We start from the raw sequence: 230,686 nt of genomic DNA, 5'->3' as shown, positions 1-230,686 counted from the left end.
CGCGTTCTGCGATTACATCGAGAGCGAAGCTGGCGGCACGCTGCATCGCGATGCAGCGAAGCCGGTCGAGGTCCGCGCGTTCGGCCGGACGCTGCGCGCGGCGGCTTATCCGATCGGCGTCTATCCCGACGAGATCGCCGCGCTCGCGAAGGACGGCGAACGCGGGCGCGATGTCGAGATCGTCAAGTCGACGCTGCATCATCGCAAGCTCGTGATGAGCGTGGACCGGCTGGATTACTCGAAGGGTCTCGTCGAGCGTTTTCGCGCATTCGAACGGCTGATCGAGCAGGATCCGCAGCAGCGCAACAACGTGTCGTTTCTGCAGATCGCGCCGCCGACGCGCTCCGATGTCGACGCCTATCGCGACATCCGGCTGCAGCTCGAGGCGGAATCGGGCCGCATCAACGGCCGATACGCCGAACTCGACTGGACGCCGATCCGCTATATCCACCGCCAGTACGAGCGGCCCGTGCTCGCGGCGCTTTTTCGCGAAGCGCACGTCGGCCTCGTCACGCCGTTGCGCGACGGCATGAACCTCGTCGCGAAAGAATATGTGTCGGCGCAGGATCCGGACGATCCCGGCGTGCTCGTGCTGTCGCAATTCGCGGGCGCGGCGCGCGAGCTGACGGCGGCGCTCATCGTCAATCCGCTCGATATCGACGGGATGGCCGAGGCGCTCGCCACCGCGCTCAAGATGCCTTTGAACGAGCGCAAAGCGCGCTACGAAGAGATGATGACGCAATTGCGCGACAACAACGTCTCGGTGTGGCGCGACAATTTCCTGCGCGATCTGAAGACGTAAAAAAGGCCGCGTTCCTTGCGGGACACGCGGCCCTTTCGATCGATGACGCTTACGCCGGCTGCTTGTGCGGCGTCGCGACGATCGACGGCACCTTGCCGTGCTGCTTCGCGAGCAACTCGCGATACAGCCCCGGACGATCGCGCAACTCTTGCGGCGAGCCGTCGTCGATGACCTTGCCCGCGCTCATCACGATGATGCGGTCGAAGTTCTGCAGCGTCGACAGCCGGTGCGCGATCGCAATTACCGTGCGGCCGACCATCAGCCGGTCGAGCGCCTGCTGAATCGCTTCTTCCGATGCCGAATCGAGCGCCGACGTCGCTTCGTCGAGCAGGAGGATCGGCGCGTTCTTCAGGATCGCGCGGGCGATCGCGATACGTTGGCGCTGACCGCCCGACAACTTCACGCCGCGGTCGCCGACGATCGTATCGAAACCTTCCGGCATCGCTTCGATGAAGTCCGTGCAGCGCGCCTCGCGCGCGGCGGCGAGCACTTCCTCGCGGCTCGCGTCCGGACGCCCGTACGCGATGTTCTCGAACACGGTGCGGTGAAACAGCGAAATATCCTGCGGCACGAGCGCGATCGCGTGACGCAGGCTGTCCTGCGTAATCGCGCCGATGTCCTGACCGTCGATCTTGATGCTGCCCTTCTGCGTCTCGTAGAAGCGCTGCAGCAGCGCGAGCACGGTCGACTTGCCCGCGCCCGATTTGCCGATCAGCCCGACACGCTGGCCCGGCTCGATATGCAGATGGAAGTTGTCGAGAATCGGGCGGCGGCGCGGATACGCGAACGTGACGCCCTCGAAATCGACGCGGCCGCCTTGCGGCACGAGTTCGGTCGCGTCCGAACGGTCCGGCATGCCGTGCGGTTCGAGCAGCGTCTGCACGGCTTCGGCGAGACGCGCGACGTGCTGCGTCACATCGACGAGCGCCACGGCGAGATCGCGTGTGCCGTGCAGGATCGTAAAGCCGAGCGAGCTGACGAGCACGATATCGCCTGACGTCGCCTGACCCTTGGACCACAACCACAACGCCCAGCCGAGCAGACCGGCCGAGAGAATCGCCGTCACGACCGCGTGAAACAGGCGCAGCTTTTCGAGGTACAGCAGACTTTGCTGACGCGCGACCATTTCGGCCTTCACCGTCGAGCCGAAGCGCTTCTGCTCGCGAAAGGTCATGCCGAACGCGCGCACGAGCGACATGTTGCCGATCACGTCGACGAGTTCGCCGTCGACCGACGCCGCCTTCGACGCGAAGCTGTGGTGCCGCGCCGAACCGCGCTTCGCCAGCCGATAAAGGATCAGCGCGAGAACCACCGATGCGGTCATCAATCCCGCCGCCATCAGCGGATTCACGGACACGATCATCACGATCGCGCCCAGCACGGCGATGCACGGCGGCAGGACATTCCATGCCATCACGTTTTCAGACGTGTAGATCGCGTTGGACGTCGCCGTGATCCGGCTTGCGAGCATGCCTGGCTGTTTCTCGGAGAAGTAGGTCGGCGAGTGGCCGGACAGATACGAGAACAGATCCTTGCGCAAATCGCCTGTAACGATCACGAAGACGTGCGCGCCGACCCAGCCGCCGACCCGCCAGAGCAGGTTGTCGGCGGCAATCAGCCCGACGAGGATCATGAAAGCGCCCCAGAGCGGGCCGGGATGTCCGCGGCCTTGTCCGAGCACATCGATCAGATGCTTGATCGCGTATTGCGAGGCGAGGGCGCAGCCCACGGCGGCAAACACGCTGAACAGCACGATGGCATGAGCGACGGGATGCCGGCGGATGTAGCGCATCAGGAACGCGAGCGGCCGGTGCGCGTAGCTCGAGAGCTTCGCGTTGTGCGCGTTACGCTGGGAGACGGTGAGTTGGTCCAATGGTCTTTTTTGGTCGTAGAGCGGTTGAGCGTGTGTTGCGCGTTCGGGCGATGCCATGCACGGCGTGCGGCAACCGGCATGCGAAGCGTCGCCCGGTCCGGCGCGACTGACGTCAAGCGAGGCGACGCTGCGCCGTCTCCATTACCGGATTGTAGCCAGTATCACGGAGCGGCAACGCGTCTTCGGGCTTATGACGTTCGGCGCATGCGGCCACCGGACGTCGCCCACGGCACATCGGACTGTCGCCAAAGCCTGCGGGCTGACGGCATGGGCGCGCATTGTAAGCACATTGCACGACTTTTTGCGATGAAACGCTCGCCGGGCGAAACGGGAGCCATTTGCGGCAGCAAATACTAAAGCATGCGCCGCGCCAGACATCCTGCGTGAGGCGGTAAACCGGCGATAGAGGGTGATCCGCAACTTGAAGGGCGCGCTGCCGCCCGAGCGTCGTGAAAGCCCGTACTCCAATGTAGAACAACCTTAATAAACAGGGGTTTGCAAAATGTATCCCCCTTGTAACAAGGTAAATAAGTTGAAATGACTGCCCGCGTCAGTCTGTAAAAAGCTCCATAATTCGATCCGGGTTTGCCCTTAGGTCATCGACAGGTTTTTGCAAGTTCCGGTCAACCGGCAACGTGCGCGTGCGTTAATTGCTGGCGCGCGGCCGTTTTTGAGATATGGAACCGCAATTGCTTGATCTGAACGCCTGCGCGACGAACCGGTGAACGGCGACCCCGCTTTTTCACTCGAGCATCAGCCTTTGCGCCGCGGCCGCCGCGCCGCGGAAAGCTTCGCCCGAGCCGAGCGATTCGCTCTCCAACGTCAACACGACAGTAGTACTTGCCTGATCTTTCATTAGGAGTTTCACGACATGCGAATCGCTCAAATCGCGCCCCTCCACGAGGCTGTTCCGCCGAAGCTGTACGGCGGCACGGAACGCGTGGTGTCTTATCTGACCGAGGCACTCGTGGATGCTGGACACGACGTCACGCTCTTCGCGAGCGGTGATTCGCAGACGTCCGCGAAGCTCGAAGCGTTCTGGCCGCAGGCGCTGCGCCTCGACCCGACCATCCGCGACACGATGGCGCCGCACATGCTGCTGCTCGAAGAAGTCCGCCGCCGCGCCGACGAATTCGACGTGCTGCATTTCCACATCGACTATTACCCGTTCTCGCTGTTCGCGCGCCAGCCGGTGCCGTTTCTGACGACGATGCACGGCCGTCTCGACCTGCCCGAACTGCAGCCGATTTTCAACACGTTCAACGACGTGCCGGTGATCTCTATCTCGGACAACCAGCGCCAGCCGCTGCCGCAGGCGCATTGGCAGTCGACGGTCTATCACGGTCTGCCGGAAAACCTGCTGAAGCCGATTCCGAACGTGCAACCGGGTTACCTCGCGTTCCTCGGTCGCATTTCGCCGGAAAAGCGCGTCGATCGCGCGATCCGCATCGCGCAGGCGGCGGGCATGAAGATCAAGATCGCGGCGAAGCTCGACAAGGCCGACCGCGCATACTACGAAGAAGAGATCAAGCCGCTCTTCGCGCTGCCGCACGTCGAGTACATCGGTGAAATCAGCGAAGCCGAAAAGACCGAGTTCCTCGGCAACGCGCACGCGCTCCTGTTTCCGATCGACTGGCCGGAGCCCTTCGGTCTCGTGATGATCGAAGCGATGGCCTGCGGCACGCCGGTGATCGCGTTCAATCGCGGCTCGGTGCCGGAAGTGATCGAGAACGGTGTGTCGGGTTTTGTCGTCGAAGACGAACTCAGCGCGATCGCCGCCGTGAAGCGTCTGGATCAACTGCCGCGCGAGAAGGTTCGTGCCGCGTTCGAGCAGCGTTTCTCGTCGAAGGTGATGGCCGCGAACTACGTCAACGTGTACGAAGAGCTGCTGCGCCAGAAGCGCCGCACGGTTCTGCGCGAAGTCAACGCGAGCTGAGCAAGTCTTGCCGCCCGCGGGCGGCATCGCTGCAAAACAACGCCCCGCGCGCCTAAAGGCGCGCGGGGCGTTGTCGTAATAGCACACACGGACATGCCATTCGCGGCCCAGACCGCGCTACGGTCGTGAAACCTCTGACGACATCCGTAATCTCCCTATAATGACCGGGCTTCGCATTGCGCGAGGCGGCATGCATCGTACGTGGACAGGAGTGTTCTTTTGGCGAGACCCAAGCAACTCAGCGCGAGCCCCGCACCGGGCGCCGGCACCGTGTTCGCGCTGCGCGCGATCGGACTGGTGCTCGCCGCGCGTTGGGCGTTCTCGATGTCGCAAATGGGGTATCTGTCCTCGCTGCGCGCGATGACGTCATCGCCGTGGGCGTGCGTGAACCTCGTCCTGATCTTTCTGTTGATCGTGCTGCCGGGCGCGAAGGCGCGCACGGAGCGTCCGCTGCATCCGCTGCCGCAATGGCTGCGGCAGGCGCTGCGCTTCATCGCGCTCCTGGCGTTCGGTTTCGCGATGTTTTCCGTCGGCGCGTTCGTGTGGAACTCCGGCTGGCGCCGCTTCACGCAGGCGCTTGCCGAGACCAACGGCTGGCTCGTCGTCGGGCCGGCGTTGTATGCGTTCGTCATGTGGATTTGCCGGCCGCGCGCTCTGTGGCGCACGAACATCGCGGCGCGGCGCTTCGCGATCGGGCGATACGCCATTTCCCTCGATCCCGTCACGCGCACCGCGGTCGTCTGGGCGGAAAGCCGCAAGCTCGGCCAGTACGATGCGCGCGAACTCTCGGTCAGATGGCCGGAACCGGATATCGCGCCCTCGACGACGATGCTCACGCCCGCTCCCGAACCCGCCGGTCCGTCGATCCGCGCAAGCGCCGAAGCGCGGCGTGGCATCTTCGCACGCCGCCCGAAAGTCGAACTCTTGTGGGACTCGCCGGCCGCGGCCGGGCACAATCGCACTACCGTGTTCCGCGCGCCGCTCGCGAGCGACGGTGATCGCAACGCGGCACGCGCGCTCGATACGACGCTGCGTCAGGTCTGATCGGCCGCTTCCGGCCGCTCGCGTGATGGAGGAAAGGATGCTGATCCGCTGGTTGCTGGCCGCGCTTCATCTTCTTGCTTTCGGTTTCGCGCTCGGCTCGGTGCTCGCGCGCGCCCGCGCGCTGCGCCGTCTGGATCCGGTCGAGTCGGTCCAGGCGAACGAACTGCGTCTGCGTGACGTGTTCCGCTCGGATTCCGTGTGGGGCGTCACCGCGATCGTGTTGATCGTGACGGGCGCGATGCGCGCATTCGGCGGCTTTGAAAAGGGCGGTGCGTACTATCTTCACGCGCCGCTTTTTCATCTGAAGATGACGGCGCTGGTCGTCATCCTTTTGCTGGAAGTGTCGCCAATGCTCGCGCTCATCCGATGGCGCATCGCGCTCGCGCAAGGCGGGCCGATCGACCTCACGCGCGCGCGTCGCTTCGCATGGCTGAGCGATCTCGAAGCCGGACTCGTGATGGTGATGGTGATCGCCGCGAGCGGAATGGCGCGGGGCGTGTGGGCGTCCTGAACTTCGCAGTGCTGCCCGATGCGGCGGAAATGAAAAAGGCCCAAGTCGTGAGACTTGGGCCTTTTGATCTTCGGTGCTTGTCTTTACCAACACCAGAATTCTGGTGGGTAGTACTGGGATCGAACCAGTGACCCCTGCCGTGTGAAGGCAGTGCTCTACCGCTGAGCTAACCACCCGAAGAGAGACGAGATTATGTCAGGCGTTTTTGATTCCGTCTAGTGCTTCGTTAAGTGATTTCGAAAAATTATGCGGGAACGGCATCGCCTTCGGCCGGCGCCGGTTCGGTGCGCCAGACGCTCGTGCCTTTCATCGCGCGATCGAGATCGCTCAGCACGGCTTCGTGCGCCGCGAGTTCGTCGGCACTCGCCACGAGCACCGGCAGTTCGAGATCGTCGAGTGCGATGCGCGATGTCGAAATCGAGCCGGAAGCCGACTGCTCGCCGAGCATGTCGATGACGAGGCTTTCTTGCCCGCGCGTCATCGCAAGATAGACCTCCGCGAGCAGTTCCGAATCGAGCAGCGCGCCGTGCAGCGTGCGGTGCGCGTTGCTGATGCCGAAGCGGTCGCAGAGCGCGTCGAGCGAATTGCGCTTGCCGGGAAACATCTGCTTGGCTTGCGCGAGCGAGTCGATCACGCCCGCGCACGTCTCGGCGACTTTCGGCAGCCCGAGCTGCGCGAACTCCATGTCGAGAAAGCCGACGTCGAAGGGCGCGTTATGGATGATCAACTCCGCGTCCGCGATGAAGTCGCGCAGTTGCGCGGCGATCTCGGCGAATTTCGGTTTGTCGCTCAGGAATTCGGTGGTGAGGCCGTGCACCGCCAGCGCGCCAGGATCGCTGTCGCGCTCCGGGTTCACATACAGGTGCAGATTGTTGCCGGTCAGGCGCCGGTTCACCAGTTCGACACAGCCGATTTCGATGATCCGGTCGCCCGTCCTCGCGTTCAGGCCGGTGGTTTCCGTGTCCAGTATCAGTTGGCGCATAAGTTGACGTGCGTGTGTTCAGTTGTCCGCGAGCGATGCGACGCCGCGATTGGCGAGCGCATCGGCCCGTTCGTTTTCGGGATGTCCGGCGTGGCCCTTGACCCAGCGCCATTCGATCTCATGCTGCGCGACGAGGTCGTCGAGGCGCTTCCAGAGATCGGCGTTCTTGACGGGCGTCTTCGCGGCCGTCATCCAGTTCTTTTTCTTCCAGCCGTGAATCCATTCGCTGATGCCTTTCTGCACATATTGCGAATCGGTGTGAATGATCGCGTGGCACGGGCGTTTCAATGCTTCGAGCGCGGAGATCACGGCCATCAGTTCCATGCGATTGTTGGTGGTCGCGGCCTCTCCGCCGAAGAGCTCCTTTTCAAGCGAGCCGAAGCGCAGCAGGGCGCCCCAGCCGCCGGGGCCCGGATTGCCTTTGCAGGCGCCGTCCGTGTAGATGTCGATTATCTTGTTCGATGCGGATTCTTGAGTCATCAATGCTCGTTGCGAGTCTCGTTGCGCGTGTGGGGAGCGGCGACGGGCGCGAGGCCGGGCGCGAGCGCGGGTTTCTTCAGCTTGCGCGGACCAATGATGCGCATGCCGCGCACGCGCTTCACCGCCGTAATCATGTACGCCGCGCCGAAGATGGGCCACCAGCGGTCGCCGGCGGCTTCCATGAACTGATAGCGTTGCAGCCATTTGTCGGCGACGAGCGGCGGACGATAGCAGCCGAAGCGCCCGCGTTCAAGGTCGAATCCGAGCAGCTTGATCCAGTCCTTGATGCGTGTGAAGGCGATCATCTCGTGCGCCGACGGCACGAACGGCCGTCCCGCCACCTTGCCGAGCGATTGCCGGGCGCCCCACAGGCTCAGCGAATTAAAGCCGAGGATGATCAGTTGCCCTTCGGGCACCAGCACGCGCTCGGCTTCACGCAATAGCCGATGCGGGTCCGGCGAAAATTCGAGCGTGTGCGGCAGCACGAGCAGATCGACGCTCTGCGCTTCGAACGGCAGATCGAGCAGGTCGCACCATACGGTGCTGCGGCCGTCGGGCGCGCTGGCGGCAGGCAGCGCGCTCACGCCGGGCGTGGCCGCGCGCGGCGGCGTGTAGGGCGCGCTCGATGCGCTTTCGGCGTCGAGCACGAGCGCGCGCCCGGTCATGCGATTTTCGCGCAGCGCGTCGAGTTGCGGCATGCCGAGCTGCAGCGCGTGATAGCCGAAGATGTCGGACACGACGTGATCGAGCTGCGCCTGCTCCCATTCGAGCACGTAGCGGCCGGGCGCCGAGCTCGTCCAGGTGGGCCAGTCTATAATCGATCGGTCAGACATGTTCGGATTGCCGCATAGATGATCGCCATGAATTCGCTTGCCAAGAAATCGCCTGCTGAAGCTGCACTCGATGTTCTCGAATACGTGCCGGTTCCAGCATTCGAGGACAACTACATCTGGCTCGTGTCGGACTCGCGCGATGCGGTCGTGGTCGACCCCGGCGATGCCGCGCCCGTCGAGGCCTATCTCGCCAAACGCGGTTGGCGGCTGACCGCTATTTTACTCACGCACCATCATCAGGACCATGTCGGCGGCGTGAAAGCACTCGTCGATAGCCGAACGGCAGAGGGCGGTATCCCCGTCTACGGCCCGGCTGGCGAGCGTATCGAGCATTTGACGCAGCGTGTCAGCGGTGGCGATACGGTGCGCATCGCGCAGCCGGCGCTCGAGCTTTCGGTGATCGACGTGCCAGGCCATACAGCCGGCCACATCGCCTATTTTCAGGCGGGCGACGGTAACGGCACGCCGCATCTCTTTTGCGGCGATACGCTTTTCGCGAGCGGCTGCGGCCGCTTGTTCGAAGGCACGCCGCAGCAAATGCTGGCGTCACTCGACGCGCTCGCCGCGCTTCCCGAGAACACGCTCGTGCACTGCGCGCACGAGTACACGCTGTCGAACATCAAGTTCGCGCGCGCATGCGAGCCGGACAACGCCGCGCTGCTGCGCTGGAGCGACGACGCGCAGGCGCTTCGGGCCGCGGGCAAGCCGACTTTACCGACGACCATCGGCCACGAAAAAGCGGTAAATCCGTTCCTGCGCGCCGATGTCCCCACGATCCAGGCGACGCTTTCCTCGCAGTTCGGCACGCCCGTTTCCGACCGTCTGGAGGCGTTTCGAATGATGCGCGGCTGGAAGGATAAGTTCCGCTGACCCGAACTATTCCGCGCCAACTTCAACCGAAACGTTGGAATCGCTGTTAGATGCTGGATTTTGAAGGGGTTTTACGCGCATTCTTATTGACGTCTTAAGTGCTGTTCCGTACTATCGGCTGCAAATTTCCAAGCATATCTTTTGGAAGCAGACGTTCCATGCGACTAACCCTTAGCGCGCTGTCCGTCCTGATGCTCGCCGCGTGCGCGAGCCAGGGACCCACGGCGTCAGATCCTATTTCGGCAACAGCCAACTCCAACGCTTCGCAGCAACAGATCGCCGACACGATTCGCCGTACCGCAGCAGCCAAGGAAACCATCGACGTCGACAAGACGCCCGTCACTTCGCTCGCGGGTTCTTCCGACCTCTGGAACCGTATCCGCAGCGGCTTCCAGATTCCCGATCTGCAAAGCGACCTCGTCGACATGCAGGTCAACTGGTACGCGCAGCGCCCGGATTACGTGGAGCGCATGACCACGCGCTCGCAGAAGTACCTGTATCACATCGTCGAAGAGCTGGAGCAGCGGCATATGCCGACGGAGCTCGCGCTCCTGCCATTCATCGAATCGGCCTACAGCCCGCAGGCGCTGTCGGTCGCGAAGGCAGCCGGCATGTGGCAGTTCATGCCGGGCACCGGGCGCGACTACAACCTCAAGCAGAACATGTGGCAGGACGAGCGCCGCGACGTGCTCGCGTCGACGTCGGCCGCGCTGGATTACCTCTCGCGTCTGCACGACATGTTCGGCGACTGGCACCTCGCGCTCGCCGCATACAACTGGGGTGAAGGCAACGTGCAGCGCGCGATCGCGCGCAACGAGGCGGCGGGCTTGCCGACCGACTACGAAAGCCTGCGCATGCCCAACGAGACGCGCAACTACGTGCCGAAGCTGCAGGCCGTGAAGAACATCGTGGGCAACCCGCAGATGTACGGCCTCACGCTGCCGGACATTCCGAATCACCCGTATTTCGTGACGGTCACGACCGCGCGCGATATCGACGTGACGATGGCCGCGAAGCTCGCCGGCATGAGCGTCGAGGAATTCCGTTCGTTGAATCCGTCGTTCGCGAAGCCGGTCATTCTGGGCGCGACCAACCCGCAGATTCTGCTGCCGTTCGATAACGCCGCTTCGTTCCAGCGCAATCTGTCGTCGTATTCGGGCGCGTTGTCCTCCTGGACCACGTACACCGTGACCGAGCGCTCGCGACCGGCTGCGATCGCCGAGAAAATCGGCGTCGACGCGGACACGCTCATGTCCGTCAACCGCATTCCGGCGGGCATGCGTCTGAAGCCCGGCTCGACGATCGTCGTGCCGCGCACGGATGACGACGACGAAGACATCAGCGCCGATGTCGCCGCAAACGCCATGCTCGCGATCGAGCGCGACGTGCCGGACACGCGCAGACTCGTGATCCGCGTGCGCCGCAAGCAGTCGATCAGCACGCTCGCCGACCGCTACGACGTGTCGCCGGCGCAGATCCGCGTCTGGAACCGCACGCGCGGCGAGCTCGTGATGCCGGGACAGGTCGTCGTGCTGCACGTGCCGTATGGCCGTCCGGTGCCGGCCGACCCGGGTCCGGCGCGCGTGGAAACCGTAGCCGCGTCGAGCCGTTCGTCGGGTGGCGTGTCGAAGATCGGCACGCGCATCGCGGAACCGAAGTCCGCGCGCGGCGGCAAGGCGCACGCGGGTTCGCCGGGGAAAGTGACGAAAGTGTCAGCTCCGGCGGCGTCGCACGCGGCAAAACCCGCCGCTGCGAAGACTGCGAAACCGGCGGCTGCGACGAAGACCAGCAAGAAGAAATAACGCCGCCGTGCTATCGGCAAGGCGCTAAACCACGCCGTCACCAAGGTGACGGCGTTTCCTTTTCTGGCGACACCGCTACACTGTCGATCCAAAGAATCGATGAAGCGCTTGTTTCACATGTCGTCCACCGTCCGTCTCCGCGTTTTCTTACTGTTCGCCGCCGGCTACTTCGTCTCGTACGTGTTCCGCGGCGTCAATCTCGGCTTCGCGCCGCTTATCACGCGCGACCTCGGCTTGTCCGGCGCCGATCTCGGATTGCTCACAGCCCTGTACTTCATCGGCTTTGCCGCCGCCCAGATTCCCGTCGGCGTGTTGCTCGATCACTTCGGGCCGGCGCGCGTGACAGCCGGGCTGCTCGTGTTCGCGGCGGCGGGCATCGGCGTGTTCGGCGTATCGAACGGACTGGCGGGGCTGATGGCGGGGCGCTTGCTGATCGGCGCCGGCGTGTCGGTATGTCTGGCGGCGGCGTTCAAGGCTTCGGCGCAGTTTTTCCCGATATCGCGCCTGCCGCTCGTCAACGGATTCACGATGGCTGTCGGCGGGTTGGGCGGCGTCGTCGTCGGCTCGCCGCTTTCGGCGTTGCTGCAGTTCGCGACGTGGCGTCAGGTGTGTTTCGGGCTCGGCGCGTTCACGCTCGTCGTCGCGGCGGCGATCGCGCTCTTCGCCCCGCGCAAGGCGGATGCGCATCATCAGGCGGACATCGTCACGCAGTTCAAAGGCACGTGGCACATCATGCGCAGCCCCGCGTTCTGGAAAATCGCGTCGTTTCCGGTCGTGACGCAAGGCGTGTTCTTCGCGATGCAGTCGCTATGGATCCGCCCCTTTCTCACCGATGTCATGAATCTCACGCCCGCACATTCGTCCGCGCTCGTCTCGGTGCTCGGCTTCGCGATGATGTTCGGTTCCGTCAGCTTCGGCGCGGCGGCGCGCGGCCTGGAGCGGCGCGGCGTATCGGTGTACGCGTTCTGCGGCGCGGGCATGGTGCTTTTCGTCGTCACGCAACTGTCGATGGTGCTGCGCGTGCCGTTGCCGCCCGCGACGCTGATCGCCGCGTACGGCGTCTTCGGCGGCACGGGCATTCTGAGTTACGCGGTCGCGGCGCGTTATTTCCCGTCGCATATGGCGGGGCGCGTGAACACGACGCTGACGCTCGTCATCTTCCTGCTGATCTTCGGCTTTCAGGTCGGCGTCGGCGCGGTGCTGTCGATATGGCCGGTGCAGGCGGGGCGCTATCCGGCGTCCGCCCACGTCGTCGTCTGGGCGACGCTGATCGCGCTACAAGTCGTAAGCGCGATCTGGTACATGTTGCCGGGCCGCGCGCTGCATGAACGCGAGGCCGAGGCGGAGCGCGCGGCGTCGTGAACGGGGTGTCGGAGGGGTGTCGAGAGGCAAGCGGACCACTCCCAAATTTGGCAGACGTGTCAACTTGACGCTATAATTCGAAGGTTTGAGCATATCAACCCGCACCCTAGCGCCTACCTCCCATTCACCGTCGTTCGCTACGCACGAACTGCGCGCCGCACGCCGCCGATCGCCTGCTTGAAATCTCCGTTGCCACGCGCGAGCGTGCCGGTTCGAGCCGCGATGCGCGCCCCGCGAGCCGCCGCTTTCATTGCGAAGGAAACCCTCGTTCGCTGAACGACGGGAGCCAAGCCTGAATTTCGGGCAGACAGGTCGGTAACAGGGTGTTCCCCAAGGAGCTTCCCGTGTTGCCGTCATTTTCCCCCGCACTACTCGCACTTGCCGACGGCACGGTCTTTCGTGGTCAATCGATCGGCGCGCCCGGTTCGACGATCGGCGAAGTGGTCTTCAACACCGCCATCACCGGTTATCAGGAAATCCTGACCGATCCGAGTTACGCCCGCCAGATCGTCACGCTGACCTATCCGCACATTGGCAACTACGGTGTGAACGCCGAAGACGTCGAAGCCACCAAAGTCCATGCCGCCGGCCTCATCATCCGCGATCTGCCGGTGCTCGCATCCAACTTCCGTTCCGAGCAGACGCTCTCCGATTATCTGAAGGCACAAGGCGTCGTCGCGATTTCGGGCATCGACACGCGCAAGCTCACGCGGATTCTGCGCGAAAAAGGCGCGCAAAACGGCTGCATTCTTGCCGGCAGCGACGACGAAGCGAAGGCGCTCGGCCTCGCGCGATCGTTCCCCGGCCTCGCGGGCATGGACCTGGCAAAAGTCGTGTCGACGGAAAATCGCTACGAATGGACGCAGACCGAATGGCGTCTGGGCAGCGGCTACGGCAAGCAGGAAGCGCCGAAGTTTCGCGTCGTCGCGTTCGACTACGGCGTTAAGTACAACATCCTGCGCATGCTGGCCGAGCGCGGTTGCCACGTCACGGTGCTGCCCGCGCAAGCGACCGCCGCCGACGCGCTCGCGCTCAATCCGGACGGCGTCTTCCTGTCGAACGGCCCCGGCGATCCGGAACCGTGCGATTACGCCATCGCCGCGACGCGCGAATTCATCGAGCGCGGCATTCCGACGTTCGGCATCTGTCTCGGCCATCAGATCATGGGCCTCGCCGTCGGCGCAAAGACGATGAAGATGAAGACCGGCCATCATGGCGCGAATCATCCGGTGAAGGACATGGAAGACGGTCGCGTGGTCATCACGTCGCAGAATCACGGCTTCGCGGTCGATGCCTCGACGCTGCCCGCCAACGCGAAGGTCACGCACGTTTCGCTCTTCGACGGCACGCTGCAAGGCTTCGCGCTTACCGACAAGCCCGCGTTCTGCTTCCAGGGCCATCCGGAAGCGTCGCCCGGCCCGCACGACATCGCCTATCTGTTCGACCGCTTCATCAAGCTGATGGAAGCGCAGAAGGTCGCAGCGTAAGAACGAACAGAACCGAACACCACAGAGCACAGTTATGCCGAAGCGCACAGACATCAAGAGCATCCTCATCATCGGCGCGGGCCCGATCATCATCGGCCAGGCGTGCGAGTTCGATTATTCGGGCGCGCAAGCATGCAAGGCGCTGCGTGAAGAGGGCTACAAGGTCATCCTCGTCAACAGCAATCCGGCGACGATCATGACCGACCCGAACACGGCCGACGTCACGTACATCGAACCGATCTCGTGGGAAGTGGTCGAGCGCATCATCGCGAAGGAGCGACCGGACGCGATCCTGCCGACCATGGGCGGACAGACCGCGCTCAACTGCGCGCTCGATCTGTTCCATCACGGCGTGCTGGAGAAGTACAAGGTCGAGCTGATCGGCGCATCGCCGGAAGCGATCGACAAGGCGGAAGACCGCCAGAAATTCAAGGACGCGATGACGAAGATCGGCCTCGGTTCGGCCAAGTCGGGCATCGCGCATTCGATGGAAGAAGCGCTTGCCGTGCAGGCGCAGATCGCCGAAGCGACAGGCAGCGGCGGTTATCCGACCGTGATCCGTCCGTCGTTCACGCTGGGCGGCTCGGGCGGCGGCATCGCGTACAACAAGGAAGAGTTCGAAGAGATCTGCCGTCGCGGTCTCGATCTTTCTCCGACGCGCGAACTGCTGATCGAAGAATCGCTGCTCGGCTGGAAAGAGTACGAGATGGAAGTCGTCCGCGACCGCGCGGACAATTGCATCATCGTGTGCTCGATCGAGAACCTCGACCCGATGGGCGTGCATACCGGCGACTCGATCACCGTCGCGCCCGCGCAGACGCTGACCGACAAAGAGTATCAAGTGCTGCGTAACGCGTCGCTCGCCGTGCTGCGCGAGATCGGCGTGGACACGGGCGGCTCGAACGTGCAGTTCGCGATCAACCCGAAAGACGGCCGCATGGTCGTCATCGAGATGAATCCGCGTGTGTCGCGCTCATCCGCTTTGGCGTCGAAGGCGACCGGCTTCCCGATCGCCAAGGTTGCCGCGAAGCTCGCATGCGGCTACACGCTCGACGAACTCAAGAACGAGATCACGGGCGGCCAGACGCCCGCATCGTTCGAACCGACGATCGATTACGTCGTGACGAAAGTGCCGCGCTTCGCGTTCGAGAAATTCCGCGAAGCCGATTCGCGCCTGACCACGCAGATGAAGTCCGTCGGCGAAGTCATGGCGATGGGCCGCACGTTCCAGGAATCGTTCCAGAAGGCGCTGCGCGGGCTGGAAGTCGGCGTCGACGGTCTCGATGAAAAAACCACGAGCCGCGACGAAGTCATCCGCGAGATCGGCGAGCCGGGCCCGGACCGCATCTGGTTCCTCGGCGACGCGTTCCGTCTCGGCCTGACGATGGAAGAGATCTTCGAAGAGACGTCGATCGATCCGTGGTTCCTTGCGCAAATCGAGCAGATCATCCTGAAGGAAAAGGCGCTCGAAGGCCGCACGCTCGATAGCCTCACGCGCGACGAACTGCTGTATCTGAAAAAGAGCGGTTTTTCGGACCGCCGTCTTGCGAAGCTGACGGGTTCGAAGCAGGACGACGTGCGCAAGAAGCGTCACGCATTGAAGGTGCGCCCGGTGTACAAGCGCGTCGATACTTGCGCGGCCGAATTCGCGACGAAGACCGCCTACATGTACTCGACGTACGAAGAAGAGTGCGAAGCGCATCCCACGGACAAGAAGAAGATCATGGTGCTGGGCGGCGGGCCGAACCGGATCGGGCAGGGCATCGAGTTCGACTATTGCTGCGTGCATGCCGCGCTCGCGATGCGCGAGGACGGCTATGAAACCATCATGGTCAACTGCAACCCGGAAACCGTATCGACCGACTACGACACGTCCGACCGTCTGTACTTCGAATCGCTGACGCTCGAAGACGTGCTCGAAATCGTCGATCTGGAAAAGCCGGTCGGCGTGATCGTGCAGTACGGCGGTCAGACGCCGCTCAAGCTCGCGCTCGACCTCGAAGCGAATGGCGTGCCGATCATCGGCACGTCGCCGGACATGATCGATGCCGCCGAAGACCGCGAGCGTTTCCAGAAACTGCTCAAGGATCTCGATCTGCGCCAGCCGCCGAACCGCACGGCACGCGCGGAAGACGAAGCGTTGAAGCTCGCCGAAGAGATTGGGTATCCGCTGGTCGTGCGTCCGTCGTACGTGCTCGGTGGCCGCGCGATGGAAATCGTCCACGAGCCGCGCGATCTCGAGCGCTACATGCGCGAGGCCGTGAAGGTGTCGAACGATTCGCCGGTGCTCCTCGACCGCTTCCTGAACGACGCGATCGAATGCGACGTCGACTGCATCTCGGATGGCGACGACGTGTTCATCGGCGGCGTGATGGAGCACATCGAACAGGCGGGCGTGCATTCGGGCGATTCGGCGTGCTCGCTGCCGCCGTATTCATTGTCGAAGGAAACGGTCGACGAACTGAAGCGGCAAACCGCCGCGATGGCGAAGGCGTTGAACGTCATCGGCCTGATGAACGTGCAGTTCGCAATCCAGCAAGTGCCGCAGGACGATGGCTCGAAGAAGGACATCATCTACGTGCTGGAAGTGAATCCGCGCGCATCGCGCACAGTGCCGTATGTGTCGAAGGCGACCGGTCTGCCGCTCGCTAAGATCGCCGCGCGCGCGATGGTCGGTCAGAAGCTGAAGGCGCAGGGCGTCACGAAGGAAGTCATTCCGCCGTATTTCAGCGTGAAGGAAGCGGTGTTCCCGTTCGTCAAGTTCCCGGCGGTCGATCCGGTGCTCGGGCCGGAAATGCGCTCGACCGGCGAAGTGATGGGCGTGGGCCGCACGTTCGGCGAAGCGCTCTTCAAGTCGCAACTGGCGGCGGGTTCGCGTCTGCCGGAATCGGGTACGGTTCTCCTGACCGTGATGGACGCCGACAAGCCGAAGGCCGTCGAGGTCGCGCAGATGCTGCACGAACTCGGCTATCCGATCGTCGCGACCAAGGGGACGGCTGCGGCCATTTCGGCGGCGGGCGTGCCGGTGAAGGTCGTCAACAAGGTGAAGGACGGCCGGCCGCATATCGTCGACATGATCAAGAACGGCGAGATCGCGCTCGTCTTCACGACCGTCGACGAAACGCGCGCCGCGATCGCCGATTCGCGCTCGATCCGCATGAGCGCGCAGGCCAACAAGGTCACGTACTACACGACGATGTCGGGTGCGCGCGCGGCCGTCGAAGGACTGCGCTATCTGCGGGATTTGGAAGTCTATGATTTACAAGGCTTGCATGCTCGCCTAAACTAAGGCTTCGATTACCGGTCTAAGTATCACGAGCCGCGGTTAAGCGGCGTCTCCTGCTTGATGGGAGATGCGCTTAACCGCGGTAATTTTTTTGGACGTTTTTGTTTGTGAGTGGTCTATGAGCACGATTCCTTTGACGAAGCGCGGCGCGGAGTTGCTGCGCGACGAATTGCAACGCCTGAAGGCCGTGGAGCGTCCGGCGGTCATCAACGCGATCGCGGAGGCACGCGCGCAGGGCGACTTGTCGGAGAACGCGGAATACGATGCCGCGAAGGAAAAGCAGGGATTCATCGAGGGCCGCATCGCGGAAATCGAGTCGAAGCTGGCCGCCGCGCAAGTGATCGACCCGACGCAGGTCGAGGCCGAAGGGCGCGTGGTGTTCGGCGCGACCGTCGAGCTGGAAGACCTGGAGTCGGGCGACATGGTGACCTACCAGATCGTCGGCGATGACGAAGCCGACATCGATCACGGTCTCATCTCGGTGAGTTCGCCGATCGCGCGCGCGCTGATCGCGAAATCGGAAGGCGATGTGGCATCGGTGCAAGCGCCAAGCGGCGCGCGCGAATACGAAATCATCTCGGTTCGATACGTCTGATGGAGCACCGGCTCTTTCGCACCGTCAGCATGGTCTGGGTCGGCAGTCTGCTGACCCTCGGCCTCGTCGCCGCGCCCGTGCTCTTTTCGATGCTCGACCCCGCGTCCGCGGGCTCGGTCGCGGCACAACTCTTCCAGATCGAAGCGATCATCGGCGTGATCAGCGCGCTCGTCTTGATCCTGATCGCCAATCGCTTCGTGAAAAGCGGCATCGTCGATTACAAGCGCGTGCGGCCGATCGTCGCGATGATGCTGGTATGCGTGCTGATCGGCTACTTTGCGCTGCAGCCGTTCATGAACTCGCTGCGCGTGGCCGCACAGGAAGCGGGCACCGATCTGGCGAGTTCGCCTTATGCGAGAGAGTTCGGAATCCTGCACGGCATATCGAGCGCGATTTACGTGATCGAATGCCTGCTCGGTCTTGCGCTGGTGTGGCGTCTGCCGGGCGCGGCGCCGACGAAGATCGTGCCGAAAGGTAAATCCGCCAAGGTGGCGGCCAAGCGGGCGCGGAGCTGACAGCGCGGAAGTCATGGACGGCGCGTGCGTTTCATGCGAAATGCACGCGCCGTTTGTTTATTTCACGGTCTGATGCTGGCGTTTCGCACTGGACTGACGCTTCTTCGCGCGCTTCACGTTGCCACCGGCGGTAACCCGTTCATTGCCCAGCACCTTCAGCGTCTGCTTCTTCGGCTTCTTGAATGCGGGCGCGTCGCGCGTGATTTTCACCGCCTTGACGACGCGCGGCGCGCGGCCTTTTGCCGGACGTTCCTCGGCGGCTTCGGCGGCGCTCGGCGGCATCGTGCTGCGGGTACGCGTGGCGCGGCTCTTCGGGGCGGCGCCTTCGGGTCTCCAGATCACGAGCAGCTTGCCGATATGCTGAATGGGGGCGGCGTTCAGGCGATCGCAGATTTCATCGTAGATTTCGACGCGCGCTTCACGTTCGTCACCGAACACGCGGACCTTGATGAGCTGGTGCGCTTCGAGGTGCACGTTGATTTCTTTCAGCACGGCATCGGTCAGACCCTCCGCGCCGACGAGCACGACGGGCTTGAGCGCATGGGCCTGGGAGCGCAGATCGGCGCGTTCGGCGGGGGAGAGTTTAAGAGCTGGCATGAGAAATTTGGTACTCGACTAAAATGTGGGCGGCGTCAGCACGCGTGGCAAGGCGGTTCGAACACGCGCAAGCGCTTGGCTGCGCGGCGAAGACTGCGGCGCATCGATCGCGCCAGCGCCCGCCAGAAACAGAAGAGGCCGGATGCCCGGGTTTCGGAGCGCCAAGAAGCGCCGAGGACCGGTCCGGCCGACAAGACGCGTATTATCCGCTAAAAGCCTCGCGCAATGCAGCAAAATCCGCACCGGGCGCGCTGTCGGCGCGCCACATGAGCTCAGTTTGAATGGCAAAGAACCGTTTTAATCATTCGTGGTTGCATGACCACATCAACGATCCCTACGTGAAGATGGCGCAGCGCGAGGGCTATCGTGCGCGCGCCGCTTACAAGCTCAAGGAGATCGACGAGCAGGACAAGCTCATCAGGCCGGGGCAGGTCATCGTCGATCTCGGTTCGACGCCCGGCAGCTGGAGCCAGTACGCGCGCAACAAGCTCGCGCAGGGCGCGAAGCGCGACGCCGAACGTCAGGGCGGCATCGACGGCACGATCATCGCGCTCGACATCCTGCCGATGGAACCGATCGCGGACGTCACGTTCATTCAGGGCGACTTCCGCGAGGACGAAGTGCTCGCGCAACTCGACGATATCGTCGGCGAGCGTCAGGTGGACCTTGTTATTTCCGACATGGCCCCCAACCTCTCTGGCGTAGCGAGTGCGGATGCCGCGCGCATCGAGCATCTCTGCGATCTGGCGCTGGAGTTTGCACAAAACCACCTGAAACCGGAGGGTGCGCTGCTAGTCAAATGTTTCCACGGCAGCGGGTATAGCCAGATCGTCGAGAAGTTCAAACACCAGTTCAAGGTGGTTGCGCCGCGCAAGCCCAAGGCTTCTCGCGACAAATCGTCGGAGACTTTTATTCTCGGCCGACAGTTAAAGCGCCCGGCCTGAACGGCGCGCTCGAGCGATTCGGCAAAAATCTGCGGGTTTTTCGCGGATTATGCCGAAAAAGGCCTCTCTGCCGCTATTTGTGCGGTAGATAAACCTTATGGCAGGGGTTAGCGGTCTGGATTAGAATGCTTTGGTGGCGTCGCAAGGTTTATGTAGGCGCCCGTCTATGAGTGAGGAGTGGTGCTTTGAACAACAATATGTTCTCTAAAGCGGCAGTGTGGCTCGTGATCGCACTGGTGCTGTTTACGGTGTTCAAGCAGTTCGATAAGCCCCGCGTCCAGGAAGGTGTGTCCTATTCGCAGTTCATGGACGACGCGAAGAACGGCAAGGTCAAGAATGTCACCGTTCAAGGGCGCAATCTGACGGTCACTCCGGCAGACGGCCAGAAGTACCAGATCGTGTCGCCCGGCGACATCTGGATGGTCGGCGATTTGATGAAATACGGCGTTCAGGTCAGCGGCAAGGCTGACGATGAACCGAATGCGCTCGTGTCGGCGCTGTATTACCTCGGGCCGACGATTCTGATCATCGGCTTCTGGTTCTACATGATGCGGCAGATGCAGGGCGGCGGCAAAGGCGGGGCGTTTTCGTTCGGCAAGTCGCGAGCGCGGCTGATCGACGAGAACAACAACGCAATCAATTTCACCGACGTCGCGGGCTGCGACGAAGCCAAGGAAGAAGTGTCGGAACTGGTGGACTTCCTGCGCGATCCGCAAAAATTCCAGAAGCTCGGTGGCCGCATTCCGCGCGGCGTGTTGCTGGTCGGCCCTCCGGGCACCGGTAAGACGCTGCTGGCGCGCGCCATCGCCGGTGAAGCGAAAGTGCCGTTTTTCAGCATCTCGGGTTCGGACTTCGTGGAAATGTTCGTAGGTGTTGGTGCGGCCCGCGTGCGCGACATGTTCGAGCAGGCGAAGAAGCATGCGCCGTGCATCGTGTTTATTGACGAAATCGACGCGGTCGGTCGTCATCGTGGCGCCGGCATGGGCGGCGGCAACGACGAGCGCGAGCAGACGCTCAATCAGATGCTCGTCGAGATGGACGGCTTCGAAGCGAACTCGGGCGTCATCGTGATCGCGGCGACGAACCGTTCGGACGTGCTCGACAAGGCGCTGCTCCGTCCGGGCCGTTTCGACCGCCAGGTGTATGTCGGTCTGCCGGATATTCGCGGTCGCGAGCACATCATGAAGGTGCACTTGCGCAAAGTGCCGATCGCGAACGACGTGGACGCATCGGTCATCGCGCGCGGCACGCCGGGATTCTCGGGCGCCGATCTCGCGAACCTCGTGAACGAAGCGGCACTGTTCGCGGCGCGTCGCGGCAAGCGCATCGTCGAAATGCAGGACTTCGAAGACGCAAAGGACAAGATTTTCATGGGTCCGGAGCGCAAGTCGGCGGTGATGCGGGAAGAAGAGCGTCGCAACACGGCGTACCACGAGTCGGGTCACGCAGTAGTCGCGAAGCTGCTGCCGCATGCCGATCCGGTGCACAAGGTCACCATCATGCCGCGCGGCTGGGCATTGGGCGTCACGTGGCAATTGCCGGAGCATGATCGCGTGAACCTGTATCGGGACAAGATGCTGGAAGAAATCGCGATCCTGTTTGGCGGCCGTGCAGCGGAAGAAGTGTTCCTGAACTCGATGTCGACCGGTGCTTCGAACGACTTCGAGCGCGCAACCAAGATGGCGCGAGACATGGTCACCCGTTACGGCATGTCGGACGTGCTCGGCACGATGGTCTACGTCGATACCGAAGACAACGGCATGTTCGGCAAGATGGGCGCGAAGTCGGTGTCGGAAGCGACGCAGCAGAAGGTCGATGCGGAAATCCGCCGTATCCTCGACGAGCAATACGCCCTCGCGCGCAAGCTGCTGGAAGACAACCGCGACAAGGTCGAAGCCATGACCAAGGCGCTGCTCGAATGGGAAACCATCGACGCGGACCAGATTGGCGACATCATGTCGGATCGTCCGCCGCGTCCGCCGAAGAACCTGCCGCCGCCGTCCGGCGATACGCCTTCGGGTGGCAGCAGCGGCACCGAGGTCAAGCCGGGCAACGCGCCGGCAACCGCCTGAGTGTCTTGAGCTGAATCATGGGCCGGTGTGCACAGCACGCCGGCCCATTTTCACTTTTGGGCCCCGTATTAATGAGACGCTGGGCGCGGCGGCGCACCCGGCTCTGAATCTTCTTTCGTTCGACTCGCTTGACCACTCCCACCTCATCCTTTCTCCCGGCAGCGCCGCTCCAGTGCGGACGTTTCACGCTGTCCTTCGAACGCCCGCTCGTCATGGGCATCCTCAACGTGACGCCGGACTCGTTCTCCGATGGCGGCCGCTTCATCGCGCGCGACGCCGCGCTGGCCCGCGCCGAGCAGATGCTTGCCGACGGCGCCGACATCATCGACATCGGCGGCGAATCGACGCGTCCTGGCGCGCCGCCGGTTCCGCTCGACGAAGAACTGGAACGCGTCGTGCCGATCGTCGATGCGCTGCGCGGCATGCACGTGCCGCTTTCCGTCGATACCTACAAGCCGGACGTGATGCGCGCCGCGCTCGAGGCGGGCGCGGACATGATCAACGACATCTGGGGCTTGCGCCGGGAAGGCGCGCTCGACGCCGTCAAAGGCGGCAATTGTGGACTCTGCGTGATGCACATGCTCGGCGAGCCGCGCACGATGCAACTCCACGATCCCGTGTACGAGAATGTGGTCGCCGACGTTCGCGCTTTTTTCGCGGAGCGCGTCGCGACGCTTACGCGCGCAGGCATCGCGGCCGAGCGCATCAGTCTCGATCCAGGCTACGGCTTCGGCAAGACGGTCGAGCATAATTATTCGTTGCTCGCGCATCTGAAGGCGACGTCGCCGGAAGGCACGAATTTTCCGTTGCTCGCTGGCATGTCGCGCAAGTCGATGCTCGGCGCCGTCACCGGGCGCGGCGCGGGCGAACGGCTGGCCGCGAGCATCGCCGCCGCGGTGTGCGCGGCCGAGCGCGGCGCGGCGATCATCCGCGTGCACGATGTCGCGGAGACCGTCGATGCGCTGAAAGTCTGGCAGGCCACAAAAGATGCGGCCCGGAATGGGCATTATTGACACTGGGCCTCATTCATCGGAATTTAGGCGCGGGCGCACGCCGATAGAACTCATCAACTAAAAATCGCCGACCGAAAAGGGCGCCGTACGGTCGCGAGGAGGGTCAAGCAACAATGTCACGTCAATATTTTGGAACAGACGGCATCCGCGGCCGCGTAGGCGTCGCGCCGATCACGCCGGACTTCGTACTCAAGCTCGGCTACGCAGCCGGCAAGGTGCTCGCGGGCGCCGATCGCGCGCAGCAGAAAAAGGGCAATCGCCCGACCGTGCTGATCGGCAAGGACACGCGCGTTTCGGGCTACATGCTCGAAGCGGCGCTGGAGTCCGGCTTCTCGGCGGCGGGCGTCGACGTGATGCTGGCCGGCCCGATGCCGACGCCGGGCGTCGCGTATCTGACGCGCGCGCTGCGGTTGTCGGCGGGTGTCGTGATCAGCGCGTCGCACAATCCGTACGATGACAACGGCATCAAGTTCTTCTCCGCCGACGGCAACAAGCTGCCCGACGATGTCGAACTCGAAATCGAGCGTCAGTTGGAGCTGCCGATGGAGTGCGCGCCGTCCGAGCGTCTCGGCAAGGCGCGCCGTCTCGACGACGCGGGCGGCCGCTACATCGAGTTCTGCAAGAGCACATTCCCGGCGAGCTTCGACTTGCGCGGTCTCAAGCTCGTCGTCGATTGCGCGCACGGCGCCGCGTACGACGTCGCGCCGCACGTTTTCCACGAACTGGGCGCGGAAGTCGTATCGATCGGCGTGTCGCCGAATGGCTTCAACATCAACGATGGCGTCGGCGCGACCGCACCGGACGCGCTCGTGCGCGCCGTGCTGGAGCACAAGGCCGACATCGGCATCGCGCTCGACGGCGATGCCGATCGCCTGCAGGTCGTCGATTCGACCGGCCGCCTCTACAACGGCGACGAACTGCTGTACGTGCTCGTCAAGGACCGCATCGCGACCGATGGCAAGGTGGAAGGGGCGGTCGGCACGCTGATGACGAACATGGCCGTCGAAGTGGCGCTGAAGGAAGCGGGCGTGAAGTTCGTGCGCGCGGCCGTCGGCGACCGTTACGTGCTCGAAAAGCTGCGAGAGAACGGCTGGCAGCTCGGCGCGGAAGGCTCCGGGCACATTCTGTCGTTGGATCGACATTCGACGGGCGACGGCATCGTTTCGGCGCTTCTCGTGCTCGCGGCGATCCAGCGCAGCGGCAAATCGCTTGCCGATCTGCTGCGCGGCGTGAGCCTTTTCCCGCAGAAGCTGATCAACGTCCGCATGAGCGCGGGCGCGGACTGGAAGGGCAGCGACGCAATTCGCCGCGCCGTCGAGCAAGCCGAGCGTTCCCTCGAATCGCACGGCCGGGTCTTGATTCGCGCGTCGGGAACCGAACCGGTCCTGCGCGTGATGGTGGAAGCGTCCGCACATCAGGACGCGGTTCGCTACGCGGAAACGATTGCGCAGGTCGTAAAAGAGGCGACTTCATAAGCGTTTATCGCGATTTCTTGCATTTTGCTAAAGAGCGGGCATCGGCCCGCTTTTTTATTTGCACGGAACGCTTGACAAACCGGGCGCGCTCAAACTTTCAGCACGTAAGCGCAATGACACGCTGCGTTCACGATAAGTCATATTACTGTCACAGACTCCTCCTATATTTCGCGGTGTCGTCTCACACGCTCACACACGACACACGCTCAATATCCTGGAGATCAAGAATGAAATTGATGCAAACCGCGCTGGCCGGCCTGATGGGTGCAGTGTTCGCCATCTCCGCACAAGCAGCCGACATCACCGGCGCGGGTTCCACCTTCGCAGCGCCGATCTACACCAAGTGGGCGGACGCATACCAGAAAACCGGCGGCGGCAAGGTGAACTACCAAGGCATCGGCTCGTCGGGCGGCATCAAGCAGATCATCGCGAAGACGGTGGATTTCGCGGGCTCGGACGCACCGCTGAAAGATGACGAACTCGCGAAAGACGGCCTTTTCCAGTTCCCGACGGTCGTCGGCGGCGTGGTGCCGGTGATCAACGTGCCGGGCGTGAAGGCCGGCGAAGTGACGCTGTCGGGCCAGGTGCTCGGCGATATCTACCTCGGCAAGATCAAAAAGTGGAACGACCCGGCGATCGCCGCGCTGAACCCGAAGGTCAAGCTGCCGGATACGGACATCGCGGTCGTGCGCCGCGCCGACGGCTCGGGCACGAGCTTCATCTGGACGAACTATCTGTCGAAGGTGAACCCCGAGTGGAAGTCGAAGGTTGGCGAAGGTTCGACCGTCAACTGGCCGACGGGCACGGGCGGCAAGGGCAACGACGGCGTCGCGGCATTCGTGCAGCGTCTGCCGGGCGCGATCGGCTACGTCGAGTGGGCGTACGCGAAGCAGAACAAGATGACTTACGTCGGCATGAAAAACTCGGCTGGCACGGTCGTCGAGCCGAAGACCGACACGTTCAAGGCAGCGGCCGCGGGCGCTGACTGGTCGAAGTCGTTCTATCAGATCCTGACGAACGAGCCGGGCCAGAACGCATGGCCGATCGTCGGCGCGACCTTCGTGCTGCTGCACGCGACGCAAGAGAAGCCGCAACAGGGTACGGAAACGCTCAAGTTCTTCGACTGGGCGTTCAAGAACGGCAACCAGGCTGCGAACGAACTCGACTACATCTCGCTGCCGGATTCGGTCGTCGCCGAAATCAAGACGCAATGGAAGGCGAAGGTCAAGGACGCATCGGGTAAGCCGGTCGCCGAGTAAGGGAAGCAGGCAGTCGTTTGAAACTGTCCTAAGCTTTTGATTCGCGGGACAGCAATGCAGCAAGGAAGCCGCGCGGTGAGCCAGAGTTCGCCGCGCGGTCTGACACGTAGCGAAACCAAGGCTCCCATGTCGGACATCAACCTAGCGTCGGCACCGCCGGCCGCGCATACGCAGCGCGCGCCGAGCCGTATCGGCGACATCATTTTCGGCGGCGTGACACGGCTTGCGGCCGTCATCACGCTGCTTCTGCTCGGCGGCATCATCGTTTCGCTGCTCATCGCGTCGATGCCGACGATCCAGAAATTCGGCCTGTCGTTTCTCTGGCGCGCGGAATGGGATCCGCCCAGCGAAAGCTTCGGCGCGCTCGTGCCGATCTACGGCACCATCGCGACGTCGGTCATCGCGCTCATCATCGCCGTGCCGGTGAGCTTCGGCATCGCGCTTTTTCTGACTGAACTCTCGCCCGCGTGGCTGCGCCGCCCGCTCGGCGTCGCGATCGAACTCCTCGCGGCGATTCCGTCGATCGTCTACGGCATGTGGGGCCTGCTCGTGTTTGCGCCAATCTTCGCGCAGTACTTCGAAAAGCCGCTCGGCAAGCTGCTAGGCGGCGTGCCCGGCATCGGCATCTTCTTTCAGGGACCGCCCATCGGCATCGGCATCCTGTGCGCGGGCGTCATTCTCGCGATCATGATCATTCCGTACATCGCGTCCGTGATGCGCGACGTGTTCGAAGTGACGCCCGTGCTGCTGAAGGAATCGGCATACGGCATCGGCTGCACGACGTGGGAAGTGATGTGGAAGATCGTGCTGCCGTACACGCGCGCCGGCGTGATCGGCGGCGTCATGCTCGGCCTTGGCCGCGCGCTCGGCGAGACGATGGCGGTCACGTTCGTCATCGGCAATACGAATCTGCTCGACAACGTGTCGCTCTTTTCGCCGGGCAACAGCATCACCTCGGCGCTCGCGAACGAATTCGCGGAAGCGAGCCCGGGTCTGCATACGTCGGCATTGATGGAGCTCGGCCTGATTCTCTTCGTCATCACGTTCTTCGTCCTCGCGCTCTCGAAGCTGATGCTGCTGCGCATGGAACGCGGGGAGGGCCGTAAATAATGAGCCGTCCCGCTACGTTCAATCAGGATCCGGGCCGCGTCGAAGCGACGCGTCAGAAGCTGCAGCGCCGCCGCCGCGGCACCAACGCGGTCGCGCTGACGCTCTCGCTCGCCGCGATGGCCTTCGGTCTCATCTGGCTCGTGTGGATTCTCTTCACGACGCTGAAGCTCGGCATCGGCGGTTTGTCGGTCGAGCTCTTCACGCAATCGACGCCGCCGCCGAACACCGATGGCGGTGGGCTCGCCAACGCGATCGTCGGTTCGCTGATGCTCGTCGTGCTCGCGACGTTCGTCGGCACGCCGCTCGGCATTCTCGCGGGCGTGTATCTCGCGGAATACGGCCAGAAGCGCTGGCTCGCGAGCGTCACGCGCTTCATCAACGACATTCTGCTGTCGGCGCCTTCGATCGTCGTCGGTCTTTTCGTCTATGCGATCGTCGTCGCGAAGATGGGCCGCTTCTCGGGCTGGGCCGGCGTGATCGCGCTGGCGCTGCTGCAGATTCCGATCGTCATCCGCACGACGGAAAACATGCTGAAGCTCGTGCCCAACGCATTGCGCGAAGCCGCGTTCGCACTCGGCACGCCGAAGTGGAAGATGGTGATGTCGATCACGCTGAAGGCATCGGTCGGCGGCATCGTGACGGGCGTGCTGCTCGCCGTCGCGCGTATCGCCGGCGAAACCGCGCCGCTGCTTTTCACGGCGCTGTCGAATCAATTCTTCTCGTGGGACATGAATCAGCCGGTGGCGAATCTGCCGGTCACGATCTACAAGTTCGCGATGAGTCCGTTCCCGCAGTGGCAATCGCTCGCGTGGGCCGGTGTGTTCCTGATTACGCTCGGCGTGCTGGGTCTGAATATCCTGGCGCGCGCGATCTTCTCGAAGAAATAAGGGTGGAGTGATTCCATGAACATGGTCGAAAGCGGTGTCAACCACCATGAAAAGCAGATCGGGCGCGGCCCGGTGCCGGGCAGCGTGCGCCCGACGCACGGCTCGCAGCCTGCCGATTCCATCAAGCCGAAGATCGAGGTGAACAACCTCAACTTCTTCTACAACAAGTATCACGCGCTGAAGAACATCAACCTGCGCATTCCCGAGAAGAAGGTGACGGCGTTCATCGGTCCGTCGGGTTGCGGCAAGTCCACGCTGCTGCGCACGTTCAACAAGATGTATGCGCTCTATCCCGAGCAGCGTGCCGAAGGCGAGATCCTGATGGACGGCACGAACCTGCTCGACACGACGAAGGACATCTCGCTCTTGCGCGCGCGCGTGGGCATGGTGTTCCAGAAGCCGACGCCGTTTCCGATGTCGATCTACGACAACATCGCGTTCGGCGTGAAGATGTTCGAGCAACTGTCGCGCTCGGAGATGGACGACCGCGTCGAGTGGGCGCTGACGAAAGCCGCGCTCTGGACCGAAGTGAAGGACAAGCTGCAGCAGAGCGGCTACGGTCTGTCGGGCGGTCAGCAGCAGCGTCTGTGCATCGCGCGCGGCATCGCGATCCGTCCGGAAGTGCTGTTGCTCGACGAGCCGTGCTCGGCGCTCGATCCGATTTCGACGGGCCGTATCGAAGAGTTGATCGCCGAGCTCAAAAGCGATTACACGGTTGTCATCGTCACGCACAACATGCAGCAGGCGGCGCGTTGTTCGGACTACACTGCCTATATGTATCTCGGTGAATTGATCGAGTTCGGCGACACCGAAAAGATCTTCATCAAGCCGGCCCGCAAGGAAACGGAAGACTACATCACGGGCCGCTTCGGCTGATGGTCAGCCAGGTGAAAACACAAGGCTTAAGGAGCACATATGTCCGATAAACATCTCTCGAGCCAGTTCGACGCCGACCTCAACGCGGTGTCGTCGAAAGTGCTGGAAATGGGCGGTCTCGTCGAGTCGCAGATCATCGCGGCGATGCAGGCGCTGAACGAATTCGACATCGGCATCGCGGATCAGGTGATCGCCGCCGAAGCGCGTCTGAACACGATGGAAGTCGTGATCGACGAGGAGTGCAGCAACATCATCGCGCGCCGTCAGCCGGCCGCGCGCGACTTGCGTCTGCTCATGGCGATCTCGAAGACGATCACGAATCTCGAGCGTGCCGGCGACGAAGCCGAGAAGATCGCCAAGCGTGTCAAGCGCATCAACGAAGACGGCGCGGGCCGCACGGTGAACATCGCGGAGATCAAGCTCTCGGGCGAGATGGCGGTGTCGATCCTGCGCCGCGCGCTCGATGCGTTCGCGCGTCTCGACACGGTTGCAGCCGCGCAGATCGTGCGCGACGACAAGGCCATCGACGATGAATTCCGCGCCTTCGTGCGCAAGCTCGTGACGTACATGATGGAAGACCCGCGCACGATTTCGGCGGGCCTCGACTATCTGTTCATCGCGAAGGCGGTGGAGCGCATCGGCGATCACGCGAAGAACATCGCCGAATTCATCATCTATATCGTGAAGGGCACCGACGTGCGGCATATTTCGCGCGATCAGCTCGAGCGCGAGGCGTTGAGTTAAACCCGCGCAATCGTTTCATTTCAAGCAAAAGGTCAAGAGGTGCCGATGCCCAGCAGTATCCTCGTCGTCGAAGACGAACCCGCGATCTCCGAACTGATTTCGGTGAATCTTCAGCATGCGGGACATTGCCCGATTCGCGCATATAACGCGGAGCAGGCGCAAAACCTGATCAGCGACGTGCTGCCCGATCTCGTGCTGCTCGACTGGATGTTGCCGGGCAAGTCCGGCATCTCGTTCGCGCGCGACTTGCGCAACAACGAGCGCACGAAGCACATTCCGATCATCATGCTGACGGCGCGCGGCGACGAGCAGGACAAGGTGCTCGGCCTCGAGATCGGCGCGGACGATTACGTCACGAAGCCGTTCTCGCCGAAGGAACTGATGGCGCGCATCAAGGCGGTGCTGCGCCGCCGCGCGCCGCAGTTGACCGAAGACGTGGTCGCGATCAACGGGCTGCGTCTCGATCCGGCGACGCATCGCGTGGCGGCGAGTCATTCGGGCAACGACATCAAGCTCGATCTCGGCCCGACCGAATTCCGGCTGCTGCATTTCTTCATGACGCATCCGGAGCGCGTGCACAGCCGCACGCAGTTGCTGGATCAGGTGTGGGGCGATCACGTGTTCGTCGAGGAGCGCACGGTCGACGTGCACATCAAGCGTCTGCGCGCCGCGCTCAAGCCGGCGGGCTGCGATGCTATGATCGAAACGGTGCGCGGCAGCGGTTACCGGCTTGCGAAGAGTGCGTGATTTCGTTTAGCGACGCCGTTTCACCTTGCCGCATCAACGTCACTCAGACTCACCGACAACATGAACATCATCTGGACGCGTGCGATCGTGTCCCTCGCGCTGCTCGCCGCGCTCTGCGCCGCAATCGGCGCATTTGCAGGCGTGCGCGTGGCGCTCGCCTTTGCGGTGGTCATGCTCGTCGTGCAAGGCTTCTTCGTCACCTATCACATGCAGCGCCTGTGGCGGCTGCTCGAAGCGCCGGTCTACGGCGAGGTGCCGAGCGCGCTCGGCATCTGGGGCGAAATCTACTATCGACTGCACAAGCTCGCGAAGCGCTGGCATGCGCAAGTGCGTCAAGTGGAGCAGCAACATGCGCGCTTCATTCAGGCGATCCAGGCATCGCCCAACGGCGTCGCGATGCTCGACGATCACGATCAGATCGAGTGGTGCAATGCCATCGCCGAGAAGCATTTCGGCCTCGATTCGAAGCGCGATCTGCGCCAGCACATCACGCATCTCGTGCGTCATCCGGACTTCGTTCGTTATCTCAATGCGCACCACTACGAAGAGATGCTCGTGATGCGCGGCATGGGCGTGAATCGCAAGTACACGGTGTCGGTGCAGGTCTTTCCGTATGGCGACAATCGCAAGCTGCTGCTCACGCAGGACATCACCGAACTCGAGCGCACGGATTCGATGCGCCGCGATTTCGTCGCCAATGTTTCGCACGAGTTGAAGACGCCGCTGACGGTGTTATCGGGCTTTCTGGAAACGATGCGCGAGTTGCCGCTCGATGAAGCCGATCGAATGCGATATCTCGACATGATGGAACAGCAGGCGTCGCGCATGCAGAACATCGTGCGCGATCTGCTGGTGCTTGCGAATCTCGAAGGCGACATGCGCCCGCCTGGCGATGAACTGCTCGACATGCGCGCGGTGATGCGTCATCTCGAAGACGATGCGAACAATCTTTCGAACGGGCGGCATCGCATTACGTTCCATAGCGACGATGCGCTAACGGTCGCGGGCGTGGAGACGGAAGTGATGAGCGCGCTCGGCAATCTCGTGACGAACGCGGTGCGTTACACGCCGGATGGCGGGACGATCGAGGTGACGTGGCAACGCATGAAGGATCGGGCGGTTTTCACTGTGCGGGATAGCGGGTTGGGGATTCCTGCGGAGCATATTCCGCGGTTGACGGAGCGGTTTTATCGCGTGGATCGGAGCCGGTCGCGGGATACGGGCGGGACGGGGCTCGGACTTGCCATCGTCAAGCATGTGTTGCAGCGGCATAACGCCGAGCTCGATGTCAAAAGCGAAGTCGGGAAGGGGAGTATGTTTATCGTGAGGTTTCCCGCGTCGAGGACGGCTTTGCGGAAGTCATTGGCGGCTTGATTTTTTTTCGCCGGATCCCGTTTTGCTATCGGTTTATTAGCACTGCCCCTGTGCGGGGCGGCAGTCACTTTCTTTGCTGCTGCAAAGAAAGTAACCAAAGAAAGCAGCTTTTTAGGCCCGCGGTCACACGCACGTTGGGTAGTTCTCTCGTCCACGGTGGCACTCGCCTAAAGAGTGCCCTCATCACAATCACCCGGCTTGGCTCGCGCACGGTCTGACACATCGCGCCGCGTGAGTAAGTGGTTCAGCACCAGGCAGTTCCGACCCGCTACGCGGCCGATGGGTTCATCGGGTCCGTAACCGAAGGCGCATCTGGATAGGTTTCATCGCGGTTTAATTCGCATATCGAACTAGCTCGTTCACGCTACGTGATCGATGGGTTAATCGCGAGCGCTGGCGCATTCGCACGCATACCATCGGTGTCCCTTGCATACCCGACGGCAGCGCGTAGCGCTGTGCCGAAGCTCTCTTGTGCTGAACCCGCGTGCGGAAAGGACTGGCTAGTCAGACCGTGCGCGAGCCAAGCCCGGTTGGGCCTATGAGAGCGACACTTAGGCGAGTGCCACTTGGGACGAGAGAACTACCCAACGTGCGTATGACCGCGGGCTTGAAAAGCTGCTTTCTTTGGTTACTTTCTTTGCAGCAGCAAAGAAAGTGACTGCCGCCCCGCACAGGGGCAACGCTGATAGACCACATACAACACGGGATCCGGCAAAAACAAAACCCAGCGGAGCAAGAATCAGGAACAAAACTTAGCCAGCAAACCAAGTTGAGCGTTACGAATAGCCTTCCCGGGCCGGCGTTTCCGATAATGCCCATCACTCTGCATGACCCAGGCCGACTGGTTATCCCCCAATGACGCTGACAAACCTTCAGCGATAACCCGCCGCTTCAACCGCCGATCGCGAATCGGAAACGCCACCTCCACCCGCCGGAAGAAATTCCGGTCCATCCAGTCAGCGCTCGAAAGAAACACATCTTCCTTGCCGTTAGCATAGAAATAGAAGATGCGATGATGTTCGAGAAACCGCCCGACGATCGAGCGCACGGTGATGTTCTCCGAAAGATCCTCGACGCCAGGCTTCAACGAACACACTCCCCGCACGATCAGATCGATCTTCACGCCCGCATGCGAAGCCTCGTAAAGCGCGGCAATAACGGTAGGTTCCAGCAAAGCATTCATCTTCGCGACGATGCGCGCACGGCGCCCCGCACGCGCATGTTCTGCCTCGGCGCGAATCGCATCGATCAGCTTCGCATGCAGCGTAAAAGGCGATTGCCACAACTGATGCAGCGGAATCTCCCCGCCGATACCCGTCAGTTGCTGAAAGACATGATGCACGTCCTCGCACATTTCCTGATCGGATGTCATCAACCCGAAGTCGGTATAAAGACGCGCCGTGCGCGGATGATAGTTGCCCGTGCCCAGATGCGCATAACGCTTCAACACGAGCTTGCCGCCTTGCGACACGCGCCGCACGATCAGCATCATCTTCGCATGGCACTTGTGGCCGACGACGCCATACACTACATGCGCGCCCACCGCTTCGAGCTGCGACGCCCAGTTGATGTTCGTCTCTTCGTCGAAACGCGCAAGCAGTTCCACGACGACCGTCACTTCCTTGCCGTTGCGCGCGGCCTGCATGAGGGCATCCATCAACGGGGAATCGGTGCCGGTGCGATAGATCGTCTGCTTGATCGCAACGACCTGCGGATCTTTCGCCGCCTGCAAAAGCAGCTCCAGCACCGGCTGAAAGCTCTCGTACGGATGATGCAGCAGGATGTCGCCCTGGTCGATCGCATCGAACAGGTTCGACGTGTTCGCGATGGCCTTCGGCACCGACGGAATATGCGGCACGAACTTGAGATCGGGCCGATCGACCATCTCGGGCAACTGCATGAGACGCACGAGATTCACCGGCCCGTTCACGCGATACAGATCGCGCTCGCTCAACTGACCTTCATCGAGCAGACGGCGCACGAGATGCGGCGGCGTCTCCGCCGACACTTCCAGACGCACCGCATTGCCCAGATGCCGCGCGGGCAATTCGCCCTGAAGCGCGACGCGCAAATTGGTGATCTCGTCTTCATCGACGAACAATTCGCTATTGCGCGTGATGCGAAACTGATTGCAACTGCGCACGACGAGATGCGGAAACAGATCGTTCACGAAGTGCTGCATGAACGAGCTCAGCAACACGAAGCCATGCGGATAACCCGACAGCGCTTCGGGCATGCGCACGAGGCGCGGCAGTGCGCGCGGCGCTTGAACGATGCCCATCATCGCCTGACGGCCGAAGGCGTCGGTGCCTTCCAGCTCGACGACGAAATTCAGGCTCTTGTTCAGCACGCGCGGAAACGGATGCGCGGGATCGAGGCCGATCGGCGTGAGGACCGGCAATAGCTCGCTGTGAAAGTATTCGCGTGCCCACGCGGTCTGCTGCTCCGTCCAGCTTTCGACGCCATGAAAGTAGATGCCTTCCATCTCGAGCGCGGGCAGCACGATGTCGTGCAGCATCGAGTATTGCTGGCGCACGAGGCGCTGCGCGCGTTCCGAAACGAGATCGTAGACGTGTTGCAGCGACATGCCGTCCGGCGAGAGCGAGCCGGGGTTGTCGCGCATCTGCTCTTGCAGGCCCGCCATACGCACTTCGAAAAACTCGTCGAGATTGCTGCTGGTGATGCAGATGAAACGCAGGCGTTCCAATAAGGGCACCGTCGTATCGGCGGCTTGCGCGAGGACGCGCTCGTTGAAACCTAATATGCCCAGTTCGCGGTTGAATAACGGATAGCGTATGGACATCGGAGGGAGGGAAGGTGTCTCGATCAGATGGGCAAGGGAACTCTCGGATGCTCTCACAGTATGATGTATTTTTTATGACAGAACGAATGTCACAAATTCTACTCACAATGCGGATAGCGTTGCGAGCGCGAAAGCGCGGTTTTCAACGGGATAGCAAGGCCTTGGCCCGAACGCGGCATAGAATAGAATTCGTGCGCTGCAACAGCGCCGCTGTGACAGTGCCTTTCACCACTTCACGATTTCTGGATATCCGATGGTCACACATCCCCATCTACTTGCCGCCGTCGACCTCGGATCGAACAGTTTCCGGTTGATCGTCGGACGGGTCGAGGAAACGCCCGCCGGCAGCCAGATCTACCAGGTCGATGCGCTGCGCGAGCCCGTGCGTCTCGGCGGCGGCCTCTCCAAGGACAAGATGCTCGACCGCGCGTCGCAGGTGCGCGGCTGGGACGCGCTGAAGCGCTTCGGCGAGCGGCTCCGCGATTTCCATCCCGATCAGGTGCGCGCCGTCGCCACCAACACGCTGCGCGTCGCGAAAAACGCGCACGACTTTCTCTCCGAGGCAGAGGCCGCGCTCGGGTTTCCGATCGAAGTCATCGCCGGGCGCGAGGAAGCGCGCCTCATCTACGCGGGCGCCGCGCATTCGGTGCCGGCGAGCGCGGGCAAGCGGCTCGTGGTCGATATCGGCGGCGGCTCGACGGAGTTCATCATCGGATCGCATTACACGCCGATCCACATGGAAAGCCTCTATATCGGCTGCGTGAGCCATAGCCGCCAGTTTTTCCCGGCCGGCAATGTCGACGAATACACGATGCGTCAGGCCGAACTCGCCGCCAAGCGCGAAATTCAGATCATCTCGAGCGAATACAAGGGAACCGGCTGGGATCAGGCGATCGGCTCGTCGGGCACGGCGCGCGCGCTTGCGGAACTTATCGAGGCGAACGGTTTCAACGACGAAGGCATCACGCACGGCATTTCGCGCGGCGGGCTGGAAAAGTTGAAGCGCGCGCTCATCAAGGCAGAGAACGTGAACCGGCTGAAGCTCATCGCGCTGAAGCCCGATCGCGTGCCGGTGCTGGCGGGCGGGCTGTCGATCATGCTCGGCGTATTCGAGGAACTCGGCATCGAATACGCCGATACGACCGATGCCGCGCTGCGGCTGGGCGTGCTCTACGACCTGCTTGGGCGCTCGCAGCATCAGGACATGCGCACGGTGACGGTCGAAGGCTTCAAGCGCCGTTATGGCGTCGATGCCGCGCAGGCGGAGCGCATCGGCGAACTGGCAATCAGCTTCTACGATCAGCTCGGCGAACCCGACGAAGATCTGCGCGAAGAGAATCGCATGTTCCTCGCGTGGGCGGCGTCGCTGCACGAGATCGGCCTGTCGATCGCGCATAGCGCCTATCACAAGCATTCGGCGTATATCGCGAGCAACGCCGACATGCCGGGCTTCTCGCGCACCGATCAGGCGCGTCTCGCCGCGCTCGTGCTCGGGCATGCGGGCAAGCTCGGCAAGCTCGCTCAGGCGCGCGACATCGAATGGACGCTGCTTTTCTGTCTGCGTCTCGCGGCGCTGCTGTCGCGCCGGCGCGCGGACGTTGGACTGCCGGGCATCGAGGTCAAAAGGGCGGGCGCGGGTTTCGAAGTGCATCTGCCGAACGAATGGGTCGCCAATAATCCGCTCACGGATTACAGCCTCGTTCAGGAAGCGATGGAATGGGAAAAGATCGGCCGGCCGTACCGCGTGGTGTACACCGGCGACTAACGACTAACGACTAACGACTAACGACTAACGACTAACGACTAACGACTAACGACTAACGACTAACGACTAACGACTAACGACTAACGACTAACGACTAACGACAAGGCCCCGTCGGACGATCGGGGCCTTGTGCGTTTCCAGGGACTTCAGCGTCCCGGCATGTCGCCGATGAAATGCCGCGCGTAACGCGCGTTGATGTCGGAGAGGCGGAAGAGGGTGAGGAAGTCGGCGGTGTTGAAATCGGGATCCCATGCGGGCGCGCCGCAGATCTTCGCGCCGAGGCGAAGATAACCCTTCACGAGCGGCGGCGGGCTCACGTTCGCGCCCGTGCCCAGTTCCTCGACGGGCAGCGGCGTGTGCGGGAACGCGCGATATTCGGGCGCGGTGAGCGCATCGGCGGCAAGCGACGTGTAGAGGTTCGCTGCGTAATGCCCGCCGTCGATCATGCCGACGCTCGCGCAGCCGAGCATCGTTTCGTAGCCGTTCTGCATCATGTACGCGGCGAGGCCGCCCCACAGCGACATGATGACCGCGCCGTTGCGATAGTCCGGATGCACGCACGAGCGGCCCACTTCGACGAGCTTGGGCCGCAAATGCGTGAGGCGCGACACGTCGAACTCGCTTTCGGCATAGAGACGTCCGATGCGCGCGGCCTGATGCGGCGGCAGCACGCGATACGTGCCGACGACCTGCAGCGTATCGAGATCGCGTACGAGCAGGTGATCGCAATAGGCGTCGAAGGCATCGACGTCGAGGCCCGCGGGGCCCGACAGACGCGCGCCCATTTCTTCGGAGAACACCCGGTAGCGCAGACGTTGCGCGTCGCGCAGGGCGTCGTCGTCACGCGCCCACACGACTTGCAGGCGCTCGCGGCCTGTATTCGTTTCCGACGTGCGCGGAAGGCGGCGGCGCGAATCGAGCGAGAGCGATGACGCTCCGAGTTGCAGGAAAGGCGTCGGCGAATCTTGCATTGGCGTTCCTCGACAGGACGTTGCTGGGCTTCAAGTCCTCGCCAATGTAGTAATGCAGGGTGACGCTCGCATGGCATCGCAATGACGTTTCGATGAAACGACATCCGGATGAACGCGAGCTTACGACGCCTGGAGCAGGTCCGGATTGATGACCGCGCGCAGCACGCTTTGCCCGTCGCCGGCGCGCGTACGCGACTGGAGCCACCAGATGCCCGACTTCTTGATCGACCATTCCGCTTCGTGGCCGGTCATGAGAAGCGCGGCGACCCGGCCGAGCGTCGGCTGATGCCCGATTACAACGACTGTCTGCGCGATGCCGTCCGGCCAGCCGGCTGCATCGAGCACGGCTTGCGCGCCGTTGCCGGGCGCGAGCGCGTCGATCACGCGATAGCGGTCGCCGAAGGCTTCGGCCGTCTGGATCGTGCGCGTCGCGGGACTGGCGAGCAGTACGGCATCATCGTCGATGCGCGATTTCAGCCACTTCGCGATGCCTTGCGCCTGCTTGCGTCCGCGCGGCGTGAGTTGCCGCGCGAGATCGCTCGACGCCTGATCTTCCGCTTCGGCGTGTCGCCAGAGAATGAGGTCCATCGATCGTCTCCGTAGTTAGTTCGCCTTTGGGTGACCCAGAAAGATGCGTGCCTGCATACGGCATTGCGAACGCGCGCGAGGCACGTTACAATCTGCGGCTCGTCGGAGCGTAGCGCAGCCTGGTAGCGCATCTGATTTGGGATCAGAGGGTCGAAGGTTCGAATCCTTTCGCTCCGACCACCATACACGAAGGGGTTACAAGTCTTGGCTTGTAGCCCCTTTGTCATTTCTACGCTCGTCAGGGAGTCACATGCCGCGTATCGTTTCCGCCTCCGTTTGCGCCGTCTTCTTCGCGCTCGGGCTCGCCGCCTGCGCCGAGCCCGCTCATCATCGGCACGAACCGCAGGACCCGCCCGACTATAAAGGCGTGCCGACGGACATGACGCCGCCATCCATGATCACCGATCCGTCCAAACCGCAGTAACGCGAGTCTCGGGCGCGGCATCCGACAAATCGGAAAATGCTACCTGGCGCACGGATTAAGAGGATTCACCGGGGCGGAGAGATTGCCGGGCAGCTATCATCGGCTGAACTTGTATCCGAATGTATCTGCTATGGATCTGCTCTGGATTTTTGCCGCCGTCGCACCGCTCGCCGTGGCAGCGCTCATTGCGTTCGCCGCGCATATCGATCCGGTGTCGGGCCATTGGCGCAGGCGCGCGCTGACGAACCGCAACGATGCCGCCGACGCCTGACCGCGCGCGTCGTCACTGCTTGCAGCGAATCACCATCGAACGGTTCTTGATGTTCGCGCCGAAAATGCCGCCGACCGTGCCGCCAGCGGTCGCGCCGTTGTCGGCATCTTTCGAGATCACGTCGTAGCCATACGCGCCGCACATCTCGCCCGCCTGCTTGTAGCAGGCCGCCCAACTCGTGCTCGCATCACCGCCGCTGCAGTTGATCGCGAAGCCCGTGTCGCCCGATGGCAGATAGGTCATCGTCGGACCGCTCGCGCAGCCGGAAAGGGCGGCGCTCAGTGCAAACGCCGCGCCGAGCGCGGCGGTGTTCATCCTCATCGTCAATCTCATCGATCTTCCTCGTAACGTCCGCCGGATATTCAGCGCGGCGGCAGATAGCGCGCCGGGTCCGTCGAGCGGCCCATGTAGCGCACTTCGAAATGCAGCATCGTGCGATTGCTGTCGGTGTCGCCCATTTCGGCGATTTGCTGGCCCTGCTGCACGGTCTGGCCTTCCTTCACCAGCAGCGCGCGATTGTGGGCATAGGCGGTCAGATACTCGTCGTCGTGCTTGATGATGAGCATGTTGCCGTAGCCGCGCAGGCCATTGCCGGCGTAGACGACATTGCCGCTCGCCGCAGCGACGACGGGCGTGCCCGCCGCATTCGCGATGTCGATGCCCTTCGAGTTCTTGCCGTCGAAGCCGCGAATGACGCTGCCTTGCGCCGGCCACACGAGCGTGACGCCCGGTCCCGCCCTGGTTTGCGACTGCGCCTGCGCGCTCGAATCGCCCTTCGCGCTGCCGGCCGCCGCCGCACCCGACGTATCCGCGGCGCTCGCGCTGGCCGCCGGCGGCGCGATGCGCAGCACCTGCCCGACCTCGATGGCGTCCGGATTCGCCAGCCCGTTCCAGCGCTTGACGTTCGCGACCGTGGTGCGATTCTCCCGCGCGATTTTCGACACCGTGTCGCCGCGCTCGACGCGATAGAAACCCGGCGCAACCGGCCCCGTCCCACAAGCGGCCAGCACTGCGACGAGCGATGCGCAGACGAGCCGTCGAATTCTTTTTTGCAAACCTGACCTCGCGAAGCACCGCCGCGCGCAGTGCGGGGCACGGCGGCGCGGCGAATCGAAACGCAGGATTTTACCGTCTCGGGTTTCCCCGGACAAAAGACGGCGTCCGCCTCACGCGTCTGCCGCGACGACGAGCCTGAGCAACGCCGTCTCGGTCTTGCCCGGCGCGAGCCAGCGCAGGCCGCGGCCGTTGTGAATGGCGTCGGGCAGGCCGATCCACGGCTCCACGCAATAGAAGTCCGAGGTATCCGATTCGGTCCAGGTCGTGACCGCGTACCAAGGCACCGAGTCCGGCTGCTGCAGTTCGAAGCTGATCGTGCGCGCGAGGCCTGGCAGCTTCAGCACCACGGGTTCGTCGGTTTGACGCGTGAGGCAATGAAACGTATCGACGATGCCCGGATCGGCCAGCGAATAGCGCGGCAGGCCGGGCTCGGCCTCGGTAATCGAGCCGTCGGCGAGTTGACGGCGACGCTCGGTGTGCGGCAGCTCGACGCTGCTCGCCGCGCGCTGGCCGTGCGGCAGATGAAAATAAAAGTGATGCCCGGCGTAGTAAGGCAGCGCGACTTCGCCGGGATTCGACGTCGTCAGTTCGACTTCGAGCGTGTTGCCGTCGACGATGCGGTACGCCGCCTCGAAGCGGAACGCGAACGGATAGCCGTCGCGCGTGGCGTCGCTGTCGACGAGCGTCATGCGCAGACCGTGGCCGTCGGCGTCGCGTGTGGAGGAGAAGGGCAGATTGCGCGCGAAGCCGTGCGTCGGCAGCGCATGGACGATGCCTTCGGGATCGCGCCATCTGCCGATTTCGCCATCGACGAAATGCCGGCCGAGAAACGGAAAGAGCAGCGGATTGCCGCCGCGGATTTTTGCGGGATTGGACCAGTCGGCCGCGTCGGGCCAGTGCACGACCGGCTCGCCGCCGACGCGCCAGGTCATGAGCCGTCCGCCCGCGTGCGGCGCGAGCACAATGGCGGCGCCGTCGCGCTCGATTTCGATGATGTCGTTTTGCGATGACATGTTGGCAGGCGCTCCGTTGGATGGCGAGGCGCCGCGCGCGCTTTTGAGCGGCGCGGCTCGAACCCGACGATTCTGCCTTGGAATCACGTCGGGAAAAACCCTTTGCGGGAAATTGCGACTGAGCAAGGCGTATGCAATATGTTGTTATATGTTTCCTGTGTTGGAAACCAGACGGACAAGGAGCAACCATGGATCTGGCGATGGCAATGGGCGTCGCGATGTTCGCCCTCTTCGGCGCGAGCACGGCGGTCTTTCTGCACCAGTTGAAGGGCTGACGGGGCAACCGCGAATGCGCAGCGGCGCGAAGCGAGCCGGTATGCATTTCTTTCGTATTGCCTATAGTATTCTTTCGATCGATATTCGTTTTGCCGACGGTTGACTGTCGGCGCAATTTGTGTGCGGTAAGCGCTTGGCGCCCGATTTAGCCGACGGCATAATCGGTCCCGTTCGCGCGCCGTATCGATTCATCCTTCCTGTTGCAATTCCCTGTCCGCCTCCTTCGGCTTCGCGTGACGCGAGGAATGGAACTGCACGGCGCGTCCTTCACCTTCCCCGACAAAGGACCGACGCGTGACTCTGTGGTTTCTCGTATTCTTAAGCGTGCTCCAGGGCGTGACCGAACTCTTTCCGGTGAGCAGCCTCGGCCATACGCTGCTCGTTCCCGGCCTGATCGGCATGCATATCGACAAGCATGCGCCGCAATTGCTGCCGTTTCTCGTCGCGCTGCATCTCGGCACGGCCATCGCGCTGCTCTGGTATTTCCGCGACCGATGGATCGCGCTGATTCGCGGCTTCTTCGCGTCGCTGGGCGGGCGCAAGAACGACGACGGCCACATGATGTGGGCGCTCATCATCGGCACGATTCCGACGGGCATCGTCGGCTTGCTGCTCGAAAAACGGCTCGAAGCGATCTTTCACGATCTGCGGATCGTCGCGGCGGCGTTGATCGTCAACGGCGTGCTGCTGTGGCTCGGTGATCGCCTGCAACGAAGCCGCGTGACGCGGGCGCCCGAAAAGCTCACGTTCAAGCAGGCGTTTCTGGTCGGCCTTGCGCAGATCGGCGCGCTGATTCCTGGCTTCTCGCGCAGCGGCCTGACGATGATCGCGGGCGTCGGCGCGGGACTGACTGCCGAGGCGGCCGCCGAGTTCTCGTTTCTGCTCGGCACGCCGATCATCTTCGCGGCGGGCGTGCTCGAATTGCCCAAGCTCTTTCATGCACCGGGACAACTGGCGGATGCGCTGCTCGGCGGCGTGCTGACCGGCATCGCGGCGTATTTGAGCGTGCGTTTCCTGATGCGTTACTTCGAGGGACACGGCAAGCTGGCGTCGTTCGGCGTGTATTGCGTGATCGCGGGAATCTTCTTCCTCGGCTGGTTCATGATGCATCCGCAACCGGTGTGACGAGCCGGGACAAGGGCGGCGGCGAATGAGGTAAAATCGCGGTCTTCTTCGATGCGCGGCGTTTTAGCCTTTTGTTTTCCGAGTTTGCTTTCGCCGCGCGTTCAGGTTCTCCGCCCTTAGCTCAGCTGGATAGAGCAACGGCCTTCTAAGCCGTAGGTCACACGTTCGAGTCGTGTAGGGCGGGCCAGTCAGCCCGCGTCGAGCCCGGTCTTTTGGCTGGGCTTTCTGCTTTCTGCTTTCCGCACGCTGCAACTACGCCGCGAGCATCGACCGGCCAGGACGAATCGAGTTCCTGGCCCGCTTCCTGCCATTCCTTTCCTCGCGTGCGTTTCCCATGCGGCGCATCCCGCGCCACGCAACGCATCGGAAAAATTAACCAGCTCGTACAAGCAAGCGTGCCGCCCATCGACGGTGCGCCGATGCGTCATCGTGGCGCGCGGTGCGCCATGCCGGTGAGTTTGCGCGCCGCATCGTCGCAAGAGGGATGACTTGAACAATCGAGCATACGAAACCAGCCCCGCGCAATGCTCGTTATGGAACCGCAAGCGAGCGCGCCTGCAACCGGATTCGCGGCGCGTGCTGCTGGCGCTGCCGGAGCGCATGCTCGGCGCATCGCTCGTGTCGTTGTTCGAGCTGAAGGGCTTTCCGGCGCGGCTCGCGGTGGATGCCTCGTCGGTCAGGCAGTCGGTGGAGGCATGGCGTCCGCACGTGCTCTTTCTCGATACGCGCGTCGGCGGCTGCGGCAACTACGCGCTCGTGCGCGAGCTGCGCGATGCAGACGACGACGCGAACCGCCTCATCATCGCGATGAGCGGTTTTCTGCCCGAAGAACCGATCGCGCATCTCAAGGAAGCGGGCTACGACGGGCATTCGCGCCGTCCGTGTCCCGTGTGGCAGATGACCGATCTGCTCGACGAGTTCTTCGCGTGTCACGCGGTTCGCTGAACACGGCGGAGCGCATCGCACGCGCGTAACTGCGCGGCCCGAACACGGCATTGAGCGCGATCATCGCGATGAGGCTCGCGGCAAGCATCATCCACGACATCGAAAAGCCGCCGCTCACGTCTCGCACCACGCCCGCGACGACCGGCGCCAGCGCCGCGATGACGAACCCCACGCCCTGCACGAACGCGACGAGGCGCGCGGCGAGGCCGGGATCGTCGGCGTGATCGAGCGTCAGCACGAGCGAGAGCGCAAACACGCCGCCGAGCCCGCCGCCGAGCAACGCGACGACCGCGAGCGGCGAGGCCAGCGGCGCGGCGAGCAAAAGCGCGAAGCCCGCAAGCTGCGCCACGAGCCCGAGCGCGATCCACGGACGGCGGTCCTTGCCGCGTCCGAACTTCGCCGCCGCCATCGGCAGCAGCAGCGCGGACGATGCCTGGAACACCGTGAGCATCGCGAGCAGCGCGCCACTCTCGGTCACGCCGCGTCCGAGTTGCTGGTAATACGCGGGCATCCACGCGACGAGGCTCGTATAGCCGCCGTTGACGAGCCCGAAGAAAATGCCGAGCGTCCACGCGCGGCGATTGCGAAAGAGCGAAGGCGCAGGTTGCGCGTCACGTGCCGATACGGCGCGCGGCGGCGCATCGGCGCGCATCAGAAGCATCCATAACGCGAGCGCGACGAGCGCGGGCATGGCCCAGAACGCGAGCCCCGCCTGCCACGACACGTGCGACGCGAGCGCCGGCGTGATGCTCGCGCCGAGCCCGCCGCCCGCCATGATCGACGCGGAATAGAGGCCCATCGCGAAGGGCAGGCGCGCGGCGAAGCGCGTCTTCATCACGCCGGGCAACAGCGCCTGAATGACCGCGACGCCCGTGCCTGCGACCGCCGCGCTCGCGATGAGCGCCGCGGCGTTCCCGGCGACGAGCCGCGCCGCGCACGCCGCGACGATCGCGATCAGCCCGAGCGCGACGCCGCGCGCATTGCCCATCGAGCGTGACAGCGCGCTCGCGCCGAACGCGCACAAACCCATCGCGACGACGGGCAGGCCGGTCAGCATCGACGCGCCGCGAAACGACAAGCCCGTCGCGTGCAGGATCACGCCCATCAGCGGGCTGATCGAGGTGAGCAGCGGCCGCAGATTCAGTCCAATGGCGACGATCACTGCGAGCCACGCGAAGTTGGATGTTTTCATGCGATGCGATCCTCCTGGCGCGCGACGTTTTGGTTGACCATTTTATAGATATTTGGTCAACCAGATATTCGCCCGCGCGAATAGACCGGATTCGCGCGGGCTCGCTACAATGCGGTTCATCGCAACACGGCGGGCATCATGGCATCGCGCATCGGCACATCATCGAACGATATTTCCGCTGACGAGCGCGTCTACGCGGCCATCGCGTCGGCGCTCCTGCAGGGCAAGCTCGCGCCCGGCGCGCAGCTCGTCGAACGGGAGCTCGCCGCCGCGTTCGACTGCACGCGCGGCACGATCCGCAAGGTGCTCGCGCGGCTCGGCGCGGAAGGCAAGCTCACGCTGGAGGCGAATCGCGGCGCGTTCGTACCGTCGCCGACGCCCGCCGATATCCGCGAGGCGTATCGCGCGCGGCAAGTGGTGGAGGCGGGCATCGTCGCGTCGTTGTGCGGCGCGCTGAACGCGCGGGCGCTGCGCGCGCTGCGTGCCCACGTGAAGGCCGAACAGCGCGCATTGAAGTCGGGGAACGTGGCCGAGTGCGTGCGTCTCGCAGGTGACTTTCATGTGCTGCTCGCGCAGCTAGCGGGCGCACCGGACGTGCAGGCGTTCCTCGCGAAACTGGTCGCGAAGACCGAGCTGTACAAGGCGCTCTTCGATCCGTCGAAGCTGTCGAACTGTTCATCGGATGAACATGGCCGGCTCGTCGATGCGCTCGAAAACGGCAAGCTGCCCGCCGCGCTCACGGCGATGCGCACGCATATCGACGAACTCGAAGCGCGCGTGCTCGCGCAGGCGGGCGAGGCGCGCACCAACGATCTCGCGACGCTCTTCGCGCACGCGTGAACATCGGCAAAAGAAACGGGCCGCGGTTCGATGAACCGCGGCCCGTTTCATGGCAACGTCTGCGTGATGCTTACTGCGAGAAGTCGAGCGCGTTGGTCAGATCGCCCATCTTCTGCGCGCCGTTCGACACCAGCGCGGCGTCGCGCGCCGTCAGGCCCGGCAGCGACGGCAGGTTGAAGCGCTTCGTGATGAAGCGAAGGATCGACGTCGTGTCGTATTGCGTGTGATCGACGAAGCCCTTCTTCGCGTAAGGCGAAATGATGAGCGCAGGAATACGCGTGCCCGGACCCCAGCGGTCGCCCTTCGGCGGCGCGACGTGATCCCAGAAGCCGCCGTTTTCATCGTAGGTCACGACGACGACCATGTTGTTCCACTGCGGGCTCTTCTGCAGATGCGAGATCAGATCGGCGATGTGCTGATCGCCTTGCGCGACGTCGGTATAGCCCGCGTGCTCGTTCAGGTTGCCCTGCGGCTTGTAGAACGCGACTTGCGGCAGCGTGCCGGCATCGATCGCCTTGATGAACTCCGAGCCGTTCGTGCCGCCGTCGAGCAGATGCTGCGCGCGATTGGCCGTGCCCGGCGCGAGGTCGGCGAAGTAGTTGAACGGCTGATGGTGCGTCTGGAAGTCGGGCACCACGTTGACCGCGCCGTTGATGACCGAGCGGTTCGCCAGCGCCGCGCCCCACGAGCCGCCGTACCACGCCCAGCTCACGCCCGCGCTGTTGAGCAGATCGCCGATGTGCTGCTGCGTCTGCGGCGGCAGCGTGTTGGCCTTGGTCGCATCGCCGAGCGCCGGATCGACGCCGGCGGGCGCCGGGTTGCCGCTCGGCTGATACGGCGGCTGCATCGTGTTGACCGCGTAGAAGTCGGGCGTGAGCGTGCCCGAATTCACGAACTGCGCATCGGCGGAACCGGTGAGCGCCGAAGGCGGCGGATTGGTCTTGAGCTTGAGCGACACGCCATCGGCATTGACGGCCGATATCGAACCGGACGCGACGCTCTTGTCCGCGTTCGGGTAGACCGGCGTGCACGCGCAGACGAGCCATTGGTGATTCAGGAACGAACCGCCGAACGCGCCCATGAAGAAGTTGTCCGCGAGCGTGTATTGCTGCGCGATCTTGTAGAGCGGCAGCTTGTCCGGCGGCGTGTCGTAGTGGCCCATCACGAGCGCGCCCGAATCGCCCCATGCGGCGAACTTGTCGTTCTTGCCGCCGTCGATCTGCATCTGGTTCTCGTAAAAGCGGTGATACAGATCGCGCGTGGTGACGTTGAGCTGGATGTTGAAGCCCTTCGGATCGTCGATCGCGAACGGCGCGTTCGGCATGTTCGTCGTCATCGCCGCGGTGATCGCCGGCGTCACGCCCGTCGCCGTCAGGCCGGTCCAGATCGTCGGCAAGGTCGGCAGCACGCTGCCGTCGCGGTCGAGCTGCTGCGCGCTTGCCGCCGTCACGTTCTGCAGTCCGTTCGCGCCGGGGAAATGCCCGTACAGATTGTCGAAGCTGCGGTTTTCCGCGTAGATCACGACGACGTTCTTCACCGAGGAAATATCGCTGCTGTCGTGATGGTCGTCGCCACCGCATGCGTAGAGGCCGAATGCGGCAGTGGCCGCGAGCAGCACCGCGCAAACGAGTTTCTTGTTCATTGAGGATCTCTCTTGTGTTGGGGACCGGCGCACGGCGCGGAGTCATCGTCGAATGAGCCTTTGATCGCCGGCGTGCGCAGTGTCGCAACGCAAGTTGACGCAAGCGTGTAATAACGCTTTCGTTTGCGTAATGTTTGCTTAATAAACTTCGGATCGCGCGAGCCGATCTGAAAGCATCGGCTGCTGTCACATGGAAGACACGCGTCTGACATACGCTTCGGCATCTTTCGATTCCGATGCGCCACGTCCATGTCTTCGATGCGTCTGCCGTTCGTTCTCTGCTCTTTCACGCTTGCCGCGTTGTCCGTGGCGATGAGCGGCTGCGATTCCCATGCGGCGGGGCAGAACGCGTCGAACGTGTCCAACGCGTCGAACGTCACTCCGCCCGCAGGCGCTCCCGCGCCGCATGGGCAATGGCGCGCGGAAGTGTTCGCGCACGTCCGGCAGATCACGGTGCTCGGCGAGAAGCTGTTCTTCGATCCATCGTTATCCGGTTCCGGCAAGCTCGCGTGCGCGTCGTGCCACAGCCCGAGCCATGCGTTCGGGCCGCCGAACGCGCTCTCCGTTCAACTGGGCGGCAACGACATGCACCGGCCGGGCTTTCGCGCGGTGCCGTCGCTGAAGTATCTGCAATCGGTGCCGGCATTCACGCGCCACTTCCACGATTCCGACGATGAAGGCGACGAAAGCGTCGATGCCGGCCCGACGGGCGGTCTCACGTGGGACGGGCGCGTCGATCGCGGTTCGGATCAGGCGCGCATCCCGATCCTGTCGTCGTTCGAGATGGGCAGCACGCCTGCGAAAGTCGTCGCGGCCGTGAAGGCGTCGCCCTATGCCGACGATTTTCGCAAGGCCTACGGCGCCGATGTCTTCGCTAGCGACGACAAGGCGTTCGCCTCGGTGCTCGAATCGCTCGAAGCGTTCGAGCAATCGCCCGAGAAGTTCTACCCGTACACGAGCAAATACGACGCGTTCCTCGCGGGCCGCGCGAAGCTCAACGACGCCGAGATGCACGGCCTGCAGCTCTTCAACGACGAAAGCAAGGGCAACTGCGCGTCGTGCCACATCAGCCAGCGCGCGAAGGACGGCTCGCCGCCGCAGTTCAGCGACTTCGGCCTGATCGCGATCGGCGTGCCGCGCAACCGCGCGCTGCCGATCAACCATGACCCGAACTTTCACGATCTCGGCGCATGCGGTCCCGAGCGCCGCGATCTGAAAGGCATGGACGAGTATTGCGGCATCTTCCGCACGCCGTCGCTGCGCAACGTGGCCACGCGCAAGACCTTCTTCCACAACGGCATCTATCATCGTCTCGAAGACGTCGTGCGCTTCTATGTCGAGCGCGATACGAATCCCGAGAAGTTCTATCCGGTGTCGAAGAACGGCGCCGTCCAGAAGTTCGACGATCTGCCGAAGAAGTACTGGGAGAACGTCAACACCGAGCCGCCGTTCGATCGCAAGAAGGGTGACAGGCCCGCGATGGACGAAGCCGAGATCAGGGATGTCGTCGCGTTCCTCGGCACGCTCACCGACGGCTACGATCCGTCGAAGGACAAGGACGCGCAAAAAGGCACCGGCATCAATGAAATGAAGGCCGCGCAAAACTGACACGGGGCGCGGCGCGGCCCGCGCATCATGCTATCCTCGTTCGCACCGATGACCGGCGCGCGGTCGTCGGCGAGACCCCATCGCAACGAGGAGAATCTTCATGCCGATTCGAGATCGAGCGCTCTCTCATGCCGCTATCCGGACGATCGCCGCAGCCGCGCTCGTCGCCGTGAGCGCGACTGCATCCTCCGCCAATCTCGGCTTCCTGAACAACACGCCGATCACGTACATGAAGCAGCGCGACCTGCAGGCGCTCAACAACGCCGCGCAGATCGCACTCAATACGAAGAAGGACGGCGAGTCGCTCGAATGGGACAACAAGGGCACGGGCAACACGGTGCCGATCAACGGTACGGTGACGCCGCAGGAAACCTTCGAATCGGACGGACTCAAGTGCCGCAAGGTCACGCTCGTCGCGATTGCGAAAGGGCAGACGCAGACCTGGATGCCGACTGCGTGCAAGCAGAGCGACGGCAAATGGAAGCTCAAGAAACAGTGATGACCGGAGCGAGCAATCGATGACCGCCCGCACCGTGTCGTGCGGCGTGGTCATCCTGAACGGGCAGGGCGACGTGCTGCTGTGTCACGCGACCGAAACCACGCACTGGGACGTGCCCAAGGGCGCGGCCGACCCTGGCGAGAGTCCGCGCGAGGCCGCGCTGCGCGAGCTCGTCGAAGAGACGGGCATCGTGCTGCCCGCCGAGCGGCTGAAGGATCTCGGCCGCTTCGTCTATCGCCGCGACAAGGATCTGCATCTGTTCGCGGTGCGCGTGTCCGAAGCCGAGGTGCAGCTCGAGAACTGCGTGTGCGAGTCGTACTTTCCGCGCTATAGCGATGGCACGATGATCCCCGAAATGGATGCGTATCGCTGGGTCAGTCCCGCGGACGTCGATCAATTCGCGAGCCGCAGCCTCGCGCGCCTCTTCCAGACGACGCTTTCGCTGGCCGAGCTGCACGAGACGCTCTGAGCGGCGCGATCAGTCGATGGTACGGTCGTTGGGATTGGCGAAGAGCGCCTTCATTTCCGCCGACATCGGGAATTGCAGATTCATGCCGTCCGGCGGAATCGGGCGCATGAACCACGTCTCGTAGAGCTTCGTGGCTTCGCCGGAGCGCTGCATGTTGGCGATGACGTCGTCGACGATCTGCTTGAACACCGGGTCGCCCTTTCGCATCATGCAGCCGTACGCTTCGTTTGCGAGCGGCGCGCCCGTCACCACGTAGTCGTTGCGCGCCGCGCCTTCCTGCGCGATCTTGCCGTAGAGAAGCGGATCGTCCATCACGAACGCGACCGCGCGATTTGACTTCAGCGCGGCGAACGCCTCCGCGTGATCTCGCGCGCTGATGATGCGCAGATTCAGCTTCCTGTCGATGCTCATCTGCCGCAGCATGCGCTCGTCGGACGTGCCCGCCGTCGTCGACACGGTCTTGTTGGCGAGATCGTCGTAATCGCGAATGCCCGAATTCTTCTTCACGGCCATGCGGATGCCGTACTGGAAGAAGCTGTTCGAGAACGCGACGAGCGGATCGCGCTCGGCCACGTGCGCCGTCGAGCCGCATTCCAGATCGACCTGATTGTTCACGACATAGGAGATGCGGTTCGCCGACGTGACCATCACGTTCTTGACCGCGAGATTCGGCATGTTGAGGCGCTTCTTGATCTCGCCGACGACCTTGAGCGCGATGTCGTACGAATAGCCGACGGGCTGCTGCTTCACGGTGTACGAGAACGGCACCGACGATTCGCGCGTGCCGAGCACGATCGCGCCGTTCTCCGCGATCTTGCGCAGCGTGGCCGAAGGCGGCATCTGATCGACGGCAGTCTGCGCCTTGACGAGTTCGGCGGCTGCGGTGGCGGCGTGCGCGCCGGCGGTCGTGAGCAGGGCCAGCGCGGCGATGGCGTGCTTCGGCTTCATGATGTCCTCGAAGGCGGCGAAAGGCGGTGAGGCGGTGAAGACACGGGCAAGGGCGCCGCGCGGCGCCCTTGTCGCGTCGCTATCAGGCCGGCTTGCCCCAGCTGTCGCGCAGGCTGACGATGCGGTTGAACACGGGCTTGCCCGGCTGCGAATCCACGCGATCCGCGACGAAATAGCCATGCCGCTCGAACTGGAAGCGGTCTTCGGCGTTTGCGTCGCGCGCGCTCGGTTCGAGATACGCGTTCACGATGCGCTTCGAATCCGGATTGAGCGCATCGAGGAATTCCGCGCCGCCCGCGCCGGGCTGCGGCTCCTTGAAGAGACGGTCGTACAGACGCACTTCGGCCGCATAGGCGCTCGCCGCGCTGACCCAGTGGATCGTGCCCTTCACCTTGTAGTTGTTCGCGCCTTCGGTGCCCGACTTGCTGTCCGGGAAGTAGTTGCAATGCACGGCGATCACGTTGCCGTTCTCGTCCTTGTCCGCGCCGGTGCATTCCACGATGAAGCCGTACTTCAGACGCACCTTGTTACCGGGGAAGAGGCGGAAGTAGCCCTTCGGCGGCGTTTCCTGGAAGTCCTCGCGCTCGATCCACAACTCGCGCGAAAACGGAAACGCGCGCACGCCGCGATCCGGATGATGCGGATGCACCGGCGCGCTGCACGCTTCGCTCTCACCTTCCGGATAGTTGTCGATGATGAGCTTGAGCGGATCGAGCACGGCGATCGCGCGCGGCGCTTTCTCGTCGAGATCGTCGCGCAATGCGCCTTCGAGAATGCTCATGTCGATCCACGAATCGACCTTGGTCACGCCGACGCGCTCGACCATCAGACGGATGCTCTCCGGCGTGAAGCCGCGACGGCGCACACCGACGATGGTCGGCATGCGCGGATCGTCCCAGCCGTCGACGTGATTTTCCTGCACGAGTTGCAGCAGCTTGCGCTTGCTCGTGATCGCGTACGTGAGATTCAGCCGCGAGAATTCGATCTGCTGCGGCAGCGGACGTTCGAACACGCCGTCGTTCGCGAGCTGCGCGAGGAACCAGTCGTAGAGCGGCCGATGATCCTCGAACTCCAGCGTGCACAGCGAGTGCGTGATGTTCTCGATCGCGTCCGACACGCAATGCGCGTAGTCGTACATCGGATAGATGCACCAGGTGTCGCCGGTGCGGTAGTGATGCGCGAAGCGGATCCGGTAGATCACCGGATCGCGCATGTTGAAGTTCGGCGACGCCATGTCGATCTTCGCGCGCAGCACGTGCTCGCCTTCCTTGAACTCGCCCGCCTTCATGCGGCGGAAGAGGTCGAGGTTTTCGTCCGGCGTGCGGTCGCGATACGGCGAATTGATGCCCGCTTCGGTGGCCGATCCGCGCGTCGCGCGCATCTCGTCGGCGGTTTGACTGTCGACGTATGCCTGGCCTTTCTCGATCAGCATTTCGGCGTAGTCGTACAGCTTGTCGTAATAGTCGCTCGCGAAGTACTTGTGCTCCGCGCCGTCCTTGTTCCAGTCGAAGCCGAGCCATTTCACCGCGTCGATGATCGAATCGACGTACTCGACGCTTTCCTTCTCGGGGTTCGTGTCGTCGAAGCGCAGGTGGCACACGCCGCCGTAGTCCGCGGCGAGGCCGAAGTTCACGCAGATGCTCTTCGCATGGCCGATGTGCAGATAGCCGTTCGGCTCCGGCGGAAAGCGCGTTTCGACCCGCTGCGACCATTTGCCCGAGCGGTTGTCGTCTTCGATGATGTTGCGGATGAAATTGGATGGCGCCGGAGCGTCGTTGCGATCGGTGTTCATGCGGAGAAAGTGGCAGCGGATGCGCTCGCGCGCGTGATCGGTTCGGGAAGCGCTCGTTGAAACACGAAACGCGTACGAAGGCCTTGAATATTGGGTCGATTCTACCTTACGCAACCGTCCGGGGCAGGCCGCGGCGGCGTCCGGACCCTTTCACGAGTTCCATTACGACGATTACGGCGAAACCCGCTCCGCGTAACCGCCGTAACGGGACGTAAATCGCGTTGAAAGGCGCTCGCGCGGCCTCGTAAGATCGGCTCGACTGCATCGAATGCGCCCGTCCACGCGGCGCGGGTGCGCAAAAAACACATCACAACGACAAAACAAGGACGCCCATCATGAAGAAGATCGCCATCACGACGCTCAAGTTCACCGCCGCCGCCGTGCTCGTGTCGAGCCTTGCGGCATGCGCCAACGTCTCGCGCCAGCAGGCGCACGCCGGGGTCGGCGCGGCGGCCGGAGGGGCGCTCGGCTATCTCGTCACGGGCGGGCCGATCGGCACCGTCGCGGGCGCGGCCGCGGGCGGGCTGATCGGCGCGGGCGTTCGCTGATTTTTTCGTCGATGAGCGCTCAGATCGCCTTGCTCTCCCGCAATCGCGCGATTTTTGCGTCGTCGTAGCCGAGCACGTCGGCGAGCACGCTCGACGTGTGCTCGCCCAGTAACGGCGGATGCGTGCGCGCCTCGGGCGGCGTCGCGCTCATCTTGATCGGACTCGCGACGAGTTTCACCGTGCCCGCCGTCGGATGCGGCAGATCGATCTGCATCTGGCGCGCGAGCACTTGCGGGTCCTCGAACACTTCGCCGAGATCGTTGATCGGGCCGCACGGCACGCCCGCCGCTTCGAGTTCGGCGATCCATTCGTGCTTGCCTTTCAGGCGCACCATGTCCGCGAGAATCGGCACGAGGATGTCGCGGTTGCGCACGCGCGACGGATTCGCGGCGAAACGCGCGTCGTCGGCCAGTTCCGGGCGCCCGCCGACTTCGACGAACTTGCGGAACTGCCCGTCGTTGCCGACCGCGACGATGATCCAGCCGTCGCTCGTCTGGAAGGTCTGATAGGGCACGATGTTCGGATGCGCGTTGCCCCAGCGCACCGGCGGCTTGCCGCTCGCGAGGAAGTTGGTGTTCATGTTGGCGAGCATCGCGACTTGCACGTCGAGCAGCGCCATGTCGATGTATTGCCCTTCGCCCGTGCGGTCGCGGTGCGCGAGCGCGGTGAGCACGCCGATGGTCGCGTACATGCCGGTCATCAGATCGGCGATCGCCACGCCCGCCTTTTGCGGGCCGCCGCCCGGCTGGCCGTCGCGCTCGCCGGTGATGCTCATGAATCCGCCGATTCCCTGCACAATGAAATCGTAGCCCGCGCGCGACGCATACGGCCCCGTCTGACCGAAACCCGTCACCGAGCAATAGACGATGTCCGGCTTCACCGCCTTCAGCGATTCGTAGTCGAGCCCGTACTTCTTCAGTTGCCCGGCCTTGTAGTTTTCGAGGACGACATCGCTTTGCGCGGCCAGCTCGCGCACGATCTGCTGGCCTTCCGGCGTGGCGATATCGACCGTCACCGAACGCTTGTTGCGGTTTGCCGCGAGATAGTACGCGGCCTCGTGCGTGTCCTCGCCTTCGGGCGTCCTGAGATAGGGCGGGCCCCAGTGGCGCGTGTCGTCGCCGGTTTCGGGCCGCTCGATCTTGATGACGTCCGCGCCGAAGTCGGCTAAGGTCTGCGCGCACCACGGCCCCGCCAGCACGCGGGTGAGGTCCAGCACGCGGATATGGCTCAACGCTCCCATTCGATGTGTCTCGCTTACGTTGTGTCTGCAGGATTGCGACTGTCGCACAGAACCGCCGCGCGCGCGATAGCGGGCGAGCGTCGGCCGGCCGCGTGCGGCGAATCCCGTATAATCGACAATCACCCTTGTTCCGCCGGCAGCGCTCTCGAACAGCCTTGAAGAGCCGCCCGCGGGCGCCATCAAAGAACCGAAGACACGCCCCGTACGCCATGAAAGCCGCCGAAATACGCGAGAAATTCCTGAAGTTTTTCGAATCGAAGGGCCACACTATCGTGCGTTCGTCGAGCCTCGTGCCCGGCAACGACCCGACGCTGCTTTTCACCAACTCGGGCATGGTCCAGTTCAAGGACGTGTTCCTGGGCAGCGAATCGCGTCCGTATTCGCGCGCGACCACCGCGCAGCGCAGCGTGCGCGCGGGCGGCAAGCACAACGATCTGGAGAACGTCGGCTACACCGCGCGCCATCACACGTTCTTCGAGATGCTTGGCAACTTCTCGTTCGGCGATTACTTCAAGCGCGACGCGATCCACTATTGCTGGGAACTGCTGACCAAGGTCTATCAGCTTCCGGCGGAAAAGCTCACGGTCACCGTCTACAAGGAAGACGACGAAGCCTTCGACATCTGGGCGAAGGAAATCGGCGTGCCGGTCGAGCGCATCATCCGCATCGGCGACAACAAGGGCGCGCGTTACGCATCGGATAATTTCTGGCAGATGGCCGACACTGGCCCGTGCGGCCCGTGCTCGGAAGTGTTCTACGACCACGGCCCGGAAATCTGGGGCGGCCCGCCGGGGTCTCCCGAAGAAGACGGCGACCGCTTCATCGAGATCTGGAATCTCGTGTTCATGCAGTTCAACCGCGACGCGCAGGGCAACATGACGCCGCTGCCCAAGCAGTGCGTCGATACGGGCATGGGCCTCGAACGCCTCGCCGCCGTGCTGCAGCATGTGCACAGCAACTATGAAATCGATCTGTTCCAGAACCTCATCAAGGCGGCCGCGCGTGAGACGAATACGCCGGATCTGGAAAACAACTCGCTGAAGGTGATCGCGGACCACATCCGCGCGTGCTCGTTCCTGATCGTCGATGGCGTGATTCCCGGCAACGAAGGCCGCGGCTATGTGCTGCGCCGTATCGTGCGCCGCGCGATCCGTCACGGCTACAAGCTCGGCAAGAAGGGCGCGTTCTTCAACAAGCTCGTGGCGGATCTCGTCGCGGAAATGGGCGCGGCGTATCCCGAACTGGCCGATGCGCAGCAGCGTGTAACCGACGTGCTGCGTCAGGAAGAGGAACGCTTCTTCGAAACGATCGAGCACGGCATGTCGATTCTCGAAGGCGAACTGGCCGATCTGGACAAGAAGGGCGTGAAGCAACTGGACGGCGAACTCGCGTTCAAGCTGCACGACACGTACGGCTTCCCGCTCGATCTGACGGCGGACGTGTGCCGCGAGCGCGGCGTGACCGTCGACGAACCCGCGTTCGACGACGCGATGGCGCGCCAGCGCGACCAGGCGCGCGCGGCGGGCAAGTTCAAGCTCGCGGCGGGCCTCGAGTATTCGGGCGCGAAGTCCACGTTTCACGGCTACGAGAAGGAAATTTTCGACGACGCGAAGATTCTCGCGCTGTACGTCGAAGGCGCGTCGGTGAAGGAAGCGAAGGACGGCCAGCAGGCGGTGGTCGTGCTCGATCACACGCCGTTCTACGCGGAATCGGGCGGCCAGGTCGGCGATCAGGGCGTGCTCGCGAATGCGAACGTGCGCTTCGCGGTCGCGGATACGCTTAAAGTGCAGGCCGATGTCGTCGGTCATCACGGCACGGTCGAGCAGGGCACGCTGAAGGTCGGCGACGTCGTGAAGGCGGAAATCGACGCTATCCGCCGCGCGCGCACGGCCCGCAACCATTCGGCTACACACCTGATGCACAAGGCGTTGCGCGAAGTGCTCGGTGGCCACGTGCAGCAGAAGGGTTCGCTCGTCGACGCCGATAAAACGCGCTTCGACTTCGCGCACAACGCACCGATGACCGACGACGAAATCCGTCGCGTCGAGCAGATCGTGAACAGCGAGATCATTGCGAATGCGCCGGGCGTCGTGCGCGTGATGTCCTACGACGACGCGGTGAAGGGCGGCGCGATGGCGCTCTTCGGCGAGAAGTACGGCGACACGGTGCGCGTACTCGATCTCGGCTTCTCTCGCGAGCTGTGCGGCGGCACGCATGTGCAGCGCACGGGCGATATCGGATTCTTCAAGATCGTGATGGAAGGCGGCGTCGCGGCGGGCATTCGCCGTGTCGAGGCGATCACCGGCGACAACGCCGTGCGCTACGTGCAGGAGTTGGATCAACGCATCAATGCTGCGGCGGGTGTGCTGAAGGCGCAGCCTTCGGAGCTGACGCAGCGTATCGCGCAGGTTCAGGAGCACGTGAAGTCGCTGGAGCGGGAACTGGGCGCGCTGAAGTCGAAGCTGGCGGCGAGCCAGGGCGATGAACTCGTCGCGCAGGCTGTCGATGTTTCCGGCGTGCAGGTGCTTGCCGCGCAACTCGAAGGCGCGGATGTGAAGACGCTGCGTGAAACCGTCGACAAGCTGAAGGACAAGCTGAAGAGCGCGGCGATCGTGCTGGCTTCGGTGGATGGCGGGAAGGTGAGTCTCATCGCGGGTGTGACGCCCGATGCGTCGAAGAAGGTCAAGGCGGGTGAGCTTGTCAACTTTGTCGCGCAGCAGGTTGGTGGGAAGGGTGGTGGTCGGGCTGACATGGCGCAGGCTGGTGGTACTGAGCCTGGAAAGTTGCCTGCGGCGCTGGCGGGCGTGACGGGATGGGTGCAGGGGCAACTGTAGTATCGCTGGCGATTTGTTTGCGCCGGATCCCGTTTTGTTGTTGGTTTATTAGCGCTGCCCCTGTGCGGGGCGGCAGTCACTTTCTTTGCTGCTGCAAAGAAAGTAACCAAAGAAAGCAGCTTTTCAGGCCCGCGGTCACACGCACGTTGGGTAGTTCTCTCGTCCACGGTGGCACTCGCCTAAAGAGTGCCCTCACAATCCAAATCGTGCTTGGCTCGCGCACGGTCTGACACATCGCGCGGCGTGGCTCGCTGGTTCAGCGCGATACAGCTCCGGCCCGCTACGCGGCCGATGGGTTAATCGGGTGTGCAAGCGCCGGCGCGAGAGCAAGAGCAGGTACAGGCGCAGGGCGCAGGCGCACCGTTGTTTTCCCTTGCATACCCGACGGCAGCGCGTAGCGCTGTGCCGAAGCTATTTCGTGCTGAGCCAGCGTCCAAAGAGTAATGGTTAGTCAGACCGTGCGCGATCCAAGCCCGGTTGGGCCTATGAGAGCGACACTAAGGCGAGTGCCACCGAGGACGAGAGAACTACCCAACGTGCGTGTGACCGCGGGCTTGAAAAGCTGCTTTCTTTGGTTACTTTCTTTGCAGCAGCAAAGAAAGTGACTGCCGCCCCGCACAGGGGCAACGCTAATAAACCGATAACAAAATGGGATCCGGCGAAAAAACATAAAAACACCGCTAGGTATGCGAGAGAAATCAACGAAGAACAAGACCAAATTCCGCCGACAAAAAAATTACAACCTGTCAGGCACACCCCGTGCATCTCCCCCACACGTTCAACTAAAAAAGGGAGATACAACCATGAGTCGCAAAATCACCTTGATCGTTCTCACGTCGGCGATGCTTGCAGCAACTGGCGCAGCACAGGCCAAGGGCTGCATTGAAGGCGCGGCGGTGGGCGGTGTCGCGGGCCACGTCGCGGGCAAGCACGGCACGGCGGGTGCGGTCGGCGGCTGCGCCATCGGCCATCACGAAGCCAGCAAGAAGGAAAAGAAGGCACAGCAGGCCAACGCAGCGAGCGCGCCCGACAGCAAGTAACCGCGCACGCGGTCAGCAAAGACGATGTACCGCTAAAATGCCCGGATTGCCGGCGCGCGGATGCTGAACGATCGTTTCGCATCCGCGCGCCGCGTTCAACCCGGCCATCCAGCGACCACATGACAGCGCCCACGGACCCGATTCAACACTTCGCCTCCGACAACTACGCGGGCATCTGCCCCGAAGCGCTGCAGGCGCTCATTCAAGCCAACACGAGCGGCCACGAGCCCGCGTACGGCGACGACTCCTGGACGACGCAAGTCTGCGACCGCATCCGCGATCTCTTCCAGACCGATTGCGAAGTTTTCTTCGTCTTTAACGGCACCGCCGCGAATTCGCTCGCGCTCGCATCGCTCTGTCAGTCGTATCACTCGGTGATCTGCCACGAACTCGCGCACATCGAAACCGATGAATGCGGCGGCCCCGAATTTTTCTCCGGCGGCTCGAAGCTGCTCACCGCGAAAGGCGAGAACGGCAAGCTCACGCCCGATGCCATCGAGGAACTCGTCACCAAACGCGCGGATATCCACTACCCGAAGCCGAAGGTCGTCGCGCTCACGCAGGCAACCGAAGTCGGCACCGTATACACCGTCGAGGAGATTCGCGCGATCGCGGCCATCGCCAAGCGCCGGCATCTGAAGATTCATATGGACGGCGCGCGCTTCGCCAACGCGGTCGCGACGCTCAACGTGCATCCGTCGGAGATCACATGGCGCGCGGGCGTCGACGTGCTGTGCTTCGGCGGCACCAAAAACGGCTTGCCGGTGGGTGAAGCGGTCGTGTTCTTCGATAAAGCCCTCGCCGCCGATTTCGCGTATCGCCTGAAGCAGGCCGGTCAGCTCGCCTCGAAGATGCGCTTCATCTCCGCGCCGTGGCTCGGTCTGCTCGATGACGGCGTGTGGCTGCGCAACGCGCGTCATGCGAACGCGATGGCATCGCTGATGGCCGAGCGCCTCACCGGCATTCCGGGCGTGTCCTTGCTGTTCAAGCCCGAAGCGAACGCGGTGTTCGCCAAATTGCCGGCGCGCGTCGCGGCGGCGCTGCGTGCGAAGGGCTGGCGCTTCTATCAGTTCATCGGTTCCGGTGGATGTCGCCTGATGTGCGCGTGGGACACGCAGCAGGAGACCGTCGAGCGTTTCACGGACGAAGTGCGCGCGCTCTGCGCGTCGACCTAATCCGGATTGACACCGGCGGCGCGCGGCTCCAACATGGGCCGCACCTCTTCCATCGATGCCGACACCATGGCCTTCATCTTTTACCTGACCCACATTCATCTCGGCTACGACGCGCTACAGTCGCTGCAAAGCGAATGCGCGCGCATCGGCATGAAGCGTCCGCTCGTCATCACCGATAAAGGCGTCAGGGCGGCAGGGCTCGCCGATCGCGTGATCGACAGCGCGAAGCTCGGCGCGCTGCCGGTCTTCGACGACACGCCGTCGAATCCGACCGAAGCGATGGTCGTGCAGGCCGCCGGGCAGTACAGGCGCGATGGCTGCGACGGGCTGATCGCGGTCGGCGGCGGCTCGTCGATCGATCTGGCGAAAGGCGTGGCGATCGCAGCGACGCACGACGAGTCGCTCACCAACTACGCGACGATCGAAGGCGGCAGCGGCAAGATCACCGAGCGCGCAGCGCCCTTGATCGCGGTGCCGACGACATCGGGCACGGGCAGCGAAGTCGCGCGCGGCGCGATCATCATCCTGAACGACGGGCGCAAGCTCGGCTTCCATTCGTGGCATCTGCTGCCGAAGTCGGCGATCTGCGATCCGTCGCTCACGCTCGGCCTGCCGCCCGCGCTCACTGCCGCGACCGGAATGGACGCGATCGCGCACTGCATCGAAACGTTTCTCGCGCCCGCGTTCAATCCGCCCGCCGACGGCATCGCGCTCGATGGACTCGAACGCGCGTGGGCCAACATCGAACGCGCGACGCACGACGGCCAGGACCGCGACGCGCGTCTCAACATGATGTCCGCATCGATGCAGGGCGCGATGGCGTTTCAGAAGGGTTTGGGCTGCGTGCATTCGCTGTCGCATCCGCTCGGCGGGCTCGCGGTGAACGGGCGCACGTCGCTGCATCACGGGACGCTGAACGCGGTCGTGCTGCCCGCCGTGCTGCGCTTCAACGAAAGCGCGCCGTCGGTCGTCGCGGAGCGGCGTTTCGCGCGCATGCGCCGCGTGATGAATCTCGGCGATAACGCCGATATCGCGCAGGCCGTGTACGACTTGACCGCGCGTCTCGGCTTGCCGACGCGCCTGTCGCAGATGGGCGTCGACGAAAGCATGTTCGACAAGGTGGTGAAGGGCGCGCTGGCGGATCATTGCCACAAGACGAATCCGCGCGAGGCGAGCGCCGACGATTATCGACGCATGCTGACGGAGTCCCTCTGAGCGATGAGCAAGCCGGTCCGATCCACGCGCGCGCAATACGCGCATTTCCTGCCGATCAGCACGCGCTGGTCCGATAACGACGTCTACGGGCACATCAACAACGTCGTCTACTACAGCTATTTCGATACGGTGGTGAACGAGTACCTGCTGCGCGCGGGCGTGCTCGACTTCAGCGAGGGCGCGACCATCGGCCTCGTTGTCGAGACGCGCTGCAACTTCTTCGCGCCGGTTGTCTTTCCCGAGCCGATAGAGGCGGGTCTGCGCGTCGAGAAGCTCGGCAATACCAGCGTGCGCTACGAAGTCGCGATCTTCACGCAAGGCGCCGACGAAGCCGCGGCGCAAGGGCATTTCGTGCATGTCTACGTGGATCGCGTGACGCGCAGGCCGGTGTCGTTGCCCGCGCCGCTCGTCTCTGCGTTGAAGCCGCTCATCACCCGCTGAGGTCGTCTTGCTTCAGTGGTTCGCCGCGAGTCTGCTCAACGGCGTGAGCGTGGGCTTGCTGCTCTTCATGTTATCGGCGGGACTCACGCTGATCTTTTCGATGCTCGGCGTGCTCAACTTCGCGCACGCGAGCTTCTACATGCTCGGCGCGTATGTCGGTCAGGCGCTCGCCGCGTATGGCGGATTCTGGTTCGCGTTGATCGTCGCGCCGGTCGTCGTCGGCATCGCGGGTGCTGCGTTCGAACGGCTGCTGTTGCGACGCGTGCATGCGCGCGGCGCACTCGCGGAAATGCTGCTGACGTTCGGCGCGGCCATCGTGATCGGCGAGGGCGTGAAGCTCGTCTGGGGACTCGGGCCGCTGCCCTCCGCCATTCCGCGCGTGCTCGACGGCGCGCTTTTCACGTTCGATGGCGCATCGTTCGCACGCTATCGCGGGTTCATGATGGCGGTCGCGCTCGTCATGCTCGGCGCGCTCTGGCTCGCGTTGCGCGTGTCGAAGACCGGGCTCGTGGTGCGCGCGGCGCTCACGCATCCCGCGACCGTCGAAACGCTCGGCCACGATGTGCCGCGCGTCTTCACGATGGTCTTCGGGCTCGGCACGGCGATTGCCGCGCTCGGCGGGGTGATCGGCGCGCCGCTTGCCGTCATCGAGCCTGGCATGGCCGATGCGATGGGCCCGATCGTGTTCGTCGTCGTCGTGACCGGCGGGCTCGGATCGCTATCTGGTGCGCTCGTCGCGTCGCTTTTGATCGGCTGCGTGCAGACGTTCGCGATCGGCGCGAGCGCGACGGCGGGCGGCATCGCGACGTCGCTCGGCGTGAGCTTGCCGCCGGCGTGGGCCACGCTGACCGTCGCGCAACTCGCGCCCGTGCTGCCTTATCTGCTGCTCGTCGCGATGCTGGCCGCGCGCCCGCGCGGGCTTTTCGGCGAGCGCACGCGAGATGCATAAGCTCTTCATCGCGCTATTCGTTGCGCTTGCGCTGCCGCTTTTCATCGCGGATCAATCGTGGCTGCTCGCGTATTGCGCGCAGACCGCGACGCTCATCGTCTTCGCGCTCTCGTACAACTTGCTGCTCGGCCAAACGGGGCTGCTCTCGTTCGGCCACGCGGTGTATGCCGGCCTCGGCGCGTTCGCCGCCGCGCACGCGTTCAACCGCTTCGGCGTGCCGCTGCCCTTGTTGCCGATGGTCGGCGGATGCGCGGCAATGTTTGTCGCCATTATCTTCGGCGCGATCACGACGCAGCGCGCGGGCACCGCATTCGCGATGATCACGCTCGGCTTGAGCGAACTCGTCGCCGCGTGCGTGTGGCTCGTGCCGGGCTGGTTCGGCGGCGAGGGCGGCGTGACGATCGATCGCGCGAGCGGGCCCGCGTTATTTGCGTGGACGTTCGGGCCGCTGCGCGAGGCGTATGTGCTGATCGCGTGCTGGTGCGCGGCATCGGCGCTTGCGATGTTTGCGTTCTCGCGCACGCCGATGTGCCGCTTGGCCAACGCAGTGCGCGACAATCCCGCGCGCGCGGCCGCGATCGGCTTCGCGCCGGCGCGCGTGCGTTTGCGCATGCTCGTCGTATCGGCATTCTTTGCGGGCATCGCGGGCGTGATGGCCTTGATCAACGTCGAGCTAGTGTCGTCGGAGAGCGTTGGTCTTGCGCGTTCGACGAGCGTGCTCGTCGCGACCGTGATCGGCGGCGCGGGCACGTTCTTCGGACCGGTGATCGGCGCGGTGCTTCTCACGTTTTTCAGCGTCGGGCTCGCGAGCCTCACCGCCGCGTGGCCGATGTATCTCGGCCTCTTCTTCATGTGGATCGTCGTCGTGTCGCCGGAGGGCGTCGCGGGATTTTTCCGGCGCGATGCGCGGTCCGTGCGCGCAGGCATATCGAGCGCGATAGCGTGGGGCGTCGCGGTCGTCGTGACGGTCGAATCGCTCTACGCGGGACGTCACGATGCGCGTGCGTGGTTCATCGCCGTGCCGTGCGCATTGCTGGGCGTATTGCTTGCACGACGCACGAGGACCACGCGATGAACGCGCTCGAACTGAATGGCATCGTCAAACGCTTCGGTGCGACGCGCGTGTTGCGGGGTGTCGATCTGCACGTCGCGCAAGGCGAACGGCACGCGCTCATCGGACCGAACGGCGCGGGTAAGTCGACGCTTTTCGATCTCATCTCGGGACGCGCGCGGCCCGATGGCGGACGCATCGTCGCGAACGGAATCGACATTACAGGCAAGCCGCCACAACGCGTGTCGCGCTCGCTCGCGCGCAGCTTTCAGACGACGAGCGTGTTCGGCGGTTTGTCCGTGCTCGACAACTTGCGGTGCGCGGCGCTCCGCGCGGCATCGTCGCGCTTTGTCGATCGATGGCTGCCTTCGCGTCGAATCGATGCGCGCGCGCACGCGATGCTCGATGCCATCGGCCTGGCCGCACGCGCCGGCGAATGCGCGGCGCGTCTGACTTACGCAGAGCAGCGCGCGCTCGATCTCGGTATCGCGCTCGCCACCGATGCGCCGCTCATTCTGCTCGACGAGCCCACGGCCGGCATGAGCCGCGCCGAGGCGACGCGCGCGCTCGAACTCATTCGCGCGACGACGCAAGGGCGCACGCTGCTCGTCATCGAGCACGACATGGACGCGGTGTTCGGTCTCGCCGATCGCATTTCGGTGCTCGTGCGCGGGCGTGTGATCGCGAGCGATACGCCCGCCGCGATTCGCGCGAATCACGATGTGCAGCAGGCGTATCTCGGCGGGGTCCTGTCATGAGCGCGCAACTGCATATCGACAACCTGTGCGCGTGGTATGGCGCGGCGCAAGTGCTGCATGGCGTGCATTTGCGTATCGACGATGGTGAGGCGGTGGCGCTCGTCGGCCGCAATGGCTCGGGACGATCGACGCTCGCTAAGGCCATCATGGGACTCGTGCGCTGCGCGGGCGACATGCGTTATCGCGATGTTCAGCTTGTCGGATTGCGGGCGCATCGCATCGCGCGGCTGGGCATCGGTTACGTGCCCGAAACGCGTGACGCGTTCCCCGCGCTCACGGTGCGCGAGAACCTGCTGCTCGGTGAACGGAAGGGCACGCGTTTCACGTTGCGCGATGCGTACCGGTTGTTTCCGGTGCTCGAGGAGCGTTCGTCGGTAAAGGCGGGCGCGTTGTCGGGCGGCGAGCAGCAGATGCTCGCACTCGCGCGCACGTTGACGGGCGATCCATCGCTCGTCGTTATCGACGAACCGGGCGAAGGACTCGCGCCGCAGGTGCTCGCGCAAGTGGCCGCGTGTCTCGCGATGCTGCGCGAACGCGGCGTGGCGATGCTGCTGATCGAAGAGCGATTGACGATCGCGCGCGCGCTCGATGCGCGCGTCGCGGTGATGGGGCAGGGGGTGATCCGGTTCGATGGGGCGATCGCCTCGCTTGTCCGAAACGAGGCGGTCATGCGCGAATGGCTTTCGGTCGGTTAAGTCGAAGCCTTGCTATCCCTCTCCACGATCCACTCGTGCTTCGGATCGTTCTTGAAGTGCCACGTGCGCTTGTCTCCCGCCATCACGTTCAAATAATAGTTGTCGTAGCCATACGGCACGACGACCGGATGATACCCGCGCGGCACCATGACGACATCGTGATCCTCGACGGCCATCGTTTCATCGAGATCGCGTTCATCGGTATAGACGCGCTGAAACGCGAAGCCTTGCGACGGATTCAGCCGATGATAATAAGTCTCTTCGAGCGAACTCTCGACGGGCACGTTGTCCTTATCGTGCTTGTGCGGCGGATAGCTCGACGCATGGCCGCCCGGCGTGCGCACCTCGACGACGAGCAGCGACTCCGCGCACTCCGTTTGCGGAAGAATGTCGCACACGTAGCGCGTATTCGCGTTCTTGCCGCGCGTCGAGCGCTTCATCTGCGATGGCTCGATGAGTCGCGGCGGAAACTCGCCTTTGGCGGGCGCGCTCGCGACGCCGATCTCCGCATCGCGTTCCGCACGCACGATCGCGGCGAGCTTAGGCGGCACGTAGACCGCGTAGGGCGCGGCGTCTTCGAACACGCTGTCGCGCGAGCCGATCGACTGATAATGCTCGTCGCCCGCTTCGACGCTCACGGTGCCCGTGAGCACGACGATGCAGCTTTCGCGATCCGCGTCGTAGACATGCACGACATCGCCCGCATTCAGGCGATACGCCGCGAAGCCGACGTGCTTCCAGCCCGCGGAATCGGGCGTAACGCGCGCGATGGTTTGTCCTTCGCGCGATGCTTTCACTAGCAGGCTCATGCCGCCTCCTTGAATGTTGCGTCGACGAGCGCACGCAGCGTGCGATAGCCCTTGTCGGCATAGGCATAACTCGGCGCGATCACTGGATCCTGCTCGGCTTCGACGACGAGCCAGCCTTCGTAATCATGTTTCGCAAGACACGCGATGATGCCCGGATAGTCGACGCAGCCGTCGCCCGGCACGGAAAACGCGCCGTTGATGACCGCATCGAGAAAGCTCCAGTTGCGATTGCGCGCGAGCTTCACGATGTCGGGGCGCACGTCCTTGCAATGCACGTGGCACACACGTTCGATGTGCTTTTGCAGCACGGTGAGCGCATCGCCGCCGGCGAACGTGATGTGTCCCGCGTCGAACAGCAGGCCGACGGCATCGTTGGTGAGCGCCATCAGGCGATCGACATCCGCGGGCGTTTCGACATACGCGCCCATGTGATGATGATAGGCGACGCGCACGCCGCGCGAGAGCGTGTATTCGGCGAAGCGGTTCAGGCGCTCGGCGTAGGCGCTCCATTGCGCATCGGAGAAGAAGCGCGGACGTTGACAGAGCGGCTTCGGCGCGCCCTGGATCGAGTTCGCGACTTCGCCGTAGACCATGACGGCTGCGCCGTTTTTTGCGAGCAGTTCGAGGTGTGGGGCGACAGCTTCGATCTCTTCTTCCGCGCTGCGTTCTGCGAGTTTGCCGGAATACCAGCCGGAGACTAGCGCCAGGTCGTACTGCGCGAGCAAGGTTTTTAGCGCTTGCGGTTCGCGGGGGAACTTGTTGCCTAGCTCGAAGCCTTCATAGCCGATTTGTTTTCCTTCCGTCAGTGCGGTTGCTAAAGGCGTTTCACCGCCAAGGGATGGCAGGTCGTCGTTCATCCACGACAATGGATTTATGCCTATGCGGATTTTTTGTGGCATGTTGTTTGGTTTCCTTGTTTTGGCTTTCGCCGGATCCCGTTTTCATGTTGGTCTATTAGCACTGCCCCTGTGCGGGGCAGAGCCAATAGACCACTAACAAAGCAGGATTCCATAGCGGCGTAGGCGCAATCAAACACGACGAGCCTTGAGAGCCTGCTCATAGGCCTCCCGAGCCACAACCACAGCCGCGCGATCGGATACTTCGGGCACAGCAACTTCCCACCACCACCCTCCTTCGAGAGTAGGCCGCGCAGGATCGGTATCGATAGAGATGAGATAACTTCGATCCGCCGCCCTTGCGCGCTTCATCGCAACGACAAGCTCGTCGATATTGGCAACATGCTCCGACAAAGCGCCAAGCGATCGCGCATGCATCGCGAAATCGATCTCCGGCGCCCCAAGCGCGCCCTGCTTGCAATCATCGATGAGATTGTTGAACGGCGCGCCGCCACAAGCCTGCTGCAAGCGATTGATGCACCCGAACCCGCGATTGTCGAGCAACACGACGATGATCTTCGCGCCAAGCATCACCGACGTAGCAAGCTCGCTGTTCATCATCAGATAGCTGCCATCGCCGACGATCACGATCACCTCGCGCTCGGGCCGCGCAATCTTCACGCCGACGCCGCCCGCGATCTCATAGCCCATGCACGAATAGCCATATTCGACGTGATAGCCGCCCGGCCCGGCCGTACGCCAGAGCTTCTGCAAATCGGCGGGCAGCGTGCCCGCGGCGCACACGACGATATCGTTCGCAGCGGAAGCATCGTCAGAACGCTGCACCGCGCCGATCACATCGGCCTCGCGCGGCAACGCGCCATCCGCGACAGGCGTATCCGTCACATGCGCAACCGTCTCGCGCCATTCGTTCGCAAGCCGATGCGCACGCGTCGTCCATTGCGGCGATGCACGCCAGTCGCCGAGCGCAGCCGATAACGCATCGAGCGCCGCGCACGCATCGGCCTGCACGGCGAGCGCGTTCTGCTTGAGCGCATCGAACGGATTCGCGTTGATCGCGACGAGCCGCGCCTGCGCAAAGAGCGTGTTCGATCCGGTCGTGAAGTCCTGCAGACGCGTGCCGAGCGCAAGCACGCAATCGCTCGCGTTCGCGAGTTCGTTCGCAGCCGTTGCACCCGTCACGCCAATGCCGCCGACGTTCAACGCATCGTCCCACGCAAGCGCGCCTTTGCCCGCCTGCGTCTCCGCGACCGGCACGCCGTGCCTGTGCGCAAAGGCGCGCAAGGCATCGGTCGCGAGTCCGTACAGCACACCGCCACCCGACACGATCAACGGCTCGCGCGCCTCGCGCAGCATCGCTGCGGCACGCTCGATCTCACGCGGCACCGGCGCGGGCGCATGAAACTCAACGACGCCCGGCTCGAAAAACGAAGCAGGATAGTCATACGCCATCGCCTGCACGTCCTGCGGCAACGCGAGCGTGACCGGGCCGCATTGCGCCGCATCGGTGAGCACGCGGATCGCGCGTGGCAAGGCGCTCAACAACTGCGCCGGATGCACGATGCGATCGAAATATCGCGACACCGCCTTCAACGCATCGTTTGCGGATACGCCGCCGTCGTGGCTGTCCTCGACTTGCTGCAGCACCGGATCGGGCGCGCGCGACACGAAGATATCGCCCGGCAGCAACAGGACCGGCAAGCGGTTGACATGCGCGAGCGCGGCGGCCGTCACGAGATTGGTCGCGCCCGGACCGATCGATGTCGTCACCGCCATCATGCGACGCCGCATATGCGCCTTCGCATACGCAATCGCACTGTGCGCCATCGCCTGCTCGTTGTGCGCGCGATACGTCGGCAATTCATCGCGATGCCGATACAACGCCTCGCCCATGCCCGCGACATTGCCATGCCCGAAGATCGCGAAGACGCCGCCGAAAAGCGGCTCGCCATGTTCGGTGCGAAGCGCCGCGAGATAGCGCACGAGCGCCTGCGCGGCGGTCATTCGAATGGTCGAGCTCACAGCGGTATCCGATTGCATTGCACGCTGGTTCATGCGGCCTGCTCCTCTTGTGCGTGAGATGTGTCGTGCGATGCACGCGCGTCGCGCCATGCATCGATCAGCGCTTCGAACGTGCGGCGCACGCGCGCGATTAGTTCGCTATCGTCGATCTCGCCCGCGAGCCACGCATGACTCGGCTCATGAAAGATCGTGCGCCCGACCGTGAAGCCCTTGCAACTCTTCGACGATGCCGCCGCCCTGAAGCCATCGCGCAACTGGTCGACGCCCGCCGACAAACCGAGCAGCACGACGCCTCTGCAATACGGATCGCGCTCGGCGATGAGCGCATCGACAGCTTGCCATTGCGTCGCGCTCATCGGTTCGAGCTTCCACCACTCCGGATAGATGCCGAGGTTATAAAGACGCTTCAACGCGCGATACACGGTGTCGTCTTCGACCGGCGGCCCGTTCTTCGGCACGATCACTTCGAGCAGCAGTTCGTTGCCGCTTTCCTGCACGGCATCGTAGAGCGCGCGCAACTGCGCTTCCTGTTCGAGGCGCACGTCATGCGGATGATCGGGGTGATACTGCACGAGACACTTCGCAACCTGCTCGCGCGGCCATTGAATAAGCGTCGTGCCGATCGAGCGCCCATGATCGAATTCGAGCGGCATCGAACCGGGCAACTCGACCGGGCGGCCGATCCACCAGCCGCGTCCCGTCGCCGCGTTCAACGCATCCTGTCCATATCGATCGTCGATCAATACGCCGATGCGTCCTTCGAGCATGTGCTCCTTCTCCGTCTGCGCGACGGCTTCGACGAACAGGTTCTTCAGCGTCGAGATGCGCGCTTCGCTCGCGCCCGTTTGCTGCGCGAGATCGAAGAACTGATTGCGATGATCGAACGCGAATCCGAGCACTTCGTTCCATTGCTTGCGCCTCGGACTCACGCGATGCAGACGCGCGAGCTTCGGATCGCGATCCGGGCGGCGCATGCGCGCCGGGTCTTGCCTGGCCGCATCGAGAAAGTAATCGAGTTCGGCGGGCGTGGGCATCGCGGGCGCGCAGCCGTGACGCGACACGACGAGCGCGCCGCATGCATTGGCCGTGCGCGCGCACGCTTCGAGCGGCTCGTCGCGCAGCCATCCCGAGAGGAAGCCTGAGGCGAACGCATCGCCCGCGCCGAGCACGTTGAGCACTTCCACTTCGACGCCGCCATGAACCGGCGCATCGTCGATGGAAGAGGGCACCGCGCCTTCGATGATCGAGCAGCCGAGCGGCCCGCGCTTCACGACCAGCGTCGCGCTCGTGACCTTGCGGACCATCGCGAGCGCATCGATCAGACGGTCCTTGCCGCCCGCGATGCGAAACTCTTCTTCCGTGCCGATGACGAGATCGATCAGCGGCAGAATGCGCTGCAAATGTGCGGTTACGCCTTCGTTCGCGATGAAGCGCGTCTCGCCATCCGCCTTGCCCGTGAGACCCCACAAGACCGGCCGATAGTCGATGTCGAGTATCGTGCGCACGTCGTTGCGCCGCGCGTAGTCCAGTGCGCGTCGGCTCGTGCGGTTGACCTGTTCCGTCGAGAAGTGGGTGCCGGTAATGAGCAGCGCCTTCGACGACGCGATATACGCTTCATCGAAATCGTTCTCGTCGACGGCCATGTCCGCGCAGTTCTCGCGATAGAACACGAGCGGGAACGTGTCGCGGTCTTCGAGGCCGAGCAGCACGAGCGCGGTGAGCCGCTCGCGATCGATGCGCACATGACTCACGTCGCAGCCTTCGCGTTCGAGCGTCTCGGCGAGAAAGCGCCCCATGTGATCGTTGCCGACGCGCGCGAGCATCGATGAGTTGAGCCCGAGCCGCGCGCAGCCGAACGCGATGTTCGCCGACGAACCGCCGAGATACTTCGCGAACGTCGATACGTCTTCGAGACGCGCGCCGACGTTCTGCGCATACAGATCGACGGCGAGACGCCCGAGGCACACGATATCGCGCGTGCGGTCCGGCGCGAAGCGAGAGGTGTTTTGTGTTGGCATGGATTCAATGTCCTCAGATCGTCGCGCCTTCGAGTTCGGTCATCATCTGCTGCATTTCGGCGCCGCCCGCCATCATGTCGAGCACTTCGTTCTTGCTGATGGTGTCCTTCGTGTACGTGCCCATCGAGCGGCCGCGATTGAGCAGCGTGAACGAATCGCCGATCGGATAGGCGTGATGCACGTTGTGCGTAATGAAGATCACCGAGATGCCTTTCTCGCGCGCTTTATGGATGAGCTTGAGCACGTTGAAGCTCTGCTTCACGCCGAGCGCGGCGGTCGGTTCGTCGAGAATCAATACGCGTGCGCCGAAGTGGATCGCGCGCGCGATCGCGAGACATTGCTTCTCGCCGCCGGACATCGTGCCGATCGGCTGATGCGGATCGCGCACGTTGATGCCCATCTCCGCGAGCTTGGCACGCGACGTCTCAGCGGCGAGATCGAGGTCCATCACGCTGATGCCGAAGCGCTTCTTCTGCGGCTCTCGGCCCATGAAGAAGTTGCGCGCCACCGAAAGCAAAGGCACGAGCGCGAGATCCTGGTACACGGTCGCGATGCCGAGATCGAGCGCCTCCTTCGGCGAATCGAAGTGCACGGGCGCGCCGTCGACGAGATAGTCGCCGGAAGAAGGCTGATGCACGCCGGCGAGCGTCTTGATGAGCGTCGATTTGCCGGCGCCGTTATCGCCGAGCAGACAGTGCACTTCGCCGCGCTTGAGCCGCAACGTGACGCCGTTCAGCGCGATCACCTTGCCGAAGAACTTGCTGACGTTCTCGAGTGCGAGGATGTTCTCGTCTTGCATGATCGTTTCTCCTCTCATTGAGCCTGCGAAACGCGGCGGCGCACGTAGTGATTGAAGAGCACGGCGATGAGCAGCATCACGCCGAGAAACACGCGGAACCAGTCCGAACTCACGTTCGTATAGGTGATGCCGATCTGCACGACGCCGAAGATCAGCGCGCCGAAACACGCACCGACCACCGAGCCGTAACCGCCCGTCAGCAACGTACCGCCGATGACCGCCGCGATGATCGCTTCGAACTCTTTCTGCAGGCCGCGATCCGCCGCCGCCGAGCCGATATCGCACACTTGCAGCACGGCGAAGAGGCACGAGCAGAAGGCGGTCAGCACGAAGAGCGATATCTTCACGCGCTTGACGGGCACGCCCACGTTCTTCGCTGCGTTCGCATCGCCGCCGACTGCGAGAATCCAGTTGCCGTAGCGCGTTTTCGCGAGCACGAACGCGCCGACTGCCGCGAGCGCGAACCACCAGATGATGACCTTCGGAATGCCCGGCACGAGCGGCTGGCCGCTGTCGAGCAGCTTGCCGATGCCCATGTGCGCGAGCCAGGTGAAGAGGCCGTGGAACGCGACGCCATGAAAGAGCGTGTCGGCGATGGGATCGGCCTGCGCGAGATCACCTACGCCCGAGATGATGGTGCGGTCCGCGAACATGATCGAGAGCGCGAGCGTGAGGCCGCGCAGGATGAACAGGAACGCGAGCGTGACGATGAACGACGGCAGGCGCGTGCGCATCACGAGATAGCCGTTGAGCGCGCCGAGCAGCATCGACATCACGAACGCGAAGAGAATCGACAGCGAGAGCGGCCAATGGAAGTACACGGCGGGCAGCGCGACCATCATGCCCGCGAAACCGATCATCGAGCCGATGGAAAGATCGAACTCGCCCGCGATCATCAAAAGGCATGCGCCGACCGCGAGCAGGCCGAGATAGGCGGCGACCTGCGACCAGTTCATCACGCCGTCGAGGTTGAACATGCCCGACGATCCCGCGCCGAAGCCGAACACGATGAACACGAGCACGGTGCCGGAAATGGCTGCGAACTCCGGGCGGTTCAGCAAGTGACCGAACCACGATGTCTGGCGCACGCGCTCGTCCGACGGCCTGGCCGTGTCCGCTGTTTCAGCGCCGTCCTGCTGAGGATTCGCGTGAGGAGGATAGTGCTTTCCGGCTACACCCATGATGGCTCCTTGAGACTCGATTCCGATGCGATACCGATGCGCGCGTGCCCGCCGCGTCCGCGGACGGACGCAACGAGACGCGATGAACGTTGATGAAAGCGGGCGGCGTCAGGTCCGCCCGAAAGAAGTCAGGCCGGGATCAGCGATATTGACCGGCGTACTTCACGACCTTGTCGAGATTGTCTTTGGTGATGAAGCCCGGACCCGAGCGGATGTTCTTCGGTCCGTACGACGGCTGCAGTCCGTAGGTTTCGAGGCGCGCCTTGAACTTCGGATTCGCCTCGAGAATCTGGCGGATCTTCGCCGGATCGGTCGTGTGCTCTTTCTTCACGACGGCGAGCACGGCCACCGGGATATAGCCCTGCAGATACGGCTGCTGATCGATCGCGAACTTGATCGTGCCGTCCTTGATCGCTTTCGCGATGTCGTCGGAGAAATCGAAAGTCACGAAATAGAGCTTGTTTTGCAGGCCCATTTGCGTGACGGCCTTGAGCGTCGCGGAGGCGGGCGTCGGTCCGAGCGTGAGGATCGCCTGCGTGTCGGGATGGTTGCGCAGATACGCCGATACCTTCGATTGAATCTCCGTCGGGTCCTGTCCCGAGTCGATCGTCGATGCCTTGTAGTCGATGCCGAGCGCATCGGCGAAACCCTTGCAGCGATCGAACGACACCGTGTTGGTCGCGATGTGGTTCACGCACAGGAACGACTTCACGCCCGCTGCCTTGGCCTTCTTGCCGGCCTCGTTGCCCGCGACGTATTCCGGCTGGCCGACGTGCATGATCGCGCCCAGTTGCGCGCTTTGCTCCTCGGTGCCGGAGTTGATGGTGACGAGCGGAATCTTCTTCGCGGTGACCTTGTTGATCGCGCTTTTGAGCACGTCGAAATCCGCGATGGTGGTGATGACGCCGTCGTAATTGCGCGCGGCCGCCTGCTCGATCAGGCGCGACATGTCCGCGATATCGCCGTTCGGCGGATTGCGGTAGTCCGTCTGCACGTTGAAGTCTTCATCCGCCTGCTTGATCGCATTCTTGATGACGTTCCACCAGGAATCCGAGTCCGGCGCGTGGCTGATCAGCACGAACTTCGCGTCGGGCGCCGCCTGAGCGGGACTCGCCGCCATCAACGCCGCGCTGCACAACGCAGTAGCAGCCACCAGCGCGCGCAGCGCGGCCCGACCGTTGCAAATGGTCATTGTCTCCACCTATCCAGGTTTGTTGTTTGGTGTGATGTTTCCGCGAGCCGACCTGTCAGTGCGCCGTGCTCAGGACCAAGATTAGGTCAGTTTCCGAGGGTCTGCAATAGAAATTTTATCGGTTCGGCAAATGGAAAATACATTCCAATTTGCTTGCCGGCTTCCTATAATCGGTTGCACGATGAACATCGAAAGAGCCTGTGATGGATGAAACCAGCACCGACGTGCAAAGCGTCGACGAACTGATGCAGCGGATCACCGATGCGTACGATTCGCTGCCGCGCCAGTTGAAGAGCGTCGCTTCGTATATCGAGCAGCATCGCCCGAGCGTGATGATGGATCGCACGAGCGATATCGCCAATGCCTGCGGCGTGCATGCGTCCGCGGTCGTGCGGTTCGCGCAGCGTTTCGGCTTCTCCGGCTTCTCGGATTTGCAGGCAGTCTTCCGGCAGGCATATACGGGCGCGGGCGGCTCGCAGCAGACATATCAGCAGCGCATACGCAAGCTCATCGACGAGAAGGCGGGCGAGGCGTCGGGCGTGTCGGTCGCGCGCGAGTTCATCGCCGCGAGCCGCACGGGTCTCGACGAACTCGAAGCCGGGCTCGACGACGCGCAGTTCGAAGCCGCCGTCGAGATGCTGTCGCAGGCGGAGAACATCTACGTGATCGGCGTGCGCCGGTCGTTCGCGGTCGCGAGCTACATCGTCTATGCATTGCAGCACACGAAGAAGCGCGTGCATCTGATTTCGGGCTTCGGCGGCATGTTCCGCGAGCAAGTCCGCAGCGTGAAGAAGGGCGACGTGGTGGTCGCGATCAGCTTCGCGCCCTACGGCAAGGAGACGCAATACTGCGTGCGCGCCGCGCAGCATCACGGCGCGAAGACCCTCGTCATCACCGATAGCCAGCTTTCGCCGCTCGCGCGACATGCGAGCGCGAGTCTGTTCGTGAAGGAGGGCAGCGCGTTCGCGTTCCGCTCGCTCACGAGCACCATTTGCCTGTGCCAGGCGTTGTTCATCGCGCTCGCGTACCGGCTCGAGTTGAACGTTGAGGAATCCAAGGAGACAGGTGGCTATGACGATTGATGTGGCGGTGTTCGGAGCGGGGCGCATCGGCAAGATCCACGCGGCCAATCTTGCGCGGCAGCCGGGCGTGCGTTTGAAATACGTCGTCGATGTGAACCGCGATGCGGCGCGCGCGCTGGCGGATTTGCACGGCGCGCAAGTCGCCGATGTCGATGGCGCGATGGGCGATGCGTCCGTCGGCGTGACCGTCGTGTGTTCGAGCACGGACACGCATGCGGACCTGATTGTGGCGTCGGCGGCGCAGAAAAAGCACGTGTTCTGCGAAAAGCCCGTCGATCTCACGATCGAGCGGGCGCGCGCGTGCGCCGATGCCGTGGAGCGCGCGGGCGTCGTCTGCATGATCGGCTTTCAGCGGCGCTTCGATCCGACGTTCTCCGCGTTGAAGGCGCGCGTCGATGCGGGCGAGATCGGCGACCCGGAAATGCTGATCGTGACGAGCCGCGATCCCGGCGCGCCGCCGGTGGAGTACATCAAGCATTCGGGCGGCATCTTCAAGGACATGCTGATCCACGACTTCGACATCTTCCGCTGGATTCTCGACGACGAAGCCGACACGCTGCACGCGACCGGCAGTTGTCTTTCCGATCCGGCCATCGAAGAGGCAGGCGATATCGACTCGACCGCGGTCACGATCCGCACGAAGCGCGGGCGCCTGTGCCAGATCAACACGGCGCGGCGCGCGGCGTACGGCTACGATCAGCGCTTCGAACTGCTCGGCAGTGCGGGCATGCTGCAGGCGGGCAACGTGCGCCCGACCGAAGTCACCGCGTACTCGGCGAGCGCGGTATCGAGCGACAAGCCCGAGGCGTTCTTTCTCGAACGCTATCGCGCGGCGTATGCGGCGGAAATCGCGCATTTTTTCGATGCGGTCAATAACGGCAAGCCGGTGCGCACGACCGTCGCCGATGGCCTGAAGGCGCTCGAACTCGCCGAAGCCGCGACGCTGTCGTGGCGCGAGAAGCGCATCGTCAAGCTCGGGGAGAACGTCGCATGAGCGCGGTGCGCTTCGGTATCGCCGGATTGGGTCGGCTCGGGCGGCGGCATGCGGAGAATCTCGCGTGGCGCGTGCCGGGCGCGCAACTCGTCGCGGCGTGCAGTCCGGTTGCCGAGGAACGCGAGTGGGCGTCGTCGAATCTTCCCGCGTTGTCGCTTTACGCCGATTACGACGAACTCCTCACCGATGCTTCGATCGACGCCGTGTGGCTCGTCACGCCGACGTCGCTGCACGCGAGCCAGATCATCGCCGCATTGCGCGCGGGCAAGCACGTGTTCTGCGAGAAGCCGCTGTCGCTCGATCTCGCCGAGTGCGACGCGGTCATCGACGAGCACGCGCGTCATCCGCATCTGCACGTGATGATCGGCTTCGTGCGGCGCTTCGATGCGAGCTATCGCGATGCGTTCGACAGCGTCGCGAACGGCGCGATCGGCCGGCCGTTCATGGTGCGCTCGCAGACCTGCGACAAGAACGATCCCGATGGCTTCTTCGTGCGATTCGCGCCGACATCGGGCGGGCTTTTTCTCGATTGCAGCGTGCACGACATCGATCTCGCGCGCTGGCTGCTCGGCAACCCGCGCGCGAAACGCGTGTATGCGAGCGGGACGATCGCGATTCACGATGGCTTGCGCGCGTGCAACGACATCGACAATGGCGTCGGCACGATCGAGTTCGAGGATGGGCGGCTCGCGGTGCTGTACGCATCGCGCACGATGGCGCACGGGCACGACACGCAGACGGAGGTGATCGGCACGGCGGGCGCGCTCGCGGTGGGACGCAATCCGCGTGCGAACCGCGTCGAAATCGCCGATGTGCACGGCATGCGCAACGCGTGTACGCCGACGTTCTTCGAGCGTTTCGAGGATGCGTTCCTGCGCGAGGCGCAGGCGTTCGTGGCGTTGCTGCGCGATGGCAAGCCGACGGGACTCACGCTCGACGACGCGAGGGAAGCGACGCGGATCGGGATCGCGATGCGGCGGGCTTATGAGGAGGGCGGGGCGGTGGAATTGTGACCTCTGCGCTAAAATCGAACCTACGCCAACAAAGGTTCAATCGCGATGGAAGTTCACAAGGAAGTCGACGCGCGCGGGCTCAACTGCCCGTTGCCGATTCTGCGGGCCAAGAAGGCGCTCGCCGACATGACGAGCGGTCAGATTCTGAAAGTGCTCGCGACCGACCCCGGATCGCAGCGCGATTTCGCGGCCTTCGCGAAGCAGACCGGCAATGAGATCGTCGAATCGACGTCGCAGGACAAGACGTTCATCTTCCTCATGCGCCGGCGTTGAAGCTGTTCTGAGCGCCTAAAAGCAAAATGCCCGTCACGCAGGTGACGGGCATTTTTTTCAGCCGATGCGGCCGTGAATTCAGTCTTCGAGAATCGGCGCGCGATTGCGCAGATATTCCTCGAAGTCCTTCTTCACTTCCGGATGACGCAGCGCGAATTCGACCGTCGCCTTCAGATAGCCGAGCTTGCTGCCGCAGTCGAAACGCGTGCCCTGGTACTTGTACGCGAGCACTTGTTCATCCGACAGCAACGATTGAATCGCGTCCGTCAGTTGCAGTTCGCCGCCCGCGCCCGGCTTCAGCGCGCGGATGTGATCGAAAATGCGCGGCTTCAGCACGTAACGGCCGACCACGCCGAGGTTCGACGGCGCCACTGCCGGCTCCGGCTTCTCGACGATGCCCGACAGCTTGAAGATGTTGTCTTCCCATTCCTTGCCGTCGATGATGCCGTAGGACTTCGAATCCTCCGGCGGAATCTCTTCGACGCCGATCACCGAGCTGTGATAGTGATCGAACACATCGATCATCTGCGACATGACGGGCGGCTTGCCGTACAGCAAGTCGTCCGCGAGGATCACGGCGAAGGGATTGTCGCCGACGAGCTTCTCGGCGCACAGCACCGCGTGGCCAAGACCGAGCGCTTCGGCCTGACGCACGTAGAAACAGTCGACATGGCTCGGCTTGATGCTGCGCACGAGTTCGAGCAGCTTGTCCTTGCCGCGTGCCTCGAGTTCCGCTTCGATCTCGTAGGACTTGTCGAAGTGATCTTCGATGGCGCGCTTGCTGCGGCCGGTCACGAAGATCATTTCGGTGATGCCGGCAGCCATCGCTTCTTCGACCGCATATTGAATCAGCGGCTTGTCCACGACTGGCAGCATTTCCTTCGGGCTGGCCTTGGTCGCGGGAAGGAACCGCGTACCCAGACCGGCAACGGGAAAGACCGCTTTGGTAACTTTTAGCATGTGATGACCCTGATCCTCTTAAATCAATGAAACGTCGAGACAACCGGAGCGGATCGATAAATGATTCGAATCCCCAATTCAAGCAGGCAGACGCAATAATTGCGCCTGGAGCTTCTCGATAGTGGTTCCGTATTCTGCCAGCCTTTTGCGCTCCTGTTCAACGACAGCAGCCGGGGCTTTTGCAACAAAGCTTTCATTCCCGAGCTTCGCGTTACATTTGACGATCTCGGCATTCAGACGGTCCACTTCCTTGGTCAGCCGCTCGCGTTCCGCGGCGACATCGATCTCGACCTTCAGCACGAGCTTGCTCGTGCCGACGATCGCGACCGGCGCGCCGTGGGCTTCGCTGTCGAGAGCGGCTTCGTCGTCGATGATCTTTACTTCGGAAAGACGCGCGAGGGCGGCGATATACGGTGCGAACGCGGAGAGACGCGCCGCGTCGCCGTGCGCGAGCAACGGCACTTTCACCGCGGGCGACAGATTCATTTCGCCACGTAGATTACGACATGCATCGATGACACTCTTCAGTTCGGCAGCCCACTGTTCCGACGATTCATCGATTTTTTTCTGCTCGGCGCGCGGATAAGCCTGCGTCATGATCGACACATCGCCTTCCTTCGCGCCTTGCGGATACGCGTCGGTCAACGGCGCGACCTTCTGCCATAACGCTTCGGTGATGAACGGGATGATCGGATGCGCGAGGCGCAGCACGGTTTCGAGCACGCGCAGCAGCGTGCGGCGCGTGGCGCGCTGCTGCTCGGGCGTGCCGGTCTGGATCTGCACCTTCGCGAGCTCCAGATACCAGTCGCAGTACTCGTCCCACACGAACTTGTAGATCGCGCTCGCGACGTTGTCGAAACGATAATCCGCGAAGCCTTTCTCGACGTCCGCTTCGACGCGCTGAAGCAGTGACACGATCCAGCGATCCGCGTGCGAGTAGTCGGTGTAGCCGCCCGGACCGCAATCGCCCGGCTTGCACGCGCCGGGATTCGCGAAACCGCAATCGTGGCCTTCGCAGTTCATCAGCACGAAACGCGTGGCGTTCCAGAGCTTGTTGCAGAAGTTGCGATAACCCTCGCAGCGCGCGAGATCGAAGTTGACGTTGCGGCCGAGCGTGGCCATCGACGCCATCGTGAAGCGCAGCGCGTCCGTGCCGAACGACGGAATGCCTTCGGGGAATTCCTTGCGCGTCTTCTTCTCGATCTGCGCAGCGGCCTTCGGATTCATGAGACCCGTCGTGCGCTTGGCGACGAGCGATTCGAGGTCGATGCCATCGACGATATCGATCGGATCGAGCGTATTGCCCTTGCTCTTCGACATCTTCTGGCCTTCGGCATCGCGCACGAGGCCATGCACATAGACGGTGTCGAATGGCACCTTGCCGGTGAAATGCGTGGTCATCATCACCATTCTGGCGACCCAGAAGAAGATGATGTCGAAGCCCGTCACGAGCACCGACGACGGCAGGAACGCCTTCAGCTCCCTGGTCTCGTTCGGCCAGCCGAGCGACGAGAACGGCACGAGCGCGGACGAAAACCACGTGTCGAGCACGTCGTCGTCGCGCTTCAGTGCGCCCGTGTAGCCTTGCGCGGTCGCGTCGGCGCGGGCTTCTTCTTCCGTCTTCGCGACGAAGATCTCGCCATTCTCGCCGTACCACGCGGGAATCTGATGGCCCCACCACAACTGGCGCGAGATGCACCAGTCCTGGATGTTTTCGAGCCACTGATAGTACGTGGTCGTCCAGTTCTCGGGCACGAACTTGATCTGGCCGTTGCGCACGACATCGAGCGACGTTTCCGTGATCGACTTGCCCGGATTGAACGTGCCTTCGGGTGCCGGCTTGCTCATCGCGACGAACCACTGGTCCGTCAGCATCGGCTCGATGACGACGTTGGTGCGGTCGCCGCGCGGCACCATCAGCTTGTGCGGCTTGACGGATTCGAGCAGGCCGAGCGCTTCGAGATCTTTCACGACTTCCTTGCGCGCGTCGAAGCGATCCATGCCGCGATATTTCTCGGGCGCGTTGCCGTTGATCTTCGCGTCGAGCGTGAGGATTTCGATCATCGGCAGCTTGTGGCGCTGGCCGACGGCGTAGTCGTTGAAATCGTGCGCGGGCGTAACCTTCACGACGCCGGTGCCGAATTCGCGATCGACGTAATCATCGGCGATGATCGGAATCTCGCGATCCGAAAGCGGCAGCGTCACCGTCTTGCCGATCAGATGCTGATAACGCTCGTCGTCCGGATGCACCATCACGGCGGTATCGCCGAGCATGGTTTCGGGGCGCGTCGTCGCGACCGTCAGATGACCCGAGCCGTCCGGCAGCGGATAGTTGATGTGCCACAGGTTGCCGTTCTCTTCTTCGCTCACGACTTCGAGATCGGAAACCGCCGTGCCGAGCACCGGGTCCCAGTTGACGAGCCGCTTGCCGCGATAGATCAGCCCCTGCTTGTACAGCGTGACGAAGACATCGCGCACCGCGGCCGACATCTTGTCGTCCATCGTGAAATATTCCCGCGACCAGTCGATCGATGCGCCGAGGCGCCGCACCTGATTCGTGATGGTCGAGCCGGATTGCTCCTTCCACGCCCAGACGCGCTTCAGGAATTCTTCGCGGCCGAGGTCATGGCGCGAGATGCCTTGCGCGTCGAGCTGACGTTCGACGACGATCTGCGTTGCGATGCCCGCGTGATCCGTGCCCGGCACCCACAGCGTGTTTTCGCCGAGCATGCGGTGATAGCGCGTCAAGCCATCCATGATGGTCTGGTTGAACGCGTGTCCCATGTGCAGCGTGCCGGTGACGTTCGGCGGCGGCAACTGAATGGAGAAATTCTTCGCGCCCTCTTTGAACGTGGGGGCGGCGTACCCGCGCTTTTCCCATTCCGGGCCCCATTGGGACTCGATGTTTTGAGGCTCGAAGCTCTTCGCAAGCGTGTTGTCGCTCATTGTGGAATCTGCCGAAAAATGCGTGAAAAAATGCGGGGGAATCCCCAATTATAAGGTTGCGCGCGGACAGTCGGACGAATTCGGCCCGCGGGCGCGCGCCTTGTCCCGGCCGGCGGCTCCATCGGCGCGGTCTTATAATGGTCGGCCCGCCGCCCGAGTTTTCTCTGGCCCGCTTTTCTGCCGCCGCACTTTCCCATGCCCGACCTGCTCGCGAATCTGAATCCCGAACAACTCGCCGCCGTCACGCTCCCGGACGAGCCCGCGCTCATTCTCGCGGGCGCCGGCAGCGGCAAGACGCGCGTGCTCATCACGCGCATCGCGTGGCTGATCCAGCAGGGCTACGCGTCGCCGCCGACCGTGCTCGCCGTCACCTTCACGAACAAGGCCGCGCGCGAGATGATGGCGCGCCTCTCCGCGCTGTTGCCCATCGATACGCGCGGCATGTGGATCGGCACGTTTCACGGCTTGTGCAACCGCATGCTGCGCGCGCATTACCGCGACGCCGGCCTGCCGCAGAGCTTCCAGATTCTCGACACGGCCGACCAGCTTTCCGCCATCAAGCGGCTGATGAAGGGCCTGAACGTCGACGACGAGAAGTATCCGGCGAAGAATCTTCAGTACTTCATCAACAACGCGAAGGAGCAGGGCCTGCGTCCGAAAGACGTCGATGCCACCGACGCGTTCAATCGCAAGTTCGTCGAACTCTACGAAGCCTACGATCAGCAATGCCAGCGCGAAGGCGTCGTCGATTTTCCCGAACTGCTGCTGCGCTGTTATGAACTGCTCGCGCACAATCCGCAGTTGCGCGCGCATTATCAGGCGCGCTTTCGCAACATTCTCGTCGACGAGTTTCAGGACACGAACAAGCTGCAGTACGCGTGGCTCAAGCTGCTCGCGGGCGAGCACAACGCGATCTTCGCGGTCGGCGACGACGACCAGTCTATCTACGCGTTTCGCGGCGCGAACGTCGGCAACATGCACGATTTCGAGCGCGAATTCCGCGTGCGCAATCTCATCAAGCTGGAGCAGAACTATCGCTCGCACGGCCATATTCTCGATACGGCGAACTTCCTGATCGCCAATAACGCGAACCGGCTCGGCAAGAATCTGCGCACCGACGCGGGCCACGGCGAGCCGGTGCGCGTCTACGAAGCCGCGACGGATTCGCAGGAAGCGGGCTGGATCGTCGAGGAAATCAAGGCGCTCATCAATACGGGCGTGTCGCGCGGCGAGGTCGCGGTGCTTTACCGCAGCAACGCGCAGTCGCGGACCATCGAACATACGCTCGTGAATGCGGGCATTCCGTATCGCGTGTATGGCGGCCTGCGCTTCTTCGAGCGCCAGGAAGTGAAGCATGCGCTCGCGTATCTGCGTCTCATCGACAACCCGAACGACGACACCGCGTTCGCGCGCGTCGTCAATTTCCCGACGCGCGGCATCGGTGCGCGCTCCATCGAGCAACTTGCCGATGCGGCGCGTCTCTACAACTGTTCGATGGCCGCCGCCGTGCCGTACGTCACCGGCAAGGCCGGATCGAGCCTCGGCGCATTCGCGACGCTCATCGCGAAGATGCGCGCGGAAACGCAGCAGATGAGTCTGCCGGAAACGGTCGAATACGTCGTGCGCGCGAGCGGTCTCGCCACGTTCTACGAAGGCGAGCGCGAAGGGCAGGACCGGCTGGAAAACTTGCAGGAACTCGTGAATGCGGCGGCCGCGTTCGTCAGCGAAGAAGGTTACGGTCTCGATACGCCCGCGCGCTCCATTCCGCTGCGTCCGGGCGCGACGGCATCGCCGGAAATTGTCAGCGAGGACGGCGAGATAGAAGTGCTCGACGCGCCGGGCATTGCCGATCCCGCACAGAATCCCGACACGATGACGCCGCTCGCCGGGTTCCTGTCGCATGCATCGCTCGAAGCCGGCGACAACCAGGCGCAGGCCGGCCAGGACGCCGTGCAACTGATGACCGTGCACGCGGCGAAGGGTCTCGAATTCACGGCGGTGTTCATCACCGGCCTGGAAGAAGGGCTTTTCCCGCACGAGAACAGCGCGCAGGAATCCGACGGGCTGGAGGAAGAGCGGCGTCTGATGTACGTGGCGATCACGCGCGCAAAGGAGCGGCTCTACATTTCGTTCGCGCAGAGCCGCATGCTGCATGGCCAGACGCGCTACAACATCCGCTCGCGTTTCTTCGACGAATTGCCCGAAGGCTCGCTCAAGTGGCTCACGCCGAAGATGGAGGCGGGCGCGCGCTGGGGCGGACGCGCGGATAACGCCGGCTGGGGCCGCGACTGGTTCGCGCGTCCCGGACAGGAGCGCGGCGGTTCTTCCGGCTACGCGCGCGATCAGGGCGCGAGCGCGGCGCTGCCGTCGTTCGCGAACGAGCAGCGTGCCGCGGAATCGGGTTTCAAGGTCGGCCAGGCCGTGTTCCACACGAAATTCGGCGAAGGCACCGTGACGGCGCTCGAAGGCTCCGGCGGCGACGCGCGCGCGCAAGTGCGCTTCAAGCGCCACGGCGAGAAGTGGCTCGCGCTGGCGGTCGCGAAGCTGCAAGCCGTCGAGTGAACATGAAGCGGCTCGGCATCATGGCGGCGCTGCCGCAGGAACTGGGCGATCTCATCGCGCAGATGCGCTCGGCGGGCGACGTGCGGACGGTGACGCTCGGCCAGCGCGAGTATTACGTTGGCGATGCGCATGGTCTGCCCGTCGTCGTGACGCTCGCGCGCATTGGCAAAGTGGCGGCGGCCGCGACGGCGAGCGCGCTCATCCACGTGTTCGAGGCCGATGCGATCGTCTTCACCGGCGTCGCGGGCGGCGTGCGCGCGGACGTGCAAGTGGGCGATGTCGTCGTCGCGGATGCGTTGCTGCAGCACGATCTCGACGCGTCGCCGCTCTTTCCGCGCTACGAAGTGCCGCTGCTCGACCGCGCGCGTTTCGACGCCGACCGCACGCTTTCCGATGCGCTCGCCGCCGCCGCCGATGCGTTCATCGCCGAAGCGGGCGGCGCGCTCGCGGAGCGCTTCGCCGTCGCCGGGCCGCGCGTGCATCGCGGGCTGATCGTGAGCGGCGATCGCTTCATCGCGAGTCACGACGCGCTCTTCGGCCTGCGCGATGCCTTGCCGGACGCGCTCGCCGTCGAAATGGAAGGCGCGGCCATCGCGCAGGTCTGCTACGAGCATGGCGTGCCGTGCGCCGTCGTGCGGACCATCTCCGATACGGCGGACGCCGCCGCGCCGCTGTCGTTCACGGAATTCCTGACGTCGATCGCCGCGACCTACTCATCGGGGATCTTGTCGCGCTTTCTCCGCACGACGCGCTGAGCCGCTTCGGTCATCGTCGAAAATCCTGCTTGTAGTTGAGAATGATTCTCAATACAATGGCTCGACGATGTGAGGCGCGAACAGGAGGCCCGACGACATGACCAGCGATTTCATCGGCCCGGCAGCCCGGAGCGGCGAACGCCGCGAAAGTCCTCGAAACGACCCGCGAAGCATGGCGCGATGCGACGGCGCCATCCCCGGCCGAAGCGCCTCGCCCGCCGCGCGCGACGCAACCGAAAAAGCGCGTGGTGCCACGGCGTTCCCGCTGGCCGTCGCTCGTTGCCGCGTTTAATTACTGGAGCCCGAAACCGCTGTGAACGCCGCCGACCTTGCCCCGAAATCCATGGAACTCGACGAACGTTTCTTCGACGCGAGCCGGTTTCCGCTCGTGCGCCTGCGTTCGCGGGCGGTGACAGCCGGCTACGCGTTCGCGTGGTGCGCGCAGATGCGCCGCCTCGTGTCGCTCGCGACGCCTTTCGTGCTGGTGGCCGCACACGACGAAAGCGAAACCGCCGACGACGCTCGTCTGCGCGCCGCGTGGATGCGCACGCACCGCGCGACGCTCGCCGCGTATTGCCGTGGCGTGATCGTGATCGAGCCGCGCATCGAAGCGCGCGCGGCCACGCGCGAAACGCTGCGCGCGGTGACCGACGGCAGCGGCGTGCGCACGGTCGTCGTGTCGAGCATGCGGGTCGCGGGCGAGCTTGCGCCGGTGCTGCTCAAGCACACCGCATCCGAAAGCCGCGCCGCCGCGCGCACACAGGCGCGCTAAGCGATCGGACCGATCAGGGCGCGCCCTGTCTAGCACGGCTTGGCAGGCTGCTCTATTCTGAGGGGTCAGCCAACGCCGCTTTGCAGAGGACGCGCATGCCGACTTACCAGGAAGCGTATCGACGGTCGATCGACGAGCCCGAAGCGTTCTGGGCCGAACAGGCCCGTCGCATTCACTGGCAGACGCCGTTCGAGCAGGTGCTCGACGCGAGCAAGCCGCCGTTCGCGCGCTGGTTCGTCGGCGGCAAGACCAATCTGTGCCATAACGCGGTCGACCGGCATCTCGCCTCGCGCGCGCAACAGGATGCGCTCGTCTATGTATCGACGGAAACGGGCATCGAGCGCCGCTACACCTACGCCGAACTGCACGCGGAAGTGAACCGCATGGCCGCCGTCATGCGCTCGCTGCACGTGAAGAAGGGCGATCGCGTGCTCGTCTATCTGCCGATGATTCCCGAAGCGCTCTTCGCGATGCTCGCGTGCGCGCGCATCGGCGCGATCCATTCGGTCGTGTTCGGCGGCTTCGCGGCGCCGAATCTCGCGGCGCGCATCGACGATGCCGAACCTGCGCTCATCGTCACCGCCGATGCGGGCGCGCGCGCGGGCAAGGTGATCGACTACACGCCGCTCGTCGACGAAGCGCTCTCGCGCGCCGAGTACAAGGTGCCGCAAGTGCTGCTGATCGACCGGCAGCTTGCGCCCGAGCGCCTGCAGGCGAGCTATCTCGTCGCGTACGAACCGCTGCGCGAGCAATTTTTCGATGCCCACGTGCCGTGCGAATGGCTCGAATCGAACGAGCCTTCGTACGTGCTTTATACGTCCGGCACCACTGGCAGGCCGAAGGGCGTGCAGCGCGATGTCGGCGGTTACGCGGTGGCGCTCGCCGCATCGATGGAACACATCTTCCAGGGCGCGCCGGGCGACACGATGTTCACGGCATCGGACATCGGCTGGGTCGTCGGGCATAGCTACATCATCTATGCGCCGTTGATCGCGGGCCTCACGACCGTCATGTACGAAGGCACGCCGATCCGTCCCGATGGCGGCGTCTGGTGGCGGCTCGTTCAGCAATACAAGATCAACCTGATGTTCACCGCGCCGACCGCGATCCGCGTGCTGAAGAAGCAGGACCCGGCGCTGATGGAGAAATACGACCTGTCGAGCCTGCGCACGTTGTTTCTTGCGGGCGAGCCGCTCGACGAGCCGACCGCGCAATGGATTCAGAGCGCGCTGAAGAAGCCCGTCATCGACAATTACTGGCAGACGGAAACCGGCTGGCCGATGATCGCGATTCCGCGCGGCATCGAGGAATTGCCGTCGAAGCTCGGTTCGCCGGGCGTGCCGTCGATGGGCTTCAATCTCGCGCTGCGCAACGAAGCCACCGGCGATGTGTGCGCGCCGGGCGAGAAGGGCGTCGTCACGCTGGCGTATCCGCTGCCGCCGGGCTGCATGCAGACCGTATGGCGCGACGATCAGCGTTTCATCGACACGTACTGGCGAAGCGTGCCAAACCAGATGGTCTACTCGACCTTCGACTGGGGCGTGCAGGACGAGGACGGCTATGTGTCGATTCTCGGCCGCACCGATGACGTCATCAATGTCGCGGGGCATCGGCTGGGCACGCGCGAGATCGAGGAGGCGTTGTCGGCGCATCCGGCTGTCGCGGAAGTCGCGGTCGTCGGCATCGCCGATTCCGTGAAGGGACAGGCGGCGGCCGCGTTCGTCGTGCTGCGCGACGCGGATCGCATCAACGCGCCGGGCGCGCGCGAAGGCATGGAAGCGGAGTTGTGTCACGCGGTGGATTCGCAACTCGGTGCGATCGCGCGTCCGGCGAGCGTGCATTTCGTGACGATGCTGCCGAAGACGCGCTCGGGCAAGCTCTTGCGTCGAGCGATTGCGGCGCTCGCGGAAGGACGCGATCCAGGGGAATTGCCGACGATCGAGGATCCGGGCGCGTTGATGCAAGTGAGGGAGGCGCTGGGCAATTGAAAAGGCGCGCGGTTCTCGTGGAGAGCCGCGCGCCTCTTCAGGCCTCGAGCGTCGAGCGTCGTCAAGCCTTCGCGTGCGTTTCCGTCTTCGGCAACAGCACCGTCAACACCCCGAGCAGCGGCAAGAACGCGCACACCTTGTACACGTAATCGATGCTCGTCGCGTCCGCGAGATGCCCGAGCACCGCCGCGCCCACACCGCCCATCCCGAACGCGAAGCCGAAGAACAAGCCCGCGACCATCCCGACCTTGCCCGGAATCAGTTCCTGCGCATAAACGAGGATCGCCGAGAACGCCGACGCCAGCACGAGCCCGATGATCACCGACAACACGCTCGTCCAGAACAGATTCGCATAAGGCATCAACAGCGTGAACGGCGCGACGCCGAGTATCGATACCCAGATCACCGCCTTGCGTCCGACCTTGTCGCCGATCGGACCGCCGACGATCGTGCCCGCCGCCACCGCCGCGAGGAACACGAACAGATGAATCTGCGCCGCCTGCACCGAAATGCCGAACTTGCTGATCAGATAGAACGTGAAGTAACTCGTGATGCTCGCGAGATAGAAGTACTTCGAGAACACGAGCAGCACGAGCACGCTCATCGCCATGAGGACCTTGTTGCGCGGCAGCGTCGCGTGCACGGCTTGCGCGCGGCCTTTTTTCGTCGCCGGATGACGTTTGTACCAGCGGCCGATGTTCGCCAGCACGAACATCGCGACGAGCGCCGCCGCCGAGAACCACGCGATGCTCTTCTGCCCATGCGGAATGACGATCAGCGCGGCGAGCAACGGCCCTAACGACGAGCCCGCGTTACCGCCCACCTGAAACAGCGACTGCGCGAGTCCGTGCTTGCCGCCCGAAGCCATGCGCGCAACCCGCGACGACTCCGGATGAAACACCGACGATCCGCAGCCGACCAGCGCCGCCGCGAAGAGCAGCGTGCCGAAGTTGCCCGCGATCGACATCAGCAGAAGACCCGACAGCGTGAAGCCCATGCCGACGGGAAGCGAATAAGGTTTCGGATGCTTGTCGGTGTACAGGCCGACGAGCGGCTGCAACAGCGATGCCGTCACCTGATACACGAGCGTGATCAAACCGATCTGCCCGAACGAAAGCGCGAACTCGCTCTTGAACATCGGATAGATCGCCAATATCAGCGACTGGATCATGTCGTTCAAAAGGTGCGAAAAGCTGATCGCGCCCAGAACGGAATAGACGGTGCGTTGCGCGCCCGTGCTCGCGGGACTCGGGGAATTGGCGGGGGAAGCGCCGGCCGATGCGCCGGAAGGCGACAGCGCGCCCTTGTCGATGCTCGTTTGCATAGTGGATGGCAAATGAAAGCGAAGAAAACGTCTCGGAAGTTATTTTTTCAGTGCGGCATTTATGCGCAGACTGAATTTCTGAAAGTTTAGGCTGTCGTCGTCGCGTTGTCCTGCCAAGCTTTGTCGCGAATCGGACAGGATCGTGGTCCGTCAGATCGTCGATTTGTCTTACGCATCGAATTTTGGCTGGTTATAAGAGGCGACGCCGGGCGAACGCATGTTCGCCTGCAACGAAAGCCCCAACAAAAGGGCTCAAGAAAAGGCTCAAGAAAGCCGGCAAATCTGCCGTACACACGGCGGGGACCAGACCAGGACACGCCGCAAAACGGCCAGTCCACAGATCAATTCGGGGATCGATCGATGAAACTGTTTTCGCTACGCGGCGCACGAGACGCGAGCATCGTGGCGCGCGCCGAACCAAAGCGCGCGCTGTCCGTCAAGGCATCGTTGAGACTGGCGTTCGGGCTCGTGCTCGCGGGCACGCTCGTCATCGGCGCAATTTCGCTCACGCAGATCAGCCGTCTGAACGGCGCGACCGAAACCATCTACACGCAGGGCTACGTTGCGAGCCGCGCGGCCGAGGAAACACGCGGTTATCTGTTGCGCGCGAGCCGCTCGCAGAAGATGCTGCTCACCGCCAGCACCGCCAAAGAGCGCGACGAGCTCGGCACGCAGATCGAGCAGTCGCTCGCGGATATCGGCCGTGAGCAGGCGCAACTCGCGCAGTACATCGATCACGCCGACCAGGATGCGCTCGCGCAGCAAAAGCGCTTCTCCGCCGCGCTCGCGAAGTGGAGCGAGAACCTGCGCACGTTCGTGAAGCTCGTGAAGGAGCAGCCGCTCGACCTCTCGCAGATGAACTGGCAGGTCGGCACGCAGGACGTATCGCTGCTCGTCGAGACGGGCAAGCTCGAAAAGATGGTCGACGATCTCGTCGCACGACGCGGTGCGGCAGCCAAGGCCACGAGCGAATCGGCGGCGTTCATCTTCCATTCATCGTTCGTGATGGTGTCGGTGTTGACGCTCGCGTTGTTCGCGCTCGCGATCGTCGTCTCCGAATGGGTCGTGCGGCGTCTGGCCGGCCAGCTCGGCGGCGAGCCCGCCTATGCGAAGGACATCGCGCGGCGCATCGCGTCGGGCGATCTCGCATATCCGGTCAGGCTCAAGCGACGCGACGATGCATCGATGCTGCATGCGTTGTCGGAAATGCAGGCGGGCCTGTCGTCGACCGTCGGCGATATCGCGGCGAGCGCGGAGGCGATCGCATCGGCATCGAGCGAAATTTCGACGGGCAACGTCGATCTGTCGCGCCGCACCGAAGAGCAGGCCGTCGCGCTGGAAAAGACGGCGGCCAGCATGGAGCAGCTCACGTCGACGGTCCGCCAGAACGCCGACAACGCGAAGCAGGCGAGCACGCTCGCAGCGAACGCGTCGCAGATCGCGGAGAAGGGCGGCGCGGTGGTGGGCCGCGTCGTCGAGACGATGCAGCGCATCGATGCGAGCGCGAAGAGCATCGGCGACATCATCGGCGTGATCGAAGGCATCGCGTTTCAGACGAACATTCTTGCGCTGAACGCGGCCGTCGAAGCGGCGCGCGCGGGCGAGCAGGGGCGCGGCTTCGCGGTCGTCGCGGGCGAAGTGCGCAGTCTCGCGCAGCGTTCGTCGTCGGCGGCGAAGGAGATCAAGGGACTCATCGATACGTCGGTGTCGCGCGTATCGGACGGCTCGACCTACGCGCAGGAAGCGGGCGCGACGATGGAAGAGGTCGTGAAGGCCGTGCGCCGCGTCACCGACATCATGGGCGAGATTTCGGCGGCGTCGGCGGAGCAGAAGACGGGCATCGAGTCGATCGGCGATGCCGTCACGAAGATGGACGCCAACACGCAGCAGAACGCCGCGCTCGTCGAACAGGCGGCCGCCGCCGCGCAATCGCTCGACGATCAGGCGCGCGCGTTGAAGTCGCTCGTCGGAAAATTCCAGTTGGCTTGACGCAAAGCTTGAGGATAGAATCGCGGACGGGCGCGGCAGGGCGCCCGGTCTCGCGAAAGTCTTACGCACCTGGCGTGCAGTACATCAACTACGGATCGCACCGCAACGTCGAACCTTTATAGCCGCAGCGAGAACGGCGCAACAAGGGAACAACGTCATGTGGTCTACATCCTGTCCAATCTCTTCTTCCGTTTCCAATAGCGATTACCTGCGCGAACACGCGCGGCGTCTGCTTCGTCACGCCCGCGACGGCGATGCGAGCGCGTCCATGCCCGTCCTGCGTCGCGCGCTTGCGGCGAAGGTCACGCGCGCGGAGCGTCTCGCCGATCTGCACGCGATCCGCGACGATCTGCAACTGAAGCATCTTCTCGCGATGCTCGCGGCCGAACTCGGTTATGCCGACTGGGACGCATGCAAGGCCGACATCGACACACAACCGGGCGCGGCGATCGACCGTTACCGGCTCGACGCGGGCGCGTTCAACGACTTCGAAAAGAACTGGTTTGCGAACGAATCGGACGCGCGTGAATGGCAGCGCGCGCACGGCGGCTATATCGTGCGATACGGCGAGCAGGCCGTGGCGATTCTGAAGCGGGAAACAACGAGATAAGCGAGATAAGCGAGGTTTGCGCGCAAGAAGGAAGCCGATCAGATCAGCTCGACTTCCTTCCAGTTCGCGCTAAAGAAAAAACGGCTCAGCTCCTTCGTGAGCTCGTTCAGTGCGCTCATCTCGGGCGCCGAGATCTTGCGCACATGGTGCCCGGCGGTCCAGTCGCCGTAGATCAGCGCGACGGTCGTATCGTCCGATTTCACCGGCAGCAGCACGAAAGCCTGCGCCTCGCCGAGCGTCTCCTTGTACCAGCGCGGCAGGCGTGCGTCGATGCGCGCGTCGTGCGCGTTCTCGATGAAGATGCCGACCGGATTGCTGATCGCGAGATGAAACACGTCGGGGCGAAATTCCGCCGAGAAGCGCAATTGCTGCAGCATCGGCTCGACACCCGCGCCGAGGCCAAGACGCGCGTGGAACTCATTGTTGGCCTGACGCACGAACACGACCGTGCGCGACAGATGCAGGCTGCCGAGTATGGATTCCGAGGCGAGCGCGAGCGCCGGCGCAAGCGCGTTCTTCGACGGCAACGAGCGCAAGTCCGCGACGCTCGCGCCGATGCGCGCCTCCGCCGACACGTTAGCGCGCGCCATGGCGTCGGCGTTCGCCTGCAACTCCGATATCTCGCGGATGACGCCGTCGCTCGCTTGTTCGTTCGCGAGCGCGAGACTCATCGACGTGAGCGTTTCGGCGTCGGTCTTGAGCGGGTCGCTGTAGCGGCTGGCGATTTCGAAGAGCGCCGATTCGCGGCCTTCGACGGCCATGTTCTGCGCGGTGAGCGCGTCGGCGACTTCGGTCGAATAGTTCGAGATGGCGCGCAGCCAGCGCACGTGCTTCGGCACGGTTTCATCGACGGGCGCGTTCGGATCGGTCGCGCGCATGCCTTCGCGGATCGTCTCGGGCAGACGCCAGCGATCCGCCGCTTCGAGGCCGATCTCGTCGAACGTGACGCCGAGCAGCGCGGCGCATGCGGCGCTGTCGGGAATGTTCTCCGACGCGGCCTTGCGGCGCAGCTGATCCCACTCGTGCTCCAGATAGAACGCGACGAGCAGCTTGCCGATCTGCCGCATCAGCGTGCAGACGACGGCTTCCTCGGCCGAGCGCAGATCCTTGTGTTCGGTGAGCTGCCGCGCGACCGCGCCCGAGAGCAGGGTGCGGTTCAGTTCGAGCTTCGCGTCGATACGGCGCGGCGCGCTTTGATGAAAGTGATCGACGAGCTTCAGCCCGACGACCAGATGCCCGACCGCGTCCATGCCGAGCACCATCAACGCGCGCGTGACGGTCGTGATGTTGCCGCCGAACGCGATGTACATCGCCGAATTGGCGAGGCGCAGCACCTTCTGCGTGAGGCCGACGTCCGACAGCACGACATGCACGAGGGACGTGAAGTCGAGGTCGTTAACGCTCATTGCGGACACAGTCGAGCGCAGCGCCTGAGAGAGCATGGGGAAGTCCCCGCGCTCGCTCATGCGCGACCACAACTTGTCCAATAGTTCGGCCTTGGTGCGTGCCATTGCAAAAAATAAGAACCCGTTCGTTACGCGACGGCTAAACCGAGGCGGTCCTGCAATCCAGCACCCAACAACGAAATGTACACGTTATTAGGGAGTTACGGCGCGTCCTTCGATTAAAACACGAACCCTTGCGTGCTCATATCGTCTCGTGCAATACGAGCGAGTTCGACTGGAACGAGCGCGCCAGCTCGTCCGACGGCAATGCGTGGCTGATGAGCCAGCCCTGAATATGATCGCATCCGAGGTCCGCGAGCAGATCCCGCTGCGCCTCGGTTTCGACGCCTTCGGCCACGAGCTCGAGCCCGAGCGATTGCGCCAGCCCGACCACGGCGCTCACGATCGCGCGATTGTTTCGGGACGTAATCAGGTTCTCGACAAAGCTGCGGTCGATCTTGAGCTTCGAGAGCGGAAATCGCTGCAAATAGGCGAGGCTCGAATAGCCGGTGCCGAAATCGTCGACGGCGAAGCGGATGCCGATCGACGTCAGCGCTTCGAGCAGGCGCGTCGCTTCCTCGGGATCGTGCATCAGAAGGCTTTCGGTGATCTCGAACACGAGGCGCCGCGCGTCGATGCCGGTGAGCGCGAGCGCTTCCTTCACCGCCGCCGTGAACCGTTTGTCGCGGAACTGCTGCGGCGACACGTTCACGGCCATGTAATCGAGCCGGATGCCGATCGCGTCCCACTGCATGAGCTGCATGCACGCGGCCTTCAGCACCCAGTTGCCCAGATAGTTGATGAGGCCGATCGATTCCGCGAGCGGAATGAACGTGGACGGCGGCACGAGCCCGTGCACCGGATGATTCCAGCGCATCAGCGCCTCGACGCCGACGACCGCGCCCGTGCGGATCTTCGTGATCGGCTGGAAGTAGAGCGAGAACTCGCCGTTGCGCACGGCTTCGTACAGGTCCGCTTCGAGCTTGAGACGTTCGGCGTCGGCGGGGTTGTCGTCGAGCGTGTGGAAGACGAGCGTGTTGCCGCCCGATTCCTTCGCCTGCACGAGCGCGTGATCGGCCATGCGCAAAAGACTCGTCTGCTCGCCGCTGCGTGCGGTCTTGCCCGCCTGCTCCGGATACAGCGCGACGCCCACGCTCGCCGACAAGTGCGTGTGCTGTCCGCGATGCCGGTACGGCTGCGCGATCGCGGTAAGCAGGCGCCGCCCGAGGCTTTCGGCGAGTTCGGCCGTGGTGCCGGCGGGCAGCAGCACGGCGAACTCGTCGCCGGCCACGCGCGCGACGCGCTCGCCGTGTCCCGCCGTATGCTGGATGCGGCGCGCGGTTTCGCGTAGAAGCTCGTCGCCGGCGTCGTAACCGAGCGCGCGGTTGATGCGCTGATAATCGTCGATATCGAGCAGCACGAGGCCCGCGAACGTGCGCGTGAGCTCGGCCTCGTCCTGTGCCGCGCTGATCGCGGCCTTCAGGGAGACGAGGTTGTCGAGGCCGGTGAGCGCATCGTGATTGAGCGTGTGCACGAGCGCGGCTTCGCGTTCGCGCCAGTGCGTCACGTCGAAGGCGGCCAGCGCGAAGCCGGGCGTGCCGCGCGCGGCCGTCGACACGAGCCGTAGCTCCACGCAGATCGGATAGGTGAGCGACTTCACGACCGTCAGCGTCGCCGATTCGAGCTTGCCGCTCGCACGCGCCCGCGCGATGAGCGCATGCAGCTCGTCGGCCTCTTCGGACGCGACGAGATCGTGCAGCGTGAGCATGCTCAGATAGTCGCGGTGATAGCCGATGAATTCGATGCTCGCATCCGACACATACTCGAAGCGCAGTGCGTCGTCGAGCTGCGCGAGGAAATCGACCGCGCCGAGCATCGCTTCGGGCGCGGAGAGCAGGGCGGTCGCGGTGGCCGCGTGCATGGCCGCTTCGGCCGACACCGAAGTCGCCGAGGCTGCCGATGACGGCGATGACGCCGATGAATCAGGCGCGCTGTCGTGCCGCTCGCGCGCGGCGCTTCGCCATGCACGACGTAGCGCATCGATCGCGATGCGCCATGGTGCGCGGCGGGAGACGTTGATCCGGTTCGCTTGCATGGTCTCGTTGGTTTCTGGCGGCGCCGTCTGCCTTCGACGGCAGGAGGCGCCGCGCGGAACACCGCGTCGCGCGGGTTCCGGCCGGGACGTGCCGCCATCAGACGTAGTGGGCGCGGCACGCTCTATCAGGCGAGTTATCGGCCCGACGGGCGATTTCTTTAACCGGGCGCGCCAGCGCGGACGCACGAGAAAGGCTTCAGTCTGTCCAGGAAATGTCGATATTACGTTTCATATTTATATCGTCAGGTGATTGGGTTACAGTGCGCGTTTCCCGATGGGAACGGTTTCCATGGCCGTGCCGATCCATGTCAGGCCTGCGCTGCGCGTCGTTGATCACCCGAATCCGTTCGACCCGTTCGACCCCATGATCGAAATCACCAAGCTGCCGGCCTGCGCCTTCGCCAGGATCGTCGAGCCGGCCCCAAGACCACGCCACACGGCGCAACGCTTTCGACCGGCCCGCGTCATGCCCGATTCGTTCGTGAAGCGCGCCGCGTCTGCGAGGCGCGGGCAGAGCGTCTATGTCGGGCGTCAGCCGATCCTCGATGGCGACGGCGCGCTCGTCGCCTACGAACTGCTCTTTCGCGACGGCCCGGACAATCGCGCGCGCATTCACGACGACGTGCAGGCGACCGCGCATGTCGTCGCGCGCACGATCGGGGAGATGGGCGTGCCGGCGGTGCTCGGCCCGCATCCGGGCTACGTGAACATGAGTCGCGAGCTCTTGTTCGACGACATCGTGCACATCATGCAGCCGAGGCGCTTCGTGCTGGAGCTGCTCGAGAACATCACGTTCGACGAAGCGCTGTTCAAGCGCTGCGCGCAGTTGCGCAACGCGGGCTTTCGCTTCGCGCTCGACGACGTCGTGCGTTTCGACGATACGCTGCTCGCCGCGCTGCCGACGGTGGATATCGTCAAGATCGATTTTCTCGCGGCCCATCGCGATGAACTGCCGCGGCTCGCCGCGGCGGTGAAACGGCGCGGCAAGCTGCTCGTGGCGGAGAAGATCGAGTCGCACGCCGATTTCATGCACGCGCGGCAACTCGGCTTCGATTTCTTCCAGGGCTATTTCTTCGCCCGGCCGCAGGTGCTGACGGCGCGGCGCGCGAGTCCCGCGCGCGGCCCGCTGCTGCGTCTGATGGCGGTGCTCGCCGGCGAGCGCGGCATGGGCGAACTCGAGGCGGAACTCAAGCGCAATCCGGACATCGTCGTGCAATTGATGCGCCTCGCCAATTCGGGCTCGCAGACGCGCGGACGGCGCGTGTCGTCGCTGCGCGAGGCGATCGCGGCGACCGGCACGCGCCAGTTGATGCGCTGGACGCAACTGCTGCTCTACGCCGACGGCAGCGGCCTGCCGTGGCGCTCGGATCCGCTGCTGCAACTCGTCGGCACGCGCGCGCGCTTCATGGAACTCGCGGCCGAGACATTGCGTCCCGCCGACGAAGCCTTTTCGGACGCCGCGTTCATGACCGGCATCTTCTCGCTCGTGCATGTCGTGCTCGGCATGCAGCCCGAGGAAATTCTCGATAAGCTCCATCTGGCGGCCGAAATCCGCACCGCCATCCTCGCGGGCGAAGGCGCGCTCGGTGCGCTGCTCGGCATCGCGCGGGCGGCGGAACAGGGCGACACGTGCGCCATCGACGCGAAGCGCCACACGCAGCCGGCGCTGCATGCGCTCACGCCTGTGCTGCTGGCGAAGCTGCAGTGCGACGCGGCCGCGTGGTTCGCGCAGCATCGGATGGATCAGGGCGAGGACGGCGCGTAGCGGCGGTTCTTGCATGAACGAGTGACATCGAAAGGAGCGTGCATGAAGAAGATTGTCGGCTTGATGGCGGGCGGCGTTCTGGCGATGGCGGCGGCGCTTTCGCCGCTCACGGCGGGCGCGACGCTCAAGCCCGGCGATGCCGCGCCGGACTTCACCGCGCAGGCGTCGCTCGGCGGCAACGTCTATGACTACTCGCTCGCCGACGCGCTCAGAAAAGGCCCCGTCGTCCTGTACTTCTATCCGGCGGCGTTCACGAAGGGCTGCACGATCGAGGCGCACGAATTCGCCGAGGCGGTCGATCAATACAAGGCCGAAGGCGCGACGGTCATCGGCGTGTCGCACGACAACATCGATACGCTGAAGAAGTTTTCGGTGAGCGAGTGCCGCAGCAAGTTCCCGGTCGCGGCCGACGCGGACTCGAAGATCATCCGCTCCTACGACGCCTCCATGCCGATGAAAAGCACGATGGCCAATCGCGTCTCCTACGTGATCGCACCCGATGGGCGTGTGATCTACGAATACACGAGTCTCTCGCCGGACCAGCATGTCGCCAACACGCTGCAGGCGCTGCGCGACTGGAACGCGAAGCACAAGGCGCAGTGACGCGCGCCGCTTTCATCTTCTGAGCGCGCGGGAGGCGCCATGCCCATCGTCGTTGGACTGATCGTCCTCGGATTGCTGATTTACGGCGCGATATGGTCGTTCGATGCCATCCACGCGCACTTCGGGCTGGGCGTGGCGGTGGGCGCGGCGCTCGTCGTGCTGGCGATCATCGCGGCGGGCGTGATGCGCTGGCTCGCGCGCCGCCGTGAAATCGCGCCGAACCTGCACGGCGGCGGGCACGGCGACTGGACGCACGAACTGACGAGCGATTGGGGCGGCGTGCGCATCGCGGCGGGCAAGCGTCTGTGCGACGTGCGTATCGGCGACGAGCGCGGCAGCTATATCTTCGCGGACCTGCGCGGCGCGCGCATGCAGCAACCCGCTGGCGCACGCGGCGCGTGGCAGGTCGTGCTCGACGTGCGCGACCCGAAGCACGGCGAATGGACGCTGCCCATGCGCGATCGCGGCGAAGCGCACAAGTGGGCGCGCATCCTGTCGCTCGCGACGCAGCAGAAGCTCTGACTATTCGGCGTGATAGCCCATGTCGCCGCGCACCTTGCCGCGAAACACCCAATATGACCAGAGCACGTAGATCATCAGCACGGGCAGCAGGAACATCGTCCCGATCAGCAGGAACTGATGCGATAAAGGCGCGGCCGACGCCTGCCACAGCGTCACCGATGGCGGCGCGATGAACGGCCACAGGCTGATGACGAGCCCCGTGAACGCGAGAAAGAAGAGGCCGATCGAGCATACGAAGGGCAGCACGTCGCGGTCTTTCGCAAGGCTCGACCAGAGCGTCCACGCGAGCAGCACGGTCAGGACGGGCACCGGCGCGAACGCGAAGCTGTCGGGGAAGCCGAACCAGCGCGCGGCGATGCGCGCATCCTTGAGCGGCGTCCACAGGCTGATGAGCAGAATGAACGCGATCACGCCGATGAGCGCATAACGCGCCATCTTGCGGCTCCAGGCCTGCAATTCGCCTTCGGTCTTGAGGACGAGCCACGTCGTGCCCTGCAGTGCATAGCCGAAGATCAGCCCCACGCCGACGAGCAGCGGAAACGGCGCGACCCAGTTCCAACTCGTGCCCGCATAGACGCGGCCTTCGATCGGGAAGCCCTGAATGAACATGCCGAGCACGATGCCCTGCGAGAATGTCGCGACGAGCGAGCCGAAGCCGAACGCGCCGTCCCAGAGCCATCGGCGCGCGCCGATCACCTCGCGGAACTCGAACGCGACGCCGCGAAAGATCAGGCCGAGCAGCATGAAGAGAATCGGGAAATAGACGGCGGGCACGATGATCGCGAACGCGAGCGGAAACACCGCGAACAGACCGCCGCCGCCGAGAATCAGCCAGGTCTCGTTGAAGTCCCAGACCGGCGCGACGGAGTTGATCATCAGATTGCGCGACTCGGCGTCGCGGCGCAGAAGAAACATCATGCCGACGCCGAGATCGAAGCCGTCGAGCAGCACGTACATGAACACCGCCAGCGCGAGAATGGCGGCCCACAGCGGCACGAGATCCAGCATTGCGTCCTCCGGTTCGTTGCTTACTCTTTCGCTTGTTCCGTTGCTGTCTCGTCGCTTATTGGCGTCCGCGACCCGGCGGCACGATGTCGTTGTCGCTCACGGGCCGCGTCGCGCCGTTCGCGCCCGCCGTCACCGCCGAGAGCGGTCGCGCCGCGCGCGTCTTCGCATCGAGTTCGTCCTTTTCGTGCGCGTGACCGACTTCGGCGGGCCCGACGCGCACCAGCCGCCGCAGCAAGAACAATCCCGCCCCGAAGATGACGACGTAAGCGAGCACGTAAAGCAGCCACGACAGACCGACATCGGCGGCGGTCAGCGATGGCGTCACCGAATCCTTCGTGCGCAGGATGCCGTAGACGGTCCACGGCTGGCGTCCCGCTTCGGTCGTCGTCCAGCCGGCGACCACGGCGATGAAGCCGAGCGGCATCGCCCAGGTCGCCGCGCGCAGCCAGCGCGTGCTCGTCTCGATGCGCCCGCGCGCGAACTGCACGATGCCCGAGAGCACGAGCGCGAACATGAGCAGCGCGATACCCACCATGATGTGAAACGCGAAGAACACGACCGCGACGGGCGGCCGGTCCTCGCGCGGAAAGTCCTTCAGGCCGCGCACGTAACCGTTCGGATCGTGCGTGAGGTAGATGCTGCCGAGCACCGGTATCGAAATTTCGAAACGATTGCGCTCCGCGTCCTGATCGGGAATCGAAAAGAGATTGGCGGGCACGCGCGTGCCGGATTCCCACAGCGCTTCCATCGCCGCGAGCTTGGCCGGCTGATGCTTGAGCGTGTTGAGGCCGTGCGCATCGCCGATCACCATCTGCACCGGCACCATGATGATGAGAAAGATCAGCGACATCTTTACCATCACGCGGCTTTCCTCGAGCGCGCGGCGCTGCCGCAGATACATCGCGCCGACGCCGAGAATCACGAAGCCGGCCGTCACGAGAAACGCGCTCACCGTATGCCCGAGCCGGTACGGAAAGGATGGCGTGAAGATCACGTCGAAGAAGCTCACCACTTCGAAGCGGCCGTCGGGCAGCATCCGATGGCCTTGCGGCGTCTGCATCCAGCTATTGACGGCGAGAATCCAGAACGACGAGATCACGGTGCCCGCCGCGACGAAAATCGCCGACATCACATGCGCCCATTGCGGCACGAGCTTGCGCCCGAAGAGCAGCACGCCGAGAAACGCCGATTCGAGAAAGAACGCCGTCAGCACTTCGTAGCCCATCAGCGGGCCGACGACGTTGGCCGTCATGTCGGAAAAGCGGCTCCAGTTGGTGCCGAACTGAAACGGCATCACGATGCCCGACACCACGCCCATCCCGAACGACACCGCGAAAATCTTCAGCCAGAACGCGGACAGACGCCGGTAGACGTCGCGCTTCGTGATCCACCAGTTGAATTCGAGCGTCGCGATGAAGCACGACAAGCCGACCGTGAAGGCCGGCAGCAAGATGTGGAACGCGACGACCCACGCGAACTGGAAGCGGGAGAGCAGGACCGAATCGACATCCATGGGCGCTCCTTTGTTCAGCCTTTTGCAACGGATGTGTCGAAGGACGCCATATCGGGCGCTTTCCTCCTTAATACACGGTTTTCGTGGACGCGGCCACGGGCCGCGCGGCGGGGCGCCGCACGCGCCACGCGGCGCCTGCACCAATTTGGTACAATCTCAGCCTTTCGCTCATGGCCATGCGGACGACCGCATGCGCATCGTTTCGTCGGGGACGGCCCCATTCTTCAGGGAGTCGCCCGATGTCGTGGATTCTTCTTTTCATCGCCGGTCTGCTGGAAGTCGCGTGGGCCGCCGGTCTCAAATCGTCCGAAGGCTTTACGCGGATCGGACCGTCCGTGTTCACCGTCATCACCGCGCTCGGCAGTTTCGTGCTGCTCGCAATGGCGATGAAGCAACTGCCGCTCGGCACCGCCTACGCCGTGTGGACGGGCATCGGCGCGGTCGGCGCGTTCATCTTCGGCATCGTGTTCATGGGCGAGGCGTTGTCCGCCGCGCGTATCCTGAGCGCCGTGCTGATCGTCGCCGGGCTCATCGGGCTCAAGCTTTCGTCGGGACACTGAGCGAAACGTCGGCGACGATGATCGCCAAACCCTTGCTGCACCGCGCTTATTTGCGTGGATATAATGATCTGAGGTCATCCGGTTTCGTCCGTCCGCCACGTTTCGCGCCTTTTCGATGTATCGTCGCGAATGTGAGCGGCTTCTTGCGATATCTGCCGGACAGACCGCTCTTTTCAGCCGGCAAGATCGTCCGCCAGTGACGCACGCCGGCCCGGCGCACTAAGGGAGACGGCAATGCTTGAGTCACTTTCGCTCGCAGCGGGCCTGTCATGGGCGAGCGGGCTGCGCCTGTATCTCACCGTTTTCATCGCCGGCATGTTTCAGCGCATGGGCTTCGTGCATCTGCCGGATTCGCTCGCGGTGCTCGGCTCGCCGTGGGTGATCGGCGTCGCGGGCGTGCTCGCGGTCGTCGAATTTCTCGCCGACAAAATCCCCGCCTTCGATTCCCTCTGGGACGCGGTCCACACGTTCATCCGCATTCCCGCGGGCGCGGTGCTCGCCGCCGGCTCGCTCGGCCACGCCGATCCCGCCATGCTCACCATTGCCGCGCTCGCGGGCGGCACGCTCGCCGGCGCGTCCCACTTCGCGAAGGCAGGCACGCGCGCGCTCATCAATCTGTCGCCGGAGCCGGTGTCGAACTGGGCGGCATCGGCAACGGAAGATGTCGGGACGCTCGCGGGCATTACGCTTGCGCTCTTCGTGCCGCTGCTGTTCCTCGTCCTTCTGCTTGCCTTTCTCGTGCTCGCGGGCTGGGCGCTGCCGCGGCTCGCGCGCGGCGTGCACGGCGGCGTCTCGCGCATGGCCAAGCACATGCTGCCCGGCTCGGACCGGATGAACCGGCTGCGGAGCAAGCACGATTGAGCTCCGCATTCAGGAACGATCACGCTGCAGGCAAGGCAGGACATTCGCATCCCGTCATCCGGCTCGGGTTCATGCAGACCGTGCGCCAGGCGTGGCGCATGACCGGGCGCGACTGGCGCGCGGGCGAACTCACGATGCTCCTGCTCGCGCTGGTGCTCGCGGTGGCGGCGCTGTCGAGCGTCGGCTTTCTCGCGGACCGCATGCGTCAGGGACTCGCGCGCGACGGTCGCCAGATGATCGCCGCCGATTTCGTCGTGCGCGCCGATCATCCCGTCGATCCGATATTTGCGAAAGAAGCGCAATCCCTCGGCCTCGAAACGGCCGGAACGACGATTTTCCCCAGCATGATCAGCTCGACCGCCGCCGAGCCGCTTTCGAGGCTCGCGGCCATCAAGGGCGTGACGCAGGGCTATCCGTTGCGCGGCGCGCTGCGCATCGCACCCGGCGCCGACGCCGCCGATGCCCCCGCGCACGGCATTCCCGCGCCCGGCACCGTCTGGGTCGACGCCGCCTTGCTCGACGCGCTCAAGACGAAAGTCGGCGGCACGGTGAAGGTCGGCACGCGCACGTTCACGGTCGCGGGCATCATCACGCGCGAGCTGGATCGCGGCTTTTCGTTCGTGAACTTCTCGCCGCGCCTGATGATGCGCGCCGACGAAATCGCGGGCACGGGGCTCGTCGGCTATGGCAGCCGCGTGACGTATCGGCTGCTCGTCGCCGGTCCGGATTCGCAGGTCGAGCAGTTTGCGAAATTCGCGCGCGATAACGTCGATGGCGGCAAGCTGCGCGGCGTCGCGCTCGAATCGCTGTCCGACGGCCAGCCGCAAGTGCGCCAGACGATCGATCGCGCGAGCCACTTCCTCACGCTCGTCTCGCTCCTGACGGCGCTGCTCGCGGCCGTCGCGATCGCGATGGCGGCGCATCGGTTCGCGCGGCGGCATCTCGACGGCTGCGCGGCGATGCGCTGTCTCGGCGTCAGCCAGCGCACGCTGCGCGCGCTCTTCCTGAACGAATTCCTTGCCATCGGCCTGATCGGCAGCGCAGCGGGCGTCGTGCTCGGCTTCGGCGGGCATCTCGTGCTGCTGAACTGGCTCGGCTCGCTCGTCGATGTCGAACTGCCGCAGCCGGGTGTCTGGCCCGCGCTGCAGGGCATCGCGATGGGCCTCGTCCTGCTGCTCGGCTTCGCGCTGCCGCCGCTTCTGCCGATCACGCGCGTGCCGCCGGTGCACGTGATCCGGCGCGAACTCGGCGATGCGCAACGCGTCGCGTATGCGGCGTACGGCGTCGGCGTGCTGCTGTTCGCGGCGCTGCTCGTCGTCGCGGCGGGCGAATTGAAGCTCGGCGGCATCGTCGCGGGCGGATTCGCGGCGGGCCTGCTCGTGTTCGGCGCAATCGCGCGCGCGGCGCTCTTCGCGGCGGCGCGCTTCGTGCGGCGCGAGAAAAGCCGTGCGGGCGTGGGCTGGCGCTATGCGCTGGCGTCGCTGGAGCGCAGGAGCGGGTCGAGCGCGCTGCAGATCACCGCGCTCGGCATCGGGCTGATGTGCCTGCTGCTCATCGGCATGACACGCAACGATCTCATCAAGGGCTGGCGCGACGCTACGCCGCCGGACGCGCCGAACCAGTTTCTCATCGACATTCAGCCCGACCAGCGCGCGGGCGTGCTCGACTATCTGCACACGCACGGCCAGCCCGATGCCGCGCTTTCGCCGATGGTGCGCGCGCGCCTCGTCGCCATCAACGGCAAGCCGGTGAATCCCGAGAACTACGACCGTGCCGATGCGAAGCGCCTCGTCGACCGCGAATTCAACCTGTCCTACACGACCGAATTGCCGGGCGACAACCGCGTGACGCAAGGCGCGTGGTTCGGCCGCGACGGCAAGCCGCAAGTGTCGATCGAAGAGGGCATCGCGAAAGCGATCCGCGTGAAGATGGGCGACACGCTGCGTTTCGACGTCGCCGGTCTACCCGTGGAAGCGCCGGTGACGAGCGTGCGCAAGGTCGACTGGAATTCGTTCAAGGTCAATTTTTTCGTGCTGCTGCCGCCCGAGGCGCTCGCGGATCTGCCCGCGACCTTCATCACGAGTTTCCATCTGCCGACGGACCAGCAACGCGTGATCGACGGCCTCGTCGCGCGTTATCCGAACGTGACGGCCATCGATATCGCGCCGATTCTCGGGCAGATTCATCGCACGCTCGCGCAGGTGATCGGCGCGGTGCAATTCCTCTTTCTCTTCACGCTCGCGGCGGGCGTGCTCGTGCTCTACGCGGCGCTCGCCGGCACGCGCGACGAACGCGTGCGCGAAGCGGCGCTCCTGCGCGCGCTGGGCGCGTCGCACAGGCAAGTGCGCTCGGTGCAGGTGGCGGAGTTCGTCGCCGTGGGCGCGCTGTCGGGCCTGATGGCGGCGGTCGGCGCGCAGGCCATCGGCTATGTGCTCGCCGCGCGCGTGTTCGAGTTTCATATCGACTTCAATCCGTGGCTCGTGCCAACGGGCATCGTGGCCGGCGTCGCGTGCGCGGGGCTCGGCGGCTGGCTGAGCCTGCGGCGCGTGCTGGCGCGTCCCGCCCTGCAATCCCTGCGCGACGCATAGTTTTCCGACTCAGAGCAATGACCGACGCAATCCCCGACGACGAAGCAAACAAGCCGACCGCCTTCGAGCTGATCGGCGGCGAAGCGCGCCTGCGCGCGATGGTCGACCGTTTCTACGACCTGATGGACCTCGAGCCCGAATTCGCCGGTCTGCGCGCACTGCATCCGCCGACGCTCGACAATTCGCGCGACAAGACTTTCTGGTTCCTGTGCGGCTGGATGGGCGGGCCGGACCATTACATCAGCCGCTTCGGGCATCCCCGTTTGCGGGCGCGGCATCTGCCGTTCGCGATCGGCAGCGCCGAGCGCGATCAATGGCTGCGCTGCATGGCCTGGGCGATGGAAGACGTCGGCATCGAGCAAGCGTTGCGCGAGCGTCTTCTGACGTCTTTCTTCGACACCGCCGACTGGATGCGCAACCGTCCCGGTTGATCGCCTTTGTTTTGTACCGGTCATGCGGGGCGTACATGATGCATCATCGGTTTTTTTGCATCATCGCAAGGAAGCACGACCATGAGCACACGCGCACTGTTCCGCGAGGACGCCTATCTGACGCGTTGCGACGCGACAGTCACCGCCATCGACGAGCAAGGCATTCACCTCGATCAAACCGTTTTCTATCCGCTCGGCGGCGGTCAGGCGGGCGATGCGGGCACGCTGACGCTCGCGGACGGCACCGTCATCGTGATCGCCGATACGCGCAAGGCCAGGTTCGAAGGCGCGACGCCCGACGACGCCGTGCACGTGCCCGCGCCGGGTCAGGAAGACGCGCTGGCGAAGCTCAGGACCGGCGACACGGTGAGCGCGGAGATCGACTGGGCGCAGCGTTACCGGCGCATGCGGCTGCACACGGCGAGTCATCTGATCTGCGCGGTGCTGCCGTATCCCGTCGACGGTTGCAGCATCACGACGGAATACGCGCGCCTCGATCTCGCGACGGTCGAGCCGATCGAGCGCGAGGCAGTCGAAGCGAAGCTCAACGCGCTGATCGGCGGCGCGCACGGTGTCGAGACCGAATGGATCACCGACGACGAAATGGCCGCGCGCCCGGAACTCGTGCGCACGATGAGCGTGAAACCGCCGATGGGCCTCGGCCGCGTGCGGCTGTTGCGCATCGAGAACGTGGATCTGCAGCCGTGCGGCGGAACGCACGTGCGCAATACGGAAGAGATCGGCACGCTGCGCATCGCGAAACTGGAGAAGAAGAGCGCGCGCACGCGCCGGCTGGTGCTGGAACTCGTCTGAGCGTGGACCCGCGCGCGCAGGCCGTGCTCGATCTCTGGTTCGGCGCGCCTGACTCACCGGACTTCGGCCAGGATCGCAAGCTGTGGTGGATCAAGAAGCGCGCGTTCGATGCGATGCTCGCCGAACGTTTCGGCGCGCTGCTCGACGAGGCGCAGGCGGGCGGTTTGCGCGACTGGGAACGCACGCCGCTGGGCACGCTCGCGCTGATCTTGCTGCTCGATCAACTGTCGCGCAATTGCTATCGGAACACGCCGCGCGCGTTCGCCGGCGATGCGCGTGCGCTCGAGCTTGCGAGAACGCTCGTCGAGCGCGGCGACGACTTGCGTCTCCCGGGCGCATACCATCGCGCGTTCGCGTACATGCCGTTCGAGCACGATGAGACGCCGGAGAGCCAGCGCGAGGCGCTACGTTTATTCGGAAAACTTAGAGACGAGACGGGCGTTTCGAGTTTCTACGATTCGGCGTTAAAACATGCGGACGTGATCGAACGCTTCGGGCGCTTTCCGCATCGCAACCGGATTCTCGGACGCGCGATGTCGGAAGACGAAGAAGCGTGGCTTGCGAAGCACGGTGGGTTTTGAGATGTCCGCCGAACCTGGCCGAGTAAGATTGCTGATCCGCAAAGACATTCTCACGTCCTCATGCAAGATTTCGGCAACATCACGGTCGTCTCGGTGACCGGCCTGAATGACACCCGAGGCGCCGTCAATGCGCTCGAATTAACCCGCCGGCAGATGCGAGGCGCTCGCGCCTTGCTGCTCAGTCCGCACGTACCGGACGCTCTTCCGTCCGGCATTCGTCATCGTGAAATCGACGCGATGGACTACTTCGGATACAGCCGGTTCATAATGTTCGACTTGTGGAAATTCATCGACACGCCGTTTACGCTGATCGTTCAGGACGACGGCTGGCTGCTCGACATCGGCAACTGGAGCGACGAATTCTTCGGCTACGACTACATCGGCGCACCGCTCGCTACCGGACAGGTCGAAACGCGGCATGGCGCGACCTCGCTATCCGGTTTCGGTTGGATCGAGCATCTGAACAAACCCGACACGATCGTCCGGCCCGTACTCAACGGAGGTTTCAGCTTGCGTAGCCGTCGCCTGCTTCGTGCGCTGATCGACCATCCTGAGATCGGGGCCGACTATCCGCCGGCCTCTGCATCCAATTCAGAGCCCGCGCAAACGGAGCGGCACGCCACCATTGCAAACGAGGACGTGCAGCTTTCCGTCGTTCTGCGGCCACGTCTCGAAGCGGTGGGATTGAAGTTTCCGCCGCCCGAGTTATGCGCGCGGTTCGCCGTCGAAGACGTGAGCCCGATTCACGAAGGCATGAATGCGATGAAGTTACTGGGCCTGCACGGGTGGTGGCGGCGTCTCGTCAGCATCGACCCTCCGATTGTCCGGTACGGCGTCTCACGCGCATTGATCGATGCATCTCCCGGCGAACAGGCAATCGTCGCGATGCTGGAGCGGCGGGGCTACCGCGTCGAATTGACGTGACAGCACCGCGACGTCCGACCTGTGTCTATCTTCCGCCCGTCACGTCCAGAATGGCGCCCGTCACATACGACGACGCATCCGAAAGCAGCCACACGATCGATTCGCCGACTTCATCGGCGGTGCCCGCGCGTCCGATCGGCGTCTGCACGCCCAGCACGTGCGCGCGATCCGGCTTGCCGCCGCTCGCGTGGATATCCGTGTCGATCAGTCCGGGCCGGATCGCGTTCACGCGCACGCCTTCGCGTCCGAGTTCCTTCGACAGCCCGAGCGTGAGCGTATCGATCGCGCCTTTCGAGCCCGCGTAGTCGACATACTCGTTCGGCCCGCCCAGACGCGCCGCCGCCGACGATACGTTCACGAGCGATCCGCCCTTGCCGCCGCGCGAAGTCGACATGCGCCGCGCCGCTTCGCGCGCGCACAGATACGCGCCGAGCACGTTGACGTCGAAGATGCGCTTCATGCGCGCGATGTCCATGTCCGCGAGCGCCGAGCCGGGCGCGACGATGCCCGCGTTGTTCACGACGCCGTCGATCTCGCCGAAGGCTTTTTCGGTCGCATCGAACATCGCGATGATCGCGGCTTCGTCGCTGACATCGCCGGGAATCGCGATCGCCTTGCCGCCGGCAGCGACGACGGCCGCGACGGTTTCATCGGCCGCCGCCGCGTTCGACGCATAGTTCACACCGACCGACCAGCCGCGCGCGCCCGCGAGCACCGCAGCCGAACGGCCGATGCCGCGGCTCGCGCCGGTAATCAGGATGACTTTGGACATCGCTCGCGCTCCTCAGACGGCGTTACGTTTTTCGGACCATTTGTCGATCATCGGCGGCGCGTAGGCTCGCAGCTTGGCGATCATCTCGCCGGGCTCGGCCGCGACCTGAATGAAGTCCAGATACGCCTCGCGCATGAAGCCTTCATCGACGGTATGGCGCAGCATCGACATGAGCGGTGCATAGTAGCCGTTCACGTCGAGCAGGCCGACCGGCTTCTGGTGATAGCCGAGTTGCGCCCACGTGTAGACCTCGAAAAATTCCTCGAAGGTGCCGACGCCGCCGGGCATCGCGACGAACGCATCGGACAGATCGGCCATCATTTTCTTGCGCTCGTGCATGTCGGGCACGACGTGCAGTTCCGTGAGATCGGTGTGGCCCACTTCCTTGGCGAGCAGCAATTCGGGAATCACGCCGATCGCGCGGCCGCCCGCGGCGAGCACCTCATCGGCGATGAGTCCCATCAGCCCGACACGGCCGCCGCCGTAGACGAGCGAGAGATCGTTCTCGACGAGCGCGCGGCCGAACGCTTTTGCCGCTTCGGCGTAGACGGGGCGGGCGCCGGTCGCCGAGCCGCAATAAACACAAACTGCCTTCATTTATCTGGAATCCTTCGGTATTTCGGTCTTCGACGTGTTCGCCGCGAGCTGCTGCGATTCGTCGCGCGGCGGCAGGAAGTCCGCGTATTCGCGCTTCGGCAGCTTACCGGAAACGAGGTCGTCGAAAAGCTGTCGCGAGCGTCCGCGCAGATACGGCGCCATGATCGAGATGATGTGCAGGCTCGCCTGATGCAGTTCCGCGCGGATCGCTTCCTGATCGTTGTATTTGCGCGGATTCATCACGTACTGATATGAGAGCCAGTACGTCGCGATCACGCCGATGTTCGTCGCGATCACCTTGATCTCCTCGGGCGTCGCGACCATTTCCTGATCGGCCACGAGCGCCTCGCACAACTGGCTCGCGAAGTGCACCTTGTGCGTGATGATCTGCTTGAAGTGCGTTTCGAGCGTGCGGTTGCGCGCGAGCAGATCGTTCAGGTCGCGATACAGGAAGCGGTAGGTCCAGAGGAAATCCGCCATGTATTGCAGATACGACCACATCTCGTCGATCGTCGGACGATGATCGTCCGGAAAGCGCAGACGCTTCTGAATCTGCTGCTCGAACTGCGCGAAGATGCTATTGATGATGTCGTCTTTGTTGCGGAAATGGTAGTACAGGTTGCCTGGACTGATTTCCATCTCTTCGGCGATCGTCGTCGTGGTGACGTTCGGCTCACCGATATCGTTGAACAACTTCAGCGACAGCTCGAGTATCCGTTCGCGCGTGCGGCGGGGAGGTTTGGCTTCCATGTCGTCCGACCTTGGGATCGGGCCGCGAGGCTCGGGATGAGCGTTCGCGCGGCCGCTTCCGTTGCTATTTTTGAGAATATCGGACGATTATAAACCGGTCGTTCTGCGGCACGGCTGCGCCCTTTGCGCGCGCTCGATCATGATTACGAGATACGAGCGAGCCACGCGGAGGCGAGTGGCCACAGAATCAGCCCCCATGTGATGACGCAGACGCCGAGCGCGACCATCACCGCGGCGCTGCCGAAATCCTTCGCCCGCTTTGACAATTCGTGACGTTCGAGCGAGATGCGGTCGATGGCCGCCTCGACGCTCGAATTGAGCAGCTCGACGATGAGCACGAGCAGCACCGACGCGATCAGCGCCGCGCGCTCGACCGGCGCCACCGGCGCGAAGAGGCTGCACGGCAGCAGGATCGCGGCGAGCGTGAGTTCCTGTCGAAACGCGCTTTCCTCGCGGATCGCGACGCGAAAGCCGTAGAGCGAATTCTTCATCGCGTGCCACGCGCGCGTGAAGCCGCGATTGCCCTTGTACGGATTGAAGGGCAGGTCGTCGGGGCCGAGCGGCTCGGTTGCTGGCGCGGGCGCTTCGTCGATGTCGTCGAGTTCGTCGTCGAAAGGATCGCGCTCGCGCGCCGGCGCTGACGACGCGGTGCGCGCGTTCGCTTCGGCCCGTTCCTGCGCGACGGCGCGTCGCGTCATGCCGCCGCCCGGTCCGAACTCGCCGCGCGTGGCCCGAACTGGCGCAGATGCGATGCGAACTGTTCCGACGCCGCGCGCCACGAGAAGCGCTCGGCCCACGCGCGGGCATCGGCGCGCTCGATCTTCAGTGCTTCGAGGCAGGCTTCGTGCAGGTCGTCGTAGAGCGCGCCGGGGCCGGTTTCGCCAAGCACGTCGATCGGGCCCGTCACCGGATACGCCGCGACCGGCGTGCCGCACGCCATCGCTTCGAGCAGCACGAGGCCGAAGGTATCGGTCTTGCTCGGGAACACGAAGACATCGGCTGCGGCGTAGACCTTCGCGAGTTCGGGCTGCGAGAGCACGCCGAGATAGTTGACGTTCGTATAGCGCGACTTCAGCTCCGCGAGCGCCGGGCCTTCGCCGGCGACCCATTTCGAGCCGGGCAGATCGAGCTTCAGGAACGCCTCGACGTTCTTCTCCACGGCCACGCGCCCGACGTACAGGAAGATGGGCCGCGCGGTGTTGAGCACCTTCGACTCCATCGGATGAAAGATGTCGAGATCGACGCCGCGCGTCCACAGCACGACGTTCGTGAAACCGTATTTTTCGAGATCGCTCTTGACGACGGGCGTCGGCGCCATCACGGCTTGCGAGCCCTTGTGGAACCAGTGCAGGAAACGATACGTGAGCGCGAGCGGAATGCCGAAGCGCGCCTTGACGTACTCCGGGAAGCGCGTGTGATACGCGGTCGTGAACGGCAGCTTGTGACGCAGCGCATACGCGCGCGCGGCAAGGCCGAGCGGGCCTTCGGTGGCGATGTGCAGTGCATCCGGCTCGAATGCGTCGATGCGGCGCGCGACGCGCTGTCCCGGCAGCAGCGACAGGCGGATCTCCGGATACGTCGGGCAGGGAATCGTCTTGAACTCGAGCGGCGTGAGCAGTTCCACGCGATGCCCGAGCGCGGTGAGTTCCTTCGTCGTCTGCGTGAGCGTGCGCACGACGCCGTTGACCTGCGGCTCCCATGCGTCGGTAACGATCATGATCTTCATCGGCTGTGGCCCCGTGTTCGTTTGAGTTTAGACGGTCGCGCGGGCTTTCGCCGCGCGCGCTTCCGGCGAACGCATCACTGTCCAGTAGACGACCTTCAGTTCGCCGTCGTAAGTCTCGACGAGCGCCGAGAGACTCTCGACCCAGTCGCCGTCGTTGCAGTAGAGAATTCCGTCGATGTCGCGGATCTCGGCCTTGTGGATATGCCCGCACACGACGCCGTCGCAGCCGCGGCGGCGCGCTTCGTCGGTCATCACTTTTTCGAACTGCGAGATGAAGTTGACCGCGTTCTTCACCTGATGCTTGAGGTACTGCGAGAGCGACCAGTAATTGAGCCCGAGCCGCGTGCGCACGCGATTGAACCAGCGGTTGAGCAGTAGGATCATCGTGTACGCGGTGTCGCCGAGATAGGCGAGCCATCTGGCGTGCTGAATGACGCCGTCGAAGAGATCGCCGTGCACGATCCACAGGCGCTTGCCCGCGAGCGTCGTGTGGAACGCTTCGCCGCGCACGTGGATGTCGCCGAACGCGAGGTCGCAGAACTGGCGCGCGGCTTCGTCGTGATTGCCGGGGATATAGACGACCTGCGTGCCTTTTCTGGCCTTGCGCAGGATTTTCTGCACGACGTCGTTGTGCGCCTGCGGCCAGAACCAGCCTTTGCGAAGCTGCCATCCGTCGATGATGTCCCCGACGAGATACAGATACTCCGACTCGTGATGCCGAAGGAAATCGAGCAGATACGGCGCCTGGCAGCCGCCCGAGCCGAGGTGGATGTCCGACAGCCAGATCGTGCGATAGCGCTGCGGCTCGTTGGCGGAATCGGCAATGTCGTCGTGCCGGCCCGGCGTGTCGACGCGTGTGTCGGACCAGCCCGGCACGCTCGCCGATGCAGACTCGGATGACTCAGTGGACTCGGATCGCAGTGCGAAGGGGCCGAAGCGCTGCTCGCTGTCGCCGAAGCTGAAGGGAGAGGGCGGGTCGATTGCCGGTCGGGCTGACGAGGTGAAGGCCATTGGCTCGCGCGTCGGGTTTCGGTATGCGCATTACGCCTTCCGGCTGTGACCGAGCCGTGACAGTCACGAGAAGTTCTTATTACTTGGCGAGCGGCTGCACGGCAACGATGCGCGTGCCGGCGAGGCGGTCATGGATGAACTGGCGCGCCGGATCGAGCCGCACGGCGGCAGCCCATAGCGCGACCCACCCGGCGAACACGGCGAGCGTCTGCGGCACGGCGAGCGAGAAGAGCGGATGCAGCGCGAGCGGCGGCAGGAACCACAGCCACGCGAGGACGTAGCGCGCGAGTGCGCGCGCGGGCTTGACAGGCTCACCGTGCGCATCGACGAGCTTGAGGCGCCAGGTTTTCATCGGCAGGGTCTGGCCGCCGTGCGTCCAGAAATACACGAAGTAGGCCGCAATCACGATGCCGATCCACGACATCAGCCAGTTGTGATGCGTGAGGCCGTTACGTTGCTGCGTGAGCGTGCTGAAAAGATATCCGGCGATGAATACGACGCCGAAGAGGATGACGCCTTCGTAGAGCATCGTCGCGAGGCGGCGGCGCAGCGTGGGCGCGCGCATCGGATCGACGGTCGCCACGGCCGGCTGCGCGCTCACGAGCCGTTGTACATCGAAGGCGCCTGCTGCGGCGATACCGGAATTGGCGTGGCCGGCACGATGCTCGCCGCGTTCGGAATGGCGGGCTGCGCCGGCGCACCGGAAACGGGCGCGGCCGGGGCGGGCGCGGTACCCGACACGCCATCCGCGTGGCCGGGAACATGCCCTTGCTCGCGCGCCGTGACGAGGCGGTTGATGTCCTTCACTTCGGTCTTGCCGGTGGGCGGCGCGGAGACGACAGTCGGACGGCGCGTGCGCTCGCTCGCGGCCAGCTTCTTTTTCTGTTCTTCGGAGAGCTTTTGATACGCGTCCCAAGCCTTCTCGCGCTTCTCCGGCGGCACCGACTTGGAAACCTGATAGTTCTCGCGCGCGACCTTGCGCTGGTCGGGCGTGAGGCGCACCCATTCCTCCATGCGCTGATGCAGATGCTTCTGCGCCTCGGGCGACATCCGGTGGAAACGGGATGCGATCTTGAGCCACTTCTGCTTGCGCTCGTCGGAGAACGAGTCCCATTGCGTGGCGAAAGGCGCGAGCGCCGCATGCTGCGCTTCGGTGAGATGACTCCAGGAAAGCGGACCTTCGGACGACAGCGCGGACAACGGCGAGACGCTCGCGTCCGCGCTCGTGCCCGAACCGCCGCTCGGCGCGGCGGCGGACGAAGGCGCGGCGGCGGTGGAATAGAAGCGCGGATAAGTCGCGGCGAACGCAACCAGACCCGCAATCGCGCAACCGAAGACAATCGCGAGACCGCGCTTGTAACTCACCCGAAAATTCCCCCGCTGAATTCAGTGCTTAATGATTGCGCGTCAGATACGCGTTGAATCCGTGATCGAGATACGCGTCGATCGGCAGGCTGTCGCTCATCATGGCCGCGTCGATGTCGGCGAGTTCGGCCTTGCGCTGCTGATCTTCCCAATAGGCGATGCCCGCAATCCCGATGATGAGCGCCGCGAGCGGCCACGCGAGCCCGAGGCCGCCGAGCCGCGCGAGCAGCCCTTTCGGGCCGTGTGCGTTGCCGGAGCCGCCCGCGTCGAGCGTGCTGCCGGCGCCCGCGAACGCAGGCGTGAAGGCGGGCGCGGTCATCGCGACGGCCACCTTCTCCGGCTTCTTGCGCGCGATCGCAGCGCGGCGCGCGTCGCGCAGCCGGTCGACAGCCGCGGCGGGCATGTTCGACGTGCTTTCGTCCAGTGCGCGCACGACTTTCAGCGCGAACTCGTTTTCCTTCGTTTCAAGAGCGGAACTCATAGCGTGATCCCTTTTGCTTTCAGGGCTTGGGCGAGAGTGTGCGTGGCGCGTGAACAATGAGTTTTCACGCTGCCCTCGGAGCACCCCATCGCGGCGGCCGTCTCGGCGACATCCATGTCTTCCCAGTAACGCATGAGAAAGGCTTCTCGTTGACGCGCGGGCAGTTTCTGGATTTCGGCGTCGATCAGGTTCAGAACCTGTTCGCGTTCCAGACGGTTCTCGCTGCTCTCGCTGCCGATCGCGCCGTCCTCGGCTTCGAAGGTTTCGAGCGGGTCGAATTCGTCGTCGTCCGCGTTGCCGAAGGACGAGAAGAGGCTGACCCAGGTGTTGCGCACCTTCTGGCGACGGAAATAATCGTGCGTCGCGTTCTGCAGGATACGCTGGAATAAAAGCGGAAGCTCGGATGCGGGCCGGTCGCCGTATTTCTCCGCCAGCTTGATCATCGCGTCCTGCACGATGTCGAGCGCCGCGTCGTCGTCGCGAACGGTGTACACGGTTTGCTTGAACGCGCGTCTTTCGACGCCCGCCAGAAAATCGGCGAGTTCCTTGTCTGATGCCATCCGTTGGGGACCCGGCGCAACGAATCTGCGTCCGAAGTTGCGTCGAAGAAGATCGTGGAGTTCTAGGAAAACCTGCGAATCCTAGCAAAGTTTCGCCGCATCCGGAGGAAATGAGCGGTTTTGTTGCCACTTGCGACATATCGGTCCGACGCCGCTCCGCGCCGATAAGCCGCGATTTCGGCAAGTTTTTCGCGTCGTGCGCGGCCGAAAGGGCGTCGTCAGTGCGTTCGGAAACTTTTTGCTTGACCCGCCGCGCGCGCCACTGTTACATTTTCTGACTCGCATCATCCAGTGAAATGTCTGCTTTGAGGCGAGCCCAAGAAGCACGCCTGTCAAACCTAGACGCGCCGCTTGAACCCGAGCCACAAGCCCGGTAGAGAGCACCCGATCAATTTTTTGCCGAAAATTCGAAAGGTGATGAATGAACATGCCCAGCGCGGAATTCTCCACGTCGGATACGACTCCTCCTCACGAAGCTGACTCCATCGGCGCCACCGTGCTCATGCGCGCATTGGCCGATGAAAAGGTCGAGTTCATTTGGGGCTATCCCGGCGGCTCGGTACTCTACATCTACGACGAGCTGTACAAGCAGGACCAGATTCAGCACATTCTCGTGCGCCACGAGCAGGCCGCCGTACACGCCGCCGACGCGTATTCGCGCTCGACCGGCAACGTCGGCGTGTGCCTCGTGACTTCGGGCCCGGGCGTCACCAATGCCGTCACCGGCATCGCCACGGCCTATATGGATTCGATTCCGCTCGTCGTCATCAGCGGCCAGGTGCCCACCGCGGCCATCGGCCTCGACGCATTCCAGGAGTGCGATACCGTCGGCATCACGCGTCCGTGCGTGAAGCACAACTTCCTCGTGAAGGACGTGCGCGATCTGGCCGAGACCGTCAAGAAGGCGTTCTATATCGCGCGTACCGGCCGTCCGGGTCCCGTGCTGATCGATATTCCGAAGGACGTGTCGAAGGCGCCGTGCCGTTACGAGCCGGTAAAGAGCGTGTCGCTGCGCTCGTACAACCCGGTCACGAAAGGCCATTCGGGCCAGATCCGCAAGGCGGTGCAGCTTCTGCTTTCGGCGAAGCGCCCGTACATCTACACCGGCGGCGGCATCATCCTCGCGGACGCATCGCGCGAGCTGAACCAGTTCGCCGATCTGCTCGGCTATCCCGTCACCAATACGCTGATGGGTCTCGGCGGCTATCGCGCGTCGGACAAGAAGTTCCTCGGCATGCTCGGCATGCACGGCACGTACGAAGCCAACATGGCGATGCAGAACTGCGACGTGCTGATCGCCATCGGCGCGCGTTTCGACGATCGCGTGATCGGCGATCCGAAGCACTTTGCGTCGTCGCCGCGCAAGATCATCCATATCGACGTCGATCCGTCGTCCATTTCGAAGCGCGTGAAGGTGGATATTCCCATCGTCGGCGACGTGAAGGAAGTGCTGAAGGAACTGATCGAGCAATTGCAGCACGCCGAGCACGGCCCGGACACGCAGGCGCTCGCGAAGTGGTGGGACGAGATCGAGGGCTGGCGCTCGAAGGATTGCCTTGCCTACGACCGCAAGAGCGAGATCATCAAGCCGCAATATGTGGTGCAAAAGCTCCACGAACTGACCGATGGCAACGCCTTCGTGTGTTCGGACGTGGGCCAGCATCAGATGTGGGCGGCGCAGTTCTATCCGTTCAACAAGCCGCGTCGCTGGATCAACTCGGGCGGTCTCGGCACGATGGGCTTCGGCCTGCCCGCCGCGATGGGCGTGAAGATGGCCTATCCCGACGACGAAGTGGTCTGCATCACCGGCGAAGGCTCCATCCAGATGTGCATTCAGGAGCTCTCGACGTGCAAGCAGTACAACACGCCCGTCAAGATCATCTCGCTGAACAACCGCTATCTGGGCATGGTGCGCCAGTGGCAGCAGATCGAATACAAGAAGCGCTATTCCAGTTCCTATATGGACGCGCTGCCTGACTTCGTGAAGCTGGCCGAGGCGTATGGCCATGTCGGCATTCGCGTCGAAAAGACCGCGGACGTCGAACCGGCGCTGAAGGAAGCGCTGCGGCTCAAGGATCGCACCGTATTTCTCGACTTCCAGACCGATCCGACCGAAAACGTATTCCCGATGGTGCAGGCAGGCAAAGGCATCACGGAAATGCTGCTCGGCTCTGAGGATCTATAACGGCTTCGAAACGCGAGGCTCGCGCGCGCCTGTCTTCACAAAGGACATGCGACGCGCGCGGGTTTTTCGAAACGAACGCCTTCTCTGGACACATTCGGGAATCACGACAATGAAACACATCATCTCCGTCTTGCTGGAAAACGAACCGGGCGCGTTATCGCGCGTCGTCGGGCTCTTTTCGGCACGCGGCTATAACATCGAAACGCTGACGGTGGCGCCGACCGAAGACAGTTCGCTGTCGCGGCTGACCATCGTCTCCATTGGCTCGGACGACGTGATCGAACAGATCACGAAGCACCTGAACCGCCTGATCGAGGTGGTGAAAGTGGTCGACCTGACAGAGGGCGCCCACATCGAGCGCGAGCTGATGCTCATCAAGGTAAGGGCGGTCGGCAAGGAACGCGAAGAGATGAAGCGCATGGCGGATATCTTCCGCGGCCGCATCATCGACGTGACCGAGAAGACCTACACGATGGAACTGACGGGCGCGTCCGACAAGCTCGACGCGTTCATCCAGGCGCTCGACGCCACCGCGATCCTGGAAACGGTTCGCACGGGCAGCTCCGGCATCGGCCGGGGCGAGCGGATTCTCAAGGTCTGAGTACCGTCTGACCACCCATTAGCAGCGCAAATAGCACACCAATTCAACGCACGATCAAGGAACCACCATGAAAGTTTTCTACGACAAGGACGCCGACCTCTCCCTCATCAAGGGCAAGCAAGTCACCATCATCGGTTATGGCTCGCAAGGCCATGCGCACGCGCTGAACCTGAAGGACAGCGGCGTGAACGTGACGGTCGGCCTGCGTAAGGGCGGCGCATCGTGGAGCAAGGCCGAGAACGCCGGCCTCAAGGTGAAGGAAGTGGCCGAAGCCGTGAAGGGCGCGGACGTGGTCATGATGCTGCTGCCCGACGAGCAGATCGCCGAAGTCTACAAGAACGAAGTGCACGACAACGCCAAGCAGGGCGCGGCGCTCGCGTTCGCGCACGGCTTCAACGTGCACTACGGCCAGGTGATCCCGCGCGCGGATCTGGACGTCATCATGATCGCGCCGAAGGCGCCGGGCCACACCGTGCGCAACACGTACGCTCAAGGTGGCGGCGTGCCGCACCTGGTCGCCGTGGCGCAAGACAAGTCGGGCTCCGCGCGCGACGTGGCGCTCTCGTACGCGGTGGCGAACGGCGGCGGCCGTGCCGGCATCATCGAGACGAACTTCCGTGAAGAAACCGAAACCGACCTGTTCGGCGAGCAGGCCGTGCTGTGCGGCGGTACGGTCGACCTCATCAAGGCCGGCTTCGAAACGCTGGTCGAAGCGGGCTACGCGCCGGAAATGGCGTATTTCGAGTGCCTGCACGAACTGAAGCTGATCGTCGACCTGATCTATGAAGGCGGCATCGCCAACATGAACTACTCGATCTCGAACAACGCCGAATACGGCGAATACGTGACGGGCCCGCGCATCGTCACGGAAGAGACGAAGAAGGCGATGAAGGCCGTGCTGAAGGACATCCAGACCGGCGAATACGCGAAGAGCTTCATCATCGAGAACCGCGCCGGCGCGCCGACGCTGCAGTCGCGCCGCCGTCTGACGTCCGAGCATCAGATCGAGCAGGTTGGCGAGAAGCTGCGCGCGATGATGCCGTGGATCGCGAAGAACAAGCTCGTCGACCAGTCGAAGAACTAAATTTCTCGCTAGTCACGTTTTTTGCTGAATCGAAAGCCGTCCGGCAGCCCTGTGCGCCGGGCGGCTTTTGCTATCCTACGGTTTTTAAAACACAGAACCCGTTCATGAACTATCCTCATCCGATCATTGCCCGCGAAGGCTGGCCGTTCATCGCCATCGCGGCCGTCGTCGCCATCCTCGTGCAGGCGATCGGCGGCTTCGGCTTCGCCTGGATCTTCTGGCTGATCGTGATTTTCATCGTCCAGTTCTTCCGCGATCCTGCCCGCCCGATTCCGACCCAGCCCAACGCGGTGCTGTGTCCGGCGGATGGCCGCATCGTCGCGGTCGAAACCGCGCACGATCCGTACGTGGGCCGCGAAGCGCTCAAGATCAGCGTGTTCATGAACGTGTTCAACGTGCACTCGCAGCGCTCGCCGGTGGACGGCGCGATCACGAAGGTGCAGTACTTCCCGGGCGCGTATCTGAACGCCGCCGTCGATAAAGCCTCGACCGAAAACGAGCGCAACGCAGTCGTGCTGCAGACGGCGGGCGGGCATACCGTGACCTCGGTGCAGATCGCGGGGCTCATCGCGCGACGGATTCTCTGCTATGTGCACGTCGGCGAGCCGCTCACGCGTGGCCAACGCTACGGTTTCATCCGCTTCGGTTCGCGTGTCGACGTGTATCTGCCGGTGGGCAGCCGCCCGCGCGTGGCGATCGGCGAGAAGGTTTCGGCTTCGTCGACGATCCTCGCCGAATTCGCGGAATAACGCGGAGGTTTCGATGGCGGCATTCAAACCGCGCCGTAATCGCGCGAACGGGACGCCTCCGCGCGCGTTCCGCCGCAACAAGGCCGCGCAGGACGTCGGCGCCGTGGAGACGCGGCGGGCGAAGCGGCAGCAGTTTCTCAGAAAGCGCGGCATTTACCTGCTGCCCAACGCGTTCACCACGGCCGCGCTGTTCTGCGGCTTCTTCGCCGTCGTTCAGGCGATGAACGTGCGTTTCGAGATCGCGGCCATCGCCATTTTCGTCGCGATGGTGCTCGACGGCATGGACGGCCGTGTCGCGCGCATGACGCATACGCAGAGCGCATTCGGCGAGCAGTTCGACAGCCTGTCCGACATGGTGTCGTTCGGCGTCGCGCCCGCGCTCGTGATGTACGAGTGGGTGCTCAAGGACCTCGGGCGCTGGGGCTGGCTCGCGGCGTTCGTGTATTGCTCGGGCGCGGCGCTGCGGCTCGCGCGTTTCAATACGAACGTCGGCGTGGTCGACAAACGTTACTTTCAGGGATTGCCGTCGCCGGCGGCGGCTGCGCTGATCGCGGGTTTCGTCTGGCTCGCGACCGATAATCGCGTGCCGCTCAAGCTCGTGTGGCTGCCGTGGGTCGCGTTCGCGCTGACCATCTATGCCGGCGTGACGATGGTGTCGAACGCGCCGTTTTACAGCGGCAAGGCGCTCGACGTGCGCTATCGCGTGCCGTTCGCAGGCGTGTTGCTGGTCGTCATGGCTTTCGTGCTGGTGTCGTCGGATCCGCCGGTCATGCTGTTTTGCCTGTTCGTGCTGTACGGCTTCTCGGGCTACATCTGGTGGGGCTATCTCGCGGTGCGCGGCAGGCCGAACCCGGCGCGCAGTTCACAGCGGGCGCATTAACCGCAGCGGCATCTGCGCAAAAAAAGGCGGCAACCGAACAGGTTTGCCGCCTTTCTGCTTTTTGCGCGTATGAGAGTCGATCAACCCGCGACCAGCGTGCCGTTCTGGATGTGCACGCGCTCGCCTTGCTGGAACGGCGGCGGGTTCTTGTACGTGAAGGTGCGCGACTTGCCGTTTTCCATGCGAACGTGAACCGAATAATCGGTTTCGCTGCGAATGTGTTTCTCGACCGAATTGCCGGCGAGACCGCCGCCTAGTGCGCCGAGCAGCGTCATGGCGGTGCGGCCGCCGCCGCGTCCGAACTGATTGCCGACGACACCGCCCGCCACCGCGCCACCGACCGCGCCGATGCCGGTTCCGTGCCCTTCGCGCTTGACCGCCGAAATCGATTCGACCGTGCCGCACGTCGAGCAGTAGGCCGGATGCGCGGGCGCTTGCTGCGCATACGATGGCTGCACCGGCCGCGGCTGCGCAGGCGGTTGCTGGACCTGCTGCTGCGCCGCTTGTTGCTGTTGAGCCGCTTGCTGCTGAGCCGCCTGCTGCTGCGCGGCCTGCTGTTGAGCCGCGGCTTGCTGTTGCGCCGGACTCGGCGCGGCGGAATCCACGATGGGCTGCTGCGCGACCGCCGCCGTCTGCGTCTGCGGAGTCTGCGCGGAATTACTCGATGCCCTCGGGAAGAGCCCCGTCATCGCAGCCGTTGCGACAAGGCTCGCGACGATGACCGCGCCCGCCGCCGTCGCGACGAGCGGATGCAGCCGACGCTGCGGCTGAGCGCCGCCGGAAGAGGGCGACGTGCTGAGTTTATTGGTGCCGTTATCCATTGTTGAACCTCCGTTTCGAGGCGAACCGCCGCTACCGATGTCGGCGTCACGATCCATTCTGGGCGAATCCCGCAATCTTCGCTTTTTCGGCTTGTAACAAAATCGCGGACATCGCCCGGCGGGATAAAAGCACGACTGGTGCCAGTCGCCGGGGCCCGCACCGAACGGCGCTCGCAGCCAGAACGTGTTGAAATCTTTACCAGCGGTTACAACAAAAAAGCGCGCCACGATGGGCGCGCTTCTGGGTCAGCGGAACGCGGAAAACTCAGTCTTCGCGACGCAGATGCGGGAACAGAATCACATCGCGGATGCTCGGGCTGTCCGTCAGCAACATTACCAGTCGGTCGACGCCGATACCGCAACCGCCTGTCGGCGGCATGCCGTATTCGAGCGCGCGGATGTAGTCGGCGTCGAAGTACATCGCTTCTTCATCGCCGGCGTCTTTCTGATCCACCTGCTTCTGAAAGCGTGCGGCCTGATCCTCCGGATCGTTCAGCTCGGAGAAGCCGTTCGCGATTTCGCGGCCCGTGATGAACAGCTCGAAACGCTCCGTGATGCCCGCGACCGTATCCGACGCGCGCGCGAGCGGCGACACTTCGACCGGATAATCGACGATATACGTCGGCTCCCAAAGTTGCGATTCCGCCGTCTCTTCGAACAGCGCGAGTTGCAGCGAACCGACGCCCGCGTTGAGAAACGCGGGCTGCGTCGTATCGACACCGAATTTCTTCAGTTCCGTGCGCAGGAAAGCCGCGTCGGACAACTGCGCATCGGTGTATTGCGGTGCGTACTTCTGGATCGCCTGATTGATCGTCAGGCGATGGAACGGCTTGCTCAAATCCAGCTCGCGTCCCTGATACGTGATCGTCGCGGTGCCGAGCGCATCGATCGCGGCCTGGCGAATCAACTGCTCGGTGAAGTCCATGAGCCAGCGGTAATCGGTGTACGCGGCGTAGAACTCCATCATCGTGAATTCCGGATTGTGACGCGGCGACACGCCTTCGTTCCGGAAGTTACGGTTGATCTCGAACACGCGCTCGAAGCCGCCGACGATCAGCCGCTTCAGATACAGCTCCGGCGCGATGCGCAGAAACATTTGCATGTCGAGCGCGTTGTGATGCGTGGTGAACGGCTTGGCCGCCGCGCCGCCGGGAATCGGGTGCAGCATCGGCGTTTCGACTTCCATGAAGCTCGCCTGCGCCATGAAGTTGCGGATCGACGTGACGGCTTTCGTGCGTGCCATGAACGTCTTGCGCGATTCCGGCGTGACGATCAAATCGACGTAACGCTGGCGATAGCGCGTTTCCTGATCCGCGAGGCCGTGAAACTTGTCGGGCAGCGGGCGCAGCGCCTTGGAGAGCAGACGCAGTTCCGTGCAGCGCACCGACAGTTCGCCCTTGTTCGTGCGAAACAGTACGCCTTTCGCGGCGATGATGTCGCCCAGGTCCCACTTCTTGAACGCGTCGTAGGTTTGCTCGCCGACATCCGCCGGCGTCACGAAGAACTGAATCTGGCCGCTGCCGTCCTGAACCGTCGCGAAGCTCGCCTTGCCCATCACGCGCTTCAACATCATCCGGCCCGCGATCGAGACGGGCAGGGGATTCGCTTCGAGCGCGTCCTTGTCCGTTTCGGCGTAATCGCTTTGCAGCGCGGCGGCCTGATGCGTCGGGCGGAAATCGTTCGGATAGGCGATGCCTTGCTCGCGCAGCGCGCGCAGCTTGTCGCGTCGCTCGGCGATGATCTGGTTCTCTTCCAGTTCGGGAGCGGCGCCCGGTTGGGTCGCCGGCTGAGTCGGTTCGGTCATGATGATTTGTGGCTTTTTGATGCGAGGCGGCCTGAATGGAAAACGCGGATATCGATGGATATCCGCGCCGGCGAATCAAACGCCCTGTTTCAGGCTCGCGCTGATGAAGTCGTCGAGGTCGCCGTCGAGCACGGCGCGCGTGTTGCTCATTTCCACGTTCGTGCGCAGGTCCTTCACGCGGCTCTGGTCGAGCACGTAGGAACGGATCTGATGGCCCCAACCCACGTCGGTCTTGCTCGATTCGAGCTTGTCCTGTTCGGCCTGGCGCTTGCGCATCTCGAATTCGTAGAGACGCGCCTTGAGCATCTGCATGGCTTCCGCGCGGTTGCGGTGCTGCGAGCGGTCGTTCTGGCACTGCACGACGATGCCCGTCGGCGCGTGCGTGAGGCGCACGGCGGAGTCCGTCTTGTTGATGTGCTGGCCGCCCGCGCCCGATGCGCGATACGTGTCCGTGCGGATGTCGGCGGGATTGATTTCGATCTCGATCGAATCGTCGATTTCCGGATAGACGAACACCGACGAGAACGACGTGTGACGTCCGCCCGACGAATCGAACGGCGACTTGCGCACGAGGCGGTGAATGCCCGTTTCGGTGCGCAGATAGCCATACGCGTATTCGCCTTCGACCTTGATGGTCGCGCTCTTGATGCCGGCGACGTCGCCTTCGGACTCTTCGAGCACTTCGGTCTTGAAGCCCTTGCGCTCGCAGTAGCGCAGATATTGACGCAGCAGCATGGACGCCCAGTCGCACGCTTCGGTGCCGCCCGCGCCCGCCTGGATGTCGATGAAGCAGTTGTTCGGGTCGGCCGGGTTCGAGAACATCCGGCGGAATTCCATGTCTTCGACGCGCAGGCGCAGTGCGTCCGCATCGGCTTCCGACGCGACGAGCGTGTCTTCGTCGTTTTCCTCGCGCGCCATCTCGAACAGTTCGTTCGCGTCGCGCAGGTCGTTGTCGAGCGCGGTGAGCGTGGACACCACGCCGTCGAGCAGCTTCTTTTCGCGACCGAGCGCCTGGGCGTTCTTCGAGTCGTTCCAGACGTTCGGGTCTTCGAGTTCCTTATTGACTTCGGCTAGACGCGCGGATTTGGCGTCGTAGTCAAAGATACCCCCGTAGCTCGCCCGCGCGGCGGCGCAGGTCGGCCAGAAGGCTTTCGATCGCGTTGAGACGTTCCGCTTCCATTGTCGATCTTCGGCTTCGTAAAAAGATGAAATTATAGCCGATCGACAGGCTTTCCCCGGCGTCGCGGGTACGCCGTGCGCCTTGTCAGCCCGCGTGCTCGACGATCAGTTGCACCCGCGCGACGCCGTTCCACGAATCGCTGACGAGCCGGTACGCGACGGTCGCGCGCGGCGGCAAAGGATCGACGTGGTTGAACCAGATCGCGTTGAAGCGCTGACGCCCGCGCAAAAGCGACAGCTTCAGATGCTTGTCCTTCACGAGCGCCTGCGACGCCACTTCGAACTCGCCGGAGAAAGTGGGCGCGGGAAAGCCTTGTCCCCAGACGGCGGCGTCGAGCATTTCGACGAATTGCGGCGTGAAGTACGCGTCCTCCAGTTCGCCATCGGTTTCGACGGTGCGTGAAAGCGCTTCGGCCGTGAGCCATTCGCGTCCGACCGCTTCGAACGCGGCCGTGAAGCGCGGGATGTCGGCGGTGGAGAGCGTGAGGCCCGCGGCCATCGCGTGTCCGCCGAACTTGTGGACGAGGCCGGGTTCGCGCTTGGCGATCAGATCGACGGCATCGCGCAGATGAAAGCCCGGAATCGAGCGGCCGGAGCCCTTGCAGAGCGTGCCGCTGTCGTCCGCGTGCGCGAATGTGAACGATGGCCGGTGAAACCGTTCCTTCAGCCGCCCCGCGACAATGCCGATCACGCCCTGATGCCAGCTCGCGTCGTAGAGTGTGAGCGTCGCGCGCTCGCCGGGATCGATCGTCTGCAATTCGGCGAGCGCCTGTTGCTGCATGCCGGCTTCGATTTCGCGGCGCTCGCGGTTCATCGAATCGAGCTGCTGCGCGAGTTCCCATGCGCGGCCGATGTCGTCGGTCGTCAGGCATTCGATGCCGAGCGACATGTCCGACAGCCGTCCCGCCGCGTTCAGGCGCGGCCCGAGCGCGAAGCCGAGATCGAAGCCGGATGCGGCGCGCGCATCGCGGCCCGCGGCGCGAAAGAGCGCGGCGATGCCCGGCTGCATGCGGCCCGAGCGAATCCGCTTCAGGCCCTGCGCGACGAGAATGCGGTTGTTGCAGTCGAGCTTTACGACATCGGCGACGGTGCCGAGCGCGACGAGATCGAGCAGGCCGTCCAGACGCGGTTCGGGCGTGCCGTCGGCATACGCGCCGCGCCGGCGCAATTCCGCGCGCAACGCGAGCAGCACGTAGAACATGACGCCCACGCCCGCGATGCACTTGCTCGGGAACGCGCAGCCGGGCTGGTTCGGATTGACGATCGCGCGCGCGGCGGGCAACTCGTCGCCGGGCAGGTGATGGTCGGTGACGAGCACGTCGATGCCGAGCGCGTTCGCCGCCGCGACGCCATCGACGCTCGCGATGCCGTTATCGACCGTGATGAGCAGCTCGGGCAAGCCGCTCTTCGAACGCGACGCGAGCTCGACGATTTCCGGCGTCAGTCCGTAACCGTATTCGAAGCGGTTCGGCACCAGATACTCGATCCGCGCGCCGAACATGCGCAGCCCGCGCACGGCCACCGCGCACGCGGTCGCGCCGTCGCAGTCGTAGTCCGCGACGACGAGCATGCGGCGGTTAGCGGCGAGCGCATCGGCGAGCACGACGGCGGCATCGTCGCAACCTTTCAGGCCGGCGGGCGCATGCAGGCGCTTGAACTCCGTTTCGACTTCATCGGGCGAAGTCACGCCGCGCGAGGCATACAGACGCGCGATGACGGGGTGCAGGCCGTGGCGCATCAGCGCTTCGGCATCGGCGGGAGAGGAAGCGCGCGTAACGATTCGCGTCATTGCACAAAACCTTATTCGATGAAAAGCGCCGCGACCGGACGGCGCCGCCAGAACTTGCGCAAGTCGGCGCGCGTGACCGAGAGCGTGACCGAGCCGGTGTCGCCGCACAGCGTGAGGCTCAGGCGACCGAGCGCGCCATCGCTCAAGGCTTGCAGCGCGGGCGCGAACCACGCGCTTTCGAGCGACTCGAGCGCGCCGTTCCAGCGCGCCCAGTCCTGCTCGATGAACGGCGCGGAAAACGGATTCAGCTCGACGAGCGTCGCGCCTTCGCCGCCGTCGTTTTTCACGAGCGCGTCGAATGACTCCGGCGGCATCGACGGCTGCACGCCCGAGGCGAGCGCGAGACCGCGTGTCGCGGCGGCATCGGACATCACGCGCGCGAACGGACTTTGGACCGGCCGCAGCGTGCCTTGCCCGTGCAGCCAGATCGAGTTGATCGCGGGCAGGCCGCGCGATTCGCGTTCCAGATTCAGCGGATGCTCGAACCACGCCATCTGCACTTCGTTCTGCAGCTTCATCCACGCGCGCGAGCGCTCGCCGGTGCGGGCTTCGTGCGGCAGCCAGATTTCGATGTTGCGACCCGTCGCGCGCAGCGGCGATGCGCCTGCGAGCGCGCCGAGCGCATCGCCCGATACGTACCAGCGCAGAGGCGTCGGCGCCTGCAGCGTCACGCCGAGATCCTCGATAGCGGGCCGCGCGGTCTGCAGCAGCGCGCGCGCTTCCTCGGTGTGGACGCCGAGCGTGTCGGGATCGATCAGAACGAGATGATCGTGCGCGATCCGGACATGAACCGGCTCGATGCACGCCCAGGACGCATCGCCGGGCGTGCCGCCGTCGGCGAGCAGCATGAAGGGCGCGAGCGGGGCGTCGTCGGCATAGCGCCGATCGGCGGGCGTCACGGCTTGAAAGCGCCGCGCGATCCAGCGTTCGTGCGGCAAGGTGCGCTGAAAATCCTCGCCGATGACGCGTTCTTCGAGCGTGGCGCGCGCCAGCAGCTTGTCGAGCGCCGCGCTCTCCAGTCCGTGCAGGGCGATGGCGGCGTCCGCTGCCGAAGGCAGCGCGAACGGCAGCAGGAGATGGAGATGATGAACGGGCATGATGCCCGGCATTGTAGGGCAAAGCGGGCAGGGCGATCGCGCCCGCCAAGCGCGATTTCGCCGATGTCGCCGGGAGCGCCGCCGTAGAATGGCGGCATTTTCAAACTTACACCGACCGTTCCCGATGCGGACATCCGATATACCCGCCGCGTCATCGTCGCGGATGGTGACGCGACTGAAGTCCGTCGACCTCAATGCACCGCGCACGCGCGCGCTGGCGCTCGTCCTCGCGCCACTGTTTTTCGGCCTCTATTCGCTCCTGCTCGGCGCGGACGCCAACTGGGATCTTTTCAACTACCACCTCTACAACCCGTTCGCGTGGCTGAACGGCAAGCTCGCGATCGATCTCGCGCCGGCGGGCATGCAGTCGTTCTTCAATCCGATGCTCGATGTCGGGCTGTACTGGCTGAATACGCATCTCCCTTCGCGGGTCGTCGGCTTTGCAATGGGCGCGCTGCACGGTCTCGTGTTCGTGCTGTTGTTCCATGTGGCGCGGCTCGCCGTTCCCGGCAGAGCCGACGAAGACGCGAATCGGGTGCCGCTGCTGCTCGCGCTCGCGGGCGTGCTGAGCCCGAGCTTTCTGACAGGCCTCGGCAACTCGATGGGCGACGACACGACGTCGCTCCTCATTCTCGCGAGCCTGCTTCTTTTGCTCGTCAACTGGACGAGGCTGTCGTCGGCGCGGCTGCGTGACGGGCTCGTCGTCGCGGGCTGCGGCTTCGTGTGCGGACTCGGCGTCGGATTCAAGCTCACCAACGCGATTTTCGCCGTGGCGCTGTGCGCGGCGCTTCTGAGTTATCCCGCGTCGCTCGGCGCGCGCGTGCGGCTCGCGTTCGTTTTCGGCGCGGGCTCGCTCGCCGGATACGCGGTGACGGGCGGCTACTGGCTGTTGCATATGTGGCAGTCGTTCGGCAACCCGTTCTTTCCGCTGTTCGCGAAGTGGTTTCCCAATCCGCTGACGGTGCCGCTCAACGGCGACATGCGCTGGCTGCCGCGCAATCTGCCCGAAACCGTGCTGTGGCCGTTCGTGATCGCGGCCGATCCCAGACGCGTCGGCGAATCGCCGGTGCGCGAGATCGTCTGGCCCGTTCTCTACGCCGTCTTCTGGATCTGGGTCGCGGCCTGCGCGATCGGGAAGCTGCGCGGACGCGGCATCGCGCGCCTGGACGCGCGCGCGCGCTTCGTCGTCGTGTTCGTCGCGCTCGGCTATGTCTTGTGGATGAAGGGCTTCAGCATCTACCGATACGTCGTCGCGATCGAAGTGCTCACGCCCATCGTCACTTTCGTGCTGTTGCAGCGGCTTTTCGACTATCGGCGGGCGCGGCGCGTGGCGTGCTGGCTGATCGGCGGCGCGGTCGTGGTCACGGTCGCGAGCGGCGTGCGCAGTTGGGGACACGAAGGCTGGGCCGATCCGCTCTACCACGCCGAACTGCCGGCGCTCGCCGAGCCCGCGCACACCACCGCCATCATTTACAGCGAGGGCAGCGCCTGGGCGTGGCTCGCGACGCGATTTCCGGTCGATGTCGCGTTCACGCAGATCGACAGCAGTTTTCCGCGCAGCCCGGCGTTCGACGAACGCGTGCGCGACATGGTGCGCACGCGCGGCGGTCCGGCATTCGCGCTCATCGACGGAAGCTTTAACGGCAGAACCGAAACCATCGCGCGCACGAACGCGATGCTCGGCAGTCTCGGCCTGACCTCCGGTGCGCGAGGCTGCGGCGCACTGCGCTGGACCGTGGATCATCTGCGCCTGCGCGCGAGCTATCACGATGACGCCGACACCGGCGCCGACAGCGCAAAACGCTGCCACCTCGATCTGCGCGCCGACGACGTCCGCGACGTCGGCGCCGAGAACCGCTTTCTCGCCGAGCGCGCGGCCCCGGCATTCGCGCGCTACGGCTTCGCGCTCGATACGGCGTCGTGCGAGCAACACCGCGCCGGAGTTGGCCAAGGTGCGACCGTTTATCAATGGTGCCGCGTAACGCTGCGCTGAGCGTGGCTTTGTCGCGTGTGTAACCGTCCCGTCCGCGCCATGTATGGCAAACTTTCGCAAATTTGCGTCACCGGGACTCAACAACGCTGGAACAGCAGCAGAAAAGGAATCGCTTGAAACTTCCGTACGAATGGCAGATCGGCTGGCGCTACACACGCGCCAGCAAACGCACCACAGGCAACGGTTTCATCTCCTTCATCGCGCTCGTGTCGATGGCGGGCATCGCGCTCGGCGTCGCGGCGCTGATCGTCGTGCTGTCGGTCATGAACGGCTTCCAGAAGGAAGTGCGCGACCGCATGCTGTCGGTGCTCGCGCACGTCGAAATCTTCTCGCCGACGGGCTCCATGCCCAACTGGCAACTGACCGCGCAGGAAGCGAAGCGCAATCCCGAAGTGATCGGCGCGGCGCCTTACGTCGAAGCGCAGGCGCTGCTCACGCGCCAGGGCGCCGTCAGCGGCGTCGCGCTGCGCGGCGTGGAGCCGTCGCTCGAGCCGGAAGTATCGGACATCGGCCGCGAAATGCGCGCGGGCAAGCTCACGGACCTGAAGCCGGGCGAATTCGGCATCGTGCTCGGCAAGGATCTCGCGGCCAATCTCGGCGTGATGGATGGCGACAAGATCACGCTCGTCGCGCCCGAAGGCACCATCACGCCCGCCGGGATGATGCCGCGCCTCAAGCAGTTCACCGTGGTCGGCATCTTCGAGTCGGGGCACTACGAGTACGACTCGACGCTCGCGCTCATCGAGATCAAGGACGCTCAGGCGCTCTTTCGCCTGCCTGCGCCGACCGGCGTGCGCCTGCGCCTGAAAGACATGCAGCGCGCGCCGGAAGTCGCGCGGCAACTGGCCCGCACGCTCTCCGGCGATCTTTATATCCGCGACTGGACGCAGCAGAACAAGACGTGGTTCTCCGCCGTGCAGATCGAGAAGCGCATGATGTTCATCATCCTCACGCTGATCATCGCGGTGGCGGCGTTCAATCTGGTGTCGTCGCTCGTGATGACCGTCACCGACAAGCAGGCCGATATCGCCATCCTGCGCACGCTCGGCGCGCAGCCGGGCTCGATCATGAAGATCTTCGTCGTGCAGGGCGTGACGATCGGCTTCATCGGCACGGCGCTGGGCGTCACGCTCGGCTGCCTGATCGCGTGGAGCATCCCGTGGCTCGTGCCGATGATCGAACATCTCTTCAACGTGCAGTTCCTGCCGTCGTCGGTGTATTTCATCAGCGAGCTGCCATCGGAGCTCGTGCCGGGCGATGTTGCCAGGATCGGCGTGATCGCGTTCGTGTTGTCGTCGCTCGCGACGCTCTATCCGAGCTGGCGCGGCGCGAAGGTTCGTCCGGCGGAGGCGCTGCGCTATGAGTGATCTGATTCCGGCCGACAACATCGTGCTGCGGGCATCGGCGATTTCGAAGACGTTCGTGCAGGGCGGCTTCAACGTGCAGGTGCTCAACAACGCTCAACTCGACGTGAGAAAGGGCGAGAAGCTCGCCATCGTCGGCGCGTCGGGCTCGGGCAAGAGCACGCTACTGCATGTGCTCGGCGGCCTCGACGAACCGAGCGCGGGCAAGGTTTCGCTGCTCGGCAAGCCGTTCACGCAGTTGAAGGAAAAGGAGCGCAACGAGCTGCGCAATCGCGCGCTCGGCTTCGTCTATCAGTTCCATCATCTGCTGCCGGAGTTCACGGCGCTCGATAACGTCGCGATGCCGCTGCGCATCCGGCGCATGCCGGAAGAGGCCGCGCGCAAGGAAGCGCAGGCGATGCTGGAGCGCGTGGGCATCGGGCATCGCGCGAAGCATCGGCCGGGCGAATTGTCGGGCGGCGAGCGGCAGCGCGTGGCGATCGCGCGCGCGCTCGTCACGCATCCCGCGTGCGTGCTCGCCGACGAACCCACCGGCAATCTCGACGGCGGCACCGCCGACACCGTCTTCAACCTGATGCTGGAGCTGTCGCAGACGCTCGAGACGAGCTTCGTGATCGTCACGCACGATCCCGATCTCGCCGCGCGCTGCGACCGCATCATGCGCCTGCGCGACGGCGTGCTGCACGAAGAGCCGCCCGTGCCGGTCTAACGCGTTGCGCCCGGAGGCGTCATGTGGATCGATACGCACTGTCATCTCGATGCCGGCGAGTTCGATGGCGACCGTGACGCCGTCGCCGACGCCGCGCGCGATGCGCATGTGACGCGCATCGTCATTCCGGGCGTCGGGCGCTTCAACTTCGACACGGTGCGCGCGCTCGCGCATCGCATCGAAGGCGGCGCGTATGCACTGGGCATTCATCCGCTCTTCACGCCGGGCGCGCAGGACGACGACTTGCGCGTGCTGCGCGAGCAGATCGCAGCAAGCATGGACGATCCGCGATTCGTGGGCATCGGCGAAATCGGGCTGGATTATTTCGTGCCGACGCTCGACGACGCGCGCCAGCAGTTCTTCTACAACGAGCAATTGAAGCTCGCGCGCGAGTTCGGCCTGCCGGTCATCTGCCACGTGCGCAAGTCGCAGGACAAGGTGCTGAAGGGCCTGCGCGTGCACGACATTCACTGCGGCATCGCACACGCGTTCAACGGCAGTTTTCAGCAGGCCGAAGCATTCATCGCGCAAGGCATGCATCTGGGTTTCGGCGGCAATCTCACGTTCGAGCGCGCGCGGCAGATTCGCCGGCTCGCGGCCGAACTTCCGCTCGATGCGATCGTGCTCGAAACCGATGCGCCCGATATCGCGCCATCCTGGCGCTACAAGCAACGCAACTCGCCGGATCAGGTCGCGCGCATCGCGCAGGTGCTCGCGCAACTTCGCGGCATCGACGAAAACACGCTTTCCCTAGGCACAACGGCTAACGCTCACGCTGCGCTCCCACGGCTCGCGCTCGCCTCTTCATAATCGTTTCGATGGACGCATCGGCTGCATGCGTTCGTCGTGACGAAGAACGAAGAGGGAAGACGTGCGGGCGATTCTGCTGGGATTTGCGTTGGGCGTGGTGTGGTTGCAGCAGCAGGTTCGCTTGCCGGGCGCGATCGTGTGGTGCGCGTGCGGCGCGGCATTCGCCATCGCGACGATGCTCGGCGTGAAGAAGCCGCGCGTGCCTGGCGTGCGTGTGGCGAGCTTCGCGGTCGCGGCCTGCGCGCTGGGTTTCGCATATGCGGCAATGCGCGCCGAAGTGCGTTTGCGCGAGCAGTTGCCCGTCGAATACGAGCAGCGCGATATCGAACTGACGGGCTTCGTGCGCGGACTGCCGCAACAAGCGCCCGATGGCGCGCGCATTCTCTTCGAAGTCGAAGCGAACGGCGCGGGACTGCGCGATTTTCCGCGCCTCGTGCGATTGTCGTGGATAGCCGGCGAGGTCGCGCCGCGCCTTCTTGCAGGCGAGCGATGGACGCTGACCGCGCGCCTCAAGCGTCCGCATGCGAATGCGAACTTCGGTCTGCGCGATGCCGAAGCGACGCTGCTCGAACGCGGCATCCGCGCGACGGGGTATGTGTCGACAGCGCGTGCGCCGCATCGTTTGCACGCCGATGCGTCGGGTCCGCGATTGATGATCGATCGTCTGCGGGCGCGCTTTCGCGATCGCATCGAGACCGTGCTCGCGGATGCGCCGCAACGCGGGATCGTCGTCGCGCTCGCGGTGGGCGCGCAGGACGCCGTCAGCGAGGCCGACTGGGCCGTCATGCGCGCGACCGGCACGAGTCATCTCGTCGCGATATCGGGCTTGCATATCGGCTTTGTCGCCGGGCTGGCGGCGCTGATCGCCGGCTTCGTGTGGCGGCGCGTGCGCGTGCGCGGCGTGAGTGCGCCGTTGATCGTGTCGACGCCCAAGATGGCAGCGTGCGCAGCCCTCGCGTGCGCCGCCTGCTATGCCGCGCTCGCCGGATTCAACGTGCCCGCGCAACGCACGCTCTGGATGCTGCTGATCGTGGCGCTCGCGTTTCTCGGTGGACGGCGGCCGTCGTCGTCGCTCGTGCTGCTCTGGGCGCTCGCGTTCGTGCTGATCGGCGATCCGTGGGCGGTCACATCGGCGGGATTCTGGCTGTCGTTCTGCGCGGTCGCGGCGATTCTCCATGCGATGGCGGCAGCGGGGCGAGTCGAATCTCGCGTGCAGCCGGACGATGACGACGACCTCGATCAATGGGATCGCGCCGATCCGAGCGAAGTCGGGCAGCGTCCGCAAAGCGTGATCGAGCGCCGGCCGCTGGCACTTGCTTCACGCAACATCGCACGCACCATCGCACGCACGGTCGCACGCTTCGGCGCTCGTGCAAGGCGTCGCGCGGCGTCGGGTGCGCGCGTGCAGTACGCGATGACGATCGCGCTCGCGCCTCTTACCGTCTACTGGTTCTCGCAGATTCCGCTGCTCGGCCCGCTAGCGAATGCGTTCGCGATTCCGTGGATCAGCGCGCTCGTGACGCCCGCGACCCTCGCGGGCCTTCTGCTTCCCGCGCCGCTCGATGCGCCCGTGCTGCGGCTCGCGCACGCCGCGCTGTCCGTGCTCTGCGACGTGCTCGCGCGCCTCGCCGATGCCGCGCCATCGTCGCTTTGGCTGTTGCCCCGGCCGGGCGCGTTCGCGCTTGCGGCGGCATGCGTCGGCGTGGCTTGGGCGCTCGCGCCGCGCGGCTGGCCGTTGCGCTGGGCCGCGCCGCTGACATGGCTGCCGCTGCTCGCGCCCGCGTTGCATCCCGTGCCTGCCGGCGCGTTTCGCGTTACCGCGCTCGATATCGGGCAAGGTTCGGCGCTCGTCGTCGAAACCGCGCGACATGCGCTGCTATTCGATGCCGGTCCCGGACCCGAATCGACGCACGCGGGCGAGCGCATCGTCGTTCCGTACTTGCAGGCGGCGGGCGTGCGCGCGCTAGATGCGCTCGTCGTCAGCCATTCGGATTCCGATCACGCGGGCGGCGCGCCTGCGGTGCTGCAATCGATCGCCGTGCGTCAACTGCTCGCGTCGCTGCCGCCGCAAGACGCGTTGTGGTCCGATGCGCGCACGCGCGGCGCGAGCGCGCTGCGTTGCGCAGCCGGACAGCGCTGGAACTGGGACGGCGTCGAGTTCCGCATGCTCTGGCCGGAACCCGGGCCGCTCGCGGGCAAGCCGAACCATCAATCGTGCGTGCTCAAGGTGACGAACGCGGCGGGGCGCTCGGCGCTTTTCGCGGCGGATATCGAAGCGGACGTCGAACGCATGCTGATCGCGCGCGATGCAAACGCACTGCGCGCCGATGTCCTGATCGTGCCGCACCACGGCAGCCGCACTTCGTCGACCGAGCCTTTCCTCGATTCCGTCGGACCGTCCGCGGCGATATTTCAGGTAGGCTATCGCAACCGTTTTCACCATCCGCATCCGACCGTTTTCGCGCGTTACCGGATGCGCGACATCGTGCTGTCGCGCAGCGACGAAGACGGCGCCGCGCGTATCGAAATCGGTTCGCGGATCACGTTCGAGCGCTATCGGCAAAGCCATGCGCGCTACTGGATGGCGCGTTGAAGGAAGCAAATAACAAGAGACCGTCTTGAAAGACATCATCCACTTCTCGCACGCGAACGGCTTTCCCGCATCGACCTATCGCACGATCTTCGCGGAACTCGCCGACGACTACGAAGTTCGCGCCATCGAGCGCATCGGTCATGACGCGCGCTTTCCGGTGACGCGCGACTGGCCGTATCTCGTCGATCAGCTCATCGACGACATGAGCCGCTATCGGCGCGACGCCGGCGGCGATCATCCGAAGGTGTGGCTCGTCGGGCATTCGCTCGGCGGCTATCTGTCGATGATGGCGGCGCTCAAGCGCCCCGAATGGGTGAAAGGCGTCGTGATGCTCGATTCGCCGATCATCGCGGGCTGGAAGAGCAATCTTCTGCGCATCACGCAATGGACCGGGCTCGACGAACGTCTTTCGCCCGCCGCCGCGACGAAGAAGCGCCGCACGCATTGGGCGAGCCGCGACGAGGCGTGGCGGCATTTCGTGTCGAAACCCGCGTTCGCGCGCTGGGACGAGCGCATGCTGTCCGACTATATCGACTTCGGCATGCCGCAGAGTCACGCGAACGGCGCGCGCGCGCTCGTCTTCGATCGCCACGTCGAATATCTGATCTATCGCACGCTTCCGCATACGCTCGGCGCGCGGCTCGCTCGCGGCGCGCCGGTGCCGGTCGCGTTCATCGCGGGGACACATTCGCGCGAGGTGCGGCAGGTGGGACTCGGCTTCACGCGGCGCATCGTGGACAAGCGCATCGAAAAGATGGAAGGCAGCCATCTCTTTCCGATGGAGCGCCCGATCGACACCGCGCGCGCCATTCAGCGCCTGCTGGAAACGATGCGCACGCGGCGCTGAAAGGGGCGCAACCACGCGCGCGGGGCTTGACGAACGAACGGTGGCACGTTCCGCAAAAATGACGCTGAAATGCGCGGATTTGTAGTCAATGTCCGCGCCTGGCGCGCTTCGTCGGAGCCTGCCTTTACGGTATAATCCGTTTTTCCCGCGAGCATCTAGCGATGACCAAATATGTATTCGTCACCGGCGGCGTAGTTTCGTCCCTTGGCAAGGGTATTGCCGCCGCCTCCCTCGCCGCGATCCTCGAATCGCGCGGTCTCAAAGTCACTCTCCTCAAGCTCGATCCGTACATCAACGTCGACCCCGGCACGATGAGCCCGTTCCAGCACGGGGAAGTGTTCGTGACGGAAGACGGCGCGGAAACCGACCTCGACCTCGGCCACTACGAGCGCTTCATCAGCACGAAGATGCGCAAGGCCAACAACTTCACCACGGGCCAGATCTACGAATCGGTGATTCGCAAGGAACGCCGCGGCGAATATCTCGGCAAGACGGTGCAGGTCATTCCGCACATCACCAACGAAATCCAGGCTTTCGTCGAGCGTGGCGCCGCAGCGGCGACGTGCGGGCAGCCGGACGTGGCGATCGTGGAAGTCGGCGGCACGGTGGGCGACATCGAATCGCTGCCGTTCCTCGAAGCCGCGCGTCAGATGAGCTTGCGCATGGGCCGCAATAGCGCGTGCTTCGTGCACCTGACGCTCGTGCCGTTCATCGCGACCGCGGGCGAGCTGAAGACGAAGCCCACGCAGCACAGCGTGCAGAAGCTGCGCGAAATCGGTATCTATCCGAACGTGCTGCTGTGCCGCGCCGACCGCCGCATTCCCGACGACGAGCGCGCCAAGATCTCCATGTTCTCGAACGTGCCGGAAGACGCGGTCATTTCCGTGTGGGACGCGGACAGCATCTACAAGATTCCGCAGATGCTCAACGACCAGCATCTCGACGACATCATCTGCGAAGAACTCAAGCTCTCGCCGCCGCCGGCCGATCTGACCATGTGGTCGAATCTCGTCGAGAAGCTCGAGAATCCGAAGAACGAAGTGACCATCGGCATGGTTGGCAAGTACGTCGAACTCACGGAGTCGTACAAGTCGCTGATCGAGGCGCTGCGCCACGCGGCCATCCATACGTCGACGAAGGTGAACATCGAGTACATCGATTCGGAGCAGATCGACGCCGAAGGCACCGATGCCTTGAAGCACCTCGACGCCGTGCTCGTGCCGGGCGGTTTCGGCCGTCGCGGCACGGAAGGCAAGATCAAGGCGATCCGCTACGCACGCGAATCGAAGACGCCGTATCTCGGCATCTGCCTCGGCATGCAGCTCGCGGTGATCGAGTTCGCACGCGACGTCGCCGGTCTCACCGATGCGAATTCCACCGAATTCGATCAGGACACGCAAAATCCGGTCGTCGCGCTCATCACCGAGTGGTACGACCGCGCGGGACGCATCGAGAAGCGCAACGAAGAATCGGACCTTGGCGGCACGATGCGCCTCGGCTCGCAGAAGTGCCCGATCAAGCCCGGCACGATGGCCGAGCGCATCTACGGCAGCGATGTGAACGAGCGTCATCGTCACCGTTATGAAGTCAATAACCGTTTCGTGCCCCAGCTCGAAGCCGGCGGGCTTATCATCAGCGCCCGTACCCCGAGCGAGGATCTGCCCGAGATGATGGAGTTGCCGCAGTCGCTGCACCCTTGGTTCGTCGGTGTGCAGTTCCACCCCGAATTCACGTCGACGCCGCGCGACGGTCATCCGCTCTTCAAGGCGTTCGTCGAAGCGGCGCGCGCGCACGCTCTGGGCGAGAACGTGAACGCGCCGGTCAAGGCTACCGCGGGAGCGCAAGCATGAAGCTGTGTCATTTCGAAGCCGGCCTCGACAAGCCGTTCTTCCTGATCGCGGGCACATGCGTCGTCGAGTCGGAGCAAATGACGATCGACGTCGCTGGGCGGCTGAAGGAAATCACGCAGAAGCTCGGAATTCCGTTCATCTACAAGTCGTCGTTCGACAAGGCCAACCGCAGCTCGGGCAAGTCGTATCGCGGCCCGGGCATGGACGAAGGCCTGCGCATTCTCGGCGAAGTGAAGAAGCAGCTCGGCGTGCCCGTTCTGACGGACGTGCATACCGAAGAGGAAATCGAAGCGGTCGCATCGGTCGTGGACGTGCTGCAGACGCCCGCGTTCCTGTGCCGTCAGACCGACTTCATCCATGCGTGCGCGCGTTCGGGCAAACCGGTCAACATCAAGAAGGGCCAGTTTCTCGCGCCGCACGACATGAAGAACGTGATCGACAAGGCGCGCGACGCCGCGCGTGAAGCAGGTCTGTCGGAAGACCGCTTCATGGCGTGCGAGCGCGGCGTGTCGTTCGGCTATAACAATCTCGTGTCCGACATGCGCTCGCTCGCGATCATGCGCGAGACCAATGCGCCCGTCGTGTTCGACGCGACGCATTCGGTGCAGTTGCCGGGCGGGCAGGGCACGAGTTCGGGCGGTCAGCGCGAGTTCGTGCCAGTGCTGGCGCGTGCGGCGGTCGCAACCGGCGTCGCGGGTCTTTTCATGGAGACGCATCCGGACCCGGCCTGCGCGAAGTCCGACGGCCCGAACGCGGTGCCGCTGCATCACATGGAAGCGCTGCTTTCGACGCTCATTACGATCGATCGCGCGGTGAAGAGCGGTTCGTTCCTCGAGAACGACTTCAACTGAGCGGGCGCGGCAGAACGCAGTACGGCACGGGCGTCATGATCGGCGCCCGTGTTGCGAAAGCGGGTCACCGGGCGGGTCGCTTATCCGCAACGTCCGCTTTGTCGCGCCGGCACCGCAGCCGGCGCGCATCGGGACGGTCGAAGCGAAGCCTGTCTTAGCGCGTGCGCAGCGTGTATCGAAGTGTAAAAGCAGGCGGCGCGTTTCGTTGTGACTGACAGAATTCATCGTCATTTCTTGAGGAAACCATGAGTGCTATCGTAGATATCATCGGCCGCGAGATTCTCGATTCGCGAGGCAATCCGACCGTCGAATGCGACGTGTTGCTCGAATCGGGCACGATGGGCCGCGCAGCGGTGCCGTCGGGTGCGTCCACCGGTTCGCGCGAAGCCATCGAACTGCGCGACGACGAAGCCGGCCGCTATAACGGCAAGGGCGTGCTGAAGGCCGTCGAACACATCAACACCGAGATTTCCGAAGCCATCATGGGCCTCGACGCCTCGGAACAGGCTTTCCTCGACAAGACTCTGCTCGAGCTCGACGGCACCGACAACAAGTCGCGCCTCGGCGCGAACGCGATGCTCGCCGTGTCGATGGCCGTCGCCAAAGCCGCGGCTGAAGAAGCCGGCCTGCCGCTCTACCGCTACTTCGGCGGCTCCGGCGCGATGCAGCTTCCGGTGCCGATGATGAACATCGTCAACGGCGGCGCGCACGCGAACAATAGCCTGGACATCCAGGAATTCATGATCGTGCCGGTGAGCCAGCCGACGTTCCGCGAAGCGCTGCGTTGCGGCGCGGAAGTGTTCCATGCGCTGAAGAAGATTCTCGCCGAGCGCGGCCAGAGCACGGCGGTGGGCGACGAAGGCGGCTTCGCGCCGAACTTCGGCAGCAACGAAGAGTGCCTGTCGACCATCCTGCAAGCCATCGAGAAGGCCGGCTATCGCGCGGGCGAAGACGTGCTGCTCGCGCTCGACTGCGCGGCGAGCGAGTTCTACCACGACGGCAAGTACCAACTGGCGGGCGAAGGCCTGCAACTCTCGTCGGCTGAATTCACCGATTACCTCGCGAATCTCGTCGACAAGTTCCCGATCGTCTCCATCGAAGACGGCATGCACGAAAGCGACTGGGAAGGCTGGAAGATCCTGACCGACCGCCTCGGCAAGAAGATCCAGCTCGTCGGCGACGATCTCTTCGTGACGAACACGCGCATCCTGAAGGAAGGCATCGAGAAGGGCATCGCCAACTCGATTCTCATCAAGATCAACCAGATCGGCACGCTGACGGAAACCTTCGCGGCGATCGAAATGGCCAAGCGCGCGGGCTACACGGCGGTCATCTCGCACCGTTCCGGCGAAACGGAAGATTCGACCATTGCCGACATCGCCGTCGGCCTGAACGCCGGCCAGATCAAGACCGGTTCGCTGTCGCGCAGCGACCGCATCTCGAAGTACAACCAGCTTTTGCGCATCGAGGAAGATCTCGGCGATATCGCAAGCTACCCGGGCAAGTCGGCGTTTTATAACTTGCGCTAAAGCTTTTGCCGCTTTAGTCGATAAGGACGCTTGGTGCTGATCGAAGCGTCATATTTTGAAGCCCGCCGCCCACGGCATGTTCGTCGCCGGGCGGCGCTTATTTCGGCTACGTGAATGCGGCTCGTAACTGTCGTTCTGGTCTTGTTGCTGGTGCTGATCCAATACCCGCTCTGGTGGGGGCACGGCGGCTGGCTGCGCGTGCATGAATTGCAGCAGCAGCTCGCGCAGCAGGCGGAGAAGAACACCAACCTGCGACTGCGCAACGAACGCGTGCAAGGTGAAGTGCAGGATCTGCAAAACGGCACCGCCGCCGTGGAAGAGCGCGCGCGCTACGAAATGGGGATGGTGAAGGACAGCGAGGTGTTCGTACAGTTCGTCTCGCCGAATTCGAATGCGCCCGTCAATTCCGCGAACATGCCGGGCATGAACGGCTCGACGCGCGGGCAGGTCTCGGCGGCGCCTTTGCGCGTGGTGCCCAATCCGGTGTCGCGCTCGAAGCAGGAGTTGCGCGAGCTGGACAAGAAGGCGCAAAAGGACAAGGCGGCCGAAGCGAAGAAAAAACAGCAGGGCGCGGCGCAGTAACGGCCGGATTTCGATCGAAAAAAAATGGCGCGGTCATCGACCGCGCCATTTTTGCATCTGCGACTGGATTACCACCAGGTACCGAAGCCGACGCCGGTGCCCCAGTAAGGACCGCCCCAGCCGCCGCTCGAATAGCCGCCGTACACCGAGACCGGCGCGGGCGCATAGAACTGCGACATCGTCTTCGCCGCATTGCCCGCGGCGGCGGCTTGTTGCGATTCGTTCAACGCCTGCTTGTCGATGGCGTTGTAGCGTTCCATCTGCTGCTGCGACGTGAGCGTCTGCTGCGGCGCGGGCGCCGTGTCAGGCAGGCGGCTATAGATCGGCGACGGGCCAGGCGGATCCATCATGCAGCCGGCGACGAGCGCGGCCGCGGCAAGACACGGCAGCAATTTCCAGTTGAGCGTTGCGGTTTTCATTTTGCGACCTCCAGCGGGCCGGACATCTGTGCAGGAGTCCCATCATAGCGTGCGGCGTCTGTCGTGAGACTGAGGCCGCAACTCGCGCGCCACGCGTTCGCCGCGGCCGGCGCACAGCACTGAAACCCCGCTGGACAAGGCTCGGGCGGCGCGTCAGTGACGCTGGTCCGACGCCGGACTCACGCCTTGTGAGACGTCGTTTGCGACAAAAAGTTGCGTAACGTCGACCGTGTCGAACTCGTAGCGCTGATTGCAGAACTCGCAATGCACTTCGACGTTGCCGCGCTCTTCGAGCACGCTGTCGACTTCCTCGCGGCCCAGCATCTTCAGCATGCCGCCCACCTTTTCGCGCGAACAGGTGCACTGGAAGCGCGCCGGCGCGGGCTCGAAGTGCTGCACGTTCTCCTGCCAGAAGAGACGCTTGAACACCGTATCCGGCTCTTCCTTCAGCAATTCCTCGTTCGACAGCGTGCTGCCGAGATGGCAGACGCGCTGCCACGTATCGGAATCGTGCTCGCCCGGATGCGGGACGATGCCGCCATCGCCCGGCAGCTTTTGCAGCAGCATGCCGACCGCGCGATCGGTGTCCGCCGCGAGCCACAGACGCGTGTCGAGCTGTTCCGAGTGATGCATGTAGTGCTCGAGGACTTCGGCCATCGACTTGAGCGGGCCGTGCTCGCCCGACAGCGGCACGATGCCCTGATACGGCTGCTGTCCCGGTTTCTTGTCGGCGGGATCGAGCGTGATGACGCAGCGGCCGCGCCCGTGCCGGTTCAGCAGTTCGGGCAGCGACAATTCGCCGTCGAGCTCGCTTTCGACGCCGTCCGCGAGCTTGGCGGTCGCGCGCAGCGACAGGTTCGAGTTGCATTGCACGACCAGCATCTTCACGGGGCCGTCGCCGTAGATCTGCATGACGAGCGTGCCGTCGAACTTGAGATTCGCCGACAGCAACGCGCACGCGGCCATCATCTCGCCGAGCACGTTGCGCACCGCCAGCGGATACGAGCGGCGCGCGAGCACTTCCTGCCACGTGTGCCGCAATGAGACGATCTCGCCGCGCACCGGCGCCGCGTTGAACATGAATTTCTGCAACTGGTCGTTCACAACTCTTCCTTGGGTGTTGAGGCTGCTGCGCCGTCGTGCGCGACGTCCGTTCAGCCGATGCGCACGAGCTGCGCCTTGTAATATTCGCGCCGGTCGGCATAACTTGCCGTGGCCGCGCGCATGCGGGCGATGTCCGCCTCGCCGATCTCCCGCACCGCTTTAGCGGGCGAGCCCAGAATCAGCGTGTTGTCCGGAAACACTTTGCCTTCGGTGACGACGGCGCCCGCGCCAACCAGACAGTTGCGGCCGATGACCGCGCCATTCAAGACCACCGCCTGAATCCCGATCAGCGAGCCTTCCTTGATCGTGCAGCCGTGCAGCATCGCCTGATGGCCGACGGTGACGTCGTTCTCGATCGTCAGAGGAAAGCCCGGATCCGCGTGCAGCACCGCGCCTTCCTGCACGTTGCTGCCGCGCCCGACGACGATCGGCTCGTTGTCGCCGCGCAGCGCCGCGCCCGGCCAGACACTCGCGTTCTCTTCGAGCGTCACGCGGCCGATGATGGTCGCGGTGTCGGCGAGAAACACGCTTTCGTGGATGGTCGGCGCGTCGTCGCCGAGTTTGTAGATGGCCACATTGTCTCCTGAGGCGGGTGTCGTGATGGTGGGACTACAATGCGCGCCTGCCGGCGAGACTGCTAGTCTGCGAGGCCGCGCATTGTTACGCGTTATGCGGCGTTCTCCGGGATTACCATTTTAGCTGTTTGCCGTAAGCGTCCGCTTTTCCGCCACGTTCGACGCCCGTTTTCGAGACAGTCCGATGCACGACCCTGCGATGTTCCCCGATGCCGATGCCGATGCCTGTGCCCGCCGCGCGGCGCTCGCAATTCTCGCCGAGTGCGATCCCGCGACGAAGGCGGCGCAAGCGCGCGCGCTTTTCGATGCGGCGTGCGCGCGGCCATCGTGCATCGATCCGCGCGCCACGCTCGTGGAACCCGACGATCTGCCGGGGCGGCCGGATCGGCCGGAACTCGTCGCGCCGTCGTCGTTGAAACGGCGCAGCATGCAGTCGGACGCGGGGCGCGCCGTCTTGCTGCATGCGCTCGCGCATATCGAGTTCAACGCGATCAACCTCGCGCTCGATGCCGTCTGGCGATTCCCGTCGATGCCGCTGGATTTTTATCTCGACTGGTTGAAAGTCGCGGCGGAGGAGGCGCATCACTTCTCGCTGCTGAGCGCGCGGCTCGCCGAATTCGGCCACGCTTACGGCGATTTCCCGGCGCACGACGGCCTGTGGGAAATGGCCCAGCGCACGCGCGGCGACGTGCTCGCGCGCATGGCGCTCGTGCCGCGCACGCTGGAGGCGCGCGGCCTGGACGCATCGCCGCCGATCAGAAAGCGTCTCGCGCAGGCGGGCGATCACGCGTCCGCCGCGATTCTCGACGTGATCCTGCGCGACGAAATCGGCCATGTGCTGATCGGCAACCGCTGGTTCCGCTTTCTTTGCGATGCCGATCATCTCGATCCGTACTCGACCTACGAACGTCTCGCCCCGCAATATCACGCGCCGAAGCTGCGCGGTCCGTTCAACTTCGAGGCGCGCCGCGACGCCGGTTTCGACGAAGCCGAACTGCGCGCGCTCGCGGGTCTGGACGGCGCGCAGTAGCGCCGCGCCATCGCCGCTATAATCGAACGATCATCCTTTTTTACCTTCGAGACGACACGATGAAACAATCGCGCTCCGAATTCGTCGATGCGCGCGGCGCGCGCCTGCACGTCCGCCGCTGGGGTTCGCCCGACGCTCCGATGCTTTTCATGCTGCACGGCTGGATGGATATCGGCGCGTCGTTTCAGTTCGTCGTCGATGCGCTCGCGGGCGGCTGGCAAGTGCTCGCGCCCGATGCGCGCGGCTTCGGCCTGTCCGACTGGCCGGTCGCGCAGAAGGGCGGCGGGCATTACTACTTTCCGGACTATCTGTCGGATCTCGACGTGCTGCTCGACCATTACGCGCCGTTCGAGCCGGTGAATCTCGTCGGGCACAGCATGGGCGCGAATGTTGCGCTGTTGTATGCGGGTGTGCGGCCGGCGCGCGTGCGGCGCGTCGTCGATCTGGAAGGCTTCGGTTTGCCGGCGGCGCGCGCGTCGCAGTCGCCGGGACGCATCGCCCAGTGGCTCGACGATCTGCGTGCGCCGCCCGCGCTGCGCAGCTACGCGAGTCTCGACGAAGTCGCCGACCGGCTGATCCGCACGAATCCGCGTCTGCCGCTCGCCCGGGCGCGCTATCTCGCACAGCACTGGTCGCGCGAGGAAAGCGACGGGCGCTTCCATCTGCTCGCCGATCCGGCGCACAAGCTGCGCGGTCCGACGCTTTATCGGCTGGACGAGGTGAGCGCCGCGTGGTCGCGCGTCGCGGCGCCCGTGCTGCACGTCGAGGCCAAGGATTCGCCGACGCTCGCGACGTTCGCGGGTGAAACGCCCATCGCCGACTTCAAGGCGCGTTTCCAGGCGTTTCCGGACTGGCGCGAGGAAATCGTCGACGAAGCCGGTCATATGATCCATCACGATCAGCCGGAGCGGGTCGCGGCGCTGATCGAAACGTTCTGTGCATGAGCGGCATGGCACGGAACGGAGCAAGGACATCACCGGCGCGTCATGCCGATACAGTTAGAATGTGAGACATATTTCAGAGCCGAAAATGAACGCCGATCTGCATTGCCACTCCACCGTGTCCGACGGCCAGTTCGCGCCCGGCGAGGTCGCGGCGCGCGCGCACGCGAACGGCGTCACGCTGTGGTCGCTGACGGATCACGATCAGCTCGGCGGGCAGGACGAAGCGAAGCAGACCGCGGAGGCGCTCGGCATGCGCTATCTGTCCGGCGTGGAGATTTCGGTGACGTGGGCGTCGCGCACGGTGCATATCGTCGGAATGAACGTCGATCCGCATGACGACGCGCTGTGCAAAGGACTCGAAGCCACGCGCAACGGGCGCGCGGCGCGCGGCGTGGCGATCGGCGAGGCGCTGGCGGCAGCCGGCATTCCGGATTGCTACAAGGGCGCGCTGCGCTTCACGGACGATCCCGACATGATCTCGCGTACGCACTTCGCGCGCTATCTCGTGGAGGCGGGCTACGCGCAGTCCACATCGGACGTGTTCGCGCGCTATCTCGGCGACGGCAAGCCGGGCTTCGTCGGGCATCGCTGGGCGAAGCTCGCCGACGCCGTGAGGTGGATCAAGGATGCGGGCGGCGAACCGATCATCGCGCATCCGGGCCGTTACGACTTCACGCCGGTCGAATTCGCCGCGCTGTTCGACGAATTCATCCAGCTCGGCGGAAAAGCGATTGAAGTCGTGACGGGCAGCCACACGCCCGATCAATATCGCGAATACGCCGATGTCGCGCGCCGCTACGGTTTCGAGGCATCGCGCGGATCGGACTTTCACGGCGCGGGCGAAGGGCGCGTCGACCTCGGCCTGCTTCCCCCGCTGCCCGACGATCTCACGCCCGTCTGGGAACGCTGGCTGTAGCGTTCGTTCGGCGCGCGTCTTTTATCGCTCGCGCACGGTCTTTGCATCAACGATTATTTTTCGCACGCACGTCGCGTGAGGCGCTTTTCGCGTGTTTCGCGCCGCGCCCGAGGCCTTCGTGATAACGATCGAAACAACAAGGCGTCGCCATGTCTCAATTCTTTCGCATTCATCCGGACAATCCGCAGCCGCGGCTCATCAATCAGGCCGTGCAGATCATCAAGGACGGCGGTCTCGTCGCGTTGCCGACGGATTCGAGCTACGCGCTCGGCTGCCATCTCGACGATAAAGACGCGGTCGAGCGATTGCGGCGCGTGCGCGGCATCGACGACAAACAGTTGCTGTCGCTGCTCGTGCGCGACCTGTCCGAGCTTTCCAACTTCGCGATGGTCGACAACCAGCAATACCGGCTCATCAAGTCGGTGACGCCGGGGCCGTACGTGTTCGTGCTGCAGGCGACCAAGGAAGTGCCGCGGCGGCTTTCGCATCCGTCGCGCAAGACGATCGGGCTGCGCGTGCCCGATCACGCGATCACGCTCGCGCTGCTGGAGGCGCTCGGCGAACCGCTGCTTGCATCGACGCTGATCCTGCCGCCCGACACCGAACCGCTCAACGACGCGGAGGAAATCCGCGAACGGCTTGAAAAACAGGTCGAACTCGTGATCGATGCCGGCGCGTGCCCGGCGGAGCCGTCGACGGTGATCGATCTTTCCTCGGGGGAGCCGGTGCTCGTGCGCGCGGGGCGGGGCAGTCTCGAACCGTTCGGGCTCACGGCCTCGAGCGCCGCGCAGTAGCGCACACGGGCCTAAGACCCGATTAAGCGTTTGCTCACACCATGGGCGAAATAGTGCGCGCCCGGCGCCGCCGCGCGTGTCTGATCCTACCTGCCTGCTTGTTACAATACCGCCCTATGGATGCTTCCCTGATACAAACCATCGCGGTCTACGCGCTCCCCGTGATTTTCGCGATCACGCTGCACGAGGCCGCGCATGGCTATGCCGCGCGCTTGCTCGGCGACAACACGGCCTACGTGCTCGGCCGCGTTTCGATGAACCCGATGCGCCATATCGATCCGATCGGCACGATCGTCATTCCGATCGTCCTGTATTTCGTGACGAGCGGCGCGTTCATGTTCGGCTACGCGAAGCCGGTGCCGGTGGCGTTCGGCAATCTGCGCAATCCGCGCTGGGGCAGCCTGTGGGTCGCCGCGGCGGGGCCGGGCAGCAATTTCGCGCAGGCGATCGTCTGGGGCGTGATCTTCGTGCTGCTGCGAGCCTTTCACATCGACGAGCCGTTCTTCACGGGCATGGCTCAGGCGGGCATCAGCGTGAATCTCGTGCTCGGCGTGCTGAATCTGTTTCCGTTGCCGCCGCTCGACGGCGGGCGCGTCGTCATGGCGCTTTTGCCGGTGCGCGCGTCGATTGCGTTTTCGAAGCTCGAGCCTTACGGCTTCTTCATCGTGATGGCGCTCGTCGTGACCGGCGTGCTCACGCGATTCTGGCTCGGGCCGCTCGTGAACGTCGGCTATACGGCGGTGTCGGCTATTCTGAATCCCCTCGCTTCACTATTCCCATAACATCATGTTCCCTGACCGTATCTTCTCCGGCATGCGGCCCACCGGGTCGCTGCACCTCGGCCACTATCACGGCGTGCTGAAAAACTGGGTGCGGCTGCAGTCCGAATATCCGTGCTTCTTCGCGGTCGTCGACTGGCACGCGCTCACGACGCACTACGAAACGCCCGAGGTCATCGAGAAAAACGTCTGGGAAGTGCTCATCGACTGGCTGGCGTCGGGCATCGATCCCGCACAGGCGACGCTCTTCATCCAGAGCCGCGTGCCCGAGCACGCCGAACTTTCGCTGTTGCTCGGCATGGGTACGCCGCTCGGCTGGCTCGAACGCGTGCCGACCTACAAGGAGCAGATCGAGAAGCTCCGCGAGAAAGACTTGTCGACGTACGGCTTTCTCGGCTATCCGGTGCTGATGGCGGCGGACATCCTGCTGTATCGCGCGTCGCTCGTGCCGGTCGGCGAGGATCAGGTGCCGCACGTCGAAATGACGCGTGAGATCGCGCGCCGCTTCAATTATCTCTACGGCAAAGAGCCGGATTTCGAGGAGAAGGCGCTCGAAGCGGCGAAGAAGCTCGGCGGCAAGCGCGCGAAGCTGTATCACGAACTGCGCGTCGCGTATCAGCAGGAAGGCGACGACGAAGCGCTCGAGCAAGCGCGCGCGATGCTGCAGGAGTCGCAAAGCCTGTCGATGAGCGATCGCGAGCGCCTCTTCGGCTATCTCGAAGGCGCGCGCAAGCTGATTCTGGTCGAGCCGCAGGTTCTACTCACGGAAGCGTCGCGCATGCCGGGTCTCGATGGCCAGAAAATGTCGAAGTCTTACGGCAACACCATCGGCTTGCGCGAGGACGCGGCGACCATCGAACAGAAAGTGCGCAAGATGCCGACCGACCCCGCGCGCGTGCGCCGCACCGATCCGGGCGATCCGGACAAGTGCCCGGTGTGGCAGTTGCATCAGGTCTACACCGACGAAAAGACGCACGAATGGGTGCAGAAGGGCTGCCGAAGCGCGGGCATCGGCTGCCTGGAGTGCAAGCAGCCGGTGATCGAAGGCATCCTGCGCGAGCAGCAACCGATGCTGGAGCGCGCGCAGAAGTACATGGACGATCCGTCGCTTCTGCGCGCGATCGTCGCGGACGGCTGCGACAAGGCGCGCAAGTTCGCCACGGAAACGATGCGCGACGTGCGTGAAGCCATGGGCCTGTCCTACAACTGATGGAAGGCGTGCCGAGTCCGTGGGTCGTGCGCTGGGCGCATCTCGTCGCGCCCGGCGGCGCGGTGCTCGACGTCGCCGCGGGGAGCGGGCGCCACGCGCGCTGGTTCGCGGCGCGCGGTTTTCCAGTGCTGGCTGTCGATCGCGACGCGGACGCGCTCGCGTCGATGACGGGGCTGGAACGCATCGAAACGCTCGTCGCCGATCTGGAAAACGGCGCGCCCTGGCCGGTTCGGGCTGACCGAACGTTCGATGCAATCGTCGTCACGAACTATCTGCATCGGCCGCTTTTCGGGCATTTCGTCGACACGCTCGCGCCCGGCGGCGTGCTCATCTACGAGACCTTCGCGGCGGGCAATGGCAGTATCGGCAAGCCGTCGAATCCGGCCTTTCTGCTCGAACCCGGCGAACTGCTCGAAGCGGTGAGAGGGCGGCTGCGCGTGATCGCCTACGAAGACGGATTCGTCGACGACCCGCGTCCTGCCTACGTGCAGCGAATCTGCGCGGTTCGCGTGGAAAACGCGCTCACGATTGGTAACATCCCCTCGGGTCCGCCACGTTACGCGCTGACCGGCTAATCCGCTACAATCGCGTAATATCGCTTTTTGCGATTAAATTCACGATTAAATTCATAGAGTTTCATGACAAACGGAACACACGGCGGCATCCAGATCCGCGGCAGCATTCCTGCCATCGTCACACCGATGCACGAGGACGGTAGTCTCGATCTGCCGGCGTTTCGAAAACTGATCGACTGGCACGTCGAGCAAGGGTCGAACGGTCTCGTCGTGGTGGGCACGAGCGGCGAATCGGCCACTTTGTCGGTCGAAGAGCACATTCTGATGATCCAGACGGCGGTCGAGCATACGGCCAAGCGCTTTCCGATCATCGCGGGCGCGGGCGGCAATTCGACCGCCGAAGCCATCGAGCTTTCGAAGCAGGCCAGAAAGGTCGGCGCCGACGCCACGCTGCAAGTCGTTCCGTATTACAACAAGCCGACGCAGGAAGGCATGTATCGCCATTTCAAGGCGATCGCCGAAGCCGTCGATCTGCCGGTGCTGCTCTACAACGTGCCGGGCCGCACCGTTGCCGACATGAGCAACGAAACGATCCTGCGCCTCGCGGACGTGCCGGGCATCATCGGCGTGAAGGAAGCGACGGGCAACATCGACCGCGCAGCGCATCTCATCAAGCACGCGCCGGCGCATTTCAGCATTTTCAGCGGCGACGATCCCACGGCGATCGCGCTGATGCTCCTCGGCGGCCACGGCAATATCTCGGTGACGGCCAACGTCGCGCCGAAGGAAATGAGTCAGCTCTGCCGCGCCGCGATCGAAGGCGATGCCATCACCGCGCGCCGCATTCATCTGAAACTGCTGTCGCTGCACAAGCAACTTTTCTGCGAATCGAACCCGATCCCGGCCAAGTGGGCGCTGCAGGCGCTCGGCCGCATGGAAGGCGGCATCCGCCTGCCGCTCACGCCGCTCGACGCGCGCTACCACGACGTGGTGCGCGACGCGTTGCGCGACTCCGGGCTTCTCGCCTGATCGCATGGGGCGCCGCGCCAGTCACAAAGAATCGAAAGGCCGCGCCGCCGCTAGTGATCGAAATGAAGCTCACCTTCAGTCATCAACCGCCGCTCATTGGCCTCGACATTGGCCTCGCTGAGCCGCTCGGCTAGAGCGGGATCGGCGCGAGGCAATGCGCATCAGCAGCAAAGAAGGACCTCATGAAACGTTCCGCTCTCCTTACTCGTGCCAAACGCCTGGGCGTGCTGTCGCTCGGCGCCGGCGCGGTCTTCGCGCTCGCGGGTTGCGACACGCTCAACGACTGGCTCGCGCCGGATCGCGTCAACTACAAGGCTGCCGAAACCGCCCCTTCGCTTGCCGTTCCGTCCGATCTGACCACGGCCGACATCAGCCAGCGCTATGCCGCGCCGCCGAAGATCAATTCGCTCGGCGGCGCCGCCGAGCGCGCGGTCACGCCGGCCGGCAACGCAACGCTCGGCGTGCCGAACGCGCAGGATCCGTTCGGCATGCACATCGAAAGCGACGGCGATCATCGCTGGCTCGTCGTCGATGGCCGCTCGCCCGATCAGGTCTGGGGACCGCTCAAGGAGTTCTGGGAAGAGAACGGCTTCACGCTCAAGACCGACGCGCCGCAGACCGGCATCATGGCGACCGACTGGGCCGAGAATCGCGCGAACATTCCGAACGACTGGTTCCGAAACAGCGTGGGCAAGCTGCTCGACTTCGCATATTCGTCCGGCACGCGCGACATGTTCCGCACGCAGGTGGACCGCGCATCGGACGGCTCGACGGATATCTCCGTCACGCACAGCGCGATGGAAGAAGTGCTGACGGGGCAGGACAAGACTTCGTCGCGCTGGGAGGCGCGTCCGCGCAATCCGCAGCTCGAAGCCGCGGTGCTCACGAAGCTGATGCAGAAGTTCGGCCTGACCGAGAAGCAGTCGCAGCAGTTGATGGCGCAAGCGCGTCCGATCGGCGCGAAGGTCGCGATCGATCAGGGCGCGGGCGGCTCCACGCTCGATCTCGCCGAGCCGTTCGATCGTGCGTGGCTGCGCGTGGGCCTCGCGCTCGATCGCACCAACTTCACGGTCGACAATCGCGACCGCGACAAGGGCATCTACTACGTGCATTTCTCGGACTCGATGGCCGAGTTGAAGAAGGACGGTCTCTTCGGCAAGCTCTTTTCGGGCGGCACGCCCAAGCCGACGCGTCAGTTCCTCGTCAACGTGAAGCCGAAGGCCGATTCGGTCACGCAAGTCGGCGTCGTCGATGCGAACGGCCAGCCGGACAACTCGTCCGATGCGCAGCGCATCGTCTCCTTGCTGCACGCGCAGTTGAACTGAACGACATGCTGAAGACATCGTGAGATTCGCCAGTCTCGGCAGCGGCAGCGAGGGCAATGCATTGCTCGTCGAGGCATCGAGCGGCACGACGACGACCCGCGTGCTGCTCGACTGCGGATTCTCCGGAAAGGAAGTCGAGCGCCGTCTCGCGCGCCTGAATTGCCGTGCCGAAGACCTCGACGCCATCGTCATCACGCATGAGCACACGGATCACATCGGCAGCGCGCTGACGCTCGCGCGCCGCTGGTCCATTCCGCTGCACATGAGTTGGGGCACGGCACGCGCGATCGGCGCCGATGAAGCCAATGTCGAGTTGAACGTGTTGTGGGGCGATGAGAGCGTCGCAATCGGCGATCTGAGCGTCTTGCCCTACACGGTGCCGCACGATGCGCGCGAGCCCTTGCAATACGTCTTCTCCGATGGCGCGAGCCGTCTCGGCGTGCTGACTGACGTGGGCGTATCGACGCCGCATATCACGCATGTGTTGAGCGGTTGCGATGCGCTCGTGCTCGAATCCAATCACGATATCGCGATGCTCGCAGCGAGCCGTTATCCGCCTTCGCTGAAGGCGCGCATCGGCGGGACGCATGGACACCTGAACAATGAAGCGGCGGCGGCCATTCTCGCGTCGCTCGACCGTTCGCGGCTGCGCCATCTCGTCGCCGCACATCTGAGCCAGCAGAACAATCTGCCACATCTGGCGCAGGCGGCGCTCGCATCGGTGCTGGGCGCGAGTGCTTTGGATGTCGTCGTCGCGACCCAGGCGGAAGGGTTCGACTGGCTTACGCTCTGAATGATGTAAGTTTTTTTCGACGCAGGGTCGACGCGCGCGGCATATACAGCGGCATATACAAAAAAGCAGATACAAAAAAACCGGCTCAAGAGCCGGTTTTTTCGTTAGCAGGCCGCATCGAGCAGCCTGCTGCGTTGCTCAAGCCTTACTGGCTTGCGCCCGATGCCGGAGCAGCAGCCGAAGCGGCAGCGTCCGAAGCCGCGCCAGCAGCCGAAGCTGCGTCGCTTGCAGCGGCCGAAGCGCTCGATGCTGCAGCGTTTGCGTCCGAAGCAGCAGCAGCCGGAGCCGAAGCAGCCGACGTATCGCTTGCAGCGCTCGGAGCAGCCGTTTCGCTAGACTTGTTGCATGCAGCCAGAGCAACAGCAGCCAACAGGGATGCTACGAGGAGGGATTTCTTCATGATCACGTCCTTTTATGGTTAAAGGTAAGCAACAGCGCAAAGTACCGGTAATGTGTGCTCCAACACCGACCTGGGCCGCTGTGGAGACTCACAATTCTTTTATGTGTGAGACTTCCTACGGCTTGGCCGCAAATTATAGGCACTTTCGTAACGACCGTCGATAAATCAGGGGACGATACGTTGTCTTTCTCATACAAATTTTCATATTGCGGAACAACAAAAAACTAGCCGCCGCAGGGTCCCGGGAAGTCTCGTAAAGGCAAGCCTGTCAAGGCAAAGCGCCCATCAGAATCCAGCCCGCACGATACCATTCGTGAAGCAGCGCTGTCATTGACGAATCGTCTGTAAGTGTTACAAAGCGTTTCGCTTCCAGACACCGGCTATTGGCCAATTCAGGGAGCCACTTTTTCAGCTTCGGCGACAGTGCTTCCGATTCGCCATTTACAAAATATGACCGTGCGTCGTAGAGCAAAATGGTCTTTCTATCCAGTCGGACGCCCGTCTTTTTCGCTCGCTCAACAAATTTTTGCTCATTCAATGCGCGCTCCGGCGAGTCGAATACGACATTTGCTTTCGGCTCGCTCAGATAACTCCCTAGAAACGTAGCGATGTCCTTTTCACTCCAGTCGATGTTCGCAAGGATCGCGCCAACACGTTCGACGAGAAGCGCAGGCAGCGCAGCCGGCTCGGATACCGGTTCCTGCGCCGGGTCGCGATAGCGTGCGTTGCCGCGCACGCCATCGGGCGTCTCGCCCGCGCGTTCGGCGAGGTGATAGAGAAACTGCGCCGTGAGTTCGTGCGAGGAGGGCGCGCGAAAGCCGATCGACGCCGTTATGCATTCGCCCTCGGCGATGCCGTCGTGCGCGATATGCGGCGGCAGGTAGAGCATGTCGCCCGGCTCCAGCACCCATTCTTCCTCGGGTTCGAAGTGCTGTAAAACTTTCAACGGCAATCCGGGTTTTAGCGAAAGATCGCGCTGCGCACCGATACGCCAGCGGCGCTTGCCGTGAACCTGCAGCAAAAACACGTCGTACGAGTCGAAGTGCGGTCCGACACCGCCGCCGTCGGTCGCGTAGGAGATCATGAGATCGTCGAGACGCGCGTCGGGAATGAAGCGGAACCGGTTCATCAGCGCGTGCGCGCGGTCGTCGTGGAGGTTCGCGCCCTGCACGAGCAGAGTCCACTCGCGCTTTCTGACCGACGGCAATTCGTCGGGCGCGAACGGTCCGTGCTCCATATCCCACGCATTGCGGAAGTGCGTGATGAGCCGGGACTCGACATCGTCCTGATCGGCGAGTGCGAAGAGTTCGTCGCGCGCGAGCGGCGCCGCGATTTTCGGGATGGCCTGGCGAATCAGCAGAGGCTTTTTCTGCCAGTAACGTCGCATGAACTGTCGTGGCGTGCGGTTGCCCAACAGCGGTGTGAGTTCGTCTGGCAAGGGCGCGCGAGCATGCTCGGGAAGGCCGGAAACGGGGGATGGGGTTGCGTCTTGGGGCCGCTTGGGCATCGTATAATCGAGGCTTGTATCTTGGAGGATCCAATGAAAATTGCGAAAGACACTGTCGTTTCGGTCGCTTACAAGCTATCGGATGCGCAAGGCAATCTGATCGAGGAGAGCGACGAGCCGATGGTCTATCTGCACGGCGGCTATGATGGCACGTTCCCCAAGATCGAGGAAGCGCTCGACGGTCAGGAGGCGGGCTATGAAACGCTCATTCAGCTCGAGCCGCAGGATGCCTTCGGCGAGTACGATCCCGAACTCGTGAAGATCGAGGAGCGCAGCCGTTTTCCCGAGCCGCTCGAAGTCGGCATGCAGTTCGAAGGCACGCCCGAAGACGGCGATGACGACGTCGACTCGCTCATCTATACCGTGACCGATGTCGCCGAAGACAAGGTCGTGCTCGACGGCAATCATCCGCTCGCGGGCATGGCGCTGCGTTTCGCGCTGTCGGTGCAGGAAGTGCGCACGGCGACCGACGACGAGATCGAACATCAGCACGCACACGGCGCGGACGGTCTGCACGTCGTCGATGAAGACGAAGACGACGATGACGACGAGCCCCGCAAGGATGCAGGTCCGACGCTGCATTGAGCGCGCCGGCCGGTGAAGAAGGCACGGAAAGCGCAGCTTCGGCTGCGCTTTTTTCTTATCCGGACGACCCGTTCTGCATGCCCGACGCGGGCACGGGATAAATGGGCGGCAACGACTGCGGCGGGCTCAGGATGGGCGGCAGGTCGGAGGCCGGCAGCGGCATCGAAGGCGGCGCAGGCAGCGGCTCGGGCAGATCGTTGCGCGGCAGCGCGGGCGGCACCGATGCGGGCGTTTCTGCCGGTGTCGCGCCCGGCTCGCGCGTGCGCGTCTCCTTCACATCGCGCACGCGCAGCCGAAACGGCGGATGCCATTGTGCATCGCTTTGCACTTCGAGCCATTGCGATTGCGGCTTCTTGAACGCGATCGCCACACGCGTGAGATTCGTGACGATCAAGCCCTTGTCGTTGCGCAACGGTTGATCGATATGAAAGCCGTTCGGCTCGGGCGCGTCGGTGCTATGTATCACGATGACGGGCCCGCGAAAGGTCTCCGCCGCCTTTACGAGACTGCGCTTCAGTTCGAGAAAGCCGTCGCGCGGCTGGTTCGGGCGCGAGAAGCGTAGCCATGCGAAGCGTTCGCGCCGCTCGTAGCGCGAAAAATCCGGATCACCCTGCAACATGACGACGAGCGCGCGCATCTCGGCGCGCCGTGCCGATTCCGCCGCGTGTTCGAGCCAGAACGTCGTCGCGACGGCGCGATCCTCGAACTCGCCGTTGCGCCCGCCCGCGGTCAGATAGTGATTATTCGGGCTCGGCGCGTTCAGCCCGATGAACGCAATGCCTTGCGCCTGCCAGCGCACGATTTCGCGAAACGTGCGAAAGCGCGCGACATCGCTTTCGCGCGCGAGCGTGAGGGGGTTCTGTCCGAGCGATGCGGCATCGGCGAAGAAGAGCTGACGCACGAAGTCGAGCCGCTCGACCGGATCGTAAGCGCCCGCGTGTGCGAGAGCGCAATCGGCCCAGTCGTGCTGACCGGGCAGCAGCACGAGCGGCGTGCGCGATGCGTCGAGCAGATCGTGGCGCGACTGGAAGACGCTATCGCGGCAAGGCTCGGCCGCGCCTTTGAAGTTGCCGTCGTAGACGATGAACGCGATGTTGCCTTCGCGCGCGATCGCGTCGAGCATGCGGCGCACGGGCGCTTCGTCGGCGGGACGCGAGAGCGCGTCGGCGATGACGGCGAACGCGAGCGGCGCGTCGCCTTGTGCGTGCGCCTGCGCGGTCGCGCCGAATGTCAGCGCGATCGCGATCGTCAGCACGCGCGTCACGCGTGCCGTGGCGCGCTCAACGCGAGGCATCCGGCGGACTGTTCGCCAGCTCATGCAGTTCGTAGAGCAGATCGAGCGCGTCGCGCGGACGCAGATCGTTCGGATCGAGCGCGCGCAGCTTCTCCATGACCGGATGCTCGGGCGCCTGCGCTTTTTCGTCGGGCTTCGCTTCGTCTTCGTACGGCGCATACGGCTGACTGGCGAAGAGATCGAACTGCGCGGCGGGCTGGTTGATCGACTGCTGTTCGAGATGCACGAGGTGCTTGCGCGCCGCGCGGATCACCGCGCCCGGCACGCCCGCGAGCTGCGCGACCTGCAAGCCGTAACTCTGATTGGCCGGACCTTCGCTCACCGCGTGCAGGAACACGATGCCGTGATCGTGCTCGACCGCCGACAGATGCACGTTCGCCGCCTGCGCGAATTCCGAAGGTAACTGCGTGAGCTCGAAGTAGTGCGTCGCGAAGAGCGTGTAGCAGCCGTTGTGCGTGAGAAGATGACGCGCGATCGCCCATGCGAGCGCGAGGCCGTCGAAGGTCGACGTGCCGCGGCCGATCTCGTCCATCAAGACGAGGCTCGATGCGCTCGCGTCGTTGAGAATGGCCGCCGCTTCGGTCATCTCGACCATGAAGGTCGAGCGGCCGCCCGCGAGATCGTCGGCGGCGCCGATGCGCGTGAAGATGCGATCGAGCGCGCCGAAACGCGCGCGCTTCGCCGGCACATAGCTGCCGACATGCGCCATCAGCGCGATCAGCGCGGTCTGACGCATGAAGGTCGATTTACCGCCCATGTTCGGGCCGGTGATGAGCAGGAGCTTGCGGTCCTGGCTCAGACAGCAATCGTTGGCGATGAACTGCTCGACCTGCGCCTCGACGACCGGATGCCGCCCTTGTTCGATATCGATGCCCGCATGGGCGGTGAATTCCGGCGCGACCCAGTCGAGCGCGCGGGCGCGTTCGGCGAACGCGCACAGCAGATCGAGTTCCGCCAGCGCACTGGCGACGCGCTGGCAGTCCGCTATGAAGGGCAACAGGTTCTGCAGCAGCGCGTCATAGAGCGCGCGTTCACGCGCGAGCGCGCGCTCCTGCGCGGAGAGCGCCTTGTCTTCGAACGCCTTCAGCTCCGGCGTGATATAGCGCTCGGCGTTCTTCAAGGTCTGGCGGCGGCGATAGTCGTCGGGCACCTTGTCGGTCTGTCCGCGCGTGACTTCGATATAAAACCCGTGCACCTTGTTGTATTCGACGCGCAGATTCGCGATGCCGGTGCGCGTGCGCTCGCGCGCTTCGAGATCGATCAGGAATTGATCGCAGTTCTCCGAAATATCGCGCAGCTCGTCGAGATCGGGATCGTATCCGCGCGCGATCACGCCGCCGTCGCGGATCAACGCGGCCGGTTCGGGCGCGATGGCGTTCGTCAGGAGATCGAGACACTCGTGCGGCGGCTCGAGCGCGATGTCGATGCGTTGCAGCGCAAGCGCATGTGCGGCCACGGCGGAGACGAGCGTGCGCAGATCGGGCAGCGCGGCGAAGGTGTCGCGCAGGCTCGACAGATCGCGCGGGCGCGCCGACAGCAACGCAAGACGGCCCGTGATGCGCTCGATGTCCGAGATCTTGCGCAGCGCGCCGCGCAACGTGTCGAGGCCGCCGCTCGTGGGCGCGTCGAGCAATGCGCCGATCGCCTGCTGTCTCGCCTGCGCGATCGATGCGTCGCGCGGCGGATGATGCAGCCAGTGGCGCAGGAGGCGGCTGCCCATCGTCGTGCAGCACGTGTCGAGCAAGGAGAAGAGCGTCGGCGATTCGGTGCCGCGCAATGTCTCGGTGAGTTCGAGATTGCGCCGCGTGGCGGGATCGAGCCCGATGTACTCAGATTCGTATTCGACCTTCAGGCTGCGTACGTGACGCAACTGCTGGCCTTGCGTGGCGGCTGCGTAGAGCAGCAGCGCGCCGGCCGCGCCGCACGCGCAGGTGAGCGTTTCTCCGCCAAAACCGTCGAGGCTCGCGACATCGAGCTGTTCGCGCAGACGCTGCGTGCCCGAGCCGACGTCGAAGTGCCATGCCGGCACGCGCGTGGTCGCGCCCGGATGCATCACACCGAGCGACGCCGGCACATCCGTGATCGAATCCGCGATGAGCGTTTCCGACGGGCGAATCCGTTCGAGCGCCGCGCTCACCTGATTCGGCGCGACTTCCGCGAGACGCAACGCGCCGCTCGCGAGATTGAGCCACGCGAGCCCGACGCTCGTCACCACGCCGCGACGGTTGTGCGCGGGGCACAGCGCCAGCAGGTAGACGTCGCTCTTGTCGGACAGCAGCGCGGCGTCGGTCAGCGTGCCCGGCGTGACGACGCGCACGACCTTGCGCTCGACCGGCCCTTTCGATGTCGCCGGATCGCCGATCTGCTCGCAGATCGCCACCGATTCGCCCAGCTTCACGAGCTTCGCGAGATATTGCTCGCATGCGTGATGCGGCACGCCCGCCATCTTGATCGGATTGCCGCCCGATGCGCCGCGCTGCGTCAACGTGAGATCGAGCAGGCGCGCGGCCTTTTCGGCGTCGTCGAAGAAAAGCTCGTAGAAATCGCCCATTCGATAGAAAACGAGCGTGCCGGGATGCTCGGCCTTGATGCGCAGATACTGCTGCATCATCGGCGTGTGCTGCGACAGATCCGCGAGCGGCGCGGCGATGTCTGGAGAAGTGTCGGGAGTTGCCGTTTGATTGCCCATCTTGCGTGCTGTGAAGGCCAGAATGACTAAACGGCCGGACGCGACGTGCGCCGGCCGTTATTCAACCGATATTTCAGCCAAAAAATACAGCCGGAAAATCAGCCGATAGGGCAAGAGTTTAACCCGTCATGGGATGACGGCGGAGTCGGCCGAATGGCCAATGGAATGCCGGCTAGCGCGACTGCGCCGCGGCGAGCGCGCAACCGGCGACCAGAACGAACGCGATGCCGTCCCGATGGCCGATGCGGAAAACACCGTTATGCGTCACGCGCGCCCGGCGAGAAACCCGACGAGCAGCGCGAGACCCGCGACCGCACCGAGCGTGTGCCACGGCCTGTCGTGAACGAAGTCGTCGGCGTAACCGGCGGCATCGTTGAGCCGGCCCGCAATTGCGCCGCCTGCGCCGTTCATCTGCGAGCGTGCGGTCTTGAGCTTCGATTGCAGTTCCTTGCGCAGTTTGTCCGCGTCAATGTCCTTCGCGCCGGAAATCGAGCTTTCCAGATCGTCGAGCAGGCTGCGCAACTGGCTGCTTGCCGAATCGACCGCGTCGCTCGCACCGCGCACCGCGCGCTGGCCGAGATCGGCTGCGCCATTGATTCTGCTGTCGAGCGTCGAACGTGTGAACAATCCCATTTTCATGCTCCTTTATTGACGTTGCCGAGGAATGATATCGCCGGGTCCGGTCCGCAACGCCGCCATGCGGCTATTGCTCGCGGCCTGCACAGCGTTACGACCTGACCCCGCCGCCCGCGTTCCCTCCCATTTCCCTCGTAAGCCGGCGCCGGGGTGTGACCCAGGATACACCGACGAGCAAGGTTCATTCCTCGACCAGCGCAACGAGGTCCGTCTCGCGCTCGTTGCGCGTGTGGCGGCGCATCGCGAGCGCCATCATCAGACAGACGAAAACGCCGAACACGACGATGATCCATTGCACCGGCACGTTCGTCGTCAGCAGGAGCGCGTAGGCGCCGAGCATCGCCAGGACGGCTAGATTCTGGTTGAAGTTCTGCACGGCAATCGAATGTCCGGCGGAAAGCAGCGTCGCGCCGCGATGCTGGAGGATCGCGTTCATCGGCACGATGAAGAAGCCCGAGAGGCCGCCGAGGGCGATCATCAGCGGATAGGCCATCAGGATGTAAGCGGGTGCGAACAGCGGCCCGAAATGCACGCCCGCGCCGGCCGGAAACATGTCCTTGTTGTAGAAGGCCATCGCGACCGCCACCGCGCCGATCAGCACGCCGACCGGCAGAACTTTCAACGACTGGCGCAGCATGATCCACGCCGATGCCGCCGCGGCGCCGAGCGCGATGCCCACGCCCGTCACGCCCTGCAGCACAGCGGCTTTCGAGAGCGACAGGCCCAGATTTGCATCGGCCCATTTGAGCACGAGCAGTTGCAGCGTGACGGCCGCGCCCCAGAGCAGCGTCGTGACCCACAGCGCGATCTGCGCGAGCTTGTCCTTCCACAACACCTTGAAGCAGCGCGAGAAATCGTGGACGAGCTTCGTCGGCTCGTTGAGAAGATTCGGATAGCGCGCGCCGGTATCGGGGATGAACACGTTGATGACCGCCGCCGACGCGTAGATCAGCATGACGGCGAAAAGCGCGGCGTGCGCGGCCGTGCTCACGAACGGCAGATGCGCGTGCGAAACCCAGCGCGTCACGACCTGACTGACGAGCGCGCCGCCGATCACCGTGCCGAGGATCGTCGAGCCGACGGTCGCGGATTCGAGCCACGCGTTCGCCGGAATCAGCTTCTGCGGCGGCAGCAGCTCAGTGAGAATGCCGTACTTCGCGGGCGAATAGGCCGCCGCGCCGAGCCCGACGACGCCATACGCGATCATCGGATGCACGCCCGCGATCATCATCGCGCAGCCCGCCGCCTTGAGCGCGTTCGAAATGAACATGACGTGGCGCTTCTGGAGCGCATCGGCGAATGCGCCGACGAACGGCGCGAGCACGACGTACGAGATCGTGAAGAAGATCTGCAGAAGCGGGGTGATCCAGGGCGCCGAATGGACGACGGCGAGCATGGCGATCGCGGCGATCAGGAGCGCATTGTCGGCGAGCGACGAAACGAACTGCGCGGCGATGATCGTGTAGAAGCCTTTCTTCATGAGCGGGGCGTGACGTGAGGCGCGGCGTGCGGCGGGAATGCACCGTTGCCGGAAGGAGACGAAGCTTGCACTGTAGCGGAGCCCGGCATTCGTTGCAGGGCAGGCGGCGCGCCCGGAGCGCTGGAGGAAGTCAAAAACAAAAGGGGCGCGAGACGCGCCCCTTCGATCCAGCTTATTCGCCGGTGAGGCGCGTGCGCGAGTACATGTCGAGGATCTTGACCATCTGCGCGTACACCTTCGGATTGGCCGCGACGATCTCGTTCTTGAACAGGAAATCCGATTCGCCGGTGTAATTGCCGACGAGTCCGCCCGCTTCGGTCACGATCAGGCTGCCCGCCGCCACGTCCCACGGATGGATGCCCTGCTCGAAGAAGCCATCGAGACGACCGGCCGCGACGTTGGCCAGATCGAGCGCCGCCGCGCCCGGGCGCCGCAATCCTGCGCACGACAGCGTCATTTCGCTGAAGAGGCGCATGTAGCCGTTCAGGCCCTGGCCGTCGCGGAACGGGAAGCCCGTGCCGATCAGCGCATCGGACAGACGGTCCAGCTTGCCGACGCGGATGCGCCGTTCGTTCAGATAGGCGCCCCGCCCGCGCGATGCGGTGAAGAGGTCGTTGCGCGTCGGATCGTAGATGACGGCCTGCTGCACGACGCCCTTGTGCGCGAGCGCAATCGACACGCAGTAGTAAGGAAAGCCGTGGATGAAGTTCGTGGTGCCGTCGAGCGGATCGATGATCCACTGGAACTCCGATTCGCGATCCGTTGCGCCGGATTCTTCGGCGAGGATCGAGTGATCGGGATAGGCGGTGTGGAGCGTCTCGATGATCGCGGCTTCGGACGCCTTGTCGACTTCCGTCACGAAGTCGTTGTGCTGTTTCTTGCTGACCTGGAGGCGGTCCAGATCGAGCGACGCGCGGTTGATGATCTGTCCGGCGCGGCGCGCGGCCTTGACAGCGATATTGAGCATCGGATGCATGAGCGAAATCCTCTGACCGTCCGGCGTTTGCGTGCGGACGGAAAAGTTGGCGACAACGACTATGTCGACGAAAGACGAATTGAATAAGAGCGGGGCGTTCGCGCGAAGGCTGGACCGAAAGCAAGACCGTTCGCGGCGCGCGAAGGCGCCATTTTACCCGAAAGTGGCCGCGCGGTTCCGCTGGCGGGACAAAGCGCGTTAGCATAACGGGTTGGCACTTTTTTCAATCTCAGCACGAACCGCGCCTTGGAACCCAACGATCTCTCCGCGCCCGCCGGCGGCTTCACGTCGACGCGCTTCATCCTCGTCGAGCCGAGTCATCCGGGCAATGTCGGCGCTGCCGCGCGCGCGCTCAAGACGATGGGCTTCGCGCGCCTCGTCCTCGTCGCGCCGCGCGTGGCCGATGTCAAGAACGAGCCCGAAGCCATCGCGATGGCCTCCGGCGCCGACGACGTGCTCGCCTCCGCGCATGTCGTCGACACGCTCGCCGATGCGCTCGTCGGCGTGCGCTGGTCGGTCGCGCTCACCGCGCGCATGCGCGAGTACGGCCCGCCGCAGATGCCGCCGCGCGCGCTTGCCGAACGCGCGCACGAATTCGTGCGTCACGGCGACATCGCGCTCGTGTTCGGCAACGAGCGCACGGGGCTTTCGAACGCGGACGTCGAAAGATGCAGCGCGCTGGCTCATATTCCGGCCAATCCCGCTTACAGCTCGCTCAATCTCGCGCAGGCGGTGCAAGTGCTCGCCTACGAGTTGCGCGTCGCGTTTCAGGCGCCCGCGAGTCCGCTCGCGGCGGTGGAGTCGGCGGGGCAGAGCGCGTCGAGCGATGAAATCGAAGGCATGTACGCGCATCTCGAAGACGCTCTCGTCGCGCTGGATTTCCTCGATCCGGCCAATCCGAAGAAGCTGATGTCCCGCGTGCGGCGCATGTTCGCGCGTTCAGGACTCGAGCGTGAGGAAGTGAATATCCTGCGCGGCATCGCGAAGCACATTCTGCTGCGCTCGAAGCAAGACTGACCGCGCTGTCAGCGGGGGCATCGGGCAGAGGGCGCGTGCTCGTCCTACAATCGGCGAAAAACGGCGAACGCCGATATATGCTTCGCGCGATTCGTGCAAAGCGCCCATTCCCCTCTCAGAGACATCGCCATGTTCGAACGACTTCGCGAAGACATCGCGGCCATTCGCGAGCGCGATCCCGCCGCCCGCAGCGTCTGGGAAGTCGCCACGTGTTATCCCGGGCTGCACGCGATCGTCCTGCATCGCGCGGCGAACGCGTGCTGGCGCGGGCAATGGCGCTGGCTTGCGCGCTTCGTGTCGCAGTTCGCGCGCTTTCTCACCGGCATCGAAATTCATCCGGGCGCAACGCTCGGGCGGCGCGTGTTTATCGATCACGGCATGGGCGTGGTGATCGGCGAGACGGCCGAAATCGGCGACGACTGCACGATCTACCAGGGCGTGACGCTCGGCGGCACGTCGCTCACGCGCGGCGCGAAGCGTCATCCGACACTCGGACGCGGCGTGATCGTCGGTGCGGGCGCGAAGGTGCTCGGCGGCTTCACGGTTGGCGCGGACGCAAAGATCGGCTCGAACGCGGTCGTCGTGAAGCCGGTGCCGGCGGGTGGAACCGCAGTCGGCAATCCGGCGCGCATCGTGATGCCGGCCGTCGAAAGGAAATCCGATGAACCCGCGAAGAGCGGCTTTTGCGCGTACGGCATCACGCCCAACGCGGACGATCCCGTGTCGCTCGCGATCCACGGACTGATCGATCACGCGTCGACGCAGACGCAGCGCATCGACGAGATCGTCGCGGCGCTCGAACGGCTCGGCGCGCGCGTGGAAGCGCTCAATGGCGTCGATGGCGCCGCGCTCGTCGATCTGAAACGGCTGTGCACGTCGATGGACGGCAAGACGGCGCACGAAGGCGCCGTGTCGCTCGAACGCGAAAGTTAAAGCGGCAGCGGGTGCACGCCGTCTTCGTCGAGACGCAGATAGCCGCCGCGCGGCGTCGCGCTGTCGAGCTCCCAGTCGGGCAGCACCCAGCGCACGCCTGCGACTTCGCGATGCATCGCCGGCCGATGCGTATGGCCGTGAATCAGCGTGTTCGTGCGGCTGTTGATGAAGAGTTCGGCCACCGCTTTCTTCGTGACGTCGTACTTCGCCTTGACGCCGGTGCTCACGCGCGCGCCTTCGCTTTTCGTACGCATGCGCTGGCCGATGCCCAAGCGCGTATCGAGCGGCAACGCCAGAAAGAGGCGCTGCGCGAGCTTGTTGCGCGCGAAGCGGCGAAAGCCCTGATAAGCGCGATCGGCGGTGCAGAGCCCATCCCCATGTGCGAGCACGATGCGCCTGCCGAATGCGGTGATGACGAACGGATCGGGCAGGGGCAGCGCGCCCGCATCCTTCATGAAGCGCCTGCCGAGCAGGAAATCGCGATTGCCGTGCATCACGTACAGGCCAATGCCGCGCTCGGACAGCGTGTGCATGAGCCGCGTCATGCGGCGCGCGAAACTGGCGCGCGCGTCGCTTGCGGGACCGTCGAGAATGTCGTCGCCGATCCAGAACTCGAACAGGTCGCCGAGAATGAAAACGGAGTCGGCTTCGTTCGCGGTCACTTCGATGAAATGCTCGAAGGCGGCGACCGTTTCCGGAATCGCTTCGGAGAGATGCAGATCGGCAATGAAAAACAGCGGGCGCGCGTGTTTCGCTGCGCCCGCTGCTTCGCGATCGAATGTAGTCTTCGTATCCGTCATGCAACGACCGGGATCAGACCACCACGGCCTTTTCGATCACCACGTCGTCGACCGGCACGTCCTGATGGAAACCCTTCGAGCCGGTCTTGACCTTCTTGATCTTCTCGACCACGTCCATGCCTTCGACGACGCGGCCGAATACGGTGTAGCCCCAGCCTTGCGGCGTCGGCGACGAGTGGTTCAGGAAGTCGTTGTCCTTCACGTTGATGAAGAACTGCGCGGTCGCCGAGTGCGGGTCGTTCGTGCGCGCCATCGCGATCGAGCCGTTCTCGTTCTTCAGGCCGTTGTTCGCTTCGTTGTCGATCGGCGAATCGGTCGGCTTTTGCTTCATGCCCGGCTCGAAGCCGCCGCCCTGAATCATGAAGCCGTCGATCACGCGATGGAAAACGGTGTTGTCGTAATGACCTTTCTTCACGTAGTTCAGGAAGTTCTCGACCGTCTTCGGCGCCTTGTCCGCGTCCAGTTCGAGCTTGATGACGCCGTGGTTTGTATGCAGTTCGACCATGATGATGTTCTCTCCATTGTGTTTGATGAGCCCCGGCGCAGCGTGCGCCAGGTAAGCGACAGGCGCTCGGTTACTGCGAGACCACCGTGGCCGACTCGATGACGGTCGGCTTTTGCGGCACGTCCTGCATCGGGCCGCGCGTGGTGGTCGGGCTGCCTTCGATCTTCTTCACGACATCCATGCCCGCGACGACCTTGCCGAACACGGCATAGCCGTTGCCATCGGGACTCGGATAGTCGAGACCCGCATTATCGACCGTATTGATGAAGAACTGCGCGGTGGCCGAGTTCGGGTCGCTCGTGCGCGCCATGGCGAGCGTGCCGGTCGCGTTCTTCAGACCGTTCTTGCTCTCGAGCGGGATCGGCGCGCGCGTGGGCTTCTCCGCGAAGCTCGTGCTATAGCCGCCGCCCTGGATCATGAAGCCCGGAATCACGCGATGGAAGATCGTGCCGCTGTACTGTCCGGACTTCACGTAATCGAGAAAGTTCGCGACCGTCTTCGGCGCTTTCTCGGGATACAGCTCGACCTTGATGTCGCCTTGCGTGGTCTTGATGAGCACGGTGGGATGGGCGGCCTGCGCGTTCGGCTGGGCGAACGCGGGCGCGCTCGCGATCAGGGCGGTGCTCGAAAGCGCCAGCATCAGGAATTTCATGAAGGATCGATCCTCGTGTGGTGAAAGCAGACAGTCGACGGCGATGCGTGCGTGTGGGTGGCTGTGATTACGGTTGCGATTGCGGCTGCGTTTGCGGCGCGACGTAAGGCGCGGTCGGCAGCGGGCCGGTCGGGCCGCCGAACGGCGAGTACTCGTCGGGCGTGGGCATGATGGTCGACGTGGCGCCCGATGCGGGCGCCCATTCGTCGGCGCCCGTGTGCGGCACCGTGGCCGCGCCGGTGCCGGATGCGCCGTCCGCGCCCGCGCGCTTCTTCGGCGGCGTGTAGATGTTCTGGATCGCGGCGATGCGCTGGCTCGTGACCGGGCTCTTCGAGCCGAGCGACTGCGCGCGCTTGTACGACTCGCTCGCGAGACGAAGATAAAGATCGCCCAGATTGTCGTAGGCGAGCGCATAGCCGGGGTTCGCCTTCACCGCGGTTTCGAGCGCGGCGCGGGCGTCTTCGTAGCGGCCTTTCTTCGCATAGAGCGCGGCGAGGTTGTTATACGGCTCGGGCAGTTCGGGATAGGCCTGCGTGAGTTCGGTGAAGGCGGCGATGGCTTCGTCGTCGCGGTTCAAGCGGGCGAGCACGGTGGCGCGCTTGAACTTCGCCTGCACGTCGCGCGGATTGCTCGCGATGCGCGCATCGAGCTGCGTGAGCGCAGTGTTCCAGTCCTTGCCCGCGATGGCCGAATCGATCTGCGGCGTGTCGTCGCGCGTGGCGGTCGAGGTCTGCGCGAGCGCGTTCCCGGACATGCCGGCACAAGCGAAGCCGAACGCCGCGATGGCGAGCGTGCGGCGAACGAGCCGGCAAGAGAGTTGCAGAGGCGTGCGCGCTTTGCGATGAGTCACTTGGATTCGAGTCAATGAATGATGCAGCGAAAGAAGCCACGAAAGCGGCGATAGAGACGGGGAGCGCAGGCACGCATGAGCGCGCGCGAACACCGGAGAACGAGCAGAAACGCCCGATGCGGCATGCTGTCCGGCAAGGCTTTCTGCCCGGCCCGGAGCGCGGCTTGCAATGCCCGCCGCGCGGCCGCTTCGAGATTTCATAGGCTCAAGTCCCGGTGTTATACTCCGACCCATTCTAACAAAAGGTCTGCACGTCCCGCGCACGTGTCGTGCGCCTGGTTCTTCCAGGTGAGCATCTCGCGCCGGCGCCAGACTGTCTTTCGCCACTCGTGGCCGTCTCCGTCCTGGTCGCATGACCGTCGTGTTCGCGCTCGCGTGTGGGTCTCTTTCCGCTCCCGCGCGTATCGATCACGTCGCCCGCTGACCGGCACACGGCTGATTCCGGCCCATGCTTCGCCTTCTATGAACTCGCTGCGCATCTACAACACGCTCGCGCGTGACAAGCAAACCTTCACGCCGCTTCGCGCCGGAGAGGTGCGCATGTATGTCTGCGGAATTACCGTGTACGACTACTGTCACGTCGGGCACGCGCGCATGTTCGTGGTGTTCGATATCGTGCAGCGATGGCTGCGCGAGATCGGCTACAAGGTGACCTACGTGCGCAACATCACGGATATCGACGACAAGATCATTCGCCGCGCGGTGGAGAACAACGAAGCCATCAAGTCGCTCACGCAGCGCTTCATCGCGGCGATGCACGAAGACATGGATGCGCTCGGCGTCGCGCGCGCGGATATCGAGCCGCGCGCGACAGAGTACGTGCCGCAGATGCTCGGCATGATCGATGCGTTGCACGCCAACGGTTATGCGTATCAGGCGAAAGACGGCGACGTGAACTACTCGGTGCGCAAGTTCGCCGACTACGGCAAGCTGTCGGGCAAGTCGATCGAAGACTTGCGCGCGGGCGAGCGCGTCGCGGCCAACGACGCCAAGGAAGATCCGCTCGACTTCGTGCTGTGGAAGCAGTCGAAGGCGGGCGAGCCGGAAGACACGGGCTGGGATTCGAAGTGGGGGCGCGGGCGTCCGGGCTGGCACATCGAATGTTCCGCGATGGGCTGCGCGTTGCTCGGCGAACGCTTCGACATCCACGGCGGCGGCATGGACCTCCAGTTCCCGCATCACGAGAACGAGATCGCGCAGAGCGAAGGCGCGACTGGCAAGCAGTTCGTGAACTACTGGATGCACAACGGCTTCGTGCAGATCGATAGTGAAAAGATGTCGAAGTCGCTCGGCAACTTCTTCACGATCCGTGAAGTCCTTGAAAAATTTGATGCCGAAGTCGTGCGCTTCTTTATTGCGCGGGCACACTATCGTTCGCCGCTGAATTACAGCGACGTGCATATCGACGATGCGAAGAATGCGTTGACGCGTCTATATACGGCGTTGAAGGATGTCGAGCCGGACAATCAGCAACTTGACTGGAACGAGGCGAACGCGCAGCGTTTCCAGTCTGCGATGAACGACGACTTCAACACGCCGGTGGCCGTGTCGGTGTTGTTCGATCTCGCGAGCGAAGTGAACCGTACGCGCGATGCCGCGCTCGCTCGCCAGCTCAAGCGTCTTGCAGGCGTGCTCGGTCTGCTTCAGCGCGAGCCGCGCGTGTTCCTGCAGCAGGCGAGCGGCACGGGCTCGGAGCAGGGACTCGCGCCGCAGGAGATCGAAGCGAAGATCGCCGAGCGCATCGCCGCGAAGCAGGCGAGGAACTATGCCGAAGCAGACCGGATTCGTGCTGCATTGCTCGAAGCCGGTATTGCGCTTGAAGACAAACCGGGTGGGTCGACCGAATGGCGCCGCGTCTGAGCGCGGCCCTTCGAACCCTCTGATCGACTCACCAGGCAGGAGGCAAGATGGCAACGGCCAGGAAGGCGCCGGTCAAGCGACCCGCGTCTGTCAGCGATGCGTCGGGCGCAACGAAGCGCACGCGCGGCGCGCAAACGAAAACGAACACGCAGAAGATCGATGGCGCAGCAACCGCGGTCGGCCGCAAGACGGCGGTCAAGCGCGCGGGCCTCGGCGCGAAGCCGGCGCGCGGCGCCGCGCTCAAGGCCGCGAAGCCCGAAGCGGCCGCGCGCCTGAACGGCGCGTCGCGCGCATCGAAGGCGGGCACGGAAGAAGCCGAAGCATCGCCGCTGAAGGGCAACGGCCGCGCGGTCGCGGGTGACGGCGCGAACGCGCAGGCGCTCGTCGCGGAACGTGGCGAGGTCGTGCGCAAGTCGCGCGTCGTAACGTCGGATGCCGCGGTGCCCGTGCAGATCGGCGGACTCACGCGTGAAGTCGTGCGTCCCGACTACTGGGATCGCGCGTGCGCCGATCTCATGAAGCGCGACCGCATCCTCAAGAAGCTGATTCCGAAGTTCGGCGAGATCCATCTCGTCAATCTCGGCGATCCGTTTTCGACGCTTGCGCGCTCGGTGGCCGGCCAGCAGATTTCGGTGAAAGCCGCGCAGGCCATCTGGGAACGCGTGAAGAGCGCGTGCCCCGAAGTGCATCCCGCGCACTTCATCAAGCTCGGCCACGAGAAGTTGCAGGCGTGCGGCTTATCCCGGCGCAAGGCGGAATACATACTCGATCTCGCGCAGCATTTCGAATCGGGCGCGCTGCATGTCGATGCATGGACGTCGATGGACGATGAAGCCGTGATCGCCGAACTCACGCAGATTCGCGGCATCGGCCGGTGGACCGCGGAGATGTTCCTCATCTTCAATCTGTCGCGCCCGGATGTCCTGCCGCTCGACGATCTCGGCCTGATTCAGGCGATCAGCGTCAACTACTTCAGCGGGGAGCCGGTGACGCGCAGCGAAGCGCGTGAGGTCGCGGCCAACTGGGAGCCGTGGCGTACGGTGGCAACCTGGTATATGTGGCGCAGTCTCAATCCCATCCCGGCCGATCATTAAAATACACGCGCACCAAGCGCGCGCTATCGTTGTTTTATAATCGATAGTTCCCGCGCGAATTTTTGAGGGGCGGACGCGGTTAGAATACGCGCTGCCCGATGTTCCCAGGACTCGAACATATGAAGACCACGTTTCTGGATTTCGAGCAGCCGATCGCTGAACTCGAAGCGAAGATCGAAGAACTCCGCTTCGTTCAGGACGATTCCGCTGTCGATATTTCGGAAGAAATCGAGCGGCTGTCGAAGAAGAGCCAGCAGCTCACGAAGGATCTCTACGCGAATCTGTCGCCGTGGCAGGTTTCGCAAATCGCGCGTCATCCGCAGCGTCCGTACACGCTCGACTACGTGAACGAGCTTTTCACCGATTTTCACGAATTGCACGGCGACCGCGCTTTCGCGGACGACCTCGCGATCGTCGGCGGTTTCGCGCGCTTCAACGGCCAGCCGTGCATGGTGATCGGCCATCAGAAGGGCCGCGACACGAAGGAACGCGCGCTGCGCAACTTCGGCATGCCGCGTCCCGAAGGCTATCGCAAGGCCGAGCGGCTGATGCGTACCGCAGAAAAATTCAGCCTGCCGATCTTCACGTTCGTCGATACGCCGGGCGCATATCCGGGCATCGGCGCGGAAGAGCGCGGACAGTCGGAAGCCATCGGCCGCAATCTGTACGTGATGGCCGAACTCAAGACGCCGATCATCACGACGATCATCGGTGAAGGCGGTTCGGGCGGCGCGCTCGCGATCGCCGTCGCCGATACCGTGATGATGCTGCAGTTCTCAACGTACTCGGTCATCTCGCCGGAAGGCTGCGCGTCGATCCTGTGGAAGAGCGCGGCGAAGGCGCCGGAAGCGGCCGAGGCGCTTGGCCTCACGGCGCATCGTCTGAAGGCGCTCGGTCTCATCGACAAGATCGTGAACGAGCCGCTCGGCGGCGCGCATCGTGACGCGAAGGGCATGGCCGCGCTGCTGCGCCGCGCGCTCGCCGATTCGCTGCGTCAGTTCCAGGGCATGAGCGTCAACGACTTGCGCGAGCGCCGCTTCGAAAAGCTGATGGCCTACGGCAAGTTCAAGGAATCGCTGCCGGGCGCGTAATCCCGTCATCTTCGTCATCTCATCCATCGCGAACGCTCGTGACATCCGATAACGAAACTTCCGCCGGCCGCCTCGTGTTCGAGGCGGTGCGCGCGGCGGTGTCGGATGCGAATCTTTCCCCGGTTTCACATCTCGCAATCGCGCTGAGCGGCGGACTCGACTCCACCGTGCTGCTCGACGCCGCCGTGCGCTGCTTCGGCGCGCATCGCATGATCGCGCTGCATGTTCATCACGGTCTGAGCCCGAACGCCAACGCGTGGGCCGCTCATTGCGAGCGCTTCGCGGCATCGCTCGACGTGCGTTATGCCGCGCGTCATGTGGATGTGGCGCGCGCGAACGGCGAAAGTCTCGAAGCGGCCGCGCGCGATGCACGTTACCGCGCGCTCGATGCGCTGTGCGACGAACACGGCGCGGCGGCGCTCCTGATCGCGCATCATGCCGACGATCAAGCGGAAACCGTGCTGCTGCAACTCTTGCGCGGCGCGGGCGTCGCGGGCCTCGCGGCGATGGCGCCGCAGCGCGCGGACGGCGCGGTGCCGCGTCTGCGCCCGCTATTGCGCTTGCTGCGCGCCCAACTGGAGCAATACGCACACGAGCGCGATCTGAGCTGGATCGACGACGAATCCAACGCCGACACGCGCTATTCGCGCAACGCGCTGCGCCATGACGTGTTGCCGATGCTCGCCGTGCATTTTCCCGGCTTCCGCGATGCGCTCGCGCGTACGGCATCGCATGCAGCGTCGGCGCAGCGGCTTCTGGATCAGCTCGCGCGCATCGATTTCGATCACGTGCAAAGCGCGCACGAAGAGGGCGCGCTCACGCTCGACGCGTTCCTCGCACTCGACGACGAACGCGCGATCAATCTCATGCGTTTCTGGATTCGCTCGCGCGGTTTGCTGGCGGCATCGACGGCGCGCATCGCCGACATGCTGCGCCAGTTGCGCGATGCCGCGGCCGCGCGCGATGGCCACGCGCTGCGCGTCGATCATGCGGGGCACAGCCTGCGCGCGTATCGCAACGAGCTGTTCTGGGAAACAGGCGATAGCGCCGACGCACCCGATCTCGACGAAGGCGCGCTTACGCTCAAGGCGGACGTCGAACTGCAATGGCAGGGCGAGGAGGTATGGCGTCTGCCGCAATGGCGCGGCTCGTTCGTGTTCGAATCCGTCGATGCCCCCGGCGGCGATGTCGTCGGGGAAGGCGTGTTGCGCGCCGCGCCGCTCGTCGCGCGTTCGCGTGCCGGCGGCGAGCGCATGCGCGTCGCGTCGGAGGCGCCGGGCCGCACGCTCAAGAACCTCTTTCAGGAGCGCGGCGTGCCGGCATGGAAACGCGATGTGCCGCTGCTTTTCATCGGCGAGGCGCTGCTTTTCGTGCCGCATCTGGGCGTGAACCGCGAAGCCGCGCCGAGCGCCGCGCACGGACCGCTTCGCCGTATTTCGTGGCGGCCGGATCTGCTGCTCGCATGAGGCGATGGCCGCAAGCGTTGCGGCAAAGCCGGTAAAATAGCCGTCACGGGCGCTTCATCTTGTAATTTCAGCCTCGATCGGGTACGGTAACTCGTTTTCGCCCAAGCGCGTTTTTGCGCGGCATCTGCGTTCAAAAGACTCCATTTCGCCGCAACGACGCATTCATGCGCGCCGCGTATCAAGGCTCCGGCAAGCGCAAAGGGCGTGCGGCAGCGTCCGCGTATCGTTGGCTCACCATCCCCCGAAGCGATCGAACGCGAGCTCAGGCGCGGCGCATTGAGCGCGTGAAGCGCGGTTTTCCCTCCAGTTCAAGAACGACAATGGCACTCATCGTACACAAATACGGCGGCACTTCGATGGGCTCGGTCGAGCGCATCAAGAACGTCGCCAAGCGCGTCGCCAAATGGCACAAGGCCGGCCACAAGATGGTCGTCGTGCCTTCGGCGATGTCCGGCGAAACCAATCGCCTGCTCGGTCTCGCGAGAGACATCAAGGCCGATCCGGACCCGCGCGAACTCGACATGATTGCCTCCACCGGCGAGCAGGTGAGCGTGGGGCTGCTGGCCATCGCGCTGCACGCCGAAGGCCTCGACGCCGTGAGCTACGCCGGCTGGCAAGTGCCGATCAAGACGGACAGCGCGTTCACGAAGGCGCGCATCAGCGAGATCGACGGCGAGCGCGTGCTGAAGGATCTCGACGCGGGCAAGGTCGTGGTCATCACGGGTTTTCAGGGCGTCGATCCGGATGGCCATATCGCGACGCTCGGACGCGGCGGCTCGGATACGTCGGCGGTCGCGATCGCGGCGGCGATGAAGGCCGACGAATGCCTGATCTACACCGACGTCGACGGCGTCTACACCACCGATCCGCGCGTGGTGGAAGAAGCGCGCCGGCTGGATCGCGTGACCTTCGAGGAAATGCTGGAAATGGCGAGCCTCGGCTCGAAAGTGCTGCAGATCCGCTCGGTGGAATTCGCCGGCAAGTATCAGGTGAAAACGCGCGTGCTTTCCAGCCTGACCGATCCGCTGATGCCGCTCGAAGCCGAAATGCACTCCGGCACCCTGATTACTTTTGAAGAAGACGAGAACATGGAAAAAGCAGTCATCTCTGGCATCGCGTTCCAGCGCGACGAAGCGCGCATCGCGGTCATGGGCGTGCCCGACAAGCCGGGCGTCGCGTATCAGATTCTCGGTCCGGTCGCCGATGCGAACATCGACATCGACATGATCATCCAGAACCAGAGCGTGAACGGCAAGACCGACTTCACGTTCACGGTCGGCCGCGGCGACTACCAGCGCGCGCTCGAAATCCTGAACAACCAGGTGAAGGGTCACGTGCAGGCGGAAACCGTGCTGGGCGATCCGAAGGTGTCGAAGGTCTCGGTGGTGGGCGTCGGCATGCGTTCGCACGTGGGTATCGCGAGCACGATGTTCCGCACGCTGTCGGAAGAGGGCATCAACATCCAGATGATCTCGACTTCCGAAATCAAGATTTCCGTGCTGATCGACGAGAAGTACACCGAGCTTGCCGTGCGCGCGCTGCACAAGGCGTTCGAGCTGGATCGCGCATAACGCCTGGAAGTTTGCGTGACAGCGATGTGACGGCTCGGCGGGCCGTCGCATCGTTGCGATTCGCGGAGCATGCGGTTCGATATCCGACGATTTCGAAAAAAATCGTCATGCGAATTTGACCCCGCCCTGCGAACACGCTATTATCTCGATCTCGTTGCACTGCACTCCCGGTGCAACGAAAAGTTTGGGAGACGTGGCCGAGAGGTCGAAGGCACTCCCCTGCTAAGGGAGCATCTGGCTAAAAACTGGATCGAGGGTTCGAATCCCTCCGTCTCCGCCAGTTGTCGTGGAAAGGCCCCGCAAGGTTAAAAACTTGCGGGGCTTTTTCTTTTTGCCGTCGCGATCCGCCTGATCGATCGCGCATTGCTTCGTCGTCCTGTGTGTGCCTGTGACGAAAGGCAACCTTCCTTTAGGACAATTCCTCTTTCGATGGTGACCGTAGGTAACTAACCTCGCGGGTTGCCTGCCGACGCGCAGGCAAAGAGCAACGCAACGCAAACGTTCGTTATCCAGATTTTCAGGCCGTTGCACGAACGCGCAGGCGCAGACCTGCAACGCCACCTCACGGTTCATTCATTCAGTCATGGCAAGTCTCAAGAAGCTCATTGCGCCCGCGCTTTTGTCGCTGCTTTGCGCAGCGCAGGCGCATTCGGAATCGCTCGATCCGACTCTTCTCAAGTTGATGGGCGTAGAAGGCCCGCACAGCCAGTTCGCCGGTCCGTATGTTGGCGCGAAGCTCGGAGCGAACTGGTCGGACAGCACGGGACAGAATCCCCGCTCCACGCATTTGACGTTTTTCCCCGGCCTCGTTGCCGGCGTCAATTACGACGTCGACCGTTTCGTGGTCGGCTTCGAAGGCTTCATGGATTTCCACGCCGGCTCGACGACCAGGAAGGACGGCGGCATCGACCTGAAGTTCGGCATGCCCGTGAACGGAAACATCATGCCGTATGGACGCATCGGCTTTACGGGCACCTGGCCCGATACGCGTCTGCACTACGGTGCCGGCGTCGAGTACAAGTTCCAGAGAAACTGGAGCGTGGCGGCCGAATACACCGGCGATTCGGCCAACTACCAGGGCGGCCATCGCCGCAACGACAGCCTGACCGTCGGCGTTCACTACTACTTCTTCTGATCCATCCTCCGCCGATGCGCGCGCGTTCCTGACGAGCGCGCATCGGGCTCACATCGCGATCACATCGTTCTTACTTGCCCGACGCGATCCGATCCTGAATATGCTGCGCGCGCGCCGGCGACGCCGGGTGCGAGCTCAGCATGCTCGACTTTCCACCGTCGATCGTCGCCAGTTTCTGGAACGCCGTCACGAGACCCTTCGGGTCGTAGCCTTTCTTCTTCTGCGTATCGAACGAATAGTCGTCGGCGGCGGTTTCCTGCGATTGCGAGAACTGCGCGTTGACGAACTTTTCCGACAGATCGCCAATCTGCGACGCCGACAGGCTCCCGACCATGCCGCCCGCCGACGACGCCACCGTGCGCGCCGCCGACGTCACGTAGGCGACCTGCATCGCCTTCTTCGTGTGGCCGAGCGCGACGTGGCCCATTTCGTGGCCCACGACGCCGCGCACTTCGTCGTCGTTCATCAGGTCCATCAGGCCGCTGTAGACGCGCACGCAGCCGTTCGCCATCGCCCACGCGTTCACGTCCTTCGTCAGATAGACCTTGTAATTCACCGGCACGCCGTTGATGTTGTCGCCGAGCTGCTTCGAGATCTTGTTCAGGCGCTGCGTGTACGGACTGTTCGCCGGCGCGATCTTGTTTTCCGCGTCGAGATCGGCGCAGGATTTGTCGGACAACGTGCGCACGTCGGCGTCGCTGAGCGACAGCGCCTGAGTCGCCATCTGGCCGGATTGCATCAGTTGCGTCGGGTCCATGCTACTCATGCTGCTGCACGAAGCGAGCAGGGCCACGGAAGATGCCGCCAGCGCGAGACGGAAGATTTTCATAGTTTTGGTCCTTTCGAGTGTCATTGTTGTCGTCGCGCAAGGATGCGCAGACGCAGCGAAATGCTAATGACAGTCGACTTGTAAGCTACTCGAAAATTCCGATTGTGCTGATAAAAACGTTGCCTACGCCAGCACCAAGCGCGCATCAATCGCGCGCGGGAATCGCATCAATCCTGCGCGCGGCGTAATGCAGCCCGCACGCGGGCGGCCACGGAGGCGGCGGGCACGGTGTCCATCGCGATAGACGCGGCGTCCGGCAACGCCTCGGCCGCGAGTTGGGTGAGCGTCTGTCCCGGCGGCATTTCGACGAACACCTTCGCGCCGAGTTCGGACAGCGCGATCGTCGAGTCATGCCAGCGCACCGGATAGCGCAGATTGGTCGCGAGATCGTCGCGGATAGCGTCGGCGCGGCGCAACACGCGCGCGCCGCGATTGCCGACGTAAGCAATGCGCGGCGTCGCGACGCGCACCTTGGCCGCCGCTTCGATCAGCCGCTCGGCTGCGTCTTCGAGCAGCACGCAGTGCGACGGCACGCTGACGGACAAGCGCTCGGCACGGCGCGCGCCGCGCGAGAGGGCCACGTCGCGGACGGCCGCGAGCGCGGCATCGCTGCCCGACACGACGATCTGACGCGGCGCGTTCAGATTGCCGATGTACGCATCGGCGCCGCTGTCCGCGATCGCGCGGGCGATGCCGCGTTCGTCCAGCCCGAGCACGGCGAGCATGCCGTAGCCGCTTGGCCGCGCCTCTTCCATCAGTTGCGCGCGCAGGCGCACGAGCTTCAGCGCATCGTCGAAAGCGAGCGCGCCGCACACGACCGCCGCGCCATACGCGCCGACCGACAGCCCCGCGACCGCTTCCGGCTCGATGCCTTCGTCGGCGATCGCGCGCGCCGCGGCCACGCCCGCGACGACGAGCGCGATCTGCACGGCGACCGTCGATTTCAGCGCATCGGCGTTGTCCAGTTGGAGCACGTTCGCGCCCAGCACGGCGGATGCCTCGTCGAGCGTGCGGACGATCGCCGGATGCGGCGCATCGCCGCCCAGACGATGCAAAAAGCCCGGCGTCTGCGCGCCTTGTCCCGGAAAGAGATACGCGATCACGACGCCGCCCACGGATCGGTGACGAGACGCGGACCGTCGGCGTGCCGCAGCATCACGCGCAAGCCCGCACGCGATTCTGCGCGCGTGAATTCGGCGAGCGAGAACGCGGCGTCGGGCGTTTCGATCTGCACGTCGATGCGCGCGCCTGCGCGTTGCGCGGCTTGCGCGAGCGCATCGAAGAGCGACGACGCCGTGTCGCGCTGCAAGGGCTCTGGCGCGCGCACGACGATATCGAGGTCGCTTTCACGTGTGATCGTGGGCATCGCGCTCGCGAGTTCGAAGCCCGCGCTACCGGCCGGTCCCCAGTCGAGACCGCATCCTTCGATGATCGGACGCACCGCGCGCAGCAGCGCGAATGCGGGGAGATCGCGGCGCGCCGCATCGGGTTCGCGCGCGCGCAGGTCTTCGGGCGTGAGTATCGCGTCGATATGGCGCGGTTCGAGCCACGCGCCGAAGCGCTCGCTGCGCGTCATGCCGCGCACGCCGACGGCGATCGCATCGACGATGCGCGGCGCGCGCCGCACGACGACGAACGGCGCGCGCACGAGCGATTCGGCGACCCAGCCGGGCGCGTCGCCGAAAGCGGGCGTGCCCGGCGCAATCCGCAGCAAATCGTGCGGACGCAGCGTGCGTTCTCTCATGCGTTCCCTCATGCGCCCCATTGTTCGGCCATGCGCCTGCGCACTTCGATCGACGCCGCGCGCGTGCGTTTCGCATCGGCGGATGCGAGACGGCTCGAAAGATCGCGCGGACCATTGCGCGCATCCTTCACCGCCGCCGCGAGCGACGCTTTTACGCGTTCGATATCGGTGGACGAGGGCGCGTCGGCATCGATGCCATCGATCAGTTCGTGCAGCAGCCCAAGCCGCGCATACGCGCTCATCTTGTACGACATCGGCAAGACGCTGTCGCCGAGCGCATCGAGACTTTCGACGCTGCGGCGCGTGACGCGCGCGGCCGCTTCCTTGCCCATCGCGTGGACGGCCGTGCCGGGCGCATTCAGTGCGACGATGCGGTTCGCCTGATAGCCGTGCGCGAGATACGCGCCCGACATCGCCGGGCCGACGATCAGCGCGATCACCGGATGACCCGCGAGCCGCGCGCTCGCGTAGGCATCGACGGCGGCCGCGCAGGCGAGATGAATGCCGAGCAGTTCTTCACGGCGTCCATACGCCTGACTCTTTACATCGACGATGGCGACGATCGGGCGCTTCACGTCGGCATCGCGATCGGCGCCGATCGTCTCTCGCACCGCGCGCGCGAGCAGCCAGCCTTGTTCGAGCCCGACGACGTTGTCCGTCGCGCGGGGAAAGCGGTTGCGCGCATCGGGCACGACGGCGAAGAAGCTCGCGCGTTCGCCGCCGAGTTCGCCGTCGCGCGCGCGGACCGGGCCGCTTTCGGTTTGCGTCGGAATCGAAGCGAGCGCGTCGAGCCACAGCGCGCCGCGGGAAAGCGTGTCGGTCATGATGCGCCCCACAGTTTGCGCAGCGTTTCGGGATCGATGGCGTCGGGGTTCACTTGCGCGAGCCGCGCGACGAAGCCGTCGACGTCCTCCGTGCGATGTTGCGCGGGCACGCCGCGTCCGAACGCGGCGACGATCGCGTCGCGGACCTGATCGGTGTCGTCTTCGACGAGCGTATCCGCAAGGCCGACGGCGACGCGCTCCTCGCCGCCGATCATCGACCAGATAAGGCGCCGGTCGCCCGAATCGAGTTCTTCGATGCCCGCTTCCTGCTCGATCACTTCCGGCCCGTTCATACCGAGCCGCGCCTGGCGCGTCATCACGAGTTCGGTGCAGAGCGCAGCCGCGAGCGACATGCCGCCGAAGCAGCCGACCATGCCGCCGATCACGCCGACCACAGGCACGTGGACATGCAATGCGACGATCGCCGCCTGAATCTCCGCGATGGCCGCAAGCCCGAGATTGGCTTCCTGCAGACGCACGCCGCCGGTTTCAAACAGCACGACGGGACGGATCGCGCGTCCGGCTTCGATTTCACCGAGCGCCATTTCGAGCGCCGCCGCGATTTTCGCGCCCGATACTTCGCCGATGCTGCCGCCCTGGAACGCCGGCTCGATCGCGGCGATGACGGCAGGCTCGCCGCCGAGCGTGCCGCGCGCAATGACCGCCCCGTCGTCGGACTGGCAAACAATGTTCTGCATCGGGAGCCACGGCGATTCGAGGCGGTCGAACGGCCCGAGCAGCTCGCGGAACGTGCCTTTGTCGAGCAGCGCCCGCGCGCGTTCGCGCGCCGTCAGTTCGATGAAGCTATGGCGCGCGAGAAACGTATCGTGCGCGTTCATGACGTGGCTCCTTCGCTCGCTTCGACGGCTTCGGTGAGCCGCAGCATCACGACGCCGGGCGTCGCGCCGAAATCGTTCAGTTCGAATTTCGCGGCGCCGTCGTAGCGCTGGAAGAAGCGGTCGAGCACGCTCTTCCAGACGTGACCATAGCCGTCGACACTCGTGCGGACGACGACTTCCGCGTGCGCGCCCGGCGAAGGGGAGAGCAGCACTTCGAGATCGCCCGAGCCGACCACGCCCACGTGCGCGCGCTGCGTGACGGGCCGTGTGGCGGGATATTCGTATCGCATGTTTTCCATCGTTCGTTCCTCTTCAGGGCAAGCGCCTGAGACTGTCGAGAAAGAGTGTCGCCGCGAGCAGATCGGCGGCGCCGCCCGGCGATGCGTTCAGCTTCATCAATGCATCGTGAAGTGCGTGCAGCGCGCGACGTCCCGCGCCGCTCGCGACGCCGCCGCAGTCGAGCACCGCGCGCGCGCCCCGCTGCGCCGCTTCGAGCGCGGGCATTCCGCCCCGATGCAGCAAACACGTATCGTCGAGCGACGCGATGATCGCGACGAGCGCATCGAGACGCGCGTCGGATTCGGCGAGACCGCGTGCGCGTGCATCGTCGAGCGCGGGCAGGCCGATGCGCCGCACATGCGCAAAGCCCTCGCGCGCTTCGCCTCGCGCGCCTGTCACGCGAAAGCGTTCGGCGGCGCGCGCGCCGTGGCTCTTCACTGTCGCTATCGGCGCATATCGATCGTCGAAACACGCGATCTTCGCAGCGGAAAAACAGATGGCGTCGATCTCGCCGGGCGCGTTCATCGACGCACCTGCGCTTAGCAATCCGACGATCCAGATCGCGCCGCGATGCGCGTTGCTGCCGCCGGTCGCTTGCATCATCGCGGCTTCGCCTTCGCGGCCGATGCGCGCCAGTTGCTCGCGCAATGCCTGCGACGGCTCCGCGTGCGATGCGGCGCGCGCGATTGCGAGAAAGGTCGGATGCAGGGCGCGCGCGGAACGCAGCATCGTGTCCAGATTGAGATCTCGATGCGCGCCGCTGCCGCGTTCGTCGACGAGCGCGGGCTTCGGCGTGAGACGCGCCTCGGCGATGAGCGCATCGACGGCGCATTGCGCGATGAGCGGCGGCGCGAGCGCGTATGAAACGTCGCGAAGGGCGAGCTTCATCGCGCTCACCAGCTTCTGAAGCGCGCGGGCGGCGCGTAGAGTCCGCCCGACCACGCGACGAGATCGTCGATACTGCGTGCCGCGAGCAGCGAGCGCTTCGCTTCCCCGCGCCGCACGCCCAGATCTTCCGGATACGCGACGATGCCGCGCCGCCTCAACTCCGCCGTCTTCGCGGGATCGGCGCGCATGCCGACAGGCGTCACGCCCGCGACCGCCGCGAGCGCCGCGCGCCGCTCGTCGACGCCTTCGGCCGCATGCAGATACGCGATGCCTTCTTCGGTCACGACGTGCGTGACATCGTCGCCGTAGATCATCACGGGCGCGATCGGCATGCCGCTTTTCTCGCCGACGGCGATCGCGTCGAGCGTATCGACGATCGTCGGCTCGCCGCCTTTCTTGTACGTTTCCGCCGTCTGCACGACGAGCTTGTGGCCGCGCGCGATCTTCGGATTCGGGCCGTCGTCCTTCAGGAGCTTGAGCCAGGCTTCGCTCGAATGACGCCGCCCGCGCGGATCGTGTCCCATGTTCGGCGCGCCGCCGAAGCCCGCGAGCCGCCCGAGCGTGACCGTCGACGAATTCGCGTCGGCGTCCATCTGCAAGGTCGAGCCGATGAACAGGTCGACGCCGTATTGCCCCGCGAGCTGGCAGAACACGCGATTCGAGCGCAGACTGCCGTCGCGGCCGGTGAAGAAGATGTCGGAGCGCGCGGCGATGTAATCCTCCATGCCGACTTCGCTGCCGAAGCAATGCACGCTTTGAACCCAGCCGGATTCGATCGCCGGAATGAGCGTCGGATGCGGATTGAGCGCCCAGTTCGTGCAGATTTTTCCCTTCAGGCCGAGCGACCCGCCATAGGTCGGCAGGAGCAGTTCGATCGCGGCCGTATCGAAGCCGATGCCGTGATTGAGCGCCGTGACGCCGTATCGTTCGTAGATGCCGCGAATCGACATCATCGCCATCAGAATCTGCAATTCGCCGATGTGACGCGGATCGCGCGTGAAAAGCGGCTCGACGGCGAACGGGCGATCCGCTTCCACGACGACATCGACCCACGAGCCGGGAATATCGACGCGCGGCAGTTCATCGACGATCTCGTTCACCTGCGCGACCACGATGCCGTGACGGAACGCGGTGGCCTCGACGATCGTCGGCGTGTCTTCGGTGTTCGCGCCGGTGTACAGATTGCCGTGGCGATCCGCTTGCACCGCGCACACGAGCGCGACCTGCGGCGTGAGGTCGATGAACATGCGCGCATAGAGTTCGATATACGTATAAATCGCGCCGATCTCCAGCAGGCCGTCTTCGAGCAATTGGGCGACGCGCAGGCTCTGCGGTCCCGCGAACGCGAAATCCACCTTGTGCGCGATGCCTTGCTCGAAAAGCGCAAGATGCTCGGGCCGGCTGATGCTCGAGATGAGGAGATGGATGTCGTGCACGCGATCGGCATCGAGCTTCGCGAACGCGCGCGAGAGAAAGTCCGCCTGCTTCTGGTTGTTGCCTTCGAGCGCGACGCGATCTCCCGTGGCGATGAGCGCGCTCAATGCATCGACGATGCGCGCGGCATCGAGCACCGCGCCGTTCATCCACGGCTCGATCAGCTTCAGGCGCCGCGCCTTTTCCTGCGTGCGCGTGTTCCAGTTGCGGGTTTCAGCGATGGCGTCGTTCATTGGTCGGCCCTGGCGGATGTCTTTCGGAAAGATGCGCGGCGCTTTTTCTTGACGTGGCTCGACTGGGCGAGCGCTTGTGCATCGGCGAGAAAACGGTGGAGCAGTTCGCCGGTCGAGAGCAGATGGCGCGCGACCAACGTCTGCGCCTGTTCGATATCGCGCGCGACGAGCGCATCGTAGATCGCGCGGTGCTCGGCATCGGAGGCGTCTTTATGAATCGGCAGCCCGAGCTTCAGCCGCAGATATCGTTCGCCGCGCCGATGCATCTGGCCGATGAGCTCCATCAGGCGCGGACGCTCGGCGGGCGCGTAGAGCGACATGTGGAACTGCTCGTTGCGCACGACATAGAGCGCGGGATCGGGCTCCCGTTCGGCGGCTTCGAGCAGGCGTTTCGCATCGGCGAGCGTTTCGGGCGTGTGATGCGCGATCGCGATACCGATGGCGAGACTTTCGAGCGACGCGCGTATCTCGTAGATTTCGCGCGCTTCATCGGCCGATTGCAGGCTGACGGCGGCGCCGCGATTCGGCTCGATCGTCACCCAGCCCTCGCTTTCGAGCTGGCGGAACGCTTCGCGCACCGGAATCGCGCTTACCGAAAACTGCCGCGCGATCGCGTCCTGGCGCAACGGCTCGCCCGGCAGCAGCGAGCCTTCGACGATCGCGGAACGCAACGCATCCGCGATGAAGCGCGACGTGCTCTGGCGCGGCTCGAACTGCGCGTCGCGGAAGGTGGCCGGATGCGATCCGGCGGAAAGATCTGTCGACATGGCTAGGTGAAAGTGCGGAGTTGTCGTGAGTCGATGTTCAAATATTATATATAAAAATGCACGCGGGACTCCCGGTGCTTTCCCTAGACGCCACAACGAATATTTCTAACCGGCGCGTCGTTCATTCTTTGGAGAGACATGGCCATGCCGACAACGCTGGATCGACAGATAAGCGCCACGCGCGCCACGAAGACGCCGCTGAACCGGTCGCAGATCACCGGTTTCTGGGGCGCGTGGGCCGGCTGGACGCTCGATGGAATGGATTCGTTCATCTACGCGCTCGTGCTCGCGCCGGCGCTCACCGAACTGCTGCCGCGTTCGGGCTACGAGGCGACGCCGGCGAATATCGGCCTTGCCGGCTCGATTCTCTTCGCGCTCTTTCTTGTCGGATGGGGACTCTCGTTCATCTGGGGACCGCTCGCCGACCGCTTCGGGCGCACCAAGGTGCTCGCAGCGACCATCTTCACGTTCGCGATCTTCACCGGGCTCGCCGCGACCGCGCATAACGTGTGGGAGCTCGGGATCTATCGCTTCTGTGCAGGCGTGGGCATCGGCGGGGAATGGGCGCTTGCGGGAACGTATGTCGCGGAGGCCTGGCCGGAGGATCGGCGCAAGATGGGCGCGGGTTATCTGCAGACCGGCTATTACGCGGGATTCTTTCTCGCGGCGGCGCTGAATTACACGATCGGCGCGGCGTTCGGCTGGCGCGCGATGTTCCTGGTCGGCCTGTTTCCGGTCGTCGTGTCGATCATGGTGCTTTTGCGCGTGAAGGAAACCGACAAGTGGGAACGCGCCGAAACCGCCCAGCCGCATGTGAAACACGAGAGTTCATTGAAGGCGATCTTCAATGCGCAATATCGCAAGCGGACGATCGTCGCCGCGGTGCTCTTGACGGTGGCGATCATCGGTCTGTGGGCGGGCGCGGTGTACGAGCCGTCCGCCGTCGTTCAGCTGGCGACGAAAGCGGGCATGGACAAGCATGACGCGGCCCGCATGGCGTCGATCGCGACGGGTCTGCTTTCCATCGGCACGATCGTCGGCTGTCTCGCGCTGCCGCCGATGGCCGAGAAGATCGGCCGCAGGAAGACGCTCGCGGTGTATTTCGTCGGCATGGCGGCGTCGATCGCGCTCGCCTTCGGCTGGGCGTTCTATCTGCCGAACGGGCTGGTGCCGTTCATCGCGCTGCTCGTCGTGCTGGGCTTTTTCGGCGGCAACTTCGCGCTGTTCTCGCTGTGGCTGCCCGAGCAGTTCGAAACCCGCGTGCGCGCGACGGCGTTCGCGTTCTGCACGTCGGTGGGACGCTTCTTCGGCGCGATCGTGAACTTCGGTATCGGCGCGATGGTGCTCAACATGAAGACGCTCGGCGTGCCCATCGCGATCACGGCAGTCGCGTTTCTCATTGGTCTCGCGGTGATTCCGCTCGCGCCTGAAACCAAGGGCCAGGAACTGCCCAACTGACTTTCGCGGCACGTCTGGATACGGCGGCTTTCGCGATGCGAAGGCCGCTTTTTTATGCGCGTTCGATTACTTTTCGTAAGGTTTTCATCCGTAATAGCAGGTTACGAAGTCGAACACTTGGCGCGCCATCCGTCCGATATAGTCCCCTCAACACAACAAACAACCCATCGAGGTGGGGCTTCACATGAACAAGGTATCGAAGGCTTCCGTGCTGGCTGGCGCCGTGATGATCGGCGGACTGGCGTTGTCCGGCGCGGCGCATGCGGGGGTGTCAGTGGGCGTGAATATCGGGGTGCCCGCGCCTGTGTACGTTGCGCCCGAGCCGGTGTATGCGCCGCCGCCGCCGCCCGTCGTGTACGCGCCGCCGCCCGCGCCGGTCTACGCGCAGCCGGCGATCGTGATCGGCTGGCATGGCGATCGTTACTGGGATGGCCGCCGCTACTGGGAGCGCGACGATTACTACCGCCACTACGGTCATGGCCACGGCGAGGGCTACGGTCACGACAACGGCCGCCACAACGGCTGGCATTGATCGTCTCGCGCGGCTGGCGTTCCGATCTCGAGCCACCCGCTCATCGCGGGTGGCTTTTTCATTGCGGCTGCGAAAGAAGAAGGGCGGATTCGCCGCGGAAACAACACCGCCGGAAAATTCCCACTTCCATGCAATGTAACAAAAGGTAAGCTTTCTCCTGACGTAAGGCGCGGATGCGCAAGAACTTACAAAGCTGAAATATTGCGTCGAAAGGTTTTGGTTATATTTCGACGCAAGCAAACAAGCGCAAGAGCGAGGTCCGGTTGCTTATGAAGAAGAATCTCTCGGGACGAATGGTGGCGGGCGTGCTGGCGATCGCCGCGCTGGGCGCGGTGAATATCGCGCGCGCGGCGGACGTGCATGTCGGCGTGAATATCGGCATTCCGGCGCCGGTGTATGTCGCGCCGACACCGGTCTATGCGCCGCCGCCTCCGCCCGTCGTCTATCAGCCCGCGCCGATGTACGCGCCGCCGGTCATCGTCGGCTGGCACGGCAATCGATATTGGGACGGCCGGCGATACTGGAGCCGCAACGACTACTATCGCCATTACGGGCACGGCCGCCCGCCGCCGCCTCCGCCGCACCCGCACGGTCCGCCGCCGGGGCACGGTTACGGGCATGGCGGTCCGCACGGTTATCGTTGAATGATCGTCGCGACACATGAAAAAAGCGCCGCTCACATAACGTGAGCGGCGCTTTTCTTTGAAGCGGGGGATGCGGGCTTATTCCGCCTCGCTGCCCATTCCGCCGACGACCGCGTGGAAGCCCGCGTCGACGTGAACCACTTCCGCGCTCACGCCGCCCGACAGATCCGACAGCAGGAAGGCCGCGACATTGCCCACTTGCTCGATCGTCACGTTGCGCTTGAGCGGCGCGTTTTCTTCGACGAAGTTGAGGATCTTGCCGAAGCCCTTGATGCCGCTCGCAGCCAGCGTCTTGATCGGGCCGGCCGAAATGGCGTTCACGCGCACGCCCTTGCCGCCGAGCGACGGCGATGCGGCCATGTAACGCACGCTCGCTTCGAGCGACGCCTTCGCGAGACCCATCGTGTTGTAGTTCGGCAGCGCGCGCTCGGCGCCGAGATACGACAGCGTGAGCAGCGACGAGCCGTCTTTCAGCAGCGGCAGCGCGGCCTTGGCGAGCGCGGGGAAGCTGTACGCGGAGATATCGTGGGCGATGCGGAAGTTTTCGCGCGTCATGCCGTCGAGGAAGTCACCGGCGATCGCCTCGCGCGGCGCGAAGCCGATCGAGTGCACGAGGCCGTCGAGCGAGTCCCACCGTTCTTTCAGCGATGTGAAGAGCGCGTCGATTTGCGCGTCGTCGGCGACGTCGCAGGGATAGACCATGTCGCTGCCGAACTCGGTCGCGAACTCGGTGATGCGCTCCTTGAAACGCTCGCCGACATACGTGAACGCCAGTTCCGCGCCTTCGCGCTTGCAGGCTTCGGCGATGCCGTAAGCGATCGAACGGTTCGACAGCAGGCCCGTCAGCAGAATTCGTTTTCCAGCGAGAAAGCCCATGAGTGCTCCTTCTTTGATGTCAGTGTCGCGCGCGGGCGATGAAACGGTGCCGCGCGTATCGTGCGGGGCGCGGTCGGCCTGAATGCGCATGCGTGAGCGCAAGCCGGACGGCGCGTGATTTTGGGTAGAATTCTCTCACAACGCAATGCCCCGCCGGGGAATCCCGCGGCATCCTTCAATCGGTTCACGCCGCCCTTCGCGCAAGAGGCACATGACGACTCGCACGACGATCCGCTCATTTTGCGCCTCACGGATGTTCATCGCGCTCGCGCTCGGCGGAACGATCGCGGCGCTCGCGACTCCCGCTCACGCGGTACACGCGATCGCGCAATACGGCGAGCCGAAGTATCCGGCCGGCTTCACGCACTTTGACTACGTGAATCCCGACGCCCCGCGCGACGGCACGCTCGTCCTCGCCAATCCGAACCGGCTGACGAGCTTCGACAAGTTCAATCCGTTCACCTTGCGCGGCAATCCGGCGCCCGGTCTTTCGCTGATGTTCGAAAGCCTGACGACGGGCAGTTCCGACGAAGTATCGACTGCTTACGGCTTGCTCGCCGACGATATCTCGGTCGCGCCCGACGGCATGGCGACCACGTTCCACATCAATCCGAAAGCGCGCTTTTCCAACGGCGATCCGGTCACCGCGCAAGACGTGAAGTTCTCGTTCGAGACGCTGAAGAGTCCGCAGGCCGCGCCGCAGTTCTCCGTCTACTTTGGGCAGATCGCGCGCGCGGTGATCGTCGATCCGCAAACGATCCGCTTCGAATTCAAGACCGCGACGCGCGAGATGCCGCTGCTCGCGGGCGGCATTCCGGTGTTTTCGCGCAAGTGGGGCATGAAGCCCGACGGAACGCGCATTCCGTTCGATCAGATCGCGTTTCAGAAGCCCATCGGCAGCGGGCCGTATCTCATCGACCGGTACGACAACGGACGCACGATCTCGTACCGGCGCAATCCCGATTACTGGGGCGCGGCGCTGCCGGTGCGTGTCGGCACGTTCAACTTCGCGCACATCGACTACAAGCTTTACGGCGATTCGACCGCGCGCCTCGAAGCCTTCAAGGCGGGCGAGTACGACGTGCTCGTCGAGTACATCGCGCGAAGCTGGGTGCGGCGCGATATCGGCAAGCGCTTCGACAGCGGCGAACTCATCAAGCGCGAATTCCCGCAGCACAACGGCACCGGCATGCAGGGCTTCTTCATGAATACGCGCAAGCCGCTCTTCAAGGACGTGCGCGTGCGCCGGGCGCTCGATCTCGCGCTCGATTTCGAGTGGCTCAACCGGCAACTGTTCTTCAATCAGTACAGGCGCATCGACAGCTTCTTCGTCAACACGGATCTGCAGGCCAAAGGCATGCCGAGCGAAGGCGAACTGGCGATACTGAACCCGCTCAAAAAGCAGCTCGATCCCGCCGTGTTCGGCGAGATGCCGCATCAGCCGGACACCGATCCGCCCGGCTCGCTGCGCGCGAATCTCATCAAGGCGCGCGAATTGCTCGCGCAGGCCGGCTGGACGTATCGCGACGGCGCGTTGCGCAACGCGAAAGGCGAGCCATTCGTGTTCGAGATCCTCGACGACACCGGCGGCGGCGCATCGATGGAGCCGGTCGCGGCGGCGTTCGGGCGCAACCTGCAGAAGCTCGGCATCACGATGAACTTTCGCACCGTCGATTACGCGCTGATCCAGAAGCGGCTCGACGCGTTCGACTTCGACATGACGAGCGTGCGCATGCCCGACGTGCAGGTGCCGGGCACCGAGCAGGTCTCGCGCTTCGGCAGCAAGTCCGCCGACGAGCAGGGCTCGGACAATCTCGCGGGCGTGAAGTCGCCGGCTGTCGATGCGATCCTGCAGAAAGTGATTTCCGCGCAGACGCGCGAGCAACTGGTGGACGCGACGCACGCGCTCGATCGCGTGCTGATGAACGGCTACTATGTGGTGCCGCACTGGTTCTCGGCGACGCATCGCGTGGCGTATCGCAATACGCTGGCTTATCCGTCGACCTTGCCGCTCTATTACGGCGCGGACGAGTGGGTCATATCGACGTGGTGGGTTCAATCCAGGCCCGCCGCGCACGCGGCGAAGTAACGAGGACGCGCCATGTGGAGCTACATCCTTAAACGCATTCTCTTGATGATCCCGACGCTCATCGGCGTGCTGACGCTCACTTTCGTCGTGATCCAGTTCGTGCCGGGCGGCCCGGTCGAGCAAGCGGTGCACGATTTGCGGCGCGGCCAGTCCGAAGGCGGTGGCGGCTTCGGGCTGCGTACGCACACGGGCGTCGATGCGCAGCAGGTCGAGCAGTTGAAGAAGCTCTACGGCTTCGACAAGCCGCCGCTGCAACGCTACGTCCTCATGCTCGGCAAGTTCGCGCGCTTCGATCTCGGCGAGAGCTACTTCAGGCATCAGAGCGTGTGGTCGCTGATCGTGTCGAAGCTGCCGGTGTCGATCAGCATCGGCTTGTGGACGTTCTTCATCACGTATCTGATATCGGTGCCGCTCGGCATCGCGAAAGCTGTGAAAAACGGCTCGAAGTTCGACGTCGCGACGAGTCTCGTCGTGCTCGTCGGCTTCGCGATTCCGGGCTTCGTGCTCGGCGTGCTGCTGCTCGTGCTGTTCGGCGGCGGAACGTTCTGGCAACTCTTTCCGCTGCGCAATCTCACGTCCGACAACTGGGCGACGCTCTCGTTCTCCGGCAAGATTCTCGATTATCTGTGGCACATCACGTTGCCCGTGGTGGCGTCGGTGGTCGGCAGCTTCGCCGTCATCACGATGCTCACGAAGAACGCGTTCCTCGACGAAATCCGCAAGCAATACGTGCTGACCGCGCGTGCCAAAGGCTTGAGCGAGCGGCGCGTGCTCTGGAAGCACGTATTCCGCAACGCGCTCTTGCCGCTGATCGTCGGTTTTCCGGCGGCTTTCATCGGCGCGTTCTTCACAGGCAGCTTGCTGATCGAGACGCTCTTTTCGCTCGACGGGCTCGGGCTGCTCTCGTACGAATCCGTCGTGCGGCGCGACTATCCGGTCGTGCTTGGCACGCTCTATCTTTTCACGCTGATCGGCCTCGCGACGAAACTCGTCTCGGACCTGTGCTACGTCTGGGTCGATCCACGCATTCAATTCGAACAATTGGAGCGTTGATTTGAATCGAGCCGCTTCATCGAGATCGTCACGGCGCGACGCCGGCGACGCGCAACCGCTGCGCGGCGAAGCCTCGCTCTCGCCCGGCCGGCGCGTATGGCTGCGCTTCAAGCGCAATCGGCTGGGTTACTGGAGCCTCATCGTTTTCGTGGCGGCGTTCGTCGTGAGCCTCGCGGGACCGCTGTGGTCGAACGACAAGCCGCTCGTCGTGCGCTATCAGGGGCATATGTATTTTCCGCTCGTGAAGACGTATGCCGAGACGACCTTCGGCGGCGATTTCCCGACACCCGCCGATTATCTCGATCCGTTCGTGCGCGACCGCTTCAGCGCGCCGGGCAACTTCGCGATCTATCCGCCGAATCACTATTACTACGACACGCTAAACTATTTCTCGAAGGGCTCGAATCCGGCGCCGCCATCGCGCGAGAACTGGCTCGGCACCGACGATCGCGGCCGCGACGTGTTCGCGCGCCTCGTCTACGGCTTTCGCGTATCGGTGCTGTTCGCGCTCGTGCTGACGGCGATCGGGACGGTGCTCGGCGTCCTTGCAGGCGCGGTGCAGGGTTATTTCGGCGGCAGGATCGATATCACCGGGCAACGTCTCATCGAAATATGGAGCGCGTTGCCGGAGCTTTATCTGCTCATCATCTTCGCGTCGATATTCGAGCCGAGTCTCGTCCTTCTCATCGTGCTGTTGTCGCTGTTCGGGTGGATCGGCCTGTCGGATTACGTGCGCGCCGAGTTTCTGCGCAACCGCACGCAGGACTACGTGCGGGCCGCGCGCGCGATGGGGCTGTCGAACTGGCAGATCATCTGGCGGCACGTGCTGCCCAACAGCCTGACGCCCGTCATCACGTTTCTGCCGTTTCGCATGAGCGGCGCGATTCTCGCGCTGACGAGCCTCGATTTCCTCGGCCTGGGCGTGCCGTCGCCGACGCCGTCCCTCGGCGAGCTGCTCGCGCAAGGCAAGGCCAATCTCGACGCGTGGTGGATTTCGCTGTCGACCTTCGGCGTGCTCGTCGCGATGCTGCTCTTGCTCACCTTCATGGGCGACGCCTTGCGCAACGCGCTCGACACGCGCATCTCGGATGCGGTGAAAGCCGGAGGCGGACAGTGAGCGAGCCGCTACTTTCGATCGAAGACCTGCGCGTGCGCTTCGGCGACACGCTCGCGGTCGATGGCGTCAATCTCGACATCCGCGCGGGCGAGCGTGTGGCGCTCGTCGGCGAGTCGGGCTCGGGCAAGAGCGTGACGGCGCTCTCGGTGCTGCGTCTCGTGCGCGACGCCGAAGTGAGCGGATCGATCCGCTTCGACGGCGAGGAATTGCTCGGCAAGAGCGAGCGCGCGATGCGCGGCCTGCGCGGCTCCGACATCGCGATGATCTTTCAGGAGCCGATGACCGCGCTCAATCCGCTCTACACGGTCGGCGACCAGATCGGCGAGACGATCCGGCTGCACGACGGCGCGAGTCCGCGCGAGGCCAGAAAGCGCGCCATCGCGCTGCTCGCGCGCACGGGCATCACCGAGCCGGAGCGGCGCGTGGACAGCTATCCGCATCAGTTGTCGGGCGGGCAGCGCCAGCGCGTGATGATCGCGATGGCGCTCGCGTGCCGGCCGCGCCTCCTGCTCGCGGACGAGCCGACCACCGCGCTCGACGTGACGATCCGCGCGCAGATCGTCGAACTGCTGCTGGAGCTTCAACGCGACGAAGCGGCGAAACGCGGCATGGCCGTGCTGCTCATCACGCACGATCTGAATCTCGTGCGGCGCTTCGCCGAGCGCGTAGCGGTGATGGAGAAGGGCGTGCTCGTCGAAAGCGGCGCGGTGTCGGAGATTTTCACGTCGCCGCAGCATCCGTACACGAAGCGGCTCATCGAGAGCAGGCCAAAGCGCGGCGTGCTGCCGGTGCTGCCCATCGCACCGGTGTTGCTCGACGCAAAAGACGTGACCGTCGATTACCCGACGCGCCTGCCGGGCTTCGCGGGCTGGTTCCGGCGCGGCCGCTTCAAGGCCGTCGACGACGTCACGCTGAACGTGCGGCAAGGCGAAACGCTCGGCATCGTCGGCGAGTCGGGATCGGGAAAATCGACGTTCGCGATGGCGCTGCTCGGGCTGCAGCGCATCTCGACCGGCACCGTGCAGTTTCAGGGCCGCGCCATCGAGGATTTTCGCGGACGCGAAAAAACCGTGCTTCGCTCGAATCTGCAAGTGGTGTTTCAGGACCCGTTCAGTTCGCTGTCGCCGCGGCAGACGGTCGAGCGCATCGTCGGGGAAGGGCTCGCGCTGCATCGCCCGGAACTCGATGCCGAAGCGCGCCGCGCGAAAGTTATCGCGGTGTTGCGTGAAGTCGGCATGGAGCGCGCCGCGCTCGACCGTTATCCGCACGAGTTCTCCGGCGGCCAGCGGCAGCGCATCGCGATTGCGCGCGCGCTCGTGCTCGAGCCGAGCATCCTCATCCTCGACGAGCCGACCAGCGCGCTTGACGTTTCCATTCAGACTCAAGTACTTGCGCTGCTGGCCGACATTCAGAAGAAGCACAATCTCGGCTACGTTTTCATCAGCCACGACCTGCAGGTGATCGGCGCGATGGCGCATCGCGTCGCAGTCATGCGAAATGGATTTGTCGTCGAGTCCGGGGATGTAGAGAAGATTTTTGCGAACCCCTCTGACGAATACACAAGAAAGCTTCTGAAAGCATCGCTACTTTCCTAAAAATCTTTCTTTTTCACCAATTGGGTGCCCGTCTCAATTGTATTTTTCTATTTCTTTTGACAGTTAAATACTTTGTGGCTAGTATCCTTCCAAACTTTCACGTATCTCCCTGATTTAGCAGCCTTTAATTGTAAAACCTACCGACCGATGCAGCCACTAAAGATGACTCAGACATGCGCGCGTGCCGCCGCGAGTATGTTAATCGGCCTTCTGATGACAACAACTTCCGGCGCGTTCGCCGACGAAGTCAGCAGTAGCAGCCAAAATGCCGTAAGCGGCATTTTCTCTTCAAGCAAATCCAGCGAAGCAGCAAGCGCAGACGCCGCCAGCACGCCAGGCGGCGCGAAGTCGTTTCTGTCGGGCGTGGCGAGCAAGGCGGGCGACGTCGTCGTCGGCGCGCTCAACATGATCGGCGTGCGCTATCGCTGGGGCGGAAATACCCCGGACTCCGGGCTCGATTGCAGCGGCTTCGTGCGCTACGTTTTCCAGGACACGCTCGGCATGACCTTGCCGCGCCGTGCCGAGGAAATGAGCCGCGTCGGCGAGAAGGTGACCGTCGCCGATCTCAAGCCAGGCGATCTCGTGTTCTTCAACACGATGCGCCGTTCGTTCTCGCATGTCGGCATCTATATCGGCGACAACAAGTTCGTGCATTCGCCGTCTACCGGCAGCACGATCCGTGTCGACGACATGGAAGACGGCTACTGGGAAAAGCGCTTCCAGGGCGCGCGCCGCATCGAGAACGCGCAAGTCGGCGACGGCGCGGAACTGCGTCAACGCGTGAGCGCGTCGATCGGCGGTTATTGATCTTCTTGCCGGCATCACGAAAAGCCTGCCTCCTCACGGACGCAGGCTTTTTTGTATTGCGCGCGATGCCCGACTTCCGGTGCGCAGCGTCAATCGGCGCGATCGGAAAGCCTCATTGCACGCGCCTTTAAAAGCCGTTATAGTTTTTGAATGGACTTTTTCTCGTTCCCCTTCTCGCTGTTCCCGGCTGGTGCGCTGCTACGTGCACTATCGCTGCTAGCGCGCCTACCGCGCTGAATCTTCACGCCTCCCGTCTGCTCGTCCCTTCAGGTTTTCGACGCCAGCGGTGGCGCGAACGCCCGGATTCCCTTTTGAGTTTCGGCTCGATATCTCAAACAATCGATAAATCTCCCCACAGGAGCCCAACATGGCAGCAGACAAGTTGATCATCTTCGACACGACCTTGCGCGATGGCGAGCAGTCCCCCGGCGCGTCGATGACGAAGGAAGAGAAGATCCGCATCGCGAAGCAACTGGAACGCATGAAGGTCGACGTGATCGAGGCGGGTTTCGCCGCCAGCTCGAACGGCGATTTCGACGCGATCCACACGATCGCGTCGCTCGTGAAGGACAGCACCGTCTGCTCGCTCGCCCGCGCCAACGACAAGGACATCCAGCGCGCCGCCGATGCGCTCAAGCCCGCCGGCCAGTTCCGCATCCACACGTTCATCGCCACGTCGGCGCTGCACATGGAGAAGAAGCTGCGCATGACGCCGGAGCAGGTCTACGATCAGGCGCGCCTCGCCGTGCGCTTCGCGCGCAAGTTCACCGATGACGTCGAGTTCTCGCCCGAAGACGGCAGCCGCTCCGACATCGACTATCTGTGCCGCGTGCTCGAAGCCGTGATCGACGAAGGCGCGCGCACCATCAATATCGCCGATACGGTCGGCTATGGTGTGCCGGAACTCTACGGCCACCTCGTCAAGACGCTGCGCGAACGCGTGCCGAATTCCGACAAGGCGATCTGGTCCGTGCACTGCCACGACGACCTCGGCATGGCGGTCGCGAACTCGCTCGCGGGCGTGCAGATCGGCGGCGCGCGTCAGGTCGAATGCACGATCAACGGTCTGGGCGAGCGCGCGGGCAATACGTCGCTCGAAGAGATCGTGATGTCCGTGAAGACGCGCAAGGACTACTTCGGCCTCGACCTCAACATCGACACGACGCAGATCGTGCCCACGTCCAAGCTCGTCTCGCAGATCACCGGTTTCGTCGTGCAGCCGAACAAGGCGGTCGTCGGCGCGAATGCTTTTGCGCACGCGTCGGGCATCCATCAGGACGGCGTGCTGAAAGCGCGCGACACCTACGAAATCATGCGCGCGGAAGACGTGGGCTGGAGCGCGAACAAGATCGTGCTCGGCAAGCTCTCGGGCCGCAACGCGTTCAAGCAGCGTCTGGAAGAGCTGGGCGTGACGCTCGAATCGGAAGCCGACGTGAACGCGGCGTTCGCGCGCTTCAAGGATCTCGCCGACCGTAAGGCGGAAATCTTCGACGAAGACATCATGCAGATCGTCTCCGAGGAATCCGCCGAAGCACAGGCGAAGGAGCATTTCCGCTTCGTGTCGATGAAGCAGCATTCGGAGACCGGCGAGCAGCCGCAAGCGAAGGTCGTGTTCGCGGTCGAAGGCACCGAAGTGACGGGCGAGGCGGGCGGCAACGGCCCGGTCGACGCGACGCTGCACGCGATCGAGTCGAAGGTCGCGAGCGGCGCGGAACTCGTGCTGTATTCGGTCAACGCGATCACGACCGGCACGCAGGCGCAAGGCGAAGTGACGGTGCGTCTGTCGAAGAGCGGGCGCATCGTCAACGGCGTGGGCACGGATCCGGATATCGTCGCGGCATCGGCGAAGGCGTACATCGCCGCGTTGAACAAGCTGCATTCGAAGGTCGAGAAGCTCAATCCGCAGCTTTGATTCCGTCGCCGGACACGCAACAAAGCCCTCTTCGGAGGGCTTTTTTTGTTGCGCCGATGCGCTCAGAACAGATTGCGCCGGTCGGGATCGTGCAGCGGATCGGGCGTTTTCTGCGTCAGCCGCAGGATGCCCTGATCGTCGAAATAGAAGTTGTACATCAGATACCAGACGTTCGCTTCCATGTAGCGATAAGTCCAGACCTCGCGCTTCATCAATGGAAAGTACGACGTTTCCACCGGCCGCCCGAAGTTGACGAGCACGTCTTTCTTCGTCCAGGTGCCGATCTGCGCCTTATAGAACTCGTTCTCGTCGAGCACCTGCCGCACGTTCACGATCTTGCCGGAAGCGTCGATATCGGCGGCGGTCGTGAATTCGCCGAGCGGCTGCGTCGGCCACATGAGGCGCTTGCCGCCGTCGGGCAGATCGTAGATTTCGCGCGGCGGGCCGAGTCGCGCGGTGATAGTCGATGCATCCGCGCCCGCCTGATAGTTCTGCCACGGCTGCGCGCACGCGGACAGAAGAAGCGTGGCGCCCGCGCATGCGAGCGACGCGCGCATGCGGTTGAGTTTGTGCAGCATTGAAGCCTCCACGTGCTGGCTCCCCGCTTGCGCGAGCAGCGTTCGTTCGATGTTTCCCGCAATTTTGACACGCGCGCGCTGCAAGACGCGCTCCTCGACATCGCAACATTCGAGCCGATGTGTCGGCAATGGCGGGCTTGCGCCGCGTGCCCCGTGCGGCCTATGATCCGCGCTTTCGACGCATTCGCGGGAACTCATGAAGAACGGAATCAGCGTGCGCGCAATGCGATGGCTGCGCAGCGCGGCATCGGCGTGTGTCGCGGTGTCCATGACGGCGCAGGCCGCCGGTTTGCCGCCCGTCAAGCTCGCGCTGATCGAAGGCATGTCCGGCCCGTTCGCGAACGCCGGCGCGATGGTCGAGCGCAATCTGCGCTTCGGCGTCGAGCGCGTGAATGCGCGCGGCGGCGTGAAGCTCGCGGACGGCGCGCATCCGCTGGAACTCGTCGTGCTCGACGGCAAGGGCAGCAGCGAGGCGAGTCTCGTGCAGCTTCGCGCGGCGATCGACGGGAAAATCGGCTTCGTCATGCAGGGAAACAGCTCGGCGGTGGCGGCGGCGCTCGTCGCGGCGATCGATAAACAGAACGCGCGCGAACCGGATCGGCGCGTGCTGTTCCTCAACTATTCCGCCGACGATCCCGCGCTCACCAACGACGCGTGCAGCTTCTGGCATTTCCGCTTCGACGCGCACGCCGGCATGCGCATGGACGCGCTCGCCGACGCGCTGAAAGACGATCGCGCGGTGAAGAAGGTCTATCTGCTGAATCAGGATTACAGCTTCGGCCACGACGTGAGCCGCGAAGCGCAGCGCGCGCTCAAGGAAAAGCGGCCGGATATCGCGATTGCCGGCGACGAGTTTCATCCGGTCGGACGCGTAAAGGATTTTGCGCCGTACATCGCCAAAATTCGCGCGAACGGAGCGGATGCCGTGATCACCGGAAACTGGGGCAACGATCTGGCGCTTCTGGTGAAAGCGGCCCGCGAGCAGGGACTCGACACGAAGTTCTACACGTTCTACGGCAATAGCCTCGGCGCGCCGGCGGCGTTGGGCGAGCCCGGCGTGAAGCGCGTGATCGCTGTCGCGGACTGGCATCCGAATGTCGGCGGCGCGGCGTCGGACGCGTACTACCGGGCGTTTCGGGCGCGCTATCCCGCCGCGGCGGACGATTACCTGCTCGCGCGCATGCCGCTGATGATCGAAATGCTCGCCGCCGCGATGACGCGCGCGAAAAGCGCCGACCCGCTCGCGGTCGCACGCGCGCTGGAAGGCATGAAGTACGACGGCGAAGGTTTTCATCCGATGACCGTGCGCGCCGACGATCATCAGGTGATTCAGCCCCTTTATGTTATCGAGATGGACAAGGCGGGAGCGCAAGGCGTCGCGCTCGACAATGAAGGTTCGGGTTACGGTTTCCGCACGTTGCTGAGCGTTCCCGCCGACAAAACCGCGCAACCGACCACTTGCCGGATGCCGCGCCCTGCGCGATGAACGTCCGAGTGGTTCCGGCGCGCGGAAGTCCTTCGGCGGGACACCGCGCTGTGCTATACTCTGCGCTTCGTTTTTGGCGCATCGCCGGAAGCGATTCATTTATTTGTAATCCACGGCACGGCCTTTCTTCCGTGACCGCCTGTCAGAAACAAAGGAAAAGCAAATGTCCGTAGCAGAAATCAAGAAGTCCGACATCGTCGCTGAATACGCACGCGGCGCCAACGACACCGGTTCTCCCGAAGTGCAAGTCGCACTGCTCACGAGCCGCATCAACGAACTGACCGTTCACTTCAAGTCGCACTCGAAGGATCACCACAGCCGCCGCGGTCTGCTGCGCATGGTGAGCCGTCGCCGTAAGCTGCTCGACTACCTGAAGGGCAAGGACGCGGATCGTTATCGCTCGCTGATCGAGAAGCTGGGTCTGCGCAAGTAAGTGGCGTCAGGCGTGGCTTTGCGGCCAACGTTCTAATGAAGTGCCTGTGTCAGTCCGCTGATACAGGCACTTTGTTTTTGTGCGTTTCGGCCGTGAAGTGGTGCCCGATCGCGTTCTTGTCAATGGGCGCCGCGTAGTTGCTTCATAGTCCGATTTACAGCCGGATTCATAGCCGGCGCTTCAGCAGTTCACACGCTTTACGCCGGATGATTCCATCCGGTCCGACACTCGGTCCAGCCTCGCAGCGGAGCTTTGTGTCATTCCAGCGCGACGACGTTCATCGGAGCGCATCGCGCTGGAATGGCATAACACACCTCTCAAGCGTGGCTCCGGACCTTCCCGCACGCGCCAGTGGACCGGCGCGGCGCAAAACGTAGAAGGAGTCGAAATGTTCAATAAGATCGTCAAGGAATTCAAGTGGGGGCAGCACAATGTGCGCCTCGAAACGGGTGAAATCGCGCGTCAGGCAAGCGGCGCGGTTGTCGTCGATGTCGAAGACACCGTCGTGCTCGCGACCGTCGTCGGCGCCAAGACCGCCAAGCCGGGCCAGGATTTCTTCCCGCTGACCGTCGACTACCTCGAAAAGACCTATGCCGCCGGCAAGATTCCGGGCGGCTTCTTCCGTCGCGAAGGCCGTCCGTCGGAAGGCGAAACGCTGATCTCGCGCCTGATCGATCGCCCGCTGCGTCCGCTGTTCCCGGAAGGCTTCTATAACGAAGTGCAGGTCGTGATCCACGTCCTGTCGCTGAACCCGGATGTTCCGGCCGACATTCCCGCGCTGATCGGCGCATCCGCCGCGCTCGCCGTGTCGGGCCTGCCGTTCAACGGTCCGGTCGGCGCCGCGCGCGTCGCCTACATCAACAACGAGTACGTGCTGAACCCGACGCGCCCGCAGATGAAGGAATCGGCGCTCGATCTCGTCGTCGCGGGCACGGAGCGCGCGGTGCTGATGGTGGAATCGGAAGCGCAGCAGCTCTCCGAAGAAGTGATGCTCGGCGCGGTCGTGTTCGGTCACGAGCAGATGCAGACCGCCATCGACGCAATTCATGAACTCGTGCGCGAAGGCGGCAAGCCCGAGTGGGACTGGCAGCCGGCGCCGAAGAACGAAGCGCTCATTTCGCGCGTCACCGCAATCGCTCAGCCGGAACTCGAAGCCGCTTATCAGTTGCGCAACAAGTCCGCGCGTTCGGCCAAGCTGAAGGAAGTGTACGCAGCAACGTCGGCGAAGCTGGAAGAAGAAGCGGCCGCTGGCGGCACGGTAGCCGCCGACAAGGCGACCGTCGGCAACGTCCTGTTCGACATCGAAGCGAAGATCGTCCGCACGCAGATCCTGAACGGCGAGCCGCGTATCGACGGCCGCGACACGCGCACGGTGCGTCCGATCGAAATCCGCACGGGCGTGTTGCCGCGCACGCATGGCTCGGCGCTCTTCACGCGCGGCGAGACGCAGGCGCTGGTCGTCGCGACGCTCGGCACGAAGGGCGACGAGCAGAGCATCGACGCGCTTGAGGGCGAATACCGCGAGCGCTTCATGCTCCACTACAACATGCCGCCGTTCGCGACGGGCGAAACCGGCCGTGTCGGTTCGCCGAAGCGCCGTGAAATCGGCCACGGCCGTCTTGCGAAGCGCGCGCTGGTCGCGTGCCTGCCGAGCGCCGACGAATTCGGCTATTCGATCCGCGTCGTGTCGGAAATCACGGAATCGAACGGCTCGTCGTCGATGGCTTCGGTCTGCGGCGGCTGTCTCGCGCTGATGGACGCCGGCGTGCCGATGAAGGCGCACGTCGCGGGCATCGCAATGGGCCTGATCCTCGAAGGCAACAAGTTCGCGGTTCTGACCGACATCCTCGGCGACGAAGATCACCTCGGCGACATGGACTTCAAGGTGGCCGGCACGTCGCAAGGCGTCACCGCGCTGCAGATGGACATCAAGATCCAGGGCATCACGAAGGAAATCATGCAGGTCGCGCTCGCGCAGGCGAAGGAAGGCCGCATGCACATCCTCGGCAAGATGACCGCCGCCGTGCCGACCACGAATACGGAATTGTCGGACTACGCGCCGCGCATGATCACCATCAAGATCAATCCGGAGAAGATCCGCGACGTGATCGGCAAGGGCGGTTCGGTGATCCGCGCGCTGACGGAAGAGACCGGCACGACCATCGACATTTCGGACGACGGCGTCGTGACGATCGCGAGCACGAGCGCGGAGGGCATGGCCGACGCGAAGAAGCGCATCGAGAACATCACGGCCGAAGTGGAAGTCGGTCAGGTCTATGAAGGCCCGGTGCTCAAGCTGCTCGACTTCGGCGCGATCGTGAACATCCTGCCGGGCAAGGACGGTCTGCTGCACATCTCGGAGATCGTCAACGAGCGCGTGAAGGACATCAACGACTATCTGAAGGAAGGCCAGATCGTGAAGGTCAAGGTCATCCAGACGGACGAAAAGGGTCGTGTGCGTCTGTCGGCAAAGGCGCTTCTGAACGAAGGCGCACAGCAGGCGGAACCCACGCACCCGCAGCAGTAATGCGGTAATGTGTAGACGGCCGGCCGCTTTTGCGAGCCGGCCGTTTTCATGTATGACGCTCGGCACGCTATGCATTGTCCGACGCGTCATCGGACTCGATGGCAGTGTGTGGAGCGCCGATTGCTTCGAGGCGCGCGCAGTACCATCCGGTCCGGATGCACACTAACGCTTGGGCGGTACAGGGAGAGGATATGAAGGCCATCGAAATCACTGAGTTTGGCGCACCCGAAGTCCTGAAGCTGGGCGAACGTCCCACACCCGCGCCGGGCAAGTGTGAGGTATTGATCAAGGTGGCCGCGTCCGGCGTGAACCGACCCGACGTGTTCCAGCGCAAAGGCGCTTATGCGCCGCCGCCGGGCGCATCGGACCTGCCGGGGCTCGAAGTGGCGGGTGAAATCGTCGATGGCGATTTCGATCCGAAGCACAACCCGTTCGGTCTTAAAAAGGGCGATCGCGTCTGCGCGCTGCTCGCGGGCGGCGGCTACGCCGAATATGCGGTCGCGCCGCTCGAACAATGTCTGCCGGTGCCGAAAGGGCTGTCGGACATCGAGGCGGCGTCGTTGCCGGAGACGTTCTTCACCGTGTGGAGCAACGTGTTCGAGCGCGCTCATCTGGGCGCGGGCGAGAATGGCGAGGAAGAAACGCTGCTCGTGCAGGGCGGATCGAGCGGCATCGGCGTGACGGCGATTCAGATCGCCAAGGCGCTCGGCTTTCGTGTCTTCGCCACCGCCGGCACCGACGAGAAGTGCCGCGCGTGCGAGGCGCTCGGCGCGGAGCGGGCGATCAACTACAAGACGGAAGATTTCGTCGAAGTGGTGAAGTCGCTGACGAACGACCGCGGCGTCGACGTGATTCTCGACATGGTCGCCGGCGACTATCTCCCGCGCGAGCTCAAGGCGCTGGCCGACGGCGGGCGCATCTGCGTGATCGCGCTGCTCGGCGGCGCGAAGGCGGAAATCAATCTGAACGACGTGTTGCGCCGCCGTCTCGTCATCACCGGCTCGACGCTGCGTCCGCGGCCGGTCGCATTCAAGGCGAAGCTCGCGGCGAAGCTGAAGGAACGCGTCTGGCCGGAAATCGAGGCGGGACGCATCAAGCCGGTGATTCACCAGGTCTTCCCCGCGCACGAGGCCGCTGCCGCGCACACGCTGATGGAAAGCAGCACGCACGTTGGCAAGATCATGCTCGACTGGCGCGAGGACGCGTGAGGTTTTCGCACGAAAAGCGGCGCTTCGTGTCGCGGCCCGCTTTTGACGGTTTGACCGGCTTCGCCGGAACACAGTAAAATCGGCTGTTTTGCAGGCAGTTCGCAGTTCGTAGCGGTTCATTTCAATAACGGGCGGCTGATCACTTGCATGGGACAAGCCGCCGTCGACTGACGAGACATATGTCCAGAGAACGAGCAAAACTGGTGGTGGGCAACTGGAAGATGCACGGCCGCATCGGAGACAATGCGACCTTGCTGACGGAAGTCGCCGCGGGCGCATCGGCTTTGCAAAAGGGCGTGAGCGTCGGCGTATGCGTGCCGTGTCCCTATCTCGCGCAATCGCAGGCGCTTCTGAGCGGCTCGGTCGTGCGATGGGGCATCCAGGACGTGTCGGCGCATACGGGCGGCGCGTTCACCGGCGAAGTCGCGGCCGAAATGGCGGCGGACTTCGGCGTGACGTACGCGATCGTCGGACATTCGGAGCGACGCGCGTATCATCGCGAAAGTCCGGAACTCGTCGCGTCGAAAGCGCAACGCGCGATCGAAGCGGGACTCACGCCGATCGTCTGCGTCGGCGAAACGCTTGAAGAGCGCGAGGCGGGCACGACCGAGCAGATCATCGGCACGCAACTCGACGCCGTGTTGCTGATGCTCACGCAGGAGCAGGCGGCGGGCATCGTGGTCGCGTACGAGCCGGTCTGGGCGATCGGCACGGGCAAGACGGCGCGCCCGGGTCAGGCCCAGGACGTTCATGCTTTCCTGCGTCACAAGTTGCTCGAGAAGGGCGCGGCGGTGGCGAACGTGCCGGTCTTGTACGGCGGCAGCGTGAAGCCCGAAAACGCGGAAGAGTTGTTCGGGCAGAAGGACATCGACGGCGGGCTGATCGGCGGCGCGTCGCTGAAGTCGAAGGATTTTTTGGCGATCTGCCGTGCGGCGCAATCCGTGACGCATTGAGCGGTGAGCGTGCAGGGCAGGCGAAAGAGCATAGTGCGACACGAAGGTGTCACGGAAATATCAGGAATCGGGTGAGTTGAAATGCTGTATTTGAAGACATTGATTATCGTCGTCCAGTTGCTGTCGGCGCTGGGCGTTATCGGCCTCGTGCTGCTTCAGCACGGCAAGGGCGCGGACATGGGCGCGGCTTTCGGTAGCGGCGCGTCGGGAAGTCTGTTCGGCGCGACGGGATCGGCCAACTTTCTATCGCGAACCACGGCCATTCTCGCCGCGGTCTTCTTCGTCACGACGCTGACGCTGACCTACCTCGGCAGCTATAGACCGCAGACCTCCGCTGGCGTGCTCGGCGGCGCGGCTTCCGTGCCCGCATCGGCGCCGGCGGCCGGTGCGTCCGCAGCTGCTGCGCCTGGTTCGGCGCCGGTCGCATCGTCCGCGCCGGGTGCTGACGTCCCGAAATAACGACAGAACAGATTTTTCGCGAAATTTGCATTTTGTGCGTTGAACAATTCGTAGGGCCTAGTTATAATTCAAGTCTTGAAGCGATTCGCGGCAATTAAGAAGTAGTTTTCCCGGATTGCAGTACAGTGCCGACGTGGTGAAATTGGTAGACACGCTATCTTGAGGGGGTAGTGGCGAAAGCTGTGCGAGTTCGAGTCTCGCCGTCGGCACCAAAGTTATCCAATGCCAGCCGCATGCATCGCTTCGGCTGGCATTGTCACTTCTGGAGTACGCTTACGTTTTCACAGCAGCATCGACATCGTCCAGGCGCTTGTCACGGTGTGCTGATATCGTGAGCGGTCCCAAGTGAATCCTTACGCCGGGTGGTCCGTCCCGGCTGAAAGCCCCAATCAATAACAGACCCTATCTACCGATCTGAGGATAGCCTTGAACCTCGCACCCTATTACCCCGTCTTCTTGTTTCTTCTGGTGGGCCTTGGTTTAGGTATAGCGTTGGTCAGTATCGGCAAGATCCTCGGTCCCAACAAGCCCGACACAGAGAAGAACGCGCCGTACGAGTGCGGCTTCGAAGCATTCGAAGACGCGCGTATGAAGTTCGATGTGCGTTACTATCTCGTCGCGATTCTTTTCATCATCTTCGACCTCGAGACGGCGTTCCTGTTTCCGTGGGGTGTTTCCCTGCGCGATATCGGCTGGCCCGGCTTCATGGCGATGATGATTTTTCTGCTCGAATTTTTGCTCGGTTTCGCCTACATCTGGAGAAAGGGCGGGCTCGACTGGGAATGACAGTTAGATCACCGGATTCATGGGCGGCTTTGGCTGGCTGCTCATCTGGAGTGGAAAACAAATGAGTATCGAAGGGGTCTTGAAGGAAGGCTTTGTCACCACGACGGCTGACAAGCTCATCAACTGGACGCGCACCGGTTCGCTGTGGCCGATGACGTTCGGTCTCGCATGCTGCGCCGTCGAGATGATGCACGCGGGCGCGGCCCGTTACGACCTGGACCGTTTCGGCGTGGTGTTCCGCCCGAGCCCGCGCCAGTCGGACGTGATGATCGTCGCCGGCACGCTGTGCAACAAGATGGCGCCCGCGCTTCGTAAGGTGTACGACCAGATGGCCGAGCCGCGCTGGGTCATTTCCATGGGTTCGTGCGCGAACGGCGGTGGTTACTACCACTACTCGTATTCCGTCGTGCGCGGCTGCGACCGGATCGTGCCGGTCGATGTCTACGTTCCCGGTTGTCCTCCGACCGCCGAAGCCCTGGTCTACGGCGTGATCCAGTTGCAGGCGAAGATTCGCCGCACCAACACCATCGCCCGTCAGTAAGGGCCTGAGTCTCCCCAAACTATGGCAAGCAAACTCGAGACCCTCAAAGCGAACCTCGAGACGGCCTTTGGCGGCCGTCTTCAGAGCATTACCGAGTCGCTGGGTCAGGTGACGGTCGTCGTCAAGGCGGCCGAGTATCTGGACGTCTGCAAGCAGCTGCGCGATGACCCGTCGCTGCGCTTCGAGCAGCTCATGGACCTCTCCGGCGTCGATTATTCGACCTACGGCGACGGCGTCTACGACGGCCCGCGTTTCGCGGCCGTGAGCCATCTTCTCTCGATCACGAACAACTGGCGCGTGCGCGTGCGCGTTTTCGCTCCGGACGACGAAGTGCCCATCGTGCCTTCCGTGGTGGACATCTGGACGTCGGCGAACTGGTACGAGCGCGAAGCGTTCGACCTCTACGGCATTGTGTTCGAAGGCCACCCCGACCTGCGCCGCATTCTCACGGACTACGGCTTCATCGGCCATCCGTTCCGTAAGGACTTCCCCGTTTCCGGCTACGTCGAAATGCGTTACGACCCGGAAGAGAAGCGCGTGGTCTATCAGCCGGTGACGATCGAACCGCGCGAAATCACGCCGCGCGTGATTCGCGAAGATCGCTATGGCGGTCTGAAACATTAAGAGAACGCCATGGCAGAGATCAAGAACTACACGCTGAACTTTGGCCCGCAGCACCCGGCAGCGCACGGCGTGCTGCGCCTCGTGCTGGAACTCGACGGCGAAGTGATTCAGCGCGCCGACCCGCACATCGGTCTGCTGCATCGCGCGACCGAGAAGCTGGCCGAAACCAAGACCTTTCTGCAATCCGTGCCGTACATGGACCGTCTCGACTATGTGTCGATGATGGTCAACGAGCACGGCTATGTCCTCGCCATCGAAAAGCTGCTCGGCATCGATGTGCCGATCCGCGCGAAGTACATTCGCGTGCTGTTCGACGAAATCACGCGCGTGCTGAACCACCTGATGTGGATCGGCTCGCACGCGCTCGACGTCGGCGCAATGGCGGTGTTCCTCTACGCGTTCCGCGAGCGCGAAGACCTGATGGACGTGTACGAGGCGGTGTCGGGCGCGCGCATGCATGCGGCGTACTATCGCCCGGGCGGCGTCTATCGCGATCTGCCGGATGCGATGCCGCAATACAAGGCATCGAAGATCCGTAACGCCAAGGCGCTCGACAGGATGAACGAGAACCGCCAGGGCTCGTTGCTCGACTTCATCGAAGACTTCTTCAAGCGTTTCCCCGGCTGTGTCGACGAGTACGAAACGCTGCTCACCGACAACCGCATCTGGAAGCAGCGTCTCGTGGGCATCGGCGTGGTGAGCCCGGAGCGCGCGTTGCAGATGGGCTTGAGCGGCGCGATGCTGCGCGGCTCGGGCATCGAGTGGGATTTGCGCAAGAAGCAGCCGTACGAAGTGTACGATCAGCTCGATTTCGATATCCCCGTCGGCGTGAATGGCGATTGCTATGACCGCTATCTTGTGCGCGTGGAAGAAATGCGCCAGTCGACCCGCATCGCCCAACAGTGCATTGCGTGGCTGCGCAAGAATCCCGGCCCTGTGATGGTCGATAATCACAAGGTTGCGCCGCCGTCGCGCGTCGGCATGAAGAGCAACATGGAAGAGCTGATTCACCATTTCAAGCTCTTCACCGAAGGCTTCCACGTTCCTGAAGGCGAAACGTACGCGGCCGTCGAGCATCCGAAGGGCGAGTTCGGCATCTACCTGATTTCGGATGGCGCGAACAAGCCGTATCGCCTGAAGATTCGCGCACCGGGTTATGCGCACCTCGCCGCGCTCGACGAAATGGCGCGCGGTCACATGATCGCCGACGCCGTGACGATCATCGGTACGCAAGACATCGTGTTCGGCGAGATCGATCGCTGATTCGAAGCCGCCCGCGCGGTGCGCTCGTCGAGCCGCCGCGCATGAAAACGCGAAAGCAATAACAGGAACCCGCAGGAACGCCAGGTCTGCCGCATTACGAAGGGCGCGGCAGGTTTTCGTTCGGTAGGAATTGAAAGAGTCGTGTCTGAAAATGATCTCAGCTGAAGGCCTGAAAGAAATCGATCGCGCGGTCGCGAAGTATCCCGCCGAGCAAAAGCAATCGGCGGTGATGGCGGCGCTCGCTGTCGCTCAGGAAGAGCATGGTTGGCTCTCGCCCGACGTCATGCAGTTCGTGGCCGATTACCTGAGCATGCCGCCCGTCGCGGTGCAGGAAGTCGCCACGTTCTACACGATGTACGAGCTGAAGCCGGTCGGCAAGCACAAGATCACGCTCTGCACGAACCTGCCTTGCCAGCTTGGTCCGGACGGTGGTTCGGACAGCGCCGCCGAATATCTCAAGCAAAAGCTTGGAATCGATTTCGGCGAGACGACCGCGGACGGCAAGTTCACGTTGAAGGAAGGCGAGTGCTTCGGCGCTTGCGGCGACGCGCCCGTGATGCTCGTGAACAACCATCGCATGTGCAGCTTCATGAGCCGCGAGAAGATCGACCAGTTGATCGAGGAACTTTCGAAATGACGTCACTCCACGATCGTCACATCAAGCCGCTGATCCTCGCTGGCCTCAACGGCGAGAACTGGCATCTCGAAGATTACGTCGCGCGCGGCGGGTACAAGCAGTTGCGCCGCATCCTCGAGGAAAAGATTCCGGCCGAGCAGGTGATCGCCGACGTCAAGGCGTCGGGTCTGCGTGGCCGCGGCGGTGCGGGCTTCCCGACCGGCCTCAAGTGGAGCTTCATGCCGCGCCAGTTTCCGGGGCAGAAGTATCTCGTCTGCAACTCGGACGAAGGCGAGCCGGGCACGTTCAAGGACCGCGACATCCTGCGCTGGAACCCGCATGCGTTGATCGAAGGCATGGCCATCGGCGCATACGCGATGGGTATCACCGTCGGCTACAACTACATCCACGGCGAGATATTCGAGGTCTATCGCGTGTTCGAGGCGGCGCTGGAAGAAGCGCGCCAGGCCGGCTATCTCGGCGCGAACATCCTGGGCTCGGGTTTTTCGTTCGAGCTGTACGCGCATCATGGTTACGGCGCGTACATCTGCGGCGAAGAGACTGCTCTGCTCGAATCGCTTGAAGGCAAGAAAGGCCAGCCGCGCTTCAAGCCGCCTTTCCCGGCGAGCTTCGGCGTGTACGGCAAGCCCACGACGATCAACAACACCGAGACGTTCGCGGCCGTGCCGTTCCTGCTGGAAATCGGTCCGCAGAATTATCTCGAACTCGGCAAGCCGAACAACGGCGGCACGAAGATCTTCTCCGTGTCGGGCGACGTGAATCGTCCGGGCAACTACGAAATTCCGCTCGGAACGCCGTTCTCGACGCTGATGGAACTCGCCGGCGGCGTGCGCGGCCAGTCGATCAAGGCCGTGATTCCGGGCGGCTCGTCCGCGCCGGTCGTGCCGGGCGACATGATGCTCGCGACCGACATGGACTACGATTCGATCGCGAAGGCCGGCTCGATGCTCGGCTCCGGCGCGGTCATCGTCATGAACGAGACGCGCTGCATGGTGCGCTCACTGCTGCGCCTGTCGTACTTCTACTATGAAGAGTCGTGCGGTCAGTGCACGCCATGCCGCGAAGGCACGGGCTGGCTGTATCGCGTCGTGCATCGTATCGAGCATGGTCTTGGCCGCAAGGAAGATCTGGATCTGCTGAATTCGGTCGCCGAAAACATCATGGGCCGGACGATCTGCGCGCTCGGCGATGCTGCGGCGATGCCCGTGCGCGGCATGCTCAAGCACTTCTGGAACGAATTCGAATATCACGTCGAGCACAAGCATTGTCTCGTCGGCGGGCACGCGCATCATGCGCCGTCCGAGGCGCTTACCGCGTAATCAGGCGCGCAGTCAGATGCGCGACAAGGCTCGAAAGAAGGGTTGAGGATCTTTATCCATCATGGTTGAACTAGAGATTGACGGCAAGACGGTCGAGGTGCCCGAAGGCAGCATGGTGATCCAGGCTGCGCACAAGGTCGATACGTACATTCCGCACTTCTGCTATCACAAGAAGCTCTCGATCGCGGCGAACTGCCGGATGTGCCTCGTCGAAGTCGAGAAGATGCCGAAGGCCGTGCCCGCCTGCGCGACGCCGGTATCGGCCGGCATGGTCGTGCGCACCACGTCCGACAAGGCCGTGAAAGCGCAGCAGTCGGTGATGGAATTTCTGCTGATCAACCACCCGCTCGATTGCCCCATCTGCGATCAGGGCGGCGAGTGCCAGTTGCAGGATCTGGCCGTCGGTTACGGCAAGTCGCAGTCGCGCTATAGCGAAGAAAAGCGCGTCGTGTTCCACAAGAACGTCGGTCCGCTCATCTCGATGGAAGAGATGTCGCGCTGCATCCACTGCACGCGCTGCGTGCGCTTCGGCCAGGAAGTCGCCGGGGTGATGGAACTTGGCATGCTGGGCCGCGGCGAGCATTCGGAAATCACGTCGTTCGTCGGCAAGACGGTCGATTCGGAACTGTCGGGCAACATGATCGACCTGTGCCCGGTCGGCGCATTGACGAGCAAGCCGTTCCGCTACAGCGCGCGCACGTGGGAATTGTCGCGCCGCAAGTCGCTGAGCCCGCACGATTCCGTCGGCGCGAACCTCGTCGTCCAGGTGAAGAACAACCGTGTGATGCGCGTTCTGCCGATGGAAAACGAAGCCATCAACGAATGCTGGATCTCCGACAAGGACCGCTTCTCGTACGAAGGCCTGAACGGCGACGATCGTCTCACCACGCCGATGCTGAAGCAAGGCGGCACCTGGATCGAAACCGACTGGCAGACCGCGCTCGAATACGTCGCGAAGGGCTTGAAGGGCATCAAGGCGGATCATGGCGCAAACGCCATCGCCGCTTTGGCCACGCCGCACAGCACGGTCGAAGAACTGCATTTGCTCAAGGCGCTGGCTGAGGGTGTGGGCACGCCGAACGTCGACTTCCGTCTGCGACAAAACGATTTCTCGGCGCCGGTGGGCGTCGGCGCGCCGTGGCTCGGCACGAAGATCGCCGATCTGTCGACCATCGACACGGCGTTCGTCATCGGCTCGTTCCTGCGCCGCGATCATCCGCTGTTCGCCGCGCGTCTGCGTCAGGCCGCGAAGAACGGGGCCATGATCACGTTCCTCAACGCCAGCAACGACGACTCGCTGATCCCGACCGCGCATCGTCTGGTTGCTGCGCCGTCCGCATGGCTCGATCAGCTTGCGGGCATCGCGGCCGCCGTTGCAGAAGCGCGCGGCGCCGCGCTGCCGGACGCGTTCGCAGGGCGCGACGTGTCGGCTGCAGCGAAGGACGTCGCGGCATCGCTGTCGGCGGGCGACAAGCGCGTCGTGCTGCTCGGCAACCTCGCGGTCCAGCATCCGGACTTCGCGCAGATTCAGGCGGCGGCCCAGTGGATCGCCGACAATACCGGCGCGACGCTCGGCTTCCTCACGGAAGGCGCGAACTCGGTGGGCGCGCATCTCGTCGATGCCTTGCCGGGCGAAGGCGGCCTGAACGCACGCGAAGTGTTCGAGCAGCCGCGCAAGGGCTACGTGCTCTTCAACGCGGAACCGGAATTCGACACGGCCAATCCGGCGCAAGCCATCGCCGCGCTGAAGGCAGCGGAAATGGTCGTCGTGATGTCGCCGTTCAAGCACGGCATGGACTACGCGGACGTGCTGCTGCCGATCGCGCCGTTCACGGAAACGTCGGGCACCTTCGTGAACGCGGAAGGCACGGCGCAGTCGTTCAACGGCGTCGTGCGCGCGCTGGGCGATACGCGTCCGGGCTGGAAGGTGTTGCGCGTGCTGGGCACGATCCTCGGCCTTCCGGGTTTCGAGTTCGACACCGCCGAAGAAGTGCGCATCGCGGCGCTCGGCACGGGCGACCTCTCGGCGCGTCTGTCGAACAAGACGACGGTGCAGGCGCAGCGCGCGGCATCGAAGATCGTGTTGAACGGCAGCGGCCTGCAACGCCTGGCCGATGTGCCGATCTATCACGCCGATGCGCTCGTGCGTCGCGCGCCGTCGCTGCATCTGACGGCCGCCGCGCGCGATGCGAACGTGGCCGGTCTCCCGACCGCGCTCTTCGACAAGCTCGGTCTGAAGGACGGCGATGCAGTGCGTATTCGCCAGGGCAATCTGTCGGTGACCTTGCCCGCGCTGCGCGATGCGAATCTCGCGGAATCGGTGGTTCGCGTGTCGGCGGGCACTTCGGCTGGCGCCGCGCTCGGCGGCCTGTTCGGTGAACTGGTAGTGGAGAAGGCGTAAAAATGGGCTTGTTCGATACGATCAACGCAGGCGGCACGCAGCTTCTCGGCGTCGCATGGCCGACGGTGTGGGCGGTGGTCCGCATCCTGGTGGTTTCGGTGGTCATCCTGCTGTGCGTGGCGTACCTGATTCTTTGGGAACGCAAGCTCATCGGCTGGATGCACGTGCGTCTCGGCCCGAACCGCGTCGGTCCCGCAGGTTTGCTGCAACCGATCGCCGACGTGCTGAAGCTGCTGCTGAAGGAAGTCATCCAGCCGACGCAGGCGAGCAAGTGGATCTACGTGATCGCGCCGATCATGACCGTGGTCCCGGCGTTCGCCGTCTGGGCGGTGATTCCGTTCCAGGCGCAGGCCGTTCTCGGCAACATCAACGCGGGTCTGCTGTACGTGATGGCGATCTCGTCGATCGGCGTGTACGGCGTGATTCTCGCGGGCTGGGCGTCGAACTCGAAGTACGCGTTTCTCGGCGCGATGCGCGCGGCCGCGCAGATGGTGTCCTACGAAATCTCGATGGGCTTCGCGCTCGTCGTGGTGCTGATGGTCGCGGGCACGCTCAACATGTCCGAGATCGTGCATTCGCAGCAGCGCGGCATGTTCGCGGGCTGGGGCGTCAACTTCCTGTCGTGGAACTGGCTGCCGCTCCTGCCGATGTTCGTCGTGTACTTCATCTCGGGCATCGCCGAAACGAACCGTCACCCGTTCGACGTGGTGGAAGGGGAATCGGAAATCGTCGCGGGTCACATGATCGATTACTCGGGCATGGCGTTCGCGCTGTTCTTCCTTGCCGAGTACATCAACATGATCGTGATTTCGGCGATCGCGACGACATTGTTCCTGGGCGGCTGGGATGCGCCGTTCGGCTTCCTGTCGTTCATTCCGGGCGTATTCTGGTTCGTTTTCAAGGTATTCCTGCTGCTGTCGGTCTTCATCTGGGCGCGCGCGACGTTTCCGCGTTACCGCTACGACCAGATCATGCGTCTCGGCTGGAAGGTGTTCCTGCCGGTATCGGTGATCTGGGTGGTCGTGGTCGGTTTCTGGATCATGTCGCCGCTCAACATCTGGAAGTAACGGGGCCACGCGCGGACGCGAAATCATCATGAACGCAATTCAGAACTTCTTTAAGACCTTCTTCCTGACCGAACTCTTGAAGGGTCTTGCGCTGACGGGCAAGTACACGTTCCAGCGCAAGATCACGGTGCAGTTCCCGGAAGAAAAGACGCCCATCTCCCCGCGTTTCCGCGGCCTGCATGCGCTGCGCCGTTACGAAAATGGCGAAGAGCGCTGCATCGCCTGCAAGCTGTGCGAAGCCGTTTGCCCGGCCATGGCGATCACGATCGAATCGGAGACGCGCGCGGACAACACCCGTCGCACGACGCGCTACGACATCGACCTGACCAAGTGCATCTTCTGCGGTTTCTGCGAAGAAAGCTGCCCGGTCGATTCGATCGTCGAGACGCACATCCTCGAATATCACGGCGAGAAGCGCGGCGATCTGTACTTCACGAAGGACATGCTGCTTGCGGTGGGCGATCGCTACGAGACGGAAATCGCCGCATCGAAGGCGGCCGACGCGCCTTATCGTTGATGGGCGCGCGCAGCCGGTGCCACGCGTTCGGCCGCGCGCGAGAGCGATTTTGTTGTTGCTGTCCGGCACACTGCGGCGCGCGCCGAGGGCGGCTCATGCCCGAAAGCGCCGACACACCATGCCTGATGATGGCCTAACGATGAACCGGTAATCATGGAATTCACAACCGTACTGTTCTATATCTTCGCGCTGCTGCTGGTCGTTTCCGCGCTGAAGGTGATCACCTCGCGCAACCCGGTGTCATCCGCGCTCTTCCTCGTGCTCGCATTCTTCAACGCGGCCGCGATCTGGATGCTGCTGCAAGCCGAATTCCTCGCGATTCTGCTGGTTCTCGTGTACGTGGGCGCCGTGATGGTGCTGTTCCTGTTCGTGGTCATGATGCTCGACATCAACATCGATGTCCTGCGCAAGGATTTCAAGCGCTTCGTGCCGCTCGCCAGCATCGTCGGCGCGATCATCGTGATCGAAACCGCGCTGATCCTCTGGCACGGCTTCGGCGGCACGGTGACGCCCGAAACGTCGACGGCGGTGACGGGCGCGGCGCTGATGCCGAACACGCAGCTGATCGGCAAGGTCATCTACACGGACTACATCTTCGCGTTCGAAATCGCGGGCCTCGTGCTGCTGGTCGCGATCATTGCGGCGATCTCGCTCACGATCCGCGACAAGAAGGACAAGAAGACGCAAACCGTCAGCCAGCAAGTCAAGGTGCGCCGCGAAGACCGCGTGCGTCTCGTCAAGATGCAGGCGGAAACGAGCGCGCCCGATGCCGCGACGGAACCCGCCGTCACCGGCAACATCGGCGCGGGCACGGTCGACAACAAGGGCTGAGCGCGAAGGAGAAATCGAATATGTTGAGTCTTGCCCATTACCTCGTGCTCGGTGCGATCCTCTTTGCGATCAGCATCGTCGGCATCTTCCTGAACCGCCGCAACGTCATCATCATCCTGATGGCCATCGAACTGATGCTGCTCGCGGTGAACACCAATTTCGTCGCGTTCTCGCACTATCTGGGCGACGTGCACGGCCAGATTTTCGTGTTCTTCGTGCTGACCGTCGCCGCCGCTGAAGCCGCGATCGGTCTCGCGATTCTCGTGACCCTGTTCCGTAGCCTCGACACGATCAACGTCGAGGACCTCGATCAGCTCAAAGGTTAATTTCAGGCTAGGCTGTTATGTCCACGACACTCAATGAAAACCTCCTGCTCGCGGTTCCGCTGGCGCCGCTTGCCGGCTCGCTGATCGCGGGGCTGTTCGCGAAATGGGTAGGGCGCAAGGGCGCGCATAGCGTCACGATTCTCGGCGTCTTCGTCTCGTTCGTCCTCTCGGCGATCGTCTTCAACGACGTGATGCATGGCGCGAGCTTCAACGCGACCATCTACGAATGGATGAACGTCGGCTCGCTGAAGATGGAAGTCGGCTTCCTGGTCGACTCGCTCACGGCGATGATGATGGTCATCGTGACGTTCGTTTCGCTGATGGTGCACATCTACACGATCGGCTACATGGCGGACGAGGAAGTCGGCTACGAGCGTTTCTTCTCGTACATCTCGCTTTTCACGTTCTCGATGCTGATGCTCGTCATGAGCAACAACTTCCTGCAACTGTTCTTCGGCTGGGAAGCGGTGGGCCTCGTGTCGTACCTGCTGATCGGTTTCTACTTCACGCGTGAGAGCGCGATCTACGCCAACATGAAGGCGTTCATCGTCAACCGCGTGGGCGACTTCGGCTTTCTGCTCGGCATTGGCCTGCTGCTCGCGTTCGCGGGATCGCTGAACTACGGCGACGTCTTCGCGCAGAGCGACAAGCTCGCGACGATGACGTTCCCCGGCACGCAATGGGGCCTGCTCACGGTTGCGTGCATCTGTCTCTTCATCGGCGCGATGGGCAAGTCGGCGCAGTTCCCGCTGCACGTCTGGCTGCCCGATTCGATGGAAGGCCCGACGCCGATCTCCGCGCTGATTCACGCGGCGACGATGGTGACGGCCGGCATCTTCATGGTGACGCGCATGTCGCCGCTCTTCGAACATTCGGATGCGGCGCTGTCGTTCGTGACCGTCATCGGTGCGATCACGGCCTTGTTCATGGGCTTCCTTGGCGTCGTGCAGAACGACATCAAGCGCGTGGTCGCATACTCGACGCTCTCGCAGCTCGGCTACATGACGGTCGCGCTCGGCGTATCGGCGTATCCCGTCGCCGTGTTTCACCTCGGCACGCACGCGTTCTTCAAGGCGCTGCTGTTCCTCGGCGCGGGCTCGGTCATCATCGGCATGCACCACGATCAGGACATGCGCAACATGGGCGGCCTGCGCAAGTACATGCCGATCACGTGGATCACGTCGCTGATCGGTTCGCTCGCGCTGATCGGCACGCCGTTCTTCTCGGGCTTCTATTCGAAAGACTCGATCATCGAAGCCGTGAAGTACTCGCATCTGGCGGGTTCGGGCTTCGCGTATTTCGCGGTGGTCGCGAGCGTGTTCGTCACGTCGCTGTACTCGTTCCGCATGTATTTCATGGTGTTCCACGGCGAAGAGCGATTCCGCGGTCCGAAGCATCCCGACTCGCCGATGGGCCAGGCCGAAGCGCACGGCCACGGCCATGACACGCATGGCCACGACGACCACGGTCACGGCCACGCTCATGTTCCGCACGAAACGCCCTGGGTCGTGACGCTGCCGCTCGTGCTGCTCGCGATTCCGTCGATCATCATCGGCGCGATCATGATCGGCCCGATGATCTACGGCGACTTCTTCTCGCACGGCGTCGTGTTCGACAAGGTGATCTACATCGCCGAGAACCACGAAGGCCTGAAGGAAATGGCCGAAGAGTTTCACGGCTGGATCACGATGGCGCTGCACGGCATCATCACGCCGGGCCCGGTGTGGCTCGCGGCGCTGGGCGTGATCGTCGCGTGGTTCTTCTACATGAAGCGCCCAGACTTGCCCGCGGTCGTCGCGCGCACGTTCCGTCCGATCTACGTGCTGCTCGACAACAAGTACTACTTCGACAAGATCAACGAGGTGGTGTTTGCGAAGGGCGCGGTCGCGATCGGCCGGGGTCTTTGGAAAGAGGGCGATGTGGTGGTCATCGACGGCATCGTCAACGGCAGTGCGCGGTTCATGGGCTGGTTCGCCGGTGTGATCCGCTTCCTTCAATCCGGTTACATCTACCACTACGCGTTCGCCATGATTATTGGCATGTTGGGGCTCTTGACCCTGTTTGTGACGCTCGGCGGCAAATAAGGCGAGGGATCCTATGCACTCTTTTCCGATTCTCAGTGTCGCGATCTGGCTGCCGATCATTTTCGGCCTGCTGGTGCTCGCCGTAGGTAACGACCGCAACCCGGCGCCCGCGCGCTGGGTCGCGCTGATCGGCTCGGTGCTCGGGCTGATCGTCACGATTCCGCTCATCACCGGCTTCGATACGTCGACGGCAGCGCTGCAGTTCGTCGAGCAGTCCAACTGGATCGAGCGCTTCAACATCTCGTATCACCTGGGCGTCGACGGCATCTCGATGTGGTTCGTCGTGCTGACCGCGCTCATCACGGTGATCGTCGTGATCGCCGGCTGGGAAGTGATCACCGAGCGCGTGTCGCAGTACATGGCCGCGTTCCTGATCCTCTCGGGCATCATGATCGGCGTCTTTTCGACTGCGGATGGCCTGCTGTTCTACGTGTTCTTCGAAGCCACGCTCATTCCGATGTACATCATCATCGGCGTGTGGGGCGGCCCGAATCGCGTGTATGCGGCGTTCAAGTTCTTCCTGTACACGCTGGCCGGCTCGCTGCTGATGCTGATCGCGCTGCTGTATCTGTACACGCAGACGCACACGTTCGATCTCGCGACGTGGCAGGCCGCAAAGCTCGACATGACGCCGCAGGTGCTGCTGTTCATCGCGTTCTTCCTGGCGTTCGCCGTGAAGGTGCCGATGTTCCCGGTGCATACGTGGCTGCCGGATGCGCACGTGGAAGCGCCGACGGGCGGCTCGGTCGTGCTGGCGGCGATCATGCTGAAGCTCGGCGCGTACGGTTTCCTGCGCTTCTCGCTGCCGATCGCGCCGGACGCGAGCCACTTTCTGGCGCCGGTCGTCATCACGCTGTCGCTGATCGCGGTGATCTACATCGGACTGGTGGCAATGGTGCAGGCCGACATGAAGAAGCTCGTCGCCTATTCGTCGATCGCGCACATGGGCTTCGTCACGCTCGGCTTCTTCATGTTCGGCGCGTCGAGCCAGCTCGCGGTCGAAGGCGCGATCATCCAGATGATTTCGCACGGCTTCGTGTCGGGCGCGATGTTCCTTTCCATCGGCGTGCTGTATGACCGCGTCCACTCGCGTCAGATCGCGGATTACGGCGGCGTCGTCAACACGATGCCGAAGTTCGCCGCCTTCGTCATGCTCTTCGCGATGGCCAATTGCGGCCTGCCGGGCACGTCTGGTTTCGTCGGCGAATTCATGGTGATTCTGGCGGCGGTGAAGTACAACTTCTGGATCGCGTTCCTCGCGACGTTCACGCTGATTCTCGGCGCGGCATACACGCTGTGGATGTACAAGCGCGTGTACTTCGGCGCGGTCGCGAACGATCACGTCGCGAAGCTCAAGGACATCAACGGACGCGAATTCCTGATGCTCGCCATCCTTGCCGTGTTCACGCTGTACATGGGTCTGCATCCGAAGCCCTTTACCGACGTAATGCACGAATCCGTGGCAAACCTGCTCTCCCACGTCGCGCAGTCGAAGCTGCCGCTGGCTCAGTAACGTCGTGCGGAGAAACTAAAAGATCATGCAAAACGCTCCTATGAGTATGTTGTGGCCCGACGCGGTTCTGATGGCCGCCGTCGTCATCGCCTGGTTGAACGACACGATGTTCGGCCCGAAGAGCCGTCACACGACGTATCTGATCGCGCTCGTGTCGACGATCGTCTGCGGCGTGTGGTTCGCAATGACCGCGCTCAATCCGACGCCGGCTTATTTCTTCACGCGCATGTACATCGTCGATCCGTTCGCGAGCGCGATGAAGGCGGTCGTGTGTCTCGGCTACGCGGTGTCGATCATCTATTCGAAGAAGTATCTGGAAGATCGCGACCTGTTTCGCGGCGACTTCTTCCTGCTCGGCATGTTCTCGCTGCTCGGCCAGTGCGTGATGATTTCGGGCAACAACTTCCTCACGCTGTATCTCGGTCTCGAACTGATGTCGTTGTCGCTGTACGCGGTGATCGCGCTGCGTAAGGACGCGCCGCAGTCGAACGAATCGGCGATGAAGTATTACGTGCTCGGCGCGCTCGCATCCGGCTTCTTGCTGTACGGCATCTCGATGATCTACGGCGCGACCGGTTCGCTCGAACTGAACGAAGTGCTGAAGGCCGTGGCATCGGGCCGCATCAATGACGCGGTGCTGTTGTTCGGCGTGATCTTCATCGTCGCGGGCGTGGCGTTCAAGATGGGCGCGGTGCCGTTCCACATGTGGGTGCCCGACGTCTATCAGGGCGCGCCGACAGCCATGACGCTGCTCACCGGCGGCGGCCCGAAGGTCGCGGCTTTCGCGTGGGGCTTGCGCTTCCTGGTGATGGGCCTGCTGCCGCTCGCGGTGGACTGGCAAGAGATGCTCGTGATTCTCGCGGCGCTCTCGCTGATCGTCGGCAATATCACGGGTATCGTGCAGAAGAACATCAAGCGGATGCTGGCGTACTCGGCCATCTCGAACATGGGCTTCGTGCTGCTGGGCCTGCTCGCCGGCGTGGTCGACGGGAAGCTTACGGGCGCGGCGGGCGCATACAGCTCGGCGATGTTCTACAGCATCATCTATCTCGTCACGACGCTCGGCACCTTCGGCGTGGTCATGCTGCTAGCGCGCCGCGACTTCGAAGCCGAAACGCTCGAAGACTTCAAGGGCCTGAATCAGCGCAGCCCGGTGTTCGCGTTCGTCATGATGATCATGATGTTCTCGCTCGCCGGCATTCCGCCGACGGTCGGTTTCTACGCGAAGCTCGCCGTGCTCGAAGCGACGATGAACGCCGGTCTCACGTGGCTCGCCGTTCTCGCCGTGATGACCTCGCTCGTCGGCGCGTTCTACTATCTGCGTATCGTCAAGCTCATGTATTTCGATGCACCGCAGGACGCATCGCCGATCGTCGCCGGCGGCCTGAACCGCTCGCTGCTCGCGTTCAACGGCCTCGCCGTGCTGGTGCTCGGCCTCGTGCCGGGTCCCCTGATGTCGGCCTGCCTCACGGCAATCTCGCACACGCTGCCGCTGTAATGTCGGCGGCAGGCTGGTTCATCGTGCTGTTGGCGCTCGTCCTCGCCAACGTGCCGTTTCTGAATCAGCGCCTCTTCGCCATCGTTCCGTTGCCGCTTCCGGCGGCGCCGGGACGCAAGGCGGCGAAGAAGAGCGCGTGGATTCGCATCGGCGAACTCGTCGTTCTTTACTTCGTGGTCGGCGCGCTCGGCTTTATGCTCGAAGCGCGCGCCGGCAACCGATTCGATCAGGGATGGCAGTTCTACGCCATTACCTTCAGTCTCTTCGTCGTGTTCGCCTTTCCAGGCTTCACGTATCAATATCTCGTCAAACGCCGCTGACGGCTTCGCGCCCTTGGCGGCTTGTTTGCTTCGAAAGCACAGGGCTCAAGATGGCAGATCAATCCTCGATTCCCGGCAACGACGACGGCCTCGTTGAGAAGAAGGTCGAAAGCGTCACGCTGCACGAGGGCAAGTTCCTCACGCTCAAGCGCGATACCGTCGAATTGCCCGATGGCAAACATGCGACGCGCGAGTTCGTCGAGCATCCCGGCGCGGTGATGATCCTGCCGGTGTTCGACGATGGCCGCGTGCTGCTGGAACGCCAGTTCCGTTATCCGGTCGGCCGCGTGCTGCTGGAATTTCCGGCGGGCAAGCTCGATCCGAACGAAGACGAACTCACTTGCGCGAAGCGCGAGCTGCAGGAAGAGACCGGCTACACCGCGCGGGAATGGACGTTCCTCACGCGCATCCATCCGGTGATTTCTTACTCGACGGAATTCATCGACATCTATCTCGCGCGCGGCCTGAAGGCGGGCGACGCGAAACTCGATGAAGGCGAATTCCTCGAAACCTTCATCGCCGACGAAGCGCAATTGATGAGCTGGGTGAAAGACGGCAGCATCAGCGACGTGAAGACGATCATCGGCGCGTTCTGGCTCGAGAAGATCCGCTCGGGCGAATGGGAGCAGGGCGAGACGATCAGCGGCTGATTTTCAGTGACGATCGACGCAAAAGCGGCCTCGACGGCCGCTTTGTCGTTTTCGCGTCGTGAAAGCGTCGCGCGGGTCGAGCGGCTAGAATGGATGCTTCGCCGCCCGGCGATCTCGCGATCCTTCAACTATGCGAACGATCGTTCAAAAAGCGCGTTTCTGAGATAAACTCCACCGAAGCCCCATCAGCATGAAGGTCCTCGATTTAAAGTGCTCGCACGAACACCGGTTCGAAGGCTGGTTCGCCTCGACCGAAGAGTTCGAATCGCAGTTGTCACGCAAGCTGGTTGCATGTCCGGTGTGCTCGACGACGGATGTGAGCCGTGTGCCGTCGGCGCCGCGCCTGAATCTGTCGTCCGCGCGCGGTGAAGCGCCGCAGCAGTCCGCGCAGGCTCAGGCCGCGCCGGAACCGCAGGCATTGCAGGCGCGCGCGATGCAGTTCATGCGCGCGTTGATCGAAAAGACCGAAAACGTGGGCGACCGCTTTGCCGAGGAAGCGCGGCGCATTCACTACAACGAAGCGCCGGCGCGCAACATTCGCGGCGTGACGACGCCCGAAGAAACGCACGCTTTGCTCGAAGAAGGCATCGACGTCATGCCGTTGCCCGTTCCGGACGCATTGAAGGAGCCGCTGCAGTAAGCGTTGCGCGCGGCGTCGCTTCTGGCTCCGGCCGGGCCATGAGGAGACACCGCGTATTGCCCGACGCCGCTCGTGCGCATTCCGGGCAACCGCGTTCTCCATTGCCAACAGTCGCCGTCATGGAAAAGGGAGAACCGCATGCAATACGCCTTCGAGGATTTCGATATCGGCAGCGCCGTTCAGTTGAGCGCGCATACCTTCACGCGAGAAGAGATCGTCGGCTTTGCCGAACGTTACGATCCGCAGCCTTTTCATCTGTCGGAAGCGGCGGGCGAGGCGTCGCATTTCGGCGGGCTCGTCGCGAGCGGATGGAACACGTGCTCCGCGATGATGGGCATTCTCGTGCGCGACATGATCGGCGACTCGACCTCGATGGGCTCTCCCGGTCTCGACAATATCCGCTGGATCAAGCCCGTGCGCGTCGGCGATACCGTGCGGCTCACCGTGCGCGTGCTCGACAAGCGCGTCTCGAAGAGCAAGCCGGATCGCGGCATCGTGCAGACGCGCTGGGAAGCGCACAACCAGAACGGCGAACTCGTGCTGACCGTCGATTCCGCCGCGCTTTTCGGCTTGCGCAATCCGGGCGCTTCAACCGCCTGACGCGTGTTTCCCGAGTTCGAGCTTGGCGATTGCATTGCGATGCACTTCGTCGGGGCCATCGGCTAGACGCAGCGTGCGCGCCGACGCATACGCGTACGCGAGCGGGAAGTCGTCGCAGATGCCGCACGCGCCGTGCGCCTGTATCGCCCAGTCGATGACCTGACACGCGACGTTCGGCGCCACGACCTTGATCATCGCGATCTCGCCGCGCGCGCCCTTGTTGCCGGCGGTGTCCATCATGTACGCGGCCTTGAGCGTCAGAAGCCGCGCCTGCTCGATCATGATGCGCGCCTCGGCGATGCGCTCCTGCGTCACGCCGTGTTCCGCGATTGGCTTGCCGAACGCAACGCGTGAGAGCGTGCGCTTCGTCATCAGTTCGAGCGCACGTTCCGCGAGTCCGATGAGACGCATGCAATGATGAATGCGTCCCGGCCCGAGCCGGCCCTGCGCGATCTCGAAGCCGCGTCCTTCGCCTAGCAAGATGTTCGCTGCCGGCACGCGCACGCGATCGAGCGTGATGTCCATGTGGCCGTGCGGCGCGTCGTCGTAACCGAACACGTTCAACGGCCGATGCACCGTGATGCCGGGCGCGTCGGCGGACACGAGAATCATGGATTGCTGCGCGTGTCTCGGCGCGTCCGGATCGGTCTTGCCCATCACGATATACACCTTGCAGCGCGGATCGCCCGCACCCGACGACCACCACTTGTGACCGTCGATGACATAGCTGTCGCCGTCGCGCGTGACGCTGCATCGAATGTTGGTCGCATCCGAGGACGCGACTTCCGGCTCCGTCATCAGAAACGCCGAACGAATCTCGCCGCGCAGAAGCGGTTCGAGCCATTGGGCTTTCTGCGCTTCGGTGCCGTAGCGTTCGATCGTCTCCATGTTGCCCGTATCGGGAGCGCTGCAGTTGAAGACCTCGGGCGCCCACGGCACGCGGCCCATGATCTCGCACAACGGGGCGTATTCGAGGTTTGTCAGGCCCGCGCCGCGCGCCGATGCGGGCAGAAAGAGATTCCAGAGTTCTTCGGCGCGCGCATTTTCTTTCAGGCTTTCGATGAGACGCGTCGGCAGCCACGCGTTGCCAGCCGCGCGATTCGCCGCGATCTCTTCGGCATAAGCGCGTTCGCTCGGATAGATGTGCGCGTCGAAGAAGGCGAGCAACTTCTCGCGCAACGCCTGCACCTTGGGCGTGTAGTCGAAATTCATGCGTTCGCCTCCACTTTCTGCGCGTAGGCCCAGGCGAGCTCGGCCATCGGTCGCGCGCGTTTGCCGGCATCGACGGCTTGCGCGCTCGCGGCGGTGCCATCGACGACGCGTTTCATGATTCCTTGCAGAATCGCGGCGATGCGGAACATGTTGTACGCGAGATAGAAGTCCCAGTCGCCTTCGATCGAAAGGCCGGTGCGTGCGCAGTAGCGCTCGACGTATTCGGCTTCGTCGGGAATGCCGAGCGCGGCCCAGTCGAGACCGGCGATGCCGCGAAACTGCGATGGATCGACATGCCAGGCCATGCAGTGATACGCGAAGTCGGCGAGCGGATCGCCAAGCGTCGAGAGTTCCCAGTCGAGCACGGCGAGCACGCGCGGCTCGCTCGGATGAAAGATGAGATTATCGAGCCGGAAGTCGCCATGCACGACGCTCACGCGCGCGTCCTGCGTCTGCGGAATGTGGCGCGGCAGCCAGTCGATCAGGCGATTCATCGCGTCGATCTTCTCCGTTTCCGACGCGACGTATTGCTTGCTCCAGCGTCCGATCTGCCGCTCGAAATAATTGCCCGGCTTGCCGTAGCCCGAGAGTCCGGCGGCTTCGACATCGACCGTATGCAGCGCCGCGATCACGCGATTGGTTTCGTCGTAAATCGCCGCGCGCTCAGAGGGCGTCATGTTGGGCAGCGACTGATCCCACAGCACGCGGCCCTGCACGAACTCCATGACATAGAACGCACGGCCGATCACGCTCTCGTCCTCGCACATCGCGAGCATCCGCGCGACGGGAACGTCGGTGGAAGCGAGCGCGTGCATCACACGATACTCGCGCTCGATCGCGTGCGCGGACGGCAGGAGCTTCGCGGCCGGCCCCGGCTTCGCGCGCATCACATAACTGCGCGCGGGCGTGACGAGCTTGAACGTCGGGTTCGACTGGCCGCCCGCGAACTGCTCGATGCTCAAAGGACCGCTGAAGCCATCGATGTGCGCGGCGAGCCACGGCACGAGCGCATCGAGATCGATGCGCTGCTTGTCCTGCACGGGACGCGTTCCTTCGAACGCGGAGAAATCGGACTGCTTGTTCTGTTCTTCGTCCTGCATCGTCTCCTCCTGGCTACCGCTTCAGTTCATATCGCCGGCCTTGTAGCGCACGAATTGCGCGTAGAGCAGTTCCATCGTCGTGTTGCGCACGTCGGCGTGCAGCGGCGAGGGCGGCGAATGGTTGATCGCATGCACGACCCAGTCGGACGGCTTGTCGCCGACGTCGAGCGCGTTGATGCAGCCCGTCGCCTGCGACAGATGCCCGAAGAACGCGCGCCCGCCCGCGGTGATCGCATGCGAAAGCAACGCGCGATTGACGCCGCCGTGCAGCACGAGCAGCACCGTGTCCCACGTGCGATCGTCGCGCAGACGCGCCATCGCGGGCAATGCGCGGTCGAGCAATTCGCCGATCGTCTCGCCGCCGAGAAATCGCGTGTCTTCGGGCACGACGCCATCGAACACGGAGAGAAAGGCGCGCTCGATGTCCGACACGGTGAGATCTTTCAGCTTGCCGCCGCGAATCTCCTGCCACGCGGGCCACACTTCGATGTCGATGCGCTGGCCCGTCGCGTCGAGCACGCGTTGCGCGGTTTCCATCGTGCGCGGCAATCCGCTCACGATCACGCGATCGAAGCGCACGTTTTGCGCGGCGAACTCGCGGCCCGCCGCGCTCGCTTCCTCGCGTCCGCGCGCATTGAGCGGCACGCTTTCGGGATCGATCGCGCGGCCGCTGTCGTCGAAATAAGTCACATCGCCATGACGCATCAGGAAGATGCGCCGGCGCTTGGGCAATTCGTAGTGAGCCATGACTCAGCGATAGTTCGGCTGGCGCTTTTCGAGGAACGCGGTGATGCCTTCGAGCGCGTCGCCGTGATGCAGCGCATCGACGAAACTGTCGCGTTCCATGTCGAGATGCGCGGCAAGCGGCTGCACGTCGGCCGCGTTGATGAGCGACTTGATGCGCGCCATCGCTTTCGGCGACACGCCGCCGAGATCGTCGGCCCAGGCGATGGCTGCATCGAGCGCGATGCCTTTCTTCGTCAGCCGGTTCACGACGCCGACTTCATGCAGACGCGACGCGCCGATCGGCTTCGCTTCGAGCAGCACTTCGCTCGCGAGCGTGCGCGGCAGCGCGCGCGAAAGGAACCACGATGCGCCGCCATCCGGCGTGAGGCCGACGCGCGCATACGACATGACGAAGCGGGCGTCGTCGGCGGCGACGATGAGATCGCACGCGAGCGCGAGCGAAAAGCCCGCGCCCGCCGCCGCGCCTTCGACGGCCGCAATGATCGGCTTCGTCGACGAGCGCAGCGCGCTGATCCATTCCGCCAGCATGTCGATGCTTTCGCCTTGCACCGACGGATCCTTCGCGCGGTTCTCCAGCAGGCGATTGAGGTTGCCGCCCGCGCAGAAGAAGTTGTCGGCGCCGGTGAGCACGATCGCGCGCACGCTGTTGTCGCGCTCGGCCGTGTTTAGCGCCTCGATGCCGGCCGCATACATGTCCGGATGCAGCGCGTTGCGCGCGCCGGGATTGGACAACTTGAGCACGAGCGTGGTGTCGCTGCCCGCGGGACGGTCTGTCAGTAGTTCGGCGCTCATCGGCGCTCCTCGATATGGGTAAGCGAAAGTCCGAGCTGCGCGCGCCGCGCGAGCCAGGGCGTGGGCCGGTAGCGCGGGTCGCCGAGCACGGTGTGGATGTTGCGCAGGATCGTGAGGATGGTGCTTGCGCCGAGCGTGTCGCCGAGCGCGAGCGGGCCGTGCGGATAGCCTAGACCGAGCATCACGGCGAGATCGATGTCCTCGGGCGTCGCGATGCCTTGCTGCGCGATATCGCAGCCGATGTTTACGATCGTCGCGACGACGCGCTGCGCGACGAAGCCGGTCGAATCGCGGATCACGGTGACAGGCACGCCGTCGAAGGCGAAGAGGGCGTGCGCGCAATCGCGCATCGCGGGCGAGGTCGCGGGCGTCGTCATGATCGTGCGGCGCGCGACGGTATCGAGCGGAAAGAGCGTATCGACGGCGACGACGCGCGTGGCATCGAGATGCTCGTTGACGGCGGCGGTCGTCGCATCGAGACCGAGCGGCGTCACGACGATGAGCGAATCGGGTTCGGGCGTGTGGCCCGCATCGATATGCACGGAGCAATCGCACTTCGCGATGAGCTTCAGCACTTGCTCGCGGCCTTCGTGCGACGCGCGGCTGATCCACACGCGCGTGGGCAACTGCGTCGGCGCGGCGGGTTCCGGCGGCACCTCCTGCTTGCCTTCGACGTAACGATAGAAACCTTCACCCGCCTTGCGCCCGATGAGCCCGCCCGCGAGCCGCGTGCCCGTGATCGGCGATGGCTTGAAACGCGGCTCTTCGTAGAACTGGTGATAGATCGATTCCATCACCGGATGCGAGACGTCGAGCGCGGTGAGATCGAGCAATTCGAACGGCCCGAGGCGAAAGCCGGCCTGCTCGCGCATGATGCGGTCGATGTCCGCGAAGCTCGCGACGCCTTCGCTCGCCACGCGCAGGCCTTCGGTGTTCATGCCGCGCCCGGCGTGATTGACGATGAAGCCCGGCATGTCCTTCGCGCGCACCGGCGTGTGGCCCATGCGGCGCGCGAGGTCCATCAGCGCGTCGCCGGCGCGTGGATCGCCGCGCAGTCCGTCGATGACTTCGACCACGCGCATCAACGGCACCGGATTGAAGAAGTGAAATCCCGCGACGCGTTCCGGATGCGCGCAGCCGGCGGCGATCGCGGTAATCGACAGCGACGAAGTATTCGACGCCAGAATGCAGTGCTCCCCGACGACCGCTTCGAGTTCGCGGAACAGCTCGCGCTTGATGTCGAGATTCTCGACGATCGCCTCGACGACGGCGTCGCAATCCGACAGCTCGCCCGTGTCGCCCGCATCGAGGATGCGGGCGAGCGCGGCGTGCGCGTCGGCTTCCTTGAGCTTGCCTTTGGCGGTGAGCTTCGAAAACGTCTCCGACAGAGACGCACGCGCGGCGGCGAGCGCTTTCGGGTTCGTGTCGTAGACACGCACGTTCAGTCCGCCGAGCGCCGCGATCTGCGCGATGCCGCGCCCCATCGCGCCGCTGCCGACGATACCGAGTGTTCGAATCGTGAAGTCTTGCGTACTCATGTTCCGTTCGACTCCTGGTTGTGGCGCGCGCGCCGAAGGCTCAGAGCTTCGCGAGGCGTTCGAGCGCGAGTGCGAGCGTTTCTTCCTTCTTCGCGAAGCAAAAGCGCACGACGCCGGATTCATGACTCTCGTGATAGAACGCCGAAAGGGGAATGGCCGCGACGCCGATCTCGCTCGTGAGCCATTGCGCAAAGTCCGCTTCGGGCATGTCGCTGATCTTCGAATAATCGACGCACTGAAAATACGTGCCTTCCGACGGCAACAGCGAGAAGCGCGTCGTCGCGAGCCCTTCGCGGAAGAAATCGCGCTTCTTCTGATAGAACGCGGGCAGTTCGAGATACGGCTTCGGGTCTTCGAGATAGTGCGCGAGGCCGATCTGCATCGGCGTGTTCACGGTGAAGACGTTGAACTGATGCACCTTGCGGAATTCGGCCGTCAGCGCGGCGGGCGCGGCCACGTAGCCGATTTTCCAGCCCGTCACATGAAACGTCTTGCCGAAACTCGACACCACGAAACTGCGCTTCGCCAGTTCCGGATAGCGCGCGACGCTTTCGTGCGGCGCGCCGTCGTAGACCATGTGCTCGTACACTTCGTCGGAGAGAATCAGCACGTTGGTACCGCGCACGATCTCCTCGAGCTTTCTCATGTCGTCGGCGTGCCACACGCGGCCAGTCGGATTGTGCGGCGTGTTGATCATGAGAAGGCGCGTCTTCGGCGTGATCGCGGCGGCGATCTTGTCGAAGGGCAGCGCGTAGTCGGGCGCTTCGAGCGACACGAATACAGGCTTGCCGCCCGCGAGTTCGATCGACGGCACGTAGCTGTCGTACATCGGCTCGATCACGATGACTTCGTCGCCCGGATGCACGCAGCTAAGGATCGCCGTGAGCAGCGCCTGCGTCGCCCCGGCGGTCACGGTGATTTCGGTGTCGGCGTTGTACGCGCGGCCGTAAAGCGTGTCGATCTTGCGCGCGATCGCATGTCGCAAGGGCGCGGCGCCCGCCATCGGCGGATATTGATTGTGGCCGTCGCGCATGGCGGTTGCGACCGCATCGACGATGCGCGGGTCGCAATCGAAGTCGGGAAAGCCCTGGCCGAGATTGACCGCGCCTTTTTGCGTCGCAAGCGCGCTCATCACGGTGAAGATGGTCGTGCCCACATTGGGCAGACGCGACGGGAAGGACAGCTCTGACGGAACCGGCGGCAAATCGTGCGTGGCGTTCATGGTCGGATGGGCGTGGATTTAGGCTCGCGACTATTTTAAGACACCGTCAGCCGATGGCCGCCTGTGCCTCGAATTCGAGAACGAACGGTTTAGGCTCGGCGATACGAAACGCGAAGTCGCGCGCGACGCGCCGCGCGAGCTTCAACACCGCGCGATCCTTCGACACGAGCCACTGCGCGCCCGATGCGTGCGCGAGTTCGAGAAACTTCTGGTCGTCGCGGTCCTTGCATTTGGGCAGCGGGCGCGCGTTTTCGTCGATGTTCGCGGCGACGAGCGTCGACAGGCGCGCGACGCTTTCGAGCGCCGCCGTTTTGTCGACGGCCATGCGCACGAACTGTGGATAGTCGAGCACACGCGTGAGCTCCCTGAGACAACGCTCGTCGATCAGCGCTTCGAGCGTGCGAGCGACAAGCGCGGCGTGAATCGGGCGCGTGGCGGGGTCGTCGAACACGAGGATGTCGATCCACACGTTCGAATCGAGCACGACGCGTAGGGCGCCGGGCTGCGGCGCGGCGGAATTGTCCATTCGATACAATCAGGGGTTTATGCCAATGATCGCCGGCGGCGTGCCGGCGAGCCTCCATGATAATCGTTCTCTCGCCTGCCAAATCGCTCGACTACGAGACGCCCGCCCATGTCAAGAAGCACACGCTGCCGCAATTCGTCGATGACGCCGCTGAATTGATCGGCGGACTGCGCGAGCTCTCGCCGCAGCAGATCGGCGGCATGATGGGCATTTCGGACCAGCTCGCGGCGCTGAACTTCCAGCGATACGCCGACTGGTCGACGACCTTCGATGCGCGAAACTCGAAGCAGGCGGTGCTCGCCTTCAACGGCGACGTGTACGAAGGCTTCGCCGCAAAGTCGCTCTCGGCGGGCGATCTCGACTTCGCGCAGAATCATGTGCGCGTGTTGTCGGGCCTGTATGGCTTGTTGCGGCCGCTCGATCTGCTTCAGCCGTATCGGCTGGAAATGGGCACTAAGTTTCCGAACGCGCGCGGCAAGGACCTGTACGCGTTCTGGGGCGAGCGCATCACGTCGGCCCTCAACGAGCAACTGAAGAAGCAGCGTGGCGCCCGCGTGCTGGTGAATTGCGCGTCGGAGGAATATTTCAGGTCGGTCAAGCCAAAGCTGCTCGCGGCGCCGGTCGTCTCGCCCGTGTTCGAGGACTGGAAGGGCGGTCGCTACAAGATCATCAGCTTTCACGCGAAGCGCGCGCGCGGGATGATGGCGCGCTATGCGGTGGAAAATCGCATCGACGAGCCGGAGGCGCTCAAGGGCTTCGGCAGCGAAGGCTACAAGTTCGACGCGAAAGCATCGAACGATACAACATACGTATTTCGTCGCCGCGTCGCGGATTGAGACCGCGCGGCAAGCACGCAAGGAAACGCAGATGACACTCTCCATTTCAAGCAACTTCGACGCAGGCGCGATCGAAGTCCTCAACGCCGACGATCCCGCCGATATTCGCCTGCGCATCCGTCCCGATTCGCACGCGGACTTCGCTCAGTGGTTCTACTTTCGCGTGTCGGGCGCGCGCGGCGAGCGTCTCGTGATGACCTTCGAGAACGCGGCGCAGTGCGCGTTTCCCGAAGGCTGGCGCGACTATGAAGCGGTCGCGAGCTATGACCGCGTGAACTGGTTTCGCGTATCGACGGAGTACGACGGGAAGGTGATGAAGATCGATCACACGCCCGACTTCGACCGCATCTACTACGCGTACTTCGAGCCGTACAGCGAGGAGCGTCATTCGGAGTTTCTCGGCGCGGTCCAGCAGATGCCGCTCGCGACGCTGACTGAACTCGGCAGCACCGTTCAGGGCCGGCCGATATCCGTGCTCTCGCTCGGCATTCCCGATTTTGGCGACGCCGAGCCGAAGAAGAAAGTGTGGATCATCGCGCGTCAGCATCCGGGCGAGACGATGGCGGAATGGTTCGTCGAAGGGCTCGTGAAGCGTCTCGCGGGCTTCGGCGACTGGGCGGGCGATCCGGTTGCGCGCGCGCTCTTCGAGCGGGCCATTTTCCATATCGTGCCGAACATGAATCCCGATGGCAGCGTGCTCGGCAATCTGCGCACGAACGCGGCGGGCGCGAACCTGAATCGCGAATGGATGGAGCCGAGCGCGGAGCGCAGTCCCGAAGTGCTCGCGGTGCGCGAGGCGATCGAGGAGACGGGCTGCGACATGTTCTTCGACATCCACGGCGACGAAGCCATTCCGTATGTGTTCGTCGCGGGCTCGGAGATGCTGCCGGGTTTCACCGAGCGGCAGGCGAAGGAGCAGAAGGCGTTCGTCGATTTCTTCAAGCAGGCCAGCCCGGACTTCCAGGACGTTCACGGCTACGAGTCGAGCAAGTATCAGACGGATGCGCTCAAGCTCGCGTCGAAGTACATCGGCAACGAGTACAAGTGTCTGTCGCTGACGCTGGAGATGCCGTTCAAGGACAATGCGAATCTGCCGGACGAGAGCGTCGGCTGGAACGGTGCGCGCAGCGCGGCGCTTGGCGCATCGATGCTGCAAGCCATTCTGTGGCATCTGCAGTCGTTCGGCGACTGAGCGCGCGCCTTCTGCGGCCGATGTGAAAAAGGGCGTGGCCGCTTCATGCGGCCACGCCCTTTTTGACTCTGTGCCCTCGGCGGAAGGGGCCGACTAATGCTTCTTGCTCGTTTTTTTGGTCGACTTGGACGTGCTCTTTGTCGCACTCGACTTGGTCGCCGTTGATTTACCTGCTGTCGACTTGGTCTTCGCGCCATGCTTGCCCTTCGTGGCGCGCGACGCGTGCGGTTCGGCGCGCGGGCGCAACGGCGGTACGGGATCGTTCCAGCCAAACGCCAGCATCTGGCTGCCGACATAGCCGCAGCGGAACTTGAGCGGAGTGGGATCGCGCTCGCCGTTCTTCGGCATGCCCTGACCTTCGACGGTCACGACGTTGTCCACTTTGATGCGCTGCTTCTTCTCGTCGAACGAATCGTTCCAGGGTTCGATTGCGGAATGCGTGGCATCGAACGAATCGGGTGGGAATTCGACGTGATCGAAAGCCGAAGACGTGCTGGCGATGAAGTTGCCATGCGCGGCGCAATCCGCGACGAGCGGGTTGGCCTTGAAATCGGTGACGAAGTGGTGAATCAATTCATTGCGCTCGTCGAGCGAATCGGCAAAAGCGGACACCGCGCATGCCAACGATGCGCATACCGCCAACCGGCCGACGAGCCGCAGGAGCCGGCGCGGTGCGTAGTTACTTTCCATCAAGTCTGGCGCTAAGAAGACACGGCCAAGTAAGATGCGCCGTGTGGGGAAGGAGTTCAATCTTATCGTACTTTGCGCGCACGCCCATCGCCCGGAATCCGATATCCAGGCATTCCGATGGCAAAGCGCCGATACGTTTTGCGAAACCTAGACGCGTGGGCCGCGATCGAGTCGATAGCGGCGCACGTCATACGTGGTGATCCACGCGGGTTTGTAGACCGTGATGAGAATGGTGAGGAGGCCCGTAAAGAGCGCTTCGCCGGCGCCCAGCAGCAGCGAGCCGCGCGTAAACGCGGGAGGCACGATCACCGGGCCGCTCGCCAGCGCCGCCTCGAGCAGGATGGTCGCCCCACATGCCGCCGCCACCGCAGCCGCCGACGTGATGAAGCCGTGTCCGGCGATGAAGGTGAAGAGATTGCGCGGCAAGCAGACGTTGCTCAGCCGTTGCAGCAGCGTGGAAACCGCAACGGGCAAAGCGCCGAAGAGAAGATACGTGGTCGCGACCGAGAGCCATGAAGCATCGAGCACGACGGCGGCGAGACCTGTTGTCGCGGCCGTGCCGATGAGCGCAAGCCGCCAGTCGAACAAGGTGACCATCAGCGTCGCGCCCAACAGATGGATGACGGGTCCGTCGTCGAACCATGCGTTACACGCCCACAGCACCGAGATTGCAACGATGACACCGAGCCAGACGTTCTGCAGCGTCGCGTCCTGGAGACGCGCGAACGGACGCTGCATCAGCGCGAGAGCGAGCAGTCCCGCGGCAACGATCCAACTGCCGACGGTCAGCCAAAGCGGTAGCGGTGTGTAGAAGAACCCCATGCCTTGCATATTACTCGTTGCGCGTAAAACGTGTGCGCAAAGGACGGACCCATTCGCCGCGTTTGTTGCTAGAACGTCGAGTCGGGCTCGGCGGCCATTGGCACCGCGGCCGCGTCGCTATCCAGAAGCGACGGGTAGCGCGTCCGTGGCCGTCGCAGGGGAATCACGCACGCCTGACCCGGCACGGCGCGCACAGTATGCTCGTTTCCGCTGCGCAGAATTTCGAGGTGCGTGTTCTGCACGCCGTTGTAGATCGCGACAGCGGCTGCACGATTGGTCGCGCCAAGCTGCTGGAAGATGCTTGCAAGGTGGATCTTCACCGTGCCTTCGCTGATGCCGAGCGTCTTCGCGATCATCTTGTTGGTGCTTCCCATGTGCACGCAGCGCATGATCTGCTGCTGCCGGGGCGACAGCGTCGGATGATGGCGAATCCCGTGCGGCAGCCCGGCGTTTTCGCGGATGCGGCGCGCGGTGAGCTCGAGTGTCAGCTCGGGGTCGACGACATCGGGCGGAATATAGTGCCCGCCGACGAGCACCATCTCTAGTGCGCGAAGGATCAGGATCGGATCCAGTGCCCTCGGGATCACGCCTTTCGCGCCGACGCTCATTAGCGCATAGACCAGCGCGGCGCTGCAGCGGTCGACCACGATGGCCGCGGGCACGCCAGGGGCCTCGTCGAGCAGGAGCTGCAAGTCTGCCGTTCGCGACTCGGGCGTCCAGTCGATCACGATCATGTCGGGAGTAGAGCGTTTCAAGGCGGAACGGGCTTGTTTCCAGTCCTTCGCCTCGGTGAATTGCGCCTGTCGCGCAACGCGGCGCAGCAATGTTCTAAGGCCCGCCCGGCGCTCCGCGTCGGAACCAATGATGTTGATTATCATTCTTTACCTCTTGTCAATACACCCGTTACCCCTTGGCTCCGGGACTAGGCGCCGGGTCGAATCGGCGTCAGTGGCTATATTGACAAATTTGAGGTGATTTGGCCCCTCATCCGAATGGCATAGGCATAAATACACAAAACCCCGCTCGTGGCGGGGTTCTTTTTGCGTCAGATGACTGTCTTGAGTCAGCTTTAATGGAAATGTGGCTGCGCGGGCTCAGCATCTTCTGGCATTTCGGCGTGAACGATCTCACCGAGCGGATCGGCGTAGAGCGGCACGCCGCAGTCGTCGCAGAACTCCGGCTCGAAGCGTCCGGCGTGACGGCGCACGTCCGACACGCCAGTCTTCTTTAGCAATTCGACGATCTCTTCGACCGGTCCGTTCGCGCCTTCGAGATCGACAGGATCCTCCTCCATTCCGAGCTCGCCGTTTTCGCGCCCATAAAGCGGCCACACGACGCCGTAGATGACGTCGTTGCTGCCGCGCCGCGTGAAGCCTATGCGATATTCGTCGATGCGCCGTTCACCGAAGCCCGCGATGACCGCCCGCAGGTCTTGCGGCGCGGTGCCGAGCGTATCGAACAGGTAGCGGACCGCCGTGCGTACGGTGTGAGGGCGGACCTGTTCGTCGGCGTCGCGACATGCCGAGTAGTAGGCGTCGGGAAGCAGGCACTCGAACTCACAGCCCGGCAGGATGGCGGCGAAGCTCGGCCCGCCTTGCGCGGCCCACTGTTCGAGGCACTGACCGCGCTCGGCACGGCTGCCGTTTTCCTCTTCCTGCCAGCGAAAGAAAGCCGATCCGGCCGGCACGACGACCAGAGCCAGCAGGAATCGCGGATCGGCGAGAATCGGCGAGGTCTCGGGAAGGTCGGACAGGTTCAGGCGTGCGACGCTGCCGTTCGTCACCGTTTGCAGCAGTTGTTGCGCGAGGCGCGCCGTGTCGACGTGATGTCGCGGCAACTGGTCGATGCTGTAAAGATAGGGCGCCACGGCCACGCGCGCGTCGGCGGCAAGGACATGTGCTTGCATCTGCGCGCGCAGCGCGTCGACAGCATCGCCCTTGAGCGCGCCCGACGGGATCGCGTAGCGCGTCCAGGCGAGCACCGGTGCGGCGATGAGCAGAGCTTCGTGCGGCGCGCCGTCGATCTCGACTTGAAACGACTCGCTGTGCGTCTCCGCCATATCGGCGAGCGCGCCGTAGGCGTCGGGATGATTCTGCTGCAGATGGTCGAGCGCGGCGTCGAGCGTCGTCTGGTTGCCGTTGCGTACGAGTTTGGCGATGAGCGAGTCGAGGCGGGCTTCCCAGAAGCGGTCCTCGACTCGGCTGCCGGACGCGAAGAGCGCGAGGGAGAGGCTGACGAGCTTGTCTGCATCCGGGGGAATACGTTTTGCGATTCGCGAGCGCATATCGATACTTGAATGAATTAGTGCGAGGAACCTTTGATTGTAGTCGCTCGGAGGATGCTTTTATCGTGTGGCGTTGCAGCACGTCGGTCGAGAGCTTTCTTGGAGCGGCTATTAAATTCTGGCGTTCCCCTTGCAGCGATGACTTTCGCTCTCTAGAATTCCCTTCCTTCGCGATTCGATGAACGCGAAGGAAGCGGGAGTTGGGGTGGTCGGCAAGAAAACGAAGCGAGAAATTCTTGTTGACACGAACCGAAGCGTTGTTCATAATCTCGTTTCTCTGCTGCTGATGCAGCGACGCAAGACGGTGGTTGGGTTTGACGGTCTTGCGATGTGCTCTTTAAAAACTAACAGCCGATAAGTGTGGGCGCTTGATGGCGAGTGCGGTTGCAGTGCTTAGGTGCTGCAGCAATAGCAAAAGTATCAAGAGTCTCACACGAAGTATCAGAGGAAGGTTTTTGTCTTAGGACAATAATCATCGTCAGTACGT

At 63.7% G+C, this 230,686-nt stretch carries 211 protein-coding genes and 5 tRNA genes (1 of these 216 cut by a window edge); 134 read left to right on the top strand and 82 right to left on the bottom strand.

All coding sequences use genetic code 11. The annotated features are described in order from the left end of the window. On the top strand, positions 1–802 hold the 3' portion of the coding sequence (gene otsA, locus AWB77_RS20460; RefSeq protein ID WP_061136269.1) for an alpha,alpha-trehalose-phosphate synthase (UDP-forming). 578 nt of this gene lie to the left of the window's left edge; only the last 802 of its 1,380 coding nucleotides appear in the window; its start codon lies beyond the left edge, outside the window; the stop codon is at positions 800–802. A gap of 49 nt (positions 803–851) precedes the next feature. On the opposite strand, the gene AWB77_RS20455 is transcribed toward otsA, so the two are convergent. Then, positions 852–2,732 carry an ABC transporter ATP-binding protein gene (locus AWB77_RS20455; RefSeq protein WP_244158584.1) on the bottom strand — a complete coding sequence of 627 codons (1,881 nt, stop codon included), beginning with the start codon at positions 2,730–2,732 and terminating at the stop codon, positions 852–854. Between the two features lie 814 nt (positions 2,733–3,546). Between AWB77_RS20455 and AWB77_RS20450 the strand changes: the two genes are divergently transcribed. From AWB77_RS20450 to AWB77_RS20440, 3 genes are all read left to right on the top strand, one after another. Continuing rightward, positions 3,547–4,611, top strand: a complete 1,065-nt coding sequence (locus AWB77_RS20450; RefSeq protein WP_061136267.1) for a glycosyltransferase family 4 protein — start codon at positions 3,547–3,549, stop codon at positions 4,609–4,611. A gap of 219 nt (positions 4,612–4,830) precedes the next feature. Then, positions 4,831–5,655 (top strand): hypothetical protein, encoded by an 825-nt coding sequence (locus AWB77_RS20445; protein ID WP_061136266.1) that lies wholly within the window; start codon positions 4,831–4,833, stop codon positions 5,653–5,655. A 37-nt stretch (positions 5,656–5,692) separates the two neighbouring features. Next, positions 5,693–6,166 carry a DUF2214 family protein gene (locus AWB77_RS20440; RefSeq protein WP_061136265.1) on the top strand — a complete coding sequence of 158 codons (474 nt, stop codon included), beginning with the start codon at positions 5,693–5,695 and terminating at the stop codon, positions 6,164–6,166. A 101-nt stretch (positions 6,167–6,267) separates the two neighbouring features. Here the strand turns inward: AWB77_RS20440 and AWB77_RS20435 are convergent. From AWB77_RS20435 to AWB77_RS20420, 4 genes are all read right to left on the bottom strand, one after another. Next, positions 6,268–6,342 (bottom strand) — tRNA-Val (locus tag AWB77_RS20435). A gap of 68 nt (positions 6,343–6,410) precedes the next feature. Beyond that, a complete protein-coding gene (gene dnaQ / locus AWB77_RS20430; RefSeq protein WP_061136264.1) occupies positions 6,411–7,148 on the bottom strand; it encodes a DNA polymerase III subunit epsilon in 738 nt (245 codons plus the stop codon). Between the two features lie 18 nt (positions 7,149–7,166). Beyond that, the gene (rnhA, locus tag AWB77_RS20425; RefSeq protein ID WP_061136263.1) at positions 7,167–7,628 is read right to left on the bottom strand and encodes a ribonuclease HI; all 462 of its coding nucleotides are present in this window, start codon (positions 7,626–7,628) and stop codon (positions 7,167–7,169) included. After that, complete coding sequence (locus AWB77_RS20420) at positions 7,628–8,461, bottom strand: class I SAM-dependent methyltransferase (protein WP_061136262.1); 834 nt, start codon at positions 8,459–8,461, stop codon at positions 7,628–7,630. The genes rnhA and AWB77_RS20420 overlap by 1 nt, the downstream gene beginning before the upstream one ends. Positions 8,462–8,479: 18 nt before the next feature. Here AWB77_RS20420 and gloB point away from each other — a divergent pair, with 18 nt between their 5' ends. The 7 genes from gloB (at position 8,480) to AWB77_RS20385 (ending at position 18,378) form a co-directional block, all read left to right on the top strand. Beyond that, positions 8,480–9,331: a hydroxyacylglutathione hydrolase gene (gene gloB / locus AWB77_RS20415; protein ID WP_082852697.1), complete on the top strand. Its 852-nt coding sequence runs from the start codon at positions 8,480–8,482 to the stop codon at positions 9,329–9,331. 158 nt (positions 9,332–9,489) lie between these two features. Next, positions 9,490–11,133: a transglycosylase SLT domain-containing protein gene (locus AWB77_RS20410; protein WP_061136261.1), complete on the top strand. Its 1,644-nt coding sequence runs from the start codon at positions 9,490–9,492 to the stop codon at positions 11,131–11,133. 117 nt (positions 11,134–11,250) lie between these two features. After that, the gene (locus tag AWB77_RS20405; RefSeq protein WP_061136369.1) at positions 11,251–12,495 is read left to right on the top strand and encodes an MFS transporter; all 1,245 of its coding nucleotides are present in this window, start codon (positions 11,251–11,253) and stop codon (positions 12,493–12,495) included. Between the two features lie 344 nt (positions 12,496–12,839). Then, entirely contained in the window at positions 12,840–13,982 is a 1,143-nt protein-coding gene (carA, locus tag AWB77_RS20400) for a glutamine-hydrolyzing carbamoyl-phosphate synthase small subunit (RefSeq protein ID WP_061136368.1), read from the top strand. A gap of 34 nt (positions 13,983–14,016) precedes the next feature. Continuing rightward, positions 14,017–17,271 carry a carbamoyl-phosphate synthase large subunit gene (carB, locus tag AWB77_RS20395; RefSeq protein ID WP_061136260.1) on the top strand — a complete coding sequence of 1,085 codons (3,255 nt, stop codon included), beginning with the start codon at positions 14,017–14,019 and terminating at the stop codon, positions 17,269–17,271. Positions 17,272–17,386: 115 nt separating this feature from the next. Beyond that, positions 17,387–17,863, top strand: a complete 477-nt coding sequence (gene greA / locus AWB77_RS20390) for a transcription elongation factor GreA (RefSeq protein WP_061136259.1) — start codon at positions 17,387–17,389, stop codon at positions 17,861–17,863. Continuing rightward, positions 17,863–18,378 (top strand): DUF4149 domain-containing protein, encoded by a 516-nt coding sequence (locus AWB77_RS20385; RefSeq protein ID WP_061136258.1) that lies wholly within the window; start codon positions 17,863–17,865, stop codon positions 18,376–18,378. Before greA ends, AWB77_RS20385 begins: the two co-directional genes overlap by 1 nt. A 57-nt stretch (positions 18,379–18,435) precedes the next feature. Here the strand turns inward: AWB77_RS20385 and AWB77_RS20380 are convergent, their stop codons facing one another. Then, complete coding sequence (locus AWB77_RS20380) at positions 18,436–18,975, bottom strand: YhbY family RNA-binding protein (RefSeq protein WP_061136257.1); 540 nt, start codon at positions 18,973–18,975, stop codon at positions 18,436–18,438. A 281-nt stretch (positions 18,976–19,256) separates the two neighbouring features. Between AWB77_RS20380 and AWB77_RS20375 the strand changes: the two genes are divergently transcribed. The 11 genes from AWB77_RS20375 (at position 19,257) to phoR (ending at position 31,476) form a co-directional block, all read left to right on the top strand. After that, on the top strand, positions 19,257–19,919 hold the full coding sequence (locus tag AWB77_RS20375) for an RlmE family RNA methyltransferase (protein ID WP_061136256.1): 663 nt from the start codon (positions 19,257–19,259) through the stop codon (positions 19,917–19,919). Between the two features lie 185 nt (positions 19,920–20,104). Beyond that, on the top strand, positions 20,105–21,991 hold the full coding sequence (gene ftsH, locus AWB77_RS20370) for an ATP-dependent zinc metalloprotease FtsH (protein ID WP_061136255.1): 1,887 nt from the start codon (positions 20,105–20,107) through the stop codon (positions 21,989–21,991). Positions 21,992–22,203: 212 nt separating this feature from the next. Then, positions 22,204–23,004, top strand: a complete 801-nt coding sequence (gene folP, locus AWB77_RS20365) for a dihydropteroate synthase (protein WP_157694847.1) — start codon at positions 22,204–22,206, stop codon at positions 23,002–23,004. 113 nt (positions 23,005–23,117) lie between these two features. Then, positions 23,118–24,479 (top strand): phosphoglucosamine mutase, encoded by a 1,362-nt coding sequence (gene glmM, locus AWB77_RS20360; protein ID WP_061136253.1) that lies wholly within the window; start codon positions 23,118–23,120, stop codon positions 24,477–24,479. A gap of 227 nt (positions 24,480–24,706) precedes the next feature. Continuing rightward, a complete protein-coding gene (gene pstS, locus AWB77_RS20355) occupies positions 24,707–25,738 on the top strand; it encodes a phosphate ABC transporter substrate-binding protein PstS (protein ID WP_061136252.1) in 1,032 nt (343 codons plus the stop codon). Between the two features lie 126 nt (positions 25,739–25,864). Next, entirely contained in the window at positions 25,865–26,848 is a 984-nt protein-coding gene (gene pstC / locus AWB77_RS20350; protein ID WP_061136367.1) for a phosphate ABC transporter permease PstC, read from the top strand. Beyond that, the gene (gene pstA, locus AWB77_RS20345; RefSeq protein ID WP_061136251.1) at positions 26,848–27,735 is read left to right on the top strand and encodes a phosphate ABC transporter permease PstA; all 888 of its coding nucleotides are present in this window, start codon (positions 26,848–26,850) and stop codon (positions 27,733–27,735) included. Before pstC ends, pstA begins: the two co-directional genes overlap by 1 nt. A 15-nt stretch (positions 27,736–27,750) precedes the next feature. Beyond that, positions 27,751–28,611 (top strand): phosphate ABC transporter ATP-binding protein PstB, encoded by an 861-nt coding sequence (gene pstB, locus AWB77_RS20340; RefSeq protein ID WP_096031159.1) that lies wholly within the window; start codon positions 27,751–27,753, stop codon positions 28,609–28,611. Positions 28,612–28,650: 39 nt separating this feature from the next. Continuing rightward, positions 28,651–29,355, top strand: coding sequence for a phosphate signaling complex protein PhoU (gene phoU, locus AWB77_RS20335; protein ID WP_061136250.1), 705 nt, complete (start codon positions 28,651–28,653; stop codon positions 29,353–29,355). Between the two features lie 45 nt (positions 29,356–29,400). Next, positions 29,401–30,102: a phosphate regulon transcriptional regulator PhoB gene (phoB, locus tag AWB77_RS20330; protein ID WP_035501625.1), complete on the top strand. Its 702-nt coding sequence runs from the start codon at positions 29,401–29,403 to the stop codon at positions 30,100–30,102. Between the two features lie 60 nt (positions 30,103–30,162). Continuing rightward, entirely contained in the window at positions 30,163–31,476 is a 1,314-nt protein-coding gene (gene phoR / locus AWB77_RS20325) for a phosphate regulon sensor histidine kinase PhoR (protein ID WP_061136249.1), read from the top strand. A 739-nt stretch (positions 31,477–32,215) separates the two neighbouring features. On the opposite strand, the gene ppk1 is transcribed toward phoR, so the two are convergent. Next, positions 32,216–34,279, bottom strand: coding sequence for a polyphosphate kinase 1 (ppk1, locus tag AWB77_RS20320; protein WP_061136248.1), 2,064 nt, complete (start codon positions 34,277–34,279; stop codon positions 32,216–32,218). 253 nt (positions 34,280–34,532) lie between these two features. Between ppk1 and ppx the strand changes: the two genes are divergently transcribed. Continuing rightward, positions 34,533–36,044 (top strand): exopolyphosphatase, encoded by a 1,512-nt coding sequence (gene ppx, locus AWB77_RS20315; protein ID WP_061136247.1) that lies wholly within the window; start codon positions 34,533–34,535, stop codon positions 36,042–36,044. Between the two features lie 146 nt (positions 36,045–36,190). On the opposite strand, the gene AWB77_RS20310 is transcribed toward ppx, so the two are convergent. Together AWB77_RS20310 and AWB77_RS20305 are read right to left on the bottom strand one after the other, a co-directional pair. After that, positions 36,191–37,015, bottom strand: coding sequence for a GNAT family N-acetyltransferase (locus tag AWB77_RS20310; protein WP_061136246.1), 825 nt, complete (start codon positions 37,013–37,015; stop codon positions 36,191–36,193). 120 nt (positions 37,016–37,135) lie between these two features. Beyond that, on the bottom strand, positions 37,136–37,603 hold the full coding sequence (locus tag AWB77_RS20305; protein ID WP_061136245.1) for a SixA phosphatase family protein: 468 nt from the start codon (positions 37,601–37,603) through the stop codon (positions 37,136–37,138). Positions 37,604–37,706: 103 nt separating this feature from the next. Here AWB77_RS20305 and AWB77_RS20300 point away from each other — a divergent pair. From AWB77_RS20300 to AWB77_RS36425, 3 genes are all read left to right on the top strand, one after another. After that, a tRNA-Pro gene (locus AWB77_RS20300) sits at positions 37,707–37,783 on the top strand. Positions 37,784–37,853: 70 nt separating this feature from the next. Next, positions 37,854–38,027 (top strand): hypothetical protein, encoded by a 174-nt coding sequence (locus AWB77_RS35900; RefSeq protein WP_157694845.1) that lies wholly within the window; start codon positions 37,854–37,856, stop codon positions 38,025–38,027. Positions 38,028–38,157: 130 nt separating this feature from the next. Next, positions 38,158–38,298 (top strand): hypothetical protein, encoded by a 141-nt coding sequence (locus AWB77_RS36425; RefSeq protein WP_167354159.1) that lies wholly within the window; start codon positions 38,158–38,160, stop codon positions 38,296–38,298. 12 nt (positions 38,299–38,310) lie between these two features. Here the strand turns inward: AWB77_RS36425 and AWB77_RS20295 are convergent, their stop codons facing one another. The 3 genes from AWB77_RS20295 to AWB77_RS20285 form a co-directional block, all read right to left on the bottom strand. Then, positions 38,311–38,613, bottom strand: coding sequence for a hypothetical protein (locus AWB77_RS20295; protein WP_244158587.1), 303 nt, complete (start codon positions 38,611–38,613; stop codon positions 38,311–38,313). Positions 38,614–38,660: 47 nt separating this feature from the next. After that, the gene (locus AWB77_RS20290) at positions 38,661–39,353 is read right to left on the bottom strand and encodes a peptidoglycan DD-metalloendopeptidase family protein (RefSeq protein ID WP_061136243.1); all 693 of its coding nucleotides are present in this window, start codon (positions 39,351–39,353) and stop codon (positions 38,661–38,663) included. Positions 39,354–39,464: 111 nt separating this feature from the next. Then, on the bottom strand, positions 39,465–40,367 hold the full coding sequence (locus AWB77_RS20285; RefSeq protein ID WP_061136242.1) for an aldose epimerase family protein: 903 nt from the start codon (positions 40,365–40,367) through the stop codon (positions 39,465–39,467). Positions 40,368–40,937: 570 nt separating this feature from the next. On the opposite strand from AWB77_RS20285, the gene AWB77_RS20280 reads away from it, so the two are divergent. The 3 genes from AWB77_RS20280 to AWB77_RS20270 all read left to right on the top strand — a co-directional run bounded on the left by AWB77_RS20280 (position 40,938) and on the right by AWB77_RS20270 (position 42,713). Beyond that, positions 40,938–41,768: an undecaprenyl-diphosphate phosphatase gene (locus AWB77_RS20280; protein ID WP_061136241.1), complete on the top strand. Its 831-nt coding sequence runs from the start codon at positions 40,938–40,940 to the stop codon at positions 41,766–41,768. Positions 41,769–41,878: 110 nt separating this feature from the next. Continuing rightward, positions 41,879–41,955: transfer RNA gene (locus AWB77_RS20275), tRNA-Arg, on the top strand. A 302-nt stretch (positions 41,956–42,257) separates the two neighbouring features. After that, positions 42,258–42,713: a response regulator gene (locus AWB77_RS20270; RefSeq protein ID WP_061136240.1), complete on the top strand. Its 456-nt coding sequence runs from the start codon at positions 42,258–42,260 to the stop codon at positions 42,711–42,713. Here AWB77_RS20270 and AWB77_RS20265 read toward each other — a convergent pair. Beyond that, complete coding sequence (locus AWB77_RS20265; RefSeq protein WP_061136239.1) at positions 42,613–43,905, bottom strand: cyanate transporter; 1,293 nt, start codon at positions 43,903–43,905, stop codon at positions 42,613–42,615. The genes AWB77_RS20270 and AWB77_RS20265 overlap by 101 nt on opposite strands. A gap of 138 nt (positions 43,906–44,043) precedes the next feature. Here AWB77_RS20265 and AWB77_RS20260 point away from each other — a divergent pair, with 138 nt between their 5' ends. Beyond that, the gene (locus tag AWB77_RS20260; protein ID WP_061136238.1) at positions 44,044–44,745 is read left to right on the top strand and encodes a GntR family transcriptional regulator; all 702 of its coding nucleotides are present in this window, start codon (positions 44,044–44,046) and stop codon (positions 44,743–44,745) included. 70 nt (positions 44,746–44,815) lie between these two features. Here AWB77_RS20260 and AWB77_RS20255 read toward each other — a convergent pair whose 3' ends face one another. Next, positions 44,816–46,387, bottom strand: a complete 1,572-nt coding sequence (locus AWB77_RS20255; RefSeq protein ID WP_061136237.1) for an acid phosphatase — start codon at positions 46,385–46,387, stop codon at positions 44,816–44,818. A gap of 249 nt (positions 46,388–46,636) precedes the next feature. Between AWB77_RS20255 and AWB77_RS20250 the strand changes: the two genes are divergently transcribed. The 3 genes from AWB77_RS20250 (at position 46,637) to AWB77_RS20240 (ending at position 48,963) form a co-directional block, all read left to right on the top strand. After that, positions 46,637–47,995, top strand: coding sequence for a cytochrome-c peroxidase (locus AWB77_RS20250; protein WP_061136236.1), 1,359 nt, complete (start codon positions 46,637–46,639; stop codon positions 47,993–47,995). A gap of 100 nt (positions 47,996–48,095) precedes the next feature. After that, complete coding sequence (locus AWB77_RS20245; RefSeq protein ID WP_061136235.1) at positions 48,096–48,494, top strand: RT0821/Lpp0805 family surface protein; 399 nt, start codon at positions 48,096–48,098, stop codon at positions 48,492–48,494. A 19-nt stretch (positions 48,495–48,513) separates the two neighbouring features. Then, positions 48,514–48,963 (top strand): NUDIX hydrolase, encoded by a 450-nt coding sequence (locus AWB77_RS20240; protein ID WP_061136234.1) that lies wholly within the window; start codon positions 48,514–48,516, stop codon positions 48,961–48,963. A gap of 9 nt (positions 48,964–48,972) precedes the next feature. Here AWB77_RS20240 and AWB77_RS20235 read toward each other — a convergent pair whose 3' ends face one another. Together AWB77_RS20235 and AWB77_RS20230 are read right to left on the bottom strand one after the other, a co-directional pair. Further along, complete coding sequence (locus AWB77_RS20235) at positions 48,973–49,911, bottom strand: transporter substrate-binding domain-containing protein (RefSeq protein ID WP_061136233.1); 939 nt, start codon at positions 49,909–49,911, stop codon at positions 48,973–48,975. An 82-nt stretch (positions 49,912–49,993) separates the two neighbouring features. Beyond that, positions 49,994–51,703: a glutamine--tRNA ligase/YqeY domain fusion protein gene (locus AWB77_RS20230; RefSeq protein ID WP_061136232.1), complete on the bottom strand. Its 1,710-nt coding sequence runs from the start codon at positions 51,701–51,703 to the stop codon at positions 49,994–49,996. Between the two features lie 335 nt (positions 51,704–52,038). Between AWB77_RS20230 and AWB77_RS20225 the strand changes: the two genes are divergently transcribed. Continuing rightward, on the top strand, positions 52,039–52,251 hold the full coding sequence (locus AWB77_RS20225) for a hypothetical protein (protein ID WP_061136231.1): 213 nt from the start codon (positions 52,039–52,041) through the stop codon (positions 52,249–52,251). A 19-nt stretch (positions 52,252–52,270) separates the two neighbouring features. Here AWB77_RS20225 and AWB77_RS20220 read toward each other — a convergent pair whose 3' ends face one another. Further along, positions 52,271–53,491, bottom strand: coding sequence for a CaiB/BaiF CoA transferase family protein (locus tag AWB77_RS20220; RefSeq protein WP_061136230.1), 1,221 nt, complete (start codon positions 53,489–53,491; stop codon positions 52,271–52,273). A 209-nt stretch (positions 53,492–53,700) separates the two neighbouring features. Between AWB77_RS20220 and alaS the strand changes: the two genes are divergently transcribed. The 9 genes from alaS (at position 53,701) to AWB77_RS20175 (ending at position 63,649) form a co-directional block, all read left to right on the top strand. Beyond that, entirely contained in the window at positions 53,701–56,325 is a 2,625-nt protein-coding gene (gene alaS / locus AWB77_RS20215) for an alanine--tRNA ligase (RefSeq protein WP_061136229.1), read from the top strand. 803 nt (positions 56,326–57,128) lie between these two features. After that, positions 57,129–57,365 carry a hypothetical protein gene (locus AWB77_RS20210; protein WP_061136228.1) on the top strand — a complete coding sequence of 79 codons (237 nt, stop codon included), beginning with the start codon at positions 57,129–57,131 and terminating at the stop codon, positions 57,363–57,365. 140 nt (positions 57,366–57,505) lie between these two features. Next, entirely contained in the window at positions 57,506–58,540 is a 1,035-nt protein-coding gene (locus tag AWB77_RS20205; protein WP_061136365.1) for a threonine aldolase family protein, read from the top strand. A 66-nt stretch (positions 58,541–58,606) separates the two neighbouring features. Then, positions 58,607–59,755, top strand: coding sequence for a 4-hydroxybutyrate dehydrogenase (gene gbd / locus AWB77_RS20200; RefSeq protein ID WP_061136227.1), 1,149 nt, complete (start codon positions 58,607–58,609; stop codon positions 59,753–59,755). A gap of 3 nt (positions 59,756–59,758) precedes the next feature. Continuing rightward, positions 59,759–60,196: an acyl-CoA thioesterase gene (locus AWB77_RS20195; protein WP_061136226.1), complete on the top strand. Its 438-nt coding sequence runs from the start codon at positions 59,759–59,761 to the stop codon at positions 60,194–60,196. A 67-nt stretch (positions 60,197–60,263) separates the two neighbouring features. Next, a complete protein-coding gene (locus AWB77_RS20190; protein WP_061136364.1) occupies positions 60,264–61,145 on the top strand; it encodes a branched-chain amino acid ABC transporter permease in 882 nt (293 codons plus the stop codon). Then, positions 61,138–62,220 carry a branched-chain amino acid ABC transporter permease gene (locus tag AWB77_RS20185; RefSeq protein WP_061136225.1) on the top strand — a complete coding sequence of 361 codons (1,083 nt, stop codon included), beginning with the start codon at positions 61,138–61,140 and terminating at the stop codon, positions 62,218–62,220. The genes AWB77_RS20190 and AWB77_RS20185 overlap by 8 nt, the downstream gene beginning before the upstream one ends. Beyond that, the gene (locus tag AWB77_RS20180) at positions 62,217–62,954 is read left to right on the top strand and encodes an ABC transporter ATP-binding protein (protein WP_061136224.1); all 738 of its coding nucleotides are present in this window, start codon (positions 62,217–62,219) and stop codon (positions 62,952–62,954) included. The genes AWB77_RS20185 and AWB77_RS20180 overlap by 4 nt, the downstream gene beginning before the upstream one ends. Next, complete coding sequence (locus AWB77_RS20175; RefSeq protein WP_061136223.1) at positions 62,951–63,649, top strand: ABC transporter ATP-binding protein; 699 nt, start codon at positions 62,951–62,953, stop codon at positions 63,647–63,649. Before AWB77_RS20180 ends, AWB77_RS20175 begins: the two co-directional genes overlap by 4 nt. On the opposite strand, the gene iolB is transcribed toward AWB77_RS20175, so the two are convergent. The 7 genes from iolB to AWB77_RS20140 form a co-directional block, all read right to left on the bottom strand. Further along, positions 63,646–64,458: a 5-deoxy-glucuronate isomerase gene (gene iolB / locus AWB77_RS20170; protein ID WP_061136222.1), complete on the bottom strand. Its 813-nt coding sequence runs from the start codon at positions 64,456–64,458 to the stop codon at positions 63,646–63,648. The genes AWB77_RS20175 and iolB overlap by 4 nt on opposite strands. Continuing rightward, positions 64,455–65,357: a myo-inosose-2 dehydratase gene (iolE, locus tag AWB77_RS20165; protein WP_061136221.1), complete on the bottom strand. Its 903-nt coding sequence runs from the start codon at positions 65,355–65,357 to the stop codon at positions 64,455–64,457. The genes iolB and iolE overlap by 4 nt, the downstream gene beginning before the upstream one ends. Before the next feature lie 129 nt (positions 65,358–65,486). Next, complete coding sequence (gene iolD, locus AWB77_RS20160; protein WP_061136220.1) at positions 65,487–67,370, bottom strand: 3D-(3,5/4)-trihydroxycyclohexane-1,2-dione acylhydrolase (decyclizing); 1,884 nt, start codon at positions 67,368–67,370, stop codon at positions 65,487–65,489. After that, positions 67,367–69,355: a bifunctional 5-dehydro-2-deoxygluconokinase/5-dehydro-2-deoxyphosphogluconate aldolase gene (locus AWB77_RS20155; RefSeq protein WP_061136219.1), complete on the bottom strand. Its 1,989-nt coding sequence runs from the start codon at positions 69,353–69,355 to the stop codon at positions 67,367–67,369. Before AWB77_RS20155 ends, iolD begins: the two co-directional genes overlap by 4 nt. Before the next feature lie 13 nt (positions 69,356–69,368). Continuing rightward, on the bottom strand, positions 69,369–70,154 hold the full coding sequence (locus AWB77_RS20150; protein ID WP_061136218.1) for an ATP-binding cassette domain-containing protein: 786 nt from the start codon (positions 70,152–70,154) through the stop codon (positions 69,369–69,371). 14 nt (positions 70,155–70,168) lie between these two features. Beyond that, positions 70,169–71,335 carry an ABC transporter permease gene (locus AWB77_RS20145; RefSeq protein WP_061136217.1) on the bottom strand — a complete coding sequence of 389 codons (1,167 nt, stop codon included), beginning with the start codon at positions 71,333–71,335 and terminating at the stop codon, positions 70,169–70,171. A 139-nt stretch (positions 71,336–71,474) separates the two neighbouring features. Further along, positions 71,475–72,527: a sugar ABC transporter substrate-binding protein gene (locus AWB77_RS20140; protein ID WP_061136216.1), complete on the bottom strand. Its 1,053-nt coding sequence runs from the start codon at positions 72,525–72,527 to the stop codon at positions 71,475–71,477. A 203-nt stretch (positions 72,528–72,730) separates the two neighbouring features. On the opposite strand from AWB77_RS20140, the gene AWB77_RS20135 reads away from it, so the two are divergent. Genes AWB77_RS20135 through AWB77_RS20120 form a run of 4 tightly spaced genes read left to right on the top strand, consistent with a single transcriptional unit; the run spans position 72,731 to position 75,889 of the window. Then, on the top strand, positions 72,731–73,609 hold the full coding sequence (locus tag AWB77_RS20135; protein WP_061136215.1) for a MurR/RpiR family transcriptional regulator: 879 nt from the start codon (positions 72,731–72,733) through the stop codon (positions 73,607–73,609). After that, positions 73,599–74,603: an inositol 2-dehydrogenase gene (gene iolG, locus AWB77_RS20130; protein WP_061136214.1), complete on the top strand. Its 1,005-nt coding sequence runs from the start codon at positions 73,599–73,601 to the stop codon at positions 74,601–74,603. Before AWB77_RS20135 ends, iolG begins: the two co-directional genes overlap by 11 nt. Next, entirely contained in the window at positions 74,600–75,616 is a 1,017-nt protein-coding gene (locus AWB77_RS20125) for a Gfo/Idh/MocA family oxidoreductase (RefSeq protein ID WP_061136213.1), read from the top strand. The genes iolG and AWB77_RS20125 overlap by 4 nt, the downstream gene beginning before the upstream one ends. Positions 75,617–75,661: 45 nt before the next feature. After that, positions 75,662–75,889, top strand: coding sequence for a sulfurtransferase TusA family protein (locus AWB77_RS20120; RefSeq protein WP_035509205.1), 228 nt, complete (start codon positions 75,662–75,664; stop codon positions 75,887–75,889). A gap of 78 nt (positions 75,890–75,967) precedes the next feature. Here AWB77_RS20120 and galU read toward each other — a convergent pair whose 3' ends face one another. Both galU and AWB77_RS20110 read right to left on the bottom strand, forming a co-directional pair. Then, on the bottom strand, positions 75,968–76,849 hold the full coding sequence (gene galU, locus AWB77_RS20115) for a UTP--glucose-1-phosphate uridylyltransferase GalU (RefSeq protein ID WP_061136212.1): 882 nt from the start codon (positions 76,847–76,849) through the stop codon (positions 75,968–75,970). 78 nt (positions 76,850–76,927) lie between these two features. Continuing rightward, positions 76,928–79,795, bottom strand: coding sequence for a valine--tRNA ligase (locus tag AWB77_RS20110; protein ID WP_061136211.1), 2,868 nt, complete (start codon positions 79,793–79,795; stop codon positions 76,928–76,930). Positions 79,796–79,990: 195 nt separating this feature from the next. On the opposite strand from AWB77_RS20110, the gene AWB77_RS20105 reads away from it, so the two are divergent. The 4 genes from AWB77_RS20105 to AWB77_RS20090 all read left to right on the top strand — a co-directional run bounded on the left by AWB77_RS20105 (position 79,991) and on the right by AWB77_RS20090 (position 85,872). Next, positions 79,991–82,357, top strand: a complete 2,367-nt coding sequence (locus tag AWB77_RS20105; protein ID WP_061136210.1) for a UvrD-helicase domain-containing protein — start codon at positions 79,991–79,993, stop codon at positions 82,355–82,357. Positions 82,358–82,359: 2 nt separating this feature from the next. Then, the gene (locus AWB77_RS20100; RefSeq protein ID WP_061136209.1) at positions 82,360–83,112 is read left to right on the top strand and encodes a 5'-methylthioadenosine/adenosylhomocysteine nucleosidase; all 753 of its coding nucleotides are present in this window, start codon (positions 82,360–82,362) and stop codon (positions 83,110–83,112) included. A 343-nt stretch (positions 83,113–83,455) separates the two neighbouring features. Then, entirely contained in the window at positions 83,456–83,884 is a 429-nt protein-coding gene (locus AWB77_RS20095) for a hypothetical protein (protein WP_244158583.1), read from the top strand. A gap of 95 nt (positions 83,885–83,979) precedes the next feature. Further along, complete coding sequence (locus AWB77_RS20090) at positions 83,980–85,872, top strand: propionate--CoA ligase (protein ID WP_061136207.1); 1,893 nt, start codon at positions 83,980–83,982, stop codon at positions 85,870–85,872. Positions 85,873–85,933: 61 nt separating this feature from the next. Here AWB77_RS20090 and AWB77_RS20085 read toward each other — a convergent pair whose 3' ends face one another. Then, positions 85,934–87,196: an MFS transporter gene (locus AWB77_RS20085; protein ID WP_061136206.1), complete on the bottom strand. Its 1,263-nt coding sequence runs from the start codon at positions 87,194–87,196 to the stop codon at positions 85,934–85,936. Positions 87,197–87,556: 360 nt separating this feature from the next. On the opposite strand from AWB77_RS20085, the gene AWB77_RS20080 reads away from it, so the two are divergent. Continuing rightward, positions 87,557–89,185, top strand: coding sequence for a methyl-accepting chemotaxis protein (locus AWB77_RS20080; protein ID WP_082852696.1), 1,629 nt, complete (start codon positions 87,557–87,559; stop codon positions 89,183–89,185). A 157-nt stretch (positions 89,186–89,342) separates the two neighbouring features. After that, positions 89,343–89,795, top strand: a complete 453-nt coding sequence (locus AWB77_RS20075; RefSeq protein WP_061136205.1) for a hypothetical protein — start codon at positions 89,343–89,345, stop codon at positions 89,793–89,795. Positions 89,796–89,833: 38 nt separating this feature from the next. On the opposite strand, the gene AWB77_RS20070 is transcribed toward AWB77_RS20075, so the two are convergent. Continuing rightward, complete coding sequence (locus AWB77_RS20070; protein WP_061136204.1) at positions 89,834–91,306, bottom strand: HDOD domain-containing protein; 1,473 nt, start codon at positions 91,304–91,306, stop codon at positions 89,834–89,836. A gap of 136 nt (positions 91,307–91,442) precedes the next feature. Continuing rightward, the gene (locus AWB77_RS20065) at positions 91,443–93,335 is read right to left on the bottom strand and encodes a putative bifunctional diguanylate cyclase/phosphodiesterase (protein WP_061136203.1); all 1,893 of its coding nucleotides are present in this window, start codon (positions 93,333–93,335) and stop codon (positions 91,443–91,445) included. Positions 93,336–93,801: 466 nt separating this feature from the next. Between AWB77_RS20065 and AWB77_RS20060 the strand changes: the two genes are divergently transcribed. The 3 genes from AWB77_RS20060 to AWB77_RS20050 are packed head-to-tail and all read left to right on the top strand — an operon-like array spanning position 93,802 to position 96,225. Further along, positions 93,802–95,100, top strand: coding sequence for an EAL and HDOD domain-containing protein (locus AWB77_RS20060; protein ID WP_061136202.1), 1,299 nt, complete (start codon positions 93,802–93,804; stop codon positions 95,098–95,100). 42 nt (positions 95,101–95,142) lie between these two features. Continuing rightward, the gene (locus AWB77_RS20055; RefSeq protein ID WP_061136201.1) at positions 95,143–95,703 is read left to right on the top strand and encodes a peroxiredoxin; all 561 of its coding nucleotides are present in this window, start codon (positions 95,143–95,145) and stop codon (positions 95,701–95,703) included. A gap of 39 nt (positions 95,704–95,742) precedes the next feature. Then, on the top strand, positions 95,743–96,225 hold the full coding sequence (locus tag AWB77_RS20050) for a hypothetical protein (protein ID WP_061136200.1): 483 nt from the start codon (positions 95,743–95,745) through the stop codon (positions 96,223–96,225). Here AWB77_RS20050 and cydB read toward each other — a convergent pair whose 3' ends face one another. Both cydB and AWB77_RS20040 read right to left on the bottom strand, forming a co-directional pair. Continuing rightward, positions 96,226–97,233, bottom strand: a complete 1,008-nt coding sequence (cydB, locus tag AWB77_RS20045; RefSeq protein ID WP_061136199.1) for a cytochrome d ubiquinol oxidase subunit II — start codon at positions 97,231–97,233, stop codon at positions 96,226–96,228. 55 nt (positions 97,234–97,288) lie between these two features. Further along, complete coding sequence (locus tag AWB77_RS20040; RefSeq protein WP_061136198.1) at positions 97,289–98,746, bottom strand: cytochrome ubiquinol oxidase subunit I; 1,458 nt, start codon at positions 98,744–98,746, stop codon at positions 97,289–97,291. A 239-nt stretch (positions 98,747–98,985) separates the two neighbouring features. Here AWB77_RS20040 and sugE point away from each other — a divergent pair, with 239 nt between their 5' ends. The 7 genes from sugE (at position 98,986) to AWB77_RS20005 (ending at position 105,504) form a co-directional block, all read left to right on the top strand. Then, positions 98,986–99,306, top strand: coding sequence for a quaternary ammonium compound efflux SMR transporter SugE (sugE, locus tag AWB77_RS20035; RefSeq protein ID WP_061136197.1), 321 nt, complete (start codon positions 98,986–98,988; stop codon positions 99,304–99,306). 234 nt (positions 99,307–99,540) lie between these two features. Continuing rightward, complete coding sequence (locus AWB77_RS20030) at positions 99,541–100,167, top strand: DUF4126 domain-containing protein (RefSeq protein ID WP_061136196.1); 627 nt, start codon at positions 99,541–99,543, stop codon at positions 100,165–100,167. A 71-nt stretch (positions 100,168–100,238) separates the two neighbouring features. Then, entirely contained in the window at positions 100,239–102,755 is a 2,517-nt protein-coding gene (locus tag AWB77_RS20025) for an ABC transporter permease (RefSeq protein WP_374728704.1), read from the top strand. A gap of 17 nt (positions 102,756–102,772) precedes the next feature. Continuing rightward, positions 102,773–103,186, top strand: coding sequence for a group II truncated hemoglobin (locus tag AWB77_RS20020; protein WP_061136194.1), 414 nt, complete (start codon positions 102,773–102,775; stop codon positions 103,184–103,186). 81 nt (positions 103,187–103,267) lie between these two features. Continuing rightward, positions 103,268–103,999 (top strand): alanyl-tRNA editing protein, encoded by a 732-nt coding sequence (locus AWB77_RS20015; RefSeq protein ID WP_061136193.1) that lies wholly within the window; start codon positions 103,268–103,270, stop codon positions 103,997–103,999. Positions 104,000–104,001: 2 nt separating this feature from the next. Beyond that, positions 104,002–104,580 carry a DUF924 family protein gene (locus AWB77_RS20010; RefSeq protein ID WP_082852695.1) on the top strand — a complete coding sequence of 193 codons (579 nt, stop codon included), beginning with the start codon at positions 104,002–104,004 and terminating at the stop codon, positions 104,578–104,580. A gap of 60 nt (positions 104,581–104,640) precedes the next feature. Further along, complete coding sequence (locus tag AWB77_RS20005) at positions 104,641–105,504, top strand: DUF5672 family protein (RefSeq protein WP_061136192.1); 864 nt, start codon at positions 104,641–104,643, stop codon at positions 105,502–105,504. A 25-nt stretch (positions 105,505–105,529) separates the two neighbouring features. Here AWB77_RS20005 and AWB77_RS20000 read toward each other — a convergent pair whose 3' ends face one another. The 10 genes from AWB77_RS20000 to AWB77_RS19955 all read right to left on the bottom strand — a co-directional run bounded on the left by AWB77_RS20000 (position 105,530) and on the right by AWB77_RS19955 (position 112,766). Continuing rightward, the gene (locus AWB77_RS20000) at positions 105,530–106,276 is read right to left on the bottom strand and encodes an SDR family oxidoreductase (protein ID WP_061136191.1); all 747 of its coding nucleotides are present in this window, start codon (positions 106,274–106,276) and stop codon (positions 105,530–105,532) included. 12 nt (positions 106,277–106,288) lie between these two features. Then, entirely contained in the window at positions 106,289–106,873 is a 585-nt protein-coding gene (locus AWB77_RS19995; RefSeq protein ID WP_061136190.1) for an LOG family protein, read from the bottom strand. After that, the gene (locus AWB77_RS19990; protein ID WP_061136189.1) at positions 106,874–107,623 is read right to left on the bottom strand and encodes a TetR/AcrR family transcriptional regulator; all 750 of its coding nucleotides are present in this window, start codon (positions 107,621–107,623) and stop codon (positions 106,874–106,876) included. It lies immediately after the preceding gene. 143 nt (positions 107,624–107,766) lie between these two features. Beyond that, on the bottom strand, positions 107,767–108,321 hold the full coding sequence (locus AWB77_RS19985) for a diacylglycerol kinase (protein ID WP_061136188.1): 555 nt from the start codon (positions 108,319–108,321) through the stop codon (positions 107,767–107,769). Beyond that, positions 108,318–109,349 (bottom strand): glycosyltransferase family 4 protein, encoded by a 1,032-nt coding sequence (locus AWB77_RS19980; RefSeq protein WP_061136187.1) that lies wholly within the window; start codon positions 109,347–109,349, stop codon positions 108,318–108,320. Before AWB77_RS19980 ends, AWB77_RS19985 begins: the two co-directional genes overlap by 4 nt. Before the next feature lie 27 nt (positions 109,350–109,376). Continuing rightward, a complete protein-coding gene (locus AWB77_RS19975) occupies positions 109,377–110,360 on the bottom strand; it encodes a UDP-2,3-diacylglucosamine diphosphatase (protein ID WP_096031156.1) in 984 nt (327 codons plus the stop codon). Positions 110,361–110,439: 79 nt separating this feature from the next. Further along, positions 110,440–110,961, bottom strand: coding sequence for an RDD family protein (locus tag AWB77_RS19970; RefSeq protein ID WP_082852694.1), 522 nt, complete (start codon positions 110,959–110,961; stop codon positions 110,440–110,442). Beyond that, a complete protein-coding gene (locus AWB77_RS19965) occupies positions 110,958–111,725 on the bottom strand; it encodes a DUF3106 domain-containing protein (protein ID WP_061136186.1) in 768 nt (255 codons plus the stop codon). Before AWB77_RS19965 ends, AWB77_RS19970 begins: the two co-directional genes overlap by 4 nt. 28 nt (positions 111,726–111,753) lie before the next feature. Further along, entirely contained in the window at positions 111,754–112,206 is a 453-nt protein-coding gene (locus AWB77_RS19960) for a DUF3619 family protein (protein WP_061136185.1), read from the bottom strand. After that, the gene (locus AWB77_RS19955) at positions 112,203–112,766 is read right to left on the bottom strand and encodes an RNA polymerase sigma factor (RefSeq protein WP_061136184.1); all 564 of its coding nucleotides are present in this window, start codon (positions 112,764–112,766) and stop codon (positions 112,203–112,205) included. Before AWB77_RS19955 ends, AWB77_RS19960 begins: the two co-directional genes overlap by 4 nt. A gap of 421 nt (positions 112,767–113,187) precedes the next feature. Here AWB77_RS19955 and AWB77_RS19950 point away from each other — a divergent pair, with 421 nt between their 5' ends. The 5 genes from AWB77_RS19950 (at position 113,188) to pssA (ending at position 118,265) form a co-directional block, all read left to right on the top strand. Next, the gene (locus AWB77_RS19950; protein WP_061136183.1) at positions 113,188–114,951 is read left to right on the top strand and encodes an acetolactate synthase 3 catalytic subunit; all 1,764 of its coding nucleotides are present in this window, start codon (positions 113,188–113,190) and stop codon (positions 114,949–114,951) included. A gap of 109 nt (positions 114,952–115,060) precedes the next feature. After that, positions 115,061–115,552 carry an acetolactate synthase small subunit gene (ilvN, locus tag AWB77_RS19945; RefSeq protein WP_008341906.1) on the top strand — a complete coding sequence of 164 codons (492 nt, stop codon included), beginning with the start codon at positions 115,061–115,063 and terminating at the stop codon, positions 115,550–115,552. Positions 115,553–115,619: 67 nt separating this feature from the next. Further along, positions 115,620–116,636 (top strand): ketol-acid reductoisomerase, encoded by a 1,017-nt coding sequence (gene ilvC / locus AWB77_RS19940; protein WP_061136182.1) that lies wholly within the window; start codon positions 115,620–115,622, stop codon positions 116,634–116,636. A 104-nt stretch (positions 116,637–116,740) separates the two neighbouring features. Next, the gene (locus tag AWB77_RS19935) at positions 116,741–117,385 is read left to right on the top strand and encodes a phosphatidylserine decarboxylase (RefSeq protein ID WP_061136181.1); all 645 of its coding nucleotides are present in this window, start codon (positions 116,741–116,743) and stop codon (positions 117,383–117,385) included. A gap of 13 nt (positions 117,386–117,398) precedes the next feature. Continuing rightward, on the top strand, positions 117,399–118,265 hold the full coding sequence (gene pssA, locus AWB77_RS19930; protein WP_061136180.1) for a CDP-diacylglycerol--serine O-phosphatidyltransferase: 867 nt from the start codon (positions 117,399–117,401) through the stop codon (positions 118,263–118,265). An 80-nt stretch (positions 118,266–118,345) separates the two neighbouring features. Here pssA and AWB77_RS19925 read toward each other — a convergent pair whose 3' ends face one another. The 5 genes from AWB77_RS19925 to AWB77_RS19900 form a co-directional block, all read right to left on the bottom strand. Continuing rightward, positions 118,346–119,086: a glycine zipper 2TM domain-containing protein gene (locus AWB77_RS19925; RefSeq protein WP_061136179.1), complete on the bottom strand. Its 741-nt coding sequence runs from the start codon at positions 119,084–119,086 to the stop codon at positions 118,346–118,348. A gap of 265 nt (positions 119,087–119,351) precedes the next feature. After that, a complete protein-coding gene (lysS, locus tag AWB77_RS19920; RefSeq protein WP_061136178.1) occupies positions 119,352–120,890 on the bottom strand; it encodes a lysine--tRNA ligase in 1,539 nt (512 codons plus the stop codon). Positions 120,891–120,965: 75 nt separating this feature from the next. Continuing rightward, positions 120,966–122,070 (bottom strand): peptide chain release factor 2 gene (gene prfB / locus AWB77_RS19915; RefSeq protein WP_208601535.1). Its coding sequence is split into 2 segments (ribosomal slippage): positions 120,966–121,997 and positions 121,999–122,070, totalling 1,104 coding nucleotides; the frame shifts between segments, so codons are not numbered across the junction. An 84-nt stretch (positions 122,071–122,154) separates the two neighbouring features. Then, positions 122,155–123,858, bottom strand: coding sequence for a single-stranded-DNA-specific exonuclease RecJ (recJ, locus tag AWB77_RS19905; RefSeq protein ID WP_061136176.1), 1,704 nt, complete (start codon positions 123,856–123,858; stop codon positions 122,155–122,157). Between the two features lie 11 nt (positions 123,859–123,869). Next, a complete protein-coding gene (locus tag AWB77_RS19900) occupies positions 123,870–124,967 on the bottom strand; it encodes a hypothetical protein (RefSeq protein WP_061136175.1) in 1,098 nt (365 codons plus the stop codon). Positions 124,968–125,079: 112 nt separating this feature from the next. Here AWB77_RS19900 and AWB77_RS19895 point away from each other — a divergent pair, with 112 nt between their 5' ends. The 10 genes from AWB77_RS19895 to ftsB all read left to right on the top strand — a co-directional run bounded on the left by AWB77_RS19895 (position 125,080) and on the right by ftsB (position 138,083). After that, complete coding sequence (locus AWB77_RS19895; RefSeq protein ID WP_061136174.1) at positions 125,080–126,948, top strand: phosphatidylglycerol lysyltransferase domain-containing protein; 1,869 nt, start codon at positions 125,080–125,082, stop codon at positions 126,946–126,948. 113 nt (positions 126,949–127,061) lie between these two features. Beyond that, a complete protein-coding gene (locus AWB77_RS19890) occupies positions 127,062–128,315 on the top strand; it encodes a lipoprotein-releasing ABC transporter permease subunit (RefSeq protein WP_061136173.1) in 1,254 nt (417 codons plus the stop codon). Next, on the top strand, positions 128,308–129,021 hold the full coding sequence (lolD, locus tag AWB77_RS19885) for a lipoprotein-releasing ABC transporter ATP-binding protein LolD (protein WP_061136172.1): 714 nt from the start codon (positions 128,308–128,310) through the stop codon (positions 129,019–129,021). The genes AWB77_RS19890 and lolD overlap by 8 nt, the downstream gene beginning before the upstream one ends. A 21-nt stretch (positions 129,022–129,042) precedes the next feature. Beyond that, entirely contained in the window at positions 129,043–129,831 is a 789-nt protein-coding gene (locus tag AWB77_RS19880) for a TatD family hydrolase (protein WP_061136171.1), read from the top strand. A 61-nt stretch (positions 129,832–129,892) separates the two neighbouring features. Continuing rightward, the gene (locus AWB77_RS19875) at positions 129,893–132,424 is read left to right on the top strand and encodes a DNA internalization-related competence protein ComEC/Rec2 (protein ID WP_061136170.1); all 2,532 of its coding nucleotides are present in this window, start codon (positions 129,893–129,895) and stop codon (positions 132,422–132,424) included. 25 nt (positions 132,425–132,449) lie between these two features. Beyond that, positions 132,450–133,271, top strand: a complete 822-nt coding sequence (locus AWB77_RS19870) for an alpha/beta fold hydrolase (RefSeq protein ID WP_061136169.1) — start codon at positions 132,450–132,452, stop codon at positions 133,269–133,271. 161 nt (positions 133,272–133,432) lie between these two features. Continuing rightward, the gene (gene pyrG / locus AWB77_RS19865; RefSeq protein WP_061136168.1) at positions 133,433–135,121 is read left to right on the top strand and encodes a CTP synthase; all 1,689 of its coding nucleotides are present in this window, start codon (positions 133,433–133,435) and stop codon (positions 135,119–135,121) included. Then, complete coding sequence (gene kdsA / locus AWB77_RS19860; RefSeq protein ID WP_008341878.1) at positions 135,118–135,972, top strand: 3-deoxy-8-phosphooctulonate synthase; 855 nt, start codon at positions 135,118–135,120, stop codon at positions 135,970–135,972. Before pyrG ends, kdsA begins: the two co-directional genes overlap by 4 nt. A gap of 245 nt (positions 135,973–136,217) precedes the next feature. Then, positions 136,218–137,501, top strand: coding sequence for a phosphopyruvate hydratase (eno, locus tag AWB77_RS19855; protein ID WP_061136167.1), 1,284 nt, complete (start codon positions 136,218–136,220; stop codon positions 137,499–137,501). 114 nt (positions 137,502–137,615) lie between these two features. After that, positions 137,616–138,083 (top strand): cell division protein FtsB, encoded by a 468-nt coding sequence (gene ftsB / locus AWB77_RS19850; RefSeq protein WP_061136166.1) that lies wholly within the window; start codon positions 137,616–137,618, stop codon positions 138,081–138,083. 68 nt (positions 138,084–138,151) lie between these two features. Here the strand turns inward: ftsB and AWB77_RS19845 are convergent, their stop codons facing one another. The 3 genes from AWB77_RS19845 to AWB77_RS19835 form a co-directional block, all read right to left on the bottom strand. Continuing rightward, entirely contained in the window at positions 138,152–138,502 is a 351-nt protein-coding gene (locus AWB77_RS19845) for a hypothetical protein (RefSeq protein WP_061136165.1), read from the bottom strand. Positions 138,503–138,655: 153 nt separating this feature from the next. Then, positions 138,656–139,606: an Hsp33 family molecular chaperone HslO gene (gene hslO, locus AWB77_RS19840; protein WP_061136164.1), complete on the bottom strand. Its 951-nt coding sequence runs from the start codon at positions 139,604–139,606 to the stop codon at positions 138,656–138,658. A 50-nt stretch (positions 139,607–139,656) separates the two neighbouring features. After that, positions 139,657–140,181, bottom strand: coding sequence for a gamma carbonic anhydrase family protein (locus AWB77_RS19835; RefSeq protein ID WP_061136163.1), 525 nt, complete (start codon positions 140,179–140,181; stop codon positions 139,657–139,659). Between the two features lie 184 nt (positions 140,182–140,365). Between AWB77_RS19835 and AWB77_RS19830 the strand changes: the two genes are divergently transcribed. The 10 genes from AWB77_RS19830 (at position 140,366) to AWB77_RS19785 (ending at position 149,516) form a co-directional block, all read left to right on the top strand. Further along, complete coding sequence (locus AWB77_RS19830; protein WP_061136162.1) at positions 140,366–141,211, top strand: ferritin-like domain-containing protein; 846 nt, start codon at positions 140,366–140,368, stop codon at positions 141,209–141,211. A gap of 59 nt (positions 141,212–141,270) precedes the next feature. After that, on the top strand, positions 141,271–142,155 hold the full coding sequence (locus AWB77_RS19825) for an alpha/beta fold hydrolase (protein ID WP_061136161.1): 885 nt from the start codon (positions 141,271–141,273) through the stop codon (positions 142,153–142,155). Positions 142,156–142,240: 85 nt separating this feature from the next. Continuing rightward, entirely contained in the window at positions 142,241–143,071 is an 831-nt protein-coding gene (locus tag AWB77_RS19820; RefSeq protein ID WP_061136160.1) for a 3',5'-nucleoside bisphosphate phosphatase, read from the top strand. 149 nt (positions 143,072–143,220) lie between these two features. After that, positions 143,221–143,865, top strand: a complete 645-nt coding sequence (locus AWB77_RS19815) for an L-threonylcarbamoyladenylate synthase (RefSeq protein ID WP_061136159.1) — start codon at positions 143,221–143,223, stop codon at positions 143,863–143,865. A gap of 116 nt (positions 143,866–143,981) precedes the next feature. After that, positions 143,982–144,647 carry a site-2 protease family protein gene (locus AWB77_RS19810; protein ID WP_008341863.1) on the top strand — a complete coding sequence of 222 codons (666 nt, stop codon included), beginning with the start codon at positions 143,982–143,984 and terminating at the stop codon, positions 144,645–144,647. A 4-nt stretch (positions 144,648–144,651) separates the two neighbouring features. Further along, the gene (locus AWB77_RS19805) at positions 144,652–145,854 is read left to right on the top strand and encodes a tryptophan--tRNA ligase (RefSeq protein ID WP_061136158.1); all 1,203 of its coding nucleotides are present in this window, start codon (positions 144,652–144,654) and stop codon (positions 145,852–145,854) included. Next, entirely contained in the window at positions 145,854–146,429 is a 576-nt protein-coding gene (locus AWB77_RS19800) for a class I SAM-dependent methyltransferase (protein ID WP_061136157.1), read from the top strand. Before AWB77_RS19805 ends, AWB77_RS19800 begins: the two co-directional genes overlap by 1 nt. Positions 146,430–146,492: 63 nt before the next feature. After that, a complete protein-coding gene (gene dapA, locus AWB77_RS19795) occupies positions 146,493–147,398 on the top strand; it encodes a 4-hydroxy-tetrahydrodipicolinate synthase (RefSeq protein ID WP_061136156.1) in 906 nt (301 codons plus the stop codon). A 182-nt stretch (positions 147,399–147,580) separates the two neighbouring features. Then, positions 147,581–148,723, top strand: coding sequence for an NlpB/DapX family lipoprotein (bamC, locus tag AWB77_RS19790; RefSeq protein ID WP_061136155.1), 1,143 nt, complete (start codon positions 147,581–147,583; stop codon positions 148,721–148,723). Positions 148,724–148,742: 19 nt separating this feature from the next. Then, positions 148,743–149,516, top strand: a complete 774-nt coding sequence (locus tag AWB77_RS19785; RefSeq protein ID WP_061136154.1) for an MBL fold metallo-hydrolase — start codon at positions 148,743–148,745, stop codon at positions 149,514–149,516. A 145-nt stretch (positions 149,517–149,661) separates the two neighbouring features. On the opposite strand, the gene AWB77_RS36920 is transcribed toward AWB77_RS19785, so the two are convergent. Together AWB77_RS36920 and AWB77_RS19775 are read right to left on the bottom strand one after the other, a co-directional pair. After that, positions 149,662–149,916, bottom strand: a complete 255-nt coding sequence (locus AWB77_RS36920; RefSeq protein ID WP_074168913.1) for a hypothetical protein — start codon at positions 149,914–149,916, stop codon at positions 149,662–149,664. A 268-nt stretch (positions 149,917–150,184) separates the two neighbouring features. Further along, a complete protein-coding gene (locus tag AWB77_RS19775) occupies positions 150,185–151,423 on the bottom strand; it encodes a cupin domain-containing protein (RefSeq protein WP_061136152.1) in 1,239 nt (412 codons plus the stop codon). A gap of 33 nt (positions 151,424–151,456) precedes the next feature. Here AWB77_RS19775 and AWB77_RS19770 point away from each other — a divergent pair, with 33 nt between their 5' ends. Next, positions 151,457–152,008, top strand: a complete 552-nt coding sequence (locus AWB77_RS19770; protein ID WP_061136151.1) for an FKBP-type peptidyl-prolyl cis-trans isomerase — start codon at positions 151,457–151,459, stop codon at positions 152,006–152,008. A gap of 55 nt (positions 152,009–152,063) precedes the next feature. Here AWB77_RS19770 and AWB77_RS19765 read toward each other — a convergent pair whose 3' ends face one another. From AWB77_RS19765 to AWB77_RS19745, 5 genes are all read right to left on the bottom strand, one after another. Continuing rightward, positions 152,064–153,302 carry a hypothetical protein gene (locus tag AWB77_RS19765; RefSeq protein WP_082852693.1) on the bottom strand — a complete coding sequence of 413 codons (1,239 nt, stop codon included), beginning with the start codon at positions 153,300–153,302 and terminating at the stop codon, positions 152,064–152,066. After that, positions 153,289–155,991, bottom strand: a complete 2,703-nt coding sequence (gene mutS, locus AWB77_RS19760) for a DNA mismatch repair protein MutS (protein ID WP_061136149.1) — start codon at positions 155,989–155,991, stop codon at positions 153,289–153,291. Before mutS ends, AWB77_RS19765 begins: the two co-directional genes overlap by 14 nt. Positions 155,992–156,255: 264 nt before the next feature. After that, on the bottom strand, positions 156,256–156,624 hold the full coding sequence (locus AWB77_RS19755; RefSeq protein WP_061136148.1) for an ElaB/YgaM/YqjD family protein: 369 nt from the start codon (positions 156,622–156,624) through the stop codon (positions 156,256–156,258). Positions 156,625–156,808: 184 nt separating this feature from the next. Beyond that, a complete protein-coding gene (gene lplT, locus AWB77_RS19750) occupies positions 156,809–158,107 on the bottom strand; it encodes a lysophospholipid transporter LplT (RefSeq protein ID WP_061136147.1) in 1,299 nt (432 codons plus the stop codon). A 172-nt stretch (positions 158,108–158,279) separates the two neighbouring features. Continuing rightward, entirely contained in the window at positions 158,280–159,083 is an 804-nt protein-coding gene (locus AWB77_RS19745) for an inositol monophosphatase family protein (RefSeq protein ID WP_061136146.1), read from the bottom strand. A 246-nt stretch (positions 159,084–159,329) separates the two neighbouring features. Between AWB77_RS19745 and AWB77_RS19740 the strand changes: the two genes are divergently transcribed. Both AWB77_RS19740 and cysE read left to right on the top strand, forming a co-directional pair. Next, entirely contained in the window at positions 159,330–160,100 is a 771-nt protein-coding gene (locus AWB77_RS19740) for an RNA methyltransferase (protein ID WP_061136145.1), read from the top strand. Positions 160,101–160,229: 129 nt separating this feature from the next. Further along, on the top strand, positions 160,230–161,033 hold the full coding sequence (gene cysE / locus AWB77_RS19735; protein ID WP_061136144.1) for a serine O-acetyltransferase: 804 nt from the start codon (positions 160,230–160,232) through the stop codon (positions 161,031–161,033). Here the strand turns inward: cysE and AWB77_RS19730 are convergent. The 4 genes from AWB77_RS19730 to AWB77_RS19715 form a co-directional block, all read right to left on the bottom strand. Next, positions 161,030–161,833 carry a UDP-2,3-diacylglucosamine diphosphatase gene (locus tag AWB77_RS19730; protein ID WP_061136143.1) on the bottom strand — a complete coding sequence of 268 codons (804 nt, stop codon included), beginning with the start codon at positions 161,831–161,833 and terminating at the stop codon, positions 161,030–161,032. The genes cysE and AWB77_RS19730 overlap by 4 nt on opposite strands. Positions 161,834–161,846: 13 nt before the next feature. Then, positions 161,847–162,338, bottom strand: coding sequence for a peptidylprolyl isomerase (locus AWB77_RS19725; protein WP_061136142.1), 492 nt, complete (start codon positions 162,336–162,338; stop codon positions 161,847–161,849). A 70-nt stretch (positions 162,339–162,408) separates the two neighbouring features. Next, positions 162,409–162,990 carry a peptidylprolyl isomerase gene (locus AWB77_RS19720; RefSeq protein ID WP_061136141.1) on the bottom strand — a complete coding sequence of 194 codons (582 nt, stop codon included), beginning with the start codon at positions 162,988–162,990 and terminating at the stop codon, positions 162,409–162,411. 67 nt (positions 162,991–163,057) lie between these two features. Further along, positions 163,058–163,840, bottom strand: coding sequence for a tetratricopeptide repeat protein (locus AWB77_RS19715; RefSeq protein WP_074168912.1), 783 nt, complete (start codon positions 163,838–163,840; stop codon positions 163,058–163,060). A 462-nt stretch (positions 163,841–164,302) separates the two neighbouring features. Between AWB77_RS19715 and cysS the strand changes: the two genes are divergently transcribed. From cysS to AWB77_RS19675, 7 genes are all read left to right on the top strand, one after another. Further along, a complete protein-coding gene (gene cysS / locus AWB77_RS19705; RefSeq protein ID WP_061136139.1) occupies positions 164,303–165,700 on the top strand; it encodes a cysteine--tRNA ligase in 1,398 nt (465 codons plus the stop codon). A gap of 47 nt (positions 165,701–165,747) precedes the next feature. Beyond that, positions 165,748–166,794, top strand: a complete 1,047-nt coding sequence (locus tag AWB77_RS19700; RefSeq protein ID WP_061136138.1) for an endonuclease III domain-containing protein — start codon at positions 165,748–165,750, stop codon at positions 166,792–166,794. A 119-nt stretch (positions 166,795–166,913) separates the two neighbouring features. After that, entirely contained in the window at positions 166,914–167,885 is a 972-nt protein-coding gene (locus tag AWB77_RS19695; protein WP_061136358.1) for an acetyl-CoA carboxylase carboxyltransferase subunit alpha, read from the top strand. Positions 167,886–167,923: 38 nt separating this feature from the next. Beyond that, positions 167,924–169,351 carry a tRNA lysidine(34) synthetase TilS gene (tilS, locus tag AWB77_RS19690; protein ID WP_061136137.1) on the top strand — a complete coding sequence of 476 codons (1,428 nt, stop codon included), beginning with the start codon at positions 167,924–167,926 and terminating at the stop codon, positions 169,349–169,351. A 320-nt stretch (positions 169,352–169,671) separates the two neighbouring features. Beyond that, positions 169,672–170,922: an aspartate kinase gene (locus tag AWB77_RS19685; RefSeq protein WP_061136136.1), complete on the top strand. Its 1,251-nt coding sequence runs from the start codon at positions 169,672–169,674 to the stop codon at positions 170,920–170,922. 187 nt (positions 170,923–171,109) lie between these two features. Next, positions 171,110–171,202 (top strand) — tRNA-Ser (locus AWB77_RS19680). A gap of 303 nt (positions 171,203–171,505) precedes the next feature. Continuing rightward, a complete protein-coding gene (locus AWB77_RS19675) occupies positions 171,506–172,057 on the top strand; it encodes a porin family protein (protein ID WP_061136135.1) in 552 nt (183 codons plus the stop codon). Positions 172,058–172,127: 70 nt separating this feature from the next. Here AWB77_RS19675 and loiP read toward each other — a convergent pair whose 3' ends face one another. The 9 genes from loiP to AWB77_RS19630 form a co-directional block, all read right to left on the bottom strand. Further along, positions 172,128–172,886, bottom strand: coding sequence for a metalloprotease LoiP (gene loiP, locus AWB77_RS19670; protein ID WP_061136134.1), 759 nt, complete (start codon positions 172,884–172,886; stop codon positions 172,128–172,130). A gap of 167 nt (positions 172,887–173,053) precedes the next feature. After that, positions 173,054–174,001, bottom strand: coding sequence for a malonate decarboxylase subunit epsilon (mdcH, locus tag AWB77_RS19665; RefSeq protein ID WP_244158582.1), 948 nt, complete (start codon positions 173,999–174,001; stop codon positions 173,054–173,056). Further along, a complete protein-coding gene (locus AWB77_RS19660) occupies positions 173,986–174,630 on the bottom strand; it encodes a malonate decarboxylase holo-ACP synthase (protein WP_061136357.1) in 645 nt (214 codons plus the stop codon). The genes mdcH and AWB77_RS19660 overlap by 16 nt, the downstream gene beginning before the upstream one ends. A gap of 8 nt (positions 174,631–174,638) precedes the next feature. Then, the gene (gene mdcE / locus AWB77_RS19655; RefSeq protein ID WP_061136133.1) at positions 174,639–175,454 is read right to left on the bottom strand and encodes a biotin-independent malonate decarboxylase subunit gamma; all 816 of its coding nucleotides are present in this window, start codon (positions 175,452–175,454) and stop codon (positions 174,639–174,641) included. Continuing rightward, entirely contained in the window at positions 175,451–176,293 is an 843-nt protein-coding gene (locus tag AWB77_RS19650; protein WP_061136132.1) for a biotin-independent malonate decarboxylase subunit beta, read from the bottom strand. Before AWB77_RS19650 ends, mdcE begins: the two co-directional genes overlap by 4 nt. Next, entirely contained in the window at positions 176,290–176,592 is a 303-nt protein-coding gene (locus AWB77_RS19645) for a malonate decarboxylase subunit delta (RefSeq protein ID WP_061136131.1), read from the bottom strand. Before AWB77_RS19645 ends, AWB77_RS19650 begins: the two co-directional genes overlap by 4 nt. A 13-nt stretch (positions 176,593–176,605) precedes the next feature. Beyond that, positions 176,606–177,460, bottom strand: coding sequence for a triphosphoribosyl-dephospho-CoA synthase (locus AWB77_RS19640; protein WP_061136355.1), 855 nt, complete (start codon positions 177,458–177,460; stop codon positions 176,606–176,608). Positions 177,461–177,465: 5 nt separating this feature from the next. After that, on the bottom strand, positions 177,466–179,127 hold the full coding sequence (gene mdcA, locus AWB77_RS19635) for a malonate decarboxylase subunit alpha (RefSeq protein ID WP_061136130.1): 1,662 nt from the start codon (positions 179,125–179,127) through the stop codon (positions 177,466–177,468). After that, the gene (locus tag AWB77_RS19630) at positions 179,124–179,894 is read right to left on the bottom strand and encodes a GntR family transcriptional regulator (protein WP_061136129.1); all 771 of its coding nucleotides are present in this window, start codon (positions 179,892–179,894) and stop codon (positions 179,124–179,126) included. Before AWB77_RS19630 ends, mdcA begins: the two co-directional genes overlap by 4 nt. Before the next feature lie 144 nt (positions 179,895–180,038). Between AWB77_RS19630 and AWB77_RS19625 the strand changes: the two genes are divergently transcribed. The 3 genes from AWB77_RS19625 to AWB77_RS19615 all read left to right on the top strand — a co-directional run bounded on the left by AWB77_RS19625 (position 180,039) and on the right by AWB77_RS19615 (position 182,528). Further along, complete coding sequence (locus tag AWB77_RS19625; RefSeq protein ID WP_061136354.1) at positions 180,039–181,352, top strand: MFS transporter; 1,314 nt, start codon at positions 180,039–180,041, stop codon at positions 181,350–181,352. Between the two features lie 184 nt (positions 181,353–181,536). Next, positions 181,537–181,884: a hypothetical protein gene (locus AWB77_RS19620; RefSeq protein WP_061136128.1), complete on the top strand. Its 348-nt coding sequence runs from the start codon at positions 181,537–181,539 to the stop codon at positions 181,882–181,884. A 269-nt stretch (positions 181,885–182,153) separates the two neighbouring features. Beyond that, positions 182,154–182,528: a hypothetical protein gene (locus tag AWB77_RS19615; protein WP_061136127.1), complete on the top strand. Its 375-nt coding sequence runs from the start codon at positions 182,154–182,156 to the stop codon at positions 182,526–182,528. 78 nt (positions 182,529–182,606) lie between these two features. Here the strand turns inward: AWB77_RS19615 and fabI are convergent, their stop codons facing one another. Further along, positions 182,607–183,404: an enoyl-ACP reductase FabI gene (gene fabI / locus AWB77_RS19610; protein ID WP_061136353.1), complete on the bottom strand. Its 798-nt coding sequence runs from the start codon at positions 183,402–183,404 to the stop codon at positions 182,607–182,609. Positions 183,405–183,657: 253 nt separating this feature from the next. Here fabI and AWB77_RS19605 point away from each other — a divergent pair, with 253 nt between their 5' ends. The 6 genes from AWB77_RS19605 to AWB77_RS19580 all read left to right on the top strand — a co-directional run bounded on the left by AWB77_RS19605 (position 183,658) and on the right by AWB77_RS19580 (position 191,977). Next, on the top strand, positions 183,658–185,493 hold the full coding sequence (locus AWB77_RS19605) for an extracellular solute-binding protein (protein ID WP_061136126.1): 1,836 nt from the start codon (positions 183,658–183,660) through the stop codon (positions 185,491–185,493). A 12-nt stretch (positions 185,494–185,505) separates the two neighbouring features. After that, on the top strand, positions 185,506–186,546 hold the full coding sequence (locus AWB77_RS19600) for a microcin C ABC transporter permease YejB (protein ID WP_061136125.1): 1,041 nt from the start codon (positions 185,506–185,508) through the stop codon (positions 186,544–186,546). Position 186,547: 1 nt separating this feature from the next. Beyond that, positions 186,548–187,663, top strand: coding sequence for an ABC transporter permease (locus tag AWB77_RS19595; protein ID WP_061136124.1), 1,116 nt, complete (start codon positions 186,548–186,550; stop codon positions 187,661–187,663). Further along, positions 187,660–189,258, top strand: coding sequence for an ABC transporter ATP-binding protein (locus AWB77_RS19590; protein ID WP_061136123.1), 1,599 nt, complete (start codon positions 187,660–187,662; stop codon positions 189,256–189,258). Before AWB77_RS19595 ends, AWB77_RS19590 begins: the two co-directional genes overlap by 4 nt. Before the next feature lie 147 nt (positions 189,259–189,405). Continuing rightward, complete coding sequence (locus tag AWB77_RS19585) at positions 189,406–190,065, top strand: C40 family peptidase (protein ID WP_061136122.1); 660 nt, start codon at positions 189,406–189,408, stop codon at positions 190,063–190,065. Positions 190,066–190,432: 367 nt separating this feature from the next. Next, entirely contained in the window at positions 190,433–191,977 is a 1,545-nt protein-coding gene (locus AWB77_RS19580) for a 2-isopropylmalate synthase (protein WP_061136121.1), read from the top strand. Positions 191,978–192,039: 62 nt separating this feature from the next. Here the strand turns inward: AWB77_RS19580 and AWB77_RS19575 are convergent, their stop codons facing one another. Beyond that, complete coding sequence (locus tag AWB77_RS19575; protein ID WP_061136352.1) at positions 192,040–192,555, bottom strand: hypothetical protein; 516 nt, start codon at positions 192,553–192,555, stop codon at positions 192,040–192,042. A 268-nt stretch (positions 192,556–192,823) separates the two neighbouring features. On the opposite strand from AWB77_RS19575, the gene AWB77_RS19570 reads away from it, so the two are divergent. From AWB77_RS19570 to AWB77_RS19450, 25 genes are all read left to right on the top strand, one after another. Beyond that, complete coding sequence (locus AWB77_RS19570; protein WP_374728703.1) at positions 192,824–194,041, top strand: branched-chain amino acid ABC transporter substrate-binding protein; 1,218 nt, start codon at positions 192,824–192,826, stop codon at positions 194,039–194,041. Positions 194,042–194,204: 163 nt separating this feature from the next. Next, a complete protein-coding gene (rpsO, locus tag AWB77_RS19565) occupies positions 194,205–194,474 on the top strand; it encodes a 30S ribosomal protein S15 (protein ID WP_008341789.1) in 270 nt (89 codons plus the stop codon). Between the two features lie 388 nt (positions 194,475–194,862). Then, positions 194,863–197,001: a polyribonucleotide nucleotidyltransferase gene (pnp, locus tag AWB77_RS19560; RefSeq protein WP_061136119.1), complete on the top strand. Its 2,139-nt coding sequence runs from the start codon at positions 194,863–194,865 to the stop codon at positions 196,999–197,001. 191 nt (positions 197,002–197,192) lie between these two features. Then, positions 197,193–198,209 (top strand): NAD(P)H-quinone oxidoreductase, encoded by a 1,017-nt coding sequence (locus AWB77_RS19555; RefSeq protein ID WP_061136118.1) that lies wholly within the window; start codon positions 197,193–197,195, stop codon positions 198,207–198,209. Positions 198,210–198,388: 179 nt separating this feature from the next. Continuing rightward, positions 198,389–199,162, top strand: a complete 774-nt coding sequence (gene tpiA / locus AWB77_RS19550) for a triose-phosphate isomerase (protein WP_061136117.1) — start codon at positions 198,389–198,391, stop codon at positions 199,160–199,162. An 81-nt stretch (positions 199,163–199,243) separates the two neighbouring features. Then, a complete protein-coding gene (gene secG, locus AWB77_RS19545; RefSeq protein ID WP_061136116.1) occupies positions 199,244–199,621 on the top strand; it encodes a preprotein translocase subunit SecG in 378 nt (125 codons plus the stop codon). A 127-nt stretch (positions 199,622–199,748) separates the two neighbouring features. Continuing rightward, positions 199,749–199,833 (top strand) — tRNA-Leu (locus AWB77_RS19540). A gap of 214 nt (positions 199,834–200,047) precedes the next feature. Further along, positions 200,048–200,407: an NADH-quinone oxidoreductase subunit A gene (locus AWB77_RS19535; protein ID WP_061136115.1), complete on the top strand. Its 360-nt coding sequence runs from the start codon at positions 200,048–200,050 to the stop codon at positions 200,405–200,407. Between the two features lie 61 nt (positions 200,408–200,468). After that, entirely contained in the window at positions 200,469–200,948 is a 480-nt protein-coding gene (locus AWB77_RS19530) for a NuoB/complex I 20 kDa subunit family protein (protein ID WP_006052903.1), read from the top strand. Positions 200,949–200,969: 21 nt separating this feature from the next. Continuing rightward, entirely contained in the window at positions 200,970–201,572 is a 603-nt protein-coding gene (locus AWB77_RS19525) for an NADH-quinone oxidoreductase subunit C (protein WP_061136114.1), read from the top strand. 9 nt (positions 201,573–201,581) lie between these two features. Next, positions 201,582–202,835 (top strand): NADH-quinone oxidoreductase subunit D, encoded by a 1,254-nt coding sequence (locus AWB77_RS19520; RefSeq protein WP_061136113.1) that lies wholly within the window; start codon positions 201,582–201,584, stop codon positions 202,833–202,835. A 151-nt stretch (positions 202,836–202,986) separates the two neighbouring features. Further along, on the top strand, positions 202,987–203,472 hold the full coding sequence (gene nuoE / locus AWB77_RS19515) for an NADH-quinone oxidoreductase subunit NuoE (protein ID WP_061136112.1): 486 nt from the start codon (positions 202,987–202,989) through the stop codon (positions 203,470–203,472). After that, positions 203,469–204,791, top strand: a complete 1,323-nt coding sequence (nuoF, locus tag AWB77_RS19510) for an NADH-quinone oxidoreductase subunit NuoF (protein ID WP_061136111.1) — start codon at positions 203,469–203,471, stop codon at positions 204,789–204,791. The genes nuoE and nuoF overlap by 4 nt, the downstream gene beginning before the upstream one ends. Positions 204,792–204,852: 61 nt before the next feature. Continuing rightward, positions 204,853–207,192, top strand: a complete 2,340-nt coding sequence (nuoG, locus tag AWB77_RS19505; protein ID WP_061136110.1) for an NADH-quinone oxidoreductase subunit NuoG — start codon at positions 204,853–204,855, stop codon at positions 207,190–207,192. A gap of 2 nt (positions 207,193–207,194) precedes the next feature. Continuing rightward, positions 207,195–208,259, top strand: a complete 1,065-nt coding sequence (gene nuoH, locus AWB77_RS19500; RefSeq protein ID WP_061136109.1) for an NADH-quinone oxidoreductase subunit NuoH — start codon at positions 207,195–207,197, stop codon at positions 208,257–208,259. A gap of 28 nt (positions 208,260–208,287) precedes the next feature. Then, the gene (gene nuoI, locus AWB77_RS19495; protein ID WP_061136108.1) at positions 208,288–208,776 is read left to right on the top strand and encodes an NADH-quinone oxidoreductase subunit NuoI; all 489 of its coding nucleotides are present in this window, start codon (positions 208,288–208,290) and stop codon (positions 208,774–208,776) included. Between the two features lie 153 nt (positions 208,777–208,929). Next, the gene (locus AWB77_RS19490) at positions 208,930–209,607 is read left to right on the top strand and encodes an NADH-quinone oxidoreductase subunit J (protein WP_061136107.1); all 678 of its coding nucleotides are present in this window, start codon (positions 208,930–208,932) and stop codon (positions 209,605–209,607) included. Positions 209,608–209,627: 20 nt separating this feature from the next. After that, complete coding sequence (nuoK, locus tag AWB77_RS19485; RefSeq protein ID WP_007588140.1) at positions 209,628–209,933, top strand: NADH-quinone oxidoreductase subunit NuoK; 306 nt, start codon at positions 209,628–209,630, stop codon at positions 209,931–209,933. A gap of 17 nt (positions 209,934–209,950) precedes the next feature. Continuing rightward, positions 209,951–212,017: an NADH-quinone oxidoreductase subunit L gene (gene nuoL, locus AWB77_RS19480; RefSeq protein WP_061136106.1), complete on the top strand. Its 2,067-nt coding sequence runs from the start codon at positions 209,951–209,953 to the stop codon at positions 212,015–212,017. Between the two features lie 13 nt (positions 212,018–212,030). After that, positions 212,031–213,530 carry an NADH-quinone oxidoreductase subunit M gene (locus AWB77_RS19475; RefSeq protein ID WP_061136105.1) on the top strand — a complete coding sequence of 500 codons (1,500 nt, stop codon included), beginning with the start codon at positions 212,031–212,033 and terminating at the stop codon, positions 213,528–213,530. A 25-nt stretch (positions 213,531–213,555) separates the two neighbouring features. Further along, the gene (nuoN, locus tag AWB77_RS19470; protein WP_061136104.1) at positions 213,556–215,028 is read left to right on the top strand and encodes an NADH-quinone oxidoreductase subunit NuoN; all 1,473 of its coding nucleotides are present in this window, start codon (positions 213,556–213,558) and stop codon (positions 215,026–215,028) included. Then, complete coding sequence (locus AWB77_RS19465) at positions 215,028–215,348, top strand: DUF2818 family protein (protein ID WP_061136103.1); 321 nt, start codon at positions 215,028–215,030, stop codon at positions 215,346–215,348. The genes nuoN and AWB77_RS19465 overlap by 1 nt, the downstream gene beginning before the upstream one ends. 50 nt (positions 215,349–215,398) lie before the next feature. Beyond that, the gene (locus AWB77_RS19460; protein ID WP_061136102.1) at positions 215,399–215,998 is read left to right on the top strand and encodes an NUDIX domain-containing protein; all 600 of its coding nucleotides are present in this window, start codon (positions 215,399–215,401) and stop codon (positions 215,996–215,998) included. 190 nt (positions 215,999–216,188) lie between these two features. Continuing rightward, on the top strand, positions 216,189–216,638 hold the full coding sequence (locus AWB77_RS19455; RefSeq protein WP_061136101.1) for a DUF1178 family protein: 450 nt from the start codon (positions 216,189–216,191) through the stop codon (positions 216,636–216,638). Positions 216,639–216,776: 138 nt separating this feature from the next. After that, complete coding sequence (locus tag AWB77_RS19450) at positions 216,777–217,238, top strand: MaoC family dehydratase (RefSeq protein ID WP_061136100.1); 462 nt, start codon at positions 216,777–216,779, stop codon at positions 217,236–217,238. Here the strand turns inward: AWB77_RS19450 and AWB77_RS19445 are convergent. The 7 genes from AWB77_RS19445 to AWB77_RS19415 are packed head-to-tail and all read right to left on the bottom strand — an operon-like array spanning position 217,227 to position 224,375. Then, the gene (locus AWB77_RS19445) at positions 217,227–218,450 is read right to left on the bottom strand and encodes an acyl-CoA dehydrogenase family protein (protein WP_061136099.1); all 1,224 of its coding nucleotides are present in this window, start codon (positions 218,448–218,450) and stop codon (positions 217,227–217,229) included. The two genes, AWB77_RS19450 and AWB77_RS19445, sit on opposite strands and share 12 nt — an antisense overlap. Continuing rightward, positions 218,447–219,550 carry a phosphotransferase gene (locus AWB77_RS19440; protein ID WP_061136098.1) on the bottom strand — a complete coding sequence of 368 codons (1,104 nt, stop codon included), beginning with the start codon at positions 219,548–219,550 and terminating at the stop codon, positions 218,447–218,449. The genes AWB77_RS19445 and AWB77_RS19440 overlap by 4 nt, the downstream gene beginning before the upstream one ends. Positions 219,551–219,571: 21 nt before the next feature. After that, positions 219,572–220,297, bottom strand: a complete 726-nt coding sequence (locus AWB77_RS19435; RefSeq protein WP_061136097.1) for a histidine phosphatase family protein — start codon at positions 220,295–220,297, stop codon at positions 219,572–219,574. Positions 220,298–220,300: 3 nt separating this feature from the next. Next, entirely contained in the window at positions 220,301–221,089 is a 789-nt protein-coding gene (locus tag AWB77_RS19430; RefSeq protein ID WP_061136096.1) for an oxepin-CoA hydrolase, alternative type, read from the bottom strand. Next, positions 221,086–222,627 carry a 3-hydroxyacyl-CoA dehydrogenase gene (locus AWB77_RS19425; protein ID WP_061136095.1) on the bottom strand — a complete coding sequence of 514 codons (1,542 nt, stop codon included), beginning with the start codon at positions 222,625–222,627 and terminating at the stop codon, positions 221,086–221,088. Before AWB77_RS19425 ends, AWB77_RS19430 begins: the two co-directional genes overlap by 4 nt. A gap of 40 nt (positions 222,628–222,667) precedes the next feature. Then, the gene (locus AWB77_RS19420; protein ID WP_061136094.1) at positions 222,668–223,849 is read right to left on the bottom strand and encodes a pyridoxal phosphate-dependent aminotransferase; all 1,182 of its coding nucleotides are present in this window, start codon (positions 223,847–223,849) and stop codon (positions 222,668–222,670) included. 46 nt (positions 223,850–223,895) lie between these two features. After that, positions 223,896–224,375 carry a putative toxin-antitoxin system toxin component, PIN family gene (locus AWB77_RS19415; RefSeq protein ID WP_061136093.1) on the bottom strand — a complete coding sequence of 160 codons (480 nt, stop codon included), beginning with the start codon at positions 224,373–224,375 and terminating at the stop codon, positions 223,896–223,898. Positions 224,376–224,431: 56 nt separating this feature from the next. Between AWB77_RS19415 and yaaA the strand changes: the two genes are divergently transcribed. Next, entirely contained in the window at positions 224,432–225,211 is a 780-nt protein-coding gene (gene yaaA, locus AWB77_RS19410) for a peroxide stress protein YaaA (RefSeq protein WP_061136092.1), read from the top strand. A gap of 31 nt (positions 225,212–225,242) precedes the next feature. Continuing rightward, positions 225,243–226,403, top strand: a complete 1,161-nt coding sequence (locus tag AWB77_RS19405; protein WP_061136091.1) for a M14 family metallopeptidase — start codon at positions 225,243–225,245, stop codon at positions 226,401–226,403. A gap of 93 nt (positions 226,404–226,496) precedes the next feature. Here the strand turns inward: AWB77_RS19405 and AWB77_RS19400 are convergent, their stop codons facing one another. From AWB77_RS19400 to AWB77_RS19385, 4 genes are all read right to left on the bottom strand, one after another. Continuing rightward, positions 226,497–227,093, bottom strand: coding sequence for a BspC domain-containing protein (locus tag AWB77_RS19400; RefSeq protein ID WP_061136090.1), 597 nt, complete (start codon positions 227,091–227,093; stop codon positions 226,497–226,499). A 147-nt stretch (positions 227,094–227,240) separates the two neighbouring features. After that, positions 227,241–227,915 carry an energy-coupling factor ABC transporter permease gene (locus AWB77_RS19395; protein ID WP_061136351.1) on the bottom strand — a complete coding sequence of 225 codons (675 nt, stop codon included), beginning with the start codon at positions 227,913–227,915 and terminating at the stop codon, positions 227,241–227,243. Positions 227,916–227,983: 68 nt separating this feature from the next. Continuing rightward, positions 227,984–228,793 (bottom strand): response regulator transcription factor, encoded by an 810-nt coding sequence (locus AWB77_RS19390; protein WP_061136089.1) that lies wholly within the window; start codon positions 228,791–228,793, stop codon positions 227,984–227,986. Positions 228,794–228,984: 191 nt separating this feature from the next. Further along, entirely contained in the window at positions 228,985–230,199 is a 1,215-nt protein-coding gene (locus AWB77_RS19385; protein WP_061136088.1) for a DUF2863 family protein, read from the bottom strand. Positions 230,200–230,686: the final 487 nt, after the last annotated feature.

This window comes from Caballeronia fortuita (genome assembly GCF_001544835.2).
Lineage (GTDB): Bacteria > Pseudomonadota > Gammaproteobacteria > Burkholderiales > Burkholderiaceae > Caballeronia > Caballeronia fortuita.
The sequence above is the reverse complement of the archived record's forward strand: the minus strand, read 5'-3'. Positions and strand labels throughout refer to the sequence as shown.

Coding starts and splice junctions, on each gene's coding strand:
- AWB77_RS20050 (WP_061136200.1), top strand. CDS start 95,743: ATGCCCATCGTCGTTGGACTGATCGTCCTCGGATTGCTGATTTACGGC.
- AWB77_RS20410 (WP_061136261.1), top strand. CDS start 9,490: ATGCGACTAACCCTTAGCGCGCTGTCCGTCCTGATGCTCGCCGCGTGC.
- AWB77_RS20105 (WP_061136210.1), top strand. CDS start 79,991: ATGCCCGACCTGCTCGCGAATCTGAATCCCGAACAACTCGCCGCCGTC.
- AWB77_RS19985 (WP_061136188.1), bottom strand. CDS start 108,321: ATGACGCGACGCGCCGTCGCGCAGGAACGGGCCGAAGCGAACGCGCGC.
- yaaA (WP_061136092.1), top strand. CDS start 224,432: ATGATAATCGTTCTCTCGCCTGCCAAATCGCTCGACTACGAGACGCCC.
- AWB77_RS19650 (WP_061136132.1), bottom strand. CDS start 176,293: ATGAACGCGCACGATACGTTTCTCGCGCGCCATAGCTTCATCGAACTG.
- AWB77_RS19385 (WP_061136088.1), bottom strand. CDS start 230,199: ATGCGCTCGCGAATCGCAAAACGTATTCCCCCGGATGCAGACAAGCTC.
- AWB77_RS20230 (WP_061136232.1), bottom strand. CDS start 51,703: ATGAACACCGATCGCAACGACGCTCCGGCGCCATCCAATTTCATCCGC.
- AWB77_RS19440 (WP_061136098.1), bottom strand. CDS start 219,550: ATGCAGGACGAAGAACAGAACAAGCAGTCCGATTTCTCCGCGTTCGAA.
- AWB77_RS19755 (WP_061136148.1), bottom strand. CDS start 156,624: ATGGGATTGTTCACACGTTCGACGCTCGACAGCAGAATCAATGGCGCA.
- AWB77_RS20155 (WP_061136219.1), bottom strand. CDS start 69,355: ATGCCAACACAAAACACCTCTCGCTTCGCGCCGGACCGCACGCGCGAT.
- sugE (WP_061136197.1), top strand. CDS start 98,986: ATGTCGTGGATTCTTCTTTTCATCGCCGGTCTGCTGGAAGTCGCGTGG.
- AWB77_RS19770 (WP_061136151.1), top strand. CDS start 151,457: ATGAAAATTGCGAAAGACACTGTCGTTTCGGTCGCTTACAAGCTATCG.
- AWB77_RS19585 (WP_061136122.1), top strand. CDS start 189,406: ATGCAGCCACTAAAGATGACTCAGACATGCGCGCGTGCCGCCGCGAGT.
- AWB77_RS20020 (WP_061136194.1), top strand. CDS start 102,773: ATGACCGACGCAATCCCCGACGACGAAGCAAACAAGCCGACCGCCTTC.
- AWB77_RS20240 (WP_061136234.1), top strand. CDS start 48,514: ATGACCGCCCGCACCGTGTCGTGCGGCGTGGTCATCCTGAACGGGCAG.
- pyrG (WP_061136168.1), top strand. CDS start 133,433: ATGACCAAATATGTATTCGTCACCGGCGGCGTAGTTTCGTCCCTTGGC.
- AWB77_RS19980 (WP_061136187.1), bottom strand. CDS start 109,349: ATGAAGATCATGATCGTTACCGACGCATGGGAGCCGCAGGTCAACGGC.
- mdcE (WP_061136133.1), bottom strand. CDS start 175,454: ATGACCGACACGCTTTCCCGCGGCGCGCTGTGGCTCGACGCGCTCGCT.
- AWB77_RS20070 (WP_061136204.1), bottom strand. CDS start 91,306: ATGGCACGCACCAAGGCCGAACTATTGGACAAGTTGTGGTCGCGCATG.
- AWB77_RS20440 (WP_061136265.1), top strand. CDS start 5,693: ATGCTGATCCGCTGGTTGCTGGCCGCGCTTCATCTTCTTGCTTTCGGT.
- alaS (WP_061136229.1), top strand. CDS start 53,701: ATGAAAGCCGCCGAAATACGCGAGAAATTCCTGAAGTTTTTCGAATCG.
- AWB77_RS19520 (WP_061136113.1), top strand. CDS start 201,582: ATGGCAGAGATCAAGAACTACACGCTGAACTTTGGCCCGCAGCACCCG.
- pstC (WP_061136367.1), top strand. CDS start 25,865: ATGTCGGACATCAACCTAGCGTCGGCACCGCCGGCCGCGCATACGCAG.
- nuoI (WP_061136108.1), top strand. CDS start 208,288: ATGAACGCAATTCAGAACTTCTTTAAGACCTTCTTCCTGACCGAACTC.
- AWB77_RS20255 (WP_061136237.1), bottom strand. CDS start 46,387: ATGAACAAGAAACTCGTTTGCGCGGTGCTGCTCGCGGCCACTGCCGCA.
- AWB77_RS19430 (WP_061136096.1), bottom strand. CDS start 221,089: ATGAGCGCCGAACTACTGACAGACCGTCCCGCGGGCAGCGACACCACG.
- AWB77_RS19725 (WP_061136142.1), bottom strand. CDS start 162,338: ATGGTCGAACTGCATACAAACCACGGCGTCATCAAGCTCGAACTGGAC.
- AWB77_RS20000 (WP_061136191.1), bottom strand. CDS start 106,276: ATGTCCAAAGTCATCCTGATTACCGGCGCGAGCCGCGGCATCGGCCGT.
- folP (WP_157694847.1), top strand. CDS start 22,204: ATGGGCATCCTCAACGTGACGCCGGACTCGTTCTCCGATGGCGGCCGC.
- nuoH (WP_061136109.1), top strand. CDS start 207,195: ATGGGCTTGTTCGATACGATCAACGCAGGCGGCACGCAGCTTCTCGGC.
- AWB77_RS20235 (WP_061136233.1), bottom strand. CDS start 49,911: ATGAAGCCGAAGCACGCCATCGCCGCGCTGGCCCTGCTCACGACCGCC.
- AWB77_RS19450 (WP_061136100.1), top strand. CDS start 216,777: ATGCAATACGCCTTCGAGGATTTCGATATCGGCAGCGCCGTTCAGTTG.
- ilvN (WP_008341906.1), top strand. CDS start 115,061: ATGAAACACATCATCTCCGTCTTGCTGGAAAACGAACCGGGCGCGTTA.
- nuoE (WP_061136112.1), top strand. CDS start 202,987: ATGATCTCAGCTGAAGGCCTGAAAGAAATCGATCGCGCGGTCGCGAAG.
- AWB77_RS19805 (WP_061136158.1), top strand. CDS start 144,652: ATGTTCCCTGACCGTATCTTCTCCGGCATGCGGCCCACCGGGTCGCTG.
- AWB77_RS20190 (WP_061136364.1), top strand. CDS start 60,264: ATGTTATCGGCGGGACTCACGCTGATCTTTTCGATGCTCGGCGTGCTC.
- AWB77_RS20455 (WP_244158584.1), bottom strand. CDS start 2,732: ATGGCATCGCCCGAACGCGCAACACACGCTCAACCGCTCTACGACCAA.
- AWB77_RS19675 (WP_061136135.1), top strand. CDS start 171,506: ATGGCAAGTCTCAAGAAGCTCATTGCGCCCGCGCTTTTGTCGCTGCTT.
- AWB77_RS35900 (WP_157694845.1), top strand. CDS start 37,854: ATGCCGCGTATCGTTTCCGCCTCCGTTTGCGCCGTCTTCTTCGCGCTC.
- AWB77_RS19685 (WP_061136136.1), top strand. CDS start 169,672: ATGGCACTCATCGTACACAAATACGGCGGCACTTCGATGGGCTCGGTC.
- AWB77_RS19390 (WP_061136089.1), bottom strand. CDS start 228,793: ATGATAATCAACATCATTGGTTCCGACGCGGAGCGCCGGGCGGGCCTT.
- AWB77_RS19745 (WP_061136146.1), bottom strand. CDS start 159,083: ATGCATCCGATGCTCAATATCGCTGTCAAGGCCGCGCGCCGCGCCGGA.
- AWB77_RS20175 (WP_061136223.1), top strand. CDS start 62,951: ATGAGCGCGCAACTGCATATCGACAACCTGTGCGCGTGGTATGGCGCG.
- AWB77_RS20140 (WP_061136216.1), bottom strand. CDS start 72,527: ATGACCATTTGCAACGGTCGGGCCGCGCTGCGCGCGCTGGTGGCTGCT.
- AWB77_RS19445 (WP_061136099.1), bottom strand. CDS start 218,450: ATGAATTTCGACTACACGCCCAAGGTGCAGGCGTTGCGCGAGAAGTTG.
- iolB (WP_061136222.1), bottom strand. CDS start 64,458: ATGAGCCTGCTAGTGAAAGCATCGCGCGAAGGACAAACCATCGCGCGC.
- AWB77_RS20145 (WP_061136217.1), bottom strand. CDS start 71,335: ATGGGTGTAGCCGGAAAGCACTATCCTCCTCACGCGAATCCTCAGCAG.
- AWB77_RS19455 (WP_061136101.1), top strand. CDS start 216,189: ATGAAGGTCCTCGATTTAAAGTGCTCGCACGAACACCGGTTCGAAGGC.
- phoB (WP_035501625.1), top strand. CDS start 29,401: ATGCCCAGCAGTATCCTCGTCGTCGAAGACGAACCCGCGATCTCCGAA.
- AWB77_RS20090 (WP_061136207.1), top strand. CDS start 83,980: ATGCCGACTTACCAGGAAGCGTATCGACGGTCGATCGACGAGCCCGAA.
- AWB77_RS20375 (WP_061136256.1), top strand. CDS start 19,257: ATGGCAAAGAACCGTTTTAATCATTCGTGGTTGCATGACCACATCAAC.
- AWB77_RS19830 (WP_061136162.1), top strand. CDS start 140,366: ATGCACGACCCTGCGATGTTCCCCGATGCCGATGCCGATGCCTGTGCC.
- nuoL (WP_061136106.1), top strand. CDS start 209,951: ATGTCCACGACACTCAATGAAAACCTCCTGCTCGCGGTTCCGCTGGCG.
- phoR (WP_061136249.1), top strand. CDS start 30,163: ATGAACATCATCTGGACGCGTGCGATCGTGTCCCTCGCGCTGCTCGCC.
- nuoN (WP_061136104.1), top strand. CDS start 213,556: ATGCAAAACGCTCCTATGAGTATGTTGTGGCCCGACGCGGTTCTGATG.
- AWB77_RS19695 (WP_061136358.1), top strand. CDS start 166,914: ATGAAGACCACGTTTCTGGATTTCGAGCAGCCGATCGCTGAACTCGAA.
- cysE (WP_061136144.1), top strand. CDS start 160,230: ATGTTCGAACGACTTCGCGAAGACATCGCGGCCATTCGCGAGCGCGAT.
- AWB77_RS19640 (WP_061136355.1), bottom strand. CDS start 177,460: ATGAAGCTCGCCCTTCGCGACGTTTCATACGCGCTCGCGCCGCCGCTC.
- gbd (WP_061136227.1), top strand. CDS start 58,607: ATGGCCTTCATCTTTTACCTGACCCACATTCATCTCGGCTACGACGCG.
- AWB77_RS20120 (WP_035509205.1), top strand. CDS start 75,662: ATGGAAGTTCACAAGGAAGTCGACGCGCGCGGGCTCAACTGCCCGTTG.
- AWB77_RS20450 (WP_061136267.1), top strand. CDS start 3,547: ATGCGAATCGCTCAAATCGCGCCCCTCCACGAGGCTGTTCCGCCGAAG.
- ftsB (WP_061136166.1), top strand. CDS start 137,616: ATGCGGCTCGTAACTGTCGTTCTGGTCTTGTTGCTGGTGCTGATCCAA.
- AWB77_RS36425 (WP_167354159.1), top strand. CDS start 38,158: ATGGATCTGCTCTGGATTTTTGCCGCCGTCGCACCGCTCGCCGTGGCA.
- AWB77_RS19630 (WP_061136129.1), bottom strand. CDS start 179,894: ATGTCGACAGATCTTTCCGCCGGATCGCATCCGGCCACCTTCCGCGAC.
- AWB77_RS19935 (WP_061136181.1), top strand. CDS start 116,741: ATGAACTATCCTCATCCGATCATTGCCCGCGAAGGCTGGCCGTTCATC.
- AWB77_RS19720 (WP_061136141.1), bottom strand. CDS start 162,990: ATGAAATTCCTGATGCTGGCGCTTTCGAGCACCGCCCTGATCGCGAGC.
- AWB77_RS20210 (WP_061136228.1), top strand. CDS start 57,129: ATGAGTCGCAAAATCACCTTGATCGTTCTCACGTCGGCGATGCTTGCA.
- AWB77_RS19950 (WP_061136183.1), top strand. CDS start 113,188: ATGAACATGCCCAGCGCGGAATTCTCCACGTCGGATACGACTCCTCCT.
- mdcA (WP_061136130.1), bottom strand. CDS start 179,127: ATGAACGACGCCATCGCTGAAACCCGCAACTGGAACACGCGCACGCAG.
- rnhA (WP_061136263.1), bottom strand. CDS start 7,628: ATGACTCAAGAATCCGCATCGAACAAGATAATCGACATCTACACGGAC.
- AWB77_RS19415 (WP_061136093.1), bottom strand. CDS start 224,375: ATGGACAATTCCGCCGCGCCGCAGCCCGGCGCCCTACGCGTCGTGCTC.
- pssA (WP_061136180.1), top strand. CDS start 117,399: ATGGCGGCATTCAAACCGCGCCGTAATCGCGCGAACGGGACGCCTCCG.
- AWB77_RS19775 (WP_061136152.1), bottom strand. CDS start 151,423: ATGCCCAAGCGGCCCCAAGACGCAACCCCATCCCCCGTTTCCGGCCTT.
- AWB77_RS20250 (WP_061136236.1), top strand. CDS start 46,637: ATGTCTTCGATGCGTCTGCCGTTCGTTCTCTGCTCTTTCACGCTTGCC.
- lolD (WP_061136172.1), top strand. CDS start 128,308: ATGAGTGATCTGATTCCGGCCGACAACATCGTGCTGCGGGCATCGGCG.
- galU (WP_061136212.1), bottom strand. CDS start 76,849: ATGCTAAAAGTTACCAAAGCGGTCTTTCCCGTTGCCGGTCTGGGTACG.
- lysS (WP_061136178.1), bottom strand. CDS start 120,890: ATGACCGAACCGACTCAGCCGGCGACCCAACCGGGCGCCGCTCCCGAA.
- rpsO (WP_008341789.1), top strand. CDS start 194,205: ATGTCCGTAGCAGAAATCAAGAAGTCCGACATCGTCGCTGAATACGCA.
- AWB77_RS19845 (WP_061136165.1), bottom strand. CDS start 138,502: ATGAAAACCGCAACGCTCAACTGGAAATTGCTGCCGTGTCTTGCCGCG.
- AWB77_RS20025 (WP_374728704.1), top strand. CDS start 100,239: ATGCAGACCGTGCGCCAGGCGTGGCGCATGACCGGGCGCGACTGGCGC.
- AWB77_RS19925 (WP_061136179.1), bottom strand. CDS start 119,086: ATGGATAACGGCACCAATAAACTCAGCACGTCGCCCTCTTCCGGCGGC.
- eno (WP_061136167.1), top strand. CDS start 136,218: ATGAGTGCTATCGTAGATATCATCGGCCGCGAGATTCTCGATTCGCGA.
- AWB77_RS36920 (WP_074168913.1), bottom strand. CDS start 149,916: ATGAAGAAATCCCTCCTCGTAGCATCCCTGTTGGCTGCTGTTGCTCTG.
- cysS (WP_061136139.1), top strand. CDS start 164,303: ATGAACTCGCTGCGCATCTACAACACGCTCGCGCGTGACAAGCAAACC.
- kdsA (WP_008341878.1), top strand. CDS start 135,118: ATGAAGCTGTGTCATTTCGAAGCCGGCCTCGACAAGCCGTTCTTCCTG.
- AWB77_RS19530 (WP_006052903.1), top strand. CDS start 200,469: ATGAGTATCGAAGGGGTCTTGAAGGAAGGCTTTGTCACCACGACGGCT.
- AWB77_RS20195 (WP_061136226.1), top strand. CDS start 59,759: ATGAGCAAGCCGGTCCGATCCACGCGCGCGCAATACGCGCATTTCCTG.
- AWB77_RS20285 (WP_061136242.1), bottom strand. CDS start 40,367: ATGTCATCGCAAAACGACATCATCGAAATCGAGCGCGACGGCGCCGCC.
- AWB77_RS19605 (WP_061136126.1), top strand. CDS start 183,658: ATGTTCATCGCGCTCGCGCTCGGCGGAACGATCGCGGCGCTCGCGACT.
- ilvC (WP_061136182.1), top strand. CDS start 115,620: ATGAAAGTTTTCTACGACAAGGACGCCGACCTCTCCCTCATCAAGGGC.
- AWB77_RS20150 (WP_061136218.1), bottom strand. CDS start 70,154: ATGCAAGACGAGAACATCCTCGCACTCGAGAACGTCAGCAAGTTCTTC.
- AWB77_RS19810 (WP_008341863.1), top strand. CDS start 143,982: ATGGATGCTTCCCTGATACAAACCATCGCGGTCTACGCGCTCCCCGTG.
- AWB77_RS19730 (WP_061136143.1), bottom strand. CDS start 161,833: ATGACGGATACGAAGACTACATTCGATCGCGAAGCAGCGGGCGCAGCG.
- AWB77_RS19435 (WP_061136097.1), bottom strand. CDS start 220,297: ATGGCTCACTACGAATTGCCCAAGCGCCGGCGCATCTTCCTGATGCGT.
- AWB77_RS19580 (WP_061136121.1), top strand. CDS start 190,433: ATGGCAGCAGACAAGTTGATCATCTTCGACACGACCTTGCGCGATGGC.
- iolG (WP_061136214.1), top strand. CDS start 73,599: ATGACGATTGATGTGGCGGTGTTCGGAGCGGGGCGCATCGGCAAGATC.
- nuoK (WP_007588140.1), top strand. CDS start 209,628: ATGTTGAGTCTTGCCCATTACCTCGTGCTCGGTGCGATCCTCTTTGCG.
- AWB77_RS20055 (WP_061136201.1), top strand. CDS start 95,143: ATGAAGAAGATTGTCGGCTTGATGGCGGGCGGCGTTCTGGCGATGGCG.
- AWB77_RS20385 (WP_061136258.1), top strand. CDS start 17,863: ATGGAGCACCGGCTCTTTCGCACCGTCAGCATGGTCTGGGTCGGCAGT.
- tpiA (WP_061136117.1), top strand. CDS start 198,389: ATGTCCAGAGAACGAGCAAAACTGGTGGTGGGCAACTGGAAGATGCAC.
- AWB77_RS19975 (WP_096031156.1), bottom strand. CDS start 110,360: ATGGCCTTCACCTCGTCAGCCCGACCGGCAATCGACCCGCCCTCTCCC.
- AWB77_RS19555 (WP_061136118.1), top strand. CDS start 197,193: ATGAAGGCCATCGAAATCACTGAGTTTGGCGCACCCGAAGTCCTGAAG.
- AWB77_RS19570 (WP_374728703.1), top strand. CDS start 192,824: ATGACGGCGCAGGCCGCCGGTTTGCCGCCCGTCAAGCTCGCGCTGATC.
- pstB (WP_096031159.1), top strand. CDS start 27,751: ATGAACATGGTCGAAAGCGGTGTCAACCACCATGAAAAGCAGATCGGG.
- recJ (WP_061136176.1), bottom strand. CDS start 123,858: ATGACGCGAATCGTTACGCGCGCTTCCTCTCCCGCCGATGCCGAAGCG.
- AWB77_RS20065 (WP_061136203.1), bottom strand. CDS start 93,335: ATGCAAGCGAACCGGATCAACGTCTCCCGCCGCGCACCATGGCGCATC.
- AWB77_RS20095 (WP_244158583.1), top strand. CDS start 83,456: ATGGAACTCGACGAACGTTTCTTCGACGCGAGCCGGTTTCCGCTCGTG.
- AWB77_RS20015 (WP_061136193.1), top strand. CDS start 103,268: ATGAGCACACGCGCACTGTTCCGCGAGGACGCCTATCTGACGCGTTGC.
- AWB77_RS19400 (WP_061136090.1), bottom strand. CDS start 227,093: ATGGAAAGTAACTACGCACCGCGCCGGCTCCTGCGGCTCGTCGGCCGG.
- AWB77_RS19895 (WP_061136174.1), top strand. CDS start 125,080: ATGCGGACATCCGATATACCCGCCGCGTCATCGTCGCGGATGGTGACG.
- AWB77_RS19405 (WP_061136091.1), top strand. CDS start 225,243: ATGACACTCTCCATTTCAAGCAACTTCGACGCAGGCGCGATCGAAGTC.
- lplT (WP_061136147.1), bottom strand. CDS start 158,107: ATGAAGAAAGGCTTCTACACGATCATCGCCGCGCAGTTCGTTTCGTCG.
- secG (WP_061136116.1), top strand. CDS start 199,244: ATGCTGTATTTGAAGACATTGATTATCGTCGTCCAGTTGCTGTCGGCG.
- AWB77_RS19625 (WP_061136354.1), top strand. CDS start 180,039: ATGCCGACAACGCTGGATCGACAGATAAGCGCCACGCGCGCCACGAAG.
- AWB77_RS19765 (WP_082852693.1), bottom strand. CDS start 153,302: ATGCCTCGCGTTGAGCGCGCCACGGCACGCGTGACGCGCGTGCTGACG.
- AWB77_RS20185 (WP_061136225.1), top strand. CDS start 61,138: ATGCATAAGCTCTTCATCGCGCTATTCGTTGCGCTTGCGCTGCCGCTT.
- AWB77_RS19820 (WP_061136160.1), top strand. CDS start 142,241: ATGAACGCCGATCTGCATTGCCACTCCACCGTGTCCGACGGCCAGTTC.
- AWB77_RS19815 (WP_061136159.1), top strand. CDS start 143,221: ATGTCTCAATTCTTTCGCATTCATCCGGACAATCCGCAGCCGCGGCTC.
- bamC (WP_061136155.1), top strand. CDS start 147,581: ATGAAACGTTCCGCTCTCCTTACTCGTGCCAAACGCCTGGGCGTGCTG.
- nuoF (WP_061136111.1), top strand. CDS start 203,469: ATGACGTCACTCCACGATCGTCACATCAAGCCGCTGATCCTCGCTGGC.
- AWB77_RS20040 (WP_061136198.1), bottom strand. CDS start 98,746: ATGGATGTCGATTCGGTCCTGCTCTCCCGCTTCCAGTTCGCGTGGGTC.
- AWB77_RS20220 (WP_061136230.1), bottom strand. CDS start 53,491: ATGGGAGCGTTGAGCCATATCCGCGTGCTGGACCTCACCCGCGTGCTG.
- phoU (WP_061136250.1), top strand. CDS start 28,651: ATGTCCGATAAACATCTCTCGAGCCAGTTCGACGCCGACCTCAACGCG.
- AWB77_RS19475 (WP_061136105.1), top strand. CDS start 212,031: ATGCACTCTTTTCCGATTCTCAGTGTCGCGATCTGGCTGCCGATCATT.
- iolE (WP_061136221.1), bottom strand. CDS start 65,357: ATGCCACAAAAAATCCGCATAGGCATAAATCCATTGTCGTGGATGAAC.
- AWB77_RS20075 (WP_061136205.1), top strand. CDS start 89,343: ATGTGGTCTACATCCTGTCCAATCTCTTCTTCCGTTTCCAATAGCGAT.
- AWB77_RS19420 (WP_061136094.1), bottom strand. CDS start 223,849: ATGAACGCCACGCACGATTTGCCGCCGGTTCCGTCAGAGCTGTCCTTC.
- AWB77_RS20110 (WP_061136211.1), bottom strand. CDS start 79,795: ATGAGCGACAACACGCTTGCGAAGAGCTTCGAGCCTCAAAACATCGAG.
- cydB (WP_061136199.1), bottom strand. CDS start 97,233: ATGCTGGATCTCGTGCCGCTGTGGGCCGCCATTCTCGCGCTGGCGGTG.
- AWB77_RS19460 (WP_061136102.1), top strand. CDS start 215,399: ATGGCAGATCAATCCTCGATTCCCGGCAACGACGACGGCCTCGTTGAG.
- ppx (WP_061136247.1), top strand. CDS start 34,533: ATGGTCACACATCCCCATCTACTTGCCGCCGTCGACCTCGGATCGAAC.
- AWB77_RS19575 (WP_061136352.1), bottom strand. CDS start 192,555: ATGCTGCACAAACTCAACCGCATGCGCGCGTCGCTCGCATGCGCGGGC.
- AWB77_RS20005 (WP_061136192.1), top strand. CDS start 104,641: ATGCAAGATTTCGGCAACATCACGGTCGTCTCGGTGACCGGCCTGAAT.
- AWB77_RS20310 (WP_061136246.1), bottom strand. CDS start 37,015: ATGCAAGATTCGCCGACGCCTTTCCTGCAACTCGGAGCGTCATCGCTC.
- AWB77_RS20080 (WP_082852696.1), top strand. CDS start 87,557: ATGAAACTGTTTTCGCTACGCGGCGCACGAGACGCGAGCATCGTGGCG.
- dapA (WP_061136156.1), top strand. CDS start 146,493: ATGACAAACGGAACACACGGCGGCATCCAGATCCGCGGCAGCATTCCT.
- AWB77_RS19960 (WP_061136185.1), bottom strand. CDS start 112,206: ATGAGTTCCGCTCTTGAAACGAAGGAAAACGAGTTCGCGCTGAAAGTC.
- AWB77_RS19600 (WP_061136125.1), top strand. CDS start 185,506: ATGTGGAGCTACATCCTTAAACGCATTCTCTTGATGATCCCGACGCTC.
- pnp (WP_061136119.1), top strand. CDS start 194,863: ATGTTCAATAAGATCGTCAAGGAATTCAAGTGGGGGCAGCACAATGTG.
- AWB77_RS19900 (WP_061136175.1), bottom strand. CDS start 124,967: ATGCCGGGCATCATGCCCGTTCATCATCTCCATCTCCTGCTGCCGTTC.
- pstS (WP_061136252.1), top strand. CDS start 24,707: ATGAAATTGATGCAAACCGCGCTGGCCGGCCTGATGGGTGCAGTGTTC.
- loiP (WP_061136134.1), bottom strand. CDS start 172,886: ATGAAAATCTTCCGTCTCGCGCTGGCGGCATCTTCCGTGGCCCTGCTC.
- AWB77_RS20420 (WP_061136262.1), bottom strand. CDS start 8,461: ATGTCTGACCGATCGATTATAGACTGGCCCACCTGGACGAGCTCGGCG.
- AWB77_RS20405 (WP_061136369.1), top strand. CDS start 11,251: ATGTCGTCCACCGTCCGTCTCCGCGTTTTCTTACTGTTCGCCGCCGGC.
- AWB77_RS19425 (WP_061136095.1), bottom strand. CDS start 222,627: ATGAGTACGCAAGACTTCACGATTCGAACACTCGGTATCGTCGGCAGC.
- AWB77_RS20265 (WP_061136239.1), bottom strand. CDS start 43,905: ATGAAAACATCCAACTTCGCGTGGCTCGCAGTGATCGTCGCCATTGGA.
- AWB77_RS19490 (WP_061136107.1), top strand. CDS start 208,930: ATGGAATTCACAACCGTACTGTTCTATATCTTCGCGCTGCTGCTGGTC.
- mutS (WP_061136149.1), bottom strand. CDS start 155,991: ATGGGCAATCAAACGGCAACTCCCGACACTTCTCCAGACATCGCCGCG.
- ppk1 (WP_061136248.1), bottom strand. CDS start 34,279: ATGTCCATACGCTATCCGTTATTCAACCGCGAACTGGGCATATTAGGT.
- AWB77_RS20260 (WP_061136238.1), top strand. CDS start 44,044: ATGGCATCGCGCATCGGCACATCATCGAACGATATTTCCGCTGACGAG.
- AWB77_RS20380 (WP_061136257.1), bottom strand. CDS start 18,975: ATGCCAGCTCTTAAACTCTCCCCCGCCGAACGCGCCGATCTGCGCTCC.
- AWB77_RS20085 (WP_061136206.1), bottom strand. CDS start 87,196: ATGCAAACGAGCATCGACAAGGGCGCGCTGTCGCCTTCCGGCGCATCG.
- AWB77_RS19955 (WP_061136184.1), bottom strand. CDS start 112,766: ATGGCATCAGACAAGGAACTCGCCGATTTTCTGGCGGGCGTCGAAAGA.
- AWB77_RS20030 (WP_061136196.1), top strand. CDS start 99,541: ATGCTTGAGTCACTTTCGCTCGCAGCGGGCCTGTCATGGGCGAGCGGG.
- carB (WP_061136260.1), top strand. CDS start 14,017: ATGCCGAAGCGCACAGACATCAAGAGCATCCTCATCATCGGCGCGGGC.
- AWB77_RS20100 (WP_061136209.1), top strand. CDS start 82,360: ATGAAGCGGCTCGGCATCATGGCGGCGCTGCCGCAGGAACTGGGCGAT.
- AWB77_RS20135 (WP_061136215.1), top strand. CDS start 72,731: ATGGATGAAACCAGCACCGACGTGCAAAGCGTCGACGAACTGATGCAG.
- greA (WP_061136259.1), top strand. CDS start 17,387: ATGAGCACGATTCCTTTGACGAAGCGCGGCGCGGAGTTGCTGCGCGAC.
- AWB77_RS20180 (WP_061136224.1), top strand. CDS start 62,217: ATGAACGCGCTCGAACTGAATGGCATCGTCAAACGCTTCGGTGCGACG.
- AWB77_RS20225 (WP_061136231.1), top strand. CDS start 52,039: ATGAAGAAGATCGCCATCACGACGCTCAAGTTCACCGCCGCCGCCGTG.
- iolD (WP_061136220.1), bottom strand. CDS start 67,370: ATGAACCAGCGTGCAATGCAATCGGATACCGCTGTGAGCTCGACCATT.
- dnaQ (WP_061136264.1), bottom strand. CDS start 7,148: ATGCGCCAACTGATACTGGACACGGAAACCACCGGCCTGAACGCGAGG.
- AWB77_RS20245 (WP_061136235.1), top strand. CDS start 48,096: ATGCCGATTCGAGATCGAGCGCTCTCTCATGCCGCTATCCGGACGATC.
- AWB77_RS19620 (WP_061136128.1), top strand. CDS start 181,537: ATGAACAAGGTATCGAAGGCTTCCGTGCTGGCTGGCGCCGTGATGATC.
- AWB77_RS20305 (WP_061136245.1), bottom strand. CDS start 37,603: ATGGACCTCATTCTCTGGCGACACGCCGAAGCGGAAGATCAGGCGTCG.
- fabI (WP_061136353.1), bottom strand. CDS start 183,404: ATGGGCTTTCTCGCTGGAAAACGAATTCTGCTGACGGGCCTGCTGTCG.
- AWB77_RS19880 (WP_061136171.1), top strand. CDS start 129,043: ATGTGGATCGATACGCACTGTCATCTCGATGCCGGCGAGTTCGATGGC.
- AWB77_RS20060 (WP_061136202.1), top strand. CDS start 93,802: ATGCCCGATTCGTTCGTGAAGCGCGCCGCGTCTGCGAGGCGCGGGCAG.
- AWB77_RS20295 (WP_244158587.1), bottom strand. CDS start 38,613: ATGAACACCGCCGCGCTCGGCGCGGCGTTTGCACTGAGCGCCGCCCTT.
- AWB77_RS19525 (WP_061136114.1), top strand. CDS start 200,970: ATGGCAAGCAAACTCGAGACCCTCAAAGCGAACCTCGAGACGGCCTTT.
- AWB77_RS19645 (WP_061136131.1), bottom strand. CDS start 176,592: ATGGAAAACATGCGATACGAATATCCCGCCACACGGCCCGTCACGCAG.
- AWB77_RS19995 (WP_061136190.1), bottom strand. CDS start 106,873: ATGAAGGCAGTTTGTGTTTATTGCGGCTCGGCGACCGGCGCCCGCCCC.
- AWB77_RS19660 (WP_061136357.1), bottom strand. CDS start 174,630: ATGAGAGAACGCACGCTGCGTCCGCACGATTTGCTGCGGATTGCGCCG.
- glmM (WP_061136253.1), top strand. CDS start 23,118: ATGTCACGTCAATATTTTGGAACAGACGGCATCCGCGGCCGCGTAGGC.
- AWB77_RS19800 (WP_061136157.1), top strand. CDS start 145,854: ATGGAAGGCGTGCCGAGTCCGTGGGTCGTGCGCTGGGCGCATCTCGTC.
- AWB77_RS19700 (WP_061136138.1), top strand. CDS start 165,748: ATGGCAACGGCCAGGAAGGCGCCGGTCAAGCGACCCGCGTCTGTCAGC.
- AWB77_RS19990 (WP_061136189.1), bottom strand. CDS start 107,623: ATGGAAGCCAAACCTCCCCGCCGCACGCGCGAACGGATACTCGAGCTG.
- AWB77_RS19615 (WP_061136127.1), top strand. CDS start 182,154: ATGAAGAAGAATCTCTCGGGACGAATGGTGGCGGGCGTGCTGGCGATC.
- AWB77_RS20125 (WP_061136213.1), top strand. CDS start 74,600: ATGAGCGCGGTGCGCTTCGGTATCGCCGGATTGGGTCGGCTCGGGCGG.
- nuoG (WP_061136110.1), top strand. CDS start 204,853: ATGGTTGAACTAGAGATTGACGGCAAGACGGTCGAGGTGCCCGAAGGC.
- AWB77_RS19395 (WP_061136351.1), bottom strand. CDS start 227,915: ATGGGGTTCTTCTACACACCGCTACCGCTTTGGCTGACCGTCGGCAGT.
- AWB77_RS19465 (WP_061136103.1), top strand. CDS start 215,028: ATGTCGGCGGCAGGCTGGTTCATCGTGCTGTTGGCGCTCGTCCTCGCC.
- gloB (WP_082852697.1), top strand. CDS start 8,480: ATGATCGCCATGAATTCGCTTGCCAAGAAATCGCCTGCTGAAGCTGCA.
- AWB77_RS19825 (WP_061136161.1), top strand. CDS start 141,271: ATGAAACAATCGCGCTCCGAATTCGTCGATGCGCGCGGCGCGCGCCTG.
- pstA (WP_061136251.1), top strand. CDS start 26,848: ATGAGCCGTCCCGCTACGTTCAATCAGGATCCGGGCCGCGTCGAAGCG.